Genomic DNA, 228898 nt, shown 5'->3' with positions numbered 1-228898 from the left:
CGAGAACGGCTCGGTGAAGTCGATCAGCCCCATGTCGAACAGGACCTTCGTGATGAAGCGCGCGTACAGCAGGTGCAGGATCGCGTGCTCGACACCACCGATGTACGAGTCCACCGGTGCCCAGCGCGCCGCCTGCGCCGGATCGAAAGCCACCGTGTCGCTGTTCGGCGAGAGGAAACGCAGGAAATACCACGAGCTGTCGACGAACGTGTCCATCGTGTCGGGGTCGCGCAGCACGGGGTCGCCCGTCTGCGGGTCGGTCGTGCGCACCCAGCTCTCGGCACCGCCCAGCGGCGAGGTGCCCTTGGGCTTGAGGTCGAGTCCTTCGACGCTCGGCAGCTTCACGGGGAGCTTGTCCTCGGGAACCGGGATGATGCTGCCGTCTTCGGCGTGCAGCATCGGGATCGGCGTGCCCCAGAAGCGCTGACGCGAGATCAGCCAGTCACGCAGACGGTAGTTCTTGGCGGCACGACCCGTGCCGGTCGCTTCCAACTGCTCGATCGCACGCGCGATGGCGTTGCGCTTGGAGAGCCCGTTGAGTGCACCGGAGTTGATCATGCGCCCTTCGCCGGTGAGTGCAACGCCCGTGGTGGCGGGGCTCTGCTCCTCGAGCGCGGCGCCCGTGTCGATCGGCACGCCCTCGTCGTCGACCTCGATCACCGGCATCGCGCCCGTGACGGGAGCCGTCGTGTCGACGACCACCTTGACGGGCAGGTCGAATGCACGGGCGAAGTCCAGGTCGCGCTGGTCGTGCGCAGGAACCGCCATGACCGCACCGTGACCGTAGTCGGCCAGCACATAGTCCGCCGCCCACACCGGCAGCTTCTCGCCGTTCACGGGGTTGATCGCATAGCGCTCGAGGAACACACCGGTCTTCGGGCGGTCCGTGGACTGCCGATCGATGTCGGTCTCCTTCTGCACCTGCTCCAGGTACGTCTGGAAGCGCTGACGCACGTCATCGGAAGCACCGGCAGCGAGCTCGGACGCCAGGTCGGAATCGGGTGCGACCACGAAGAACGTCGCGCCGTGCAGCGTGTCAGGGCGCGTCGAGAACACCGTGACCGGCTCCTCACGCCCCTCGATCATGAAGTCGACGTCGGCGCCCACGGAGCGTCCGATCCAGTTGCGCTGCATCTGCAGCACCTTGTGCGGCCAGAATCCCTCGAGCTGGTTCAGATCGTCGAGCAGACGGTCCGCGTAGTCGGTGATCCGGAAGTACCACTGCGTGAGCTTCTTCTTGATGACCTCGGCTCCACAGCGATCGCAGCGTCCGTCGACGACCTGCTCGTTCGCCAGCACCGTCTGGTCGTTCGGGCACCAGTTCACCGGGCTCTTCTTGCGATACGCCAGGCCCCGCTCGTACAGCTTCAGGAACAGCCACTGATTCCAGTGGTAGTACTCGGGGTCGGACGTGTGCAGGACACGGCTCCAGTCGAACGAGACGCCGTACTGTTCGAAGCCGACCTTCTGCTGCGCGATGTTCTGATACGTCCAGTCCCGAGGGTCGGCACCCTGCCGGATCGCGGCGTTCTCGGCGGGCAGCCCGAAGGAGTCCCAGCCGATCGGGTTCAGGACGTTGTGTCCGCGGTGGCGCCAGAAACGGGCCACGATGTCGGAGTAGAGGTAGTTCTCGGCGTGCCCCATGTGCAGGTCGCCGGACGGGTACGGGAACATCGCGAGCACATACCGACGCGGGCGGGTGTCGTCGTCGCCACCCGTGAGGAACGTGCCGTTCTCCGCCCAGTACTTCTGCCACTTGTTCTGGATGGCGTGCGCCGACGGGGTCTCGTCGTCGGCAGGAGCGGTGGACAGGTTCTCAGACAACGAACGCACGACCAATCTGATGGAAAAAGCGGGATCAGTTCAGGATATCGGAACGCCAGGGCCCGGGCATTCCGGCACCGAGCGCCATGAGCGGTGCCCTCGCCTTGGTCGCGACCTCGGCGACCTCTGAGGTCGCGATCGACCCCCAGGTGATCCCTCCGCCGGCGCCGACCACAGCCTGCTCCCCTTCGATCACGATGCTGCGGATCACCATCGCCAGATCCAGGGTTCCGTCGTCACCGATGTACCCGAAGCATCCGGCGTACACGCCGCGAGGCCCGCCCTCCAGCTCGTGCAGCCGGGTCATCGCCGACAGCTTCGGAGCCCCGGTCATGCTGCCGGCTGGAAAGGCCGCCTCGAGCAGGGCCTCGACCGTGGTCCCCTCGGCCGCCCGCCCACTCACGGTACTCACCAGCTGGTGCACGGCGGGATAGCTCTCGACCACCCAGAGACCCTCCACACGTATGCTCCCGGGCTCGCACACCCGCGAGAGGTCGTTGCGCATCAGGTCGACGATCATGACGTTCTCCGCGCGCTCCTTGCGGTCCGTCGCCAGTTCTGCGGCGAGCGCGGCATCTTCGACGGGATCGATGCTTCGGGGCCTGGTGCCTTTGATGGGACGGGTACGGATGACCCCGCCCGCGGCATGGAGGAACTGCTCGGGACTGGCACTCAACAGGGTGCGATCGCCGATGCGCAGGAATCCGCCGTGATGGGCGGGCGTGGCGGTGCGGAGCCGACGATAGACCTCGACAGGGTCGTGGGCGCCCGCCACGGTGAAGCGCGTGGTGAGGCACAGCTGGTAGGCGATGCCCGCACGGATGAGATCGCGGCAGCGTTCGATGAGTGCGGCGTACTCGCCGGGGTCGTGTCGGGCGACGGCGATACGCGGCGGGTGATCGGGGTCGCTCATCGAGGAGGGCGCGGATTCCGGGACCCCCACCAGTGCCCGGACGTCTGCCGCCCAGTCCTCGACGTCGCTCTCCATCCCGAGCACCCAGACGCGCTGCTTGTCGTGGTCGAAGGCGACGACACGGGTGGCACGCAGCCAGGAACCGCCCGAGCCGTCTTCCGGACCCGCGACCGGTGCACCGGCGGCGGCGGCACCGCTCTCATAGTCGAGCCACCCCACCCAGCCCCCTGTGAACGGCGGCAGCTCAGGGTCGGCAGCGACGACGTCGACGCGCACCTCGCGCGGAAGCGTCGACCGCTCCCCCGCCCCGACGAAGCTCCATCCGGTGAGCGCGTCAGCCCCGGCGTCGAGCCAGAACACATCGGCGGTCCCGGCTTCCAGCATCCCGAACACCGACGACGGCTCCACCCAGTCGGGAAGCGGACGAGCACTCAGCTGTTCGGGCACCTTTCCAGCCTAGGACCGGGTGGCTCCCGTATCCTCATGGGGTGGACGACCTCCTGATCTGGCTCCTCGACACCGTGCAGTCGATCGATCCGGTCGCCCGCACGCTCATCGCCGGGCTCGCCGTGATGCTGGAGACGAGCATCCTGATCGGCCTCATCGTTCCCGGCGACACGATCGTGATCATCGCGTCCATGGGTGTCGCCACTCCCCTGGAGGGCATCGCGATGGGTGTCGCGGTCGTGATCGGGGCGCTGATCGGGGAGAGCATCGGGTTCTGGCTGGGACGCTGGCTGGGCCCGCACATCCGCGTCTCCTGGTTGGGGCGGCGGATCGGCGAGCACAACTGGGTGCGTGCCGAGAACTATCTCGAGCGCCGCGGGGGGATCGCGATCTTCCTCTCCCGCTTCCTCCCCGTGCTGCATTCTCTGGTTCCCCTCACCGTCGGGATGAGCGAGTACCCGTACCGCAAGTTCCTGGCATGGACGGCTCCCGCCTGTGTCCTCTGGGCCACCGCCTATGTGAGCGTCACGTCGCTTGCCGCCGGCAGCTTCCGCGAGTTGGTCGATCGCGTGCACTTCGCCGGGTACATCTTCGTCGGCGTGATCGCCCTGTTCCTGCTTCTGGCTTTCCTGGGCAAGAAGCTGCTGCAGCGCATCGAAGCCCGTCACCTGGAGTCCCCGGAGGCAGAGGCCGACGCCGACGTGAAAGACTGAGGCAATGGCATCGGCTCCCCCAGCCCCCCGGATCCACTGGTTCGCCCGACTCGAACACCGCTTCCATGTCTGGCGTGAAGGTCGTGCGCGCCGTCGTGGCCGTGTCGCGACGATCCTTCCCTTCCCCGGTTACGGTGGTCCGGGCTGGGTCCGCGTCGTCGGCCGGGTGCTGATCGTCCCGCCGCAGCGTCGCACCCGAGACGGTGAACCCGCCAGCGTCCGCGGATGGCGCAGCTTCGTCGGCATCCCGGTGGGATTCGCCGCTGTCAGCGTGCACTTCGGCGAGACCACCCACCAGGTCGCGGCCGACCGCGGCGGCGTGGTCGATGCCATGATCCGTGTCGATCTGGAACCCGGCTGGCAGACGTTCACGTTCTCCGTCGAGGGTCAGGCGCCGGTGGAGGCTCGCGCATTCATCGTGGCCGAGGGCACCTCGTTCGGCGTGGTGTCGGATGTCGACGACACCGTGATGGTGACGGCGCTGCCTCGTCCCTTCATCGCCTTCTGGAACTCCTTCGTGCTCGACGAGCACGCACGCCTTCCCGTCCCGGGGATGGCCGTCCTCCTCGACCAGCTGCTCCGCCAGCACCCGGGTGCACCCATGGTGTACCTCTCCACCGGTGCGTGGAATGTCGCCCCCACCCTGTGGCGCTTCCTCGGTCGCCATCTCTTCCCCGCCGGCTCCATGCTCCTGACCGACTGGGGTCCCACTCACGAACGGTGGTTCCGCAGCGGGCGTGAACACAAGCTCACGAACCTGCGTCGCCTCGCGACCGAGTTCCCCGACGTGAAATGGCTGTTGATCGGAGACGACGGCCAGCACGACGAGTCGATCTACAGCCAGTTCATGGACGAGTACCCCGATTCCGTCGCCGGCGTCGCGATCCGTCGTCTGCTTCCCGCCGAGGCCGTGCTCGCCGGTGGACGCGCCGGTCACGAACCGCACTCTGAAGATGCCGCTCCGTGGGTGAGCGCCGAGGACGGCGCCGGTCTTCGCGATCTGCTCGGCGAAGCCGGCATCCTGCACTGACATGACCATCGCCCGCCGGGACTGGACCCTCCGCGAGGAGGCGCATCGTGAACGCGCCGACGCCCTCACCGCGGCGCACCGCGAACGGTCGACGCGGGCGGAGAAGCATCCGGTGTGGGACTTCCTCTTCACCTACTACTCGTACAAGCCCGCGCACCTGCGTCGATGGCATCCGGGGGCCGGTGTCGAACTCGCCGATGCGCCGGAACGCCGCGACTGGCGGTGGTACTCCCCCGGGCGATCGCCCGGCAGCGTCGTGCCGGATGCGGCGGCTTTCAGCGCAGAGAAGACGGAGCTGGCCGCGCTCATCGAGCGCATGCTCCGCCGCACCGCATCCCGCCCCGGACAGTTCGGCTGCTTCGGCCTGCACGAGTGGGCGATGGTGTACCGCGCGGACGAGCATCGCCACGCGGTGCCGTTGCGGCTCGGGCAGGCGGGCACGGATGCCGTCGTCGAGAATCATGAGCTGCGTTGCACCCATTTCGACGCATTCCGCTTCTTCACCCCCGAAGCGGTCCCCCGCAACCGCACGTCGTTGAGCCGCGACGACCAGCCCCTGTTCGAGCAGCCCGGTTGCCTGCACGCGGGGATGGACCTGTACAAGTGGGCGACGAAACTCGGGCCCCTCATCCCCGGCGAACTCCTCCTGGATTCGTTCGAGCTCGCCCGCGACATCCGACTGCTCGACATGCAGGCTGCGCCGTACGACCTCTCGGCATGGGACGTGGTCCCGGTCCGCATCGAGACGACCGAGGGTAAGGCCGAGTACGTCCGTCGGCAGCGAGGGTTCGCGGACCGGGGCGCCGCCCTGCGCGCAGCGCTGCTGAACGCCTGGCTCGGCGACGGAGCTCGCGAGGCGGCCTGACCGTCAGTCCACCGGTTCGCAGTCGTCGCAGATCGACCAGCGGGCGGTCGCCGCGGCGCTCTGCATCCGGAGCGCGACCACGCGTGTCGCCGCCTCCTCGAGCCGCTCGGGCGGAAGCGTCCCCGCTTCGGCCGCCGCTGCGATGCCGGCGACCATCGACCCGGCTGTCTGCGCGTCGGACCCCGCGATCATCAACACGAGGTCGTTCCCCGCAGCGATCGCCGCCACCGCGTTCGTGACCGGGTCGGCATAGGCCGGATCTCCCGAAGACAGCAGCATGCCGAGGTCGTCGGTCACCGCCACCCCGGTGAAGCCGAGCTCGTCTCTCGCGATCTCATGCCACCGCGGCGAGAGGGATGCCGGCAGCGGATCGACCGCCGAGTAGGCGAGATGCCCGTACATCAGCAGCGAGGCCCCGGCGTCGATACCGGCGACGAACGGCACGGCCGCGGTGGCGCGCCATTCCTCGATTCCCATCGTGGTGCTCGGGATCGCGTGATGAGAGTCACCCGGAGCCGCGCCGTGGCCGGGGAAGTGTTTGAGGGTCGAGGCGACGAACTGCTCCTGCGCGACGGTTGCCGCCGCCACGCGCTCCGCCGCCGCGGCAGGGTCTGTGCCGAGCGCGCGACCGTGGATGAACGAGCCGGGATCGTCCGTGTAGTCGGCGACCGTTCCGAAGTTCACGGTGATGCCCGCTCGCGCCACCAGAGAGCCCCGCGCGGTGAACGCCGCGGACGTCTCGGCGACCGGAAGCCCCTTCAGGGAGGGGGAGGCAGAGAAGCCGTCACCGTGCAGTCGGGAGACGAAGCCGCCCTCCTGGTCCACGGCGATGAGCGGTGGCAGACCGGGATCGACCGTCAGCGCGGCCGTGAGCGCCTGCAACTCCGCTTCGGTCGCGGGGATATTGGCCCCCATGAGGATGAATCCTCCCAGTCCGGACTCCATGTACGACCGAAGGGCGGACGGGTCCGTTCCTGCCACGTGCCCCATCACCACCGTCGCTGCCTGTTCCGCCACGGACATCTCCTGCACCCGCGCCTTCGCACGTGCGGTGAGCAGCTCAGATCCGCTGGTCGACACCGTGGACTCGGGGATGCCCGACGTCGAGGGTGCGCCCACCGCCGACGCTGAGGCGCCCGACGAGACGAAGAGCCCCATCACCGCGGCGAGCGCGAGTGCGCTCGCCGTCCGTCCCCGGCGCCGATTCTCCATGTCGCGCGAAGTGGCGTGTCTCAGCAGGACAGCGCCTCGGCGATCGGCACCGCCGAGTCGGCGTCGCCGTTCCCGAAGCGGATGGTCCGGCCGACCGTGCACGGTTCGTGCAGGGACGCAGCGATCACGGCAGCGACGTCGGCACGCGCGACAGCTCCACGACCGTCCGGATCGAGCTGGATCCGACCGGTGGGATCGTCGAAGGTGAGCGTGCCCGGCGCGAGGATCGTGCCCTCCAGACCGGTGCCACGCAGGTGCTCGTCGGCGGCCCACTTCGCGTCTGCATAGGGGAAGAAGGAGTCGCCTTCCGGCACACCGTGATCAGCGGTGGACCCGAGCCATGACACCATCACGTACCGGCGGACGCCCGCGCGTTCTGCCGCGTCCATGGAACGCTGCGCGGCGTCGCGGTCGACCGCGTAGGTGCGTTCTGCCGATCCGCCACCGGCGCCGGCCGACCAGACGACGGCGTCATGACCGCGGATGATCTCGGCGAGCGCCTCGACATCCATGTTCTCGATGTCGGCGACGAGCGCTTTCGCACCGCCGGCTTCGACATCGGAGGAATGGTCAGGGTTGCGGATCACCCCGGTCACCTCGTCTCCCCGTGCGACGAGGAGCGGCGCGAGCAGGAGGGCGATGCGGCCGTGGCCGCCGAAGACGATGATTCGCGACATGCCTTCACCCTACGCGCCCCCTCCGCACTCAGCGCGGGGTCTGGTCGCTGTCGATCACGAACGCCTGTGGATGGCTCGAAAGGTAGCGCACGACGATCAGCTGACCGCCGGGTATGTACGCGTCGCGGTCGGGATACACAGCGGGGGTGAAGAAGTTGCTCTCCAGCGTGTATTCGACGCCTTCGGCCGTCGTGAACGTCACCCAGTCACCATCCAGAGTCGCCGCCGTCGGTCGGCCGTTGTCGTAGATGTACGCACGGGTGAGGGGCACGCCGGTGAGGCTGAGGAGACCGATCACCAGGCAGGCGAGCATGAGGAAAGCGAGGATGCGCGCACCGATGCGCATGATTCCTCCCCCGACACGGCCGCGCGGACGCTGATCCGCACGCAGCAGCCCCTCCCGCTCGCGGATGGCCCGCAGCTCCCCGCCGGGCATCGCGCCCCGCGCCGACAGCGCGAACAGGCCGAGGATCGAGAACCCGGCGATGAACACCATCGCGTATCCGTGCGACGCCGGGAAGTTCACGAGCCAGATGAGCGTGTCCATCGGGTTCATCGCCCCTCCTCCTTCTCGATCGTCACTGCGACGGTCTGCGGATCCTCACGCCGATAGAACGCCCAGACCGGGGCTCCGACCTGCAGGTGCGGAATGGCCTGCGGGTACACGAAGACCGTGGTGTCCGCTTCCCAGGTCGCCGCACCCTCCGGCGCCATCAGCACGCGCAGGGCGAGCTCGCTCTGCCCCTCACGACGCCGCCCCGTCGGTCGCACCTCGAGCACGGATGCCGTCACCGGGGTGCCGCTCGTGCGCGCCCGCACCTGCCGCGGATCGATCAGCCCCCGTTCGATCCGCCATTGCAGCATCGCGTCCCGCACCGTGGGGTCGTTCAGGTCGGCGAGCTCCACCGTGTCCTGGTCCGTGAGGCTGTACCGCACGGGTACCGGGAGCCCGACCTGCAGGCCGGCGAGATCGGAGGCGTCGACCAGCGTGCGCAGCTGCGCGATGAACTCCTCTGCGGTGCTCGGTGTCACCCGGATGAACAGGTCGTACTGCGGCACGTCGTTGACGGTGAGACCGGTGCGCGCGACCTCGACGATCGTGCCCACTCCGATCTGCGTCTCTCCGCGCACCCGCTTACGGCGCCCGAGCCCCGACAGGATCCCGCCGAAGGTCAGCAGCAGACCCCACGCCACACCGATGATGATCGGAGCGCCCAGTGTGTCCTCTCCCGAGAACGGAAGGATCGACTGTCTCTGATCGATGCCGAACAGCCCCTCCCCGACCCAGACCACGAGCCAGGCGGACAGCAGCAGCCAGACGACGAAGAACAGGATGCGGAGCATGCCCTCAGCGTAGCCAGGAGCCGATCTGCTCCCGTGCATGGTTTCCGGTGTGCTCTTCGCACCTAGCGCTGATCACCATCACCTGGAATCAGTTCGGTCAGGGAGGGCACGAACACCAGATCCCCGGTTCCCACGCGGAGGTTTCGGCGACGGAGCAAGAAGACGAGTCCGAGCAGTACGAGAGCAAGCGCGGTGACGAAACCTCCCCCGATCTCGATACCGGTCGCAGGGAGGGGCGGTCCCGGGGGTGCTGGTGGGTTCGGAGGTGCCGGCGGTCCGGCGATGAAGTCGACGGTCGCCGTCGCGTCACCAGCGACCTCATCCACGGCAAAGCCGATCGTCGCGGTCTCGACGGTCGTCGAGGAGGTCAGCGTGGCCGTGTAGGTGCCGTCTCCGTTGTCGGTCACGGGACCGAGCGTGCCAGCGTCCGTAGACATCGTCACGACATCCCCCGCGTCGGTCACCGGGTTCCCGTTCTCGTCGAGCAAGCTCACCGTGATAGTCGAGGTCGACACCCCATCCGCGATGATCACGACAGGATCCGCGACAATCCTCGACGACCCCGCATCCGCGTTCGCGCGGACGCCGAAATCGACATCCGTGATGCTGGTGTTCGGGGCGACCCGCACCGGCAGCGGTGGGAGTATTGCGAGGCTCGTACCGGTGGGCGGCACGACGGTGACCGCGTAGCTTCCGGCCGACACGCTTGGAAACAGGTAGGTGCCGTCAGCGCTGGAGTCGGCGGTCAACACCGACGCGAGGGCGATGTCATCCCCGCCTCCGCCGTCGTCGATTCCGTTGGCGCCGTAGGAGTATCCGTCAATGATCTGGACGACAGGGCTCACGACGGGCGTGTCGCCTGCGGAGAGGTCTCCTGAGCGATCGATGTCGTGGAACACGAATCCGGATACCTCTGATGCTGCGGACTCCAGTTCGATTGCGGCGGCGGCGGTGATGGGGATCGGGATCTCGGTGACTTCGCCCCACACGTCGTTGACCATGACACCGCTGCGTGCGAGCGCCACAGCGGTGAGCGTTATGTCCATCGCCTGGACCGTACCGGGCGTCAGCTCCGGGGTTATGAAGCGGATGGCTGTGACGGTGGGAGGTTGAGCTGATACCCAGTTGATGCCGGTTGCCCCGGATGGATCGACGGCGATAGCGGCTTCGACATTCGCTGAGGGGTCTTCGGTGTATGTGACGGCCACGCCAGTGGTGCCGTCACGTGGTTCGACCGACTCGACAGAGAGGTCTCCCAGCCCTGCGGTGCCTCGGATATCGCCGGCAAAGGGGAGGACGTCCACGAAGGATGCAGTCCCTACAGAAGTCGCGAGCCTGTTCGCCCAGCCGATCGTGTAGGTGAACGGCACTCCTGGTGCGACGGCGGCGACGGATGCCGTCTTCGTTACGGTGAACTCTGCGACGGCGTTGACGATGAGCTCATCGTTGCTCGTGCGTACAGCTTCTCTGGCCGGGTCGGAGGGGCTTGCGATCACGGTGGTGGCATCACCGCTTGCCGGGAACGGGGTGGCCGGATCGAGGACTGCCGTGAAAGTGATGGGCGCCAGCGCTGTCCCTGTGGGGACAGGTCCGAGGTTCCAGGTGATGGTTTGGCCGACCCCGCCGCCGGCGCAGTTCACCGTCGCAGGTGTGATCGACGAGGGAGGGCGGGATGCGGATCCCGTCTGGAATGATGCGCACGGAGTACTGAGAGTGGTGGTGATCACGACGTCGACGGCGGTGCGCACCACGTAGTCATTGGTGACAGTGGGCGTGATGGTGATCTCGTGCGCTTCGCCCGGTTGGGCCGATTCGGTGTCCCAGGTCGTGTTTGCACGGACCTTGGCGTCAGCGGCAAGGCCGCGGGCTCCGTTCGCTCCCGTATTCGTCGCGGGGTTGTACGACGAGTTGGCGATAGGGGCATCATCTGCGGTGAAGTTGCTGAAGATCGGTATCGGCGTCCCGGGGGCAGTGTCGATCTCTGTCCGGGTGAAAGGCACGAACAGGTTCATTCCCGTGCTTCCCGGGGCAGGGTCCAGGAAACGCACTCGCACTGCCGTGACAGCGCCGGGTCCTCCCGCCTCGGCGATGTTCGCGAACCAGCCCGCCGCGGCATCACCGGCTGAGCCGCAGTTCGGTCCCCGACGCGCCGCATCATCCGGGTAGGCCGTGTTGCCGTACTCGAGAACCACGTTGGTCGTCGAGCCGCCGTTGCGCGTCGCGTTCGGAGCACGTTCCGCGTCGATTGTGTGAAGCGCGGGATCCCAGGTGATGCAGCTTCGCGCATTGAACGCGTCCGGGCTCGCCGCTGTGGTGTTCATCGCCGCGACCCCGTAGTAGTCCTGGCCGAAATAGATGGGACCATCATTCGAGGTAGCGCTGGAAGCGTCGGGGAGCGGAGCCGAGAAGGCGGTGGAACTCGTCGTCAAAGCAGTCCCGCCTGAGAGCTGCGGAGTTCCCGCCCGCAGGACATTCACGGAGACGCAGTTCCGAGCGGGCACCGTCTCACAAGCAGCCCCAGGTTCCTGTCCGGGCGCGAAGCCACCGTAGTTCGCAGCTCCTGTGGCGCCGAGCGGCGCAAAGCCCGTCAGTTGGAACGTCCCGGTCGTCACGACGCCCACGGGGAACGATGAGGCCGGGAACCACACCACGATCCGGGACGCGGCGAAGTACGCGCCGGGATTATGGGATCCGATGTTCGTGGGGTAGCTGGAGAGAGTCTGGTCCGGGCTCTCGAACGTGACGGTGATCGGCGAGCCGGCGCCCCCGGCCTGGGCGCATACGACTGCCCCGGAGTCCACGACAGCGGAACTACCACCTCCACCACCCAGCGGCGCTTCACCTGTGTTCGTGGTGCAATTCGTCCCCGCCGCAAGCAGCCCGCCGGCGAAGTTACCCGGAAGCACGATCTGGAACGTCAAGGGCGTCGCACCGGGTTCGAGACCGCGGGTTCCCGTCGCAGAGTCGATCGGCATGAACAAATCCGCCGTCATCGCGATGTTGTATCCCGCGATGTCGCTGGAATCCCCCGGACCGTTGGCCGCCGCCGTGGCACCGGAGGTCTGCAGATCGGGTGCCAGTCGCGGCGCCGCGGACGCTGTGACGATGGCGGGGGCCGACTGGAAGGCTCCAGAGGTGACAACGGATTCCAGGAGGGATGAATCCGGGACGGTCAGGACGGTCGCCGTCACGGGGTACGCGCCGGTACCGGACGCCAGCTCGGGGAGCGTGCATGTGAGCGTTGACCCGGACGTGTCGATCGCACCTGCCCCTTCGAGGCATGAGGCCGTGGAACTCGGCTCCCAACGCATGCCGGCAGGAAGCGCTTGAATGAATGTCACATCACCTGCCGTGGCGATCGCGTACTCCCACCGGTAGGTGACCGAGTCGTTCGTTCGCACCACACCGTTCGAGGCTGACGAATCCAGACCCGGACCGTCCGATGCCGAGAAAGGGGCTGTTCCATCGGATGTCACGGAGAGCGCGACGCTTGTCAGGACACCAGGTGCTGCCGAAGCCGGAGCAGCACCGAACAGGCTTGCTGCAGCGGCCAGTGATAACACGACGACGCTGACGATCCCGCGGCGGAATCGGGCCGGCTCTTGCTCTTGGATTGCGGAGACGTTCATCGTTCCTCCAGCACATGCAGTTCTCGATCGAACTCGGCACGACCGACTGCGTCGCGGTCCTCAGTGTGACAGCCCCTCTTCGATTGCGGAACCCATCAGTTGAACAGCAGACGCGAAGCGGACGCGATCTTCTCACCGTCAGGCGTTCGCGAGCACCCGCTGGTTGTCGCGGATGAAGATCGTGCCATCTCGTTCCCACACCTCGAATACGACGAGTGAGGTCGATGCTGGCCCCGCAACGACGGCCCCAGACGCCAAGTCGAACAGCGATCCCTCGGCAGGACACATGATGAAACGCCTGGTGAGCAGGCCGTCCGAGAGCGGCGCCCGGTCATGAGGACACTGTTCCGCGAATGCATAGAGCGCATCGGCCGTTCGAGCGATGCTCACGACGGCAGCGGCGCCAGAAACACGAAAAGGCACCACCTTGCCCAGGCTCACCGACGTGCTCTGCGTCACGGCGTGGACCTCCGGCGCCTGCTTCGCGGTGCGGCGGGTCGAGCGGCGCTTTGGCAACTGTGCTGGCCGTCCGAACAGGAAGTCGAGTTCCTTCTCATCGACCTCGCGAGGCGCCAGGGTGACCTCAGTCACGCAGTGTGCGTTCGAGGGCCGCGTGCGGCGGGAGAAGACGTCCATGATGGTGTGAATCCTTGTCCTTCTCGCCGGTCCGGACCGTTTGCTCGCGGGCTGCGGAAACGGGACGTCACGGCTCGGCGTGGGTAAGAGCACCTGTAGCGGTGTCGAGTCGTCGGAGTGCATGGACCGCTGCACCGATCGTTCGGTGCAGCGTTCGGGTGTCGCTGTACTGGCCCAAGCCGAGCGCCGCATACTGAGTCCCTGTGGCCCACACGGCTCCCAGCTCCCTGTCGAATCGGATGCGATCATCCGGGGTCCGGTGGCCGAGCTTGACGGTTCCGAGGGGATCCAAATGGATCACGAAGGAGCTCTCATTCGCGTCAGCGACGCCCACTCTGAAGACAGCAGCTTTCCGGAGATCGGATCGGGTACTGATCGATACGCCAGCCTTCGCTACGACCGAGCAGACAGCGTGCAAGCGCGACCGTGTCCGGTGTCCGGCGATACGGTTACCCAAGTCCCGCGGGAGCCAGCCGGCGCCGACGCGATCCACATAGCCGACTCTGTAGCGTGGGTGGCCGAGGCCCGCCACGCGGGCCGCTTGGGGCAGATCCGGAGGGAATGCGTAGACCCGCCCGCATCCGCTCACGACGATGTCCGAGATGCGGACGGTAGAGGGCACTTCGCATGGGGTGTTGACGGCGGGTCTGATGATGCGGTCCTGAACATTGAGCGGGGGCCGACGGTCGGCTTCGCCGTCCACGCTAAGGAAGTCACCCGACAGGGATGTGTCGTTTCGTCTCGACTTGGGGGGAGAGACGCGGTGGATTAGGTATGACCAGTCGCGAGACCGCGAGGCAAGTCGACGGCTGATGCGTATGAAGCGGACGCATCGATGCTCGGTGATGCTGGTGAGGTGGGTCCGAGCTGACGTCGACTCTCAGAACCCGCTTATTTCTGGCCTACCGACCCGGCACTCGATCGCGGACGGATCTAGCGTGAGGATGTACGTTCCGAATGAGAAGGAGTTCGTCGTGTCGCAACACGCACAACAGTCCGAAGGCTCTGTCGCACCATCAGGTCGCGCGATGAAGGGCGTGAAGCTCATCGGAACGCTAGGCATCATCGGGGGCATCGCGCTCATCATCGTCGGCGTAGTGGTGTGGGTCATGGTCTCCGTGCAACTGCGTGCCGAGAACATCACGATTCCAGACGACGCGATCGCGTTCCAGGGGCAGACTGTCGCTGGCCCTTTCACCGCATTCGTTCAAGCCGACATCATCCAGCACCACGCGCTTGCAGCGTCGGACGGTAGCACCTACTCAGAGCTGGCCACCGATGATCCGGTCCGAGCGACCGTGATGAACGCCTCGTTCTTGCGTGCGTCGCTGTTCACCTCCGTCGTCTCTTTCGGCGTCGCGGCCTTCGCCATAGGCATCGGCGCGCTGTCGGCACTGTTCGGGTGGGCACTGCGGGCCCTCTCCGTTGCGAGGAGCACTGCAACGACCTGACGCTTTGCTAGCGCCCGGATGGGAGTTTCCAGGCGAGCGGCCCGTCCTCCACGTCATCGCACCCGTGCGAGGTCGCATTGGCCGAGTAGCCAGCCACCACAGGCAGGTGGCTGGCTACGCTCGTGTTCCTGCTCACGGTTGCTCCGGCGAGCATTTTTGGTGCTCAGCCGCGTAGATTCAAGTACACGGGGAGCGGAATGTGCTTCTCGCTGCGGCCTACGGTGTCCAGTACACGCCCCATCAACTTCACGGTGCGGAGCACGAGAACTCGATCGTGAATCCGCGCCGGCGGCACGTTGTCCTCGATTGCTGCCTCGATGACGTCCACGTCTGCGAGCTCGCGCATCCAGGTCACCGCGGCGAGGTCGAACGGGCCGATGGTGTGCATCACCGCCCGGCACTCCGGCATAGCGGCCAGCGTGCGAACGTCTCTCTCCCTGTGGGCCGCTGACGACGAGACAAGGAACCACGCGCATACAGGCCAGCCGGCCAAAGCCCGCGACACCTCTGTGCGGAAGCGGATCTCCCCGGATGCGGTGAGCTGTGCGAGACCAGTCCGCGCGGTGCGGATGCCAATATCCAACGCCTTGGCGACATGATCCGCCGTGGCGCGACCATCCTGCGCAAGCACCGCCGCGATGGACTCGGCAAGATCGCGGTGCGGGAGTCGGGGACGGGTGCGGGCACCTGGCCTCGCACGCCTGTCGTGCTGGTCGCCGGCGGCGCCGGCGAAGACGCGCCATCTGCTCGCATCTCGGTATGTCCAGCTCGCAGGGTACGAGCGGATGCCATCGACGAAGGGATGCGCGTCGAGCGAATCGAGGAGGAAGTCGGATAACGCCTGAGGGCTTCCGGCTATCACGGTGAGCATCAGACTCCGCGCCCCAGCGGTGACCTCGATCGTCGCGATCTCGGGGTGCGCGGCAAGTGAGGCTGCGGTGCTCGTCAGGCATCCGCTCTTGACACGCACCTCGACGAGTGCCATCCCCATCGCCAGCGAGCCATGCCCGAGCGAGAGGTTCGGTGCGACGGTCATCCATGCGACGCCTTCGTCCTTCAGCGTCTCCCACCGGCGCGCGAGCGTTGCATCGCTTGATCCCAGTGCCTGCGCGAGTGACGACCACGACGCCCGGGGGCGTGCCTGGAGTGCGCTGATCAACCGTAAGTCCAGGGCGTCGAGGGCATCATTCTTCATCGTGACCCCAGTCTGACGTCGAACTCGACATCCGGGACGGCCGCAAGCCCGTGAATATCTACCGTGATGACTGTCCAGAATCCCACGATGAAAGGTCACGAACGATGACATCCGCGGACAGAGTTCTCGTCGAACTCGATGCGATACGAGACTGGCAGGAACTGATCTACCTCGATCTTCACCGCCACCCTGAACTGAGCTCCCACGAAGAGCGCACAGTCGGGGTGACCGCACACCAGCTCGACGGCTTCGGTTACGACGTGCATCACATCGGTGGTGGGGTCGTCGGAGTTCTTGCAAATGGGGACGGGCCGCGAGTGCTGCTGCGTGCCGATATGGACGCGCTCCCGGTGACGGAGCAGACCGGGTTGCCCTACGCGTCCACGGTGACGGCTCAGGATGGGGACGGGAATGCCGTCGGCGTCATGCACGCGTGCGGGCACGACATACATGTCGCTGCTCTGCTCGGTGCGGCGCGGCTGATGGCCGAACGGCAGAATGCGTGGAATGGCTCACTCATCGTCGTGTTCCAGCCGGCGGAGGAGACTGCCGCTGGAGCACAGGCGATGATCGACGCCGGGCTGCTCGACGCGATCCCTCGACCGGATGTCGCTCTCGCCCAGCATGTGCTCGGAATCGAGACGGGCACCATCGCAGTGGTCGCTGGGCCGAGCCTGGCCTGCGCGGACAGCATCCGCATCATGATCCACGGTCAGGGTTCCCACGGTGCGATGCCGAATCTCGGCGTCGACCCCGTGATCGTCGCCGCGGCCGTGATCCAACGGCTGCAGAGCATCGTGTCCCGTGAGTTGCCACCCGGCGAGCGAGCCGTCGTCACCGTCGGCGCTGTGCACGCAGGCTCGAAGAGCAACGTCATCTCCGATCACGCGGAGCTCCTGGTGAACACCCGCGCGTATTCGTCCGATATCCGCGATCAGATCGTCGCAGCGATCGAACGGATCGTACGTGCGGAATGCGCAGCGTCCGCCTGCCCTCGAGAGCCGGAGTTCGAGTACTACGATCAATTCCCGCTCACTGACAACGACCCTGCCACGACGCAACGAGTGGCCAATGCGATGCGCCTTCGCCTCGGCGACACGCGGGTGGGTGCCCTCACACCATTGGCCGCGAGCGAGGATTTCTCTCGGATTCCGGAGGCCTTCGGCATTCCCTACACGTACTGGGGACTCGGCGGGTTCCCATCGGGGGTCGTCGCACCGCCGAACCACTCCCCTCTCTTCGCTCCCCAGATGCAGCCGACGCTGAGAACGGGCACTGAGGCGTTGGTGACTGCGGCCCTGGCATACCTCGGTGAGAACACGGAGGCGACACGATGAGCGCCAGCACCAGCGCCACCGCGGCGCCCGAGTACCGCGGCACACCGAAACTGCTCATCGGTATCGTCCTCGGCGTCTTCACCTTCTGGCTGTTCGCCGGGTCCCTTGGAACGGTCGCGCAGGAGGTCTTGGCAGACATCAACGTCGATCAGACCTACATCACCGCCGATCAGATGAACCTTGCCGTATCGATCACTGCCCTGTTCTCGGGGCTGTTCATCGTCCTCATGGGCGGAGTGGCAGATCGGGTAGGGCGGGTGAGGATCGCGATCATCGGAAACATCATCGGGATTGTCGGTTCGGTCTTGGTCGTATCCGCAGCTGGTCCCGTCGCGCTTCCGCTGATGCTCGGCGGACGTGCACTGCAGGGCTTCTCAGCCGCCCTTGTCATGCCGGCCACGATGGCCCTCGTTCGAACGTACTGGGAAGGTCCAGGACGGCAGCGCGCCGTTTCGATGTGGTCGATCGGCTCGTGGGGCGGTTCAGGACTCTCCGCGATCGTCGGAGGGCTTCTGGCCGAGCAGAACTGGCGCTGGATCTTCATCGCATCGATCGTCGTCTCGCTGGCTTCGACCGTTCTCATCTGGGGAACGCCAGAGAGCAAGGCGCCGACCACAGGACACCGGAAGTTCGACGTCCCCGGACTCGTGGCCTTCATGGTGATGACGCTGGCCCTGATGATCATCATCACGTTCGGCCGTCAGATCGGCTGGACCGCGCCGGTAACGCTGGCGCTCATGGCGGTGGTGGCAGTTTCCGCTGTGGCATTCATCCTCATCGAGCGACGTAACACCGACAATCCGTTCATCGACTTGGCGCTGTTCAAGAACATTACGTTCACAGGTGCGACGCTGTCCAACTTCATCCTGAATATGACCATCGGCCTGCTCCTCGTCTCGCAGCAGCTGTTTCGTGCTGCCGAACCGAATGGGCTGGGCTCGCTCCAAGCCAGCTTGCTCACTCTCGGCTACGCGGTCTCGATCATCGCTCTGATCCGCGTGGGCGAAAAGATGCTGCGTCGCTTCGGCCCACGCAAGCCGATGGTCTGGGGCACCCTCGTCGTCGCTCTCACCGCAGTTCTCTTGATGCCGACCAACCTTATGCTCGGCCAATATGAGATTCTCGCCGTGATCGCGTACACATTGTTCGGCGTGGGCCTGGCCTTCTATGCCACGCCGTCGACCGATGCGGCGCTTTCGAATCTGCCTGCGAGCCAGGCCGGCTCTGGTGCGGGCATCTACAAGATGGCATCGTCGCTCGGCGCCGCCATCGGCGCCGCGATCTCACTGACGATCTTCACATCGATCACAGAGGCGGGTGGCGTCCCCTGGCTGCGGGATCTGATCAGCTTCCACGGCGAGCAGGGGAACGTCGCCGTGCGTGAGGCCGCAATGGTGGCCTGCGGGGTGAACCTGATCTTCCTGGTGATCGCGATCGTTTCGATCGTCACGACCGTCCCCAGGGGGCGCAAGTACAACGACGAGGACGATTTCTCCGGGGAAAGCACCGTATCCGCGCAGAAGCGCTGAAGCCGGCGCATCGTGAGGAGGTGAGGCGCCGCCCCGGCGCCTCACCTCCTCACGCCGTCTCAGCTTCGAGCCGGCGGTGCGCCGGACGGCCCGCTTCATCTCGCTGGGCCCCGTATGGGGAAGGCACTCGGGTCCGGCCACCTCGACGGCACGCTCACGCTGGTCGTGCTCTGGTTGTCGTCCGGCGTGATCGACTACCCAACCGGGTGTCTCAGCACGGACGAACGCCAAGACGAGCACCACGACATACCGATCCGCGGCGGTCTCCCCTGTTCGACACTCGGTGCTCTGCGCTCGGTCCTCCGCACCCGGTCCTCTACACTCAGGGCAACGACACCGACCCGAGACGGTGTTCCTCCGGACAGCAGGACGACGATGCCCACACCGCTGATCGAGCGCGAGATCACCGCGCACGTATCTCTCACCACGCCCACCGGGATGCTGAACCGGGAGGCTCTCGGCTGGTCGCGCACACCGGTTCACGACACCTCGGGTATCCCCGGCCGCGGCCACTGGGGGCGCAACAAGCGGTGGGAGTACTGGAACGTGATGACGCCGTCGCACATCGTCGCCGTCACGGTCTCGTGCGTCGACTACATGGCTCTGCACGAGTTGTGGGTGCTCGATCGCGCGACCGGTGACGACATCGACACGACGGTGATCTCGCCGGGAGGGCGCAGCGCGACGCTCCCGTCGTCTCTCGGCGCGGGGCCCACCCGAGCGCGCACGCGTCGGATCACCGTCGACATCGACGAGACCTTCGACGGAACACGCCTGCGCGCCTCCACCCCCCGCGTCTCGATCGACCTGCTGGCCGGTCGTCCGGAGGCACACGAGTCGCTCGGTGTCGTCGTGCCGTGGCGCCTCGGCGACGAGATCCCCCGTTTCCAGTACACGGTCAAAGATGTCGCACGCCCGGCCACCGGAACAGTGACGGTGGACGGAGCGGCGCACGAGGTGCCGACCGGAAGCTGGGCCGTACTGGACCACGGTCGCGGGCGCTGGCCGTATCGCGTGCGCTGGAACTGGGCTGCGGCCAGCGGTGTCGTCGACGGCCGCGTCATCGGGTTGCAGCTCGGTGCGAAGTGGACCGACGGCTCGGGTGCCACGGAGAACGCGCTGCTCGTCGACGGGCGGCTGTCGAAGATTAGTGAAGAGCTCGTGTGGGATTACGACTCCGAGCAGTTCATGCGTCCGTGGCACGTGCACGGGACGAGCGCCGACCTCGTGTTCACCCCGTTCTACGACAAGCACTCGCACACGAACGCGCTGGTCATCTCGAGCCGGACCGATCAGCTGTTCGGTGTCTGGACCGGCTGGGTGCGCGACGAGAACGGAACGCGGGTGCGCGTCGACGGCATCGAGGGATTCGCGGAGGAGGTGCTCAACCGCTGGTGATGCGCACGCCTGCAGACTGCAGCGCGCGCTGCACTCCCTTCGCCGCCGAGCGACCAGCACGATTGGCGCCGATCGTGCTCGCCGACGGCCCGTAGCCGACCAACTGCACGCGGGGGTCTGCGACCGCCGTCGTACCTCGACCGTTCCGGTCGAGCTGGATGCCCCCGGCTGCACTGCGCAGGTGCAGAGGGGCGAGGTGACTGATCGCAGGGCGGAAGCCGGTGGCCCACAGGATGACGTCGACCTGCTCGAAGCTGCCGTCTGCCCAGCGCACGCCGTCGGGTTCGATCCGTTCGAACAGGGGGCGCCGGTCGGCGTAGGCACCCAGACGCTCGGCCTCCCGCTCCTGCGGGCGGAGCATGAGTCCGGTGACGCTGACCACGCTCTCCGGAGGGAGACCGGCCGCGACGCGCTGCTCCACGAGGGCGACGGCTGCGGCTCCCGCTTCCGGCGTGAAGTCGTCATGGCGCCACACCGGTTCGCGCCGGGTCACCCACAGGGTGTCGGTGATCGGCGCCAGCGCCCCGAGGAACTGCACGGCCGACGCTCCCCCGCCCACGACGAGCACCCGCTTGCCGATGAAGTGCTCGGGCCCCGGGTAGTCGACGGTGTGCAGCTGTTCACCGACGAACGTCTCCATACCGGGGAAGTGCGGGAGGAACGGATGCGTCCACGTGCCGGTCGCATTCACGAGGGTGCGGGTCATCCACTCCCCCTCACCCGCCCGTGCGACGAGACGGCCGTCGACGTCCTCGACGCGCTCCACGCGCACGGGGCGGAGCACCGGGAGTTCGTGCGTCTTCTCGTATCGCGCGAAGTATGCGGGCACGGCCTCGTTGGCGCGTGCACCGTCGCGGGGCGGCGGTGTGTCGCCGGGCAGTTCGGCGACGCCGTGCACATCGCGCATCGTCAGCGCGTTCCACCGGTGCTGCCAGGCGCCGCCGGGCTGTCCGTCGGCGTCGAGAACCACATGCGAGATACCCAGCCTCGAGAGGTGGAAGGATGCCGAAAGGCCGGCCTGCCCTGCGCCGATCACCAGACTGTCGAGGATGCTCACGCAGGTTTCAACGCCCGGCGCCGCGCGCTTGTTCCTCCCCTCCGCATGCCACGGTGACGCGCCCGGGATGCCCTCCCCGATTGGTGTTCGCGTCGATTCGTGTAGTACTCTTTTCAAGTTGCTCCGGCTGGTCCGGAACAGCGTCTGGGCCTGTGGCGCAGCTGGTAGCGCACCTGCATGGCATGCAGGGGGTCAGGGGTTCGAGTCCCCTCAGGTCCACGAAAGAAACCCGCGAGAGATCGCGGGTTTTCTTGTATTCCCCGCGTTCCGGGTCATACGAATGCGGGCGGTCCGACTAGCTTCTGCCCTCATTCCTCCTGCGGATCGCAGCGCCGGAATTCTCGGGGTAATACGGGACATTGCGGGATACCGTCGGGGTGGTTAGCAGGCGTCACACCTAGAGGGTGCGACGCGCTAGCCGAGCACTATACGCTTCCGACTTCCTGGGACAATTGTTCACCGATCCGTTTCTAGGCGCACCTCTGCCTTTTCGGAGATCGTGCCTGGGTACTCCTGCCGCATGTACTAGAGAAACAGGGTCGTGCCGACCTCCTGGCTGAAACCGTTGCCGTCGACAGTTGGCAAGTCGAGCAGGCCTTCGATGTCTTCCTTGCTCAGCACATCAGCCACGACCTCAAGGCGCATCAACACGACGTTGCTGTGGTCGAAGCTCCGCGTGAAGTCGACTTCGCCGAGCCACTTGTCCTTCAACACTCGGCGAACCGACGCCGAAGATAGCTCGCACGGTAATGTGACACTGCTAAGCCACCGCCCATCCTCGAACACCCGATAGAACCGAGTCGCGGAGTATGAACGCCGCTCGGCCGCTATCAGGTCCTCGACTTGCGTGATCAGCTCCTCGCTGAATGAAGCGACACATGCGGATGAGTGCCGCTGTGGCGGCACTGGCATGCGTCTCGCTGCTCGCCACCGCCTGCGCAGGCGGAGCGGGGAGCTCCGCGCCCGCCGGTGAGGAATCGCCGTCCGCCGCCACAGAGACGGGACGCGTCGCGATCTCCTACCCCGGTGGAATCGTCATGCTCGACCCCGAGACGCTCGAGGTCGTCGACGAGCTCGAGGCCGAGGAGTTCACGCGTCTGAACGCGTTCGGCGACGGCCGCACGATCGCCGTCACCACCTCCCAGGTCTTCCAGATGCTCGACACCGCCGAGCCCGCCCTCACCAACGCGCTGTTCGAGGGGACCACGCCCGGTCACGTCCTGATCCACGGCGAGAACACCGTACAGTTCGACGACGGCACCGGCACCACCACGATCGTGCCGACCGATGGCTACGACCCGCTGCCCGAGACCACGACATACACGGCCGACTCCCCGCACCACGGGGTCTCGATCGTGCTCGAGGACGCCACGCTCCGTCGGCGACGAGACCTCTCGCACCGGCGCCAAGGCGCCGCACGCGCACGATGACCACTGGGCCGAGGCCGCGGCGAGCGCCGAGTGCCCCGGCATCCACGGCGAGGGAACCGCTGCAGACAAGGCCGTGATCTTCGGGTGCGAGAACGGCGCGCTCCTGTTCAAGGACGAGACGTTCACGAGGCTCGCTGCACCCGACGCGTACGGCCGCGTGGGCAACGCCTTCGTGTCGGAGACCAGCCCGATAGTCGTCGGCGCCCCCGGTCTTCGACCCGTGGGAGGGCCCGGCCGAGTGGCAGGACGCGCACCCGGCGATCAAAGTCGACGGCGACATCGCCTACGTGACCGAACCCGCCGCGAACAGCGTGCACGCCGTGGACCTCACCACCGGCGAGGTCATCGCCTCGGTCGAGATCGACCACCTCCCGAACGAGATCGCGTTGGCCATCGGCTGACCCCCGCGTTCGCGCGCACCGGCGGGCAGGGGGTCCTCATCGGACACCCTGCCCGCCTCGTCGAGCGCATCCATCGTGCTACGTTGACTGGCGTACCGCATCCGGTGGCGGCCTTTCCTGTTGATGTTCGGAGGCCGATCAAGAATGCCACTTTCCGCGCCCGACTTCCGGCGTGATGACCGCGATCAACTCACCGATCTGGTGAACGCCCACCCTTTCGGCGGTGATCCCGAGAGCTCGCGTCTCGGTGAACGCCGTCATGAGCAGTCTGGAACGCCAGCCCGGCGACGTCATGGACCCCTGGGTGGTGGAGAGGATGACGATCGTCGTGGACCAGGACGATCGTCTCGTCGCGGGTGCGCATCTGCACCGGTTCGCCGACCATCCTCGTGCTGGCGGCATATGCCGACGGACCACTCCCCTTCCCCGGGGTCTACGGGATTCCGACCGCGTGGCCGCACGTGCGTGAGGCGCTCGAGCGGGGCGGGTTGACTGAGCCGGCGGCTCCGGTCTACTGGGTGACAACGACATGTGCCGTGCGACGCGCAACGTAGCACCGGTAGGAACGCATCCGTTTCGCACATGAGTACGCGCCACTGCGAGCGTCTTCGTGTTCAGAATGAACCGCTCCTCGCGTCTCGCACGTGAGGAGCGGTTCGGGCCTGAGCTGGGACCTCAGGCCGATGTCCGACAACAGAGCCCGGGGAGTCAACCCTGCTGTCGGTGTCGCAACGCGAGCAGAGCGCTCGCGGACAGGAGGAAGAGGCCCAGCACAATTTGGGCATAGGGCACGATGCCTCCGGTACTGGCAAGACCGCTGGCCGCCGATGCCTGGGCAGTCACCTTAATCGCATTGTGAGCCTCGAGCTTGGATTCCCGGCCCGTCACGACAATAGAGTGCGTCCCCACCGCCGCGGTCTCGGGCACCGTGACCTTGGCTCGAAATGCGCCCTCGCCGTCGGTGACGACCTTCATGAGGCCGTTCGGGTCGGGACTGAGCACGATGGAGACTTCCTCTCCACCTGAGAATCCGCGCCCGGCAAGCTCGAAGGTGCCCCCTTGCAGCACTGCCTTTGCGTTGGGCGCGATCTCCGCATTACCCGCGGAAGCGCTCCGCGCGTTTATATTCAACCGGCCGATGGATTCGAGATATTCCTCCGGATCGGTCGGCGTGAAGCGCACCAAATAGTGATGCATCCCGCTTGTGGCGATCACCACGTCGACCGCCCCGATACCTGTTGCGACTTCCGCTGACCCGATCACGGTCTTCCCTTCGAGGAACTCAACCTTTCCAGCGGCATCTGACGGAAAGACCGTCGCCGTGAGCGTTACGGACTCGCCGACAACTGGCTCAGCCGCCGACGTTGAGAGCGAAACGCCGGTCTTCGCTGGCTGCTTGGACCCGGAGTGCACGTGCAAGTTGGCCCGAGCCTCAGCATTCGATTCGATGCCGAGGGCAGTCACCAGTTGCACGCCGTCCGGCGTGCCCTCGGGCACGATGAGGGAGGTGCTTACGACGCCGCCGTCGGTTGTGGTCGCTGCCACCGGTTCCGCGTCAGCAATGCGAAATGACACGACCTCACTCGGTGCAAAGCCGGTACCAGTGACTTGCACCTCTTCCCCCGGCTCGACGCGACCTGCGGTGACAGTAATCCTCGTGTCGTGGACAAGCTCAGGAGCCGGGACAGTCGAAGGGCCATCACGGAGGAGCTTCGGCTCCCAGCCCGCAAGCTGCATCAGACCACTGCTCGGGCCCCGGACACTCTCGATATCCAACCTGAGGTACTTGAAGGGGAGGATCGGCCGCGTGATGGTGAAGTCGAGAGTCTGAAGCCGGCCCTCGAACACCACATCCTTGCGCCGATCAATTGTCGCCCAATCGACTCCATCGGTGGATGCGAGCACTCGAAAAGCGAGGGGATCCCGCTCTGGCGCATCGTTGCCAGACGTCAGCGTGTAGCTGACTAGTCGCTCCAGACCGTTCGAGTCGTCTAGTCGGTACTGCGCCCAACCCGCGGTACTCCGGACAACCCATTTGCTGGAGGGATCTCCGTCGGCGAGGCTGGTCGCGTCAAACTCTCCGTCGGCCTTCTCCGACGCTGTCACCTCAACGACGTGATTCAGCGCGCTGTCAGGTTCGAAGCGACTGACCATTTCGTCAACGGCCTCGACCGACGATCGGAAAGCAGCCACCTCTGCGGCGGTCGCTGGTGCTGGCGTCAACGAGGCCAGCACGACAGACATCAGTATGAGCGTGGCCGCCCATCCCCATCTGCGTCGCGCGTTCTTGGCCGAAAGGGCAGACATCGGTACTCCTTGAGCGCTGGGTTTTGGGTCGCGGATGACGTGTCCGCTACAGCAGAAAACGCTAGGCGCTGCCCGTTCACCGAGCAGAATGAAATGTGAATGCGCAGCACGGGTTCGCATCGCGGAGCGGAGCCCGTGGAAGCGGGGGTTGCGCGCGTACACTCAAAGCATGTCTTGTCCCGACGAACGGGTTGCTGGAACTGCCTTCAGTCCCGTAGAACGGGGCCAGCATGGCCGACGACCCCCCGCTGCGTCGTTCGCGGAGGAGTTTGAGCGAGCCTTCGATCTGAAAGGGCGCTCGCTCTCGTGGTTGAGGGCGAAGCTTGAGCGACAAGGCCGGTCGATCTCCGCCGCGACTCTTTCGTACTGGCGGTCTGGTCAACGACACCCGGAGGGAGAATACTCGTTGGCGGTTGTGGCCTTGATCGAGGTTGCATTGGAGTTGCCCCAGGGGACCTTGACGCAGCATCTGGTGGGGCAGTCCAGGCGACTCGGATCTGTGTCCTCCCGATCCGGGATCGAGGATCGAACTGAATCGGAGCAAGAACTCCTTGAGGAACTCGGGCTCCCGTGGCCAGACGGCATTCGGATCTTGTCGGTGCAAGAAGTCGTCGACGTCGATCTCCACGGGAGCGTCTCCGCAGTGTCCACGATTCTGTTGCTACAGTGCGTCACCGCTTCCGTGGATGCCTTCGCGCTTCTGTTCGACCCGAAGGTCGGTTGGAATACCGATGCATCGCTGAGTGTGCTGGCGGGCGGGCGCGAAGACAGGGCTCACATGCACCCAAATGGCTTATGGGGCTACAGAGTGGAACTCGACGAGACTCTGCGTAAAGGTCAGACAGGAATGGTCGAATACCGCGTCACCCATCTCCGTGAGCCACCGTTCCGAACCGAGTACGCGACCGTAGTACGCCATCCGGTGCGAGAGATCACGCAGTCATTCCGCTTCGATGAGCGGTGGATTCCTGACTGGGCGATGGAAATCGAGAGCGGCGAGAAGACTCGAGTGGAATCCTTGGTGACCGGCACCTCTTCATTGCATCGGTATCGCTCAAGCTTCGGGCCTGGCGTGCTACGCGTGCGCTGGGGACGAGGGGATGAGGTGAGTTCTTGAGTGGGAACTGACAGAATCCGATCACACTTCGAGCAGCGACGTGAAAACGTGTCGTACATTATCCAGTCGTCGTACCGAGCAAGCAGGTCGCGTAGGCCAGGATGACACGACCGTTTGCCGAGCTGCTACGAGATGGAATCGATCGTTCGGGACTCTCGCTAGCCGAACTGCGAGTGCGACTCTCGGTGAGAGGCGCGCACGTATCCGTGACGACACTCAGTTACTGGCGCTCCGGCGAGCGCCGACCAGACCTGCGGCGGCAATGGGAAACGCTGATCGCCCTCGAAGAGATACTCGATTTGCCGACGGGCGTACTCGTCAACGCCGCAGATGCCGTCACCCACGCAAGGCATGCTCCCCCCACCGACGTGCGACTCGACCAGCGTTTGGCGGCTGCTCTCTCAACTGATCCTGAAGACATCGTGGATGACTTGCGTCCGATGCTCGGGGCCCCTCCGGACGACCAAGTGCTCCTGACCTCGACGACGCGCGTCACAGATGTCGGGGCGTTCGGGTCGCCCGTTCGGACCACAACCTACGACGTCATCCAGTGCGCTCACGGGACACTGGACAGAGTGAGTCAGATCCACTACGAGCACAAGGCCTTCGTGCGGCTCCCCCAGCTCAGAATGCTGGGGGGTGGCTCGATCATCACCCTGGTTCTGCATCCGTCCAGGCATGCGGTCGGATACACGATTGAGTTCGATCGTGCGATCACGCCGGGCGAGTCCGTGCTACTCGCGCTGCAGCAAGACATCGTTACCTCGGAGCCCGCGGCACTTCGCTCCACGGCAGTCGGTGTCGCAAGAACCGCGCGAAAAGTTGCCAATTGGGTGCGCTTCGACAAGCGCGCGGTCCCCGATTGGATCGAGGAGATTGAAACCACCTCTCAGAACGAGACCCGCATGCGACGCCGCCTCACCACTCCGACGAGTCTTCACCAGGTCCGCTGGGACTTCGGTCCCGGCGTGCTCGCGGCTGAATGGGGCTACGGAACGGCCGCGACCGACAGTCGTGCCGATTCATTGCCGTGGTGACTGGTCACCACGACTCAAATCCGAAGTATCGAACCGAAGTCAGGGGTTCGAGTCCCCTCAGGTCCACAGAAAAAGCCCCCGGTTCTCCGGGGGCTTTCTTCGTCTCACGCGGTAGTGACCAGGAGGCGCCATGACGCACACGCCCCTGGGCTACGCGGATCGTGTGCGTGCGTCGCAGGGATATCGGACGGTGAGCCAGCTCATCGCGGACGACCTCAACGTCTTCCTCGACCCTTTCTCCGCCCTCCTCTCCGCGCACGCCGAGATCGGGACCGGCAATGTGTTCTGTCCGAACGTCCGCATCGACGCCGACCCCGGCACTCTCCTCATCGGTGACGACAACCGCTTCTTCGAGGGCACCCGAATCGAGGCGACCGGCGGCGGACGCGTGAGCATCGGCACCGACAACGAGTTCGGCCCGCATGCGGTGGCTCTGCTCGCGAACCGTTCCGATTCCGTGATCACGATCGGCAGCCGGGTGCGTCTGATCGGGAGGATCGACCTCGCCGGCGCTTCCACTCTGGGCGATGGATCGCAGATCCTCGGCGATGTCACGGCGGTGAACGTCGCGCTCACGAGCGGCGGGAGCTACCGCGACCCCGATCCTGACCTGCGCGGCGCCGTGCTCAAAGGACGAGGTCGGGCCACCGGACTCGCGCTGGCTCGCGGCCACGCCATCAATGCAGATGGTGATTTCGGCACCGCAGCCGTAGAGGCCCAATCGGTCTATCACCCTCGATCCGCCGGATGACCGCGTCGCGTCGGCCGCGCTAGCGCGCGTCTGCACGAGCGTCAACCCGATTCCGACCGCACGCCCCGCGTTCTACCGTGAACCCATCTCGACGAAAGGATGCGATCATGTCGAACCCGATCATTCCCCCGGTTCCCCCGCTCCCCCATGACGACGACCCGACCGACCCGACGGGTGTGCCGACGAGGGAGGTCGACGGCGAGCGTGTTCTCGATCCGGATGTCGATGACGCGCTCGTCGACAGCGCCGAGGCCGACCGCGTCGCTGCCGGCGCGGACGAGCACGACGACGGCCCCGACGTCTGACCGCACACCCTCGCCGGCCCGCAGCGCACCGGTCGCCGTCACCCGCGCCCCGTAGACTTGCTCTCATGGCACCGGTGGCGGCGACGTGGTCCGGAAGAGGCTCATCGAGCGTCTTCCGGGGTGTGCTGTCGGGCGTGCTCCTCGTCGCCGCAGTCATCCTGGGGCTGCTGGGGATGCACACCCTGAATCTGCACGGCACTGCGGCGGCCGACACTCCGGCGGCGGCGATTTCGGCGGCGATGACCGTGTCCGAGCCGGTATCCGCGCATCACGGCACCGCAGAGGTGCAGGCGCACCCGTCCGAAGACCCGTCCGGCACGACCGCGATGTCCTGCGCAGGCTGCGGCACCGATGATCACGCCGGCATGGCGATGATGTGCGTCCTCGCGCTCCTCCTCGCCCTCGTACTCCTCATCGCGCCTGGAGTGCTTCGCGGCTGGACGGCGATGCTCCTCCGCTCGCCCCTTCTCGAGGTCCTGGCCGCGCGGGTCCTCCCCCGCGCCCCTTCTCTGCACGTTCTCTGCATCAGTCGCACCTGAGCAGCCGTCGAGCCCGCGCTCTCGCGCCACGGCTCCAGGCCTCTCACCCTCGCGCGCCGTCGTCCGGCGTGTGCGCAACGACTATGCGTATTTGGAGAACACACCCATGAAGATTCGTGCTGCGGCAACCGCCGCACTCACCCTGTCCGCCGTTCTGCTGCTGTCCGGCTGCGCGACCGGCACCGACGACGCTTCCATGCCCGGCATGGACCACAGCTCGTCGTCACCATCGGCCGGCATGAGCGATGCCGACGTCAACGATGCCGACGTCATGTTCGCCTCGATGATGATCGTGCACCACGAGCAGGCGATCGAGATGAGCGACATCGTGCTCGGAGTGGAGGGGATCGACCCCGAGGTGGCCGAACTCGCCCAGCGGATCAAGGCCGCGCAGGGCCCGGAGATCGAACAGCTCGAGGGCTGGTTGGACGATTGGGGCATCGGCTCCGACGACCGCGACGCGAACGGGATGGACCACGGCGACGGGATGATGAGCGACGACGACCTCGCCGCGCTCCGCTCCGCCGACGGTCCCGAAGCGTCGCGCCTGTTCCTCGACCAGATGATCGTGCACCACGAGGGAGCCGTCGAGATGGCGCGGGCGGAGGTCGACGGCGGGAGCCATCCGGAAGCGATCGAACTCGCCCAGACGATCATCGACGCGCAGACCGAGGAGATCCAGGAGATGAAGGACCTCCTCTCCACCCTCTGAACCCATTTCGGGGTCGGTGTCGGCGTATCCCCGCCCACACCGGCCCCACCTCGCACGAAGGACCGTCCCCATGAACCATCCCCTCCCCTCCACCACGTCTCCCGCCTCTCCGTCGGTCTCCGCATCACGTCGACGACGGAGGCTGTCCGCGGGGCTCGCCGCGTTGGCCGTCGCCGGAATCGCCCTGTCCGGGTGCGCGCCCGCCGTCTCCCCCGCCGACGTCGACTCGGTGGCGTCGGCGCGGGACCTGCTCGCCGCGCACGACCTCGCCGGGCTCGACGTCGGCGAGGTGATCGAACGACTCGACGCGATGCCCGTGGCGGACCGCCCGGACGATCTCCTCGCATCCGTCGAACCCGACGCGCTCCTGCTGCGTGACACCAGCGGCCGGGAGAGTAGGCTGCCGATGCCCGACGACGCGGTGTACATCTCGGTCGCACCATTCCGCGAACAGACCCATGAGTGCCACTTCCACAGCCTCACGACGTGCGTCGGCGAGCTCTCCGACACCGAGATGCGCATCGTCCTCACCGCCGACGACGGGACGGTGCTCATCGACGAGATGCGCCGCACCCACGACAACGGGTTCACCGGCGTCTGGGTGCCTCGGGGAATCGAGGCGACGCTGACCGTCGAGAGCGCCGGCCTGACGGGCACCGTGCCGCTGTCGACCACGTCGCCGGACGATCGCACGTGCGTGACCGATCTGCAGCTGCTGTGATCCCGCACGTGGCCGACTGAGCTCCGCAGCGCGGCATGGACGAAGCGCACCCCCTCGGAGATCGAAGGGGTGCGCTTCTTCGTTCGCTGTCCGTGCCGCGGGACGACTAGGTCGCCAGCAGCGGCGGCCGATGGGGAATGGAGATCGGACGTGTGGCCCTGCTCGAACCACGCATTCTCTCGACATCCTCGAGCACCTCGAATGCGGTTCCATAACGCGTGGCGAGCGGCAGGTCACGCAGCCAGGTCACCTCGACCTCGGTCTCGGCGAGTTCGTACACGCACGCGACGACATGGCGCGGGTCGTTGGGCGAGTATCGAAGGTCGTTGATCACCCATTCCGACGCCGTGATGCGATTCAGCATGAAACGCGGATCCGGAAGTTCAGACATGTGGGGCCCTCCAGGACTCTCTCTCCCTAGAGAGTGCGCCACAGGTCGTGCCCGGGGAAGCCCCTTGACACCACGCGCGGAGGGTGCCGTCACGGAAACCCGGGGCTACGACCCGGTGTCCACAGCCCCTGCCGAGGCCACCTGGGCCCGCCACCACGGCGTCTCGATGAAGCCGCGCTTCATGAAGACGAGCTCCATCGCCGCATTCCATCCGCGAACTCCCTTGAGGTGCGCGATGGTCCCGGTGAGGAAGTCGTGCAGGGTCTCGGTGCTCGGAAGGATGATCTCGCAATAGAGCGAGTTCTCCTCCAACGCCGCGGCGAGGAATCGCACCGACACGTGATGGGCGAGCGTCTGGGCGACGGAGGCGATCCGCGACGGTTCTACCCGCAGGATCAACAGTGTCTCGGCACTCATCCCCAGTGCCGATGCCGGCACCATCGTCACGGTGGTCAGGCATCCGGCGTTGCGCATCCGCTCGTAGCGACGGCGCACGCTGCTCTCGTTCATGTCGAGCGTGTCGCCGATCGACTGGAACGACGCACGGCCGTTGTGACGCAGCTCTTCGACGATGGCCCGGTCGGCGTCATCGAAGTGCGTGGGATCGCAAGTGTTCGGCGCGGGCATGTACGACTGCGGGTCGCTTGCAGCCTCGGCATGGGCGTCGTAGAGCTGCCGCCCCCAGTCGAAGCTCACCTTGTACGTGTGCACGACCAGGTCGCTGCGCCACCGTTCGACGCCCGGGATCGCCTGCAGATCGGTGAGGACATGCGCATACGTCGCGGAGTCGCCCGGGATGACGACCTCGGCGAACACGTCGAACTTGCCGGTCACCAAGGTCACGAAGCGCACGTAGGGCGAGCCGATCAGCGCCTGCGCGACACTCAACTGCGACCCCGGTGTGCAGTTGATGCGCACGAAGAAGGTCTCCACGTGCCCTTCGCTGCCCAAGGTCGGCACGATCCCTACACGCACCAGCCCTTCCGCCAGCAGCTGCTGGCCGCGTCGCGTGACGGTCGAGACCGATGCTCCGGCGAACTCCGCGATCGATGTCCAGCTTGCGCGCCCGTCCTGCTGCAGCGCTACGACGATCCGTCGGTCGAGGTCGTTCACTTCTCTCGTCAGGTGAACACTGCTCATCGGGTCGGCGGGTACACCCGGTGCAGGAACGTGCGCACGGTCTTCGTCCACGCCTCTGCCTCCTCGATCTGCGGGGAGTGCCCCGATTTCTCGAACACCACCATCTCGGAGTCCGGGATGAGATCGGCGATCGTCTGGCTACACGATACTGGCGTGATCCAGTCCGTCCGGCCCACGGTGATGAGTGTCGGCACACCGATCTCGTGCAGCCGTGGCTTGAGGTCATAATTCGGAAGGTTCACCGAGAAGGCGTAGTTGTGCGCGCGGTAGCGGTACGGCGTGGCCTGCACCTTGCGCTCGGTCGCCTCCGGATCGTAGACGAAGTCGTACAGAGGCAGGATCTCGCGCCAGCAGTCCTTGAGGTCTTCGTCGTCGTGGACCTGTCCCACGTCGATGCGATCGAACTTCTCCATGTCGATCGTCACGCGGTCGGAGGCGAGCGCGTTCTCGCGAGCCAGATGGGCGTTGGAGTTGTCCGGCGAAGTGTCGCGCAGCACGATGGCCGCCACCCGCTCCGGGTATCGCAGCGCGTACTCCATGGCCATGAAGCCGCCGTACGAGCCCCCCGCCATCACGATCTTCTCGGCGCCGATCCATTCCCGCAGACCATCGATGTCCGCCGCCCACTGCTCGTGGCTGTAGACGCCTTCCCCGTCGCTCTGGCCGCTCCCGCGCGCATCGAACACCACGACGCGGTACTCGTCGGCCAGGCGCCCGAAGCTGGCACGCGGTTCCGCACGGGAACCGAGACCAGGAGCACCGTGGTGGGTGATGATGACGGGCGCCCCCTCAGGACCGAGCACCTCGACGGCCAGGTGGTTGCCGTTGATCTCGACCCACTCGTGGGTGCTGGTGGCTGCGGCGAACTCCGGCGATACCGGCGGTGTCGATGTCATGTTCTCTTCTCTCTCTCGGATTCCGGGGCGTCAGAGCGCGATGATGCAGTCGTCGAGACTGCGGGGGTAGGTGGTCAGAGGTTCGGCGCCGGTGTCCGTCACGAGCATGCTGTCGCTGATGCGGTACCCCGCGTGCCGTGGGACGTAGATGCCCGGCTCGTTCGAGACGACCATGCCCGCCTCCAGCAGCGTCGCATCGCCGTCTTCCAGCCAGGGCGCCTCGTGCATGCCGAGACCGATTCCGTGTCCTTGACGATGCCGGATGAACGCGCCGAGTCCGGCACCGCGGATCACGTCGAGACAGAGGCGGTTGGCTTCGCGACACTCGAGCCCGGCGCGGATGGTCTCACGCCCGAGCTGCTGCGCCGCGTTGATCGTGTCGTGGTAGCGCCGCTGCTCCGCCGTGGGCTCGCCCAGCACGAAGGTGCGCTCGCCCTCGATGAAGCGACCGCCCACCGCGCAGCCCAACGACAGCATGAAGGTGTCGCCGGCTTTGAGGCGGTTCACCGAAGGGAGCCCGTGCGGGAAGGCGGAGTTCGCGCCGGAGTAGACCAGCCCGCCGGCGAGCAGGGAGGCCACCACCACGTTGCGGTGCTCTGCGTACATGATGCCGGTACCCGTCGCCGTGACGTGACGCTCGAGCTCGGCCTCGGTGGGGAGCTCTCCCCCGGCTGCGACGGCCTCGACCACCAGCGAAACCCCGGCCTCGAGCATCCGATCCGTCACGCGGGCGGCCTCGCGGTGCAGGGTCACCTCCTCGGGGAACTTCACGAAACGGGCGCGGGTCAACAGATCCGAGGCGACGAGATCGGCTCCGGGCATCGCCTCCCTCACCGCCGAGAGACGGGAGAACGGCATGGACGACGCGAACCCGACCCGCCCCCGCGGCGAGACCGCGCGAGCCAGAGCCTCGAACGGTGCAACGACTCCGGGGAACTCGAAGAACGCCACCAGTTCTGCCCTCGCGGACTGCGACTCTGCGTACTCGCGTTCCAGTTCGGGCAACAGCATCACCACCCTGCCGTTCGCCTCGATCCAGATCGCCACCGGACGCTCGGAAGGGTGGTGGAAGAAGCCGGTGAGGTACGCGATGTCCTCCGGATGGTCGGTGAGGAAGGCGTCGAAGCCCTGCGCCCCCATCCGGTCGCGGACACCGGTCTGCACGCGATCGAAGAACTCGGGCGCGAGCCGCTGATCGAACTCGGTCATCTCCGGCTCCTATCGGGCGAGGTGGCGCGGGTTGCGCGCATCGTTGTAGGCGATCGACAACAGGGTCGCGGACAGCACCAGGATGAGGATCGCGATCGAGGGGAACAGTGTCAGCCACCAGGCACTGACCATCGCGCCGGCCTGCTGCGCCTCGTAGAGGATGCGACCCCAGGACCAGGTCGTCGGGTCGCCGAGGCCGAGGAAGGCGAGTCCGGCGGCCGAGAGCACGGCCCGCGAGGCCGTCACGACCACGGACACCACGACCACCGGCGTGACGGCGGGGAGGACGTGTTTCGTGATGATCCAGACCGGAGAGGTGGTCATCAGGCGCGAGGCATCGACATAGGGCAGCCCGACCACGGTCAGCGCCTGCGAGCGCACGAGACGGGTGACCTCCGGCCAGGAGAACGCGGCGACCACGAAGATGATCGTCGACGTGCTCGGCCCCACGAGCGCGGCGATCAGGATCATGAGCGGGAGCACCGGCAGCGAGAGCGTCATGTCGACGATCACGCTGATGAAGCTGTCGAGCTTGCGGAAGTAGGCGCCGAGAACAGCGATGATCGTGCCGAAGACGATCGCGATCAGCGAGGCGGCCACCGCGACGAGCACACTCTGCTGCGTTCCCCAGATCACCTCGGAGAAGACATCGCGGCCCAGTGCGTCGGTACCGAACCAGTGGTCGCCGCTCGGCGGACGCAGGACGTCCGGTCCGTAGCTGGCGGGATAGGGCGCGATCAGCGGCGCCGCGAGAGCCACGATCACCAGCAGGATCAGCAGCCCGAGCGAGATCATGCCGAGCGGGTCCCGGCGGAAAGCGCGCCAGGTGTGCGCGCTCGCCCGCTCGCTGCCGGCGGCGGTCGGCTCGCTCGGAGCGAGGGTCTCTGAGGCGGGCATCGGAGCGGTCATGAGGTCTTCACTCTCGGGTCCAGGTAGCCGTAGATGATGTCGGTGATCGTGTTGGCGACCACGACGGTGATGGCGAGCATGAGGAAGGCGCCCTGCAGCACGGGGAAGTCGAGCTGTGTGACGGCCTCGTAGATCCCGCGCCCGATGCCCGGATAGGCAAACACGGTCTCGGTGAGTACTGCACCGCCGACCAGGAATCCGAGTTGCAGGCCGATCAGGGTCGTGGTGGGGAGCAGGGCGTTGCGCAGGGCGTGCTTCCAGAGGATGCGGCTGCCACGGATGCCGTTCGCCTTCGCCAGGAGGATGTAGTCCTCGCCGAGCGTCTCGATCAGCGTCGAACGCATCGTGAGCACGTAGGAGCCGACCTGGATGAGCATGAGCGACACCGCCGGGAGGACGAGGTGCTGCGCGACGCTGAGGTACCACTCGAAGCCGTAGGTGTTGTTGGTGTAGGCACCTCCGATCGGGAACCATCCGAGGTTCAACCCGAACACGAAGAGCAGGAGGATGGCGACGCTCGGGACGAACAGGGACTGCCCCGTCACGCCGACCACCTGCACCGCCCTGTCGATGAAGCGCCCCTTGTGGGACGCAGCCGCGACGCCGAGTGGAACGCCGATGAGGATCGTGAGCACCAGTGCCGTGATCGTCAGGAGAAGGGTCCACGGCAGCCGCTGCATGAGGACATCGGTGACCGGGATCGACTGCGTGAACGAGATGCCGAGGTTGCCCTGCAGCAGCTGCCACATGTAGAGCCCGTATTGCACGATCAGGGGCTGGTCCAGCCCGTACTGCTCGAGGATGGTCGCCCGGATGTCGTCCGTCATGTTCGGACTCGCCAGCGCCAGGGCCGGGTCGCCGGGAAGCAGACGCAGGAGCAGGAACGTCACGGTCACGGCGAACCAGATCGTGAGCAGACCTCGACCCACGCGACGGAGAATGAACGATGCTCGGGACACCCGGGCGACCTTCCTCGAGATTTCAGTGGTTGTTACTCGACCGGGTGCGCGCTCGCGAGCGAGAGCGGGTTCACGATCGAGAGCAGCTCGCTCGGCTTCGAGATGAAGCCGGCCCATTCGTCGCTGGCCGCGAAGAACAGGTTCTGCGTGTACATGATGTTGTCGTAGACCTGCTCGTGCACGATCTTGTTCGCCTCGCGCATGATCGAGATCTTCTCGTCCTCGTCGAACGTGACCATGCCCTCCTCGATCAGCGCGTTCAGGTCGGCGTCGTCGACATGGGTGTAGTTGATCGCACCGCCGGGAAGGTACGACAGCGAGAAGTTCGTCACCGGATCGTCCATGATCGCGAAGTTGCCCGCGTAGATGTCGTAGTCGCCCTCGCTGGTCATCGAGAGGTATGTGTTGCGCTCGGTGCCCTGCAGCTCGATCGTGATGCCGGCCTCCGCCGCGCTGTCCTTCACCATCTGCGCCCATTGGCTGGTCACGCTGTCCTGCAGCGAGTAGATCAGCCGGAACGAGACGGGGAAATTCCCGTTCGCGTCTGCCGTGTAACCGGCCTTCTCCATGAGGGAGCGCGACTTCTCGGGATCGAACTCGTACTCCTTCACCGACTTGTCGTAGTACTTCGCGAGCACCGGCATCAGAGCGCTGGAACCTGTCGAGACGGCCTGCCCCTGCAGCACGACGGTGCGGATCGCGTCATAGTCGACCGCATGGGCCAGAGCCTGTCGCACCTCGGTCTTCGCGAGGTCGGGCTTGTCCATGTTGTAGACCAGGTGCGCGTAGCCGAGCCCGGGCGCCTCGACGACCTGGAGGCCGTCGGTGCTGCTGAGCTGCTCGACCTGTGCGGGTGGCAGCGCGTTCGCGATCACGTCGATCTCGCCGCTCTGCAGCGCCAGGATCTCGGTGTTCACGTCCGGGTACACGCGGTACACGACCTCGGCGGGCCCGGGGACGCCGCCCTTGACGAGCGGGTAGTCCTCGACGCGCTTCAGCGTGTAGTGCTGACCGACCTGGAAGTCGCTCATGATGAACGGCCCCATGCCCACCCAGCCTCCGGCGCTGCCGTCGTTCGCGAACTCGGCGATCGACCCCTGCGGCTCGAACACGTGCTTCGGAACGACGACGCCCCAGAAGCCGATCTCTTCGACGATCGAGGAGTCGGGCTGAGTGAGAGCGAGCTCGACGCGGGTTTCCGACACCGCGGTCGCGGTGTCGAGGTTGCCCAGCTGCCCGTAGAACGTGCCGGGAGCCTGATCGCGCTTGACGGCGTTCAGCGTCCAGGCGACGTCCTCGGCGGTGAGGGGCTCACCATCGCTCCAGGTGAGATCGTCGCGGATCTCGTAGAAGCCGGTGGTGTCGTCCACGTAGCCCCAGTCGGTGGCCACGTGGGCTTCCTTGGTGCCGTCGTCGCTGATGCTCAGCAGATGCGGATACATCAGGTTCGTGATCCACGAGTCCGTGCGGCTGTTCCCGAGGACCGGATTGAAGTTCACGACATCTGTCGTCGTGCCGATGCTGATCGTCTCGTCGCTCGGGCCGGTGGAGCCGGATGACTCCCCCGGTTCCGGCGCGGACGGGGCGCACGCGGCGAGGCCGACGGCGAGAGCCGCGGCCGCGCCGAGGGCGAGGAACTTGCTGTACTTCATCAGACCCAAACCTCCTCGAGTACGCGCATGGTGTTCCCTCCGACGACGGCGCGAATCTCGTCGTCGGAGTAGTCGTGCTTCACGAGCCAGCCGATGATGTTGTAGAAGGCCTCGGCCGGGTTCTCGATGCCGTCGACGTACGGCTGCTTCTCGTAGTCGACGTTCGCATGTGCCTGCCCGAGCGACAGGTTCGACGAGAACGCGTCGTGCAGGCCGACGTGATCGCCGAACAGCGTGTCAGGACCGAAGCTGACGTGCTCGAGTCCCACCAGGTCCACGCAGTACTGGAAGTGGTCCATGACCGATTCCAGGGAGTGCTTCGGGTGCTGGGGGGAGATCGTCGTGTGAGGGGCGGCCTCGATTCCGATCACGCCGCCGCGCTTGGCGCATTCGATGATCGTCTCATCCGTCTTCATGCGGTTCGTCGGCCACAGGCCGCGCGCACCGGCGTGCGTGATGAATACCGGCTTGGTCGAGTGGGCGATCACATCGAGACAGGTCTGGTCACCGGAGTGGGAGATGTCGATCGCGATGCCGAGCTTGTTCATACGCTCGACCGCGCGCTCGCCGAAGTAGGTCAACCCGCCGTCTCCGCGCTCTTTGAGACCGCCGCCGAGCATGTTCGCCTCGGAGTATGCGATGCCCATCTGCCGCACGCCGAAGCCGTACAGGACGTCGAGGCGGTCGACCTCGTTCTCGATCATGGTCGAGGCTTCGAGCGCGAAGATGTGCGCGACCCGTCCGGTCTCGGCGGCGTGACGGATGTCCTTGATCGACTCGGCCTTGATCACGTAGTCCTGGTGTGCGAGGTCGGCCATGCGCACGCCGAGGTCGAACAGCACGTCCTGGTACTTCCAGCCGGCATCGCTCGAGATGCAGCAGGTGCCATCCATGCCGTTGTCGAACACGGCGGTCAACCCGGAGCGGGCGAGGCCCTGGTAGCCGGTGGGTTCGCGGCCCTGGCGGATGTGGTCGCGCAGCTCGCCCATGTCCTCGGGAAAGACCTGCACGTGCTCGTGCAGGGAGATCACGGTCTCTTCGCGAAGCAGACGTTCGGTGCGTTCCTGCTGCGCGGCACTGAGCCCGAGGTCGTAGGCCGGCACACGGCCGATCTGCTTGGCGTAGCGAAACTCGCGGTAGTCCTTGCCGGCTTCCAGGTAGTCGTACGCGGTGTAGCCGGTGTACCGGCCAGCTTGTTCGAGCACGGATGCGCTCCTTCGGTTCGATGATGCGGGTGCCCCTCCCGGTCGACGAGCGGGAGATTCCTCGAATCTGGAGGATTTCGGCGCAGATGTCAACCATTGTGATTATCTTCGGCTGAAATGTTTCCTGTTCGAAACAATTCAGAACAAAGAAGCTGGCATGATGGCATCCATGGAGAACACATCCGCCCCCCGGAACGCCGTCGTCCTGGACGTCAAGGGACTCACCGTCACCCTCACCGGCGATGGACGCCGCAGCCGCGTGGTCGACGGCATCGATCTCGCCGTTCGCCGCGGCGAAGTCTTCGCGCTGCTCGGCGAATCAGGCTCGGGCAAGTCGATGACCGCCCGCGCGATCATGGGTCTGATCGACGAAGGAGACGTCGAGGCGGAGACGATGTCACTGAGCGGAACCGACCTCCTCGCCCTCTCCCCCGAGCAGCATCGACGCCTGCGAGGCGTGCGCGTCAGCCTGGTCATGCAAGATGCCCTTTCCGCGTTGAACCCGGTCCTCAGCATCGGCGACCAGATCATCGACCTCATCCGCGCTCATGGCAGCATCGGCCGCCGAGCCGCCGAAGCGCGCGCGGTCGAGTTGCTGACCCTCGTCGGTATCCCCACCCCCGACAAGCGCGTGCACGACTATCCGCACCAGTTCTCCGGCGGTCAGCGCCAGCGCATCCTGATCGCCATGGCGATCGCGCTGGATCCTGATCTCATCATCGCGGATGAGCCGACCACCGCGCTCGATGTGACGGTGCAGGCGCAGATCCTCGACCTGCTGCTGGCCCTGCGCGACCGGCTGGGCATGGGAATCCTGCTCATCACGCATGATCTGGGCGTGGTGATGGAGGTCGCCGATCAGGTCGCCGTCATGCGCTCTGGCCGCATCGTGGAGTCAGGGCCCGCCGACGAGGTGCTCACGAAGCCGCAGCACGCTTACACCATGCGTCTGCTGAACTCCATGCCGCGAGATGTGAGCGCCGCCGCGGAGAACGACGGGACGGTGCCCATCCTCGAAGGCCGCGGCCTGAAGCGCACGTTCCGTTCCGGGAGCGGGCGACGAGCGCACCGAGTCGCCGCCGTCGCGGGTGTCGATCTCGAGCTCCGCCAGGGCGAGATCCTGGCGATCGTCGGCGAATCGGGCAGCGGCAAATCGACGCTGGCGCGGATGCTGGTCGGACTCGACTCACCCGATGCCGGCACCCTGCGCTACCGCGATCAGGACGTGACGCGCGGTCGGCTCCGCGATCGGAAGATCCTGCGTCGTGGCGTGCAGATGGTCTTCCAAGACCCGTATATGTCGTTGAACCCGCGGATGACCGTGCAGCAGATCATCTCCGAACCGCTCGCCGCGACCCACTCCGGAACGCCGGCGACGCGACGGGAGCGCGTCGCCGATCTGCTCGATCTCGTCGGCCTCACCCCCGAGATGGGCTCGCGCTTCCCGCACCAGTTCTCGGGCGGCCAGCGCCAGCGCATCGGCATCGCCAGGGCGCTCGCGCTCGATCCGGACGTTCTGGTGTGCGACGAGCCTGTCTCGGCGCTCGACGTGTCGATCCGCGCACAGATCATCGACCTGCTGTGCGACCTGCGCGAACGGCTGGGCATGTCGATCGTCTTCATCGCGCACGACCTGTCCCTCGTGCGTCACATCGCCGATCGCGTGGCGGTCATGTACCTGGGGAACATGGTCGAGATCGGGGAGACGGAAGACGTTTACCGCCACCCCGAACATCCCTATACGCGGTCGCTGCTGTCCGCGATTCCGCCGCAGACGCGCGCGGAGCGCGGCATGCTCGCACGCCGAACGCGTGTGACCGCCTGACCGTCCGGTACGACGAGGCCGGATCAGCGACCCGGCCGCACCGTGAGGTCGGTGATCTCCGCGTCGCGCGGAAGATCGAGGGCGGTGAGGATGGTCGTGACGACGGCATCGGGCGTGATGAAGCGACCGGCGTCGTAGTCCTGCCCCTCCTGCTGGTGCACACGCTCCTGCATCGGGGTGGCGGTGCGACCCGGATAGATCGACGTCACGCGCACGCCGTGCGGCGCCTCCTCGGCCCGCAACGCATCGGCGAGGGCCCGGAGACCGTGCTTCGACGCCGCATATGCCGCCCACCCGGCGTTGGCACGCAGTCCCGCCCCCGAGTTCACGAATACGACCTGCCCTTGCGACACGCGCAGAACGGGCAGCAGAAGGCGCGTGAGCTCGGCAGGAGCCACGAGGTTCACGGCCAGCTGCTGTTCCCACAACGCGGGAGCGAGGTCGGCCACGTCACCGAGGTCGACGACCCCGGCGACGTGCACGAGCGAGTCGATCCGGTCGGGCAGGTGCTGCTTCGACAGCGCCCACGACAGACGACCCGGCTGAGCCAGATCAGCGACCAGGACGGATGCTCCCGGAAGGCTCTCTGCGATCTGCCTGGCGCGTCCGGCGTCGCGGGCAAGCACCACCACGTCATCGCCACGGTCCAGCAGACGGCGCGCGAGGACTGCACCGATGCCGGAACCCGCACCGGTGATCAGGTGCGTGGGCATGTCAGCTCGGGTCTGTGGTGGCGGGCTCTGCCACGTCGATCGGGACGACGGGGCAGTCCTTCCACAGTCGCTCGAGGCCGTAGTAGACGCGCTCCTCCTGATGGAAGACGTGCACGATCAGGTCGCCGAAGTCGAGGAGCACCCATCGGGCCTCCGCGCGCCCCTCGCGCCGTACGCGCTTGTGGCCCGACTCGATCAGCCGGTCCTCGATCTCATCGGCGATGGCGGCTACGTTGCGCTCGCTGTTTCCGGTGACGAGCAGGAAGATGTCGACGAGCGGAAGAGGCTCGGACACGTTCAGTGCGACGAGATCTTCACCGCCCTTGTCGATGGCGGCTTGTGCTGCGAGACGCAGCATCTCTTCGGCAGTTTCAGGTGATTGCATCAGAACACATTCGTGGTGATGGCGATGATGACGACGACACCGACAGCGAGGGCGAGGCCTCCGGCGACGATCGCCAGGGTGATCATCAGCCGGTTGCCCTTCTCGGGCGCCGGCGGACGGATCACCTCGCCGGCGGGCTTGATGGTGCTGACCGCCGAGCTGGCGGCGATCGGCGTAGGCGACGACGCGGGGGGAAGCTCGCCGTCGATGAGAACGGCGTCGACGTCCTTGCCGTCGGTGGTTCCCAGGGCGTGGCCCTGCGAGCCCATGCCCTGAGGCAGTTCATAAGACCCGGTGACGAGGATCTCACCGGTGGAGGCGACAGGGCCGGAGAGCGAGCCCTCTCCCGGGGACGGCGTGAAGATCAGGGCGTTCGGTGCGGAGTGCTGCGACCCGGTCGAGTCACCGACGGAGAGCAGCTCGTCGAACGACGGGCGGAAGGGGGTGTGCGGGTCGGGAGCATCGGCGAGGATCCCCTCACCGAACGCGGGGTTGACGGTGGGGCGGGCTGCGGCGTCGTCATCGTCATCATCGGCGTCACCGACATCTGCCAGCACGTCGTCACCGTCGGCCTCGGAGTCACCGGTGCTCTCGGCCGGAAGGCCCAGAGCCGAAGCCACGTCAACATCGTCCTCGTCGGACTCGTCACCGGCACCATCGACGGACTCCAGCGGAACATCTCCTACGGAATCCGCGACGACGGATGCACGCACGGGAGCGACGGCGACCTCGTCGTCGACGTCATCATCGTCGACGTCATCATCGTCGGCGTCGCCCGGCTCTTCGTTCCGTGTGAAGTTCGGGACCCCCGACACGATCTCCGCGGGGTCGTGCGTCGCGGCGGACTCCTCGTCGGTCGGTTCCGCCGGCGCGTCGGGGGCTGGCTGCTCGACCTCCGCCTCTTCGGACTGCTCTCCGGCGATCACGGGCACCGAGGCCGTGCGCACCTTCTCGAGCTCGCGCGCCTGGCGGCGCGTCAACGGCGCATCGCCGCTGACGTCGTCAGGCACGGAAGTCGGCGCGGGCGGGATCTCCACGGGCTCGGCGGCACGGGGCAGCGGCGGTGCGGGCGGTGCCGCCTCAGCCGCCGCGGCAGCCTCCTCGCTGGAGATGACCGGGGTCGAACCCGTCAATCGAATCTCCCGCAGCTGCTTTCGCGTCAGCGGACCCTGCTCCTGCTGATCCGATGTACTCATGCCTTGCTCCGATACAGATGATGCTTCGCGATGTACTGAACGACCCCATCAGGGACCAGATACCAGACCGGCTGATCGTCGCGAACGCGTTCACGGCAGTCCGTCGACGAGATCGACAGCGCCGGCACTTCCAGTTGGCTGACGTTGTCGCTCGGGAGGCCGTCTGTGCTCAGGACATGTCCAGGGCGTGAGACCGCGACGAAGTGGGCCAACTCCCACAACTCATCATGGTCCCTCCAACTGAGAATTTGCGCTACGGCGTCGGCTCCGGTGATGAAGAAGAGGTCGGCATCCGGTCGATCACGCTTCAGGTCGCGCAGTGTGTCGATCGTGTAGGTGGGGCCCTCGCGGTCGATGTCGACCCGGCTCACCGTGAACTGCGGGTTCGAGGCGGTGGCGATGACCGTCATGAGGTAGCGGTGCTCGCTCGGCGAGACTCCCGACTTCTGCCACGGGTGGCCGGTCGGCACGAAGACGACCTCGTCGAGCCCGAAGGAGTTCGCGACCTCGCTGGCTGCGACGAGGTGGCCGTGATGGATGGGGTCGAACGTACCGCCCATCACGCCGATGCGCGGGGGGCGCGTGGTCGCAGCGTCGTTCATGGGGGCCTAGTGGCCGTGTCCCGCCTCGTGGCCGTCCTTGCCGTGCTGCGCTGCCCATGCCTCGGCCTTCGCCGAGTGACGGTTGGCGACGTTCTTGTACGAGAAGGTCACCAGCCCGAGGAAGGCGAACACGACCGCAGCGATGGCTCCGAAGATCACCGTTTCGAGCGCGACGTTGCCGTGGTGCTCGGTTTCGGCAGCGGCCATCGCGATCTGTGCGACGAGGTTCATCCTGACTCCGTTTCGTGGCGTGCTGTTCGGGATCCTGTGAGGTACAGCGTCCCCCAGTCTAGCCCTCAGCCGCGGGTCTGCCCCGACCCACGCGCGAGCCATTTCGTGCTGGTCAACTCGGACAGCCCCATGGGCCCGCGAGCGTGCAGCTTCTGGGTCGAGATGCCGACCTCCGCGCCGAATCCGAATTCGCCGCCGTCGGTGAAGCGCGTCGACGTGTTCACCATCACGACGGCGGAATCCACCTCGGCGAGGAAGCGTTCCGCGTTGCGCGAGTCGGTCGTGATGATCGACTCCGTGTGTCCCGTGCTGTAGCGACGAATATGGTCGAGGGCCTCGTCGAGGGAGTCGACGACCTTGATCGCGATGTCGAGACTCAGATACTCGGTCTCCCAGTCCTCCTCGACCGCCGGGATCACGTTCGACACCATGCCGGCGACCATGTCGTCACCGTGGATCGCGACGCCCTCACTCTGCAGAGCGCTGGCCACGAGCGGGATCAGACGCGGAGCCGCCTGACGATGCACCAGCACCGTCTCCACCGCGTTGCACACGCTGGGGCGCTGCACCTTGGCGTTCACGACGATGTCGCTCGCCCAATCGTCCGGGGCCGTCTCGTCGAGGAAGATGTGGACGTTGCCCGCTCCGGTCTCGATGACGGGCACGGTCGACTCCGTGACGACGGCTTCGATGAGACCGGCACTCCCCCGTGGCACCAGCACATCGATGAAGCCGCGACCGTGCATGAGCGCCTTCGCGCCCTCGCGACCGAAGTCATCGACGGTCTGGATCGCCTCGCTCGTGAGTCCAACGCTCTCCACCGCCCGCCGCATGACGTCGACGAGCACGGTGTTCGACTCGCGCGCGGCACTCCCCCCGCGCAGCACGACGGCATTGCCCGCGCGCAGCGCGAGCGCGGCGATGTCGACCGTCACGTTCGGCCGGGCTTCGTAGATGGCGCCGACCACTCCGAACGGCACGCGCACCTGCTCGAGGGCGACACCGTTGGGCATCCTGTGCCCGCCGACGACGCGGCCCACCGGGTCGGCGAGGGCCGCGACTTCGCGCACAGCGGCGGCGAGGGCCGCCACGCGCTTCTCGTCGAGACGCAGCCGGTCGATGAGCGACTCCCCGATGCCCTCGTCACGCCCACGGACGATGTCGCGGGCGTTCGCCTCGATGATGCGCGGCGCGGCGTCGAGAAGGGCGACGGCGATCGCTTCGAGCACCCGCGCCTTGTCGTCGCTCGTGAGCGCGGCAGCGGCGCGGGAGGCCTCTTTGGCGCGCTCCAGGCGCACCTGTGGGGTCTGGTCGGTCATCCGCCCAGTTTATGAGGTGGCCGGCTCGAACCAGGTTCCTATTTCCGCACCGGCGAGGGCCTGTTCGACGAGGTCGGCGCTGGTGACCAGGACGCCGATGCCGGATGCCGCCGCGAGACGCGCGGCCGAGACCTTCGTGGCCGCTCCTCCCGTGCCGACGCTGTTGACGACGGTCGCCCCGAACTCGAGGCCGGTCAGGTCGGCATCGGGAGCCACGACATCGATCGGTTCGGCGCCGGGGTCCGTCGGAGGTCGCGTGTACAGCGATTCGATATCGCTGAGAAGGATGAGCGCGTCGGCTTCGATCAGCTGGGCGACGAGCGCGCCGAGCCGGTCGTTGTCGCCGAAGCGGATCTCCTGCGTCGCGACGGTGTCGTTCTCGTTCACGATCGGCAGGGTGCGAAGCCCGAGCAGCCGCTCCATCGCGCGACGGGCGTTGGAGCGCGATGTCGGGTTCTCGAGGTCGCCGGTGGTGAGGAGCACCTGCCCCGCGACGATATCGAAGGGACGAAGCGACTCCTGGTAGCGATACATCAGGATGTTCTGACCAACGGCCGCCGCGGCCTGCTGGGTCGCGAGGTCGGTCGGGCGGGCGTCGAGCCGCAGGAACGGGATTCCGGACGCGATCGCACCAGACGACACCAGGACCACCTCGGCTCCGCGTGCATGCGCCGCGGCCAGAGCTTCGACGATGACGGGGATCCGCCACGACGAGTCTCCGCTGATCGAGGAGGATCCGACTTTGACGACGATGCGGGACGCGGTGGCCAGATCCGCGCGGGTGCGTGCTGTCACTCGCCGTCCTCGCGGTACGCGGCGAGACGCTGCGTCTCCACCTCGGCGCGAGCCTCGGCCTTGGCATCCATTCGCTCGTAATACTGCTCGCGTCGCTCCGACGTCGTGCGGCGCGAATTCGGCGCCAGACGGGGGTCCGTACCCCGAGGCGCGCTCATCAACTCTGCCGCCGAGGTCATGGTGGGCTCCCAGTCGAAGACGATGCTGTCGCCCTCGCCGATCACGACGGTCGACCCCTGCACCGCACCGAGGCGGAAGAGCTCGTCCTCGACGCCGAGCTTTTCGAGACGATCGGCGAGATACCCGACGGCTTCTTCGTTCTGGAAGTCGGTCTGCTGCACCCAGCGCACCGGCTTCTCGCCCATGATGCGATAGACGTTGCCGTACGTGCCACCCTCGACCCGGATGGTGAAGTCCTTCTTGGAGCCTCGCGGGCGGATGACGACGCGCTCCGGCGGCGTCTCGAGCGCGGCTTCGGCGCGAGCCTTCTCGACGAGCTCGCCCAGCGCGAAGGTGAGGGGACGCAGACCCTCGTGCGAGACCGTGGAGATCTCGAACACCCGGAAGCCGCGAGCCTCGAGATCGGGACGCACGAGCTCAGCGAGGTCGCGTGCCTCGGGGACGTCGATCTTGTTCAGAGCGATGAACTGCGGGCGCTCGAGGAGCGGCGTCTGTCCCTCGGGCACCTCGTAGGCGCCGAGTTCCGCGAGGATGACGTCGAGGTCGGAGATCGGGTCGCGTCCGGGCTCCAACGTCGCGCAGTCGAGCACATGCAGCAGCGCGGAACAGCGCTCGACGTGGCGGAGGAACTCGAGGCCGAGCCCTCGCCCCTCGCTCGCGCCCTCGATGAGACCGGGCACGTCGGCGACCGTGTAGCGGAAGTCACCGACCTGCACCACGCCCAGGTTCGGGTGCAGCGTCGTGAACGGATAGTCGGCGATCTTGGGGCGGGCGGCGGAGATCGCGCCGATCAGGCTCGACTTGCCGGCCGACGGGTACCCCACGAGGGCGATGTCGGCGACGGTCTTCAGCTCGAGGACGATGTCGCCCTCGTGGCCGGGCGTGCCGAGCAGAGCGAAACCGGGCGCCTTGCGCTTGGGGGTGGCGAGAGCGGCGTTGCCGAGCCCGCCCATACCGCCCTTGGCGACGACGAACCGCTCGCCGGGGATGATCATGTCGATGAGGACGTCGCCCGCGGTGTTCTTCACCACCGTGCCGACCGGAACGGGCAGCTCGAGCGTCTCGCCGAGGAATCCGGAGCGGTGATCGCCCATGCCCGGCCCGCCGTTGCCGGAGGAACGATGCGGCGAGTGGTGGTACGAGAGCAGCGTGCCGGTCTGCGGGTCGGCGACGAGCACGACATCGCCGCCGTCGCCACCGTTGCCGCCGTCGGGACCACCGAGCGGCTTGAACTTCTCGCGGTGCACGGAGACGCAGCCGTTGCCGCCCTTACCCGCACGCAGGTGCAGTGTGACGGTGTCGACGAACGTGACCATTTGCTAGTCCTCAGGGTTGCTGTGCGTTTTCGGAGGGTAGATACACGGACGGGGCGAGCCGAAGCCCGCCCCGAACCGGATATCTAGTGTCGCGCTGTGATCACTCAGCTGCGGCGACGATGTTGACGACCTTGCGGCCGCCCTTCGCGCCGAACTGGACCGCACCGGCGGCCAGAGCGAACAGCGTGTCGTCGCCACCACGACCGACGTTGACGCCGGGGTGGAAGTGCGTGCCGCGCTGGCGAACGATGATCTCGCCGGCGAGGACCTGCTGACCGCCGAAGCGCTTCACGCCGAGGCGCTGAGCGTTGGAGTCACGACCGTTACGGGTTGAGCTTGCGCCCTTTTTGTGTGCCATGTCCTAGTCCCCTCGGGCTTACTTGATGCCGGTGATCTTGACGCGCGTGAGCTCCTGGCGGTGGCCCTGACGCTTCTTGTAGCCGGTCTTGTTCTTGTACTTCTGGATGATGATCTTCGGGCCGCGGAGGTTGCCGATGACCTCTGCCGTGACCTTGACCTTCGCCAGCGAGTCAGCGTCGGTGGTCACCGTGGCGCCGTCGACGAGCAGCACGGCGGCCAGCTCGATCTTCTCGCCCTGGGCAGCCTTGACACGGTCGAGCTGAACGATCGTGCCGACCTCGACCTTCTCCTGCCGCCCACCGGCGCGCACTACTGCGTAAACCACTTCATACCTGTTTCGTTGGGGAGCTCGCGGCTCCGAGATCTCACGGGAAGACTGTTGCTTGCATGCGCCGCAGAACGGCGGGCGCGAACGCAAGACTCTCCGCTTCGACCGACGAGGACGACGCGGCATACGCACCAAGGGACTACTTTACCGGATGCGGGTCGGTGTCGCAAAGCGGCGCGGCTCCGAGGCGTCTCACATCCCGCTCCCGCCCTGCCCTGTCGAGGCGGTCGTAGGCTGACCGGGTGACCGTACTCGTCGACGAACCCCTCTGGCCCGCCCACGGACGCCTGTGGGCGCACCTGGTCAGCGATGAGAGCCTCGACGAGCTGCACGTGTTCGCGCGCGCGAACGACGTCCCCGCACGCGCGTTCGACCTCGACCACTACGACGTGCCGGAGGAGATCATCCCCCGGCTCGTCGCCGCCGGCGCCCACCACGTGCAGGGCAAGGAACTGGTGCGCCGGCTGATCGCCTCAGGACTCCGAATCCGCAGCCGCGACCGGCGCTGACGGCTCGTTGTTCACCGAGACGGGAGTGCCGGTGAGCGCAGCAGTGCTCACCCGACGGCGTCCTCGCCCCTGACCGGGAGCTTTCGGCTCCGGAAGAGCGTCGAGGACCGAGTCGAGGAGCTGCTCGGCGGGAGACTTCGGCCCCTTGCGGTCGCCGCGCTTCTTGCGGGCCTTCTTCGGACGTTCGGCGGCCGCGGGCGCCTCAGCCGCGACATCGGCCGACTCGACTGCGGGCGCGCCATCCGCCGCCGGGGCGATGGTGGAGGCGGCGATCTGCGCGAGGGCCGATTTCGCGCCCTCGGTGATGCTGTGGGTGACCGGAGGAGCGGAGGGAGCACTCTGGCTCTGTCCGTTCCCGTTGCCGCCGTTGCCGCGCTGGCGACGACCGCTCTGCCCGTTGCCGCCGTTGCTGCCGCCGCCGTTGCTGCTGGAACGGTGCTTCACCACGGGGTCGTGGTGCACGATGACACCGCGACCGGCGCAGACCTCGCATGCCTCGCTGAAGGTCTCGAGCAGGCCGAGACCGAGCTTCTTGCGCGTCATCTGCACCAGACCGAGCGAGGTGACCTCTGCCACCTGGTGCTTGGTGCGGTCGCGGCTCAGGCACTCGATCAGTCGACGCAGCACGAGGTCGCGGTTCGACTCGAGCACCATGTCGATGAAGTCGACGACGATGATGCCGCCGATGTCGCGCAGACGCAGCTGGCGGACGATCTCCTCCGCCGCCTCGAGGTTGTTCTTGGTGACGGTCTCCTCGAGGTTTCCGCCGGAGCCGACGAACTTGCCGGTGTTGACGTCGACGACCGTCATGGCCTCGGTGCGGTCGATCACGAGCGAGCCGCCGGAGGGCAGCCATACCTTGCGGTCGAGAGCCTTCTCGATCTGCTCCGTGATACGGAATGCATCGAACGGATCGGTCTCGTCCTCGTAGGCCTCGACGCGCTCGAGGAGGTCGGGGGCGACGCTCTCGAGGTAGGCCCGGATGGTCTGCTGCGCGTCCTCGCCCTGGATGAGCATCTTCGTGAAGTCCTCGTTGAAGACATCGCGGACGATCTTGACGAGAAGGTCGGGTTCGGCGTGCAGGAGCGCGGGCGCCTGCTGGTTCTCGACCTGCTTCTGGATGTGCTCCCACTGCGAGGTGAGCCGCTGCACGTCGCGCGTGAGCTGGTCCTCGGTCGCACCCTCTGCCGCGGTGCGGACGATCACGCCGGAGGACTCCGGCAGCACCTCTTTGAGGATGCGCTTGAGGCGCGCCCGCTCGTTGTCGGGGAGCTTGCGGCTGATGCCGTTCATCGACCCGCCCGGCACGTAGACCAGGTAGCGGCCGGGAAGCGAGATCTGGCTCGTGAGACGGGCACCCTTGTGGCCGACGGGGTCCTTCGTGACCTGCACGAGAACACGGTCGCCGGGCTTGAGCGCCAGCTCGATGCGACGCGGCTGGTTGCCGGTCTCGACGCCGTCCCAGTCGACCTCACCGGAGTAGAGCACGGCGTTGCGCCCGCGCCCGATGTCGACGAACGCGGCCTCCATGCTGGGGAGGACGTTCTGCACGCGCCCCAGGTAGACGTTTCCGATGAGCGACGCGTCCTGGTTGCGGGCGACGTAGTGCTCGACGAGCACGCCGTCCTCGAGGACGCCGATCTGAGTGCGGCCGTTCTTGGAACGGACGACCATCTTGCGGTCGACGGACTCACGGCGTGCGAGGAACTCGGCCTCGGTGACGACAGGGCGACGGCGGCCGGCGTCACGACCGTCGCGGCGACGCTGCTTCTTCGCCTCGAGACGGGTCGAACCCTTGATCGCCTTCGGCTCGGTGATGTACTCGACGACGCGCTGACGCTGACGCGGCTCTTCGCGCTGGTCGTCACCCTCGGAACCGCCCCGGCGACGACGACCGCGGCCTCGGCCGGCTGCATCGTCCTGCGGCTGGTCGCGCTCGGCGATGCGGTCGAAGATGCGCTCGCGACCCGGACGTGCGGGCAGCGGCACGATCTCCGGCGCATAGAAGTGCAGTTGCGTGGAGACCTGGGAGACGAACACCTCAGGGAGCAGACCGAGCGACACGGCGGTCACCGGTGCCGGAGCCTCGGGAGCAGAAGGAGCCTCTTCGACCGCGGGGGCATCGTCCGCAGCGGGAGCTTCGTCCGCGACGGGAGCTTCGTCCGCGACGGGGGCTTCGTCCGTAGCCGGCTCTTCGTCAGCGGCCTCGTTCTCCGCCTCCGATTTCGCCTCGGCGACGGCCTCTGCGATCGACTCGGCCGCAGCAGCGGCGTCGTCGGCAGCCGCAGCAGCGTCATCCGCCGCCGCGTACCCGGCCGCGACGTCATCGGCGGCCGCGTCCTCGGCCACCTCTGCAGCCTCAGCCACTTCAGCAGCCTCGGCGGCTTCTGCAGCAGTGGACGGCTCTTCGCCCTCGCCCGAAGACCCCGCGCGGTCGTCCGCGCCGGGAGCCGTGGGCTCCGTCAGCTCTCCCGCGGCGTCAGCCGGGAAGTCGAGGGTAGGGGCGTTGTTGTCATTGTTCTCATCGGCCATCTCTGGCTTACTCCCTGCACGGGACACTCGGTGTTCCGTGAAATCTCATGCGGTACCCGCAGGTGCCGCGAACTCACTCGGTCTGCGACCGGCTCATAGCTCTGATCGCGTGGGGCATTGGACCCCGAAGTCTGCTCGACGCGTGTCGCGGCAACGCCGTTCATCGCATCACAGGCCATTATCGCACCAAGTGGCTCCGTTCGCGGCATCCCGTCATCCGGGCCGGACATTTCTCCGGCCTGTTCTCGCCGCATCCATAGCAGTCGCTGGGATAATCCCCAGTATGAGCGAGCAGCGCACCCGCCCCGTCATCTACGCCGTCTGGCTGATCATCGCGAGTGTGGTGGGCTGGTTCGCCGCCTTCCAGCTCACTGTCGAGAAGTTCGTCCTGGCGGCCAACCCTGACGCCGTCCTCAGCTGCAACGTGAGCGTGATGATCCAGTGCGGGAAGAACCTCGAATCCTGGCAGGGCGAGGTCTTCGGCTTCCCCAACCCGATTCTCGGTATCGCCGGCTGGATGGCGCCGCTGTTCGTCGGCGTCGCCCTGCTCGCGGGATCCCGCTTCCCGCGGTGGTTCTGGCTGACCTTCGGTGCCGGGGTCACCTTCGCCTTCGGCCTCGTGTGCTGGCTGATCTGGCAGAGCATCTACGCCCCCAACCTCGGCGTTCTCTGCCCCTGGTGCATGCTCACCTGGTCGGTCACCATCCCCACATTCTTCGCGACGATGCTGCACCTCACCCGCAACGGCACCTTCACCAGCAACGAGAAGACGAAGGCCCGCGCCGAGAGGCTGATGGCCTGGGTCCCGCTCGCGACGATCCTCGCGTACGCCGTCGTCATCCTGCTCGCTCAGCTGCGTGGCCTCGATCTCCTCGGCGAGGTCATCGGCATGATCTTCTGATCCTCCGCTCCGCCGACGGCGGAGACGAGGAAAGCCCGCCCGCCGAGACTCGGCGTGCGGGCTTTTCGCGTGCGGACGGGTTCTCAGTCGAACCAGATGCCGAGCTCGCGCGCGGCCGACTCGGGGCTGTCCGAGCCGTGCACGAGGTTCTGCTGCACCTTGAGGCCCCAGTCGCGACCGAAGTCGCCACGGATCGTGCCGGGCGCAGCGGTCGTCGGGTCGGTGGTGCCGGCGAGCGAGCGGAAGCCCTCGATCACGCGGTTGCCCGCGAGACGGATGGCGACCGAGGGGCCGGAGAGCATGAACTCGAGCAGCGGCTCGTAGAACGGCTTGCCCTCGTGCTCGGCGTAGTGCTCGGCCAGCAGGTCGCGGTCGGGCTCCACCAGACGGATATCGACGAGGGCGTAGCCCTTCGCCTCGATGCGGGCGAGGATCGCGCCGGTGAGGCCGCGAGCGACGCCATCGGGCTTGACGAGGACGAGGGTTTCTTCGGTGGCCATGTCATTCACTCTCTGTGTCTGAGATCTGCGTGGTCTGAGTCTCGGTCGTGGGTCCGGCCGGGCGTCGTGCGTCCAATCGGGCCCCTCCGATGGTCGCATACGCCCACATGCCGCCGAAAATCAGGACGACGAGCAGGATGGAGGGAACGAAGAACGCCGATAGGGCGACGAGTGCCTGCACGACCCACCCGGCGGTGATCGCCCAGGGCTTCGTGATCATCCCGGCGATCGCGATGCAGGCGAGCGCGACCACCGCCCCGGCGACGATCGCCCACCACTGCTCGATACCGTCGGGAAGCTGCCGCAGCCCGAAGATCGTCAGGCCCACGAGGAAGACCACGATGGCCTCGAAACCCAGCACGACAGGTGCGAGCTTCTGCACGAGCGTGCGCGGCGGGCGCGGCCGGCGGGTACGGCGAGCCGGTGTCGCGTCGGCGCTCATGCGCGCCACCCCGCCTTCCAGTCCTCGTCCTGCGCCAGGGCGATCGCCTCTCCGGCGAGCACCACGGAGCCCGCGATGATGACCGCGCGTCGATCGGAGGATGCGGCCCACTCGCGCGCGGCGTCGGCGGCGTCGGCCAGCGAGTGGTGCACGGTCGCCCGCTGTCCGGCCTGCTCGACGAGGTCGGCGATCGCATCCGCATCGCTCGCGCGATCCGAATCCGGAGCGGTGGCGAACACGTGCGCCGCTCCCGGTGCCAGTTCGGCGACGATGCCGGCGGCGTCCTTGTCGGCGAGCACACCGAGCACCAGGCCCCATTCGTCGAAGTCGAAGCTGTCGTCCAGAGCCTGCGCGAGTGCCTTGGCGCCGTGCGGGTTGTGAGCCGCGTCGACGATCACGGTCGGGGCGATGCCGAGCAACTGCAGCCGGCCCGGTGACGTGCTCTCCTGCAGACCCGCCGTCACGATGTCCGCGGCGATGCGCTGGGTGGCACCGCCGATCAGCGACTCGACGGCGGCCACTGCGAGAGCGGCGTTGTGCCCCTGGTGAGCGCCGTACAGCGGCAGGTACTCCTCGGTGTACTCCCCCGCCAGGCCACGGATCGTGAGCAACTGGCCGCCGACGGCGAGCTTCTGCTCGGTGAGACCGAACTCCTCGCCCTCGAACGCGATGGTCGCGTTGCGCTCCGCCGCCACGCGACGCAGCACCTCGGCCGCCTCCGCGGGCTGCTGGGCGGACACCACGGCCGCGCCCTCCTTGATGATGCCGGCCTTGACCTCGGCGATCTCGGCGATCGTGCTGCCGAGACGGTCGGCGTGGTCGATGTCGATCGGCGCGAACACCGCGACGTCGCCGTCGGCGGTGTTCGTGGAGTCCCACTCCCCGCCCATGCCCACCTCGAGCACGAGCACGTCGATCGGCGCATCGGCCACGGCGACGAACGCCAGCACGGTCAGCAGTTCGAAGAACGTCAACGGAGCATCACCCGCGGCGTCGAGCTCGGCATCGACGATGTCGACGAACGGCTCGATCTCGTCCCACGCATCCGCGACGGCCTCATCGGCGATGGGCTCGCCGTCGATCATGATCCGCTCGGTGAAGCGCTCCAGATGTGGGCTCGTGAACAGTCCCGTGCGCAGATCGTGCGCCCGCAGGAGGCTCTCGATCATCCGCGCGGTCGACGTCTTGCCGTTCGTACCCGTGATGTGCACGACGCGGTACGTGCGCTGCGGGTCATCGAGGAACGCGAGGATGCGGGCGGTGCGCTCCTTGCGCGGCTGCACCCAGCGCTCTCCGGCGCGGCTCAGCAGGGCCTCGTAGACGGCATCCGCCCTGTCCTTGTCACTCATGCTCCCGCTCCCATCCTGGTGACGGCGATCGTGAAGTCGCCGGCATTGGCATATGTCCCGGCGGGGATGACCGCGGAGAACTCGGGCGTCACTCCCGCAGCCGCGGCCAGGACCGCTCCGTGTCCGAAGATCGAGTCTCCCTGCGCGTCGATCACGTAGTACTCCTCGGCGAGAGTCTCTGCCGCGATGCCGGCCAGGTCGAACGCCGACACGACAGCCTGGGTGTCCACGTCGTCCTGGAACCGGAGGACCAGCTGGATGCGGTCGCTGACGTCGAAGTCGGCGTTCTTGCGCGTCTCCTGCACGGCGCGGATGACATCGCGCGCGAGTCCCTCGGCCTCGAGCTCCGGGGTCGTCCTGGTGTCGAGCAGCACGAAGCCACCCGTCGGGACGATGGCCAGGGCCTCCCCCTCCGGGCGGCCGGTCGTCTCGAGCACGAGCTCGTACTCCGACGGCTCGAGGACGATGCCACCTGCCGTCACGACACCGGAGACCTCACTCCAGTCACCGGAGCGCGCCGCCTGGATCGCCTTCTGCACCTCCTTGCCGAGGCGCGGACCCGCCGCACGGGCGTTGACGCTCAAGCGGTGCGCGATGCCGTACTCCGCCGCCGTGTCATCGGCGAGTGTGACGAGCTCCACCGACTTCACGTTGAGCTCCTCACGGAGGATGTCCTCGAACTGTCCGAGCGACGCCGCGAGCGGTGAGACCACCGTGAAGCGGGCGAGGGGCAGGCGCACGCGCAGCTTCTCCTTCTTGCGCAGCGCGTTGCCGACGCTCGACAGCTCGCGCACCGCGTCCATCGCGTCACGGATCTCGTCCGCTGCCGGGAACTGCGTGTCGTCCGGCCAGTCGGTCAGGTGCACGCTGCGACCGCCGGTCAGGCCCTGCCACACGCGCTCGCTGACGAGCGGCACGAGAGGCGCCGCCACACGGGTGAGCGTCTCGAGCACGGTGTAGAGGGTGTCGAAGGCCTCGCGGCTCTTCGGGTCTTCCGTCACGCCCGTCCAGAAGCGGTCGCGCGAGCGACGGATGTACCAGTTCGTCAGCACCTCGGCGAAGTCGCGCAGCCGCGCGGACGCGGTGGTGGAGTCGAGCCCCTCGAGATCGGCGCGCACCTCCCGGACCAGGTCACCCAGACGCGCCAGGATGTAGCGGTCGAGCACGTCGGTGGAATCCGTGCGCCATTCGGCCTGGTAGCCCTCGGCACCCGAGGCGTTGGCGTACGTGGCGAAGAAGTACCACGAGTTCCACAGCGGCAGCAGGAACTCGCGGACCCCCGAGCGGATGCCCTCTTCCGTGACCGCGAGGTTCCCACCGCGCAGCACCGAGCTCGACATCAGGAACCAGCGCATCGCGTCGGAGCCGTCGCGGTCGAGCACCTCGGACACGTCCGGGTAGTTGCGCAGCGACTTCGACATCTTGTAGCCGTCGCTGCCCAGCACGATGCCGTGGCAGCTGACGCCGGTGAAGGCCGGACGATCGAACAACGCGGTCGACAGCACGTGCATGACGTAGAACCAGCCGCGGGTCTGGCCGATGTACTCGACGATGAAGTCCGCCGGCGCGTGCGAGTCGAACCACTCCTGGTTCTCGAACGGGTAGTGCACCTGCGCGTAGGGCATCGAGCCCGAGTCGAACCACACGTCGAAGACGTCCTCGATGCGGCGCATCGTGCTCTTCCCCGTGGGGTCGTCCGGATTCGGACGCGTGAGGTCGTCGATGTACGGCCGGTGCAGGTCGACCTCGCCCTCGGGGTTGCGCGGCAGCGTGCCGAAGTCGCGCTCCAGATCCTCCAGCGACCCGTACGCGTCCACGCGCGGGTACGCGGGGTCGTCGCTCTTCCAGATCGGGATGGGCGAGCCCCAGTAGCGGTTGCGGCTGATCGACCAGTCGCGCGCGCCCTCGAGCCACTTGCCGAACTGTCCGTGCTTGACGTTCTCCGGCACCCACGTGATCTGCTCGTTGTTCGCGAGCATGTCGTCCTTGATGTCCGTGACGCGGATGAACCAGCTCGACACGGCCTTGTAGATCAGGGGGTTGCGGCAGCGCCAGCAGTGCGGGTACGAGTGCTCGTAGCTCTGCAGGCGGATCAGCCGACCGTTCTCGCGGACCAGGCGCACGAGCGGCGTGTTCGCGTCCATCCAGAGCTGACCCGCGACGTCGGTGACGTTCGGGAGGAACTTGCCGCCGTCGTCGAGCGACAGGATCGTCGGGATTCCGGCAGCACCGGCAACCCGCTGGTCGTCCTCACCGTAGGCCGGAGCCTGGTGGACGATGCCGGTGCCGTCGCTGACCGTGACGTAGTCGTCGACCAGGATGCGCCAGGCGTTCTCGGTGCCGTACGTCTCGGTGTCGGCGTAGTAGTCGAACAGCCGGTCGTAGGTGACGTCCTGCAGCTCGGCACCGCGCACGGTCGCATCGACGGCGGCCAGCGCGTCATCGGCACTCTCGTAGCCGAGGTCCTTGGCATAGCCTCCGATGAGCTGCTTTGCGAGCAGGTATCGGTGGGCCGACGCCTCGACGGCGGCGTCCGTCGTCCCCGCGGCCTGATGCACGTCCGCCGCACCGTGGGGTCCGGCCGGCAGCACCACGTACTCGATGTCGGGACCGACGGCGAGCGCGAGGTTGGTCGGCAGGGTCCAGGGCGTGGTGGTCCATGCGAGGGCGCGCACACCGGTGAGGCCGAGCGCCTCGGCCTTGGCGCCTGTGAGCGGGAAGGTCACTGTCACGGAGGGGTCCTGGCGCATCTGGTAGACGTCGTCGTCCATGCGCAGCTCGTGCGCCGAGAGCGGGGTCTCGTCGCGCCAGCAGTACGGGAGGACGCGGTATCCCTCGTAAGCGAGGCCCTTGTCGTACAGGGTCTTGAACGCCCACAGCACGCTCTCCATGTAGCCCAGGTCGAGCGTCTTGTAACCGCGGTCGAAGTCGACCCAGCGCGCCTGACGGGTGACGTAGTCCTGCCACTCGTGCGTGTAGGCGAGCACCGAGCTCTTCGCCTTCGCGTTGAAGACGTCGATGCCCATCTCCTCGATCTCGGCCTTCTCGGTGATGCCGAGCTGCTTCATCGCCTCGAGCTCTGCGGGCAGGCCGTGCGTGTCCCAGCCGAAGACACGGTCGACCTTATGACCCGTCATGGTCTGGAAGCGCGGGAACACGTCTTTCGCGTATCCGGTGAGCAGGTGGCCGTAGTGCGGCAGGCCGTTCGCGAAGGGAGGGCCGTCGTAGAACACCCACTCGGGCGCGCCCTCACGCTGCGCGATCGAGGCGCGGAAGGTGTCGTCCGTCTTCCAGAACGCGAGCACCTCCTCCTCGATCTGCGGGAAGCGGGGGCTGGGCGCGACGGAGTCGGCGGCGGGGCCGAAGGAGGAACGGGGGTAGGTCATCGTGTCTCGCAGTGGTCGTCGTGGCGGATGCTCCTGCGAGGACGACCCTCACGGACCGCGGTACCACCTCGCGTGCCGCGCCTTGCGACGCGACCACTCTCACTGCGGCTGTGACGGGCCTGCCCCGCTCGGTTCTACTGAGCACCGCCCGAGGGCCGCGCCGTTCTTCCGAGAGCTCCCCGGTGATGGCCGGATCGATGCTCTTCCCCCCAGTGTACGCGTGCGCATCCCCTCAGGACGCCGCTCTCCTCTCCGGCGCCCGGCGCCCCGCTCTCGGTGCGCGATGTCGTCGGCGCGCCCTACGCTCGGACCATGGCCCGCACCCCCGAGTCCCCCGCTCCTCCCCGCATCACCGACCCCGACCTCCCGCCCGTGCTCGAGCCCGCTGTTCCCCGACGCAGCGCCGACCTGATCGCCGCCCGGCTCGACCTGAGCGGCACCGTCGATCTCGCCTACTCGACGCTCGAGCAGTGCGTGGTGAGCGCTGACGCCGACACGGTCGATCTCACCGGAGCGACGGTCGTCGACGTCGACATGCCGGGTGTGCGCATCGCCTCGCTCCGCATGCGCGATGCCGGCGTGCGGCGGGTGCGGATCAGCGGTGGCCGTATCGGCACGCTCGACCTGAGCGAGTCGCGCATCTCGGAGCTCGAGCTGCGCGACGTGCGCATCGACTACCTGAACCTCGGTGCGGCGAAGGTCACCGATCTCGGGATCTCCGGCTGCGCCATCCGCACGATCGACATGCCGCAGGCCGAGCTGACGCGCGCGAGATTCACCGCCACGTCGACCGACGAGGTCGATTCGCGGGGTATGCGGGCGAAGGACCTCGACCTGCGTGGCCTCGACACTGTCGCCTTCCTCGATGCCAACAGCCTCCGCGGAGCGACTCTCACGTCATTCCAGGTGCAGCAGCTCGCGCCGGTCATCGCGGCGGGCATCGGCATCCAGATCAAGGACTGACGTCTGATCAGAGCTCGGCAGGGCCGCTCGCGGCGAGCAGCTCACGGGTGAACGCATGCTGCGGCGCCCCGAACACCTCTGCAGTGGTGCCCTGCTCGACGATCCGTCCGTCCTGCATCACGAGCACCTCGTCGGCGACCGCTCCGACCACATCGAGGTCGTGGGAGACGAGGATCATCGTCAACTGCCGCTCCTGCTGCACCCGCGCGAGCAGCCGCAGCACCCGCTCCCGCACCGAGGGGTCGAGGGCCGAGACAGGTTCGTCGAGGACCAACACCTCCGGGTCGGCGGCGAGCGCGCGGGCGATGGCCGCCCGCTGCCGCTGTCCGCCGGAGAGCGCGCTCGGACGCCGGTCGGCGAGCTCCGGGGCGAGGTCGACCTCGGCGAGGAGTCGGGCGACGCCCGCAGCCCGCTGAGCGCGAGGCACCCCGCCCGCTTCCAGCCCCTCTCGCAACGAACGGCCGATCGTCCATCGCGGGTCGAACGCTCCGAGCGGATTCTGGTGCACGAGCTGCACCCGGCGCTGCGATGTCCACCGCAGCGTACCGGCGTCCGGAGCGTCGACTCCGACGATCATGCGCGCCAGCGTCGTCTTACCGGACCCCGACTCCCCGACGATGCCGAGCGTCCGTCCGTCTTTCAGGGCGAAGGAGGCATCGACGACCGCAGGCACGGCATCGAAGCTCCGTGAGACCTCGTCGGCGATCAGCAGCGTCGAGGAATCCGCGGGGGCCGTAGCGCGTGGTTCATGGATCGTCGCCGCGATGAGCTGCTTCGTGTACTCATGCCGGGGGTTCTCGAGAACCTCGGTCACCGGACCGGACTCCACGACGACCCCACCCCTCATCACCAGGACGCGATCGGCGATCCGTCGGACGGCCGCGAAGTCGTGGCTGATGAACACGAGTGCCGTTCCCGCCTCGACGATCTCGCGCAGCAGACCGAGGACCCGTGCCTGCACGGTCGCGTCGAGAGCAGTCGTCGGCTCGTCCGCCACCAGCACGGCGGGATCCGCGGCGAGCGCGGAGGCGATGAGTGCTCGCTGTCGGAGTCCACCGGAGAGCTCGTGCGGGTGCTGTCGGGAGCGGCGTTCGGGGTCGGGCATCCATACCCGTGCCAGGAGCTCCCGCACCCGCTCCGCCCTCGCCGCCCGTCCCCGGACGATCTGGTGCAAGAGCAGCGGCTCGGCGATCTCTGCCCCGATCCGTCGCAGGGGATCGAGCGAGACCAGGGCGTCCTGGGAGACGAGCGCGATCCCGGCCCCGCGCAGCTCGCGCCACGCGCGCTCGGACAGCCCGGCCGCATCCGTCCCGTCCACGACCAGCCGGTCCAGCGAGACGTCGGCGTCCGTGGGAGTCAGTCCCAGCAGCGCACGAGCCGTGAGCGACTTGCCGGCGCCGGACTCCCCCACGATCGCGATGCACTCGCCGCGGTCGACGGCGAAGGACACGTCATCGACGACCGGGTTCCCGTCGAATGCGATCCGCAGCCCGCGCACTTCCAGGGCGACGCTCATGCGATCCTCCCGTCTCCGCGAGCGCGCAGGATGCGCCCCACGACGGTCGCCGCCACCACGGTGAGCGTGATCGCGATGCCGGGGAACAGCGAGATCCACCAGGCCTGCCCGAGGACGTTGCGCCCACCGGCGAGCATCAGTCCCCACTCGGGAGTCGGCTCCGACGGGCCGAGCCCCAGGAAGCTGAGCCCGGCCGCTGCCAGGATGCTGGAGCCGATACCGATGGTGGCGAGCACGCTCAGCGCGCCGAGGACTCCCGGAACCACGTGCCGGGTGAATGCGCGCATCCGTGGCACCCCGAGGATGCGCGCCGCCTCGACGTGCTCGGCGACGCGGAGAGTCTGCGTCTGCACTCGGGCCAGCCGGACGTAGACGGGCACGGCGGCCAGCGTCACCGCGATCGCGATGTTCACCGGTCCCGGGCCCAGCACGGCGACGACGACGAGCGCGACGAGAAACTCGGGGAACGCCATCAACACGTCGTTCACCCGCATCACCGTGGTGTCGACGCCCCTCGGCGCGACCCCGGCGAGCGCGCCGATGACGAGTCCGCCGACGAGCGCCACCCCGGTGGCGAGGAGCCCGATGCCCAGCGAGCGCGCCGCACCGTAGACGACCCGCGAGTACACGTCGCGTCCGCTCTGGTCGGTGCCGAACAGATGCTCGGTACTCGGCGGAAGCAGGGCGGCGCGTACATCCGTCTGCAGCGGATCGTGTGTGGCGAGGACACCGGGCCAGAGCGCCGCGAACGCGATCACCGCGAGGACCAGGATCGCGACCCACAGCAGCATCCGCTGCGCGCGCCTCATCGGACACCTCCCGATCGCGAAGCCCTGATGCGCGGGTCGATCAGCGGATGGACGAGTTCGACGACGAGGTTCACCGCCACGAAGACCAGGGCGCTCAAGAGGATGATCCCCGTGATCACCGGAAGGTCGCGGTCGCTGATCGCGGCGAGTGTGACCCGGCCGAGGCCAGGACGGGCGAACACCGTCTCCACGAGCACCGCCCCACCGAGGACGGATCCGGTCAGGTAGGCGGCGAGCGTGACAGCAGAGGCGGCGCCGTGGCGCAGCCCATGCCGCAGCGTGAACCACGAAGGACTGGCCCCACGAGCCCGCACCGTCTCGGCGAAGGGCATCCGCTCCGCCTGGATCAGCCCGTCGCGCAGCACTTGGCTGAGCAGCGCCGCCACCGGAAGCGCGAGCGTGATCGCCGGCAGCACGATCGTGGCGGGGTTGCGAGCACCCGACACCGGGAACCAGCCCAGACCGAACGCGAAGACGCTCAGCAGGACGAGCCCGATCCAGAAGACCGGGGAGGAGAGCACCACCAGTTCGACCGCCGCCGCGACCGTCCGACCCGCCTTGCCGCGAACGAGCACCGCCACGGACAGCGCGAGCACCAGGGCGATCACGAGCGCGAGCACCGAAAGCTGGACCGTCGCACCGAGTTGACGCCCGATCACCTCGGTCACGGGCATCCGCAGCTGGTACGACTCTCCCAGGTCTCCCCGAGCGAGCTGACCGATGAAACCGAGGTACTGCTCGAACGGCGGGCGATCGAGCCCGAGATCGGCTCTGATTCCTTCTTTGACCGCCTCGCTCACCTGCGCCTGGGGCCCCAGCATCACCGATACCGGATCCCCCGGGATCACCCGGAAGGCGAGGAAGGCGACGGTCGCCGCGCCCCAGAGGACGATCACGACGGACGCGGCGAGGCCGGCGATACGGACGAGAGCAGCCCTCACCACCCCTGCCCTCCGCTCAGCCGGCGGCTCAGCCGACGGTCACATCGTAGAACAGCGGTCGACCGTACAGGTCGTACTGCAGCCCCTCGACGCGATCGCCGACGGCGGTGATCGCCGACGGGCTGTAGAGCGGCACGATCGCCGTATACGTCGCGTTCCACTGCTGCAGCTGGGTGTAGAGCTCGTTGCGCTCGTCCTGGTCGCTGGTCGCGACGGCCTTCTCCAGCAATGCGTCGATCTCGGGATCGCTCACCTGCGACGCGTTCTGGAACCCGTCGGTGTGCAGGTGGCTGCGCAGCAGATCGGGGTCGACGCCGGAGAAGCCCCAGTCCGTCAGATCGAACGTCTTGGGCTCGTACTGCTCGTTGTAGGCCCCGGGTTCGAGCACCTCGCGCTGGACCTCGAACCCGATCTCCTTGAGGTCGGACTGGATCGCGTTCGCGAGAGCGGCGCGGTCATCCGGAACGGGAGTCCAGGCGATCCATCGCGCCGAGAGCCGCTTGCCGTCCTTCATACGGATGCCGTCGGTGTCGCGTGCGGTCCATCCCGCCTCGTCGAGGAGCGCGTTCGCGGCGTCCTGGTCGAACGGCCAGCTGCCCTCGAGCGACGCGTCGTAGCCCGGGGTCGTCGAGCCGAGGATGCTCCATGCGCGCGGGAACTGGCCGAAGTAGATCTCCTCCACCGCCGCGTCGATGTCGACGCCGCGCGCGAAGGCCTGACGCACCTTCTCGTCCGCGAACACCCCGTACTTCTCGTTCAGGTACAGCGAGTACGGCAGACCCGGGTACTCGATCGAATCGACCGTGATGCCGTCGCCGAGATCCTTCGCGAGGTTCGGCGGGATGTTGCTGGCCAGGTCGGCCTCCCCGCTCGTCACCACGCCCGTGCGGACCGAGGCTTCCGGCTGGATCTCCACGCGCAGCGTCTCGAACTTCGGGGCCTTCGCATCATGCGGACCCCACGCATAGTCGTCGTTGCGGGTGTACACGATCTCCTGGTCCGGCGTGTACTCGGTGAGCTCGAACGGACCGGTACCGACGGTGACGTCGGGTCCCCCCGCCTTGAGCTTGTCCGCGGACTTCGCGAGGACGGTCGGCGAGTAGAAGCCGAGCTGCGGCGTGCTCGCCGCCTGCAGGAACGGTGCGTACGGCTGCGTGAAGGTCACCGTGACCGTGTAGTCGTCGACGACTTCGGTGCCCTCATAGAAGTCGGCGCCGAGCATGCTGGCCGCCTGCGCGGATGCCGTCTCCGGATCGACGATGCGGTCGAAGTTCGCCTTGACCGCGGCGGCGTCGAACTTCTCGCCGTCGGTGAAGGTCACGTCGTCACGGAGCACGAACGTGTACTCCGTGCTGTCCGGCGAGACCTCCCAGCTCTTCGCGAGCCACGGGCTGAACGTTCCATCCGCCTCCTGGAACACCAGCGAGTCGAGCACCGCCCGCTGCACCATGCCGGAGACGTCGAGCTGGCTCACCTGCGGGTCCATGTGCCCGGCCGAGAGGTTCGCGCCCTCGATGGACCACACGAGCTCTCCGCCCTCGCCGTCCGAGCCGGGAGCCGCGCATGCGCTGAGCACCAGCGCTGTGGCAGCGGCGAGCGCCGCGAAGGGCAGGAGACGACGCACAGGTCTTGCGGGCATGACGGTTCCTCTGGACGAACGGGTCGGGACATCCCATCCTACGGCCGATTGTTGGACGGGGTCGATCTGCGACGGGCTGCCGATGCCCCGATGCTCGGTAGACTGTTCGACACAACCCACACTCAGGCACGCTCACACAGTGCCGCATACATCGCTCGAGGAGACCTTCATGCCTGCTTCCGAATCGTCGCAGAACCAGATTCCCGACAAGCCCGCACTCGAAGGCCTCGAAGCGAAGTGGGACGCCGCCTGGGCCGAGCAGGGCACGTACCTGTTCGACCGCCTTCGCGCGGCGCAGTCCGGCCGCGAGGGCGTGTACTCGATCGACACCCCGCCTCCGACGGCATCGGGCAGCCTGCACATCGGACACGTGTTCTCCTACACGCACACCGATGTGAAGGCTCGGTTCGAGCGCATGCGCGGAAAGACCGTCTTCTACCCGATGGGTTGGGACGACAACGGCCTGCCGACCGAGCGACGGGTGCAGAACTACTACGGCGTGCGGTGCGACCCCTCGCTCCCGTACACCCCCGATTTCACTCCTCCCTTCGAGGGCGGCGACAACAAGTCGAGCCGCGCGGCCGACCAGCAGCCCATCAGCCGCCGCAACTTCATCGAGCTCTGCGAGCGCCTCACCATCGAGGACGAGAAGCAGTTCGAGGCGCTGTTCCGCCAGCTCGGACTGAGCGTGGACTGGACGCAGACCTACCGCACCATCTCCGACGACACCATCCGACAGAGCCAGCTCGCTTTCCTGCGCAACATCGAGCGCGGCGAGGCCTACCAGGCGCTGGCTCCGACCCTGTGGGACATCGACTTCCGCTCCGCCATCGCGCAGGCCGAGCTCGAGGACCGCGACCAGCAGGCGTCCTATCACACGATCGAGTTCCCGTTCGCGGACGGCTCGGGATCGATCGCGATCGACACCACCCGCCCGGAGCTGCTCCCCGCGTGCATCGCGATCGTGACGCATCCGGAGGGGCCGCACAAGCACCTCATCGGCACCAGGGTGAAGACCCCCTTCTTCGGCGCCGAGATCGAGATCCACGGCCACCACCTCGCGCAGCCCGACAAGGGCACCGGAGCGGCGATGGTCTGCACCTTCGGTGATGTGACCGACATCATCTGGTGGCGCGAGCTGCGCACCACCGAGAACGAGTCCCTGCCGAACATGACGACGATCGGTCTGGACGGGCGATTCCTGCCCGAGGCTCCGGCGTCCGTCGAGAATCCCGAGGCCGCGACCTGGTACGCCGAGGAGATCGCGGGCAAGACCGTCTTCAGTGCGCGCAAGGCCATCGTCGAGAAGCTGCAGGCGACCGGCGACATGACCGCGGTCGGCAAGCCCTTCAACCACGCCGTGAAGTTCTTCGAGAAGGGAGACCGTCCGCTCGAGATCGTCTCCACGCGCCAGTGGTACATCCGCAACGGTGCCCGCGACGGCGAACTGCGCGACAAGCTCATCGCCCACGGCGAGGAACTCTCCTGGCACCCCGAATTCATGCGCGTGCGCTACGAGAACTGGGTGGGCGGTCTCACGGGCGACTGGCTCGTGTCGCGTCAGCGCTTCTTCGGTGTGCCGATCCCGCTCTGGTACGCCCTCGACGAGAACGGCGAGCGCGATTATGACCGCGTGCTCACCCCGGATGCGGCGTCGCTCCCGATCGATCCGACCACCGACGTGCCCGCCGGGTACACCGTGGACCAGCGCGGCGTGCCGGGTGGCTTCGACGCGGAGGCCGACATCCTCGACACCTGGGCGACCTCGTCCCTCACACCGCAGCTCGCGGGCGGCTGGCAACGTGATGAGGAGCTGTGGCAGCTCACCGCTCCGTTCGACCTGCGCCCGCAGGGCCAGGACATCATCCGCACCTGGCTGTTCTCCACCATGCTGCGTTCGACGCTCGAAGACGACAGGACGCCGTGGCGCAACGCCGCGATCTCGGGCTTCATCGTCGACCCCGACCGCAAGAAGATGTCGAAGTCGAAGGGCAACGTGGTCACCCCGGCCGACGTGCTCGACGCCCACGGCTCGGACGCGGTGCGTTACTGGGCCGCATCGAGCCGCCTCGGCATGGACGCGGCATTCGACCCGCAGAACCCCACGCAGGTGAAGATCGGTCGTCGTCTGGCCATCAAGGTGCTCAACGCCGCCAAGTTCGTGCTGTCGTTCCCCGTGCCCGACGGCGCACAGGTCACGCACGCCCTCGATGCGTCGATGCTGACAGCCCTCGACGGCGTCGTGGTCGAGGCGACCAAGGCATTCGAGCGGTATGACGCCGCTCGTGCTCTGGAGCTCACCGAGGCCTTCTTCTGGACGTTCTGCGACGACTACCTCGAGCTCGTGAAGGAACGCGCCTACAACCAGGCCGATGTGGGGCAGGCATCCGCGGCGCTCTCGCTGCGTCTGGCCCTGTCGACGCTGCTGCGCCTGCTGGCTCCCGTGCTGTCCTTCGCGGCAGAGGAGTCGTGGTCCTGGTTCGAGGAGGGGTCCGTGCACACCGCCGCGTGGCCGACGCCTCTCGGTATCGACGGTGACCCGGCCGTGCTCGCCGCGGCCAGCGAGGCGCTGATCGGCATCCGTCGCGCGAAGACCGAGGCGAAGGCCTCGCAGAAGACTCCGGTCTCACGTGCGGCGATCGCCGCCCCCGCAGCGAAGCTCGATGCCCTCCGTGCCGCAGCCGATGACCTCCGCGCCGTCGGCCGCATCGCCGAGCTCGAGTTCACCGAGGCCGAGGCGTTCGCGGTCACCGCGATCGAGCTCGCCCCGGTCGAGGCCTCCTGATGCAGCTGGGCACGCGCTGGGCGGCCGGGTCCGAGGCTCCGGCCTCCGTCCCGGCATCCCTCCGGCCGGCGATCGCCGAGGTCGAGTCCCGGGGCCTCACGGGCCACTGGACGCTCACGTGGCTGGAGGGTCGTGCGATCGCGGAGCTCGACGCGGGCTGGGAGGTCTTCCAGACCGCGACCGGCGAGATCGTCGCCCGTCCCTTCCAGGACTGAGTCCCGGCCGGGACCGCGCTGCGCCTCAGCGCCGCGTCAGGCCGAGCTGTGCGAGTGCGTGATCGACTGCGCGCGGATCCTGCCTGCGGGTGTGCTGCTCGCGCAGCAGGTCGAGGGCGATCTCACGTCGCTCGGCACGTCGGGAGATGCGGTGCTCGACGTACGCGGTGAGATGGTCGGCGAGTCGCAGCAGCCCGCGTTCGGTCTGCGTCGGAGCCACCAGGTGAAGCGTCGCGCTGGTCATGATTCCTCCAGGATGTCGTCGCCGGATCCGTGCGTCGCGTGCTGCGGCGTCGGCAGGTCGAAGAGTTCGGTGCGGAGCGAGACGCGTCGCACATCGGGTCCGGTCTGGCCCCGGTAGCGCTCGATGGCCCTCTCGACGATGGTCTCGAGCTCCTCGCGGAGCGACATGGCCTGCTCCGGCGTCATATCGAGGTGCGTGGTGATGGTGATCCCCACATCGCGCCACGCCTCCGGGACCTCGGACTGGGGTCGGTTGAGGTACGACATCAGGGTCTCGTGCCGCAGACGGAAGAACTCCGACGTCACGATCTGGGCAGCCGCCCGATTCGACGGCGAAGACATCTCGTCAGGACCGGGCACGTCGATGCGCCCCTTGGGCCGTTCCCACCACCGCTCGCGCGCCGTGCCCCGCCCCTCGACTTCGCGGATGAGATCGTGAGCAGCCAACGCGCGGAGGTGATAGCTGGTCGACCCCGACGTCTCCCCTACGAGTGCAGCGAGCGAACTGGCGGTCTGCGGACCGCGCGCGGCGAGGATGTCGAAGATCTTCACCCGGAGCGGGTGCGCCAGCGCCTTCAGGGCGCTGGCATCGAGAGTCCTGACCTGCGTCTCGTTCGTCATGCATGCAAAGATACCCTTGCAAAGATTTCTTTGCAAGGGTTTCTTTGCAACTAGCCCCGGTTCTGTCGCAGGGTCAGGTGCAGGGCCCGTCGCAGGGTCAGTTGCAGGGTCAGTTGCAGGGTCAGTCGACGACAGCGCGTGCGGCGACGAAGGCCTCCACGCAGCGCTCGACCTGCTCGGGTGTGTGAGCCGCCGACAGCTGCACGCGGATCCGCGCCAGCCCGCGCGGCACGACGGGGAAGCTGAATGCGGTCACGTACACGCCGCGCTCCTGCATCTCCCTGGCGATCCTCGCCGTCTTCGCCGCATCGCCGAACATGACGGGCACGATGGGGTGCTCCCCGGGGAGCAGGTCGAATCCCTCGGCGGTCATGCGCTCGCGGAACAGGGAGGCATTGCGGCGCAGGCGCGCACGAAGGTCGGCGGACCCCTCGACAAGGTCGAGGGCGGTCAGGGTTCCGGCCACGATCGCGGGAGCGAGTGTGTTCGAGAACAGATAGGGACGAGAGCGCTGACGCAGCAGGGCCACGATCTCGGCGTGCGAGGCGACGTACCCGCCCGATGCACCGCCCAGCGCCTTGCCGAACGTCCCGGTGTAGATGTCGACGCGATCGGCGACCCCGCACAGCTCCGGCGTCCCCCGACCGTTCTCCCCCACGAAGCCGACGGCATGCGAGTCGTCGACGAAGACCAGTGCGTCGTAGCGCTCGGCCAAGTCGCAGATCTCGGCGAGCGGCGCGATGTACCCGTCCATCGAGAACACGCCGTCCGTCACGATCACCCGGAATCGGGCCTTCTCCGCCGCCTTCAGCTGCTCTTCGAGATCGCTCATGTCGCGGTTTCGATAGCGAAGCCTCTGCGCCTTCGAGAGCCGGATCCCGTCGATGATCGACGCATGGTTCAGCTCGTCCGAGATGATGGCGTCCTCGGCGGAGAAGAGCGTCTCGAACACGCCGCCATTCGCGTCGAAGCATGACGAGTACAGGATGGCTTCGTCCGTGCCGAGGAAGTCGGCGAGCCGACGCTCCAGCTCGAGGTGCTGCTCCTGGGTGCCGCAGATGAAGCGCACGCTCGCAAGTCCATAGCCCCATTCCTGCAGTGCCGTCGTCGCCGCGTCGAGGATGCGCGGGTCATCGGCGAGCCCGAGGTAGTTGTTGGCGCAGAAGTTCAGCACCTCTGCGCCATCGGCGGTGATCTCCGCGTTCTGGGGGCCGCGGATGCCGCGCTCATGCTTGGTGAGCCCGGCCTCCTCGATGCCCGCCAGCTCATCCGACACATGCTTCTGAAAAGTCCCGTACATCACAGCTCCGTCCAATCGAGGATGATCTTGCCTGTTCCCGCAGACTCGGCCGCGGCGAATCCGCGTTCCCAGTCGCGAACGGGGACGAGCTCCGCGATCACGCGGCCGATGGCGTCCCGCAGGGTCGCGCTGGTCTGCAGCATCGCCCCCATCGCGTTCCACGTCTCGAACATCTCGCGCCCGTAGATGCCCTTGATCGTGAGCATGTGGGTGACGAGCTTGCCCCAGTCGATGCCGAATCCCGCGCTCGGCAGACCCAGCATCGCGATGCGACCGCCGTGGTTCATGTTGTCGATCATGGCGGGGAGGGCCGACGGCGCACCGCTCATCTCGAATCCGATGTCGAAGCCCTCCCGCATGCCGAGCGCCTGTTGCGCTTCGCGGATGTCGCGGACCGAGACGTCGACGACCTCGTCGGCGCCCATCCGGCGGGCCATCTCCAGACGCGGCGCGCTGACGTCCGTCGCCGTGATGAACCGTGCTCCCGCATGCCGGGCGACGGCGATCGCCATCAGCCCGATGGGTCCGCAGCCGGTGACGAGCACGTCCTCTCCGACGAGTGGGTAGGTGAGCGCTGTGTGCACGGCATTGCCCAGGGGATCGAAGATGGCCCCCAGCTCGGGGGTCACTTCCGAGTGATGGACCCAGACGTTCGCCGCGGGCAGCACGAGGTACTCCGCGAAGGCGCCGTCGCGCTGCAGACCGAGACCGATCGTGCGGATGCACATCTGGCGGCGACCCGCTCGACAGTTGCGACAGGTGCCGCAGACGATGTGTCCTTCGCCGGAGACCCGATCGCCGACGGCGATGTCGCGCACGCCAGGGCCGACCTCCACGACCTCCCCGTAGAACTCGTGACCGGGGATCAGCGGTGCGGCGATCGCGGACGCCGCCCATTCGTCCCAGCGGAGGATGTGCAGATCGGTGCCGCAGATCCCCGTGCGCAGCACGCGGATGACGACGTCGTCAGTTCCGGCGGTCGGGTCGGGGCGCTCGACGAGCTCGAGTCCCGCACCGGCTGCGGCTTTGAACAGTGCCTTCATGATCTCGATCACACCGCACCTGACGTTGTAGAACAATCGGCATCGTCTGCACCGTCGATGTAGCGAGAGCTACACTGTGGTCGTGGAACTCCATCAACTGCAGATCCTGAGGGAGCTCGGCGCCCTCGGCAGCGTGACCGCCGTGGCCGACGCGCTCAGAGTCACTCCGTCTGCGGTGTCCCAGCAACTCGCAGCCCTGCAGAGGGGTGTTCCGACACCGCTGACACGCCGGATCGGCCGGACCCTCGCCCTCACGCCCGCCGGTGAAGTGCTGGCGACGGCCGGCGCCGAGGCGATCGACGCGATGGCCGCAGCACGGCATGCCCTCGACGAGTTCGAGGGAGCCGCGACGGGAGTCGTGAGCATCAGCGGATTCCACAGCGTCGGGCAGGCCCTGTTCGGCGCGCTGGTGCGGGTACTGGCGTCCGCAGAGGATGCGCCGACGGTCCAGCTCACCGACGAGGATGTCGCGCAGAGCGAGTTCCCCGCGCTCACCGCCCGCTACGATCTCGTGCTCGCGCACCGCATGGAGCACTCCGACCCCTGGCCCACGCAAGGCGTGCGCAGTCTCACCCTCATACGTGAGCCCCTCGATGTCGCCGTCTCGATCTCCCACCCTCTCGCCGGCCGCGCCAGCCTCACTCCGGCCGACGTCGCAGGACAGAGATGGGTCACCAGTCGCATCGGCTACTCCCCCGACGATGTCCTTCGTGCGGTGTCGGCCGTAGCCCACCACCCTGTCGACATCCAGCACCGCATCAACGACTACGGCGCGGTGTCGGCGGTCGTGGCGGCAGGTGGGGTGATCGGGATGCTGCCGCGCTTCACCTCACGGAGCGTCGATGATCGCGAGATCGTGCGGATCCCGCTCGAGGGGGTGAGCACGCACCGGATGATCGATCTGCTCGCCCGCCCGGAGACCCTGCGTCGTCGATCGGTCCGCGTGGTGGTGGAAGCGCTGCGCGGAGTGATGACGCGCCTGAGCGAGGACGGTTCCTGAGCCTGGACAGCCGGGGTGGATAGGCTCGGAAGATGACCGACGCCACGAATCCGCTGCTGCAGCCGTCGACGCTCCCCTACGGCCTCCCGGACTACGGCGCGATCCGGCCCGAGCACTACCTCCCCGCGTTCCAGGCGGGTTTCGAGGAGCAGCGTCGCGAGATCGCGCGCATCACCATGGTGCGCTCGATGCCGACGTTCGAGAACACGCTCGAGGCGCTGGAACGATCCGGCGAGCTCCTCGACCGCGTGGCGCACACCTTCTATACCGTGAGTTCGGCCGATGCGACGCCCGAGATCCAGGCGATCGATGAGCAGCTGGCACCGCTCATGGCCGCGCATCAGGACGCGATCACGCTCGACGGCCAGCTCTACTGGCGGGTGCAGCACGTGTACGACCAGCGTGACTCCCTGGATCTCGACCCTGAGCAGCGCTACCTGGTGGAGCGCCACCACCGCGAGATGACCCACGCGGGTGCGGGTCTCGACGACGAGGCCAAGGTGCAGCTGACCGCACTGAACCAGAAGCTCTCGACGCTGACGAACACGTTCGAACGCAACCTCCTGAACGACACCAACGACCTCGCCGTGGTCTTCGACACCGCCGACGAGCTCGACGGGCTGAGCGCGGGAGAGCTGTCCGCCGCCGCGCGCGCGGCAGCGGACAGGGGCCTCGACGGCAGGTACCTGATCACCCTGCCGCTCTTCACCGGGCATCCTGCACTGGCACAGCTGCGCGTACGGGAGTCGAGGCGGCGCATCATGGCCGCCTCGCTCGCGCGCGGATCCCGGGACAATGCCAACGACAACCGAGGGGTGCTCCTCGAGATCGTGCGGTTGCGGGCGGAACGCGCCACACTGCTCGGCTACGACTCGCACGCCGCCTACATCACCGCCGACGAGACCGCTGGAACTCCGGATGCCGTCGAAGAGATGCTCCGTCGCCTCGCAGCCCCGTCCGCGCGCAACGCCCGTGCCGAGCACGCGGCCCTCCAGGCGATCGTCGACGAGACCGAGGCAGCACCCTTCCCGGTCGAGGCGCATGACTGGGCTTTCTACACCGAACGAGTGCGTACAGCCAGGTACGACATCGACTCCAGTGCGCTGCGCCCCTGGTTCGAGGCAGAGCGCGTCCTGCAGGAAGGTGTCTTCTTCGCGGCGACCCGACTCTACGGCGTCACCTTCTCCGAGCGAGACGACCTCGCCGCGTACCATCCCGGCGCACGCGTGTTCGAGGTGCGCGATGAGGACGGCACCGCGGTCGGCCTGTACGTGCTCGATCTGTACACCCGGGACTCGAAGCGTGGCGGCGCGTGGATGAACGCGATCGTGAGCCAATCGCGCCTGCGCGGCACGGCTCCCGTCGTCGTCAACAACCTGAACGTGCCGCTTCCGGGAGATGGCGAGCCGACGTTGCTGACTCTCGATGAGGTGACCACGCTGTTCCACGAGTTCGGGCATGCGCTGCACGGACTCTTCGCGACCGTGACCTACCCACACTTCGCCGGGACGAATGTGTTCCGCGACTTCGTGGAGTTCCCGAGCCAGGTCAACGAGATGTGGATCCTGTGGCCTGAGGTGCTCGACAACTACGCACGCCACCACGAGACCGGTGCGCCGCTCGACCCCGCGATCGTGGAGCGCCTGCGAGCGACCGAGACGTTCGACCAGGGGCATGCCACCAGCGAGTATCTGGCGGCGGCCTGGTTGGATCAGGCCTGGCATCGCCTCGGCACCGACGTGCAGGTCACCGACGTCGCCGCGTTCGAGGCTGCCGCATTGGCGGACATCGGCCTGGACGACCCTGCCGTCCCGACACGGTACTCGTCGACGTACTTCGCCCACGTCTTCTCCGGCGGGTACAGCGCGGGCTACTACTCGTACATCTGGAGCGAGGTGCTCGACGCCGACACGGTCGAGTGGTTCCGCACGAACGGCGGCCTCACCCGGGGCAACGGCGACCGGTTCCGTCGGCGTCTGCTCGGGGTGGGCGGCTCGAAGGATCCGCTCGACGCCTACCGCGACTTCCGTGGCCGCGATGCCGAGATCGAACCGCTCCTGAAGCGCCGTGGACTGGGCGACGGAGTCGTGAGACTCTGAGCGCATGAACGCATTCCCTGAGTCCCCATTCGGTCCCGCGGACCGCCTCGACCTCGACGCCGTCCCCCTCGCGGTGATCCGCCACAACGGCATCCGTCTGGCCGACACCCAGGAGGCATTCGACGCCGGCTACTCGGCGATCGCGCTCACCTTCGCCGGAGACGTGCTGGTCCCGACCGGCCCCGCGCTCGCGATCTATCACGGAGATCCGATGGACGTCTTCGACCTCGAACTCGGCTTCCCCGTGCAGACTCCCCCGGAGAACCCGATCCCCACGGCCAGCGGGCGCGTCATCGTCGCCTCAAGGCTGCCCGCGGGCCCTGCGGTCGCGACGACCCTGTTCGGCTCCTACGAGGAACTCGGCGGCGCCTGGGGTGGTCTCGTCGAGCGTGCAGGCGCCCAGGGGCTCCGTCCCGGCGGCGTCTGGATCGAGATCTACGTGTCCGACCCGAGCACCACCCCGTCAGAGCTGCGCACCGATCTCGTCATGCCGACCGCCTGAGGTCATCAGACGTCTACGGGATCGGCGGGACGCATCGTCCGAGCTGCTCCATCGCTTTGTACCAGGTGAGCTGGTGGTAGCTCTGCGAGAGGCGGTCGCCGAGTCCGTCCAGTGACAGCACGTGCACGGCGATCGACTCGCTGTCGTCGAGCGACTGCTCCGCGATGCGCGTGCATCCGCGAGCGAGGAAGTGATGCACGCGGTTGGTGTGGTTGCCGAAGTTCGCCCACGTCGCACCGAGGTCGATGAGCTCATCTGCCACGAAGCCCGTCTCCTCCAGGAGTTCGCGGGCGGCCGCATCCTCCGGAGCCTCGCCAGGCTCTACTCCCCCGCCGATCGTGCCGAGCGCCACGACGCGGGCACCGTGCCGATATTCCTCCACCAGGATGGCATCGTCGTTCCGGTCGAGGGCGAGGACCGAGATCCAGTCGCCGTACTCCAGCACGTAGTACGGGGCTATCGAGCGCCCGCTCACGTCTTCGCAGCTGTCCTCATGCAGTCGGATCCATCGGTCGGCGACGAGAGTCTTCCTCGCCACCGTCTTCCAGGGAACCGGCTCCGCGCTCACGCGCTCTTGCGCTTGCGCTCCATCACGATCGTGGGCGGTGCGCCTTCGTCGACGGCTGCACGGGTGACGATGACCTTGGCGACGTCTTCCGCCGAGGGGATCTCGAACATGATGGGTCCGAGCACGTCCTCCAGGATCGCCCGGAGTCCACGGGCACCGGTCTTGCGTTCGACGGCCAGGTCGGCGATGGATCGCAGCGCATCTTCTTCGAACTCGAGCTGCACGCCGTCGATCTCGAACATGCGCTGGTACTGCTTCACCAGTGCATTGCGCGGCCCGGTGAGGATGTCGATCAGTGCATCCTGGTCGAGCGGCGACACGTTGGTGACGACCGGCAGACGGCCGATGAACTCGGGGATCAGCCCGAACTTGTGCAGGTCTTCCGGGAGCACCTCGCTGAACAGGTCGAGGTCCTTGCCCTTGTCGTGCAGCGGGGCACCGAAGCCGATGCCGTGCTTGCCGACGCGCGCCGAGACGATGTCTTCGAGACCGGCGAAGGCCCCGGCGACGATGAACAGCACGTTCGACGTATCGATCTGCAGGAACTCCTGATGCGGGTGCTTGCGGCCGCCCTGCGGAGGGACCGAGGCGACCGTGCCCTCGATGATCTTCAGGAGGGCCTGCTGCACACCCTCGCCCGAGACGTCGCGGGTGATCGACGGGTTCTCGGCCTTACGGGCGATCTTGTCGACCTCGTCGATGTAGATGATGCCCTGCTCGGCGCGCTTGACGTCGTAGTCCGCGGCCTGGATGAGCTTGAGGAGGATGTTCTCGACGTCTTCTCCGACGTAGCCGGCCTCGGTCAGCGCCGTGGCGTCGGCGACGGCGAAGGGGACGTTGAGGCGCTTCGCGAGCGTCTGCGCGAGGTAGGTCTTGCCGCAGCCGGTCGGCCCGATGAGCAGGATGTTGCTCTTGGCGATCTCGACCTCTTCGGCCTTCTGCTCGGCCGTCTGCAGGGTGCCGTGTGCCCGCACCCGCTTGTAGTGGTTGTAGACGGCGACGGCGAGAGCGCGCTTGGCGGGCGCCTGCCCGACCACGTACTCCTCGAGGAAGGCGAAGATCTCACGCGGCTTCGGGAGCTCGAACTCGGCGACCCCGTCTGCGGACGACTCGGCCATCCGCTCTTCTATGATCTCGTTGCACAGCTCGACGCACTCGTCGCAGATGTACACGCCGGGGCCGGCGATTAGCTGCTGGACCTGCTTCTGACTCTTTCCGCAGAAAGAGCATTTGAACAGGTCAGCGCTTTCACCGATGCGGGCCATGCGCGTCCTCCTAGGGGGGATCAGAGATCGTTCTTCGAGCCTAACCTCTGCATACGACACCGGGCCGCATTGAGGGCATTCGACATCGGATCGCGAAACGATGAAGGGGCCGGGAGCCTTCAGCTGCCCGGTCGTGGGCGAAGGCTCCCGACCCCCTCATGAGGTCGTCAGGACGGTCAGACCATGCTCTTGGTGTGCCAGACGGTCTTCACCTCGGTGAAGGCACCGATCCGCTCCGGCGAGGCGACGACGTCTCCCGGGGCGAGCACCCGCTTGAGCGTCTCCGCCGCGGCGATCTGCATGTCGACCCAGTCGAGAGCGCCGGCTCCGGCCAGGTCGAGAGCGTTCACGTCCTGGTGCGAAGCCAGCCACGGAGCGATCTCCGCGGGCGAACCCGTCAGCACGTTCACGACTCCGCCCGGGACGTCGCTGGTGGCGAGGACCTCGGCGAGGCTGATGGCCGAGAGCGGGTGCTGCTCGCTCGCGACGACCACAACCGTGTTCCCGGCGACGAGGGCCGGAGCCACGACCGACACCAGACCGAGCAGCGCCGAGTCCTGCGGGGCGACGATCGCCACGACACCGGTCGGCTCTGGCACGGAGATGTTGAAGTACGGCCCCGACACGGGGTTCGCGTTGCCCGCCACCTGTGCGTACTTGTCGCACCATCCGGCGTACCAGACCCAGAGGTCGATAGCTTCGTCGACCTGCGAGGCCGCGGCCGCGGACGACACGCCCTCCTGAGCCGCGATCTCGTCGATGAACTGCGCACGACGCCCCTCCAGCACCTCCGCGACGCGGTACAGGACCTGGCCGCGGTTGTAGGCGGTCGCACCGGACCAGCCCTTGACGGCGGATCGGGCGGCGACCACGGCGTCGCGGGCGTCCTTGCGGGAGCCCTTCGCGGCGTTCGCGAGGAAGGCCCCCTTCGGCGTGAGCACCTCGTACGTGCGGCCGGACTCGCTCCGCGGGAAGGCCCCGCCGATCGCCAGCTTGTACGTCTTCGGAACAGTCAGTCGCTTGCTCATGCTGCGGCTCCCTTGAGGTAGGCGGTGAGACCCTGGCGACCGCCCTCGCGGCCGAATCCGGACTCCTTGTACCCGCCGAACGGGCTCGACGGGTCGAAGCGGTTGAAGGTGTTGGCCCAGATCACGCCGGCACGCAGGCGGTCGGCCACAGCGAGGATGCGCGATCCCTTGTCGGACCAGATCCCGGCGGAGAGACCGTAGGGCGTGTTGTTCGCCTTCGCGATCGCCTCGGCGGGCGTGCGGAAGGTGAGCACCGAGAGCACCGGGCCGAAGACCTCGTCGCGGGCGATGCGATGCGATGCCTCGACACCGGTGAAGATGGTGGGTGCGAACCAGAAGCCCTGCTCCGGAATGGCGCAGTCGGCGGTCCAGCGCTCGGCGCCCTCGGCCTCGCCGATGTCGCTGAGCTCGCGGATACGGGCCAGCTGCGCAGCGGAGTTGATCGCACCGATGTCGGTGTTCTTGTCGAGGGGGTCGCCCAGACGCAGGGTCGACAGACGCGTCTTGAGCCTGTCGACGACCTCGTCGTGGATCGACTCCTGCACGAGCAGACGACTGCCGGCGCAGCACACGTGGCCCTGGTTGAAGAAGATCCCGTTCACGATGCCTTCGACCGCCTGGTCGATGGGGGCGTCGTCGAACACGATGTTCGCCGCTTTCCCGCCGAGCTCCAGCGTCAGCTTCTTGTGGGTGCCTGCCACGGCCCGTGCGATGTCACGGCCGACACCGGTCGAACCGGTGAAGGCGACCTTGTCGACGTCCGGGTGGCGCACGAGGGTGGAACCGGTGGCTCCGGCACCCGTCACGATGTTCACGACACCCGCCGGCAGGTCGGCCTGCTGCAGGATCTCCGCGAAGATCAGCGCCGTGAGGGGCGTGGTCTCTGCGGGCTTGAGCACGACCGTGTTGCCCGCGGCGAGGGCGGGAGCGATCTTCCACGCCAGCATCAGCAGAGGGAAGTTCCAGGGGATGATCTGACCGGCGACGCCGAGCGCGCGGGGGTCGGCACCGAGACCCGCATGGTCGAGCTTGTCCGCCCAGCCCGCGTAGTAGAAGAACCAGGAGGCGACGAGCGGCACGTCGACGTCACGGCTCTCCTTGATCGGCTTGCCGTTGTCGAGGCTCTCGGCGACGGCGAGCTCGCGAGCGCGCTCCTGCACGAGGCGGGCGATGCGGAAGAGGTACTTCCCGCGGTCGCGACCGCTCATCTTCGACCAGGTCTTCTCGTAGGCACGACGGGCGGCGGCGACCGCGCGGTCGACATCCTCGTCGCTGGCCGAGGCGATCTCGGCGATGTGCTTCTCCGTCGCCGGCGAGATCGTGTGGAACGGGGTGCCGGATCCGTCGACGAACTCGCCGTCGATGAACAGGCCGTAGCTGTCCTTGAGGTTCAGGATCGCGGTGGACTCCGGTGCGGGAGCGTATTCCAGAAATGACATGTTCGTCTTCCCGTCAGTCGATCGTGACGTAGTCGGGGCCCGAGTAGTGGCCGGAGCTGAGCTTCTGACGCTGCAGGAGCACATCGTTGAGGAGGCTGGATGCGCCGAACCGGAAGAGGTGCGGCTGCAGCCACTCCTCGCCCACCGTCTCGGCGACGGTCACCAGGTACTTCACCGCGTCCTTCGAGGAGCGGATGCCACCGGCCGGCTTCACGCCGATCTTCTCGCCGGTGCCGCGGTGCCAGTCACGCACGGTCTCCAGCATGAGAAGAGTCGTCGGAAGCGTCGCGGCGGGCTGCACCTTTCCGGTCGAGGTCTTGATGAAGTCCCCTCCCGCCAGGATGCCCAGCCACGAGGCGCGCTTGATGTTGTCGTACGTGTTCAGCTCGCCGGTCTCCAGGATCACCTTGAGCGAGGCGTACGAACCGTCCTCGCGGCGGCATGCTTCCTTGACCTGGGCGATCTGGTCGAACACGAGGCCGTAGCGGCCGGAGAGGAACGCCCCACGGTCGATGACCATATCGATCTCGTCGGCTCCGGCGGCGACCGCCTCAGCGGTGTCGGCGAGCTTGATCGCGAGAGACGAGCGCCCGCTCGGGAACGCCGTGGCCACCGCAGCGACGGAGATCATTCCGTCGTCGGGGTCGCCGTGCAGGCCGCCGAGCGCGGCGACGGCGTCGCCGACCATGTCGCCATAGACGCAGACCGCGGCGACCCGTGGAGTCGAGGGGTCTGCGGCGTCGGGGGTCTTCGCCTTGGCGACGAGCGAGCGCACCTTGCCGGGGGTGTCCGCACCCTCGAGCGTCGTGAGGTCGATCAGCTTGATGATCGTGTCGAGGGCCCACGCCTTCGAGGTGGTCTTGATGGAGCGGGTACCGAGCCCGGCAGCGCGCTGCTCGAGACCGACGGCATCCACACCGGGGAGTCCGTGCAGGAAACGTCGGAGGGTGGCGTCGTCGGGCTCTCCGCCCAGAACGTCCACCGCCGTCCTGCGGCTGAGTTCTTTGGTCGTCACTGTTCCTCCAACAATGCTCGTGCTGTGGTCTCATCGGTCACCAGAACGCCGCACAGGCCGCTGGTGACCACGGTTCGTGCGATGTCGTGCTTGGCGGGGCCCGCCGTGACGAAGATCGCGCGGGCGGCTCCGCGCAGACGATCGAGCGAGACGCCGACCGTTCGCGCATCGAGCTGCGAGTCGACGATGTTCCCCTCGGCGTCGACGTAGCGGCCGAGAACGTCTCCGACGGCGCCCCGACGCGCGAGCTCTTCCACGTCTTCAGCGCTGAGGTAGCCGTTCTCGACGTGCGCGGATGAAGCGTCGCACGGCCCTGCGGTGAACAGGAATGCCTGCGCCTCCGCTGCTTCTTCGAGCACGGCAGCGACGGTGCGGTCGGACTCGATCGCCTGCTTCGTCTCCACACGCTCGAGGATGGCCGGGCTCGGCAGCAGCGAGACCTGGCCAGACGCGCGCTGAGCGATCGTGACAGCGAGGCCTGCCGCCCCGCCGGAGCGCCGATTCAGGCTCACTCCCCCATTGAGCTGCACGACCGTCACGCCGTTCGCCCATCCATCCGGGAGCGCCTCGGCGACGGCGCGGAGCGTACGCCCCCAGCTCACCCCGAGCGTGCGGGGCACCGGCCGCAGTGCGGTCAGGAAGTCGGCGGCGGCCTGCGCCACCCGCTCGAGCGTGCCGTCATCGCCTTCCGGGGCCGGCACGACGACGGCGTCCGTCAGTCCGAATCGGTCGACCAGAAGCCGCTCGAGGCCGAGCCTGCGGGCGCGGGGATGCACGATCTCGATGCGCACGATGCCGCGTTCGCGAGCCTGCGTCAGCAGGCGGCCGACCTTCCAGCGGGAGATCTTGAGGAGTCCGCCGATCTCGTCCTGGGTCTTGTCCTCGTCGTAGTACAGCTCGGCGACGCGAACCATGAGCAGATCTTCTTCCACGGCATCCTCCTTCCTCTCCCAGAGTAGGCCCTCATCAGCGTTCGCGCATCATGATGCTCATATGCGCAATCGAGCGTGGGGGCTCTGCACATCCGCCGGGTACGACGAAGGGCGCCCGTCGTGATGACGGACGCCCTTCGGGATCGATCGGATCAGACGCGCTTGCGCGTCGTGAGGACCTGGTCGACGATGCCGTACTCCAGCGCCTGTGCGGCGGAGAGGATGTTGTCGCGATCGATGTCGCGGTTCACCTGCTCCGGCGTGCGCTTCGTGTGGCCGGCGAGGGTCTCCTCGAGCCAGGTCCGCATGCGGAGGATCTCCGCGGCCTGGATCTCGATGTCGGAGGCCTGGCCGTGGCCCGCCTCACCCATCGCGGGCTGGTGGATCAGCACGCGGGCGTTCGGGAGCGCGAGGCGCTTGCCCGGCGCGCCGGCCGCGAGCAGCACGGCCGCAGCGGAGGCCGCCTGGCCGAGCACGACGGTCTGGATCTGCGGCGCGACGTACTGCATCGTGTCGTAGATCGCCGTCATAGCGGTGAACGAGCCACCGGGCGAGTTGATGTACATGGTGATGTCGCGCTCGGCATCCTGGCTCTCCAGGACGAGGAGCTGCGCCATGACATCGTCGGCCGACGCGTCGTCGACCTGCACGCCCAGGAAGATCACGCGGTCTTCGAACAGCTTGTTGTACGGGTCCTGGCGCTTGAATCCGTAGGCGGTGCGCTCCTCGAACTGCGGGAGCACGTAGCGGCTGGAAGGCAGGTCACCGGCTGAGCGGAAGGTGGGTGTGTACATGAGCGTCCTTTCGCTTTCCGTTACTCGGTGTCCTGGTCGGTTCCGCCGCCGCCGATGACGTCGGAGGCCGATTCGCGGATGTGGTCGACGAAGCCGTACTCGAGGGCTTCCTCGGCGGTGAACCAGCGGTCGCGGTCACCATCGGCGTTGATCTGCTCGACCGACTTGCCGGTCTGCGCCGCCGTGATCTCCGCGAGGCGGTTCTTCATCGACATGATGAGCTGCGCCTGGGTCTGGATGTCGCTCGACGTGCCGCCGAAGCCGCCGTGCGGCTGGTGCAGCAGCACCCGGGCGTTGGGCGTGATGTAGCGCTTGCCCTTGGTGCCGGCGGTCAGCAGCAGCTGACCCATCGATGCGGCCATTCCGATGCCGACCGTGACGATGTCGTTCGGCACGAACTGCATCGTGTCGTAGATCGCCATGCCCGCGGTGATCGAACCGCCGGGCGAGTTCACGTAGAGGTAGATGTCTCGCTCGGAGTCTTCTGCGGCGAGAAGAAGGATCTTCGCGCAGATCTCGTTCGCGTTCTCGTCGCGCACCTCCGACCCCAGCCAGATGATGCGGTCCTTCAGCAACCTGTCGAAGACGCTCGTTGCGAGGAGGGGTTCTGCAGCCATGTCAGCTCCTGATTCCGTGTTTCAGTGATTCGAATCTACCGGCGACAACGCGGCACCCAGGCCGTGTTCGCCGTCGGCATATCAGGTGTCGGCGTCCGCGATCTCGCGGGCATACGCCGTCATCGACCGGTGGTAGCGCGGCAGATGCGGGACCAGGGCGAGCAGCGCCACCGAGAGACCCTGCGCTGGTCGCCCCGCGCTTGCGAGGATGAGGGCGTGCACGCACGCGATGGCGTCACGGTAGGGACCGTCGGCCGACAGCTGCTCCTCGGCGCGGATCACGGCGAGGGCCTCGTCGTATTCGCCCAGATTCCGCAGCGAGCTCGCCATCTGGATCACGCATTGCGGGCGATGCTCAGCATCCAACCCCAATGCCAGCGCGCGCCGATACAGAACGATGGCTTCCGCGGGCCTTCCCGCGGAATCCCGCGCGCCCGCGCGTTCGAACTCGGCGCGGGCGTCACCTGCTCCGCGCTCGGCGGCGAGGGCGTCGATGCGGGCGATGGTGTCGTCACCGACCTCCTCACCCGTCGCATCGTCCCACACCTCGTCGATGCGCTCATCCCACGTCTTCATGATTGCCCTCCCTGGATGGAAAAGAGGGCGGATGCCGCAGCACCCGCCCTCTTCACTGGATCGTGTCCGATCACTCGGCCTTGTCGGCCGCCTTCTTGGCCGGAGCCTTCTTGGCCGGAGCCTTCTCAGCCGGAGCCTTCTTGGCGGCGGGCTTCTTGGCAGCCGGCTTCTCGGCCTCGTCAGCGTCATCGGCCTTCTTGGCCGGAGCCTTCTTGGCGGCGGGCTTCTTGGCCGGAGCCTTCTTGGCCGGCTTCTCCTCGGCGTCGGTGGACTCGGCGTCGGTGGACTCCGCCTCGTCGTCGGTGACGATGAAGTCGGACAGATCGACGGCCTTGCCATTGCTGTCGACGACCTTCACCTTGCCGAGCGCGATCGCGAGGGCCTTGTTGCGCGCGACCTCTCCGACGAGCGCCGGGAGCTGGTTCGAGGACTGCAGCGCCTCGACGAACTCCTGCGGAGCCATGCCGTACTGCGCAGCCGACTGGATGAGGTACTGGCTGAGCTCTTCCTGCGAGACCTGCACATCGGCCTGCTCGGCGATCGTGTCGAGGAGCACCTGCGTGCGGAACTGCTTCTCGCTCGCCTCGGTGACCTCGGCGCGGTGCACCTCGTCCTCGAGACGGCCTTCGCCCTCGAGGTGGTTGTGCACCTCGTCCTCGATGAGCTGCGGCGGAACGGGGATCTCGATCTGCTCGAGCAGCACCTCGACGAGCTTGTCGCGCGCGGCGGAACCCTGCGTGAAGACGCCCTGCTGAGCGACGCGCTCGGCCAGGCTCTCGCGGAGCTCGGCGATCGTGTCGAACTCGCTCGCGATCTGCGCGAAGTCGTCGTCGGCCTCGGGGAGCTCGCGCTCCTTGACGGCCTTGACGGTCACGGAGACCTCGGCCTCGGAGCCGGCGTGGTCGCCACCGACGAGAGCGGAGCGGAAGGTGGTGTCCTCACCGGCGGTGAGCGACTCGATCGCGTCGTCGATGCCCTCGAGCAGCTCGCCGGAGCCGATCTCGTAGGAGACGCCCTCGGCGCGGTCGATCTCGGCACCGTCGATCGTCGCGACGAGGTCGAGCTCGACGAAGTCGCCCTTGGCGGCCGGACGGTCGACCGGGACCAGCGTGCCGAAGCGCGCGCGCATGTTGTCGAGCTCGGCGTCGAGCGCGGCGTCATCGGCCTCGACGGCGTCGACCGTCACGGTGATGCCGTCGTAGGAGGGCAGCTCGATCTCGGGGCGGACATCCACCTCGATGTCGACGAGCAGGTCACCCGAGAAGTCCTTCTCGTTCGGCCACTGCGTGATGTCGGCAGCCGGACGGCCGACGACGCGCAGCTTGTGCTCGACCGTCGCCTCGCGGAAGAACTTGTCCAGGCCCTCGTTGACGGCGTGCTCGATGACGGCGCCACGACCGATGCGCTGGTCGATGATCGGAGCCGGGACCTTGCCCTTGCGGAAGCCGGGGATCTGCACGTCCTGAGCGATGTGCTCGTACGCGTGAGCGATGCTGGGCTTGAGGTCGTCCGGGGTGACCGTGATGGTGAGCTTGACCCGGGTCGGGGTCAGCTTCTCGACGGTGCTGTTCGCCATGCTGGTGTGTTCTCCTTGTGATTTCCGCTTCGATTCGCGGCTGTAAGGTCCGTGGGGGCTGTGTCGGGGCGACAGGAGTTGAACCTGCGACCTCCCGCTCCCAAAGCGGGCGCTCTACCAAACTGAGCTACGCCCCGGGGAATCCGCACGCGGATTCAGCCCCACCGAGTCTAACGGACCGGAGCATGCGCCAGAGTCCGGTATAGTCGATGAGTCGGTACCGAACCTTTCCGAAGGTCCGGATCCGGGGCTGTAGCTTAGTGGTAAAGCCTTAGTCTTCCAAACTAATGATGCGGGTTCGATTCCCGTCAGCCCCTCCGCTCGAGAAGGCTCCCACCATCGGTGGGGGCCTTCTCGCATTCCCCGTGACCTTCTCCGGCTCGCGTCCGCCCGTCGAATACGCTGTCAGCATCGCTGCACGCAGTCTCCGACCGGAAGGCATCATCGAATGGACACGACGTGACCGACCAGTCCCGGCCGGACGCCGACACGCGCACGGCGCCGCTCCCCGGTGGGCACGTATTGCCCGTCGTGTTCTCCGCTGATCCCGCCGTTGCTGCAGCGGCGACGCCACGTCGGATGAGACGCACGGGCATCGCCGTCGGTCTGATCGGCGGAGCGGCCGTGATCGCAGGGCTGGCACTCACTCAGGTGACGGCGAACCTCGGGTACGACAACGCGCTGTCGCGATACGAGAGCACCGCCGAGGCGACGTCGACCACGAAGACGCAGGTCCGTGAGGCGATCGCGGACCTCCGCGCGGTCACCGGCGCGGCGGAACAGATCCTCGCCGGAGGAAACCAGCCGATCGCGGTGCCCGAGGAGGTCCAGGCAGGGCTCGCCTCAGCGCTCGCCGACGGCACCACCGCCGCCTCGGAGGCCGACGCCGTGGTCGCGACGGAGATCGCCGGGGTGGGCACGAAGCCGGGCTGGTTCTGGGAACTGTTCGGCGCCACGTCGGAGCTGGAACAGCGACGGCACGATCTCGACGTGCTGTCCGATGAGCTCGCCGTCGCCTCCACCGAGACGGCAGACGCGCATGAGGCTGTGGCGGAGAGTGGGGTGGCCGTGATCAACGCCGCCGGCGCGGCCGCTCCGGCGTTCGAGGCCGCGCACCTCTCCGCCCGCAACGAGGCCGTGATCGCCCTGCGCGCAGCAGCCGCCGATGCGACCGCCGCGACGACCATGGATGACAGCGAGGCAACCTCCTACCTCTCGCTGCAGGACGCGGCCGCGCACGTCGTCGCCACCGAGAGCGAAGAGCTGGCGGAGAAAGCGGGGCCGCTGCTGAACGCCCGGCTCGAGATCGAGGCGTTCGCCCGATCCCTCGCGCCCGGCGTGCTCCTCGACTTCGACTGGTCGCCGGTCGTGAGCGGCGCCGGCTACAACGGCAGCATGGGCGGGTACACGACCTGGTGGTGGGGCGAGTCCGGGCGCGCAACGATCGAGCTCTCGAACTCGGTCGCCGAGCAGTGGCCGGGCATCCGAAGCAAGGCGCTCGTCGCCCATGAGGTGGGGCACGCGATCAGCGTGAAGTGCCAGAGCATGTACGACTCGTCCACTCAGGACAGCATCGAGAAGTGGGCGACCGCGTGGGCCATCAGCATGGGCTACGCCGACGATGCCAACGGGGTGTGGGCGTACGGCTATCCCCCGCAGAACTACATCGACGCCGCAGCGGCCTGCCGCTGACGACGGTGTCCTGATACGGAAGAAGCCGCCGCGATGACTCGCGGCGGCTTCTTCGATGTCAGACCGAGGTCACTGGCCCCTGCGCTCGCGCAGCTGCGTGAGTGCGTCGTCCAGAAGCTGGACGGCTTCCTCGTCGGTACGACGCTCCTTCACGTAGGCGAGGTGCGTCTTGTACGGCTCCGCCTTCGCGAGCGCAGGAGGATTCTCCTTGTCGCGGCCGGCAGGAAGACCCGACTGCGGGTGATCGATCGTTTCCGGGATCTCCTCTTCGGGGAGACCGGCGGCGAAGTAGCGCACGGTCTCGTTGCCGAGACCGTCCCAGTACGAGACTGCGATGCGGTCGGCGTGATAACCGTGGTCCTGCTCGCCCATGGGGCCCGAGCCGACACGGGTGCCGCGGATCGCGTTTCCACCGGTAGCCATCAGATGACCTCGAATTTCGTGATGAGGCCCAGCGCGACGATGGAGACGAACCACGTCAGAGCCAGGACGACGGTGAAGCGGTTCAGGTTCCGCTCCGCGAGCCCGGAAGAGCCGACCGCTGAGGTCATGCCTCCACCGAACATGTCGGACAGGCCACCGCCGCGGCCTTTGTGCAAGAGGATGAGGAGGGTCAGCAGAACGCTGGTGATGCCCAGCACGACCTGCAGGACGAACTCGAGAATTGCCACGAGAAAGAGCCTTTCGCTGGGGCCGGAGCGCCCCCGTAACGGTCAAGTATACGGTGCAGCGGGGCCGAAGCCCCGCTGCACTCACACGCCGACGTGCTTCTCGAAGCGGATGATCGCGGCGAACTCGTCCACGACGAGGCTCGCCCCGCCGACCAGAGCGCCGTCCACATCGGGTTCACGCATGAAGCTGGCGATGTTGCCCGACTTCACCGAGCCGCCGTAGAGGATGCGCGTGCGCGCAGCCGCTTCGTCGCCCAGGACCTTCGCGATGACGGCTCGCAGTGCGGCGCAGACATCCTGCGCCTGCTGCGGGGTCGCTGCCTGGCCGGAGCCGATCGCCCACACGGGCTCGTACGCCACGACGATGTCCGCCTTCGGCGAGACGCCCTCGAGCGCGGCCTCGAGCTGGGACACCGGGACCGCACTGGCGCCGAACTTCTCGAGGTCTCCCGCTGTCTCGCCGACGCAGATCACCGGGACCAGTCCGTGCTTGAGCGAGGCCTTCACCTTGGCAGCCACGATGTCGTCGCCCTCGGAGTGGTACTCACGGCGTTCGGAGTGACCGATGATGACGTACTTCGCGTCGAGCTTCGCCAGGAATGCCCCCGACACCTCACCGGTGTACGCACCGGAGTCGTGTGCCGAGACGTCCTGCGCTCCGAGCGCGAACGGGATCTTGTCCGCGTCGATGAGCGTCTGCACACTGCGGATGTCCGTGAACGGCGGGAAGACCGCCACCTCGACCGATCCGTCTTCGTGCTTCGCGTCCTTCAACGTCCAGTGCAGCTTCTGCACGAACGCGACCGCCTGCAGGTGGTCGAGATTCATCTTCCAGTTTCCCGCGATCAGCGGGGTACGGGAGTTCACGCCCATCCGAGGACCTCCAGCCCAGGTAGTTTCTTGCCCTCGAGGAATTCGAGGCTCGCGCCGCCGCCGGTCGAGATGTGACCGAACTGGTCGTCGGAGAAGCCCAGCTGCCGCACGGCTGCCGCGGAGTCGCCACCGCCGACGACGCTGAGGCCGTCGACCTCGGTGAGCGCCTGCGCCACGGTCTTGGTACCCGCCGCGAACGCCGGGAACTCGAACACGCCCATCGGGCCGTTCCAGAACACGGTCTTCGACTCGCGGATGACCTCGGCGAAACGTGCCGCCGTCTCCGGGCCGATGTCGAGGCCGATGCCGGAGGCACCGAACGGCGTGGACTCGATCGCATCGGCTGCAGCGACTTCGTGCGCGGCATCGGCGCCGAAGGATGCGGCGACGACGACGTCGGTGGGGAGCACGAGCTCCACGCCACGCTCCGCCGCCTCCGCGATGTAGCCGCGAACGGTCTCGAGCTGGTCCTCTTCCAGGAGACTCGACGCCACGGCGTGACCCTGTGCCTTGAGGAAGGTGAACAGCATGCCGCCGCCGACGAGGATCTTGTCGACGCGCGGCAGCAGGTGCGAGATGACGCCGAGCTTGTCGCTGACCTTGGAGCCGCCGAGCACGACCGCGTACGGACGCTCGGGATTCTCGGTCAGACGGTCGAGCACGTCGAGTTCGGTCGCGATCAGCAGACCGGCCGCGGACGGGAGCAGCTCGGCAAGCTCGTAGACGCTCGCCTGCTTGCGATGCACGACCCCGAACCCATCGGAGACCAGCACATCGCCGAGCTCCGCGAGTTCGGCCGCGAAAGCCGCACGGGTGGCGTCGTCCTTCGAGGTCTCCCCCGGGTTGAACCGCAGGTTCTCGATGACGACGACTCCGCCGTCCTCGAGGGACTCCACGGCGTCCTTCGCCGACTCGCCGACCGTGTCGCGTGCGAACGCGACCGGGGCACCGAGCAGCTCGGACAGGCGCTGGGCCACCGGCTCCAGGCTGTACTTCGGGTCGGGCGCGCCGTCCGGCCGCCCGAGGTGAGAGCACACGACGACGCGGGCGCCCGCATTGATGAGTGCGTTGAGGGTCGGCAACGAGGCGCGGACACGGCCATCGTCCGTGATGATCCCATCCCGCAAGGGGACGTTGAGATCACAACGGACGATGACGCGCTTGCCCTCGAGCGACCCCAGAGTGTCCAGGGTGCGCAGAGTCATGTGTCTGAGCTTAGAGGCGCTCGGCCACGTACTCGGTCAGGTCGACGAGACGGTTGGAGTAGCCCCACTCGTTGTCGTACCAGCTGGAGACCTTGATCAGGTTGCCGCTCACGTTGGTGAGCGTCGAGTCGAAGATCGACGAGTGCGGGTTGTGCACGATGTCGCTCGAGACGATCGGGTCCTCGTTGTACTGGAGGTAGCCGGCGAGGCGACCCTCGGCAGCGGCCTTCTTGTACGCCTCGTTGACCTCGTCGACCGTCAGGTTCTCACGGTCGGTGATGAGGGTGAGGTCGACGATCGAGCCGGTCGGAACCGGAACGCGGTACGACGAGCCGCTGAGCTTGCCCTGGAGCTCCGGGAGCACCTCGCCGATGGCCTTGGCAGCACCGGTCGACGCCGGCGTGATGTTGATCGCGGCAGCACGTGCACGACGCAGGTCGCTGTGCGGGCCGTCCTGCAGGTTCTGGTCGGCGGTGTACGCGTGAGCCGTCATCATGAAGCCGCGGTCGATGCCGAACGCGTCGTTGAAGACCTGGGCGAGCGGCGCGAGGCAGTTCGTCGTGCAGGAGGCGTTGGAGATGATGTGATCGGTCTCCGGGTTGTACGTGTCCTCGTTCACGCCCATGACGAACGTGCCGTCGACACCCGTGCCCGGGGCCGAGATGAGGACCTTCTTCGCGCCGGCCTCGATGTGCTTCTTGGCGAGTTCAGCCTTGGTGAAGAAGCCGGTGGACTCGATGACGATGTCGACGCCCAGCTCACCCCAGGGGAGGTTGGCGGGGTCGCGCTCGGCGAACGCCTTGATCGTCTTGCCGTTGACGGTGATGCTCTCATCGTCGTAGCTGATCTCGGCGTCGAGGACGCCGCCCACCGAGTCGTACTTCAGCAGGTGCGCCAGGGTCTTGTTGTCGGTGAGGTCGTTGACGGCGACGATCTCAAGGTCCGCTCCCTGCGCGAGAGCCGCGCGGAAGTAGTTGCGTCCGATGCGGCCGAAGCCGTTGATACCGATCTTGACAGACACTCAGGTCTCCCTGTTTCTCGTGCACTGCACGCTGCTTTCCAGCACGCGTGAAGCGCGGGGTTTTTTGGCTGAGAGGGCGTCCCGACGAGCCGTGGCCCGTCGGGACGCGACCCGATTACGACAGTACCAGCAGGCCGTTCGTCTGCTTGCGGGCGACTTCGAGGCGCTGGGCGACGTTCTCCCAGTTCGCGATGTTCCACGCGGCCTTGACGTAGTCAGCCTTCACGTTGAGGTAGTCGAGGTAGAAGGCGTGCTCCCACATGTCGAGCTGGAACAGCGGGATCGTGCCCTGCGCGGTGTTCGACTGCTGGTCGAACAGCTGCTGGATGATCAGACGCGAGCCGATCGAATCCCAGCTGAGGACCGCCCACCCGGATCCCTGGATGCCGGTCGCCGCTGCCGTGAAGTGCGCCTGGAACTTCTCGAACGAGCCGAAGTACTCGTCGATCGCCGCCTTCAGCTCGCCCTCGGGCTGACCGCCGCCGTTCGGCGACAGGTTCGTCCAGAAGATCGAGTGGTTGACGTGACCGCCGAGGTTGAACGCGAGGTCCTTCTCGAGCTTGTTGACGTTCGCGAGGTTTCCGCTCTCGCGCGCCTCGGCGAGCTGGTCGAGCGCGGTGTTCGCACCCGTCACGTATGCCTGGTGGTGCTTGTCGTGGTGCAGCTCCATGATCTTGCCGCTGATGTGCGGCTCCAGGGCTGCGAAGTCGTAGGGAAGGTCGGGGAGCGTGTAGGTCGCCATATCGCTTTCATCCAATCCGCGCCGCGCCGCGGCGCTTGCCGATCCTCCGCGCCGCCGATGTGCGGCGTAGAGCGGACGTGATTCATCCTACTGACGACAACGCGGCGGCGCCCCCGATCCTTCCGTCGTATGACGAAAGACCCGCCGTCCGGGTGCCGGTCGGCGGGTCTTGGTCGAGAGGTGGATCAGACGTCGAGTCCGACGGGGACCGCGGCTTCCGTTCCGGGGATGCCCTCCTGCTGCGCGCGCTTGTCGGCCATCGCGAGCAGACGGCGGATGCGGCCGGCGACGGCGTCCTTCGTCAGGGGCGGGTCGGCGTGGTGGCCGAGCTCATCGAGGCTGGCGTCGCGGTGCGCCAGACGGAGTTCGCCGGCCACCTTGAGATGATCGGGGACTTCGTCGGCCAGGATCTCCAGTGCGCGCTCGACACGTGCGCACGCCGCGACGGCGGCCTGTGCGGAACGGCGAAGGTTCGCGTCGTCGAAGTTCACGAGACGGTTGACGCCGGCCCGCACCTCGCGGCGCTGGCGGAGCTCCTCCCACGCGATGGCGGTCTTCTGTGCACCCATCTCGTTGAGGATGGTGCGGATCGCCTCGCCCTCGCGCACGACCACGCGGGGCATCCCGCGCACCTCGCGCGCCTTGGCGGCGACTCCGAGGCGGTGCGCCGCACCGACGAGGGCCATCGCGGCCTCCGACGACGGGCAGACGACCTCGAGCATGGCCGAGCGTCCGGGCTCGCTCAGGGATCCTGCGGCGAGGAAGGCACCGCGCCACAGTCCGGCGACCTCGGCCCGCGAGCCGGTGGTGAGCCGGTTGGGCAATCCGCGCACGGGGCGCCGACGCTGGTCGAGCAGCCCGGTCTGACGGGCGAGGGTCTCCCCCTGCGCGATCACGCGCACCGCCCAGCGTGCGCCGTCGTTCGCGGTGCTCGACTGGACCTGGGCGATCTCGGGTCGCACACCGTAGATCTCGGCGAGGTCACGAGCGACGCGGCGCGCAAGGGTCTCCGCGTCGACCTCGGCCTCCACGGCCACGCGACCGGCGATCGAATGCAGACCACCGGCGAACCGGAGGATGGCGGTCACTTCCGCGACTCGCACCGTCGGGGGTGCATTGCGGATGCTGACCAGCTCGGCCTTGACGTCGGTGGTTAGTGCCACGACACTCCTTCACGTTCACGCGCCGGATCGCGACGCAAACGTCCAGCTTACTCGGCCGGACGGCCCGCTACTCTCGGCCCAGGTCCCGGTGACGGACGTTCACGGCGACGCCCGGGATCGCGGCGAGGCGGCGCGACAGCTCCTCCGACATGGCGACGGAGCGGTGCTTTCCCCCCGTGCAGCCGATCGCGATCGTCGAGTGACTCTTGTTCTCGCGCTGATATCCCTCGAGCACCGGCACCAGCGCCGCGGAGTAGGCGTCCAGGAATTCCATCGCGCCATCCCGGGAGAGCACGTACTCGCGAACAGTCTCGTCCTTCCCCGTCAGACCCCGCAGCTCCTCGTTCCAGAACGGGTTCGGCAGGAATCGCATGTCCGCGACGATGTCGACATCCGTCGGCAGGCCGTACTTGAACCCGAAGCTGAGCAGCGTGACCCGGTGTCGCGCCTCCCCCTCCTCGGAGAAGATGTCGGAGACCTGGGTGGCGAGCTGGTGGATGTTGAGCGTCGACGTGTCGATCACCAGGTCGGCCGCTTCGCGGATCGGCGCGAGCCGGGCGCGCTCGATGCGGATGCCGTCGAGCAGTGTGCCTTCGCCCTGCAGAGGGTGCGGTCTCCGCACGGACTCGAACCGACGCACCAGGACGTCGTCGGACGCGTCGAGGAAGAGCACGCGAACGGAACCGCGGGAGCGCAGTGCGCGCGCCACCCCGGGGAAGTCGTCGAAGAGGTTGCGTCCGCGCACATCGACGACCGCCGCGACCTTCGGCAGAGCAGTGCCGCCCATATCGGTCAGATCGAGCAGCGGACGCAGGATCTGCGGGGGCAGGTTGTCGACGACGTACCAGCCGAGATCCTCGAGTGCGTTCGCCACCGTCGTCCGACCTGCGCCGGACATTCCCGTGACGATGAGGAACTCGCCCTTCTCCCCGTCATTCATTGCTCAGTGCTCCCTCTCCCCCTCGGCCTCCAGCCTAGCGAGTGGACAGGTGCGTGTGGATGTTCTGAGCGAGCACGGGACCGATTCCCTGGACTTCCTCGATCTGTTCCGGCTCGGCGGCGCGGAGAGCGGTCACCGAACCGAAGTGCTTGAGCAGCACCTTGATGCGGGAGGCCCCGAGTCCCGGTACCTCGGCGAGCACCGAGCCGATGTCGTTGCGCCGCCTCTTGCGCTGATGCGTGATCGCGAACCGGTGCGCCTCGTCGCGCAGGCGCTGCAGAAGGTACAGGGCTTCGCTCGTACGGGGCAGGATCACGGGGAAGTCCTCTCCGGGGAGCCAGACCTCCTCGAGACGCTTGGCGATGCCGCAGACCGCGATCTCGGTGTGCCCGGCGTCGCGGAGCGCTCGGGCCGCGGCCTCCACCTGCGGCTGTCCCCCATCGACGAGGAGCAGCTGCGGCGGATAGGCGAATCGGGGCTTGCGTCGCACCGTCGCCTCCCCGACGTCTTCCGCCACGACCTCGTCGGTCGTGGGGTCGATGGCCTCGGGCTCTTCGGGACGATCGAGGTAGGCCAGACGGCGACGGAGCACCTGGTACATGGAATCGGTGTCATCGGTCGTCTCGGCGATGTTGAACGACCGGTACTGGTCTTTACGGGGAAGCCCGTCTTCGAACACCACCATCGACGCGACGACATTCGTGCCACCGAGGTGGGAGATGTCGAAGCACTCGATGCGCAGCGGCGCTTCGTCCATGCCGAGCGCCTCCTGCAGGTCGGTCAGCGCCTGGGTTCGAGCGACATAGTCGGTCGTGCGTCGCGTCTTGTGCCGGATCAGTGCCTGCTGCGCGTTGAGCGTGGCGGTCCGCATGAGGTCGGCACGCTGGCCGCGCTGCGCGACCGCGATCTCGACCTTCTTGCCGCGGCGCTCACGCAGCCACACCTCGAGTTCCGCGGCGTCATCGGGCAGTGTCGGAACCAGGATCCGACGCGGAACGTCCTGCGCCTCTCCGTAGGCCTGCTGCAGCACCTGCTCGACGAGCTCGCCGCTGGAGATGTCGATCTCCTTCTCGATGGTCAGGGCGCGCACACCACGCACCCTGCCACCACGGATCACGAAGTGCTGGACTGCGGCGGCGAGTTCGTCTTCCGCGATCCCGAACAGATCGGCGTCCTCGTCGCTGGGGAGGACCAGTGCGCTCTTGCCCAGCACGGCTTCGATCGCCGAGAGCTTGTCACGGTACTTGGCCGCTGCTTCATAGTCCATCGCCGCGGATGCCGCCAGCATCCGTTTCGTGAGCTCGCGGGTGAAACGCTCATCGCCACCTGCCATGAAGGCGACGAAGTCGTCGACCATGGCACGGTGCTCCTCGATGCTCACTGTCATCGAGCAGGGGCCCCCGCACTTGCCGATCTGCCCGGGAAAGCACGGACGGCCTGTCTGCATGGCACGCCGGTAGCTGGAGTCGCTGCACGTGCGGATCGGGAAGGCCTTGATCATCAGGTCGATGGTCTCGTGCACCGCCCAGACCTTCGGGAACGGACCGAAGTACCGTGCGCCGGGGATCTTGCGGTTGCGGGTGACGATCACTCGGGGTGCTTCGTCCGCGAGAGTCACGGCCATGAACGGGTAGGACTTGTCGTCCTTGTAACGCACGTTGAAGGGCGGATCGAACTCCTTGATCCACATGTATTCGAGCTGCAGCGAATCGACATCGGTGGGGACCACCGTCCACTCGACGGACGAGGCGGTGGTGACCATACGACGGGTGCGCTCATGCAGCGTGCGCAAAGGTGCGAAGTAGTTCGACAGACGCTGACGCAGGTTCTTCGCCTTGCCCACATAGAGCACACGGCCGGCAGAGTCGCGGAAGCGGTACACGCCGGGGTCGGTGGGAATCTCCCCCGGCCTCGGCTTGTACGACAGCACATCGGCCATCAGCTGGCCTTCCGCGCGGAGCGCCCCTCACCCAGGATCTCGCCGAGGAACAGCCCGGTGTGGCTCGCCTCGACGCGGGCGATCTGCTCCGGGGTACCCGTGGCGACGATCTGGCCACCGCCGGAACCGCCTTCAGGTCCGAGGTCGATCACCCAGTCCGCCGACTTGATCACGTCGAGGTTGTGCTCGATGACGATCACCGTGTTGCCCTTGTCGACCAGGCCGTTGAGCACCTCGAGGAGCTTGCGGACGTCTTCGAAGTGCAGACCCGTGGTCGGCTCATCGAGCACGTAGATGCTGCGCCCGTTGCTGCGACGCTGGAGCTCGGTCGCCAGCTTGACGCGCTGCGCCTCGCCGCCGGAGAGCGTCGTCGCCGACTGGCCCAGCCGCACGTACCCGAGCCCGACGTCGACGAGCGTCTTCATGTAGCGGTGGATCGCCTGGATGGGCTCGAAGAAATCGGCTGCCTCCTCGATCGGCATCTCGAGCACTTCGGCGATGTTCTTGCCCTTGTAGTGCACGGCGAGCGTGTCGCGGTTGTAACGCTTGCCGTGGCAGACCTCGCAGTCGACGTACACGTCGGGCAGGAAGTTCATCTCGATCTTGATCGTGCCGTCACCGGAACATGCCTCGCATCGGCCGCCCTTGACGTTGAAACTGAATCGGCCGGGCTGGTATCCACGGACCTTCGCTTCCGGTGTCTCACTGAAAAGCGTGCGGATGCGGTCGAACACCCCCGTGTAGGTGGCCGGGTTCGATCGCGGGGTGCGGCCGATCGGTGCCTGATCGACGTGCACGACCTTGTCGAGGTTGTCGAGCCCGGTCACCCGCGTGTGCTTGCCTGGAACGGTGCGTGCACCGTTCAAGCGCGACGCCAGCACCTGGTAGAGGATGTCGTTGACGAGCGACGACTTGCCGGAGCCGCTGACCCCCGTGACCGCGGTCAGGACGCCGAGCGGGAAGTCGGCGGTGACGTTGCGGAGGTTGTTCGCACGGGCCCCGACCACACTGAGCATCCGCTTCTTGTCGATCTTCCGCCGCTTCGTCGGCATCGGGATCTCGCGGCGACCGGAGAGGTACTCCCCCGTCATCGATGCGCTGTCATTGAGCAGCGCCGAATACGGGCCCGAATGCACGACCTCGCCACCGTTGACTCCGGCACCGGGACCGATGTCGACGACCCAGTCCGCCGCCTCGATGGTCTCTTCATCGTGCTCCACCACGATCAGGGTGTTGCCGAGGTCGCGCAGGGTGAGCAGCGTCTCGATCAGGCGGCGGTTGTCGCGCTGGTGCAGTCCGATCGACGGCTCATCGAGCACGTAGAGCACGCCGGTCAGCCCCGAGCCGATCTGCGTCGCCAGCCGGATGCGCTGCGCCTCTCCACCGGAGAGGGAGCCCGCCGAACGGCTGAGGTTCAGGTACGAGAGACCGACCTGCAGAAGGAAGTCGAGGCGGAGGCGGATCTCGCGGAGCACCTGGGCCGCGATCTTCGCTTCACGATCGGTGAGGGTGAGGGTCTCCATGAAAGCGCGCGCGTCGGCGAGGCTCAGATGCGAGACCTCGGCGATGGAATGACCGTGCACCTGCACGGCCAGGACCTCGGGCTTGAGCCGGTTGCCATCGCACACCGGGCAGGGCACCTCGCGGAGGTACTCACCCCAGCGGTTGCGCTGGTTGTCGGACTCGGCCTGCAGGTACTGCCGCTCGATGTACGGAACCACACCCTCGAAACCGGAGGTGTACCGCATCTCGCGGCCGTAGCGGTTCTTCCACTTGACGGAGACCTTGTAGTTCTCGCCGCGCAGCACGGCGTTTTGCACGTCGGAGTGGAGTTCACGCCAGGGGGTGTCCAAGGAGAAGTCGAGATCATTGGAAAGACCTTCGAGCAGACGCTCGTAGTACTGGAACAGGCCCTTTCCCTGAGTCGTCCACGGGATGATGACGCCCTCGCGGATCGAGAGGTCTTCGTCGCCGAGCATCAGATCGACGTCGACGGACATGCGCGTGCCGAGCCCCGAGCATGCAGGGCAGGCGCCGAACGGCGCATTGAACGAGAACGTGCGCGGTTCGATCTCGGTGAGAGTGAGGGCGTGCCCGTTCGGGCAGGCCAGCTTCTCGGAGAAGGTCTGCCACGCGTCGTCGCCCTCGCCGTCGACGTAGTTGATCTGCACCACGCCGCCCGCGAGCCCGAGCGCGGTCTCGACCGAATCTGTGACGCGCCCGAGGATGTCGTCGGACGCGACCAGACGGTCGACCACCACCGCGATGTCGTGCTTGTAGCTCTTCTTCAGCGTGGGCGGCTCGGCGAGCTGGATGAGGTCGCCGTCGACGATGGCCCTCGAGTATCCCTTGGCACCGAGCTCGCGGAACAGGTCGACGAACTCGCCCTTCTTCTGCGAGACGATCGGCGCGACGACCTGATAGCGCGTGCGCTCGGGGAGCTCCATCAACTGATCGGCGATCTGCTGCACCGTCTGACGCTGGATGCGTTCGCCGCATTCAGGACAATGCGGAATACCGATACGCGCCCAGAGCAGGCGCATGTAGTCGTAGATCTCGGTGATCGTGCCGACGGTCGATCGCGGGTTGCGGTTGGTCGACTTCTGGTCGATCGAGACGGCAGGGCTGAGGCCCTCGATGAAATCGACGTCCGGTCGGTCGACCTGGCCGAGGAACTGGCGCGCGTACGCGCTCAGCGATTCGACGTAGCGACGCTGCCCCTCGGCGAAGATCGTGTCGAACGCGAGGCTGGACTTCCCCGATCCGGACAGGCCGGTGAACACGACGAGGGAGTCGCGGGGAATGTCGATGTCGACGTTCTTGAGGTTGTGGACGCGGGCACCGCGGACACTGAGTTTTCCGGAGGAGGCAACGGGGACGATGGGCACCGAACAAGTCTACGAGGGGCCACGGACATTGGCTCCGCGAGGACGCTCGGCGACCGATTCCTCTCCCGCCGATCGTGCCGGCCGCGGCACATCCGAGCTCCGGACGGCTCTCAGTGCCAGCCCGACACCGAGCACGAGCATCACTGCGGCGAGCGGGGCGAGCGCCGTGATCCCCTGCTCGACGTTCGACGGCGCCAGCAACCATGCCGCGAGGACGACGGGCTGCGCCAGCAGCTGGATGATGCAGAAGCGCGACAGGCTCGGCCCCAGGACGGCGAGGGCGACACGCGAGGAGATCGGGATCACGAGGCTCAACGATGCGAGCACGTGGATCGCGTGGACGAGCAGGACGGCGAGGGCTGTGCGTCCCGGATCGGGTGGGGTCAGGAGGACTCCGAACACCAGGCACGCCGCCGCGAACCACGCCGCCAGGGACCGCGGGAGCACGACAGCGAGGACCGCGGCGATCACCGCCACGCCCTGCCACAACGGGAATGGAACGAGCACGACCGCCCCTGCCCACACCATCGCGACGAGCAGGAGCCGCACCGTGACGCCGGGCACAGCCGCCCGCACCCGGAACGAACGGAGACCGCGTCTCACCGCCGCACCGTCCGCATCCGCTGCTGACGGAGCGCCGCGAGCCGCATCGCGACGTCGACGTCCTGATCCGTCCACGCGACGACCTCTACGCCGGCATGCCGGAGCTCGACGAGGATGTCCGCGCGTTCCGCGAGCAGGGTCCGGAGCGCGATGCGCTGCTCACGGCTGAGCCGGCTCTCGTCCGGAGCCGGGAGCACGTCGACGGCGACCACGGCGTGCCCCGCCGCCCGCCAACGGATGGCGAGCTGGGCGGCGACACCGTCGAAGAACGTGGAGAGCACGAAGACGATGGATCCCGCAGACACGACCGGCGACCGGCGGTACCGGGAGTCCTCGTCACTCTGACTCGTCGCCGCGATCACGTCCCGCACCCGCGCGAGATGACGAGCACCTCCACCGGAGGGAAGGCTGAGACCTCCGGGCGACAGCGCGTGGTACGCCACCCGATCACCGACGCCGACCGCCGAAGTGGCGATGGACAGCGCGGCCTCCCGCGCGAGGTCCAGCGAGGTGACGCCTGCCCGGTCGGCATCGTCCGCTCCCCAGGCGGCGACGACGGTCCCGAGATCCTCCGCGGTGTCGACCGCGATCACCACCGAGGAATCGCTGAGGGTGGCAGTGCGTCGCACGAGCAGTTCACCCGGTCGGCGAGCGGCGCGCGCGGTCGCCCGCCAGTCGACGCGGCGCAGTTCGTCGCCGGGGGCGAACGGATGGATGTCACGGAAGTCTCCGCCCTGGCCGGGCCGCGATCCCTCATGGGCACCGTGCAGACCCCTCAATCGCGGCGCGACCGGGAGACGCCCGATCCGGACATGCCGCGGCGGTGTGTTCCACCCCAGTGCGACGCGAGGAGCAGCCTCGGTGACCCACGCGCCGTCGAGAGCGACCCCGCGCACGGTCACTCCGAGCAGCTCCAGAGGACCGGAGTGCTGCAGGCGGTTGCGCGACGTGAGGACGGAGCTCCCGACCTTCACGTCGGCGACCCCCGACCGCTGCTCCTCCTGATCGACCGCGATCTGGAGCCAGCCGCCGTCGAGGACCGCATCTGCCGCGGCGATGACCTCCGATGAGCCGTCCGAGCGCTCCGGACGTGCACGCAGCTCGATCGACAGCACATCGTCACCGGGCCGACGCAGCAGCATCCATGCCGTCGCGAGCGCGAGCGGAAGCCCGATGCCGATCACGTCGGGTCGCGAGAAGACGAGCCCTACGGCAGCGAGGATCGTCGAGCCGGCGAGTCCGATCGCGATCACGGGCGTCCGACTCCAGTGCACGGGGGCACGTGCCGTGACACGGACCTGCTCGGTCATCGCACCGCGGCCACGGTCGGCGGCACCGGCGTGGCCTCGACCACCGTCGCCACGACGGACCGGGGATCCACTCCTTGCGCCCAGGCCTGCGGCGTCAGGGTCAGCCGGTGCGCGAGCACGGGTTCCGCGATGCGCTTGATGTCGTCCGGCCGCACGTAATCGCGACCGTCCAGAACCGCGAGTGCGCGGCCGAGCAGGACGAGAGCCTGCGATCCGCGCGGCGAGGCGCCGACCGCGACATGCGTCGCATCCCGCGTCGACCTCGTGAGCTCCACGCAGTACCGGGCGACATCGGCATCGACGTGGATCCTCTCGACGGCTGCCTGGATCGCGAGGAGCCCCCGTTCGTCGATGACCGGATCGACGAACGCATCGGGGCTCTGTCGGCGTACGCGGTCGAGGATGATGCGCGTCTCATCGTCCGGCCCGGGGTATCCGACGGCGAGCCGCACCATGAACCGGTCGAGCTGCGCCTCGGGAAGCGCGTACGTGCCCTCGTACTCGATCGGATTCGAGGTCGCGATCACGTGGAACGGACGCGGTAGGGCGAAGCTGTTGCCCTCGACGGTGACCTGATGCTCGGCCATCGCCTCCAACATCGCCGACTGGGTCTTGGGAGTGGTGCGGTTCACCTCATCGGCCAGGAGCAGGCCGGTGAAGATGGGGCCGGGTCGGAACACGAACTCACCGGAGGCCGGTGCATACACATAGGAGCCGGTGACGTCGCCCGGGAGCATGTCCGGCGTGCACTGCAGGCGACGGAAACCGAGGCCGAGCGCGGACGCCAGGCTCCTCGCCGCGAGAGTCTTCCCCAACCCCGGAACGTCTTCGAAGAGCACGTGGCCACCCGCGAGGATCGCAGCGAGGGCGATCGTGAGGGGCTCGTCCATCCCGACGACGGCGCCGCGTACGCTGTCGAGCACTCGACGCCCCGTGGCGGCGATCTGCGTGGTCTCCTGGCTGCTCATCCGGTCTCCTCCGTGTCATTCGGGATTCGTTCGATCGCGTCGAGCACGATCTCGATGTCGGTGCTCCGCACTTCACGACCGTGCAGGGCGTCGCGCACTCCCCCGCCGAGCAGCGCGTCGATGCGCGCGTGATGCGTGGGATCGTCGAGGTCGAGTCCACGCAGGGCGAGTCGTCTTCTCAACACGCTCTGCACCCGGCGCACGACGACGTGCCCGGCGACTCCCGTGCGCGTGTTGATCGCCCAGGCCATGCGGGATACCTCCGAGCCGCGCGTCTTGCGGCTCGGCTTCTCGGGGGGCCAGACAGGCCCGACCTCGATGAACTCCTGTCGGCAGGCGCACACCACCGCGATGGCGAGGATCATCCAGGCGAAGACGAACGGAACCGGAAAGCCCACCTGACCGAGCAGGAGCAGGACGATCACAGCGACGGCGGCACCGACGCCCAGGACCAGGATCCGTCTCCTCATCGCCAGCCCTTCTGGATGCCGCGGAGGCACTCGGCGGCTCGGGCCCGATCGCGCTCGTCGGCGTCGTGCCCGCCGAAGCGCACCTGTTCGTAGAGGCCCAGCAGGGCGACGACATCGTCGGCGATCCCCGCACGTCGGCCGATGATGCGAACGGTGAACTCCGACGGCGTCTCGTTGACGCCGCGGCCGGCGCCGGCATCCGCCGCCGATTCCTCCAGGCCCACCCACGCCGCCACGATGCTGTCGCCGGGGAGAGGCCGACCGTCGATCGTCCTCAGCGCCTCCGCGATTCCACGCTGGATCGTCGCCTCGTCCGGTTCGACGTGGGCCGCGGGTGCGATGACGACCCGGGCATCGACCCGCGCCGCCTCGCGACGCGCGAGCGGACGGTCACGCCAGAGACCCACGAGGTAGCGGATCAGGAGTCGAAGACCGAGGTACACCATCGCGAGCACGACGGCGACGACGACCGCCGCGAGGACGTAGCCGATGATCGCGAGCAACGGCGAATCCTCAGGGGGATCGAACGGCGGTGGCGCGGTCTCCGTCGGCGCCGTCGGCAGGACGTCGTCACCTGCCCGTTCCTCGGTAGCGGTGAACCATCCTCCGAACTGCGGAAGGCCCTGTGCCGAGGCAGCGAACATGATCGTCGCGAAGAAGCCGGCTATCGCGATCAGCGGGAGCAGAAGCCCCCGCGGCCGGTCTGTCCCGGCACGCTCCCTCCCCGGGATCGAGGACTCGGGGCGCGACATGCCTCCACCCTAGGGGGCTGCTCCCCCACCTCGTGGTCGTCGATTCCCGCGAGCCGTGGGCGCACGACGCGTCAGCCGAGGTCAGGACGACGCCCCGCGAAAGGTCCGAGACCGTCCCGAAGCGCCGCGATCTCGTCGACGCCCATGCCGACCGCCGCCATGACCTGGTGCGGAACGTCGACCGCCCGGTCACGCAACGCCGTTCCCGCCGGCGTGAGCGTGATCTCCAGGCGCCGCTCGTCCTCGCTGCTGCGCTGACGCACGACCAACCCCTCCGTCTCCAGCCTCTTCACGAGCGGCGAAGCCGTCGCCGGCTCCATGGCGAGATCGATCGCCAGGTCGTTGAGAGTCCGCGGCGACCGCTCCCACAGTGCCAGCATCACGAGGTATTGGGGATGAGTCAGGCCCAGCGGCTCGAGGATGGGACGGTACAGGGCGACGACGTTGCGCGCCGCGGTCACCAGGGCGAAGCAGAGCTGGTTCTCGAGCCGGAGCAGGTCATCGGATGCTGTCACAAGGGAGACTATACATCTGCACTAATAGTTAGTACACTAATGAACATGGCACAGGATTCCGATCGCCCGCCCCTCCGTACTCGCATCCGCGACGCCGGAGGGCTGTATTCCTGGGTGAACACGAACCTCATCCGGTTCGCGGGACCCGCATCCGTCGGCCCCTACGAGAAGACTCCGCCCCCGAGCGCCGCAGAGCGCGCCGAGCGCGCCTGCCCTCTCTGCGGCGCACCGATGACGGAGCACGAGATCGACCGCACCGGGCCGAAGACCCTGGTGCACTGCCCGTAGCGGCCTCGACCTTGGCGACGGTCCCGCCCGTCGCGTCAGTTCTCTTCGGGAGCCTCGTTCGCCGAACCCGTCGACTCCCGAGCGACGTCGAGCCAGAACATGAGCGCGGTGTCGTCCTCGATGGCCCCGGCCGCCACGTCGAGCCAGCCGGAGCTCATCGTGCGCGCACCCATGACGGCCCGCGCTGCTCCGGGCTCCGTGAGCAGCGCGGCACCGTTCTCGTCATCGACGCGCACCAGAAGGACGCCACCCGGACGCGCGCCGACGAGGATGCGGCCGTCGTCGAGGAACGCCCTGGTACCGAACATCCGACGCTCTTCGATCTCGGTGTCCACGCCCAGCAACGCACGCACCCGATCGGCGAGTTCGTTCCCCGCAGCGTCCATCAGCCAGCCTCCTACGCGTGCCCGGCGCGCTCCATGGCACGGAGCTCTTTCTTGAGGTCCTGCACTTCGTCACGCAGGCGCCCGGCGAGCTCGAACTTCAACTCGGCCGCTGCCGCGAGCATCTGATCGGACAGATCCTGGATCGTGGCTTCGAGCTGCTGCGCCCCCTCGGCCGCGATGCCCGTGCGGCGCAGGTTCGGCGTGGGCGACTTGCCCTTGCCGGTGGCGCGACCGCGACCGGACAACATCTCTGCCGTGTCGGCACCCTCACGCGCCAGCACCTCGGTGATGTCGGCGATGCGCTTGCGGAGCGGCTGCGGGTCGATGCCGTGCTCTTTGTTGTACGCGACCTGCTTCTCGCGACGCCGGTCGGTCTCCTCGATCGCCTTCGTCATCGAGTCGGTCATCTTGTCGGCGTACATGTGCACCTCGCCGGACACGTTTCGGGCCGCACGACCGATGGTCTGGATCAGCGAGGTCCCCGAACGCAGGAACCCCTCCTTGTCGGCGTCGAGGATCGCGACGAGGGAGACCTCGGGAAGGTCGAGTCCCTCACGCAGGAGGTTGATGCCCACGAGGACGTCGTACACGCCGGCGCGCAGCTCGCTGAGCAGCTCGACGCGACGCAGGGTGTCGACGTCGGAGTGCAGATAGCGCACCCGCACCCCGTGCTCACCGAGGAAGTCGGTGAGCTCCTCAGCCATCTTCTTGGTGAGAGTCGTGACGAGGACGCGCTCGTCGCGCTCGACCCGTACCCTGATCTCCTCGAGCAGGTCGTCGATCTGCCCCTTCGACGGCTTCACCACGATCTCCGGGTCGACGAGACCGGTCGGGCGGATGATCTGCTCGACGATGCCATCGGCGATGCCCATCTCGTACTTGCCGGGAGTGGCGGACAGGTAGACGGTCTGACCGATGCGGTTCTTGAATTCGTCCCAGCGCAGCGGGCGGTTGTCCATGGCGCTCGGCAGCCGGAACCCGTGGTCGACGAGTGTGCGCTTGCGCGATGCATCGCCCTCGTACATCGCACCGATCTGCGGGACGGTCACGTGCGACTCGTCGATCACCAGCAGGAAGTCGTCGGGGAAGAAGTCGAGCAGGGTGTGCGGCGGCTCGCCGGGCGCGCGTCCATCCATATGGCGCGAGTAGTTCTCGATGCCGGAGCAGAAGCCCAACTGCTGCAGCATCTCGAGGTCGAAAGTGGTGCGCATGCGCAGACGCTGAGCCTCGAGGAGCTTGCCCTGCCGCTCGAACTCGGCCAGGCGCTCTTCCAGCTCGGTCTCGATGGTGCCGATCGAACGCTGGATGACATCGGTGCCGGCCACGTAGTGCGAGGCGGGGAAGATCGGCACGGCGTCGAGCTTCTCGATGACCTCTCCTGTGAGCGGGTGGAGCGAATACAGAGCCTCGATCTCGTCGCCGAACAGCTCGATGCGGATCGCATGCTCTTCGTAGACGGGGATGATCTCGATGGTGTCGCCGCGCACCCGGAAGTTGCCTCGCGAGAAGTCGACGTCATTGCGGTTGTACTGCATCGCGATGAACTGGCGGATGAGGGCGTCACGGTCGTAGCGCTCCCCCACCTGAAGGGCGACCATGGCGCGCAGGTACTCTTCGGGAGCCCCGAGTCCGTAGATGCAGGACACGGTCGAGACGACGATGACGTCGCGGCGGCTCAGCAGCGAGTTCGTCGTGGAGTGGCGCAGACGCTCGACCTCGGAGTTGATCGAGGAGTCCTTCTCGATGAAGGTGTCGGTCTGGGGCACGTAGGCCTCGGGCTGGTAGTAGTCGTAGTACGACACGAAGTACTCGACGGCGTTGTTCGGCATGAGCTCGCGGAACTCGTTCGCGAGCTGTGCGGCGAGCGTCTTGTTGTGTGCGAGAACGAGCGTCGGGCGCTGCACCTGCTCGACCAACCACGCCGTCGTCGCGGACTTTCCGGTACCGGTCGCGCCGAGCAGCACGACGTCGGTCTCTCCCGCGTTGATGCGCGCCGCCAGGTCGGCGATGGCCTTCGGCTGATCGCCCGCGGGCTCATACTCGCTGATGACCTCGAAAGGACGGACGCTGCGCGTGGGTTGCATACCTCCAGCGTATGCCGCCCCTCCGACATCGAGGCCGTCGAGAGGGATCCACCCCGGTCGCATCCATGCGCACGGCGTCGCCCGCCGCGACAGCATGAGGAGTTTCTTTCAGGAAGACGACTGCCCGGTGGGTGCGCCGCGCAGAGCCGAGACGGCCGCGAGAGCAGCCACGCCGCACATCGCGACGATGACGGCGACGAACCAGCCCCAGCTCGCGGCGCCGAACACGAGGCCGAGCATCCACCCGAACAGGCTCGACCCGGCGTAGTAGGCGAAGTAGTACAGCGACGACGCCTGGGCCCGGCTGGCGGGGCCTGCCGCGACCGGCGTCCATCCGGAGGCGACGGCATGTGCTCCGAAGAACCCGGCCGTGAAGAGCACGAGACCGCCCAGCACGATCGTCGCCACCGGCACGAGCAGCAGGCCGGCGCCCGCGGCCATCACGGCGATCGAGGCGAGCAGCACGGGGAAGCGTCCGACCCGCGAGGCGAGCGCCCCGGCCCAGGGAGACGAGACCGTGCCGGCCAGGTAGGCGAGGAAGAGCAGCGTGACCACCCAGGCGGGCAGCACGAACGGTTCGGCCGACAGATGGAAGCCGAGGTAGTTGTAGACCGCCACGAAAGCGCCCATCAGCAGGAATCCCTGCGCGTACAGCGCCCACTGCAACGGCGAGCGCAACGGCGCACGCAGCTTCTCCAGGATGCCGGGCCCGCGATCAGCGCGCAGACGACCGGGGACGAACCCCCTGGCGCGCGGAGTGAGCCACAGGAACAGCGCGGCGGCGACCGCGCACATCACGGCGACCGACAGGATGCCGGCGCGCCATCCGCCGGCCTCCCCGACGATCCCCGACGCGATGCGGCCGAGCAGACCACCGACCGTGGTCCCGGCGATGTAGCTTCCCGCCGCAGCGGCGGCGTGGCGGGCCTCCACCTCCTCGCTGAGATAGGCGAGCGCCACAGCCGGCACAGCTCCCAGCGCCACCCCTTCCGCGAAACGCAGGACGAGAAGCATCCCGATCTCGCCGCTCAACGGGGCGGTGAGACCGAACACCGTGGCTGTGAGCACGCCGGTGGCCATGGCGGGCACACGACCGATGCGATCAGCGACCACCGACCAGGGGATGACCGCGAGCGCGAGGCCGAGCGTCGCGGCAGACACGCTCAGGGCTGCCGTCGCCGGGGCGACCGCGAGATCGGAGGAGATCTGCGGCAGCACGGCCTGGGCCGAGTAGAGCTGTGCGAACGTCGCGATCCCCGCGAAGAACAGACCGACGATGAGACGCCGATACTCGCGGGAGCCCGGGGCGTGACCGGAGAAGGTCACCGTGCGCTGATCCGCTCCCAGAGGGAATCCGTCTGCGCGTGTGTGTGCTCGAGAGAGTCGGACGTGTCGATCACCACATCGGCGATCGCGAGACGTCGTTCGTCGGTGACCTGGGCGTCGATCCGATCCTGCGCCGCGCGCTCGTCCATCCCGCGCAGCTCGACGAGTCGCTGCCGACGCACAGCGGCCGGGGCATGCGCGACCACGATGAGGTCCCAGGGGTCGTCCACCCGTGCTTCGACCAGGAGGGGCACGTCGTAGACGACGACCGCGTCGGCATCGTCGGCGAAGGCCGCGTCGAAGCGGCGCTGCGACTCTTCGCGCACCGCCGGATGCACGATCGCGTTCAGCTGCGCGAGGAGGTCGGCGTCGCCGAAGACCTTCGCACCCAGCGCCGCCCTGTCGAGAGAGCCGTCGGGCGCGATGACATCGGCACCGAAGGTCTCGGCGATCCGCACGAGCACAGGCGACCCGGGCGACTGCACGTCACGCACGATCTGATCGGCATCGACGACGATGGCGCCGTGCTCCGCCAGACGCCGGGCGATGGTCGACTTCCCGGAGGCGATGCCGCCGGTGAGCGCGATGAGGGGCATGCCGCCAGTCTAAGGTTCGCTGCGGCCGCTCCTCACCTCGCGAGCAGCTGACGGCGCGAGCTGATCACGCCCGTGTCGAAGCCCGCCAGATGCAGGCCGCCGTGGAACCGCGCGTGCTCGATCTTGATGCACCGGTCCATGACCACCGAGAGACCTGCACGTTCCGCGATGGCCGCCGCGTCCTCGTTCCAGGACCCCAGCTGCAGCCACAGCGTCTGCGCACCCACCTCGATCGCCTCCTGAGCGATGCCGGGAAGGTCATCATGCCGACGGAACACGTCCACGATGTCGGGCACCACGGGGAGGTCGCTCAGCGTCGCGTACACGGGCTGTCCCAGGATCCGGGTCTCTCGAGGGTTCACGAGGTAGACGTCATAAGCCGTGCTGGAGAGCAGGTATGTCGCCACGAAGTACGACGCACGCGCAGGATTGTTCGAGGCGCCGACGATCGCGATGGATGTCGCGCGTCGCAGCAGACCGAAGCGCTCTTGCTGGCTCGGCCCGATCCAGGTGCGCCCGGGGATGGTCGCCGTCGCGCCGGGCAGCGCGCAGGCCGCAGAATCCGTCACGGTGGGCAGCGCGCACGCATCGCCCGATGTCGTCGCGTTCATCGGTTCGTTCCTGTCGCCGTGGTGAGTGCCTGGTCGAGGTCCCAGATGATGTCGTCGGCGTCTTCCAGCCCGACCGATATGCGGATCAGATCTGCGCGCACGCCTGCGGCGACGAGCTGCTCCTCGGTGAGTTGGCGATGTGTCGTCGACGCCGGGTGGATGACCAGGGTGCGGGCATCTCCGATGTTCGCGAGGTGGGAGGCCAGCTGCAGGTTCTCGATCAGCGTCTCCCCCGCCGCCCTCTCGTCTTCGGCCGCGACCCCGAAGGCGAACACCGAACCGGGCCCGAGGGGCAGGTACTTGGCCGCACGCTCATGATGCGGGTGTCCTTCGAGCCCTGCCCAGGTCACGTAGGCGACCCGCGGGTCGGAGGCGAGCCAGTCCGCGACGACCCGGGCGTTCGCGAGATGCGCGTCGATGCGCTGCGGAAGGGTCTCGATGCCCTGGAGCAGATTGAACGCCGACTGCGGACTGAGCGCGGGGCCGATGTCGCGCAGTTGTTCGGATCGGAGCTTGGTGAGGAAGCCGTACTCCCCGAAGTTGTCCCACCACTTGATGCCGCCGTACGAGTCGACGGGTTCGGTCATCTGCGGGAACTTGCCGTTGCCCCAGTCGAACGTGCCCTTCTCGATGACGACGCCGCCGAGCGTGGTGCCGTGTCCGCCGAGGAACTTCGTCACGGAGTGGATGACGATGTCGGCGCCGTGCTCGAGGGGACGCGCGAGGTACGGGGTCGCCAGCGTCGCATCGACCACGAGCGGCACACCGGCCGCATGGGCGACGGCCGCCAGTCCTTCGACGTCGGCGATCTCTCCCGAGGGATTGCCGATCATCTCGACGTAGACGACCTTCGTCTCCGGACGGATAGCGGCGGCGAAGTCGGCAGGATCGGTCGAGGCGACGAATGTGGTCTCCACACCGAAGCGGCGCAGCGTCACGTCCAGCTGAGTCACGGTGCCGCCGTACAACTGCGCAGCGGCGACGACGTGGTCACCCACGCCGACGAGGGCTGCGAACGTGATGAACTCCGCGCTCATCCCGGATGCGGTGGCGACGGCGCCGATCCCGCCTTCGAGTGACGCCAGACGCTCCTCGAGGGCCGCGACCGTGGGGTTGCCTATCCGGGAGTAGATGTTGCCGTACTTCTGCAGCGCGAAGAGGTTGCCGGCATCCGCCGCGTCGTCGAACACGAACGATGTCGTCTGATAGATCGGCACCGCCCGCGCGCCGGTCGAGGCGTCAGGGGTTCCGCCGGCGTGCAGTGCTCTGGTGCGAAAACCGAAGCGGTGTTCTTCCGTCATGTTGTCCTCAGTTCAGCGGGGCGGCAGTTCAGGGGTGTCGAGAGTTCAGCGCTACCGAGCACGTCGGCGATGTCGTCGACGGCCCAGGGGTTCTGCAGCGAGGTGGTGTCTCCGAGCGGCTGGGCATCGCGACCTGCTCGGCGGTCCTGCTCGGCCTCCCACAGCTGCGCCAGGAGTCGCCGCATGATCTTGCCCGAGCGTGTCTTGGGGAGGTCCGGTACCACCACGATGTGCTTCGGCTTGGCGACAGGGCCGATCGACTGCGCGACCTGCGCACGCAGGTCGGCCGGCGTCACTTCTGCGCGGCCCGACGGCGTCACGAACGCCACGACGGCCTGCCCGGTGATCGGGTCGGAGACACCGGCGGAGCCGGCTTCACCGACGGTGGCATGCGCGACGAGAGCCGATTCGATCTCGATGGTGGAGAGCCGGTGTCCGGAGACGTTGACGACGTCGTCGAGTCGGCCGAGGATCCAGATGTACCCGTCGACGTCTCGGGTCGCACCGTCTCCGGCGACGTAGAAGCCACCGAACTCGCCGTGACCGGCATACGCCGACCAGTAGGCGTCGCGGTAGCGCTTCGGGTCACCCCACACCGTGCGAGCCATCCCGGGCCACGGGCGGCGGACCACGAGCGTTCCGGAGCGGCCGGGTTCGACCTCGCGTCCGTCCTCGTCGACCACCGCGACGTCGATCCCCGGCAGGGGCACCGACGCCGAGCCCGGCTTGAGTCGTGTGACCCCGGGCAGCGGCGCGATCATCGCGGCGCCGGTCTCCGATTGCCACCAGGTGTCGATCACCGGCAGCTCGTCACGGCCGAAGTTCCGCCGGAACCACACCCAGGCCTCGGGGTTGATCGCCTCGCCGACCGTGCCGAGCAGGCGAAGGGTCGAGAGGTCGTGGCCGACGGGGAGGTCGGGGCCGAACCAGGTCATGAAGGTGCGGATCAGTGTGGGTGCCGTGTAGTACACGGTCACCCCGTATCGCTCGATGATCTCGAGATGGCGCTCCCGGTGCGGAGAATCCGGGGTCCCCTCGTAGATGACCTGGGTGAGACCGTTCGAGAGCGGTCCGTAGATCTCGTAGGTGTGCGCGGTGACCCAGGCGAGGTCTGCGGTGCACCAGTGCACGTCGTCGGGCTTCGCATCGAAGTGCGCCCAGTGCGCCCAGCTCGCCTGCGTGAGATAGCCGCCCGACGTGTGAACGAGGCCCTTCGGCTTCCCGGTGGTGCCGGAGGTGTAGATGATGAAGAGCGGATGCTCGGCATCGAACGGCTGCGCGTCGTGCACGGGCGACGCAGTATCGACGACGTCGTGCCACCAGACATCGCGCCCGTCCGTCCACGGCACGTCCTGGCCCGTGCGCCGGAGCACCAGCACGTGCTCGAGGGCGGGAAGACCGGAGGCGGCGACATCGGCCGTGGACTTGATCTCGGTGGCAGCGCCGCGTCGGTACTGCCCGTCGCTCGTGACCAGCAGCTTCGCACCGGTGTCTTCGAGGCGGAAGCGCACGGCTTCGGCGGAGAAGCCCCCGAAGACCAGCGAGTGCACGGCGCCGATCCGCGCGCAGGCCAGCGTGATCACGATCGTCTCGACGAGCACGGGAAGGTAGATCACGACACGGTCGCCCGCCTCGACGCCGAGCGCCACGAGGGCGTTGGCGGCGCGGCACACGCGCTGCCGCAGGTCGGAGTACGTCACCGCGACACGGTCGCCCGGCTCCCCCTCGAAGTGCAGGGCGATCTTGTCGCCTCGGCCGGCCTCCACGTGTCGATCGACGCAATTGACGGCCACGTTGAGAGTGCCGCCGAGGAACCAGCGCGCCGCAGGGACCGCGTCTCCGCTTGGAGGCTCCCACTCGTGTGCGGTGTGCCAGCGCTCCGACCATTCGAGGCGTCGGGCTGCCTCTTCCCAGAACGCGACGGGATCCGTTGCGGCACGGGCGTACGCCTCCGCTGTCACGTTCGCGTGCGGGAAGGCGGTCGACGGCTCGTAGACGCGCGTCTCCTGCAATCGGACCTCGGCCATGTTCACACCCACCGACGGAGCAGGTACTTCTCCACCAGCACGAGAACGCCGTTGGTGATTGTGCCGAGCAGAGCCAACAGCACGATCGAGAGGAGGATGCGGTCCACTCGACCGCTGTTCTGAGAATCCGTGAGCAGGAAACCGAGCCCCATGGACGAAGCGATGAGCTCAGCGGCCACCAGGAACAACCACGCCTGGGCCAGTGCGAGACGGAGGCCGGAGACGACGGACGGCACGACCGCGGGCAGCTGCACGATGCGGAACAACGACCACCCGCGCAGGCTGAACGAGCGTCCGGCCTCGACGAGCTGCGGGTCGACGTGCCGGAGTGCGGAGGCGACCGTGGTGTAGACGGGGAAGAACGCCCCGATCGCGATGAGCGTGACCTTGGACTCCTCCCCGATCTGCATCCAGAGAATCAGCAGCGGCACCCAGGCCAGCGACGGCACGGCGCGGATGGCGGCGAGCGTCGGGCTCAGCAGCACGTCGCCGAGCCGGGACAGCCCCACCACCCCCGCCGCGGCGAGACCGATCAGGGAGCCGATCGCGAATCCGAGCAGCACGCGCTGCACGGAGATGGCGATGTGCGTCCAGAGCTGGCCGCTCTCTGCGAGCTCGACACCGGCCTGGAAGACCGAGGCGGGCGTGGGCAGGCGGTAGGGCGGGATGAGCCCGTTCGTCGTGACGACCTGCCAGACGATCAGGATGATCACCGGAAGGAGGAGGCCGGCGACGATGCGAACGACCGGACGGTCCCAGGGGCGCCGGGCAGCGGCATCGGGCCGCCTGAGATCGCCCTTCGCGAAGTCGAGCGCGTCCCGCGAGTCGGCGGGCGCGATCACGCGCTGGTCGAGTTCACTCACTCGCCGTCGACCGCCTTCTCGGCGAAGGTCGCGTTCACGATCGAGGAGAGCGCCTTGTCGACGGAGTCCTTGCCGCCCTGCACGTCGCCGGACTCCACGAGCACGGGGGCGATCTTCTCGAGCACGGCGATCTGGTCGTCGCCGGGGACGCCGCTCACGTCGAGGTTCGAGCGCTCCTCGATCACGGTGGTGGCGACGCCGAGGTCGATGCCGGCGACCTCGGCCAGGAGCGCCGCAGTCTTGTCGGGGTTCTCCAGCGCCCACTCGCGTGCCTGCTCGTAGGCGTCGACGACCGCCTGCGCGAGGTCGGGGTGGTTCGTGATGAAGTCCTCGGTGGCGTTGAGGAAGCCGTACGTGTTGAAGTCGACGTTGCGGTAGACGAGCTTGTCACCCGACTCTGCCTCGGCCGCGGCCATGATCGGATCGAGGCCCGACCACGCGTCGACCGAACCGCCGTCGAGAGCCGCCCGGCCGTCGGCGTGCTGCAGGTTCTGCACCTCGACGTCCGAGAGCGACAGGCCGCCCTCTTCGAGCGCCTGCAGCAGGAAGAAGTAGGGATCGGTGCCCTTGGTGGCAGCTACGGAGGCGCCCTTCAGATCTTCGATCGACGTGATGTCGCTGTCCGGTCCGACGACGATGGCCGCCCACTCCGGCTGCGAGAAGATGTCGATGACCTGGATGGGCGAGCCGTTGGCACGGGCAAGGAGCGCCGCGGATCCCGCGGTCGATCCGACGTCGACCGAGCCGGAGCGCAGCAGTTCGTTGGCCTTGTTGGAGCCGGCGGACTGCACCCACTCAACGGCGACCTCATCGCCGAGGATGTCTTCGAGGATGCCCTGGTCACGGATCACGAGGCTCAGCGGGTTGTACGTCGCGAAGTCGATCGACAGCGTGTCGGACGACCACTCGTTGGTCCCGGAGGTGGGCTTCGTGTCGGTGGCCGCGGCGTTCTCTCCCGCGACGCAACCCGTCGCGACGAGCATCATCGTCCCGGCGATCGCGATCGCGGGGACGATTCGGCGGGTGGTGATGCTCATCGGGTCTCCTCGGCGGTGCGGTGGTGGGTGTCGACGCCGAGGCCCTCGAGAAGGTCGGCGCGCAGGTCGGCGAGACCGCGGTCGGCGCGGTCTCTGGGGCGGACGCCCGGAACGGTGATCGTGCGGGCGATGGAGGACTCGTCGCCGTCGGCCGCGCCCAGCGTGCGCAGCAGGAGGACACGGTCGGCGAGATAGAGGGCTTCTTCCACATCGTGCGTGACGAGGAGGATCGTGGTGGGCTCCGCGGAGTGGATCTTCAGCAGCAGATCGTGCATGCGCAGGCGCGTGAGCGCGTCGAGCGCTCCGAAAGGCTCGTCGAGGAGGAGCACGCCGGGGTTCCGGGCGAGAGCCCTGGCGAGGGATGCGCGCTGGGCCATGCCGCCGGACACCTCGCGAGGACGCTGATCCGCCGCATGATCGAGGCCGACCAGCTGCAGCAGCTCACGGACGCGTTCGCGGCCGAGGCGGCGTGCGGTGCCCCGCGCGAGGCCGAGTTCGACGTTCTGTGCGATCGTGCGCCACGGGAGCAGCCTCGGCTCCTGGAACGCCACGGCCGTGCGCTCGTCCACGTCGGCGACGGGCGTGTCGTCGAGTCGGATGCCGCCTCGTGTCGGCGCGTCCAGACCTCCGACGAGGCGCAGCAGGGTCGACTTGCCGCAGCCGGAGGGCCCGACGACGGCCACGATCTCACCGGCGGCTATGTCGACGTCGACGCCCCGCAGCACGTCGCGGTGGCCGTGCGGCAGAGGAAACGATCGTTCGATGCCTTCGAGCCGAACGGCCTGTGCCGTACCCACCGTCGTCGGAGCGACGGTGGTGCGCGGTGCGGGCAGCAGGGTGGTCATACGCCCATGCTGGCCGAGCGGATCGGTTGTCACGAATGCCGTCGTAATGTTGCGTCACGAGCGGGATTCCGTGGTGTGGATATGCGAAACGGGCCGCCACACCCGCCCGAAGGCGAGGTGACGACCCGTTCCCGAATGCTGCTTAAGCGTTGCCGCCCGAGAGCTTCTCGCGCAGAGCGGCGAGAGCCTCGTCGTCCGCGAGGGTGCCGGCGCCGGCAGCCTCGCTGGTGAAGGTCTGACCGCCGAAGTCGTCTCCGGCCGCAGCCTCGGCCTCGGCCGCCTTGACGACCTGAGCCTTGTGCGCCTCCCAGCGAGCCTGGGCTGCAGCGTACTCCTGCTCCCATGCCTCGCGCTGGGCGTCGAAGCCTTCCTTCCACGCACCGGTCTCGGCGTCGAAGCCCTCCGGGTACTTGTACTCGCCGTTCTCGTCGTACTCGGCGAGCATGCCGTACAGGGCCGGGTCGAACTCGGTGCCGTTGGGGTCGACCGACTCGTTGGCCTGCTTCAGCGACAGCGAGATGCGACGACGCTCGAGGTCGATGTCGATGACCTTGACGAAGACCTCTTCGCCGACCGACACGACCTGCTCAGCCAGCTCCACGTGCTTGCTGGAGAGCTCGGAGATGTGGACGAGGCCCTCGATGCCGTCTGCGACGCGAACGAACGCACCGAACGGGACGAGCTTGGTGACCTTACCCGGCGTGACCTGTCCGATCGCGTGGGTACGGGCGAAGACCTGCCACGGGTCCTCCTGCGTCGCCTTCAGCGACAGGGAGACGCGCTCGCGGTCGAGGTCGACCTCGAGGATCTCGACGGTGACCTCCTGGCCCACCTCGACGACCTCGGAGGCGTGCTCGATGTGCTTCCAGGACAGCTCGGAGACGTGCACGAGGCCGTCCACGCCGCCCAGGTCGACGAACGCACCGAAGTTGACGATCGACGAGACGACACCCTTGCGGACCTGACCCTTGTGCAGGTTGTTCAGGAACGTGGTGCGCGACTCCGACTGCGTCTGCTCGAGCAGCGCACGGCGGCTCAGGACGACGTTGTTGCGGTTCTTGTCGAGCTCGAGGATCTTGGCCTCGATCTCCTGGCCGAGGTACGGCGTGAGGTCGCGGACGCGGCGCAGCTCGATGAGCGAAGCCGGCAGGAAGCCACGGAGGCCGATGTCGACGATGAGTCCACCCTTGACGACCTCGATGACCGTACCGGTGACGACGCCGTCGTTCTCCTTGATCTTCTCGACGTCTCCCCAGGCACGCTCGTACTGTGCGCGCTTCTTGGAGAGGATCAGACGGCCTTCCTTGTCCTCCTTCTGGAGAACGAGGGCCTCGACCAGATCGCCGACAGCGACGACCTCGTTGGGGTCGACGTCGTGCTTGATCGAGAGCTCGCGCGAGGGGATGACACCCTCGGTCTTGTAGCCGACATCGAGGAGGACCTCATCGCGGTCGATCTTGACGATCGTGCCTTCGATGATGTCGCCGTCGTTGAAGAACTTCAGGGTCTTCTCGACCGCGGCCAGGAAGTCCTCAGCAGATCCGATGTCGTTGATGGCGACCTGCTTGGTGGCCGGGGCGGTCGTTGCGGTAGTCATGTAGTGGGTTGTCCTTGTTGAATGGAGACTCGGGCTGGGAGGCAACGACCGCGCACGGCCGACTGCATGCTTCACAGCAGTTGGATTTTGGTTTTCTCGTCACGAGGGCACGCGCATGCACGCCACGAGTGACGGTTAAGGCTATCAGAAGTTCGGATACTGCAGGAGTCGAATTCCGACGGGCGCCGACCTGTGGATAACTCCCCCGGGCCCGACGCGCTCCGGGCTACCGTGACGGGGTGATCTCGCCGACTCCTCCTCTCGCCACTTCCCGTCGCCTCGGCGCTCTCACGATGGTCGCCGTTGCCGTGACACTCGCGGGCTGCGCGCCGACTCCGGCTCCGACGCCCACGCCGACCGCAGCCTTCGCCTCGGAAGAAGAAGCCTTCGCCGCCGCGGAGGCGACCTTTGAAGAGTATGTCCGTGCACTCAATGCAATCGACACGGCCGATCCGGCTACCTTCGAGAGGTTGTTCGATCTGTCGAGCGGTAGCGTCGAGAAGGCAGATCGGGAGAACTTCTCCAGGATGCGCTCTGAAGGAAAGGTGATCGGTGGCGCCACCCGAGCGCTCTCGTTCAAGGGTGTGCATAGCGCCCCACCGTTCGACTCCGTGACTGCAACGCTTTGCTTGGACGTGAGCCAGGTTACGATCCTCAATCCGGATGGCTCCTCGGCAGTCAGCCCGGATCGCCCCGATGTATACGGGCTCGAGGTCACATTTCGGGCACCAGATCGACATGGGTTGTTGGTCGATTCCGCCGCCTCAAGCGAAGAGGTTCAATGTCCCGCCTCTTAGCCGCGATTACCGTCTTCGCTGCGCTCGTTCACCTAAGCGACAGTGGAAAGCCACCCGGATTCTCCGATTTCATAGCAGGTACCGACGGCAGCCAGGTTACGACGAGTGCGAGTCAGCAAGAGGATGGGGTCCGCACCGACAACAACGTCCCGGACGGAGGGCCCCCGTCCACCCCGACCTCTCCAGCTTTCCCGGTGCACGAGTTCGACTTCGATTCGTGTCTCGACGACTGGAACAGCTCCCGCAGCTGCTTTCGCGCCGCGGTCGACGAGGAACCGACGTCACCCCCGCCACCGGCGACGGATGAGCCCGCCGCCCCGGCGATCACGATCGACGATCTCGCACAGTTCGCTCCCGATCCGGTCGCGAACGTCGGCGAGCCCGACAACGTCGGTGTGGCCGGGATGCCGACGAACTTCGTCGCGGCGGCGTCCGCGCGCACGCGCTCGGGTACCCTTCTCGGCACCCCTCTCTCGGTGCGGTTCACACCTGTCGACTATGAGTTCGTGCACGGCGACGGCACCTCTGCGACATCGAGCACCGGCGGACAGACCTGGTCGGCGCTCGGTCAGGCCCCGTTCACCCCGACCGCGACGAGCCACGTCTATCGCGAGCGCGGCACCTACCAGGCGCATGTCACCGTCCGCTACGCCGCGGAGGTCGACCTCGGCGGCGGCTGGTTCCCGGTCGCCGGTCGACTCACGATCCCGGGCCCCGCACGGGAAATACGCATCTTCGAGGCCCACACCGCACTCGTGGCCTTCACCTGCGAACAGCGCCCATCGGCCCCAGGCTGCTGAGCGACATCGAAGAAGAGCTAGCGCGCGATGGTCACGACGACCGGGGCGCCGTCCGCATCGACGTACCCGTCGAGCGTCAGTCTCGCGTCCTGGTCGATGCCCTCCGCCGTCACGAACGTGATCTGCGGAACCAGATCCATCGTGCAGACCTCGTTCGCGCTCTTGTCCAGCCGAACGATCGCCTCGTTCTCGCTGACGGCCTCGACGGCCCCGGAGGCAGGCATGCAGGTCGACGATCCCCAGGTGAGGACCGCGAGTTCATGCGCGTCGATCCATGCCGCCGCGGGTGTCTGCTCGGGCATCCGATCGGCCGGGATGATCTCTCCTGACACGAGTCCGGGAAGCGTCAGTTCCGTGGTCTCTCCCCCGGGATCCGTCACTGTCAGCTCGACAGGTCGCGAGGAATCGAACGCCGCCGGCAGCCCGACGTACATCCCGTGAGCGGTCTGCACTTTCGCGCACACCTCATCCGTGCCGTCGACGAGAACGAGCTCGAGCGATTGGTCCCCCGCGACGATGTCCCCGATCTGCGGAGCGCACGCATCGCCCCACGTCTTCAGCACGAACGACGTCGCATCCAGCCACGCCGCCCGCGGTGCGTGTGACGTGTCGGAGGTGTCCGGAGCGGACGTCGATTCCGGGACAGGAGAGGTCCCCGCCGACATGGCGCATCCGCTCAGTACCGCAGCGAGCACCACCCCGCCCAGGGCGAGGGACGAGAACGTGCGAAGAGAAGCTGTCATACCCGTGAGTGTCGCAACCGCGCGGATCGTCTCACGCTCCGGCCCGCGACCACCGGCCCGTGTCGCACGCCCGTGCCAGACTGTGCTGGTGACCGATCGCCTCATGCTGCTCGACACCGCCAGCCTCTACTTCCGCGCCTTCTACGGCGTCCCCGACAAGGTGACGGCGCCCGACGGCGCTCCGATCAACGCGGCGCGCGGTCTGCTCGACATCATCGCGAAGCTCGTCACGCTCTACGAGCCCACCCATGTCATCGCCTGCTGGGATGACGACTGGCGCCCGCAATGGCGCGTCGATCTGATCCCCAGCTACAAGACGCACCGTGTCGTCGAGGTCGTCGAGGTCGGACCTGACATCGAAGAGGTCCCCGACCCCCTCGAAGCGCAGATCCCCCTCATCCGGGAGACGCTCGCCGCGATCGGGATCCCGATCATCGGGGTGGCGGAGCACGAGGCCGACGACGTCATCGGCACGCTCGCGACCGGAGCGACGATGCCGGTCGACATCGTCACCGGAGACCGCGATCTGTTCCAGCTCGTCGACGACTCCCGCGATGTGCGGGTCATCTACACCGCGCGCGGCATGAGCAATCTCGAGGTCGTGACCGATGCGACCGTGGTCGCGAAGTACGGGGTGCTCCCCTCGCAGTATGCCGACTTCGCCACCATGCGCGGCGACGCCTCAGACGGTCTTCCCGGTGTGGCCGGGGTCGGTGAGAAGACCGCCGCGACGCTGCTGCAGACCCACGCCGATCTCGAGGGCATCCGCGCGGCCGCCGAGGCCGGAGAGGGCATGAGCGCCGGGGTGCGGGCGAAGGTGCTCGCCGCATCCGCCTACCTCGATGTGGCCCCCACCGTGGTCGCGGTCGCCACGTCGCTTCCCATCACGACGCCCGATATCCCGTTGCGGGTGCTCGATCCCGCGGAGGTCGATGCGGCGACGGCTCTCGCCGAGAAGTGGAACCTCAGCGGCTCGATGACGCGCGCGGTGGCAGCGGTGTCGAAGGCCGCCCTCGCGTCCGGCTGACCCCCGGTCAACCGCAGCTGCACCTATTCCGCCCAGGCGAGAAGCCGGGAGAGTCCCCAGGTCGTCACGATCCGGGAGGCGGGAATCCCCGCGCGCTCGGCTCGCTCCGCGCCGTGATCCAGCAACGAGAGCTGACCGGGAGCATGCGCATCCGAGTCGATGGAGAACAGGCATCCGGCTTCGAGCGCGATAGCGATCAGTTCATCCGGCGGATCCTGACGCTCGGGGCGCGAGTTGATCTCGACCGCCACTCCGTTGTCCGCGCAGGCGGCGAAAACCGCCGCCGCGTCGAACGCCGACTCCGGGCGGGTCCCTCGTTCCCCCTGCACCAGGCGCCCGGTGCAGTGCCCGAGCACGTTCACCCTGGGGTGCGACACCGCGGCGATCATGCGTGCGGTCATCGGACGCGAGTCCATCCGCAACTTCGAATGCACCGATGCCACGACGATGTCCAGTTCGCGGAGCAGGGAGTCCTCCTGGTCGAGAGCGCCGTCCTCGAGGATGTCGACCTCGATGCCGGCGAGCAGGGTGAAGCCGTCACCGGACTCCGCACGCACCAGGGGCATCTGCTCCCGAAGCCGCTCGGCCGAGAGCCCTCTGGCCACCCGAAGACGCGGCGAGTGATCCGTTATCGCCTGATACTCATGGCCCAACGCGCGAGCTGCCGCTGCCATGACAGAGATGGGAGTAGTGCCGTCGGACCAGTCGGTGTGAGCGTGCAGGTCGCCGCGCAGCTTCGTGCGCAGCAGCGAGACACGCTCAGGTTCGACGTCGCCACGCAGCTCGACGAGGTAGTCCGGCACCTGCCCGGCCTGCGCCTGACGGATCACCGCGAAGGTGGATTCTCCGATGCCCTTCGCCGCTCTCAGGCGGGTGGGATCGGCCCGGACGTCGTCCGGGAGATCCTGCAGGGTCGCCGCAGCCTGACGAAAAGCCTTCGCTCGGTACCGTGAGGCCCGCTCGCGCTCCAGAAGAGAGGCGATCTCCAGCAGGGCGTCGACGGGATCCACGGTCACTCCTTCGGGGCCGCCAGCTCGCGACTGACGGAGATCCACTGGTCGAGCTTGGCCAGGGCACGGCCGTCGTCGACCGCCGCCGATGCCTTGTCGTACCCCTCGCGCAGTCGTTCGAGGATCGGGCGCTGCACCTGCATGGCGTCCTGGGAGAGTTCGAACGCGACGATGCCCGCCGCCGCATTGAGCAGCACGATGTCGCGCACCGCCCCGGTCTCCCCCGCCAGCGTCCGTCGAAGCACCTCCGCGTTGTGCTGCGGAGATCCGCCGATCAGGTCGGCCAGGTCGGCGATCGGGATGTCGAGGTCACGGGGGTCGAGGTCGTGCTCGTGGATGTCCCCGCGGGTGACCTCCCAGATGCGGCTGTGGCCGGTCGTGGTGAGCTCGTCGAGTCCGTCGTCGCCTCGGAACACCAGCGCGGTCGCGCCGCGGGTCCGGAAGACGCCGGTGATCAGCGGTACGCGCTCGATCTGCGCGACACCCACGGCGTTGGCTTCGGCGCGCGCAGGGTTGCACAGCGGCCCGAGCATGTTGAAGACGGTGGGTACCCCGAGCTCCGCGCGGACGGATCCTGCGTGCTTGAAGCCGGGGTGGAACGCGCCCGCCCACGCGAAGGTGATCCCGGTGCGGTCGAGGATGGAAGCGACGGCGGCGGGGTCGAGTGACAGCTCGAGGCCGAGAGCACCGAGCACGTCTGAGGAGCCGGAAGCCGAACTCGCCGCACGGTTGCCGTGCTTGACGACGGGCACGCCGGTGGCGCCGATGATGATCGCCGCCGTGGTCGAGACGTTCACCGTGCCGACGCGGTCGCCGCCCGTCCCGACGATGTCGAGGACATCAGGAGAGACGGGAAGAGGGACCGCAGCCTCGAGGATCGCGTCGCGGAAGCCGACGATCTCGTCGATCGTCTCCCCCTTGGCACGAAGAGCGACGAGGAATCCTGCCAGCTGGGCCTCCGTGACGTTGCCCTGCATGATCTGCCGCATGGCCCACGTCGACTCCCACACGCTGAGATCGCGACGCTCCAGAAGAGAGGTGAGCACGTCGGACCAGGTCAGGGAATCAGCCATGTGTGCGATCCTATCGGCGCAGAGAAAACATGCAGATGCTTCCGAACACACGTGCACCCCACCCCCACCCCTTGTTTCCCGCGGATTCACCGGGTATTCGCAGTGTTTTCTTAGGGTCTCCTAAGTCGTCGACCGGCAACTCGAAGGTCGCCGGTGCAAGAATCACGCCCGCGGATCGGCCATAATGGAGGGGTGACGACCTCAGCGACGTATGCCCCGGCGGCGAGAACGATTAAGCGGCCCAACCCGGTAGCTGTCGGCACCATTGTGTGGCTCGGCAGTGAGGTGATGTTCTTCGCGGGACTCTTCGCGATCTACTTCACCCTCCGCAGCACCTCCCCGGAGCTGTGGGCGGCCCGGACCGAGCTGCTGAACGTCCCGTTCGCCGCAGTGAACACTGCGATCCTCGTACTCTCCTCGTTCACGTGCCAGATGGGCGTGTTCGCGGCAGAGGACCTGCAGCCCTACAAGATCGGCAAGGGACAGAAGAACGGCGCCGGACGCCGTCGCCTGTTCGGATGGGGAATGGTCGAGTGGTTCTTCCTCACCTTCGCCCTCGGCGCGATCTTCGTCTCCGGCCAGGTCTGGGAGTATGCCCAGCTCGTTGCTGAGGGCATGCCCATCAGCGCTGACTCGTACGCTTCCGCGTTCTACCTGACGACGGGCTTCCACGCCCTGCACGTCACCGGCGGACTGGTCGCGTTCCTGCTCGTCATCGGACGCGCATACGCCGTCAAGAACTTCCGGCACAAGGAGGCGACCTCCTCGATCGTGGTGTCCTACTACTGGCACTTCGTCGACGTCGTCTGGATCGTGCTGTTCCTCGTTATCTACTTCCTGAAATAAGAGCGGAGCTGATCCCCGAGATGGCACGAGAGAAGAAGCGCCGTTCCAGCGGTCGTCGCAGCCCTTTGGCGGCGGCCGCGCTCATCGGCGCAGGCCTCATGATCACCGGCGCCGTGTACGCCGGCGCGACCGCTGCGTTCGCCGCGACCGACACCCAGTCGGCGGCGACCTCGCAGTTGACCGTCGAGGACGGCAAGAAGCTGTTCACGGCCAACTGCGCCACCTGCCACGGTCTCGACCTGCAGGGAACCGCCAATGGCCCCAGCCTCTACGGCGTGGGTGAGCTGGCGACCGAGTTCCAACTGTCGACCGGCCGCATGCCTCTGCAGATGCAGGGCCCCCAGGCGCCGCAGAAGGCCCCGCAGTTCACCGAGGACCAGATCCTCGCGATCTCGTCCTTCGTCCAGTCCGAGGCTCCCGGCCCGACGTTCCCGTCGGACCACATCCTCGACGGCAAGGGCGATGTCTCCAACGGCGCCGAGCTGTTCCGCGTCAACTGCGCGATGTGCCACAACGTGGCCGCCGCGGGTGGAGCGCTCACCGAGGGCAAGTACGCCCCCGGACTCAGCGAGACCAGCGCGCTGCACATGTATGCCGCCATGGTCACCGGCCCCCAGAACATGCCGGTCTTCGGCGACATGAACCTGTCCGACGAGGACAAGCGAGACATCATCTCGGCGCTGCTCTTCCAGCAGCAGTCCGTGCAGATCGGTGGCTTCTCGCTGGGCTCGCTCGGTCCGGTCTCCGAAGGCCTGTTCGTGTGGATCTTCGGTATCGGCGCGCTCGTCGCCGTCACCGTGTGGATCACGGCGAAGTCCAACTGACGCTTAATCATCGAAGAGGAACGTACGAGGAGCACCATGGCACACGACGACGACTCGCAGGCTCTTGACAGGGCCTACCAGCCCTCTCCGGGGCTGGGTGTCGCAGTCAGCGATCCCGTGCAGAACCCCGGGCTTCCGCCGCACCGCGAGCGGATGACCGATAAGGACCCGCGCGCCGAGAAGGCCGCTGTCCGCACTGTCTACACGCTGTTCTATCTCTCGCTCGCCGGCAGCATCTGGGCGGTCGCCGCCTACATGCTGTTCCCGATCGAGAGCGGCGCGCTCATCGACATCCGGCAGAACAACCTCTTCATCGGTCTCGGCATCGCGCTCGCGCTGCTGGCCCTCGGCATCGGTGCCATCCACTGGTCCAAGGCCCTCATGTCCGACAAGGAGTTCATCGAGCACCGCCACCCCACCCGTGGCAAGGACTCCACGCGCGAAGCGGCCATCAAGGCCTTCTCCGACGCGAATGAGGAGTCGGGCTTCGGCCGTCGCTCGATGATCCGCAACTCGCTTTTCGCCGCGATCGTCGCCTCGATCATCCCCGGCGTGACGCTGTTCCGTGGCCTGGCGCCGCACTCCACTCCGGAAGACCCCACCGCGGGCGACCCGGTCGTGCTGCTCAAGCACACCATGTGGGAAGAGGGCGCGCGCCTGGTGCGCGATCCCGACGGCACCCCGATCCGCGCGGCTGACGTCACCCTGGGTTCGGCGTTCCACGTGATCCCGGAGGAACTCGCCACCCTCAGCCACAGCGACGGCTACCTCGAAGAGAAGGCCAAGGCCATCGTGCTGATGATGCGCCTGCGCCCCGAGCAGCTGATCGAGGCCGAGGACCGCAAGGACTGGTCCTACGACGGCATCGTCGCGTACTCCAAGGTCTGCACGCACGTCGGATGCCCTGTGGCTCTGTACGAGCAGCAGACCCACCACCTGCTGTGCCCGTGCCACCAGTCGCAGTTCGACGTCACGGACCATGCAAAGGTCATCTTCGGCCCGGCGGCTCGTCCGCTGCCGCAGCTGCCCATCACCGTCGATGACGAGGGCTACCTGGTCGCACGCAGCGACTTCAAGGAACCCGTCGGCCCGAGCTTCTGGGAGCGCCATTGAGCACCGCAACGCTGTCCAAAGAGGACAAGGACACCAAAGCGCCCCTCGGCGGTCGCTTCGTCGGTGCCGCGTCGAACTACATCGATGAGCGCACCAGCCTCTCCGGCTTCGTCAAGGAGCTCGGACGCAAGATCTTCCCCGACCACTGGTCGTTCATGCTCGGCGAGATCGCGCTCTGGAGCTTCGTCGTGGTGTTCCTCTCCGGAACCTTCCTGACGTTCTTCTTCCAGGCGTCCATGGTCGAGACCCACTACACCGGCGCCTACGCTCCGATGCGGGGTATCGAGATGTCCGCGGCGCTCGAGTCGTCGCTGCACATCTCCTTCGATCTGCGCGGAGGACTCCTGGTCCGGCAGATCCACCACTGGGCCGCCCTCGTGTTCATCGCCGGCATCGGCGTGCACATGCTCCGCGTGTTCTTCACCGGTGCCTTCCGCAAGCCGCGTGAGCTCAACTGGGTGATCGGCTTCATCCTCTTCATCCTCGCGATGGCCGAGGGCTTCACCGGATACTCGCTTCCCGACGACCTGCTCTCGGGCAACGGCCTCCGCATCATCGACGGCATGATCAAGGGTCTCCCCCTGATCGGCACCTGGACCTCGTTCCTCCTCTTCGGTGGCGAGTTCCCGGGTACCGACATCGTCGGACGCCTGTACACGCTGCACATCCTGCTGCTGCCGATGCTCGTCATCGCGCTGATCGTGGTGCACCTGATGCTCATGATCATCAACAAGCACACGCAGTTCGCCGGCCCGGGCCGCACGAACGACAACGTCGTGGGCTACCCGATGATGCCGGTGTACATGTCCAAGATGGGCGGATACCTGTTCATCGTCTTCGGCACCATCGTGTTGATCGCGACGTTCTTCCAGATCAACCCGATCTGGAACTACGGTCCGTACGACCCGTCCCCTGTCTCTGCCGGCACCCAGCCCGACTGGTACATCGGCTTCGCCGACGGCGCCCTGCGTCTGGCACCGTCGAACTGGGACATCGTCTTCCTCGACCACACCTGGTCGTTCGGCATCATCGCCCCGGTTCTGGTCCTCGGCCTGTTCATCGTGGCGGTGGCGATCTACCCCTTCATCGAGGCGTGGGTCACCGGAGACAAGCGCGAGCACCACATCGCACAGCGCCCGCGCAACGCCGCGACGCGCACGGCGATCGGTGTGGCCGGCGTCATCTTCTACGCCGTCCTCTGGGCTGCAGCATCGTCCGACCTCATCGCGACGCACTTCATGCTCACGATGGAGGGCGTGATCCACACGCTGCAGGCCCTGCTCTTCCTCGGGCCGATCCTCGGTTACTTCGTCACGAAGCGCATCTGCATCGCGCTGCAGAAGAAGGACCGCGAGATCGTTCTGCACGGTTTCGAGTCCGGCCGCATCGTCCGCCTCCCCGGAGGCGAGTTCATCGAGGTGCACCAGCCGGTCGACAAGTACGACCGCTGGAAGCTGATCGATGTCGACACTTACGAGCCCCTCGTGGTGCGCCCCAATGACAAGGGCCGCATCCCGTGGACCGAGAACCTCCGTTCCTCGATCTCCCGTTGGTTCTTCGAGGACCGTCTCGCCCCGCTCACGCAGGCCGAGGTCGAGGCGGCGGATGCTCACCAGCACCACGTCACGGCCCACAACGACGAGACCGAGGCTGCAGAGATCCAGGGCGCCCACGAGCGCGCAGGATTCCCTGACGCCCCGCTCACGGTCGATGAGACCCACGTCGACGAGACGCCGAACACGCCGAGCACGGTCATCGCGACCGAGCCGGTGAAGAAGCCTCGCAAGAAGTCGGAGGAGGGCGAGTAGTCGCCACTCCCCCACTGATGAAGGCCTCGTCCCTGCGGACGGGGCCTTCATCGTTAATCCCCTAATGAGAGGATCGATCCATGTCGTCCGTCGTCCAGCTGATCCGCGGCACCGCCCTCGCCGAAGTCCCCTACGCCTACGCCGCGACCGCACCGGCCGGCTCACGCCTGATCTTCCTCGCCGGCGCGTGCCCGCTGAACGACGATGGCACGACTGCTGCACCCGGTGACTACGCCGCTCAGGCGGCCAAGTGCGTAGAGACCCTCCAGGGGGCGCTCGAGATCGCCGGCGCGACCATCACCGACGTCATCAGCACGCGGGTACTCGTGGCCTCCTCATCGCAGGCCGACCTCGTCGCGGCCTGGGATGTCATCCATGCGGCTTTCGGCGCGCACGACGTGCCCAGCACGCTCCTGGGCGTGACGGTGCTCGGCTACGACGACCAGCTGGTCGAGATCGAAGCGATCGCGGCTGTCTCCGAATGAGCATCAACGTCGTCGTCCGCCCGGCCGCGCCCGACGATGACGCGGCAACGGAACAGATCGAAGTGGCCGCCGATGCCCTCCTCATCGAACGGTTCAGAGCCGTCGACTGGCCTCCCCCGACGCCCCCGCAGGAACGCGCGTCGATGCCGGGCTTCGTCCTCGTCGCCGAACGCCACGACGGGACCACCACGACGCCGGTCGTTGTCGGATTCGTGCACGTGCTGGAGCTCGACGGCCACGCGCATCTCGAGCAGCTCTCGGTGCTTCCCTCTTACGGACGCCAGGGTATCGGTCGTGAGCTCGTCACAGCCGCGCTCACGGAATCGCGCCACCGGGGTCATACCGAGATCACCCTTCGGACCTACGTCGACGTGCCCTGGAACGCCCCCTTCTACACGTCCTGCGGCTTCGTCGTGAGCGAGCCGGACACCTCACTGCTCCGAGATCTGGTCCAGGTCGAATCCGCGCTGGGCCTCTTCGAGCACGGACCGCGCACGCAGATGACGGCTGTGCTCTGATTCACGGCTGTGCTCTGATTCACGGCTGTGCTCTGATCCACGGATGTGCTCTGATCGGTAGCAGTACGTCGATCGTCGAACGCGCCACGACCGACGACGGCACCTCTGCCGCTGACCTCGCCGAGCCGCCCTGGCTGGCGTATACCCCCGGCTCCGGCATTGACCGCAATCCGTCGCTGAGCGACTGGATTCCGCCGGATGGTTCCCGCGTGTCTCCGTAGGCTGGAATCATGATCGATCGTGCCGAGTTCTACGCAGCCAAGTTGACCTATGAGACAGACCCCAGCGATGTGCACGCGGCGCTCAAGGCCGGCGAGAACATCGTCGTCGTCGACGTCCGCTCCGACGAGGCGTGGGCCCAGGGGCGGATCGCCGGTGCCGTGCACATGCACTACAGCGAGATCGCCTCGCGTGCTGCCACCGAGATCCCCGAGGGTACGGACGTGGTCGTCTACTGCTGGAGCCCCGGCTGCAACGCCGGCGCCAAGGGCGCGCTCGAGTTCGCCCGCCTCGGATACGCCGTACGCGAGATGATCGGCGGTTTCGAGTACTGGGTCCGGGAGGGTTACGCGGTCGAAGACAGCGATGGCGTCCACCACCGCCCCGTGGATCCGTTGACCGGCATCGCACGCATCCGCGCCCACGCCTGATCACGGCCCCGGCGCACGAAGAAGGCCCCCGGATTCCTCCGGGGGCCTTCTTCAGTGCAGCTGGGTCAGCGGGCGAAGTTGCCGCGGTAGTACTCGTACACCCAGCCGACGATCGCGACGACGAAGATCGCGAGGCCGATCGGCAGGAGGAAGTGCCCGACCGCGAGCCCCACCACGAAGACTCCCGCCGAGGCAGCGAGGACGATGGGCCACCAGGACCACGGGCTGAACTCGCCGAGCTCCGGGTCACCGTCGTCGATGTCGGAGGTCAGGATGTCTTCGGGCAGCTCACCACGCTGCGCCTTGTGAGTGCGATCGAGATAGAACGCGATCATCGCTGCCATGAAGGCGGCGAAGAACAGGGCGACCGTACCGACCCACTCGATTCGCATCGCGAAGTTGTCGTTCGGTGTGGCCAGAATGTGCCAACCGGTGTAGACGACTCCGACGAGAGCGAAGAACGCCGTCAGGATCCACCAGAGAATGACGTTGTCGCGCATGACTTAGTGGGCCTCTCGCTCGCCGGGAGCCGTCGTGGCGAACTCCGCTGCCTCCGGGTGATTCAGGTCGAACGCAGGCCGCTCGCTGCGGATGCGCGGGATCGACGTGAAGTTGTGACGCGGGGGCGGGCAGGACGTCGCCCACTCGAGCGATCCGCCGTAGCCCCACGGGTCGTTGACCGTGACCTTCGGAGCCTTGCGGGCGGTGATCCAGACGTTCAGGAAGAACGGCAGCATCGAAGCGCCCAGGATGATGGCACCGATCGTCGAGACCTGGTTCTGCCAGGTCCAGCCGTCGGCCTCCGAGTAGTCGGCGTAACGACGCACCATGCCGTCGACGCCCAGCCAGTGCTGGATGAGGAAGGTCATGTGGAAACCGATGAACAGAAGCCAGAAGTGCACGTAGCCGAGGCGCTCGTTCAGCATGCGTCCGGTCCACTTCGGCCACCAGAAGTAGAAGCCGGCGAACATGGCGAACACCACGGTTCCGAACACCACGTAGTGGAAGTGGGCGACCACGAAGTACGAGTCGGAGAGGGCGAAGTCCAGCGGCGGAGCCGCGAGGATGACACCGGTCAGACCACCGAAGACGAACGACACGAGGAACCCGAGGGCGAAGACCATCGGAGTCTCGAAGGTGACCGACCCTCGCCAGAGGGTACCGATCCAGTTGAAGATCTTCACACCCGTCGGCACGGCGATCAGCATCGTCATGAGCGCGAAGAACGGCAGCAGGACCGAGCCCGTCACATACATGTGGTGAGCCCACACCGCGACCGAGAGAGCAGCGATGGCGATCGTCGCGTAGACAAGGGTCTTGTATCCGAAGATCGGCTTGCGGCTGAAGACCGGGAAGATCTCGGAGACGATACCGAAGAACGGCAGCGCGATGATGTACACCTCGGGGTGACCGAAGAACCAGAACAGGTGCTGCCAGAGCAGAACGCCGCCGTTGGCCGGGTCGTAGATGTGAGCACCGAGGATGCGGTCGGCTGCCGCGGCGAAGATGGCTGCGGCAAGCACCGGGAACGCCATCAGGATCAGGAGGCTCGTGATGAGCGTGTTCCACGAGAAGATCGGCATGCGCCACATCGTCATACCGGGGGCACGCATCGTGATGATCGTGGTGATGAAGTTGACGGCACCGAGGATCGTTCCGAATCCGGAGATGCCGAGACCCACCATCCAGAGGTTTCCACCCGCACCCGGCGAGAACGATGCCCCTGCCAACGGCTGATAGGCGAACCACCCGAAGGATGCCGCGCCCTGCGGGGTGAGGAAGCCGGCCACCGCGATCGTGGAACCGAACAGGAAGAGCCAGAAGGCGAAGGCGTTCAGACGCGGGAAGGCGACGTCAGGGGCACCGATCTGCAGGGGCAGGATCGCGTTGGCGAAGCCGGCGAACAGCGGCGTCGCGAACATCAGCAGCATGATCGTGCCGTGCATCGTGAACAGCTGGTTGTACTGCTCCTTGGTCGGGATGATCTGCATACCCGGCGCGAACAGCTCGGCACGGATGACCAGTGCCATCACACCGCCGAGGAGGAAGAACATCACCGACGCGATCAGGTACATGTACCCGATGGTCTTGTGGTCGGTGGAGGTGATCCACTTGACGACGATGTTGCCCTTCTGCTCGACGCGCGAGGAGCTCATGAGAGCGGCCTGGCGTGCGGGCAGAGTCTGGGGACGCGAGCGGGGAGACTCGTCGGTACGGGGAGCTTCTGTGGTCGACATGGCTTACTCCCCTCCTTCCTCGGTGTCGGTCTTCGGGGTGGTCCCCGGAAGGTTCGAGAGACGGTCGTAGGCGCCGGTGATGTCACCGGTGTTGCCCTGCTCCTCGAGCGACGCGAGGTAGGAGTCGTACTCGCTCTGCGAGACGACCTTCACGTTGAAGAGCATCATCGAGTGGTACTCACCGCAGAGCTCGGCGCACTTGCCGGCGTACTCGCCCTCACGGGTGGGGATGAACGACCAGGAGTTGTCCTTCCCGATGAACATGTCCTTCTTGTACAGGAAGTCGATGATCCAGAAGGAGTGGATGACGTCGCGCGACTGAAGGTTGATCGTGACCTTCTTGTCGACCGGCAGCACCAGTGTCGGCAGCTGCGCCTGATCGATGTTGCCGTCCTTGTCGGGCTGGGCCTGGATGCCCATGGTCCACACGGCGTCGGAGTTGTCCTTCTCGTCACCGTCGTACTGGAAGTCCCACGCCCACTGCTTCGCGATGGCGGTGATCTCGACGTCGGGCTCGTCCCACTTGGCCTCGATCTCCGTCTGATCGCGGGCGGTGAAGAAGAACATGCCCAGAACCAGGATGAGCGGCACGATCGTGTAGAAGATCTCGATCGGCATGTTGTAGCGCATCTGCACCGGGAGACCGGTCTGGCCCTTGCGACGGCGGTAGGCGATCGCCGCCCAGGCCATCAGGCCCCAGGTGATGATGCCGACGGCGAGAAGCACGATCCACGAGTTGACCCAGAGCGACGAGACACGCTCGGTCTGGTTGGTGGCCGCGGGTCCACCCTCCACGAAGCCCGGAAGAAAGCCGTTCAGCTCGGTGGGAGAGCATCCCGCCAGGGCCAAGGCTGCCGCAACTCCCACAGGGAGGGCGGCCCAACGAAGGCTGCGTTTCGAGGGCACGATGCACCTTTCAGATCGCGAACAGAGCACACCCAAGTCTAGGGCAACCTCACACCTGATTCATGCCATCCACGCAGGTTGTGGAACCAGAACGGCCGCCGTCACCGATGGTGACGGCGGCCGAGTCGGCAGAGCGAGGATCAGTGGAAGCTGTCGCCGCAGGCGCAGCTGCCCGCTGCATTGGGGTTGTCGATCGTGAACCCCTGCTCGGAGATCGTGTCCTTGAAGTCGATCGCCGCACCGTCGAGGTACGGGACGCTCATGTTGTCGATGATCACCTCGACGCCGTCGAAGTCGACCGTCTCGTCGCCCTCGAGATAGCGCTCGTCGAAGTACAGCTGGTAGATCAGGCCCGAGCATCCGCCCGGCTGCACGGCGACACGCAGACGCAGGTCGTCGCGGCCTTCCTGCTCGAGGAGGTTCTTCACCTTCGTGGCAGCAGCGTCGGTCAGGGTGACGCCGTGTGCGCGGGTGGTCTCTGGGGAGAGTGTGGTGTCGCTCATGTCGCTCCTTGTGACGGGCCGCAGGTGCACGGCTTCTCGGATGATTCTACCGCCGCAGATGCTGTGAGGCTCAGAGTTCCGCCTCATTCATGCGGGCCAGCAGCAGCGCCTCGGTCGCGACCGCATGACGGAACGTGTCGAGGTGCAGCGACTCGTTCGGGCTGTGTGCCCGCGAATGGGGATCTTCGACACCGGTGACCAGGATCTGTGCAGCCGGGAACTCTCGCACCAGATCGGCGATGAAGGGGATCGATCCCCCCACGCCCAGATCGACCGGAGCGACTCCGTAGCCGTCACGCATGGCGTCGCGGGTGAGGGCGACCGCCCAGCCGCTCGTGTCCACCAGGAAGCCGTCGCCGAGATCGACATCCGAGAACGTGAGCTCTGCTCCGAACGGCGAATGCGCACGAAGGTGACTCTCGAGTGCGTCGTAGGCTTCCTGACCGGTCTGCCCGGGGGCGACGCGAGCGCTGATCACGACGGTCACCTCGGGGAGCAACGTGTTGGACGCCGCCGCGACGCTCGTGGCATCGATACCGATCACCGTGACCGACGGCTTGTTCCAGATGCGGCTGAGGATCGTCCCGTCACCGATCGGAGTGGTGCCGGGCAGAAGTCCGGCCTCATCGCGCAGAGTCGCCTCGGTGTAGTCCGGCGTCGGCGCATCGCGCTCCGTCATCCCCTCGACCGCCACCGAGCCGTCGGCGTTCCACAGCGTGGACAGCAACGTCACGGTCGCCATCATCGCGTCGGGCACCGCGCCACCGAACATCCCGGAGTGCGAGGCGTGGTCCAGGGTGCGCACGCGCATCGTGAAGCGCGCGTTGCCGCGGAGGGAGACCGTGAGCCCCGGTGTGACGGAGTCCCAGTTGCCGGAATCCGCGACGACGATGGCGTCGGCGCGGAGCGCGTCCTTATTGTCGGAGAGGAACTGGGCGAACGAGCGGGATCCATACTCCTCTTCCCCCTCGATGAACATCGCGATCCCGAGCTCGAGGTCATCGCCGAGCACCTCGCTCACCGCGCGGATCGAGGCGATGTGCGACATGATCCCGGCCTTGTCGTCTGCCGCTCCACGCCCGTAGAGACGCCCGTCGCGCACGGTCGGCTCGAACGGCGGCGTCTCCCACAGAGCGTCATCCCCGGGAGGCTGCACGTCGTGGTGCGCGTAGAGCAGGATGGTGGGCTTGCCGTTGCGCGCCGCGCGGGTCGCGAGGACGGCCGGCTGTCCCTGCTCGTCAGTGCCCGGGATCGCGGCGCGGAGCACGCGAACCTCGTCGAACACCCCGGTGTCCGATGCCAGGGCCGCCACGGCCTCCGCACTGCGTTCCAGCTGGGTCTGATCGAATGCGGGCCAGGCCATCCCCGGAATGCGTACGAGGTGACCGAGATCCGATAGCGCTGCGGGGATTCCGGTCGCCACCGCCTCGAGGACGGCGGCATCGGACTCACGGGGAGGAACAGGAGAGGTCATGCGAGTAATCTTAAGGTGATCCCCCGCCGGCGAACCGAGGAACTCCGTGTCCACTACCCCTGCCTCCCCTTCCACGAACGACGACGCCCCCGAGACGACTGCCGTCGGCAAGGGGCGCGCGACGCCGACCCGTGCGGAGCAGGAGGCAGCACGTCGCCGCCCCCTGGTCGCCAACACCAAGGAAGCGAAGGCGGCCGCGAAGGCGGACCTCAACGAACGTCGTGCCCGCGCCCAGGCCGGCATGGCCGCCGGCGAGGAGAAGTACCTCCCTGTCCGAGACAAGGGCCCGCAGCGCCGTTGGGTGCGCGACTACGTGGACGCCGGCTGGCACCCGGCCGAGTTCGTGATGGGAGTGATGGTGCTGGTCATCCTCGCCTCGCTCGTTCCGGCCAACACGGTCATCTCGTTCTACGCCTACATCGTCATGATGGGCTACCTCGTCATCGCCATCGGCGGCATGGTCCTGCTCGGCATGCGGGTCAAGCGCAAGGCCGCGGCGAAGTTCGGCAAGGATCGCCTCGAGCGCGGCCTCGGATGGTACGCCGCGATGCGCGCGCTCCAGATGCGCTTCATGCGTCTGCCGAAGCCGCAGGTCAAGCGCGGCCAGTACCCCGACTGAGCAGTCCCCTGTTGATCTCGCGGCCCCAGAACGGACCGCGGTACAGGAAAGCGGTGTAGCCCTGCACGAGGGTCGCCCCCGCATCGAGGCGCTCCTGCACGTCGGACGGCGTCTCCACTCCCCCGACGGCGATCACGCAGAAGTCGGAAGGAACCGCTTCGCGCACCACGCGGAGCACTTCGAGCGAGCGCTTCTTCAACGGCGCTCCGGACAGACCTCCCGCTCCGGCAGCCTCGACTGTGGCGGCATCCGTGAGCAGCCCGTCTCGGCTGATCGTGGTGTTGTGAGCGATGATTCCTGCGAGCCCCTCGGCTACCGCCATCTGAGCGATCGCCGTGATCTCCTCGTCAGAGAGGTCCGGTGCGATCTTGACGAGCAGCGGAGTGGCCCCGGCTGCCTCGCGCACGGCACGCAACAGCGGCGCGAGCGTTTCGACGGCCTGCAGTCCCCGAAGGCCCGGGGTGTTCGGAGACGACACGTTCACGGCCAGATAGTCGGCGAGCGGAGCCAGCCGCGCCGCCGAGGCCACGTAGTCGGCCGTCGCATCCTCGACCTCGACGACTCGGCTCTTGCCGATGTTGACGCCGATGATCGTGTCGGGGGCCCCGCGACGCAGGCGTGCGAGACGACGTGCCGCTGCATCCGCACCCGCGTTGTTGAAGCCCATCCGATTGATCACGGCACGGTCCGCGATGAGACGGAAGAGCCGCGGCTTCGGGTTGCCATCCTGCGGTATCGCGGTCACGGTGCCGACTTCCACGTGCCCGAAGCCGAGAGCCGCGAGTCCCCGCACACCCACCGCGTTCTTGTCGAAACCTGCGGCGACGCCGAACGGTGACGGGAACGTGAGACCGAGCGCTTCGACGCGCAGCGACGGGTCGGGACGAGTGATCGCACGCGTGGCCCACGAGAACGGGGGCACGCCGAGAACGCGGATCACCGCCATGCCGGCGTGGTGGGCGAACTCGGGATCGAAGCGCGAGAGGACAGCGCGGAAGAGCAGCGGATACATCCCTGCCAGATTACCGCTCCTCGGACTCCCTCTTCGTGTGGTCGGCACGCAGATCGGTGATCGCGGCCTCGAAGTCCTCGAGGGAGTCGAACGCCTGGTAGACGCTGGCGAAGCGCAGGAACGCGACCTCATCGAGTTCACGCAGCGGGCCGAGGATCGCGAGACCGATCTCGTTGGTGTCGAGCTGCGAGACACCGGTCTGGCGCACGGCCTCTTCCACGCGCTGTGCGAGCACGGCGAGGTCGCCCTCCGTGACCGGACGGCCCTGGCATGCCTTCCGCACGCCCGTGATGACCTTCTCGCGACTGAACGGCTCCATCACGCCGGAACGCTTGATCACGTTGAGGCTCGCGGTCTCGGTCGTCGTGAAACGGCCACCGCACTCCGGGCACTGTCGACGGCGCCTGATCGAGAGCCCGTCGTCGCTGGTGCGTGAATCGATGACGCGGGAGTCGGGGTGTCGACAGAAGGGGCAGTGCATCTGACCGATCCTACGCGGTGAAACGGGCCTCGATCGCTTCACCGTGTGCGGGGAGCACCTCGGTGTCGGCGAGGGCGACGACTCCGGCACGCACGGCAGCCAGCGCAGCCCTGTCGTAAGAGATGACCTGCTGCGGACGGAGGAACGTGTACGACCCGAGACCCGGGGCGTAACGCGCCTGTCCCCCGGTCGGCAGCACGTGGTTGCTGCCGGCCATGTAGTCTCCGAGGCTGACCGGCGTCTGGTCGCCGACGAACACGGCACCGGCACTGGTGAAGTCGGCGGCGGCATCCTCGGCGTCGACGAGGTGCAGCTCGAGGTGCTCCGGCGCGTAGGCGTTGCTGAACGCCGTGGCCATGGCCCTGTCATCCACGAGGACGATCGCGGACTGCGGTCCCGAGAGAGCGGCGGCGACACGCTCACTGTGGCGGGTTCTCGCTGCCATGCGCTCCACCTCGACGGCGACCTGTTCGGCGAGCTCGGCCGCATCGGTGACCAGCACCGCGGACGCCTGCTCGTCGTGCTCAGCCTGGCTCACGAGATCGGCGGCGATGAGTCGCGGATCCGCGTGGGAATCCGCGACGACGAGGATCTCGGTCGCCCCGGCCTCCGAGTCCGTGCCGACCACACCGGCGACCGCGCGCTTCGCGGACGCGACGTAGTTGTTGCCGGGACCGGAGACGACATCGACGGGATCGAGATCCAGTGATGGCACACCGTAGGCCAGGGCGCCGATCGCTCCGGCACCGCCCATCGCGTATACCTCCGTCACTCCCAGCAGAGCCGCCGCCGCGAGGATGGTCGGGTGAATCCGCCCGCCCTGATCCGACTGCGGCGGCGATGCCAACGCGATCTGCTCGACCCCGGCGATCTGCGCGGGCACGACGTTCATGATCACGCTGGACGGGTAGACGGCCTTGCCGCCGGGGATGTAGACCCCCACGCGGTGCACCGGCTGCCACCGCTGCGTGATGACGGCCCCGTCCCCGATCCGGGTGACCTGTGTTGCCGGAACCTGCGCGGCGGAGGCCAGACGCACTCGGCGGATCGCCTCTTCGAGCGCGCCCCTGACCTCGGGAGCGAGTTCAGCCAGCGCTGCGGTGATGTGTCCGGCGGGCACTCGTACGGCGTGATCCGTGACGGCGTCGAATCGTTCGGCCTGCTCGCGAAGAGCGTCCTCGCCACGGTCGCGCACGTCCTCGACGATCCGCGCAGCGGTTTCGAGCGCTTCGGCACGCGCCTGGGTGGCCCGGGGTACCGCGGCGAGCATGCCTGCGGGCGAGAGCTCGCGCCCTCGCAGGTCTATGGTGCGCATTTCAGCCCTTCGTGATGTCGGAGATGTCGTGGAGGTAGCCGATCCGTCCGTCGTCATGTCGCACGACGAACGCACCCCCACGATCTTCGATCACCAGTGCCCACGCGCTCGGGCCGATGCGGAACAGCGGTTCACCACGCTCGTCGTGGACATCGCGCTCCGAGGGAGCGAGGATCCAGAACGGTTGAGCGGCGGGGGCCGCCTCGCGAGGGTTGGTCGCTTCGAGGTCGGCGTCGGAGACGCCCTCCAACACCAGCGGCGCCGGCTCTTCCGCAACGACGTCGGTCTCATACGTCGCCGCCGTCTCCAGAAGCGACTCGATGCTCCCGGTGTCCGAGACGATCTCGGGTTCCTGACCGCGCGAACGACGCGAGTAGGCGGGCACATACTCCTCATCCGAGGACTCCTGCTCGGTACCGATGCCGCCGCCCGAGGCGTGGGCAGTGAGGGGCACCTGCTCGGCGAGGTCGAATCGGGCGATCTCGTCGGTCGCCTGCCTCCCGGAGGGCTCGACATCGAGCGGGACCACGAGCGCTGGCGTCGCACCATCGACGATGACATCTGTCCGGCCGTCGGCCTGCGCCTCTGCCCCCTCGAGGGATGCGGACGAGTCGGACCCCGCAGGCGATGCCTCGGCCGACTCGCCGGACGGTTCTTCCGCTGCCGGCGCAGGCTCAGGACGCGGCCGCGCGATGACCGGACGCACCGGATTCGCGTTGCGGTGCGCGAGAGTCACCAGGCGACCGTGGAAGTCTTCCTTCAGCCCCGGGATGATCGGAGCGAACACGGTGAGGACGACGAGGGCCAGAGAGGTGATCACCATGGCAACCCCGTTCCACGGAAGGCTCCAGGCGCCTCCGGAGACGAGTGCGGAGATCGCGAGCCACAGGCTACCGGCCCAGACCACCGCTGACACGGAGAACGCGACCGAGGCGAACTGATCGATCCCCAGCGAACCGACCCGGCGGATGCCGTCGGGCGAGAAGCGGCGCAGCACGAGAAGGAAGACGGCGACGGTCGGGAGCGCGATCGGGAGTATCCATTGGATGCCGACGCCCCACAGCGAGAGGTCGCCGATCAGCGGGAAGAAGGAGAAGACGAAGGACAGCAACCAGACGCCCACGATCAGCAGCTCACGCAGTGTGAAGCCGAGGATGCCGAACTCCGGCGTGACCTCTTCGTCGTAGAGGACGCCGTCATCGTCGCCGAAGACGATGTCCTCGGTGTCCGATCCGGGGAGATCCGTGCTCATGCGTGGTCCTTTCGTCACAGGGCTCGACGGGTGGATTCGTCGTGCTGCCGACGGCTCACGATCCTACCCGCTCACCCCAGACAGGTGGGTCCGAGCAGTGACTTGAGGTCACCGAACAGGTCTGCGGACACCTTGACCGGCATGGGCACCTCGAACACCTTCGCGGTGCCCCCGCGATGCACCCGAAGCAGCACTTCGGTGTCGCCGTTGTGCCGTCGCAGCACCTCTGCGAGCTCCATCATCACCCGCTCTGTCGCGCGCTGCTCGGCGAGGACGAGGGCCAAGGGACCCGCCGCGTCGAAGGACCCCACATCCGGGGCGAAAGCCGACTGCGCGTGCAGGTTGAGTCCGTCATCGCGCCGGGACACGCGCCCGCGGACTGCGAGAATCGCATCCTGCTGCAGCGTGTGCTGGAACTCGGTGTAGGTCTTTCCCATGAACATCACGGTGACCTCACCGTTGAAGTCCTCGACGGTGATCATGCCGTAGGGATTTCCGCTCGCCTTGGCGACGCGGTGCTGCACGCTGGTGACGAGCCCGGCCACCGTCACCTGGTCGCCGTCCTGCAGGTCTTCGGAGTTGTTGAGGTCGTGGATTGAGATCGATGCATGCTTCGCGAGAGGCACCTCGAGCCCGGCCAAGGGGTGGTCGGACACGTAGAGACCGAGCATCTCGCGTTCGAAAGCGAGCTTGTCCTTCTTGATCCACTCGGGGCGGGCGGGGACCTTGGCGGGAGCGACCTCGTCCATGCCGTCGTAGAGGCTGTCGAAGTCGAACCCGATGGCGCCCTGTGCCTCGTTGCGCTTGCGATCGACGGCGGCCTCCACCGCGTCTTCATGCACCTCCATGAGCGCTCGACGGGAGTCGCCCATCGAGTCGAAGGCGCCGGCCTTGATCAGCGACTCGACCGTGCGCTTGTTCGAGACGTGCAGCGGAACCTTCTCGAGGAAATGGTGGAACGAGGTGAAGCGCTCGTCCTTGCGGGCCTGCACGATCCCCTCGACGACGTTGCTGCCGACGTTGCGGACGGCGCCGAGGCCGAAGCGGATGTCGTCGCCGACGGCCGCGAAGAAGTTGATCGAGTCGGAGACATCGGGCGGAAGGACCTTGATGCCCATGCGGCGGCACTCATTCAGGTAGAGCGCCATCTTGTCCTTGGAGTCGCCGACGCTGGTGAGCAGCGCCGCCATGTACTCGGCGGGGTAGTGCGCCTTGAGGTATGCGGTCCAATACGAGACGAGACCGTATGCGGCGGAGTGGGCTTTGTTGAAGGCGTAGTCCGAGAAGGGCAGCAGGATGTCCCACAGCGCCTTGATGGCCGCCTCGCCGAATCCGCGCTCGGTCATACCGCCCGCGAAGCCTTCGTACTGCTTGTCGAGCTCGGACTTCTTCTTCTTGCCCATCGCTCGACGCAGGATGTCTGCCTGTCCGAGGCTGAACCCCGCGACCGCCTGGGCGATGGCCATGACCTGCTCCTGGTAGATGATGAGCCCGTAGGACTCCTCCAGGATCTCGGCGAGCGGCGCCTCCAGCTCGGGGTGGATCGGCGTGATCTCCTGCACCCCGTTCTTGCGCAGCGCATAGTTCGTGTGCGAGTTGGCTCCCATGGGACCCGGCCGATACAGGGCGATGAGGGCCGAGATGTCACCGAAGTTGTCGGGCTTCATCAGACGCATGAGCGAACGCAGCGGCGGGCTGTCGAGCTGGAAGACGCCCAGGGTGTCGCCGCGCGCGAGCAGCTGGTACACGCCAGGGTCGTCGAGACCGAGATGTTCGAGGTCGAGCTCTTCGCCACGGTTCGTGCGGATGTTGTCGAGCGCATCCGAGATGATCGTGAGGTTCCGGAGCCCCAGGAAGTCCATCTTGATCAGACCGAGGGACTCGCACGACGGGTAGTCGAACTGCGTGACGATCTGCCCGTCCTGCTCGCGGCGCATGATCGGAATGATGTCGAGGAGCGGATCGGACGACATGATCACGCCGGCGGCGTGCACGCCCCACTGGCGCTTCAGCCCTTCGAGACCCAGCGCGCGGTCGAAGACCGTCTTCGCCTCGGGATCCGTCTCGATCAGGGTCCTGAACTCGCTCGCCTCCTTGTACCTCGGGTGAGCAGAGTCGAACATGCCGTCGAGGGGCATGTCCTTGCCCATCACGGGCGGCGGCATCGCCTTGGTGAGGCGCTCCCCCATGCTGAACGGGAAGCCGAGCACTCGACCGGCGTCCTTCAGCGCCTGCTTGGACTTGATCGTTCCGTACGTGACGATCTGCGCGACGCGCTCGGATCCGTACTTCTCCGTGACGTAGTCGATGACCTCGCCGCGGCGCCGGTCATCGAAGTCGACGTCGAAGTCGGGCATGGAGACACGGTCGGGGTTGAGGAAGCGCTCGAAGATGAGTCCGTGCTCGAGCGGGTCGAGGTCGGTGATCTTCATCGCGTAGGCGACCATCGAGCCGGCACCCGAGCCACGGCCGGGGCCCACGCGGATGCCGTTGTCCTTGGCCCAGTTGATGAAGTCGGCGACGACGAGGAAGTATCCCGGGAAGCCCATCTGCAGGATGATGCCGGTCTCGTACTCGGCCTGCTTGCGCACCTTGTCGGGGATGCCGCCGGGATATCGGTAGTGCAGGCCGGCCTCCACCTCCTTGATGAGCCAGCTGTCCTCGGTCTCGCCGTCGGGCACAGGGAAGCGCGGCATGTAGTTGGCCGAGGTGTTGAACTCGACCTCGCAGCGCTCGGCGATCAGCAGGGTGTTGTCACAGGCTTCGGGGTGGTCGCGGAACAGTTGGCGCATCTCGGCCGCGGTCTTGATGTAGTACCCGTCGCCGTCGAACTTGAACCGGTTCGGGTCGTCCATCGTCGATCCCGACTGCACGCACAGGAGGGCCTCGTGCGCGTCGGCCTCGTGCTGGTGCGTGTAGTGAGAGTCGTTGGTGGCGACCAGCGGGATGTTCAGGTCCTTCGAGAGACGGAGGAGATCGGTCATCACGCGCCGCTCGATCGACAGACCGTGGTCCATGATCTCGGCGAAGTAGTTCTCCTTGCCGAACAGGTCCTGGAACTCGGCTGCGGCCGCGCGCGCAGCGTCGTACTGTCCGAGACGCAGGCGCGTCTGGATCTCGCCTGACGGGCATCCGGTGGTCGCGATCAGTCCTTTGGAATAGGTCTGCAGCAGCTCGCGGTCCATGCGCGGCTTGAAGTAGTAGCCCTCCATGCTCGACCGGGAGCTGAGCCGGAACAGGTTGTGCATGCCCTCGGTGCTCTGACTCCACATGGTCATGTGGGTGTACGCACCGGAACCCGAGACGTCGTCGCTCTTCTGATCGGGAGAGCCCCACTGCACGCGGGTCTTGTCGCTGCGGTGAGTTCCCGGGGTGACGTAGGCCTCGAGTCCGATGATCGGCTTGACACCCGCGGCATTGGCCGCCTTGTAGAACTCGAAAGCTGCGAAAGTGTTGCCGTGATCGGTCACGGCGATGGCCGGCATCTTGTAGTCGGCGGCCGCCTGGGTCATCGCGTTGATCTTCGCCGCACCGTCGAGCATCGAATACTCGCTGTGCACGTGCAGGTGGACGAAGGAGTCGGATGCCATGCCTCCGATTCTACGGCGGAGCCCCGACACCGGAGGCCGGCGTCGGGGCCCTGGCGCCTCGCTACGGCGCGTCGTCGACGATCGAAATCGACGTCACGACCGAGGCGTTCGGCACGGAAGCCGGTACCCCAGAATGCGAGAACGGTTCGAAACTGGTCACGGCAGAGTGTCGACCACGCTCATCTCGAATGCCATCCGAGAGTCGGGGACGTCACTTGGGATAGGTCCCTCGCCGACGGAGGTGGTGTCCGTGGTCTCAGTCACGATTCCCGTCGCCATGTCGATCGTCAATGTGAACCGCCGAAGAGATGTCTCCGCAGTCTCAGATGCGCCTAGATGGGAGCCGAAGGTGACGGTGCGTTCACCGTCTTGTTCGGCTCCCACCGTTGAGCCCGGGAGCAGGCTGAGCGCCTGATACATCGCAGCACGCATCCCCGGGTCACCGACATTGTGCGACAGCAGTCCGATGAGCAGCCACCCGACCTTTCCATCGGCCCATCCCTGCACATCTGAACCCTGATAGTCGTGAATCCACGCGATCATGGTGGCCGGGTCACGTGGCATCGATTCAAAGAACCACAGGACGTCTTCGGCACCGCTCTCGGGAAGCCGCGGTGAATCCGACGGGAAAGGCGCGACCGCTGGCCCATACGCCTGCATCGTCTCCACCTGTAACGCATGCCCCTGCGCTTGGTCGCCATACACCCCGCCTGCAACCGGAGCCCCCCACTCCTGATACCACTGAGAGTGAAGATCAGCCGGAGCGTAGTCGGCGCCGCTCCGGCTGATCACCCATCCGCTCGATGCCGCCGCGCGCGAGGCGCTGTAGCCGCGACCTCGTCGTAGCTCATCCCCTGCCAGGCATAGAGCAGGAGTGCCTCGCGATCTCTCGGCGCGAGCGCCGCGATGCGCGTCTTCAGCGTCTCGACCTCGCGCTCGGCATCGAGGCGGGACATCGCATCGTCCAGATCTCCGAGCGTCGAGTGCTCTTGCCGGGAGATGGATGCCGCGAACGACTTCCACTGCTTCGCCTCCAGCGCGCGATGGCGACGGATCAGGCGCGAGGCGATGCCGAGAAGCCAGGGCATCGCCGATTCGATGTCCGTGTCGAAATCGGCGCGTCGGCGGAAGGCGACGAGGAATGTCTCGCTCAGGACGTCCTCGGCAGCATGCCGGCCGAGGCGATACGTCGCGAACGCGTTGACCGCGCGCGCATGTCTGTCGAAGAGCTCGGCGAACGCCGCCGGCTGCTGGAGAGATCGCTGGATGATCTCGCTGTCTGTGGTCACGCTATGTATTGGCCGTGCGCCGTCGAGCGGTTCACGCTTTCTTTGACGACTTCTGCGATGCACCCAGATCGAGCCGCATCAGCACCCGAGGAAATCCGTCCAGGACAGAACCGGTGTCTGCCGCCTTCACGAACCCCGCGCTCTCGAACAACGACCGCGTGCCGACGTACGCCATGGTGAGATTGACCTTCTCGCCGCCGTTGTCGACCGGATACCCCTCGATGGCGGGCGCGCCGCGCTCCATCGCGTAGGCCACTGCTCCCTCGATCAGCGCATGCGAGATGCCCTGCTTCCGATAGCCCGGTCGCACGCGAAAGCACCACAGTGACCATACGTCGAGATCGTCGACGTGCGGGATCAGCCGATTCCGCGCGAAACTGGTGCCGCGACGCGGATGCAGCGCCGCCCATCCCACCGGTTCGTCATCGAGGTACGCGATCACGCCAGGAGGTGGATCCTGGTGGCACAGTTCCCGGACCCGATCGGAACGCTCCTGCCCTTTCAGTGCCACGTTCTCTTTGCTGCCGATGCGGTAGCTCAGGCAGAAGCACACGTTCGACGTCGGCTTCTTCGGCCCGACGAGAGTCGCGACATCGTCGAAATCCGTCGCGGGCAGAACCTCGATGGTCATGGGTTCAGTGTGGCGCACAGGGCCGACATCGCGCGATCGAAGCGGGCTACTCTCCGCGCAGCACGTCCAGTGCGTGCCGGAAGTCCTCGGGATACGGGGACTCGAACGTCACCCAGTCCCCCGTCGTCGGGTGCGCGAAGGCGAGCTGATGCGCGTGCAGCCACTGGCGGGTGAGCCCCAGCCGCGCGGACATCGTCGGGTCTGCTCCGTAGAGCGGGTCGCCGACACAGGGGTGGCGGTGCGCAGCCATGTGCACGCGGATCTGATGCGTGCGGCCCGTCTCGAGGTGGATCTCGAGCAGCGACGCGCCAGGAAACGCCTCGAGCGTCTCATAGTGCGTGACAGACGGCTTCCCGTCGGGCACGACGGCGAACTTCCAGGAGTGGTTGGGGTGACGCCCGATCGGCGCATCGATGGTCCCGGCAAGCGGATCGGGGTGACCTTGGACGACGGCGTGATAGATCTTCTCGACGGTACGGTCCTTGAAGGCCTGCTTCAGGACCGTGTAGGCGTGCTCGGACTTCGCCACGACCATCAGGCCGCTGGTGCCGACGTCGAGTCGGTGCACGACGCCCTGACGTTCCGGAGCGCCGCTGGTCGCCACGCGGAAGCCCGCAGCGGCGAGGGCGCCGACGACCGTCGGGCCCTCCCAGCCGACCGATGGATGGGCGGCGACCCCCGTCGGCTTGTCCACCACGATGATGTCATCGTCGTCGTACACGATGCCGAGCTCCGGCACGGCGAGGGGAACGATCTTCGGCGCCTCCTTCGGCTGCCATTCGACATCGAGCCAGCCGCCCGCGCGCAGACGGTCGGACTTGTCGAGTGTCACGCCGTCGAGTCGTACTCCCCCTGCGGCGGCGACGTCAGCAGCGAAGGTGCGGGAGAACCCCATCAGCTTCGCCAAGGCTGCATCGACGCGGGTACCGTCCAAACCGTCCGGAACCGGCAGGGACCGCGATTCCACGGTCAACGTCCTTCCGATGCGGGAGCCGCATCCTCCGAGGGAGAATCGTCATCGGTCGAACGCACCGGCACGGGAGCATCGGCGTCGAGCATGTCGTCATCGGTGTCTGTCGCCAGGACAGCCGCCGTCGCGGCGGCTTCGGCTTCTTCCTCGGTCTCGACGATCTCGTGATCGCGTTCGCGCGTACCGTCGAAGCGCAGGCCGAAGACCACGAGCAACGCGACCGAGATCATCCCGGTCACGATGAAGATGTCGGCGACGTTGAAGATCGCCGGCATCATCCACGGCATCGAGATCATGTCGACGACGTGCCCCACCGGAAAACCGGGCTCACGAAACAGACGATCACTGAGGTTGCCGAGGACTCCGCCGAGGAGACAGCCGAGCACGACCGCCCACAGGCGGGACTTGAGCCCGAACGCCTTCCAGACGATCACGCACGCTACGACCGCGAGGGCGATCGTGAAGATCCAGGTGACCTCGGATCCCAGGGAGAACGCCGCCCCGGGGTTGCGAACGTAGTACAGCTGAAGGAACTCCCCCAGGACCGGAACCGGCTCCTGGTAGGGGAGGTTCTCGATCGTGAGGTACTTCACAAACTGATCGGCGGCCAGTACGAGCGCTGCGAGAATCGCAACGACCGCACCGGCCGCCGACCGACGAAGGGGACGGCGTCCTGACAAGAGGGCGCCTTACAGACCGATCGCGGAAACGGGTGTCGAGTCCGTGGAGGTCGACTTCTCGTCGAGCTCGCGGAGCTGACCCTCGATGTAGCCGCGCAGCTGCGAGCGGTAGTCGCGCTCGAAGTTGCGGAGTTCGGTGATACGAGCCTCGAGAGTGTTGCGCTCGCGCTCGAGTCGTGCGGACTCCTCGCGCTGCTTGGCCTCGGCCTCGGTGCGGATGCGGGCGACCTCGGTCTCGGCCTCCGCGATGAGCGCGTTCCGCTTCGCCTCGCCCTCGGCGACATGCTCGTCGTGCAGACGCTGTGCGAGTTCGATGATGCCAGCGGTCGCGGTCGCGGAACCGGTCGGAGCGGGCTCCGCCGGGACCTCGGCCACGGGTGCGGGAGCCTCGACAGCGGCGGGCGCGGCGGCTTCAGGAGCAGCACCGGACTCGTACGCGGCCAGCTTGGCCTTCAGCTCCACGTTCTCCTCGAGAGCCTTGCGCCACTCGATGACGATCTCGTCGAGGAAGTCGTCCACCTCGTCCGGGTCGAAGCCGTCCTTGAAGCGGACGTGCTGGAACTGCTTGGTGACGACGTCATCCGGGGTAAGTGCCATGGGTGGCTCCTCTTTCGATGAGTTCGATTGCCAGTATCGATGTATGGCGTGGTCGTGATGTGGCGCGAACCCGGGGCGCGCACCTGGGTGCCAGCATAGCCCCCGAGCATTGGCGCCGCGATGTCACGACACCCAGAGTGGGAGAAGTCGCAGCCACCGAATCAGGGGACACGCCGGGATTTCAGCGGATGAACAGCCCGACGACGTTCATCAGAATCAGGACGATCAGCAGAGTCAGCGCGAAGCCGAAGTCGAGCGAGAGCGAGCCGATCCGCAGTGGCGGGATGATCCGCCGGAAGAACCGGATGGGCGGATCGGTGAGGGTGTAGACGGCCTCGGCGAGCACGAGCCCGAATCCCTTCGGACGCCATTCGCGATTGAACATCGGAATGTAGTCCAGGATCAGGCGCGCGAACAGCACGAAGACGTACAGCAGGAGCACCAGATGGACGATGCTCGCGAGGACGGAGACCAGCTGCACGGGCTACGACTGGTCGAAGCCCGCAGACTCGGCGTCTGCGTGTGCGATGCCCCCGTGACCCGATACGGCGATGTTCTCCGGCGACAGCAGGAACACCTTCGAGGTCACGCGCTCGATCCGGCCGTAGAGGCCGAGGGAGAGCCCGCTCGCGAAGTCGATGAGGCGGCGCGCGTCGGCATCGCTCATCTGGGAGAGGTTGATGATGACCGGGACACCCTCGCGGAAGCTCTCCGCGATCAGCTGGGCGTCGCGGTACTGCTTCGGGTGGACGGTGAGAATCTCGTTCACGGCTCCTGCAGACGGCTGGCGGACGGCGACGGGGCGGCGCAACGGCGTGACGGGGGCCGGTGCTGGCTCCTCGCGGTCACGGTCACGGTCACGCTCGCGGTGAGCGCGGGCGGGCGCCTGCGTCTCTTCCTCGTAGACCTCTTCTTCATCGGCGAGGCCGAGATACACCATGGTCTTCTTCAGTGGGTTACCCATCGTGTCCTCCGGTTCGAACGTGTCGGGCTGGTCTTTTCACAGGTTAACCCCGGTCGGGCCGGGGGCCGGTGATTGCGGAACCGATCCGCAGGTGTGTCGCGCCGGCGGCGATCGCCTCGGCGAAGTCTCCGGTCATCCCGGCTGAGATCCACGACGCGGTTGAGTCGATCGCACGCACGCTGTCGGCGATGTCGTGCAGACGAGCGAAAGCGGAAGCGGGTTCCTCATCGAGGGGCGCCACGGCCATGACGCCGCGCAGCCGCAACGACGGCAGGGCCAGGACATGCTCCGCGAGGGCGACCGCCTGAGCCGGCACGACTCCCCCACGACCGGGGTCGTCGGTGAGATTGACCTGGACGAGAACATCGAGCCGACCGTCATCGTCCGCTGCGCGGTGCAGAGCATCCGCGAACCGGTCTCGATCGACCGAGTGCACGACGTCCGCACTCCGGCGGATCGCCGCCGCCTTGTTCGTCTGCCCCTGGCCGATGAAGTGCCAGCGCAGATCGGATGCTGCGACTTCTGCTTCCTTCGCCGACAACTCCTGCTGTCGGTTCTCGCCGACGTCCTTCACGCCCAGCCCGTGCAGGGCACGGACCAATGACGCCGGGTGGAACTTCGTCACCACGATCCGGGTGATCTCCTCGGAGCTCCGTCCGGCCGCCTGCGCGGCGGCGGCGATCTTCTCGTCGATCGCCGACAGCCGCGCAGCCAGGCCGGAAGGCTCGGCCGCGTCGACCGAGGACGTCACTTCAGGAATTCGGGGATGTCGATGTCGTCATCGGCGAATGCCGGCTCGATGCTGGTGGCCGGAACGCGCTGCTGAACGGGCTCAGGCTGAGCCGTCTCGCTCTTGCTCTCGGGTTCGTCTGTGAGCGCGACCTCGGGAAGCGACGTCGTGGACGGCCGCGAAACGACCATCGGGTCCAGCCGGAGGGAGGGTTCGCCGCCGTCGAAGCCGGCCGCGATCACCGTCACCCGCACTTCATCGCCGAGCGTGTCGTCGATGACCGTACCGAAGATGATGTTGGCTTCGGGGTGGGCGGCTTCCTTGACGAGGTCGGCCGCATCGTGGATCTCGAAGATCCCGAGGTTCGAGCCGCCCTGGATCGAGAGCAGCACGCCGTGCGCACCTTCGATGCTCGCTTCCAGGAGCGGAGACTCCACGGCCAGCTCTGCGGCTTTGATGGCACGGTCGGCCCCACGAGCGGAGCCGATGCCCATGAGCGCGGATCCCGCACCCTGCATGACCGACTTCACGTCGGCGAAGTCGAGGTTGATGAGACCCGGAGTCGTGATCAGGTCGGTGATGCCCTGCACACCGGCGAGGAGCACCTGGTCGGCCGTGGCGAAGGCCTCGATCATCGAGATGCCGCGGTCGCTGATCTCGAGGAGGCGGTCATTCGGCACCACGATGAGGGTGTCGACCTCTTCCTTGAGCTTGGAGACACCGGCTTCGGCCTGGCTCTGGCGGCGGCGACCCTCGAAGGAGAACGGCTTCGTCACGACACCGATGGTGAGGGCGCCGATGGACTTCGCGATGCGTGCCACGACGGGCGCGCCACCGGTTCCGGTGCCACCGCCCTCGCCGGCCGTCACGAAGACCATGTCCGCACCGGTCAGAGCCTGCTCGATCTCCTCGGCATGGTCCTCTGCGGCACGTCGGCCCACCTCGGGGTCGGCGCCGGCACCGAGGCCGCGGGTGAGTTCGCGACCCACGTCGAGCTTGACGTCGGCGTCGCTCATGAGCAGCGCCTGCGCGTCGGTGTTCACGGCGATGAACTCGACTCCGCGAAGGCCGAGATCGATCATGCGGTTCACGGCGTTGACGCCGCCACCGCCGACGCCGACGACCTTGATCACGGCGAGGTAGTTCTGGTTCTGGCTCATGGCCGGCCTCCGATTATTCGAGCCTGGAAGTGGGTGAACCTTAAACCTCAAGTAGAGGTGTAAAGTATTTCCCGGTATTGCGTTCTCTTTGATCGAAGGTAAGCGCCGCCCGCCCGCGTTCGCGCGAAGACACGGGCGTGTCGCCCCATTCCCCGCGAAAGGGATCAGCCGACGACGGCGACTTCGGGGGAAGTGACGTCGATCGACGCGGCTTCGGGGTTCGAGGCCATCGCCTTCGAGAGGACGACGGCCTTCAGCGCGGACTCCTCCGCGCTCCCCCAGACCACACTCAACCCGCTGTTGAGCGTGAGAGTCACGTCATCGGCGGTGCGCGCGCTGATCCCCGTCAGCGCCGCACGGATGTCGGCCGGGAGCGAGCGCACCACGAGACCTGCGCTGCGGAACGCCGCCGAGTCGACGCCGCCCGGGACGTCGATCACCGGCTGCCCCGCAGGCTGATCCGAGGTGGTGGAGAGGGCGACACCGGCGGCATCGACCAGCGTGTACCCGGCGTCCGAACGGATGATGCCGACCGGAGTGCGTTCCACGATGCGCACGGTCAGGTCATGTGGTGGACGTGCTTCGAGGGAATAGGTCTCGATGAGGGGGAAGGCCAGCAACGCGGCCTTCACCTTGCTGGAGTCGACGAGCGCGAGCGGGGTTCCGAGCTGGTCGCCGAGCGCGGCCTCGATGGCTGCGGGGTCGAGAGTCGTGGCCCCGGCGACGCTGATCTTCTGAACGGCGAAGAGCGGACTGTAGGCCGCGGCGACACTGCCCCCGACGAGCAGGAGTGCGGCGCCGATGCTGCTCAGCCACACGATCCTGCGCCGTCTGGAGCGCTGCGTGAAACGACGGATCTCGGCGCGAAGCGCCTTGCGTCGTGCGCGGGCTGCGCGCCAGACGTCCCTCGTCGACGTCGGCTGCGGATCGTCCGTCGACGCTTCACCCCTGTGCTCTTCGCTCGTCACGTCATCGGGCGTCACGTCATCGGAGGCCGAGAACTCCACCTCCGCTTCAGCATCGCGTCGCCGCCTGCGGGGCTTCGCCCCCGGCGCGGCGTCCTTCTCCCCCGGACTCTCCGGGGTCGTCGGAAGCGGTGCAGGCCGACGCATCGGCTATGCCCCGTCGGTCCGACGCAGCGAATCCAGGACCTGCGGGATGATCTGGTAGACGTTTCCGCAGCCGAGCGTGACGATGAAGTCACCTTCCCGTGCGACGGCTGCGGTGTAGTCGGCGGCCTGCTGCCAATCCGCGACGAAGTGCACGTGCGACGGGTCCTCGAACGCGCCGCTCACCAACTCGCCGGTGACACCGGGCACGGGGTCCTCCCGGGCGCCGTACACGTCGAGCATCACGGTGTGATCGGCGAACTCCTCGAGGACGTCGGCGAACTCCTGGTACATGTGCTGCGTGCGCGAGTAGGTGTGGGGCTGCTGAATCGCGATGATCCGTCCCGCTCCTGCGATGCTGCGCATCGCCTCGAGTGCAGCCCGCACCTCCGTGGGGTGGTGCGAATAGTCGTCGTACACGGTCACGCCGCGCTCGACACCGTGCTGCTCCAGTCGACGCACGGTTCCCGCGAAGCCTTCGACGGCGCGAACGGCCTCCGCGAGCGAGTAGCCGAGCGCACGCAACACCGTCACGGCCCCCGCCGCATTGATCGCGTTGTGCACACCGGGAACGGCGAGCTGCATACGCGCCTGTTCCTCACCGTGCGTCAGCGTGGCGGCGACCGGACCCGCGGCGACGATGTCGGTGACGCGTACATCCGCTCCTTCGGCCTGACCGAACGTCAGCACGTTCGGGTGAGAGAGACCGGCACCGACCCGCAGCGCACCCGCGTCGTCGCTGGAGATCACGACCGCCTCCGTCGCGGCGTCCGCGAACTGCACGAATGCCTGGTGGAAGGCCTCATCCGAGCCGTAGTGATCGAGGTGGTCGGGATCGACGTTGGTGATCAATGCGACAGCGGTGTCGTACAGCAGGAACGTGCCATCGGACTCGTCGGCTTCGATGACGAACAGCTCTCCCGATCCAGTCGCGCTGGATGTGCCGAGCTGCTCGATCACGCCGCCGTTGACGAAGTGCGGATCCGCGCCGAGCTCACGCAGGGCGGTCACGATCATGCCCGTCGACGTCGTCTTTCCATGGGCGCCGGCGACGGAGACGAGACGGCGTGTGCCGATCAGCCAGTGCAGGGCCTGCGACCGGTGGATCACGTGGAGTCCACGGGCCTTCGCGGTCACGAACTCGGGATTCTCCGGCCAGATCGCTCCGGTGTGCACGACGGTGTCGGCGTCACCGAGGTGAGCGGCGTCGTGACCCACGTGCACCGTCGCGCCGGCGGCCGCCAGCGCGCGCAGATTGTCGCTGTCCGCGCGGTCGCTACCGGAGACGCGGATGCCGGCGTCGAGGAACATCTTCGCGAGACCGCTCATACCGGAACCGCCGATGCCGATGAAGTGCGCGGAGGTGATCGTCTCGGGAATGGGGAGGGAGAGGTCGGGTCTGATCATTTCCGCTTCAGTCTACTTTTCTTCGGTCTCGTCGACCGCGTCAGACGGCGACGAGTGCGCGGTCGATGAGGGTGATGACGTTCTCGGTTCCGGCGCGGGTTCCGGCGGTCTCTGCAGCGGCGGCCATCCGTGCGATGCGCTCTCCGTCTCCGAGCAGAGGGACGACGATGCGCCGCACCGCGTCACCGTCGAAGGACGCATCGTCGAGCAGCTCTGCGGCCCCTGCAGCGACGGCCGAGGCGGCGTTCAGACGCTGCTCGCCGTTGCCCACGGAATACGGGACATACAGCGCGGGGATCCCCAGAGCACTGATCTCGCTCACGGTCGCCGCCCCGGAACGGGAGACGATCAGATCGGCCAGAGCGAACGCGAGATCCATGCGGTCGACGTAGCGGTGCAGCGCGTAGCCGTCGACGCCCGGATCGGCGAGGTCGCTGCGCTCACCCGTCACGTGCAGCAGCTGCCAACCGGTGCCCAGGATGTCGCGCCACGAGTCCGCGAGCGCCTGGTTGAGCCGCTGCGCTCCCAGCGAGCCGCCGAACACGAGAAGGACGGGGCGGTCGGCGTCGAGGCCGAAGTACTCCGCCGCCTCCGCGCGCGAAGCCGCGCGGTCGAGGGCGATCACCTCCCGCCGCAGGGGCATTCCGACGACCTCGCCACCACGGAGCGGAGTGCCCTCGAAGGCAACCCCCACCGCGGCCGCACGGCGTGCCCCGAGCACGTTCGCCAGCCCTGGCTTCGCGTTGGCCTCGTGCACCACGAACGGCACGCCCTCACGGCGCGCGGCGACGTATGCCGGCGCAGACGCGTATCCGCCGAAGCCCACCACCACGTCGATGCCGCGCCGACGGATGTGGTCGCGCACCTGGGCGATGGCCCGACGGAACCGCCCCGGGAACGACAGGGCCTGTCTGTTCGGCCGCCGCGGGAAGGGCACCTTGTCGACGATCAGCAGTTCGTAGCCGCGCGCGGGGACGAGACGGGACTCCAGTCCCTCGGCCGTGCCGAGCACGAGCACGGAGGCTTCGGCATCACGTGCGCGGAGACCGTCCGCGACGGCGAGCAGGGGGTTGACATGACCGGCGGTGCCACCGCCGGCGAGGAGATACGAAGTCACCTGGTGACCCTACCCCGCTCGGCTGACTGCTTCTCGGTCACAGGGATCGTCCGTGCGAACGCCAGCAGCACGCCACAGGCGATGAGCACCGCGAGCAGGGCCGTGCCGCCCTGGGACATGAACGGAAGAGGGACGCCCATCACCGGGAAGACGCCGATCACGACGCCGACGTTCATGACGGCCTGGCCGACGATCCACACGGTGATGCCGCCGGCTGCCACGCGGATGAACGGATCCGGTGTCTTGCGGATGATGTGGAAGGCGCCGATCGTGAAGAACGTGAACAGGGCGAGCACGACGATGCAGCCGATCAGGCCGAGCTCCTCGCCGACGATCGCGAAGATGAAGTCATTGCCCGCGGCGGGAAGCCACCCGTACTTCTCCTGGGAGTTGCCGAGGCCGAGGCCGAAGATGCCTCCGGTGGCCATACCCCAGATCCCGTGGATCGACTGGTAGCAGTCCGTGTAGTAGAGCGCCATGTTGTCGCAGGTCGCGGTGATGCGCCGCATGCGGTCCTCGCTCGACAGCGCGTAGGCGAGCACCGCGATGACGCCGAGGATCAGCGGGATGATGAACAGCCGGAGCTTGACGCCCGAGAAGAAGAGGCACCCGAGGAGGATGAGCACCAGCACCATCGCGGTACCGAGGTCCTTGCCCGCGAGCACGGTGCCGATCGCGAGTGCACCGACCGGGATCACGGGGATGAACACATGATGCCAGGTGCCGAGCATCGTGCGCTTGCGCAGCAGCACCGCAGCGATCCAGAGCGCGAGGGCCAGTTTGAGGAACTCGGAAGGCTGCAGGGTGAAGCCCGCGATCTTGACCCAGTTCCGGTTACCGCCGTCCTCGATACCCAGCGGAGTGAACACGAGCATCTGCAGCGCCACGGCCCCGAACAGTGCGGGCCACGCCATCCTCTTCAGGAAGTCCACCGGCAGACGGCTGATCAGGAACATCAGCGGGATGCCGAGCAGCGCGAACACGCCCTGGCGCAGCACGCCATCCATCGGGTTGACCCCCTTGGAGACGGCTGTCGCGCTGGTCGCAGACAGCACCATGACGAGACCGAAGAGGGTGAGGAGCAGCGCGGTCGAGGCGATGAGCAGGAATTCGGTCGACACCGGGGTGAACCGGCGACCGAGCGAGACCCTGGCCGCGAGACCGCCGGACTCAGAGCGCGGAGGGCGGGATACCTGTGTCATCGGCGCTCCCCCGGTCGATCCAGTCCCGCACCGCCTCGGCGAAGCGATGGCCTCGTTCCGCGTAACCGGAGAACTGATCGAAGGATGCCGCCGCCGGGGCCAGCAGGACTGTGCCCTCGTCGTCGACGATTCCCGCGGCGATCTCCACGACACGGTTCATGACCTGTCCAGTCTCGCCAGCATCCACCTCGAACACCGGCACCCCGGGCGCGTGTCGTCGGAATGCCGCGACCACCACGGAGCGTTCGACCCCGATCACGACGGCTGCACGCGCCGTCGTGCCGACCTCGGCGACCAGGTCGGAGATGTCGACCCCCTTCAGATCCCCGCCGAGCACCCACACGGCACCGGGGTACGCGCGCAGCGACGACGCCGCGGCGTGCGGGTTCGTCGCCTTGGAGTCGTCGACCCAGGTGATGCCGCGATGCCGGGCGATCACCTGGATGCGGTGCGGATCGAGGCGGAAGGACTGCAGGGCCGTGTGGATGGCCTCCGGCTCGACGCCGAGCGAGCGTGCCAGGGCACTCGCGGCGAGGATGTTCTGCACGATGTGAGGAGCGGCGAGACCCGCCGCATCGAGATCGGCGACCGTCGTCAGCTCGAGGGCGCTGCGCGAGCGATCGTCGAGGAAGGCCCTGTCGACGAGCAGTCCCTCGACCACGCCGAGATCGCTCGGGCCGGGGATGCCGAGATCGAAGCCGATCGCACGGGCTCCCTCGACCACCTCCGCCTCTTCCACCATGCGACGCGTGGCCTCGTCCGCCTTGTTGTAGACGCACGCGATCCAGGTGTTCCGGTATACGACGGCCTTCGCGTCCCGGTAGGCGTCCGCGCTCCCATGCCAGACGAGGTGATCGTCGGCGAGGTTCAGGCACACGGAGGCGTAGGGGAACAGCTCCCCTTCGGGCCTCGACTGTCCCAGATACCAGAGCTGATGGCTGGAGAGCTCGACCACGAGGACATCGAACCCCGCGGGGTCGCGTACGGCGTCGAGCACCGGCACGCCGATGTTCCCGCAGGGGGCCGCCCGCAGTCCGCCTTCCACGAGCAGCGTGGCGGTCAACTGGGTGGTCGTCGTCTTGCCGTTCGTCCCGGTGATGAGCACCCAGTCCGCCGGCGTGCCGTCGGCACGGACGACCTTGTCGCGCACGCGCCAGGCGAGCTCGACGTCACCCCAGATCGTGACAGCGGATTCCTGCGCCCACCGGATGAGTGGATGCGACGGCGAGAATCCCGGCGAGGCGATGACCACCTCGGGGTCGAACTCGACGAGCACGGGCGGAACCTCGGCGAGCGGGCCCAATTCGAGTCGGGCGCCGATCACCGGGAGCAGTCGCTCGTACTCATCCTCAGCCGACTCGCTCAGCACGAGAACGTCGGCGCCCAGTTCGGCGAGCGTGTCCGCCACCGAGAATCCTGTCATCGAGAGGCCGAGCACGGCGACCCGTAGACCGCTCCAGTCGGCGTTCCAGCTCGTCAGTCCGGCGAGACGATCAGTCGACACGAGTGAGCCATTCGACGTAGAAGAGTCCGACCGCCGAGACGGCGAGCAGCCCGGCGATGATCCACATGCGCACCACGATCGTGACCTCGGACCACCCGCGCATCTCGAGATGGTGGTGGAACGGGCTCATGAGGAACAGCCGCTTGCCACGAGTGATCTTGAAGTACGCGCGCTGCAGGATGACCGAACCCGACGAAAGCACGAAGACGCCGGCGATCACGAGCAGGAGGAGCTCGGTGCGGGTCAGGATCGCCATCGCGGTGATGACGCCGCCGATCGCCATCGACCCGACGTCCCCCATGAAGACCTTCGCCTTGGGCGCGTTCCACCAGAGGAATCCGATGAGGCTCGCCGCGAACGACGCCGCGATGATGGCGAGGTTGAACGGGTCGCGCACTTCGTAGCAGCCGCCGAGGGCATCGGGATCGCCGCCGATGCACGGCTGCTTGAACTGCCAGAACGCGATCACGCTGTAGGCGCCGACGACGATGACGCCGGCTCCGGCAGCGAGCCCGTCGAGTCCGTCCGTGAGGTTCACACTGTTCGAGGTCGCGACCCCGATGATCGAGATCCAGACGAGATAGAGGATCCATCCGAGCACCACGCCGAAGGCGAACAGGTTGAGCCAGGTGATGTCGCGGAACAGCGAGATCGCGGAGCTCGCCGGTGTCTGGCCCCACTTGTTCGGGAAGTTCAGCGCGACGATGCCGAAGGGGATGATGACCAGCAGCTGGCCGATCACCTTCCGCCAGCCCGAGAGCCCGAGGCTGCGCTGGCTGCGCACCTTCATGTAGTCGTCGATGAATCCGACGGCGCCGAATCCGACCATCAGCCAGATCACCAGCAGCGCGGAGAGTGCGGGGACTTCACCGCTCACCAGCACACCGGTGAAGTAACCGACCATCGAGCCGACGATGAAGATGACGCCGCCCATCGTGGGGGTGCCGCGCTTGGCCTCGTGACTCGGGTTGTGGACGGACTCCGGGGTACGGATGACCTGCCCCCAGCCCCACTTCCGGAAGAGCCGCAGGAAGACGGGGGTCAGGAACAGGGTGAAGGCGAGCGAGATCGCCGCCGACATGATGAGAGACCTCACGAGAACAATTCTCCCAGACGATCGCCGAGATGCCGGAGGCCCACGGAATTGGATGACTTCACGAGCACGCGGTCGCCGTCGCGGAGCTCGGTGCGGAGATACTCGAACGCGGCGTCCTGGTCGGGCAGATGGACTGCCTCGCTGTCCCAGGAGCCCTCCCCGACCGCGGCGAGGTAGAGGCGCCTCGCCTCGGGGCCGACGACGACGATCCGCTGGATGTTCAGACGCACGGCGAGCAGCCCGATCCTGTCGTGCTCCTCCCCCGCGCTCTCACCGAGTTCGCTCATGGCTCCGAGGACCGCGACGGTGCGCTCGTCGGGACCGGTGATCTGTGCGAGCGTGCGCAGGGCCGCAGCCATGGAATCCGGGCTGGCGTTGTAGGCGTCGTTGATGATCCGCACCCGATCGCTGCCCAGGGGCTGCATGCGCCAGCGTTCGGCGATCTCGACCGTCTCCAACCGGGCCACGGCGTCGGCCGCCGAGACCCCGAGCACGCGTGCTGCGGCGATGGCCGCCAGAGCGTTGGAGATGTGGTGCGCCCCGAGCACGCGCAGCCGCAGGGGAATCCGTTCGGCGTCGACCTCGATGACGCAGGACGTGCCGGAAGCGGATACCTCGATCTCATGCGCGCGCACGTCCGCTGCGGGCCCCTGACCGAAGCCGACGGTGCGGAGTCCGCGAGCGTCCGCGAGTTCGCGCATGGCCGCGACACGCGGGTCGTCGACGTTGAGCACGGCGGTCCCGGGCACGCGGGCGGCGGCGACGAGCTCGGCCTTCGCCTTCGCCGTCTCCTCGATGCCGCCGAATCCGCCGGCGTGCGCCATGCCGACCATCAGCACGACGGCGACGTCCGGCTCGACGAGTCCTGCGAGGTGCGCGATGCTCCCCGGAGCCGCGGCACCGAACTCGCTCACGAGGAAGCGGGTGCTCTCCGTCACCCGGAGCATGGTGACGGGGGCGCCGACCTCGTTGTTGAACGACTTCACGGGAGCGACGGTCTCGCCTTCCCCCTCGAGGATGCGCGCGAGGAAGTTCTTGGTGGTGGTCTTGCCGTTCGACCCGGTGATGCCGACGATCCGGAGCGCGCCGTCGGCACGGACACGCGCGACGACCTCCCTCGCGAGTGCACCGAGGGCGGCGACAGCGTCCGGAACCACGATCTGGCTCACGGCGACGTCCACCGGGTGCTCGACGATCGCCAGGGCCGCTCCCGCGGCGACAGCCGACCCGACGAAGCGGTGTCCATCGGTCTCGGCTCCGGGCTTGGCCACGAAGATCGATCCAGGCCCCATCGTGCGCGAATCGGTGTCGACGATTCCGTCGACCACGGTCTCGGCCGTGTCTTCACCGGCCACGCGCAGATCACCGCCGACTGCGGCGGCGATCTCAGCGAGCGTCAGGGCGATCATGTCATCTCCATGCGCGGCTCTCGCCGACTATCCGAACTTGGGGAGGAGCTCGTCCATCGGGACAGAGGACGGCATCACGCGATACGTTTTCATCACCTGCGTCATCGCCTTCTGGAAGGCGGATGCGGTGGCCGCGGACGATACAACCTTAGTCGGCTCGTCGAGGGTGACCACGACGACGTACTGCGGATCGTCGACCGGCGCGAAGCCCACCATGCTGGTGTAGTAGACCCCGGCCTTGTAGCCGCCGTTGCCGTCCGACACCTGCGCCGTACCCGTCTTGCTGGTCACGCGGTAGCCGGGGACCTGGATGCGCTCGGCGTTGCCGCCCTGTACTGCGACGTTCTCCAGCATGCGTGTCAGCTCCGCTGCGGTCTGCTCCTTGATGATCTGCTCGCGCTTCGGGTCGGCTGGCGCGGTCACGGTGCCGTCCGCGGCGGTGCACGACTCGACGAGCGAGAGGTCGATCTTCTCGCCGCCGTTCGCGATCGCCTGGTAGGCACCGGCGAGCTGGGCGGCCGTCACGGTGAAGTACTGCCCGAACGTCGTCGTGTAGAGCGACTGGTTGTCCCAGTCGCTGACCGGGTGCAGGATCCCTCCGACCTCCGAGGGGAAGTCGAGCGTCTTGTCCCCCACCCCGAAGCGCTGCAGGTAGTCGTAGCGCACATCGGGGCTCACCATGGTGCCGAACTTCGACAGGGCGACGTTCGACGAGTCGATGAGGCCCCCGGCGAGCGTGTAGTTGTACGCCGGGTGGGTGAACGCGTCGTTCACGACGGCGCCGTTCGGGAACTTCTCCCGAGAGGCCGCGCTCACCGTGCTGAGCGGGGTCAGGCCCGCTCCTTCGATGGCGGCAGCCGCGGTGACGGCCTTGAACGTCGATCCGGGCTCGAAGTCGTGGTGGAAGATCTGACTGGCCCTGGTCGCCGGTGTCGACGCATCGAGATCGTTCGGGTCCAGCGCGGGCCACTCGGCCGCGGCGCGGATCTTGCCCGTCTTGACCTCGACGACCGTGACTGTCCCGCCCTTGGCGCCCTGCGCCTGTGCCTCTTCGGCGATCATCTGCTGCAGGTACCAGTTGAGGTCGCTGTTGATGGTCAGCTGCACGGATCCGCCGTTCACGGCATCGACCGTACGCTCGCTGCCGGGGATCACGACGCCGTCCTTGCCCTTGCGGTAGGTCTCCTCGCCGTCGATGGGCGCCAGGCAGGAGTCGTCGAGCTTCTCCACACCGGCCTGCGCCTCACCAGAGTTGTCGAGGAAGCCGAGGATGTTTCCGGCGACCGCGCCGTTCGGGTATACGCGTGTCTCTCGCGCCTTCAGCGACAGGTACGAACCGACTCCGAGATCCCGCAGAGCCATGTACTGCTCCGTGTTCAAGCCCTTCTTGAGAGGCGCGTACTGGCTGTCGGGGTTCTCGGCGAGGGCGTTCGAGACCAGAGCCCGCACCTCGTCGCCGGTCTGGCCGGTGATGGCGGCGATCTTGTCGGAGGCCTCGGCCCACGGCAGCTTCGGCTTCTTCTCCTCGACGAGCATGATGACCTGCGGGCTGAGCTGCGCGTCGTAGACCATCACACTGGAAGCGAGCACCGTGCCGCCGGAGTCGACGATCGACCCGCGCTGGCCCGGGATCGCCGAACTCGCACCGAGGTGCTCGAGGGACTCGGAGACGTGCTCATCAGCGCTGACCACCTGGATGTCGACCAGGCGTACCACGAACGCGACCAGCACCGAGAGGATGACGGCGAGAGCGACGACGGTGCGTCGCCGCGGACCGCGGGTGGCTCGTGTCGTCATGGGATCTCTCCGTCGCTCGTGGGTGTCAGTGCGTCGTGGGGCTGGGGAGGCCGTCGGTGATCGACGGCGGAAGGTCCTGGGTGGGCTGGTCCGTCGCCGTCCCCTCCTCGGTCTCCGCCGGAGGAGGCGGCGGTTCCACGATGAGGGAGTTGCTCACGGCCCCGACACCGGCGGGATTGACGGTCGATGTCCAGTCGGCCCCCGCACCGGTGCCGAAGACGGCACCGTCGCTGAGACGCAGATACGACGGCGATCCGGCGACGACCATCCCGAGTCCGGCTGCGCTGCTGGCGAGCACCTGGGGCGAGCTGACGCCGGTGAGTTCTTCCTGGAGGGCGTGCGTCTTCAGGTTGAGCTCGCGCTGCTGTGACGAGAGACTCGCGAGAGTGAACGAGTCCTGGGTGATGGCGAGCGACAGCCCGATCTGCGCGGCTCCGATCGCGAGTGCTCCGCCGAGCGCGATGAGGGCGTAGGCGAGCTTCGGCTTGCGGCGGACTGCAGGGCGGGTGACGGGCTGCAGCTTCCGCTGGGGCGTCCTCTCCGGGGCGACCGGCTGCACCGGCTTCCGGACGACGGCATTCAGGCTCATGCGCTCTCCCGCAGCTTCTCGGCGGCGCGCAGGCGCACCGGGATCGCCCGCGGGTTGCGCGCGCGTTCTTCGTCGTCGGCCAGCTCGGCGCCTTTGGTCAGGATGCGGAAACGCGGAGCATGTTCGGGGAGCTCGACCGGGAGCCCGGCAGGAGCGGTCGAGGCAGAGGCCGCAGCGAACGCCTGCTTCACGAGACGATCTTCCAGCGACTGGTAAGACATCACGACGATGCGCCCGCCGACTGCGAGCGCGTCCATCGCCGACGGGATCGCGTCGGCGAGCACGTTGAGCTCGGTGTTCACCTCGATGCGCAGCGCCTGGAACACGCGCTTGGCCGGGTGGCCCGCGCGCTGGGCAGCCGCGGGTGTGGCGGCGATCAGGATCTCGACGAGTTCACCCGACCGCGTGATCGGCTGCTTCTGCCGCGCGTCGATGATGAACCGTGCATACCGACCGGCGAGTTTCTCCTCGCCGTAGCGCTCGAAGATGCGGCGGAGATTGCCTTCGCTGTAGGTCGCGATGACCTCTGCGGCCGTGACGCCCTTGGTCTGATCCATCCGCATGTCCAGCGGGGCATCCTTCGAATAGGCGAAGCCGCGGTCGGCTTCGTCCAACTGCAGAGACGAGACGCCGAGATCGAAGAGGATGCCGGCCGCGCCCTGGGCGTGCAGTCCGATCTCGTCGTACACCGTGTGCACGAGCGTGACGCGGTCCGTGAAGCGGGCGAGCCGCTCCCCCGCGATGCGCAGCGCATCGGTGTCGCGGTCGAGTCCGACCAGACGGATGTTCGGGAAGCGTTCGAGCAGCGCCTCGGAGTGACCACCCATGCCGAGGGTGGCATCGACGAGCACCGCTCCGTCGGCCTGGAGGGCGGGAGCGAGCAGCTCGACGCAGCGGTCGAGCAGTACGGGGGTGTGGATGTCTCGGAGGTTCATGATCTTTCTCGGGGTGACCTTCGGCTCTGATCCCCCTCCGCTTCTCGACCCGGCACCGGGGAAGTGTGTCGGGGCGGGAGCGGCGGGGCATCACAGCCGTGGTCAGAAGAGTCCCGGAATCACCTCCTGCTCGAGGTCGGAGTAGGTCTCCTCGCCGGCGGCGAGGTAGGCGTTCCAGCTCTCGGCATCCCAGATCTCGGCGTGGGCGCCGACTCCGGTGACGATGAGTTCCTTCTGCAGACCTGCGTACTGACGCAGGTGCGCCGGGATGGTGATGCGGTTCTGGCTGTCTGGCATCTCCGCGCTGGCTCCGGAGAGGAACAGTCGCATGAAGTCACGCGCCTGTTTGTTCGCGAGCGGCGCCTGACGGATCCGCTCGTGCATCGCCTCGAACTCGGCCGTGCTGAACACGTAGAGGCACCGTTCCTGGCCTCGGGTGACGACGATGCCGCCGCCGAGGTCTTCGCGGAACTTCGCAGGAAGGATGACCCGTCCTTTGTCGTCCAGCTTCGGTGAGTGCGTACCCAGCAACATCGGCCACCACCCCCTCTGCGTCCGGCCAACTCGAGGTGCGCCCCACTTTACTCCACTTTCCTCCACATACCTACGACCAATCCTTCGGAAATCAGGGTCTATGCCGACAAGTACGCCGAACAACCCCGGAATTCCGGGGTGGAGGAAGGTGGAGGGTGAGTGGAGGGCGAGTGGGGGACGGACGCGGCGAGCCGGCCGGCGGCGAACGCGGTCAAACGACAGAAGCCCGGATGCTCAGCATCCGGGCTTCTGTCGTGAAGTGTGTGGGGAGGTCAGTGACCGTCCTGGCGGCGATCCCATCGATCGTTCATCCGATCCATGAAGGAGGCCGATTCCTGCCGCTTCGGGGCGGAACGCTCACGGGGCGTGGTCGCGGTGGTGCGTCGCACTGGCGTGACGGCGACCATGACACCGGCGAGCATCGCGGCGAATCCGACGACACCGACGACGATGCCCCAGACGCCACCGAGAATGACTCCGGCGACCAGACCGCCGACACCGGCGAGCAGGAGGAGTGCTCCGTAGACGAGATTTCGGTAGCTCAATGCTCGATCGCCGGACGGCGCGGTCACGACGTCGGCATCGTTGTGGAGGAGATGGCGTTCCATCTCGTCGAGCAGACGCTGCTCCTGTTCGGAGAGTGGCATTTCGTCCCCCTCGGGTATCGTGCCTCCCATTCTACGCGCGCCGAGGCGTCCGGGGCTAGCAGTTCGACGTCCCCTTGCTTTACGTATGCTGGGAGTCGTGCCGTCATCCTCCCCCGTCCCCGACGCCGTCGCCACGCACCTCGCACGCTTCCTCGCGCGGATGCGTGAGGAAGCCTCGGACTACGGCCCTGACGCGGCAGCATTCCTGGACGCCGCCGCCGGCACGCTCGACGGCGGCAAGCGCCTTCGAGCCCGCTTCTGCCATGCGGGGTGGCGTGCCGTCGCGAAGTTCGATGACCGCGATGCGGCGGAGACCGATGCGCTGTGGGACATGTGCACCGCGCTGGAGATCTTCCAGTCGGCCGCGCTCGTCCACGACGATCTGATCGACAACTCCGATACCCGCCGTGGTCGCCCCGCCGCACATCGTGCGCTCGAGACGTCTCATCGCGCGGCCGGGTGGTCCGGAGATGCAGAGCAGTTCGGCAGGGCATCCGCGATCCTCCTCGGCGACCTGCTCGTCGCATGGAGCGATGACCTTTTGGAATCCGCACTCGAGGGCCAGCCGCATGCGCGAGCCGTGCGCGCCGAGTATGCGCGGATGCGAAGGGATGTGACCACCGGCCAGTTCCTGGACATCGCAGAGGAATCGGCCTGGAGCGTGAACGACGGAAGTCTCCACGCCGAGAGGGCGCTGCGCGTGGCATCCCTCAAGTCCGCCAGATACAGCATCGAGCAGCCGCTCGTCCTGGGTGGCGCTTTCGGCGGAGCCCACGAGGACCAGGTCGCCGCACTGCGGCGCTTCGGCCATCCGATCGGCCTGGCATTCCAGCTCCGCGACGACGTGCTCGGCGTGTTCGGCGACGCATCCGTCACCGGCAAGCCGGCGGGCGACGACCTTCGGGAGGGCAAGCGCACGGTGTTGATCGCCCTCACCCGACAGGCTCTCGACGCCTCCGCACGGAATCTCCTGGACGAGATGCTCGGCGACCCCGCTCTGACATCGCCGCAGGTGTCGTCCCTGCAAGCCACGATCACTGCTTCGGGCGCGCTGGACCAGGTCGAGGCGATGATCGCCGACTATGCCCTCGAGGCCGACCGTGCGCTCTCAGGCGCCCGGCTCGACAACGCCGCCGTCGGCGAGTTGCGTGATCTCGCACGCGCGGCCACCGTGCGCGCGTCCTGACGGGCTTCGTCAGGCGAGAGTGCGCGCGAGACGCCGGACCGAGCTCTTGTGCCCGGCCAGCAGGGCGGCGATCGGCGAGCGCCCCAGGCTCTCCTCTTCCGCGAGCAGCCAGTCGATCAGCTCGTCGTCGGTGAAACCGGCGTCCTGCAGGACGATAACTGTTCCGCGCAGAGAACTCAGCGGGTGGCCGTCGACGATGAACACCGAGGGCACGGCGAACGTCCCGTTGCGACGCGACCCCACGAGGTAGTGCTCATCGATCAGACGACGCACTCGGCCGAGGGGCTCGTCGAGCACCTCGACGAGGTCGGGCATCGTCAACCACTCGACATCGGCAGCGGCAGGGGTTCCAGCAACGTTCTCAGACACGTTGCCCACTATCTCACCTCCGCCTGGCCGACGCATATCGACCCATCAGTCACATCCGTCACTTGCGTCACTTCTGTTGACTTCTGTTTACATCCGTGTCAGCGTGAAAAACTCGAAAAGGGGGCAAGCCTTGACAGTCAAGACCGCCACGCGTCGAACGCGATACCTGCCTATCGGAGTGCCTGCGGCGGTGCTCGGAGCCCTGGCGACCACGCTCACGGCGGCACCGGCCCACGCGGCTTCTCCGTCGGATGCTGCCGCCGTCGAGCGTCCACGTCTTCTCCCCGCGCGCGCGGTGCCCACCGAGGCCGCTCCACCCAGCTACGTCGTCCGCCCCGGCGACACCGTCTCCGCCATCGCCACGCGCTTCGGTCTTCGAGCGGTCGATGTCCTGACCTGGAACGGCCTCTCCTGGCGTTCCGTGATCTACCCTGGTCAGACCCTGACGCTGCTGCCTGCGGCCCCGGCAGCGACACCCGCAGCCACGCCCACCGCCGCGCCGGCGCCCCCGGCCTCGGCCACGCATCAGGTCGTCGCCGGCGACACCGTCTACGCCATCGCGCAGCGATACGGCACCACCGTCGACGCCGTCCTGTCGGCGAACGGCCTCACGCGCGCTTCGATCATCCTTCCGGGCCAGAGTCTCGTCGTCGCCGGCACCGCAGCACCGGCAGCCGCGCCGACACCGGCAGCTGTCCCCGCAGTCGCTCCCGCATCCGCCGCGACGCACACCGTCGTGGCCGGAGACACGCTGTTCGGCATCGCGCAGAAGTACGGCACCACGACGCAGACGCTGTACGCCGCGAACGGCCTCGGCCCCTCGTCGATCATCTATCCCGGCCAGACACTCTCTCTGCAGGCGACGCCGGTAGCGGCTCCCGCCCCCACCACCGCTTCCGCCTCGGCCGGCGGCCAGCAGACGGCGACGCTCACCGCGGAACAGGCTGCGAACGCTGCGCTCATCATCCGCGTCGGTCGCGAGCTCGGCGTCTCGGACCGGGCGATCGCCATCGCCCTCGCGACGGGGATGGTCGAGTCCGGGCTGCGCAACCTCGACTGGGGCGACCGTGACTCGCTCGGCATCTTCCAGCAGCGCCCCAGCACCGGCTGGGGAACGCCCGCGCAGATCATGGACGCCGAGCGGAGCACACGCGTGTTCTACGGAGGGCAGGCCGACCCCAACGGGCAGGTGACGCGCGGGCTCCTGGACATCCCGGGCTGGGAGGGCATGCCCTTCACCGAGGCGGCCCAGGCGGTGCAGATCTCCGCCTATCCGGACAAGTACGGCCAGTGGGAAACGCAAGCCTATGCCTGGCTCGCTCTGCACGGCTGACGACATCCGGGAAAACCCGAAGGCCCGAGGGGTGAGCCGCTCCCCTGTCTTTCAGGCAGTTCTCCATAGAATTCTGACGTGACGACCAATCAGCAGGCCGACCCCCTCATCGGGCGGCTTGTCGACGGCCGCTACCGGGTGCGTGCCCGCATCGCCCGCGGCGGGATGGCGACCGTGTACGTCGCAACCGACCTCCGCCTGGAGCGGCGCATCGCCCTCAAGGTGATGCACGCGCACCTCAGCGACGACTCCGCCTTCCAGAGCCGGTTCATCCAGGAGGCCAGAGCCGCTGCCCGGCTGGCGGACCCCCACGTCGTGAACGTGTTCGACCAGGGCCAGGACGGCGAGCTCGCCTACCTCGTGATGGAGTATCTGCCCGGCATCACGCTGCGCGAGCTCCTCCGCGAGCAGAAGCGCCTCACGATCCCGCAGACCATCACCATCATGGATGCGATCCTGGCCGGTCTCTCGGCCGCGCATCGTGCCGGGATCGTGCACCGCGACGTGAAGCCCGAGAACGTCCTCCTCGCCGAAGACGGTCGCATCAAGATCGGCGACTTCGGGCTCGCGCGAGCGACCACCGCGAACACCGCGACCGGACAGCAGCTGCTCGGGACGATCGCCTACCTCGCCCCCGAACTCGTCACGCGCGGAACCGCCGACGCCCGCAGCGACATCTACGCCCTCGGCATCATGCTGTACGAGATGCTCGTGGGTGAGCAGCCCTACAAGGGCGAGCAGCCCATGCAGATCGCTTTCCAGCACGCCACGGAATCGGTGCCCCGACCGAGCGTGCGCAACCCCGCCGTGCCGGAGCAGCTCGACGAGCTCGTGCTCTGGGCAACGGAGAAGTCGCCGGACGACCGACCCGACGACGCGCAGCAGATGCTCGAGCGCCTGCGGGAGATCGAACGAGACCTCGGCATCGCCCCGACTGCGGCCAGAGCCACCGCGCCGCAGCACAGCCAAGGCGACTCGGGTGACCTCACCAAGGTGATGCCGGGAACGATGGTCATCGCCGACCCCACGGCTCCGGCACCCGCCGCCCTCGACAACGCGACCCTCCTGCGACGACGAGCGTCCAAACGCCGCGCGCGCGGGGCGTTCCTCCTCACTCTCGTGCTGCTGCTGGCGGTGCTCGCCGGCGGGGTCGGCTGGTGGTTCGGTTCCGGACCCGGCTCTCTCATCGCCGTGCCCGCGGTCGCCGGAGGCACATACGACGCCGCCGCGGCGACGCTCACGGATGCCGGATTCGTGCCGTCGCAGAAGGACGAATTCTCGATCGACATCCCCGCGGGGACCGTCATCGAGACCGATCCGGAAGAGGGGGCGCGACTCGACAAGGGCGCCTCGGTCACGGTGATCGTCTCCGCGGGGCCGGCGACGCACACGCTCGACCCGTTGAACGGCCGCGCCGAGCAGGATGCGCGCGACTACCTCACCGGTCTCAAGGTCAACGTCACGGACAAATCTCTCCTGCTCTTCTCCGATGCCGACGCCGGCATCGTCATCAACGCGTACGTCACACCGCGGGCCGGCGGGGACGCCTACATCTGCGGGGACGGCTGCGAGGTCTTCGAGGACGACACGGTGGAGCTCTACGTCTCCGCCGGCGACTTCCCCGACGTCGCGGGTATGTCGGTCGGCGAGGCCACCTCCACGCTCACGGACAAGGGCCTCACCGTGACCGCGGACCCGCAGTACACCTTCAGCGACAGCGTCGCCAAGGATGTGGTCATCGGAGTGGCCGATCGTGCGGAAGAAGGCAATTGGCGGCCGGGCGACAGCGTGCAGCTCATCGTCTCCAAAGGCCCGGAGCTGTTCCCCGTGCCGGATGTCTCGGGCAAGACCTTGAACGAAGCCAAGAAGATCCTCTCCGACAAGGGGTTCAAGTCGACCTATGCCGCCTGGGGCGATCTGCCGGGCTTCGCGGAGATGGCCAAGGTCACGGGGCAGGATCCCGGCCCGGACAAGTCGCTCCCCCGTGGAGGCACCGTGAACCTCTCGATTCAGCTCAGCGGTTGAGCGCTCCGTCGGGGAACGACCGCGAGACGTCATGAGCAAAGAGAAGGCCGCCTCCCCGTGTTCCGGGGGGCGGCCTTCTTCGACGGTGTCTCAGCGCTTCTGTCTCAGCGCTTCTCGAGCTCCTCGGCCACCAGGAAGGCGAGCTCCAGCGACTGCATGTGGTTCAGTCGCGGGTCGCACAGGCTCTCGTAGCGCGTGGCCAGCGCGGCCTCGTCGATCTGCTCCGACCCACCGAGGCACTCGGTGACGTCGTCACCGGTGAGCTCGACGTGGATTCCGCCGGGGAAGGTGCCGACCGCGCGGTGCGCTTCGAAGAAGCCCCGCACCTCATCGACGACGTCGTCGAAGCGACGGGTCTTGTAGCCGGTCGGCGTGGTGATGCCGTTGCCGTGCATCGGGTCGGTGACCCACAGCGGCTGCGCGCCGGAATCGCGGACCGCCTCGAGCAACGGCGGCAGTGCGTCACGGATCTTGCCCGCACCCATGCGGGTGATGAACGTCAGGCGTCCGGGCTCGCGTTCGGGATCGAGCTTGTCGATCAGCGCGAGCGCGGTGTCGGGCGACGTGGTCGGTCCGAGCTTCACGCCGATGGGGTTGCGGATCTTGGAGAAGTAGTCGACGTGTGCGCCATCGAGCTCGCGCGTGCGCTCTCCGATCCACAGGAAGTGCGCAGAGGTGTTGTACGGCGTGTCCGTGCGCGAGTCGATGCGCGTCATCGGGCGCTCGTAGTCCATCAGCAGACCCTCGTGCCCCGTGAAGAACTCGACGCGCTTGAGCTCATCGAAGTCCGCTCCTGCAGCCTCCATGAACTTGATCGCGCGGTCGATCTCCGCGGCCATGCGCTCGTAGCGCTGGTTGGCAGGGTTCTGCGCGAAGCCCTTGTTCCACGAGTGCACCTCGCGGAGATCGGCGAAACCACCCTGGGTGAACGCGCGGATCAGGTTGAGGGTCGACGCCGCCGTGTGGTAGCCCTGGAGCAAGCGACCGGGGTCGGCGGTGCGGGACCCCTCGGTGAAGTCGTACCCGTTCACGATGTCACCGCGGTAGGCGGGCAGAGTGACGTCACCGCGGGTCTCGGAGTCGCTAGAGCGCGGTTTCGCGAACTGACCCGCCATGCGGCCCATCTTGACGATGGGCATCGAGGCGCCGTACGTGAGCACGACAGCCATCTGCAGCACCGTCTTGATGCGGTTGCGGATCTGTTCGGCGGTCGCCCCGGCGAAGGTCTCGGCGCAGTCACCACCCTGGAGGAGGAACGCCTGGCCGGACGCCGCACGGGCGAGCCTGTCACGCAGGTTGTCGACCTCGCCGGCGAAGACCAGGGGCGGAAGGGTCGCGATCTGCTGGGAGACGTCGGCGACGCGGTCCGCGTCGGGCCACTGCGGCTGCTGCTTGATGGGAAGCGAGCGCCATGCATCAAGGGCTTCGATGTGGTGCGGGAGCATGCGTTCCAGCCTAGTGGTCGCGGGTACCACCCAGATCCGCGTGAGGCCTATGTGACGCGCGTGGGGAGCCGGTCCTTGACCGTCGACGCGTAGACGTCTTCGTACTTCTGCTCGCCGAGCCGCTGCAGGGCCACCATGATCTCGTCGGTGACCGAACGCAGGATGTAGCGATCGTTCTCCATGCCCGCGTAGCGCGAGAAGTCGAGGGGCTCCCCGATCACGATTCCGACGCGCACGATGCGGGGCAGCCTCCTGCCGATCGGCATCGCCGTATCGGTGTCGACCATGATCACCGGCACCACCGGGACCTTCGCCTCGAGCGCCATCCTGGCGATGCCGGTCCGACCCCGATACAGCTTTCCGTCGGGGCTTCTGGTGCCCTCGGGGTAGATGCCGAGCAGGTCGCCTCCGCCGAGCACCTGGAGTCCGGTGTTCAGCGAGGCCTCGGAAGCCTTGCCACCCGATCGATCGATGGGGATCTGTCCCGTCGCCTTCATGAAGAACTTCGTGGCCCAGCCTTTGAGGCCGCGGCCCGTGAAGTAGTCGCTCTTCGCGAGGAAGGACATCGACCGGTCGATCACCAGGGGAAGGAAGATGGAGTCGGCGAAGGAGAGGTGATTGCTCGCGAGGATCGCCGCACCGTTCGCGGGCACGTTGTTGCGCCCGACGATCCAGGGGCGGAACACCGCCTTGACCACGGGGCCGATCACCACGTACTTCATCAGCCAGTAGAACATCGTGGTGAAGTCTAGCGCCGCGCCCGGCGTCCGTGGAGTCGACTCGTTGCTCCGACCATCCACGCGACCCAGTTCCACCTGAGGCGCGACTGGGTTCCATGCCCTAGACTCGGAGGCAAGTCCGTGCCCGACCGGTACCGAAGGAGCTGCCGTGGTCCAGTTTGAAGTCCCCGCGATCGTCCCCGCCGATCCCGACGCGAACGTCGCCGACCTGCTGGTGAAGCGCGTCGAAGCCACTCCGGATCGTGCGCTGTTCTCGGTTCCGGAGGGAGAGGGGTGGCGAGACATCTCGGCCGCCGACTTCCAGACGGCCGTGACCGCCCTCGCGAAGGGCTTCGTCGCCGCCGGCATCCAGCCCGGCGAGAAGGTCGGATTCCTGGCGCGCACGACGTACGAATGGACGCTCGTCGACTTCGCGCTGTTCTACGCCGGCGCCGTGATGGTGCCGATCTACGAGACCAGCTCGCCCTCTCAGATCCAGTGGATCCTCGAGGACTCCGGTGCCATCGCGCTCATCGTGGAGTCGCCTGAGCACTTCGCCCGCGTCGACGAGGTCCGTGGCGACCTCCCGCTGATCCGCGAGGTGTGGCAGCTGCACCTGGGTGCCATCGACACCCTGACCGCCCAGGGCGCCTCCGTGGCCGATGCCGAGATCGAACGCCGGCGCTCCCTTGCGGTCGGATCCGACATCGCCACGCTCATCTACACCTCCGGCTCCACGGGGCGCCCGAAGGGGTGCGTGCTCACGCACAGCAATTTCGTCGAGCTCTCCCGGAACTCCGCCAAGGCTCTGGACGAGGTCGTCCAGACACCGGGAGCCTCCACCCTCCTCTTCATCACGACTGCCCATGTGTTCGCACGGTTCATCTCGATCCTCGACGTCCATGCGGGAGTGCGCACGGGTCACCAGCCCGATACGCGCCAGCTTCTTCCGGCGCTCGGCTCGTTCAAACCGACGTTCCTCCTCGCTGTCCCCCGCGTGTTCGAGAAGGTGTACAACTCGGCGGAGCAGAAGGCCGAAGCCGGCGGCAAGGGCAAGATCTTCCGTGCCGCCGCCGACGTCGCCATCGAGCACTCCAAGCTGCTCGAAGCGGGCAAGCCGATCCCGTTCGGGATGAAGCTCAAGTTCGCCCTGTTCAACAAGCTCGTCTACAGCAAGCTCCGCGAGGCCATGGGCGGCAATGTCGTCTACGCCGTCTCGGGCTCCGCGCCCCTCGGCTCGCGGCTCGGCCATTTCTTCCACAGCCTCGGTGTGGTGATCCTCGAGGGCTACGGCCTGACGGAGACGACCGCGCCCGCCACGGTGAATCTGGCGGACAAGTCGAAGATCGGGACGGTCGGCCCCGCCCTCCCCGGCGTCGGCGTCCGCCTCGCCGACGACGGCGAGATCGAGGTGCGCGGCATCAACGTGTTCAAGGAGTACTGGAACAACCCCGAGGCGACGGCCGAGGCCTTCAGCGAGGGCGGCTGGTTCCACACCGGCGACATCGGCAGCTTCGACTCCGAGGGCTTCCTGACGATCACCGGGCGCAAGAAGGAGATCATCGTCACGGCCGGCGGCAAGAACGTCGCTCCGGCCGCACTCGAGGACCCGATCCGCGCGAATCCGATCATCGGTCAGGTCGTGGTCGTCGGTGACCAGCGTCCGTTCATCTCGGCGCTCGTCACGCTCGATCCCGAGATGCTTCCGACCTGGCTCGCCAACAACGGCCTCGAGGCCACCATGTCGCTCGTGGACGCGTCCAAGAACGCGGCCGTCCGGGCCGAAGTGCAGCGCGCGGTCGATGCCGCCAATGCACGCGTCTCGCGAGCCGAGTCGATCCGGAAGTTCACGATCCTCGACTCCGAGTGGACGGAGGCCTCGGGGCACCTGACCCCGAAGCTCTCGATCAAGCGGAACATCATCATGAACGACTTCGCCGACGAGATCGCCGCGATCTACGACGAGCCCGTCGCGACCACGAATGTCCCGATCGGCGGCTGACCCGATCCCCCTGATGAAGAAGGGCCCCGCACGCGCGGGGCCCTTCTTCATCAGTCCGGCGTCAGAACCAGGAGCTCTCTCGCACTTCGCGCATGGCGACCTTGCGGGTCTCCGGGTCGAGCCGGGTCAGGAAGAGCTTGCCGTCGAGGTGATCGGTCTCGTGCTGCAGCGCCTGAGCGAGCAGGCCGTCCCCCTCGAGCACTACGGGGTCGCCGTCGAGATCGATCCCCTCGACGCGCGCCCAGGGATGGCGCTGCGCGTCGTGCCAGAGTCCCGGGACTGAGAGACAGCCCTCCCCCGTCGGCTCCGGCTCACCGCGCACCTCGGTGAGCACCGGGTTGAGCACATAGCCGATGTCGCCGTCGATGTTGTAGCTGAAGGCGCGCAGAGCGACGCCGATCTGCGGCGCCGCGACTCCCGCGCGCCCCGGCAGCTCGACGGTGTCGACGAGGTCGGCCACGAGTGCCCGGACCCCGTCGTCGATCACCTCGATCGGGGCGCAGACCGTACGCAGGACGGGGTCGCCGAAGATGCGGATCTCACGGACGGCCATCAGGCGGCCCTGGCCCGCAGGCCCTCGACCAGCAATGCCGCGAGTTCTCGGGCGGCGATGCGGGTCTCGGGCAGAAGGTTGGCGAACACGATCGTGCCACCCCCGGCGATCTGCGGGTCGTAGGGGACCCGCACGACACTCCGTGCACGTGTGGCGAAGTGCGCCTGCAACTCGTTCAGCCGCACGAGGGGCGTCCCGGGCGTGGACTGGTTGAGGACCACGATCGCCTCGCGCGCCTGCTCGGCATACCCGTTGGTCTCGAGCCACGTGAGGGTCTCGGATGCGAGGCGCGCCTCGTCGACACTCAGCCCCGAGACGATGACGACCTGGTCGGCGAGATCGAGAGTTGCCGACATCACCGAGTGGACGATCCCTGTTCCCGTATCGGTGAGGACGAGCGAGTAGTAGTGCGCCGCCACGCCGGCCACGTCACGGTAGTCGCTGTCGCTGAAGGCCTCGGCGATGCGCGGGTCGGCATCGGAGGCGAGGACGTCGAGGCGTGTCGCGTCGCGCGCCACGATGGCGGAGATGTCGTGGTATCCCTTGACGTCATCGTGGATGCGGACGAGGTCGCGCACGGACTTACGGTGATGCGGACGCACGATGCGCTCGGCGAGTGTTCCGCGATCCGGGTTGGCGTCGACGGCGATCACGCGATCTTCCCGAGCGTCGGCCAACGCCATGCCCAGCAGCGCCGTGATCGTGGTCTTGCCCACCCCGCCCTTGCGGGAGAGTACGGGCACGAAGCGCGCTCCCCCCGCGAGCGGTGCGGCGATCCGCGCGGAGAGGGCCTTGCGCTCCCGCGCACGACGGCCGTCGCCGATGTTGATGCGACGACCGGAGACGGCGTAGAGGAAGTGGCTCCATGCCCCCTCGGGCTCCGGCTTCGCGATCCGGTGCGGGTCGAGCAACCGGTCGGCGGTGAGCAGATCGGCGGACTCGCGCGAGGACTCGCCCAGATCGTCCAGGCGCTTCGAGGTGAGCGTCACGTCCGTGCGGGCCGCCGGGCGAGCCGGTTTCGCCACGACGGGCCTCTCTTCTGGGGTGGACACGGTGGTGGTCTCCTTCTCGGCGGACGCCCGCACGGCGGATGCCGGTGCAGGAGGAGTCGTCTCGATCTCGGATCGAGCCTGGGAGAGGAACCGGGCGGCCGCGGCTTCCTCTGCAGCCCGCCCCTCGGCGGAATCCAGATCGTCGGTGACCGGCTCAGAGTCCGGCTCATCGATGACGACCGCATCGACGACGACCGCATCGACGACGACATCGTCGACGGGGATCACCGGATCGAGTGCGGTCACCTCGATCACGATCCGTTCCGTGCCGGGTGCCTCATCGATGACGGGTGCCTCATCGATGACGGACGCCTCGTCGATGACGGGCGTCTCGTCGATCACGCCCGTGACGACGGGAGGTTCCACGGTCGACCCGACTGTGGGCTCGACGTTCGAGGAGGCCGCCGGCTCCTCCGCCGGTTCGACGACGGGGGCCGATCCGGAGACCGGCGCGGATGCGGCGACGTTTGCTGATGCGGAGACAGGACGGGTCTGCGATTTCGGCAGCGTCTTTGTCTTCCCCTTCGTCCCGGACTTCGGGACCTGCTCCACGGCAGGCACCTGATCGATCACGAGGTCGCCGATGACCTCGCCGTCGACGACGCCGTCGTCGGCGAGGTCATCCTCCTCGTTTCGGGGAAGGGTCACGCTGACCTGAGCGGTCCCGCCGAGGATGCCGATGCCGGCCGTGTGGAGAGACGCGGCTTCGTCGAGCACCCCCAGCGAGTTCTCCTCGGGGTCGGTGGTGTTCTTCGGTGTCACGATGTCGCTCCAAGCCTGCGCGAGCCTCGGGTGCGCACGCATGCGCGGCCCTCGCCCGCACAAGATTAGTGCGCCGGACGGATCACGACCAAAAGATCTCCGGCGTCCACCTGCTGCGTCTCAGCGATCGCGTGGCGCTCGACCACGCCGTCGACGGGGGCGGTGATGGCCGCCTCCATCTTCATCGCCTCGATGGAGGCGACGGGTTCGCCGGCCCGGACGACGGCTCCGACCTCTGCCTTCAGAGTGACGACGCCGGAGAACGGAGCCGCCACCTGACCGGGGACGGAGGTATCGGCCTTCTCGACCTCGATCGCATCGACCTTGATGGAGCGGTCCCGGACGAACACCGGGCGGAGCTGTCCGTTCAGCGTCGTCATCACGGTGCGCATGCCCTTGTCGTCCGCGTCGCCGATGGCTTCGAGCCCGACGTACAGCCGCACCCCGCGATCGATCTCGATCTGGTGCTCCTGGCCGGCGACGAGGCCGTACAGGTAATCGCTCGTGTCGAGCACCGACAGGTCGCCGAACAGCTCGCGACGCTCCGCGAACTCCGCACTGGGCGCAGGGAACAGCAGCGTGTTGAGTCGCGTCCGCCGTTCGGCGCTGGTCCCGCCGAGAGCCGCCTCGTCGTCTGCAGTGATCGCGGTGAGACCCGTACGCACGGAGCGCCCGGCGAGGACCTTGGTGCGGAACGGCTCCGGCCATCCTCCGGGAAGATCGCCGAGCTCGCCGGCCATGAAGCCCACGACCGAATCGGGGACGTCGTACTTCTCGGGATGGGCTTCGAAGTCGGCAGGGTCCGCCTTCACCGCCGCGAGGTGGAGGGCGAGATCGCCGACGACCTTCGACGACGGCGTCACCTTGGGCACACGGCCGAGGATACGGTCGGCCGCGGCGTACATGTCCTCGATGAGCTCGAAGTCGTCGGCGAGGCCGAGCGCCTTGGCCTGCTGCCGGAGGTTCGACAGCTGTCCGCCCGGGATCTCGTGGTGGTACACACGGCCTGTGGGACCGGGAAGCCCGGACTCGAAGGGCGCATACTGGCGACGCACCGCCTCCCAGTACGGCTCGAGGTCGGAGACGGCGTCGAGCGAGATGCCGCTGTCGCGTTCGGTATGGGCGAGGGCCGCGACCAGCGACGACAAGGACGGCTGACTCGTGGTTCCGGACAGCGGCGCCGACGCGGCGTCCACCGCATCCACGCCGGCGGCGCTGGCGGCGAGGAGCGTCGCGAGCTGACCGCCGGGGGTGTCATGCGTGTGCAGATGGACCGGCAGATCGAAGCGCTCGCGCAGCGCCGTGACGAGTGCGGCAGCGGCGGCGGGACGCAGCAGACCCGCCATGTCCTTGATCGCGATGATGTGCGCGCCGGCCTCGACGATCTGGTCCGCAAGGCCCAGGTAGTAGTCGAGGGTGTAGAGGTCCTCCGCGGGGTCGAGCAGGTCGCCGGTGTAGCAGAGCGCGACCTCGGCGATCGCGGTCCCGGTGTTGCGGACGGCCTCGATCGCCGGACGCATCTGCTCCACGTCGTTGAGTGCGTCGAAGATGCGGAAGATGTCGACGCCGCTGGCGGCGGCCTCCGCGACGAATGCCTCGGTCACCGCCGTCGGGTACGGCGTGTAGCCGACGGTGTTCCTCCCACGAAGGAGCATCTGGATCGCCACGTTGGGCAGAGCGGCACGGAGCTTGTCGAGGCGCTCCCACGGGTCTTCGCCCAGGAAGCGCAGCGCGACGTCGTAGGTCGCACCGCCCCATGCCTCGACCGAGAGGAGTCCAGGAGTGAGCCGCGCGAGATACGGTGCGGCAGCGACGAGATCTTTCGTGCGCACACGCGTCGCCAGAAGCGACTGGTGCGCGTCGCGGAACGTCGTATCGGTGATCGCCAGCGCCGTCTGCGCACGAAGGCTGCGGGCGAAGCCCTCCGGCCCCAGCTCGAGGAGCTTCTGACGCGAACCCGGCACCGGCTCCGAGGTCAGATCGATCGACGGAAGCTTGGTGACGGCGTCGACAACACCGGGGTGCACGCCGTGGGGCTTGTTCACCGTGACGTCGACCAGCCAGTTGAGGAGCTTCGTGCCGCGGTCCTTGGAGACGCGACCGCGAAGCAGCTCGGGCCGCTCGTCGATGAACGACGTGCTGACGTCGCCGGCGATGAACGCGTCGTCCTCCAGGAGCGCCTGGAGGAAGGGGATGTTGGTCGAGACACCGCGGATGCGGAACTCGGCGAGGGCACGACGGGCGCGGGCGACGGCTGCCGGGAAATCACGCCCGCGGCACGTGAGCTTCGCCAGCATGGAGTCGAAGTGGGGGCTGATCTGTGCGCCCTGATGGACCGTGCCGCCGTCGAGACGGATCCCGGCGCCCCCGGGAGAGCGGTAGGTCGTGATCTTGCCGGTATCGGGGCGGAAGCCCTGCGTCGGATCCTCCGTCGTGATCCGGCACTGCAGTGCGGCACCGCGCAGATGCAGGTTCTCCTGCTGCAGTCCCAGTTCGGCGAGGGTCTGGCCCGAGGCGATGCGCATCTGGCTCTGCACCAGGTCGACGTCGGTCACCTCTTCGGTGACCGTGTGCTCGACCTGGATGCGCGGATTCATCTCGATGAAGACGACCTCGCCGGTGCGCTCCCCCGCGGTCTCGAGCAGGAACTCGACCGTCCCGGCGTTCTCGTACCCGATGGAGCGGGCGAAGGCGACGGCGTACCCGTGCAGAGCGGTGCGCACGCTGTCGTCGAGGTTCGGCGCCGGTGCGATCTCGACGACCTTCTGATGGCGCCGCTGCACCGAGCAGTCACGTTCGAACAGGTGCACGGTCTCGCCGGTCTTGTCGGCGAGGATCTGCACCTCGATGTGGCGCGGGCGTACGACCGCCTGCTCGAGGAACATCCTGGCGTCGCCGAAGGCGCTCTCGGCCTCTCGCATCGCTTCGGCCAGAGCGGGAGCGAGGTCCCCGGCCGTCTCGACACGACGCATCCCGCGGCCTCCGCCACCGGCCACGGCCTTGGCGAACAACGGGAATCCGATCTCCTCCGCCTGGGCGACCAGCGCCTCGACGTCATCGGATGCCTCGGTGGAGCGGAGGACCGGGACACCGGCTTCGATCGCATGGCGTTTCGCCTCGACCTTGTTTCCGGCCATCTCGAGCACGTTCGATGGCGGGCCGATGAACACGATGCCGTTCGCCGCCGCCTTCTCGGCGAGCTCCGGGTTCTCGGAGAGGAAGCCGTATCCGGGGTAGATCGCGTCCGCCCCCGACTCGAGTGCGACGCGGATGATCTCGTCGACATTCAGGTACGCGCGCACCGGATGCCCGCGCTCACCGATCTCGTAGGCTTCATCGGCCTTGAGCCGATGGACGGAGCCGCGGTCCTCATGCGGGAACACCGCGACGGTGCGCGCTCCCACTTCGACAGCCGCACGGAAGGCACGGATCGCGATCTCGCCGCGGTTCGCCACAAGGATCTTCTGGAACATGCACACCTCTGGGAGCTCGATGCGCAGCGTTTTCGATGCGCATGGGGCGGGGCTGAGTGTTCCCCCAGCCTAGGGGAAGGTAACGTGGTCTCCGTGCACGTACTCAGCGTCAGCTCTCTCAAGGGAGGCGTCGGCAAGACGACCGTGACACTCGGGCTGGCCTCAGCGGCTTTCGCCCGAGGCGTCCGGACTCTCGTCGTCGACCTCGACCCGCAGTCCGACGTCTCCACCGGGATGGACATCCAGGTGGCCGGACGACTCAACATCGCCGACGTCCTGGCGAACCCGAAGGAGAAGGTCGTCCGTCAGGCGATCACCTCCAGCGGCTGGGCGAAGGTGCACCCGGGCACGATCGACGTGCTCATCGGCAGCCCCTCCGCGATCAACTTCGACGGCCCGCACCCGAGTGTGCGCGACGTGTGGAAGCTCGAAGAGGCCCTCGCCTCCGTCGAAGCCGACTACGACCTCGTGCTCGTCGACTGCGCGCCGTCCCTGAACGCGCTGACCCGCACGGCGTGGGCTGCGAGCGACCGTGTCATGGTCGTCACCGAACCCGGCCTCTTCTCCGTCGCCGCAGCCGACCGCGCCCTCCGCGCGATCGAGGAGATCCGGCGCGGACTCTCGCCCCGACTCCAGCCGCTCGGCATCGTGGTGAACCGCGTGCGCCCCCAGTCCATCGAGCACCAGTTCCGCATCAAGGAGCTACGCGACATGTTCGGGCCGCTCGTGCTCTCCCCTCAGCTGCCCGAGCGCACGTCTCTGCAGCAGGCTCAGGGTGCCGCCAAGCCGCTGCACATCTGGCCCGGAGACTCCGCCCAGGAGCTCGCCGCCGACTTCGACCAGTTGCTCGACCGCATCATCCGCACCGGTCGCATCCCCGTCCCCGAGAGCGGTCAGCAGAGCTGACCCTCCCGACGCGCACAGCGAAACGGCCGCCCTCTTCGAGGACGGCCGTTTTCTGTATGACGTGAGACGTCAGGCGGAACGCTTGGTGCGACGAGCGGACAGCTCGTCGACAGGGTCCGGAGCGGTGGCATCGAAGGCGACGAGCGTCGACTCCACCTCGCGGAGCACCTTGCCGACGGCGATTCCGAAGACACCCTGACCGCGGCTGACGAGGTCGATGACCTCGTCGTTCGATGTGCAGAGGTAGACCGAGGCGCCGTCGCTCATGAGCGTGGTGCCTGCGAGATCGCGGATGCCGGCGCGACGGAGTTCCTCGACGGCGGTGCGGATCTGCTGCAGCGAGATGCCGGTGTCGAGAAGACTCTTCACGAGCTTGAGGACGAGGATGTCGCGGAAGCCGTAGAGACGCTGCGAACCCGAGCCGCTCGCGCCTCGGACGGTGGGCTCCACCAGCTCGGTGCGAGCCCAGTAGTCCAACTGACGATAGGTGATGCCGGCGGCACGAGCAGCGACCGCACCGCGGTAGCCGACCTCGTCATCCATGGCCGGAAGGCCGTCGGTGAAGAGGAGTTCGGGTACGAACCGCGGGTCGCCTGTGAGCTCATCCGCATTCATCTGAAATCCTCCCTGGAACGGTTATCTTCCACGGTAGAGCAGTGCCTGGGCACCGGCAATCACATCCGTGCCGCGGCGAAGGTGTGTCGCAATCAGTTCGTTACGAAAGCACGCGCGAGAGCGCATCCTTGACGAAGAGCGAGCGCACTTCGTCGATGCGCGTGGCGAGCTCGGGAGCGAGCTCGCTAGCTTTCGCTCGGGAGGCCGCATCGGTCCGGCGGAGCAGCGCGGACATGGCGGATTCGATGAGGGCGACCTCGCGCTCGGCGCCCTGACGCAGTGAACGAAGGTGCCGCGGCTCGATGCCGTGGCGGTCCAGGCCGACGAGACCGCGAAGCAGCGTCACCGTCGCCTCGGGGTAGCTCTCCTGAGCGGTGATGACGCCGGTGCTGATGGCGTCGTTGAGGAGCTGCGGGCCTGCTCCGGCCGCGGCGAGGAGCTCGTCGCGGCGGTACCGGCGGGGCGCCGGGGTGATCGACGGCGGGGGCACGAGAGCAGTCGCGTCTCCCCCGGCGTCGACGTCGTCGAGCTGTTCGCGGATGACGCTCAGAGGAAGGTAGTGATCACGCTGCAGCGTGAGTCCGAGCCGGAGGCGCTCGATGTCGGACGCCGAGAACTTGCGATAGCCGGAGTCGGTGCGAGAGGGGGTGACGATGCCCTGCACCTCGAGGAAGCGCAGCTTGCTGGAGGTCAGGTCGGGGAACTCCGGGGTGAGCCTTGCGAGCACCTGACCGATACTCAACAGACCCGCGGACGCAGAGCGTTCGCGGGCAGGAGAGGCCGCCATCAGGCGTTCGCCGCCGGGCGGTCGTGCGGAGAGGCGAAGAAGTTCAGACGGAACTTGCCGACGCGGAGTTCGGAACCGTCCACCAGGGTGCTGCGATCGACACGCTCGCCATTGACGTAGGTCCCGTTGAGCGAACGCTGGTCGATGATCTCGAACGTGGACCCCGTGCGCGTGATCTCCGCATGCCGGCGCGAGACCGTCACGTCGTCGAAGAAGATGTCGGCCTCGGGGTGACGGCCGACGGTCGTCACGTCGGTGTCGAGGAGGTACCGGGCTCCGGCGAGAGCGCCGGAGCGGACCAGCAGAAGCGCCGATCCCGCAGGCAGCGCGGCGATCGCCGACTGCTCGACGTCGGTGAGTTCCACTCCGAACGGCACGAACGACAGATCGGAATCGTGCCCGAACGTCTGCGTAACGTCGTGTCTCTGCTCACCGGAACGGTGGATCGCGGCTTCTCCGGCCGGTCGGCTGTCGCTGTCAGTCACTGTGCCCTCCTGGTTGTCCAGACTAACGGATGCCGGGCCGGTCGCGGGAGGCCCCTTCCACACTCAGCCGCCCCATACCGAGGATTCATAGGCTGTCCTCGTGAAGACCAAAGCTCTGAGCCGCTCGGCCGCCCCGATCGCCCTCGCCGCGACCCTGCTCGCCGCCTTTCTCGTGCTCCTCTCCCCTCTCTCCGCTTCTGCGCACGACGCACTCGTGTCGTCGTCGCCGGCGGCAGACGAGTCGGTCGAGGTCGTTCCCGCCGCGTTGACGCTCACCTTCAACGCGAAGCTGATCGGCGGCGAAGGCGCCACCGAGGTCGTCGTAACCGATCCGTCCGGCGCCTCCATCACCGATGGTCCGGCGACCGTCGACGGCGCGATCGTCACGCAGCCCTTGACGGGCTCGGGGCCGGCCGGCGCCTACCACGTGATCTGGAAGGTCGTCTCCAGCGACGGGCACCCCACGTCGGGCGAGTACTCCTTCACCGTCACCGTCGGCGACGAAAGCGCCGCGACGACCGAACCCAGCGCCGCGCCGACCACGACGCCGCCGACGGCCGAGCAGACGGCAGCCCCCGCCCCCACGGCCACGACCGTGACGGAATCCGGCGATTCTGCCGACGGGTCCGCCTGGATCTGGGTGGTCGTGATCGTCGCCGTGCTCGTCGTCGCCGGCGTGGTCGTCTGGATCGTCATGAGCCGCCGCGGCGGAGGCCCCCGGACCGATTCCGACCCCTCCTCCGAGCGATAGGCTTAAGGCATGCCACACTACGACGTCGTCATCCTTGGTGCAGGTCCTGGCGGATACGTCGCTGCGGTTCGCAGCGCGCAGCTCGGTCTGTCCACCGCGATCATCGAGGAGAAGTACTGGGGCGGTGTCTGCCTCAACGTCGGCTGCATCCCCTCCAAGGCGCTCCTGAAGAACGCGGAACTCGCCCACACCCTGAATCACAAGGCTGATTTCTTCGGAATCTCCGGTGAGTTCACGATCGACTTCGGCAAGGCCTTCGATCGCAGCCGCGAGGTGGCCGAAGGCCGCGTCAAGGGCATCCACTTCCTCATGAAGAAGAACAAGGTGACCGAGTACAACGGTCGCGGCACCTTCACCGGCCCCAAGGCGATCTCGGTCGCCAAGGCGGACGGCACGACCGAAGAGGTCACCTTCGACAACGTCATCATCGCCACCGGCTCCAAGGTCCGCCTGCTCCCGGGCGTCACGCTCAGCGAGAACGTGGTGACCTACGAAGAGCAGATCATGACCCGTGAGCTGCCCGAGTCGATCGTCATCGTCGGCGCCGGCGCCATCGGCATGGAGTTCGCGTACGTCCTGACGAACTACGGCGTCAAGGTCACGATCATCGAGTTCCTCGACCGTGCGCTCCCCAACGAGGACGCCGACGTGTCGAAGGAGATCACGAAGCAGTACAAGAACTACGGCGTCGACATCCTCACCTCGACCAAGGTCGAGTCGGTCGTCGACAACGGCTCCTCGGTCACCGTCACCTACACCGGCAAGGACGGCCAGCAGAGCTCGATCGAAGCCGGCAAGGTCCTCATGTCGGTCGGCTTCGCCCCGAACGTCGAGGGCTTCGGGCTCGAGAACACCGGCGTGAAGCTGACCGAGCGCGGCGCGATCGACATCGATGACCACATGCGCACCAACGTCGACGGCATCTATGCGATCGGCGATGTGACGGCCAAGCTGCAGCTCGCCCACGTGGCGGAGGCGCAGGGCGTCGTCGCCGCCGAGACCATCGGCGGAGCCGAGACCCAGACGCTCGGCGACTACCGCATGATGCCGCGCGCGACGTTCTGCTCCCCGCAGGTCGCGTCGTTCGGTCTCACGGAGCAGCAGGCCAAGGATGAGGGGCGCGAGATCAAGGTCGCGACCTTCCCGTTCATGGCGAACGGCAAGGCACACGGCCTGGGCGAGCCGGTCGGCTTCGTCAAGCTGATCGCCGATGCCGAGCACCTCGAGCTCATCGGCGCCCACATGATCGGCCCCGACGTCTCCGAGCTCCTCCCCGAGCTGACGCTGGCCCAGAAGTGGGACCTGACGGCTCTCGAGCTGGCCCGCAACGTGCACACCCACCCGACGCTGTCGGAGGCGCTGCAGGAGGGCTTCCACGGCCTCGCCGGTCACATGATCAACTTCTGATCGAGACTCCTCACGAAGGCCCGGTCCGCCGACAGCGGATCGGGCCTTCGTGCGTCTCCGGAGCCGTCAGAGGCCGCGCATCGTGAGGAGGCCGGTCGTCCATCCGCGCAGCGGTGCCGATCCGAGCCCCTGCATCAGCACCTCCCGTCCACGCACGACCGTCCGGGGAGCGGGAGCGCCCATCGACATGTAGAACGCCGATCGGCGCTGCGCCCGCGAGGCCGATCTGCGCGCGTGCCACTCGTACCCCGACAGGTCGGGCGTCCGACTCGGCAGCGTCCTGACGAGGGCGGTGGCGAGACGAACGGCATCCATCCACCCGAGGTTCATCCCCTGCCCGCCGATCGGACTGATCTCGTGCGCGGCATCGCCGACGAGCACCAGCCGCCCGCGCTGCAGTCGCTTCGCCGCGTGCTGCGCGGCGACGAATGACGTCGGCATCGCGTCCGCCGCGGGGGCGACGGCGATTCCCGTGCGCGTCTCGATGGTCGCGCAGAATTCCTCGATGCTGCGCAGACCTCCGCCCTCCGCTTCCCGCACCACCCACCGGCGCTGTCCACCGGGAAGTGGGAACGACTCGACGAGTCCCTCCGGTTCGCAGTGCAGCACGGCGCGCGCGTCGGGTGTCGCATCGGCGAGGTCGACCATCGCATAGGAGGCCCGTCCGAGGCGGCGGCGCCACCCGGCGTCGATCCGGTCACGGAGTCGGCTGCGCACGCCGTCCGCGACGACCACCACGGAAGCCGACAGCTCGTGCGGTCCGTCGGGGGAAACGCATGCGATCTGCACGGCATCCGCGTTCTGCCGTACGCCCCGCACGTCGTGTCCGAGAAGCAGCGACTCGGGGGAGAGCGACTGCAGGCGTGCGCGCAACAGTGCGCCGGTCCGCGGCTGCGGGAGGATGAGGATCGGGTGATCCTGCCCGAACGTCAGAGTCGCCAGAGTCCGGCGGCGACTGCGCACCTCGCCGCCGTCGAGGCGCAGCGCCTCCGCCCGCACCGCGTCACCGATGCCCGCGGTATCCAGAGCCTCCAGCCCCGGACGGTGGATCCCGATCGCCCTGGTCCGCTCATCCGCATCCGTACGGCGCTCGCACACAGCGACATGCCTCCCCTCCTGCACCAGCAGACACGCCAGCAGCAGCCCGACGGGCCCCGCTCCCACGATCAGGACGTCATGGTCGGGCACGGTCTCCCTCCCACCGGAGTTCCAGACGAGCGGGCACACCCCCGCTGACGATCCAGCCACTCGGGGCGATCGCTGCGAGCTCGGAGACCGTGTACGAACGGCGGATGCTGATGAGGCCGTCCTCGCGGATGAACGAGTCCGCGAGCAGGGTTCCGGAGACCGGCCACGTCGCCGCGGCGAACAGCGCATGAGCCGTGCGGCTGCGGGCGATGTCGTGATGGGATACCAAGCCGTCTGGAGCCGCGAGCTGCACGGAGTCGCTGAGCACGGTCCGGAGTTCGGCGTCGTCGAGATGGTGCAGCACGTGGTTCGACAGCACCACGTCGTAGGTCTCGCCCGCCGCCACCAGCTCGGTCGTGAGGGCGCGGCGATACCGGATGCCGGCGCCGCGATCGTGCGCCGATGCCCAGCGGATCGCCCGCTCGTCGACGTCGAGAGCGGTGATCTCGGCGTCGAGCCCCTCATGACGCAATCGCCGGGCGAGCAGACGGCAGAGGTCGCCCCCGCCCGCCCCCACGTCGAGGATCCGCAACGACCGGGAGCGCAGCGCCCGAGGCCGGATGTCACGACGGTAGAAGGTTCCCGGGCGGGAGACCAGAGCGTTCACGAACCCGAACCGCCCGTAGGTCCGGGCCAGCTTGCGCGCATCGGCATGCGGATCGTCCATCAGCTCGCGGGCGCCGACGTCCCGCGTGGCGAGGGACCGCCTCATGACTCGGTCGAGGCGACGACGGTCATCAGCGCGCTCTCGGCGGTGAGCCCCGGGCCGAACGCCATCGCAGAGACCCGGTCCCCTGCCCTCGCCCCCTCCTCCTCCTCCAGGATGTGTTTGAGGACGAACAGCACGGTCGCGCTGGACATGTTTCCGTTCTGCCGCAGCACCTCCCTGGCCGGGTGCAGCTGCGCGTCGCTGAGGTGCAACCGCTCCTGCACCTTGTCGAGGATGCTGCGCCCACCGGGGTGGATCGCCCAGTGCTCGACCACCTCCCCCACGCTGCCGGCCTCGAAGGCCTCGCCGAGACTCTCTTCCGCGGCATAGAGCGGACGGAGGGCGCCGATGATCGTCTCGCCGATGATCTGCGGAACCGCGGTGGAGAGGATCATCTCGAATCCGGTGTCGCCGATCGTCCAGGCCATGTCCTTCTCGCCCTCCGGCGCTATCGCGGTGTGGAAGCGGTCAAGGCGCAGCCCGGTCGAAGGAGAGGGAAGGTCGCGGGCCGTGACGATTCCGGCAGCCGCACCATCGGCGAACAGGGACGAGGCGACGATCGTGTCGGGGTCCTCCGAGGAGCGCAGATGCAGCGTGCACAGCTCCACGCTCACGACCAGGACGACCGCGTTCTCGTCCGCCGCGCAGAACTGACTCGCTGCGCGGAGCGCCGGCATGGACGCATAGCAGCCCATGAAGCCGAGGTGGAAACGCTGCACCGCATCGGACAGCCCGAGGGCGCGGACGATCTCGTACTCCGGGCCGGGGGCATGGAATCCGGTGCAGGAGACCGTGATGACATGCGTCACATCGGCGGGCCCGAGATCGGGGTCGGCCCCGATCGCTCGCCTCGCAGCCTCGACGAACAGCCGCGTGGCCTCACGCGTGTAGAGGTCGTTGCGTACTTTGGTGCCGGGGGCAAGCAGCCTCCCGGTTCGCCGGTCGAAGAAGACGGGATCGGTCGTGTCGGATGCGAGCGACAGCTCATCGATCACCGTGTGCCTGGCGTCGATCCCTGAGACGTTGAAGGACGTCGTGACGATGCGCTGCGCCAGCCTCCCGAGGTCGGGCTGCTGCGCGAAGACATCACGCACCTGCTCCTGGACGAGAACGGTGTCGGGGACGATCGTCTGCAGCGATCGAAGCACAGGCGGTCGGCTCATGGTGTCACTCAAGCACTGCGCACCGTCTCGGGGGAAGGGGTTGCGCGCGACCGCGGCCTGCCCTAGAAGCCGAGCGCCCGCGCAAGCTTGGAACCGGATGCCGATTCGCGGCCTCCGGCTGCGCGGACGGCCTGCTCAACGGCGTCGAAGAACAGGGCACGCCCCGCGTCATCGGACGGCGCCGCGGGCCCGAGCTCCATCTCCCATTCCCGCCATTCGCGCAGCACGTTCTGACGCAGGTCGGTGGCGCGCACCCGGTCGTCGACGAACTCGGCGACGACCCCGCCGGGGCCCGTGAGCAGATAGGCAGTGCGGTCGTTCTCGATGCGTGCGAGCGGGGTGAGGGGTGCGCTCGTCCACTCCGAGACGGTCTCTGCGACGGCGGGAGGAAGCTCATCGCCCTCGCCCAGCGGCCAGCCGATCTCGAGTCGCCCGTCACCCTGCCGCGGACCCTTCACATGCCAGCCCTCATCGGGCCCGCCGGTACGACGACGCAGCGCCACGCCGCTCTGCGAGAGAGCACCGTCGGCGGTGTCGAAGTACCGGGCATCCAGGATGCGCTCCTCGCCGGAGGTGACGGTGTCGACTCCGGGGATCGCGTCCCAGTGCGGCAGCGGCGTCTCGAGATCGACGTCGTACTTGCGCTCGACCTCGACCGTACGGGACGGTTCAGTCATCGTCGAGCGTGAGGTCCTCGAGAGACTCTTCGAACCAGTAGTCGATCTCGGTGGGCCCATCGTTGGGGCCGGTGTTCTGCGGTCCGCCTCGGCGGTTGTACACCACCTGCGTCTCGCTGTAGGGGACGATCAGCTTGTCGTCCGCGTCGCCGAGAGGGATGATCTGCCCGTCGAGCGGGCCTCCGTGAAGCCGTGCGAGTGCCATGTGCTCAGGGTAGCGCCGTCGGTGCGGTATCCGGGCGAGGCATGCGGATTCCTCCGAGGGCGGCGTCATCCGAGGACGACGCCGAGAAGGGCGCCGGCGATCATCCACGGCCCGAAGGCGATGCGCGTGGAACCGTCCGCTCTTCGCAGCAGGATGAGCATGAGCGCGTAGAGCGCCCCCAGCACGAAGGCCGCTGCCGCGCCGACCGCCAGCGCCTGCCAGCCGTGCCATCCCAACACCAGGCCGATGACGGCGGCGAGCTTCACGTCTCCCCCACCCATCCCCGCACGGCTGATGACCCGCAGCACCGCGTAGAAGCCGCCGAGCAGCAGCATGCCGAGGAGGGCACGGAGGAACGGCCCGCTCTCCCCCGTGCACAGGGCATCGATCGCGCCGAGTCCGATCAGGGAGGCGAGCGTCGGCAGCACGATGCGGTTCGGGAGCCGGTGTGTGCGGACGTCGATCGCGATGAGCCAGGTCCCGACGCCCAGCAGGAGACCGTGCACGAGGACGACGAGGGCGAGTCGGATATCCATCCCCGCAGAGTAGGAGATAGCCGACCGCTGCCCCGACCCCCTGTGGACAACCCCTGGCCAATGTCCGATGTACGAACTATCGTCAGTCGGACCCCTTGGTATATTAGAATATATCTTCGAGAAAGGATGCAGGTGATCGGGCTCGATGCCATCGCCCCGCTCTCCCCGGCGGGCGATTCCCGCGCGGGAGAAGTGCTGCGACTGCGCCGCGAGATCAGCCGGATGCAGCGGCGACGCAGCGAGCACGCGCTGCTCCCCCTCGACCCCGCCCTCGCCGCCCTCCTTCCGGAGGAAGGGTTGCAGACCGGCACCTCCTACACCGTCTCCCCGTCACCGAGCCTCGTGCTCGCGCTCCTCAGCGCGGCGTCGCAGAAGGGACTCTGGTGCGCCGTGGTCGGCATGCCGACCCTCGGCGTCGAAGCGGCCGCCGCATTCGGCATCGACCTCACCCGACTGATCCTGGTGCCCGCACCCGGCGATCGTTGGCTGGCGGCGACCTCCGCCCTGGCCGAAGTCGTTCCCCTGATCGTCGTGACTCCCGGCTCACGGGCTCGCGACGCCGACGTCTCCCGGCTGAGCGCGCGCCTGCGCGATCGCGGATGCACACTCCTGGTCACCGAATCTCCCGGCGTCGAGCGCTGGCCGCAGACCGAGGGGACGATTCGCCTGCACGACCCGCACTGGCACGGCCTCGGTGCCGGCTGGGGACTGCTCTCCGACTGCACGGTCACGGTGACGGCTCGGACACGGCACAGCCCTCGCCCGTCGAGCGTGCGCGTGCAGCTGCCGGGCGGACACGGCGCCGTCGAGCCCACCGCCGTCGAGCCCATCGCCATCGCGCCCGCTGCCGTCGACCTCACCCCGCTCTCCGCCCCTTCCCACGAGTCTCCCGTGCCCGTCGAGCCCGTATCGCTGGAGCTCCTGCACTGGGCGGAGGCCGGATGAACAGCCCGCTTCGCGTCCTCGTGCTGTGGTTCCCCGATTGGCCGATGCGGGCCGTCCTCAGCAGCGCACCCCCGCATCCCCCCGCAGCCCTGGTGCAGGCGAACACGATCGTCGCGTGCACCGCCTCCGCCCGGGAACACGGCGTGCGCACCGGCCAGCGTCGCCGGGTCGCGCAGGGGCATCTCTCGTCACTGCGGGTGCTCCCCCATGACCCCGAGAGGGACGAGCGCGCCTTCCTGCCTGTGCTGCATCTGATCGAGAGACACGCCCCTGGGGTCACGCTGCTGCGACCGGGGCTCGCGATCCTCCGCGCCCGGGGCATCTCCCGCTACCACGGAGGAGAGGCGGAGGCCGCAGAGGCACTCACCGCCGTCCTGACGGAGGCCGGTTTCCCCGAGGTACGTGCGGGGGTCGCCGATGGTCCCTTCACGGCGGAGATCGCCGCGCGCGGTTCCGCCGCGTGCACGGTGGTGCCACCGGGGGGCTCCCGGGAGTTCTTGGCGCCCTACCCCGTGCAGGTGCTGCGCGACGAACAGATCACCGGTCTGCTCGTCCGCCTCGGAGTGCGCACCCTCGGCGAGTTCACCGCCCTCGCCCCTCTCGACGTGCGCGATCGCTTCGGCGAGCACGGCGCGCGCCTGCACGCGCTCGCGGCCGGCGCCGACTCCCGGCCGCTGACGCCGCGCCCACCCGACCCGGAGCTGGCGCGGCGGATCGAGTTCGACTCCCCGCTGGGCGGAACGGATCAGGTGGCCTTCGCGGTGCGCCGGACGGCTGATGCGGTGATGCTCGCTCTCGGCGACGTCTCACTCGTCTGCACCGAGGTGCGAATCGAGCTGACCGACGACAACGGGGCCGTCTACTCCCGCTCCTGGCTGCATCCGACCTGCTTCGACGCCTCCGACCTGGTCGACCGGGTGCGGTGGCAGCTGGAGGCTCTGGCCGCGCAGTCCGCCAAGGAACCGGTCGACGAGGCGCGGGCTTTCGGCGGCATCATGGCGGTGCGCATCATCCCCGCCGCCGTCGATGACGCCGCGCATCACCAGCCCGGTCTCTTCGGCTCCGGCACCGATGAGCGCCTGCACCACGCGGTCTCGCGCGTGCAGACCATGCTGGGCCATCAGGGCGTGGTCACCGCCGCCGTCGCGGGTGGGCGCTGGCTCGCCGACCGGCAGGTGCTCACGCCCTGGGGAGAGCGCACGGTCCCTCCGCGCGACCCCGGCTCCCCCTGGCCGGGAAGCCTTCCCGATCCGCTGCCCGCCGAGGTCTTCCTCCCCCCGCGCCCCATCGCGGTGCTCGCCGCGGATGAGAGCACCATCGGCGTCGACGAACGCGGGGCGCTCTCGAACGACCCCGCCCGCATCGAGGGAGCGACCGTGCAGGCATGGGCCGGCCCCTGGCCGGTGCACGAACGACGCTGGACCTCGGGCGGAGGGAAGCGAGGGCACCGGCTCCAGATCGTCGACGACCACGACCGCGCGTGGCTGGTCTTCCACGCCGGCGAGCGCTGGTGGGCCGAGGGGAGGTATCGCTGATGGGGTGGCACAATCCCCCCTTGTCCTGGAACGAGCTGGAGCGCACCCTCAGCGGCGAGGAGTCACCCTCGCCTCCTCCCGGCTCCGAGCCTCGAGGGCAGCGGACGGACCCCGGACCGGTGAGCCGTCGCCGCACGCGCACGCCCCCCGTCGCCGCGCCCCGACCCGAAGACCCGATCCCCTATGCCGAGCTGCACGCCCATTCGTCGTACTCGTTCCTCGACGGCGCCTCCTCCCCGGAAGAACTCCTCGCCGAGGCCGACCGCCTCGGGCTGACCGCTCTGGCCCTCACCGACCACGACGGCTTCTACGGCGCCGCGCGCTTCGCCGAGGTGGCCGGCCTCATGGAGAGCCCGCTGCAGACGGTGTTCGGAGCGGAGCTCTCCTTGGACCTGCCCGCACCACAACGGGGTCACGCCGATCCCGCCGGCGAGCATCTGCTGGTCCTCGCCCGGGGCACGGAGGGCTATCACCGGCTCTCGGGGGCGATCACCGCGGCGCAGCTGCGCGGCGGTGAGAAGGGGCGCCCGGTCTACGACCTCGACGATCTCGCCGCACGTGCGGGCGGGCACTGGACGATCTTGACCGGATGCCGCAAAGGCGCCGTGCGCCGCGGTCTCGAGGCCGGAGACGCCGCCCATCCGCTGCGGTCGCTCGTCGACCTGTTCGGGAGCGAGCACGTCGCCGTCGAGCTCTTCGACCACGGAGACCCCCTCGACACCCGTCGCAACGACACCCTCGCCGAACTGGCCCGTCGGATGCGGCTGCCGGTGGTCGCGACCAACAACGTGCACTACGCCACGCCGGCGCAGGCGCCCCTCGCCGAGGCCGTGGCCGCGGTGCGCGCGGTGCGCAGCATGGACGAGCTCGACGGGTGGCTGCCCTCTCACGACGGTGCACACCTGCGCAGCGGGGCCGAGATGTCGGCGCGCTTCCGGCGCCACCCCGGAGCGATCTCGTACGGGCTCGAGCTGGCCGCGGCATCCGCCTTCCCCCTGCGCCTCGCACGACCGGCGCTGCCGCAGCAGAAGGTGCCGGAGGGGCACACGCCCATGAGCTGGCTGCGCCATCTGGTCTGGGAGGCGGTGCCTACGAAGTACCCGCGACTGGACGACGACGGCCGGCACCGGATCGCGCGCGAGCTCGACGTGATCGAGGAGAAGGACTTCCCCGGGTACTTCCTGATCGTGCACGGGATCGTCACGGAGGCACGACGGCTCGGCATCCTCTGCCAGGGTCGGGGGTCGGCCGCGGCGAGCGCGGTCTGCTACCTGCTGGGGATCACCGCCGTCGATCCGATCCTCTACCGTCTCCCCTTCGAGAGGTTCCTCGCGACGACCCGCACGGAAGAGCCCGACATCGATGTGGACTTCGACTCCGACCGCCGCGAGGAGATCATCCAGTGGGTGTATCGGGAGTACGGCAGGGAGCGGGCGGCCCAGGTGGCGAACGTCATCCAGTACCGCCCGAAGAACGCGGTGCGGGATATGGCCAGAGCGCTCGGCCATTCCCCCGGCCAACAGGACGCATGGTCCCGCCAGGTCGACGGCTGGGGCGTGGGTCTGGAGCCCGTCGAAGGACACGACATCCCCGAGAACGTGCTCGCCTACGCGGGAGAGCTGCTGAAGGCTCCTCGGCATCTCGGCATCCATTCCGGTGGCATGGTGCTCACTGCACGCCCGGTCGGCGAGGTCGTTCCCGTGGAGCACGCCCGCATGGAGAACCGCACGGTCATCCAGTGGGACAAGGACGACTCCGCCTTCATGGGACTGGTGAAGTTCGATCTGCTGGGTCTCGGGATGCTCGCCGCCCTCCAGCACTGCTTCGACCTGATCCGGGAGACCACAGGCGAAGAGTGGACGCTCGAGAGCATCCCCAAGGAGGAGGCGGGGGTCTACGACATGCTCTGCCGTGCGGATTCGATCGGAGTCTTCCAGGTGGAATCCCGCGCGCAGATCGGGCTGCTCCCCCGTCTGCAGCCGCGGAGCTTCTACGATCTCGCCATCCAGATCGCGCTCATCCGCCCCGGACCCATCCAGGGTGGCGCTGTGCATCCTTTCGTGCGGCGCAAGATGGCGAAGGACCGCATCGATGAGGAGAACCGGGAGCGCGCCCTGCGCGGCGAAGAGCCGGTGGAGTTCCTGATCCCGTATCCGCACAGCGATCTGGAGGACATCCTGAAACGCACGCTGGGCATCCCGATCTTCCAGGAACAGCTCATCCAGATGGCGACGGCGATCGGCGACTGCACGGCCGATGAGGCGGACCTGCTGCGCCGGGCCATGGGCTCCAAGCGCGGCCTGGAGAAGATCGAGAAGGTCAGGGACAAGCTGTACGCGGGGATGGCGCGGCGCGGACTCGTCGATGAGGCGGCCGATCGCATCTACGCGCAGATCCAGGCGTTCTCCAACTTCGGCTTCGCCGAGTCGCACTCCCTGTCATTCGCCCTTCTCGTCTACGCCAGCTCCTGGCTGAAGCTGCACTACCCCGCCGCGTTCCTCGCCGGCCTCCTGCGCTCGCAGCCCATGGGCTTCTACTCCGCAGCGACCCTCACTGCCGATGCGCGACGGCACGGGGTCGAGGTCCACCGCCCCGATCTGCATGTCTCCGGTGCGACAGAGACCCTGGAACCACTCGCCGGCGCCTCGGGGAACGGGCCCACCGGCCGGGACGAGTGCCTCACCGACCCTCAACCACCTGTCCTCCGCTTCGACCGTGCGGCACCGGATGAGTCGGCCGCGCACCGCAGGGACGGGGAGTTCGCGGTGCGACTGGGGCTCGGCGGCATCCGTGGGATCGGTGTGCCGATGGCGGAGAGGATCGTCGCCGAACGCGACGCGAACGGCCGGTACCGTGACTTGAACGACCTGGTGCGACGAACGGATGCCACCGCCGCGCAGCTGGAGGCCCTCGCCACCGCCGGCGCCTTCGACTGTCTGGGCCTGGAGCGTCGAGAGGCCATCTGGATGGCCGGCGCCGCGGCGGACGACCGTTCCCGGTTCCTCCCGGGGACGACGGTCGCGGTGCAACCGCCCCTGTTCGCCGATCAGACCAGCTACGAGCGTCTCTCCGCCGACCTGTGGGCGACCGGCGTGTCGACCGACGATCATCCGATGGCGCACTTCCGCGACGAGTTGCGCGCGCGCGGGGTTCTGACGGCGATCGACCTGCAGGGACACGAGGTCGGTCGACGCATCGAGGTCGCCGGTCTGGTCACCCACCGTCAGCGACCCGCGACGGCCGCCGGGATCACCTTCGTGAATCTCGAGGACGAAAGCGGCCTGGTGAACGTGGTCTGCTCAGCCGGGGTCTGGAACCGCTACCGCCGGGTCGCCCGCGATTCACCGGCACTCATCATCCGCGGCATCCTGGAGCGATCTGCGGAGGGCGTGGTCAACGTGCTCGCCGATGGGTTCGAGGATCTTCGCACCGGTCTCACGCATCGGTCCAGGGACTTCCGCTGAGGACGGCCGCCCCGACTCACCAGAATCGCTCGGGCTCCTCCACGGGAGGACGGTCGGCTCCACCCCAGCGGTCCGCCTCGGCCTTCGCGGCGTCGGCGGCTGCGTCGGCTTCACGGAGAGCGACCTTGGCGCCGGTCGGACCGGGCCCGATGGGGTCGACGAGCAGCGAGGTGTGCGCGCCGGCGCCACCCATCGTCACGGTGCAGCGCAGGACGCGCCCGATCCAGCGGGAGAAGTCGCCACTCGGGTCTTCTGCGCGTCGATAGCGGATGCCCGTGTCGAGGTCGACGATGGCGAGGACGACCGGTTCGTCGGTGAGCGGATCGGTCTGCTCCGTCACCTCGATGCGATGGCCGTGGGCGATGGCGACCTGAGCGGTGAGCACGAGCAGTCTGTCCATGAGTCCACCCTAGAGAAGGCCGTCAGGAAGACAACAGGGAGTCCCTCACGAGCAACATTCGTAAATTTCTTTGTCCCCCAAATGGCGGACAAGCGGATTAAGCGATATTCTGCTCTTCGTAGCGGGGGCTACGAGGCTGAGGACTGGGGAATCAGCCGTGAGCGCAGCGATATCTTCGCCGCCTCCCCTACCGTCCGGGAAGGGCGGTGAGCCCTCTCGACGACACCGTCTGGGGCGGGTCATCGAGAGGGCCAATCTCCCCGGTCGACGCGACGCATCGCGACACGGTCAGTCGAGCGGGATGACCTCGAGCGTGTTCGAACGCACCGGCTCCTGACCCATCTCGGGAGCGTATGGGCTCGGCATGTACTTGCGGAGGTACTCGGCATCGATCGCGGCGTTGATCGCCTCATCGCCGACCCTCTCGAAGCGGACATCCTTCGTGACGCCACCCGCGGAGACACGTCCGCGCAGGCTGGCCAGGGCCGGGGCGTACCACTTGCCCGCAAGTCCCGTGTAGGAGCGGACGAACAGACGACCGTCGACCGCGACCGCCCAGATCCCCACGGTCTTCGGCATGGTGCCGTCGTCGAGCTGCGCGGAGAGATCGAACATCTCCGGCTCGGCGATGCGGCTGAGCTCGTCAGGGTTCCAGGTCGTCATGGGTCCTCCTCGGTATCGACGGATGCGGCAGAGTGCATGCTACGTCAGAACCGGGAAGACGCCTGACCGGTCACGGGCGGAGTGCCGACGAGGCGCGCGCGCAGCGAGTCGAGGAGCAGGCCGACCCCGAGCTCGAATGTACGATCCGACCGCGCACTCCCGCGCTCCGCACCGTCGATGAGACGCCCCAGAGTGCGCGTGCCGCCTTCGGGCTGCCAGACCTCGTCGGGAGAGGCGAGATCGAGACCGAAGCCGATCGCGAAAGCGTCGATGACGGCGATCACCGAGAGCACCTCATCGTCGGGGAAGCCTCCGTCGACGAGCACGGATGCGAGATCGTCGTATGCGGCGATGACCGCCGGGTGCGTGATCGTCTTCCCCACGAGCATCGGAACGAGCTGCGGGTGGTCTGCGTACATCCGGCGTTGCGTGCGCAGCACCGCGAGCACGAACTCGTCCCAGGGCTCGCCGTGCCACTCGACGCGGTACCCCTCCACGAGTTCTCCGCGCATGAGCTCGAGGATGCCGTCCATGCCGTCGACGTGGTTGTAGAGCGATGACGGGCGCACGCCGAGCTCGCGGGCGATGGCGTTCACTCCGAACGGCTCGCCGGCTCTCGCGAGCGCGAGACCCGCCGAGCCGATGATCTCCGGGGACAGGAGCGGGGAGGAAGGCCTCGGCATCGGGGACTCGCTTTCTCCGGCGGACCGGGTATGAGATCTGGGGGTTCCGCGAGAACCCTCATCTGTGCATAATAATGAACACCATTCGTTTACGAACACCATTCGTTTACGCCTCGTGCCCCACCCGCCGCACGTCCGCTGTCTTCCCTCTCTCCGCACAATGCCGTGCCGACTCCCTGGAGCCCCATGACCACTCTCGATCTCCGCACCCGAATCCCCCTCCGCTTCCCGACGGCGACGGCGACGTTCGCCATCGGGATCGCGGGGTACCTGGGCGTCAATCTGTCGCCCTACATGATCACCGCCGCGCAGACAGGCCTCGGCCTCGACGTCCTCACCGCCAGCTGGCTCGTCACCGCGACCCTCCTGCTCACCGCGGTGACCGGCTTGGCCATCGCCCCGCTGTGCGCCGGGGTGCATCGCCGCACGGTCGCGCGCGCCGGGCTCGGCCTCGCCGTCGTGGGCTTCGCGACCGCGGCCCTCGCGCCGGCGGCCATGCTTCCCGGGCTGCTCCTCGGCGGCGCCGGAGCAGGTGGCGCGGTCGCCGCATCGGGCGCGGCGCTCGCCGCTTTCCGCAACCCCGACAGGGTCGCCGGCTTCAACGGGCTCGCGAACCGCGGAGTCATCACGGTGGTCCTCGCCGTGATCCCGCTGATCGGCCTCGCCCCTCTCGACGTCTTCGGTGCGCTGGCGCTGTTCAGCCTGATCGGGCTGATCGCCTCGGCATGGCTTCCCGCCGCTCCGGTCCTCGCCCCGCAGGCGGGGGCGGCCGTCGCCGAGGCGATGCCGATCGAGATCCCTCCGACAGGCACCGTGCGCACCTCCCCCGCCCGCTCGCGGACGGTGACGATCGCCGGTCTCGGACTCCTCATCGTGTTCGCCCTGTGGGCGGCGAGCGAAGACTCCCTCTGGGCGATGGCGGGCATCATGGGCGCGGAACAGGCCGGCCTCACTCCGGAAGGGCTCGGCATCGCCCTCAGTGGCGCAACGGCCGGGGGACTCCTCGGCTCGCTGCTGCTCATGATCGTCGGAGCCCGATTCGGGCGCGCGGTTCCCCTGGTCGTCCTGCTGGTCGCCGGGGGCGCACTCAAGATCGTGGAGGGGTTCGTCACCGATCCCACCGCCTTCATCGTGGTGTTCATCGCCTGGAACTCCATCTACGCCATCGCGTTCATGTACTTCGTGTCGACGTCCGCGGCACTGGATGCCGACGGGCGCTGGTCGGGACCGCTGCTCGCCGTCTACCTGGTCGGGTCGGCGCTCACCCCGGTCATCGGCGCGGCCCTCGTCGGCGCCCTGGGATATCAGGGATTCGCGGTGGCGCTCGGCATCGCGAGCTTCATCCTGGCCGTCCCCACCGGGGCGATCGCCCTCATCTCGACCCGTCTGGAACGCATGACCGCACAGGAGATCGACGCATGACCCGCACCCTCTACCGCAACGGCCGCATCTTCACCGGGGACGAATCCCGGTGGAGCTCAGCGCTCGTGGTCGACGACGACGCGTTCGTGCATGTCGGCACCGAGGAATCGGCACCGCACGCCGATGCGGTCGTCGATCTCCACGGCCGCGTCGTGCTCCCCGGATTCACCGACGCGCACACCCACCTGCTCATGATGGGCGAAGCGCTCGGACAGGTAGGACTCACGGACGCCTCCTCTCTCGAGGAGATCCAGCGCCGGCTCCGCACCGCGCGCGAGGCCGCGCCCGGTGTGCTCCGCGGACGCGGATGGCTGTTCGATGCGATCCCCGGCGGTGAGCCGACAGCGGCCATGATCGATGCGGTCGTCTCCGACATCCCGGTCTACCTCGACGCGAACGACTATCACTCGTGCTGGGTGAACACGGCCGCGCTCGCCGAGCTCGGGATCACCCGCGACACCCCCGACCCCATCGGCGGCCGCATCGCCCGCGATGCGGCCGGCGATGCGACCGGGATGCTCTACGAGACCGCCGCGCAGCTGCACGCCTGGGCTCATCGCGACGCCACGACCACCGATGCGCAGCGCGATGCGGCGGTCGAGCGGGTCGTCTCCGCGTACCTCGCCGCCGGCGTGACCGGAGCCGTCGACATGGCTTTCGACGAGCTCGGGCTCGCCGCCCTCGGTCGTGCGGCCGCTCACGGCAGCCTGCCACTGCGCATCGCCGCGCACTGGTTCATCGTCAACACCGGCGACGATGCCGCGAACCTCGCGCAGGTCGCGCAGGCCGCCGCCCATGCGTCCTCGACGACGGCGGGGGTGCGGGTGCTCGGGATCAAGCTCGTGCTCGACGGGACGATCGACGCGTGCACGGCCGCCATGCGGGCACCCTACGCCGACGGGACGAACGCCGCGCCGATCTGGCCCGCCGAACGCCTGCTGCCGGTCGTCGCCGCGGCGGACGCCGCAGGACTGCAGATCGCGATGCACGCGATCGGCGATGCGGCGAGCACCCTCGCCCTCGATGCGATCGAGCATGCGGTCGCTGTGAACGGCGACCGCCAACGACGGCACCGCATCGAGCACCTCGAGTACGCGGCGCCGGGGACCGCGGAGCGGATGGCACGGCTCGGAGTGACGGCGTCCATGCAGCCCGTGCACGCCGATCCCGCGATCTTCTCCAACTGGGCGGCACAGGTCGGAGACGAACGGGCCGACCGCGCGTTCGCCTGGTCGGAGTACGACGAGGCTGGCGCGCTCCTCGCCTTCTCTACCGATGCTCCGACGGCGCCGCATGAGGCCATGGCGAACATGTACGTCGCGGCTACCCGTGCTTCAGCTCTGGCTCCGGGCGTGCCGGCGATCCATCCCGAGCAGGCGCTCCCCCTGGAGCGTGCGATCGCGCATGCCACTCGGGATGCCGCGGCCTCGATCGGCGACGGGGACTGGCGCGGCCGTATCGCTGTCGGATATGCGGCCGACTTCGTCGTTCTCGATGTCGACCCGTTCGAGGGGGATCCCGCTGCCCTGCTGACGACCCGCGTGGTGCGGACCGTGATCGCCGGCCGCACGGTGCACGAGGCGTAGCTCTCCGTCTGCATTTCCAGGATATCGCCGAGGTGGGGGCTTGCCGCAAGGCCCCCACCTCGGGGCAGAATCGACCCTCGCTCGTGCGAACTGCGCGCGGGCGTGAAGGAGATCCATGCCTTTCGACCCCTTCCATCTCCCCGACGATCTGCGCGCGAAGTCGACGGCAGAGCTCATCGACGCCGACCGCGATCACCTCCGCAGGATCGACGACGCCCTCGAGGCGCATCGGGCCGACGTGACGTCACGTCTGGCCGAGGTGCGTCAGCGTTCCGCCCGGTTCGGAGACGCGGCCGTGGAACGCGACCTCGAGATACGTCGCCTGAGCGGACGACTGCGCGTGCTCGAGCGCTACGGCACCGACATCTGCCTCGGTCGGATGACCCCGGAACACGGCGACCCCGTGTACATCGGCCGCACAGGCCTGGCCGCCGCCGACGGCACTCGGCTGCTGATCGATTGGCGGACCCCGGCGGCAGAACCGTACTTCGCGGCGACCATGGAGGATCCGCGCGGGCTCCTGTCCCGACGTCGATACCGGTGGGTCGACGGACGGATCAGCGACTACTGGGATGAGGCATTGACCGACGCCGCATTCGACGGTTCGGCCTCGCTCGACGACCAATCCGCCTTCATCGCCAGCCTCGGCGCCCAACGCACGTCGCGCATGCGGGACGTGCTGGCGACGATCCAAGCCGACCAGGACGCGATCATCCGCGCGTCTTCGCCCGGCGCACTGGTCGTCGAAGGTGGACCCGGCACGGGAAAGACCGTCGTGGCGCTGCACCGCGCCGCGCACCTGCTGTACGCCGAGCCGCGACTCACGCAGAGCGCGGGCGGCATGTTGCTCGTGGGGCCTCACCCGCACTATCTCGCGTACGTCGAAGATGTGCTGCCCAGTCTCGGCGAGGACGCCGTACGGCTCTCGACCCTGCGCGATCTGGTCCCGGAAGGAGCAGCGGCCGTGGACGAGCAGGATGCGCGGGTGGCACTGCTCAAGGCCGCCCTCGATCCCGTCGCGATACTCGATGCGGCGGCGACGTGGTTCGAGCGCCCTCCCTCGCACGCGATGCGCATCGAGTCGCCGTGGGCCGACCTCTGGATCAGCCGCGAGGAATGGACGGCACTGTTCTCCGGCGCCGACCCGGCGGTCTCGCACAACGTGGCGCGTGACGAGGTGTGGGAGGAGATCCTCGAGTTGCTGACAGACCAGGTGCACGACGATGACGTGCCTCCCCACATCGTGCGACGGTGGCTGCGACAGGACGAGGAGCTCACCGGGACGTTCGTGCGCGCCTGGCCGATGCTGTCCCCGACCTCGATGGTCGCTCGGCTGTGGAGCTCCCCCGACTTCTTGCAGCGCTGCGCTGCGAGCCTCTCGCCCGGAGAGGTCGCGGCTCTGCAGCGCGAGGACCCCGAGAAGTGGACCGTCGCCGATCTCCCGTTCCTGGACGCCGCGCGCCGGCGGATCGGCGATCCCGACGCCGTCCGCGACGAGCACCGCCGCCAAGCCGTCGTCGCCTCGGCGCAGGAGCAGATCTCCCACGTTGTCGACCACCTGATCGAAGACGATGACAGCGAGATGAAAGTGATGTCCATCCTTCGCGGACAGGATGCGAGGAACGTGCTGCTCGGCGTCGACGCTCCGCCCGCGCTCCCGCCGGACGAGCTGGCGGGGCCGTTCGGGCACATCGTCGTCGATGAAGCGCAGGAGCTCAGCGATGCGGAATGGCGGATGCTCCTCGCCCGCTGCCCCTCACGCAGCTTCACGATCGTCGGAGACCGCGCACAGGCGCGGCACGGCTTCACCGAGAGCTGGGAAGCGCGGCTCACCCGCATCGGCCTCCGCGATGTCCGGATCGCCCACCTGGGCGTGAACTACCGGACTCCGGCCGAGGTGATGGCGGCGGCAGGACCGGCGATCCTCGCGGCGATCCCGGACGCCAATGTGCCGACGTCGGTGCGCGAGAGCGGAACGCCCGTGCGATACGACGTCGTCGCCTCGCTCCCCCGCCTGCTGGATGCCTGGCTCGATGAGCACCCGGACGGGATCGCGTGCGTCATCGGCGCCCCGGACCTCGCCCCGACAGCGCGCGTGCGATCGCTGACTCCCGAGGGGGCGAAGGGCCTGGAGTTCGATCTGGTCGTCCTGGTGCGCCCGGAGCAGTTCGGTGACGATGTCACCGGCGCCGTGGACCGGTACGTGGCGATGACCCGGTCGACACGGGAGCTGATCGTGCTCCGGTGAGCATGCCCGGGCCTCTCACGTTCAGCCCACGAGCACCCGACCGGCACGGGCCTGCCATCGCTCATCGCGATGCTCGATCCGGATGGGGTACTCGAACGCCGCGGTCACGAGGGCGGTCGTGAGAACATCGCTCGCCGCCCCCTGCGACACGACCTCCCCCTTCGAGACCAGGGCTGCGTGAGTGGTCGACCCCGGCAGTTCCTCGAGGTGGTGCGTCACGAGCACCGTCGCGAGATCGGGTTGCGCGTCGTGCAGCAGGTCGAGGGTCTCGAGGAACTGCTCCCTGGCGGCGACATCGAGACCGGTGGAGGGCTCGTCGAGCAGCAGCAACGCGGGGTCGGGCAGAAGGGCTCGCGCGATCAGTGCCCGGCCGCGCTCCCCCTGCGACATGGTCGGCCAGGTGGCGTCCCGCCGCCCGCCGAGGCCCAGCAACCCGATGAGGTGGTCCGCCCTCGCGATGAGCGACGGCGACGGCTCCCAGCGGTTCATCATCTCCGTCGTCCCCGTCGCACCGGTCAGGACGACCTGCCGCACCGTCAGCGGCGAGCGCAGCGGATGACGAGGGTTCACATGTCCGATCGATTCGCGCAGCCGGCGGATCTCGACCCGCCCGAGCTGCTGACCGAGCACATGCACGGACCCTCGGGTCGGGTGCGCCTCCGCGCCGCACATGCTCAGGATCGTGCTCTTGCCCGCGCCGTTGGGTCCGATGAGGGCCCAATGCTCCCCTGCACGGACGGTGAGGTCGACGCCGGTCAGGATCTGGCGCGAGCCGCGGATGACGTCGACACCCCTCAGCACCAGCACGTCGGACGGGCGGTTCACGCGAGGCTTCTCCTCGGTCATGCCAGCGCGTCCCGCAGTGTGAGGAGGTGTGCACGGCTCCGCGCGGCAGCAGCGCCCTCGTCGCGGTCGACGATCGCGTCGACCTGGGCGGCGTGGGCGTCGTGGTCGGCATCGTCGCCGAACTCCCGTCGGATGCGGAGCATCTCGACCATGGCTTCACGCAGCCGGGGGGTGAAGCTGTCGAACAGGTCGAGGAGGACGGCGTTGTGCGACGCGGCGACGACCGCGCGGTGGAACGCGGTGTCGGCATCGACGTGACTGTCGATGTCGGACCTATGCGCATCGCGATCGGCCAGGGCGCGGCGGATGCTGCGCAGGTCTGAGGGCGTGCGTCGCGCGGCGGCGAGCGCGGCGGCTTCGGTCTCGATCGCGATGCGCGCTTCGATCACTGCGACGATGCCGGCCTTTCGCAGCACCGCGTCCCAGTCCTCGGGCGCATCGAGCGCGATGACGAAGACGCCTGCGCCCTGTCGTGAGGCCAGCACCCCGCGCCCGGCGAGCTGGCGGATCGCCTCGCGCACGGTGGAGCGTCCCACTCCGAGCTGCGGCGCGAGCGTCGTCTCCCCGGGGAGCTTCTCCCCCAGTGCCCATTCTCCGGCGCGGATCCGTTCCAGCAGGAGTGCCGCAGCCTGATCCGCCAGGGGTTCTCGCCTCACCTGTGCCATGCGCAATGCCAGCCTCTCGTCTACTTGTCTGAGGAGTTGTGTTACAGTCTAGCCATGTTCTCGTCAGAGCACCTTCTTCTTCGTCGCCACGGCGGGACGTAGCCGGACCGGCTCCCCGTCGTGGAGTCGAACGTGTGCCGGTCGCAGACCCTCGAAGAAGGACACCGCACCCGCCATGACCACGACATCGTTCCCCCACCCCTCCCCGGCCGCCGACCTCGGTACCGACACCGGCTCCGACCGGACGCCGACCTGGAACAGGCAGCGACGTTCCCCGATGCCGTCGCACCGCTACCGCGACGTCTACTCCCGCGTCGACGTGCCCCTCACCGAGCGGGACTGGCCGACACGGCGTCTCACCGCGGCCCCGCTCTGGGTGCCCGTCGATCTGCGGGACGGCAACCAGGCGCTCGCCGAGCCGATGGACCCCGCGCGCAAGCGCCGCTTCTTCGAGCTGATGGTGAGGATGGGCTACAAGGAGATCGAGGTCGGATACCCGTCGGCGTCGCAGACCGACTACGACTTCGTGCGGCTCATCGCCGAGAGCGACATCGCCCCGGATGACGTGACGATCGTGGTGTTCACGCCCGCGCGTCGCGACCTCATCGAACGCACGGTCGCCTCCATCCGGGGCATCGCCAATCCGGTCGTGATCCACATGTACACCGCGACCGCCCCGACCTGGCGCAGCCTGGTGCTCGGGCACGAACGCGAAGCGCTGACGCAGCTCATCCTCTCCGGCGGCCGTGACGTGTGGGAGTTCGCCGGAGACCTGCCGAACGTGCGGTTCGAGTTCTCTCCCGAGGTGTTCAATCTGACCGAACCCGACTACGTGATCGACATCTGCGATGCGATGACCGACCTGTGGCAGGCGACCCCCGAGCGCCCGGTGATCCTCAACCTCCCGGCCACGGTCGAGGTCGCCACCCCGAACGTGTACGCCGACCAGATCGAATACATGCACAAGAACCTCGCCCGTCGCGATGCCGTGATCCTGTCGGTGCACCCCCACAACGACCGCGGGACCGGCATCGCCTGCGCCGAGCTCGCGGTGCTCGCCGGCGCGCAGCGGGTCGAAGGCTGCATCTTCGGCAACGGCGAGCGCACGGGCAACGTCGACATCGCGACGCTCGCCCTGAATCTGCACGCGCAGGGCGTGGACCCGATGATCGACTTCTCCGACATCGACGAGATCCGCCGCACGGTCGAGTACTGCAACCGGATCGAGGTGCACGCCCGCCACCCCTATGTCGGCGACCTGGTGCACACGGCATTCAGCGGGACCCACCAGGACGCGATCAAGAAGGGCTTCTCCGAGCATCGCGCTCGGGCTGCGGCCGAGGGCCGCGACGAACGGGAGATCGAATGGCGGGTCCCCTACCTGCCGATCGACCCCGCCGACATCGGCCGCGACTACGACGCGGTGATCCGCGTGAACTCGCAGTCGGGGAAAGGCGGGATCGCCTACCTGCTCGAAACGGCGTACGGGATCGAACTGCCCCGCCGCCTGCAGATCGACTTCGCGCGACACGTGCAGCGGCACACGGACACGATCGGCACCGAGGTCACGGCATCGGAGCTGTGGAGGGTCTTCGGGGAGGTGTACCTCGGCACCGGTGCCCGCACCGATATCGCGCTCGTCTCGTACGACACCGCCGAGTCCGACGGCGAGTCCCGCACACGGATCACGCTGCACATCGAGGGGCGCGAGCACACGAGCACCCATGCGGCAGGTGGTCCGGTCGAGGCCCTCACTGCGGCACTCGATACCCGGGGAATCCGTGTCGACGTCGTGAGCCTGCACCAGACCAGCGTCGGATCCGGCGCCAACGGTGAGGCGCTCATCCTTCTCGAGCACCGCACTGAAGAAGGGGTCGCCTGGTCGGCAGGCCGCGGGCGCTCCGTCCTCTCCGCGAGCCTGTCCGCTGTGATCACGGCGTCGAGCCGCGCCGCATTCCCCGACGCGACGCCCGACTAGTCCGGGTCGCCGACGTGGCCGGGAGCCGTGAGAGAGAGCACACGCTCGACGAAGGCGGCGTACTCCTCCATGTAGTGCTCCAGGAACTTCTTCGTGCCGTCGTCCTCGGCCTCGCCGTCCGGGCCGAACATCTCCGGTCGATACGTCAGGTACGCCTCGGGCGCGTTGAGCTGTGGGGCGTTGAGGAAGCTCAGCACGCTGCGCATCGACGACTGCATGACGGCGGTGCCGATGGCCCCGGTGGAGGCGCCGATGATGCCGGTGGGCTTGCGCGCGAACGAGTTGTGACCCCAGGGGCGTGAGCCCCAGTCGATCGCGTTCTTCAACGCACCCGGTATCGAACGGTTGTACTCGGGTGAGACGATCAGCAGTCCCTCCGCCTGTTCCACCGCCCGCTTGAACGTGGTCACGGCGGCGACCGGATCGAGCTCGTCGTCGCGGTTGTACAGCGGCAGATCGCGGATCGGGATCTCGACCATCTCGAGGCTGGGAGGTGCCAGCTTCACGAGGGCGGTCGCGACGACGCGGTTGATCGAGTCATGGGCGAGGCTCCCGATGAGGTAGCCGATCCGGTGAGTCATGCGCATTCTCCCTCGTTCGTTCCGCCGTGGTCGTTGGCGTTCAGGCTAGCCCCGTATGCCGAAACCGCAAGCCCGACGCGGCTCACCGGTCTCAGTGCACGAGAGCCTTGAGAACCACGAAGACGAGACCGAACGACGCCGTCCCCAGGGCGCCGAGCACGCGCGTGAGCAGGGGGCTCCCCCGACGGAGGAAGGCCACATAGCCGAGGAACGCGAGGATCACGACACCAGACCAGAGCGCGAGGTCGTTCGCGAGCCCGTCGGGCATGACGCGGGTCGTGCCGGCCAACAGGAAGACCGCCGGCACGGTCGCCGAGCTGAGCATGCCGAAGGAGTGCTTCACCGACGCGGCGAACGCCGCCCGGACCCCGACGGATTCACCGTGCTCGCGTTCATCGTGATCGCTGACCCTGGCCACAGTGCCGGCATACACATGAGCACCCCAGAACACCAGCACCGTGACGGCGACCGTCACCAGCACGGCCAGTGATGTCTCCCCGTGCGCCGAGGACACGGCCACCAGGCCGCTGACGAGAATCGTGCCGTACACCGCGGCCTCGGTGCCGAATCCCGATCGCAGGGCCCTGTGCACGCGAAGGATCCCGTCATCCGCAGTCGTTCTCCGCCTGTCCATCCCCGGTGCTGCTCCTGATCCGTCGTGCCATCGCTACCTTGGAGCTCCCATCATCCCTCGACGCGCAACGGGACCTTCACATCGCCGCCCGCCTCCTCGGTGATCCGCTCCCCCATCTGCACGAAGGTCGGCGCCGAGATGAAGCCGCCGGCGAACAGCGCCTGCCCCTGCACGAAGTCGGCGGAACGGCGGATGGCGTCCTCGGAGGCGAATCCGAAGACGTCGGCGAGCTCGGCGAGGTCGCGGGGCGCGTTGACCCGCATCAGCGCGAGGTTGTCGCACTGCGAGAGCACGTTGGGGTGGATCTTCGTCGGACGCTGTGTGGAGAGCAGCAACCAGAGCCCGAACTTGCGCCCCTCGGCCGCGATCTGCACGAGCTGCTCGGTGAGGGCTCGTTCGACGGCGGTCTCGGGATTCGGCGAGCAGAGGTTGTGCGCTTCGTCGATGACGATCAGGACGGGCCGTCGTTCCTCACGGTGTGCCCAGAGATGTTCGAGCACGGCGAGGGCCGCGACCTTCGGCTCGGCAGGGTGCTCGAAGCCGCCCAGGTCGAGGACCGTGGCTCGTGGGCGTTCTTCGATCACGTCGATGACCGATCCCGCGCCGCGTGACCAGAGCGCCCACTCCAGCACCTGCAGGTTCTCCATGCGGTTCGCGAGCCGCACCCGGGCGGGGTCGCCCGAGGCTCGCAGACCGGGGAGCATATCGCGACCGTCGAAGACGTGCGCATCTCGTTCCTCATGGAGCAGAGCGTTGTACTCTTCCGCATCCGCGATCGGGTCCATCTGCAGAACGGCTGCCTTCGATGCCGGCACCAGATCGACGTAACGCACGTGCAGGCGCTCGCCCTCACCCGCGCCGGAGCGGAACACGCGGATGTCGAGTTCTGCCATGCGGTCGGTCTCGGATGCTCCTGCGGAGGCCCGTGTCTCCCGCAAGCGCGTGAAGTCGCTGTTCGGATCGAGGACGATCATCGGCAGCTCGGTGTGCAGGAGCAGCTGTTCCAGCACGACACCGAGCGCATAGGTCTTCCCGCTGCCGCTCTGCCCGACCCAGAAGGTATGCCTGTTGAAGCGCCGGGCGTCGAGGTCGACCGGAGCCCCCGGGTCCTCGAGCGTCGTTCCGATGGTGAGGTTCGTCATCACTCCGGTACACCTTTCCTTCATCCCGTCATTCCTCGCGGCGGGGCGAGCCCATCCTCCGAGACCGATGCACGACATCATCCTCGCCCGGCTCGCCTTCGCACCAGTGCCGACATCCGTGGCCGCGGATTCCCGTGCGCAGTCCCGACACCCGAGAAGGCCGATTCCCCTCCTGCCCCGACGTTCCGACACCGCTGCGCTCCACTAATGTGACAACGTGGGCGCGGAGTGGAGACGACGGGTGCTCGTCGTCGAGGATCAGGGTGCCCTCCGCATGCTGGTGTGCGATCTGCTCGAGCGCCACGGCTTCCAGACCGCAGCAGCCGCCGATGCCGCCGAGGCGACACTCCTCTTCACCGAATTCGACCCGGACGCGCTGCTGACCGACATCGATCTGGGCTCCCGCCCCTCCGGGGCGGAGCTCGCCGCGATGCTGGTCGAACTCGCACCGCACATCGCGGTCGTGTTCCTCAGCAGCTACCCCCGTGCCGCCGCCGGTGCCACGGCGATGGGGATCGAGCAGGCCGTGTTCGTCGCGAAACAGGACCTCGATTCCCCTGCGGCTCTGCTCTCCGCGCTGGAACGTGCTCTGTCGACACATCCGACACCTCTGCCGCCCTCGGCCGGAACAGGCGACCCCCTCGGCTCACTCACCAGGCATCAACTGGAGATCCTCGCGATGATCGCACGCGGATGGTCGAACGAGCGCATCGCCGTCGAGACCGGTGGCACGGTGCGCGCAGTCGAACGATCCATCAGCCGGTTGTTCGGAAGACTCGAGGTGACACGCGACCCGACCGTCAACGCTCGTGTCGCTGCGGCGGGACTCTACCTCGCCGCGTTCGGTCCCGCCCGATGAGGAACCTCCGCCGTGCGGCTGTCCGCGCCTTCGGCGGCGGCCGATTCCTCACCGTCTGGTCGATCGCCGCATCCCTCCCCCTGTCCCTCACCGTCATGGCGCCCGCAGGTGTCGGCATCGACACTCTGACCGCGCTTCCCGCCATGGTCGCGACCTGGCTCTGCTTCGCCGCGGCGCTCACGGGCATCGCCGCATGGGAACGTCGCGGCCGATCCCGGCGAGAGCGAGCAGCCGTCGTGACCGCCGGGATCGTCGTCTGCGCGGCGATGCGTCCGGTGATGCAAGACGGCTGGCTCCACCTCGCCGGCCTTCCCGCACCACCTTCGGGTCAGCTTCCGTACCGGATCGCGACGAACATCGTCGTCTGGATGATCGTGCTGAGCATCATCGCCGTGCTGGATTCCTCGCTCCGGTCACTGCGACGGACGAACGCCCTGCTGCGGTCCGTGGCCCAGGAGCTCGCCCGGGCACAGGACGATGCGCACGCGCTGGCGACCGATGCGCGGAACCTTCTCGACCGAGCGCAGTCGACCCTCGATGCGGCGATCATCGAGATGGAACCGACACCCACCGGCGTCCGAAGGCTCGGACACGAATGGATCCGCGAGTGGAGTCACCGTCTCGCCGAGCTCGCCGAGAAGAAGGAGGCCGGGAATCCGCGTCGAGCCCGCGACGGCTTCGGTGATCGCGCGGACCCGAGGTCTTCCCCCTCGCCTCGGCACGTCCTGTTCCGCCTCCCGCCGCCGGGTCTGGTCACCCTCATCTACGCGGTGTGCCTCCTCCCCTATGCGACCCGCACGCAGACGCCACTCGAACTGCTCATCGGGATCGCCGCCCTCGCCGCGGGAGGTGCGGTCGTCGACTTCCTGCCGCGACGCCGCGCGATCGCTCGGGTGCCCCACCACGCGTCCTTGCTCTTCATGATCCTCTCCTGCGTCGTCGGCATCGCGCTCGCAGCACTCGCGGCCGCGCAGGGGGTGGCTCCGTTGCTCGCCGCCGTCTCCGCCATCGCGTACATCGGGTTCGCGTTCGCCGCCGGAACGTGCGCCGGCGCGCTGCACCGTCTCCGCAGCGAACAGCACCGACTTTCGAGCGCCGTCGCCGACGCCCAGCAGCTCGCACGTGCCGGCACCCGCCCCACTCGCGACGGCCTCAGAGCCGCCGCCGACCTCCTGCACGCGGATGCGCAGGGAGCCTGCATTCTGTTCGCGCTCGCACACCCCACACCCGATCCGGACGATATCCGGCGGCTGCGGGCAGAACTCGCGACTGTCGTGAGCCGACTTCCCGAGGCTTTCGCCACGGCCGACGATCCCCGTGCCCACACTTCCCTCACCGCACTCTTCGAGACGTGGGCGCACGTCATCGAGCTCCGTGTCGACGTCGACGACGAGGCACGCGATGTTCTGTCCTCGATCCCCTGGGTGGTGCGAGACTGCTACGACATCGTCGCCGAGGGGCTCCTGAACGCCGCGAAACATGCGAGTGAGCGACGAGCGGAGGTGTCGATCCGTCGAGTGACGACCGGCGCCGGACCTCGGCTTCACGTCCGTGTCTCGTCGCCCGGGATCGCCGCACGCGGCACACGTCTGCGCGCATCCTCACGGATGCAGGAGCTCGGCGCCCATCTTGTCCGCATCCCCGGCGGTGTCGCCCTGGAAGCCGCGTTCGCGCTTCCGCTGCGCGCGGCTGTCGTGTCAACCGAACATCGCGACGGAGAGCACCCGACCCCGCCGTAGCGTCGTCTGCGCCCCACCGAAGGGCACACGAAGACGATCGGACGAGACGTGAGCCAACTGCATGACCTCCTCCCGCTGGCTGTGGGCATGCTCATCTCGCCGCTGCCCCTCGTGGCGATCATCGCGATCATCCTCGCTCCCCGCGGCCGGACGGCGGCGCCCGTCTACGCCGCAGTGTTCATCGCGATCTCCCTCGCGTTCGTCATGGTCGGCGCGCTCACCTCTGCCGGTTCCGCCTCGGGGTCTCCCTCCGCCACCGCGAAGACAGTCTCGTTCTTCCTCGCCATCGTGCTCGCACTCGGCTTCGCCGCGCTCGCCGTCGCGAGTTGGTCGTCTCGCCCCCGCCATGGCCAGCCACCCCAGACGCCGGCCTGGCTCGCGGCCCTCGATGCCGTCACCCCGGCGAAGGCGGCCGCGCTCGGCTCGATCATGGCGGTCACCAACACGAAGAACATCCCGCTCGCGCTGAAGGGCGGTGCACTGATCGGCGAGGCGCATCTCCCTCTGCTCGCAGCGGGAGGGCTCTGCATCGGGCTGGTCGTCGCCGGCACTCTGCCGCTGCTCGTCACGGCCGCCGTCGCCACGAGCAGATCGACGGTCGTCACGAAAGCACTCGAACGGGTCAAGTCCGAGATGATCGCGCACAACGCGATGATCATGACGGTGCTGTTCGCGGTTCTCGCCGCGAACGAGGCCGCCCAGATCATCCGTCACCTGTCCTGAAACACGACCATGTCAGGAGCCGCACGCATGTCAGACAACTCTCTCCCCGACGACGAGACGCGCGTCGTCACCGTCACGGCACCGGCCGGGACGTTCCGCGGCACGGACGCCGACGGTGCGCACTCATGGCGCGGAATCCGCTATGCCCAGGCGCCGGTCGGTCTGCTGCGTTGGCGTGATCCCGTCGCGGCGCCGAGCGTCGAGGAGGAGATCGACGCCACCGTCTACGGCAACGTGTGCCCGCAGCAGATCAACCCCGCCGTACCGCTGGGCGACGACGCGGTGATGGACGAGGACTGCCTCGTGCTGAACGTGTGGGCACCGTCGGAGCGACCCGGGAGCGCCTTCCCCGTCATGGTATGGCTGCACGGTGGCGCCTACACGTTCGGCTCATCGAGCCAACCGCTGTTCGATGCGACATCGCTCGTCACGCGCGGCGAGGTCGTGGTCGTGACGGTCAACTACCGACTCGGCGCATTCGGTTTTCTGGATCTCGCCGGACTCCTGCCCGATGAGGGTTTCGATCGCAACCTGGCCCTGAAGGACGCGCTGCTCGCGTTGCGCTGGGTGCAGGAGAACATCTCGGCGTTCGGGGGCGACGCGGGCAGGGTCACGGTGTTCGGGGAGTCCGCGGGAGGAGGGCTGGTGACGACTCTGCTGGCGACGCCTTCGGCCGAAGGTCTGTTCGCCCGCGCGATCGCGCAGTCCTCCCCCGCCTCGAGCATGTACGGGACCGAACGGGCGCGTGACGTCGCCGCGCGGTTCGTGCATGAGCTGGGCATCGATTCGACGGATGCTGCGGCGGTCGCGGGGGCTCTGCGCGCGGCATCCGTCGATGACATCGTGGCGGCGAGCATGGAGGTGTACGCGGCCGTGCCGGACGACGCACCGGGGACCCTCGCGTTCGCGCCCGTCATCGACGGCGATGTTCTTCCGGAGGCGCCGGTGACCGCGCTGCGCGAAGGACGCGGGCTCCGGGTTCCACTCCTGATCGGGACGAACAAGGACGAGGCGTCGCTCTTCAAGTTCATGAAGTCGCCTCTCATCCCGATCACCGACGACCGCATCCGACAGATGTTCACCGACATGGCCGAAGACAATCCGACGATCTCCCTTCCCTCCGCCGCTCAGGTCCGGACCGCCTACGAGAACGTGCGGCATGGCGCCGTGGGGCTCGGGATCGCCCGCGACATCGGATTCCGTCTGCCGACGCTGTGGATAGCGGAGGGTCACAGCACCGTGGCGGATGTGTGGCTGTATCGCTTCGACCATGCGGCGCCCTTTCTCCGTCTGATCGGTCTCGGTGCGACGCACGCGACCGAGCTGCCGTACCTGTGGGGCAACCTGTCGAGCGGCCCCAAGGACCCGACGTTCCGGCTCGGCGGCCGCCGAGCCGCGCAGGAGATCTCGGTGCGGATGCAGGAACGCTGGGCGGCGTTCGCGCACGGACGCACACCGGATGCGGCGACCGCGAAGGATGCGCCGACCTGGGCGCCGTATTCTGCATCGGATGCGGCCGGCCGCCGTCAGACCCTCGTGATCGAGCGCCAGGACACTCTCGTCGCCGACCTCGATGCTCCTCTACGCGCGGCATGGGGCGACGACGTGCTCGATTTCCGGTGAGCGCTCGTGCATCCGAAGGGCCGACCGTGCGGCGACGTACCATTGGCCGATGACGCGACCTCTCACCAACTGGCACACTGCTCAGGCCGAACATCTCACGGCAGGTCAGCGCGCGGCTGATCGGCTTCGGAACGGGATGGGATCATGGCCGTTCATCGGGGTGTTCGTGCTCTTCATGATCGCCTGGGCGATCGTCAACAGCACGGCCCTCATGTGGGATCCCTACCCGTTCATCCTGCTCAACCTCTTTCTGAGCATGCTCGCCGGGCTCCAGGGAGCGATCCTTCTGATCGCCGCGAAGAGGCAGGATGCCATCGCCGCTGCCCTCGCACAGCACGACTACGACACGAACCTCGCCGCGAAGAAGGAGATCGAGGACCTCATGTCGATCAACCGGATGCAGCTCGAACTCCTGACGGAGCTGCGCGCCGCGGTCACGAACGACGGAGACGGGGCAGCGACGTCCGCGCGCTGACCTGCTCGACGAGCAATGTCGGGAACGGTGAGGGAACCCTCGTCGACGGGGCATCTGCTCGTCCAGAGAGGGTGAGACCACGTTCTTCTGCACGCTCTTCTGCACGCTCTTCTGCACAGTCTTCTGCGCACCGGCCCGTGACCTCTCGTGCTCGGCAAGAGCATCAGCTCGTCGCACAGCGAAGCGGACCGGTGGACCGGGGACAGTCGGCGTGCGCGGCGGCGCCAGACATGCAGAAGGCCCGGAGACTCTTGCGAGTTTCCGGGCCTTTCTCGGTCGGGCTGACAGGATTTGAACCTGCGACCCCTTGACCCCCAGTCAAGTGCGCTACCAAGCTGCGCCACAGCCCGTTGTTCTGCGCTCTCGCGCAGGCAACTCCCCTATCTTAGCCGTATCTCCACCCCCTCCGCGAACCGAGGCGTTGCGAGTGTCGGATGCCCGGCGTAGCGTCACGGCATGGTGACGATCACGACCGAGGCGGCAACGACCGCTCGTTGGGATGACGTGCAGCACGCGCTCACCGGAGGCGGGGATGGAGCAAGCTGTCAGTGCATCTGGCCGGTGCTCAGCAACAAGGACTGGAACACGACAACGACTCCGCAACGCATCGAGATGTTCCGCGCCGAGATCGACGACGGCCCGCCGCCGGGAATCATCGCCTACGTCGACGGCGAGGCCGCAGGTTGGATCCGTATCGGTCCCCGCACCCGCCAGGCGCGTGTTCCCCGCACCCGCATCATCGCGGCGGCCAGCACCGAGCCGTTCGACGACGAATCAGTGTGGGCCGTGACGTGCTTCGTGGTGCGCCGAGAACACCGCGGTGCCGGGCTCAACCTCGAACTCCTGCTCGCGGCGGTGGATTACGCCCGCGGCTCCGGGGCCCGCCTGATCGAGGGGTATCCCGTGGACACCGGGGCCGAGAGGAAGCGCACCAACGACCTGTTCCACGGCACCCTGGGCACGTTCCTCTCCGCCGGCTTCACGGAGAAGACCGAGCTCAAACCTGGTCGCGCGCTGGTCACCCTCGATCTGACCCCATGATGACGATCGCCCAGAAGCCACTAGCGTGAAAGGCATGACCGACGAGAACGCGACCATCGACGATCCCGAGCTCGGAAGGTTCGCCCGTGCCCGTTCGGTACTCACCGACGGCACGGTACTGACGCACGATTGGTTCGTCGGCACCACCTCCGTCGAGGGCACCGAGGTCGAGCTCATGCTGGAGGGCACGAGCTCCGACGAGGTCGCACCGCTCCTTCCCCGCATGCGTGACGCGGTGAAGCGACTGGACATCGTGCACCGGATCGCCACCGACGCGGTCGTCGCGAATTTCAGCACGGGTGCCCCTGAACCTCAGGAACTCGACGAAGCCGCCTCCGACCTCACGATCGAGGCGATCGAGGCGGCTTCCGACGGCACCGTCATCCTGCACCTCACCGACAACTGCGGAGAGCACTTCCCCGAAGGCTACTGGCCGGCCGTGCACCTCAGTGTCGACGACAGCGTCACGCAGGTCGCCGTCGAATCGTGAACAGCGGGATGACGCCGGGGCCGACGCCGGGGACGGCGATGCCCGTCGCCCCCAGTCAGGGCGAACCCTACGATGGCGGGATGCAACGTCGCTCCCCGCGCCACGCTCTCATGTGGGCCTTTCTCCCGTTCGCGGTGATGTCCCTCCTGCACGTCATCCTCCTGACCATCGACAACCCGCTCGCTGCGCCCACGAAGCTGCTGCTGATGCCGTTGCTGGCCGTTCCGGTGCTGGTCTCCGCGCGACGCCTCTCCCCGCGGATCACGCTCGTCCTCCTCGTCGCGGCATTGTCGTTCTCCTGGCTCGGCGACGGTGCCGGCACCTTCTTCCCTCAGGGCCCGGAGCTGCCTCTGATGCTGACCTTCTTCGGCATCGCCCACGTGGCATACATCGTGCTGTTCGCGCGCCACCTGTCCGTCCGGCGCATGCCCTGGTGGGCGCTGGTGTACGCCGCCTGGTGGGCGGGCATGATCACGACCCTGGGTTCGCACACGGGCGATCTATTCATCGCCGTCGCCGCCTACGGGCTCGTGCTCGGCGGAACCGCGGCATTCTCAGCGCGCTGTCACCCCCTCATCGCGGTCGGCGGGGCCTTGTTCCTCGCCAGCGACACCATCCTCGCCTTCCGCCTGTTCCTCCCCGATTCGCTGCCGTCCTGGAGCAGCCCTGCAGTCATGCTCACCTATACGATCGGCCAAGGCCTGATCGTTGCCGGCGCCCTCGTGACGCTGCGGAAGAGGAGCACTTGATGGATGCCGCCCGTGTCGACAGCTGGCTCTGGGCCATCCGCGTCTACAAGACGCGGTCGGCCGCGACGACCGCATGCCGAGCGGGGCATGTACGGGTGAACGGAGACAAGGTGAAGGCCGCGCAGCAGGTTCGCATCGGCGATGAGCTGCGCATACGCATCGCGGGATTCGATCGGATCCTCATCGTCCGTCAGCTCCTGGTCAAGCGCGTGGGGGCTCCGGTGGCCGCGCTCGCCTACGAGGATCGCACTCCCGAGCGCGAGCCCCAGGCAGCGCTGGGACTCCGCGACCGCGGGGCCGGACGCCCCACCAAGCGAGAACGCCGCGACATCGACAAACTGCGCGGGCGGAACGACGAGAGCTTTCACTGATATCCCGGCATGCACCGCCATCACACCTTACGATATTCGAAGCTTTGTTCTAATCTGGAGGTATGCCACTCTCGACTGATCTCGACCTCGATCTCGAGGAACGACGGCGCGTCTTGGACGCGTGGGTCGACACGAGACGTCGGATCGCCGCACTCGAAGCCGAGGCCGCAGACCTGCTGACGGAGCAGATCGCCATCCTCGACGCCGATGTCTCCGCGAGCCCTTTTCATCGCGAGGCGATCCATCGCTCGATGATCGCGGAGTTCTCCGCTGCCGGACACGTGTCGAAAGGCTCGATGGAGTTCGCCTTCGCCGATGCCCACGCCCTTCACACCCATCTCCCGGCCGTCCGTGCCGCATTCGCCGACGGCATGATCAGCGTCGGACATGTGCGAGAGATCTCCAGGGCCTGCGCGGTCGTCGCCGAAGCGATCCGCAACAGGAAGGCCGATCCCGCGGTCATGGAACTCTTCGAAACCGCGGCGCTCGTCGTCGCCGAACGCGACACGGCCGCACGCACACGCGCCCATGCGCGCCAGGTCGCGGCTGCCCTCGTCGGCGAGACGCTCGTGGAGAGGCACCGCCGCGCTGCAGAAGAACGATGTGTGACGGTGAGGGCACTCGACGACGGCCTGGCACTTCTCACCGCGGTGCTCCCCGAGTGGATCGCCGCCGCGATCTCCGACCGGCTCAACCGGATGACGCACGAAGTCGTACGGGCTCGAGACACCCGCGAGATCCTGCCCCCACCCCGGTGGTTCCACGATGCGGCTGAGCACATCGATGAGCCTCCCCTCGATGAGCCTCCCCCCGCCGCCCCATCGGTCGACTTCGTCGATGGTGGCGTGATCCGCGGTGCTGATGGTGACACGTTCGCGACAGATCCCGAAGTGACGCACTTTCCGGCCGACACCCGAACATGGAAGCAGACCGAGGCGGACCTGTTCTCGGACCTGCTCCTGACCGCAGATCCGAGCACCGCACACGGCGACGCCCTCGACGGCATCCAGGCCCGCATTCAGGTGACCGTCGCGGCGACCACGCTCGCCGGCGTCGACGACCGCCCTGCCGAGCTCGACGGACTCGGCCCCCTGAGGCCCGACATCGTCCGGGAGCTGGCGGGGCGCAACACCGGCTGGACCCGTCTGTTCCTCGACCCGACAGGCATGGTGGTCGAGACAGACACCTATACGCCGACCGAGGGGATGCGACGGTTCCTGCGCGCGCGTGACCGACACTGCCGCTTCCCGGGGTGCCGCATGCCGGCGCACCGCAGCGAGATCGACCACAACCACGATCATGCGAAGGGAGGGAAGACCAGGCTCGACAACCTCGGCCACTTCTGCCGGGGCCACCACACGCTCAAGCATCCGGACATTCCCGATTCGCATCGCTGGACCGCTCAGCAGGAGAAGGACGGCAGCATCACGTGGCACAGTCCGCTGGGCCGCGACTATGCCGACCCGCCGCCCCGACGCGTGATGTTCGTCTGAATCACGACGTCAGGACCACAGCGCGCAGGACCCGCGCTAGGACCACGGCGCGCTAGGAACAGCGCGCAGGACCCCAGCGCGCGGGGCTTGGGGCGAAAGTCAGCCGTTGGCCGCGAAGAGATCGAGCAACCACCCGGCCGAACGGATGTGCGCGGCTCCGGCGCTCTCGGCGCGATCGCGGAGGCCCCTGTCGCTCGTGACGGTCACGACCAGCTGCTGCATCGCGACACGGCGCTCGACCTCGGCGACGATCGCGTCATCACCCGCGGCTTCCGCGCGGATCACCGAGACCGTGCCGGCTTGGTCTTCGATACCTCGCGCCTGCCCCTCGACCACCATCGACACGTCGGGGAACCACTCATCGCCTGCGAGTTCCAGCGCGTGCGCGGGGACCGCCAGTCCCTCCAGACGCGCACGAAGACGAGCTGCGGCGCCCGCACGGTCTTTCCACCACCCATCAGGGACCGAGCCGACGACATTCGCGGCATCCACCACGATCGCCGGCCGTACGTCGAGCAGTTCGAGCAGCGCCGGCCACGACGAACCGAAACCGGGGTGCAACGGTCGTGACGACACCTGATCGACCGGCACCCACTCGAGCGCGACGCTCTCGGGGTCGCTGATCACCGGCTCGAAAGGCTCCCCGACATCGGCGACGACGGTCGTGTACGACCAGATGCCCAGATCGAGAACGCTCGTGAACCGGGCGCGCACGGCACCGTCCGGCACGCCCGCCTCTTCCTGGGCCTCACGGATCGCTCCCGCGATCGCGCTCTCCCCCTCGTGGAGTGCGCCGCCCGGCAAGCCCCAGGTTCCACCGAAGTGACTCCACGCGACACGATGCTGCAGCAGGATGCCACGTGCGGGGTCATAGGCGAGAAGCCCGGCAGCACCGAAGCGCCCCCAGTACTTCTCCCCCGACTCCGCGATCACCCAGGCATCGCCGGGGTTCCGCGGCCCCTCGGGGCGACGCGGTTCACCGAAAGCAGGAGGTACGACAGTCACCCCTTCAGCCTTTCACAGCATCGGGGTCACAGCACCACGGCGCGACATGCGCCGGAACAGATCAGCGCTGACGCTTCTCGCGCACGCGCATGTTGATCACGATCGGCGTGCCCTCGAACGAGTAGAGCTCGCGCAGACGCCGCTGGATGAACCGGCGGTACCCGGGGTCGAGGAAACCGGTCGTGAACAGCACGAACGTCGGCGGGCGCGTCGACGCCTGGGTGCCGAACAGGATGCGCGGCTGCTTGCCACCGCGCAGCGGGTGCGGGTGCTCCGCCACGAGTTCTGCGAGGAACGCGTTGAACTTGCCCGTCGGAATACGACGGTCCCAGTTCTCCAGGGCCGTCTCCAGCGCGGGCACGAGCTTGTCGAGGTGACGCCCGGTCTTCGCCGAGATGTTCACCCGCGGGGCCCAGGCGACGTGCGCCAGATCCTGCTCGATCTCACGCTCGAGGTAGCGACGGCGGTCGGCGTTCTCGAGATCGTCGTCGTTCAGACGGTCCCACTTGTTGAAGGCGAGCACGAGCGCGCGGCCCGACTCCAGCACGAGATCGATGATGCGTACGTCCTGCTCACTGATCGACTCCGAGACGTCGAGCACGACGACGGCGACCTCGGCCTTCTCCAGCGCGGCCGAAGTGCGCAGCGAGGCGTAGAAGTCGGCCCCCTGCGCCATGTGCACGCGACGACGAATACCGGCGGTGTCGACCAGACGCCACATCTTCCCGCCGAGTTCCACGACCTCGTCCACCGGGTCACGGGTGGTGCCGGCCAGATCGTTGACGACCACGCGCTCCTCGCCTGCCGCCTTGTTCAGCAGTGACGACTTGCCCACGTTCGGACGACCGAGGATGGCCACGCGGCGCGGTCCGCCGATCTCCTGCTTCGCGACGGCCGAGACCTCGGGAAGCTTCTTGAGCACGGCATCCAGCAGGTCGGCGACGCCGCGTCCGTGGATCGCCGACACGGGCCATGGCTCGCCGAGGCCCAGGCTCCACAGCGCTGCGGTCTCCGGCTCCTGGCGGGCGTCATCGATCTTGTTGGCGACGAGGAACACCGGCTTGCCGCTCTTGCGCAGCAGCTTCACGACGTGCTCGTCGGTCGACGTCGCCCCCACCATCGCGTCGACGACGAACAGCACCATGTCGGCGAGGTCGATCGCGACCTCGGCCTGCATCGCGACCGAACGGTCGATGCCGCGCGCGTCGGGCTCCCACCCGCCGGTGTCGACGAGCGAGAAGCGACGGTCGGCCCACTCGGCCTTGTACGTCACGCGGTCACGGGTGACACCGGGGGTGTCCTCGACCACGGCTTCGCGGCGGCCGAGGATGCGGTTGACCAACGCGGACTTGCCCACGTTCGGTCGTCCGACGATCGCCACCACGGGAAGAGCCGGGCTGTAGTGGATGCCGTCTTCGCCGAGTGTGATGCCCGCGAGGAGTTCCGCGTCCTCATCGTCCAGCTCGTAGTCGGAGAGGCCGGCGCGCAGCGTCTCCGCGCGCTGCTCGGCGAGATGCTCGTCGAGCTGGTCCATCTTCTCGGCGAGCTGGTCGGGGCCGCCTTCGTATTCGTCGTCAGCCACGGTGTGCTCCTTGGATTCGTTCGATCACCGTGAGGACGGCGTCGATGGTCTGGGGGAAATCGAGTTCCGTCGAATCGACGACCTCGACGCCTTCTGCGGCGTTCAGGAAGTCGACGACGGCGCTGTCTGAGGCGTCACGCTTGTGCAGCGCCGCGGCGACAGCAGCCGCGTTCTCGCCGGCGAGTTCACCGGCACGTCGTGCAGCCCGTACCTCGGGAGCTGCGGTGAGAAGGATCCGCACCGGAGCGTCGGGGGCGACCACGGTCGTGATGTCACGGCCCTCCACCACGACGGCGGGGTACGACGACTCCGACACCAGACGGCGGAACAGCTCGTTGACCTGCGCGCGAACCTCGGGCACGCGCGCCACGCCGCTCACCGCGCCGGAGACCCTCGGGTCTCGGATGGCCTCGGTGACCTCGACGTCGCCGACGAGCACCGTCCGCTCGTCGGGGTCGAGCCCCAGCGTCAGAGGGAAGTCTGCCGCCGCAGCGCGCACGGCCTCAGGGTCTTCGGTGTCGGCGCCCCGATCGAGCACATGCCAGGCGAGTGCGCGGTAGGCGGAGCCGGTGTCGAGGTAGCCGAAACCGAGTGCGCGGGCGACGGCCTTCGAAACGCTGGACTTGCCCGATCCGGCCGGCCCGTCGATCGCGATGAACTTGTGCGCGTCGGTCACCGAAGCGTCCGCAGCAGAGGTCGAGATATCAGTCATTCGTGCTCCCAGCGATGCGCCATCCACGTTCCTGCAGCCCGGTGATCGCGCCATGCAGCGCCGCGGGATCGACGCTGATCTCGGCGAGGCCGAACTGCGCGCCGGGCGAATGCTCGAGGCGGAGGTCCTCGACGTTCACACCGAGCTCGCCGAGCTCTCCGAACAGCCGGCCGAGCTGACCCGCGGTGTCGTCGACCATCACGACGAGGGTTTCGAAACGCTGATTCTGTCCGTGCTTGCCGGGGAGCCGTTCGACGCCGTCGTTTCCCTGCCGGATGGTCTCGGCGACGATGCGGCGGGCCCCCGGAGCGCTCGGCGCACGCAGGGCATCGGAGATCTCGCCGAGGTCGGAGGCCAGCGCATCGAGGATCTCGACCACGGGTGCCGCGTTCGCCCCGAGGATCTGCACCCAGAGCTCGGGGGCGGATGCCGCGATGCGTGTGGTGTCGCGGACGCCCTGGCCTGCAAGGCGGAGCGCCCCCTCTTCCGCTTCGGCGAGGCGACCGGCGAGCAGGCTCGCGACCACCTGGGGCACGTGCGAGGTCAGCGCGACCGAACGATCGTGCTCCTCCGGAGTCATCTCGAGGGGCGTCGCTCCGACGTCGAGCGCGAGGGCCTCGACGAGGGCGAGGTCGGAGGCTCTCGTCTCCTCATCACGGCACACCACCCAGGGGCGCCCGATGAAGAGGTCGGCACGCGCTGAGATCGCGCCCCCGCGCTCACGACCGGCGAGCGGGTGAGAGCCGATGTAGCGGGTGAGGTCGACACCGCGCGCCTGGAGTGCACGGAAAGGCTCGAGCTTCACGCTCGCGACGTCGGTGACGACGGCCTCTGGGAACCGTTCGAGTTCGGCCTGGATCACGTCGGCAGTGACATCCGGCGGCACCGCGACAACGACCAGGGACGGCTGATCGTCCTCGTTCGAGATCCTTCCGGCGCCGTAGTCGACGGCGAGACGCAGTTGGGCGGGCGAGGCATCGGTCAGGACGACATCTACCCCCTTCGCGCGGAGGGCGTGGCCGATGCTCGCGCCGAGGAGTCCGGCGCCGACGATGCGGACGGTACCGGAGAGGCGCGGCGCGACGACGCCCGCTCTCCGCCCCGTGGGCGCACTCGTCGTATCGGTCATTCGTTCTCCTGCTCGCCTGGCGCCTCGGCGACACCGGAATCACGGCGCGACAGGGTCAAAAGCGCGCCGAGTTCGATTTTACTCAGTTCCCGCGTCTTCCCGGCCGGGAGGGTTCCCAGGTGGAGCGGACCGAACTGCCGGCGGACCAGTTCGGTGACGGGGTGGCCCACCGCCGCGAGCATGCGTCGCACGATGCGGTTGCGACCGGAGTGCAGCGTCAGCTCCACCAGGCTCTCCTCGCGGGAGGTGTCCAACAGCCGTGCCTTGTCGGCGGCGATCGGTCCGTCCTCCAGCTCGATGCCCTTCGTCAGCTTCGAGATCGTCTGCGGCAGCACTGTGCCCTCGACCTTCGCGATGTACACCTTCGTCACGCCGAAAGACGGGTGGGCCAGCACGTGGGCGAGCGCGCCGTCGTTCGTGAGGATCAGCAGACCGCTCGTCTCGGCATCGAGGCGGCCGACGTTGTAGAGGCGCTCCTCGTACTTCTCGGTGAAGCGACGCAGGTCGGGGCGGCCGCTCTCGTCCTTCATGCTGCTCACCACGCCGGTCGGCTTGTTGAGCATGACGTAGCGCTTGGAGACGTCGAGCTGGATCGCGGTACCGTCCACGTCGACGAGGTCGCGCTCGGGGTCGATCCGTCGCCCCTGCTCGGACACGACGATGCCGTTGACGCGGATGCGGCCCTCGGCGATGTACTGCTCCACCACGCGGCGGGAGGCCACGCCTGCCGCGGCGAGCACCTTCTGCAAGCGCACGCCCTCGGGCGCGGCCTCGGAGTCTGTCGAGGCGTCGAAGCCTGTCATCGGATGGTCCCTTCGTCGAAGCCGTCTGCACCGTCATCGAGCAGCGGGGAGATCGGGGGCAGCTCGTCGAGCGAGTTGATGCCCAGGTGCTGCAGAAGCGCGTCGGACGTGCCGTAGTTGATCGCGCCGGTCTCGGAATCCGCGAACAGCTCCGTGATCAGCCCGCGGGCGAGCAGCGTGCGCACGACAGAATCGACGTTCACCGCGCGGATGGACGCGACCTGGCTGCGCGTCACCGGCTGCTTGTAGGCGATGACCGCCAATGTCTCGAGCGCGGCCTGCGACAGTCGCGCCGGGGCCTGCCCTCCGACGAACTCGGCCACCATGGCATCGAGATCTTCGCGGACGTACAGTCGCCACCCGCCGCCCACCTCGCGCAGCTCGAAGCCGCGCCGTGGTCCCGCGCCCCGCCCGTCGTAGTCCTCGACGAGCATCTCGAGCGTCTGACGTACCGCTGGCACCGGCGACCCGACGGCGGCAGCCAACGCGACGAGGCCGATCGGCTCATCCACGATGAAGAGGATCGCTTCGACCCGCTCGGCGAGGGGAATCTCGGGTGCCGTCCCGGCAGGGTCCGAAGTCTGATCCTCCGACACCGTGAGGTCGGTCCCCGCCACAGCGTCGGTCTCCGTCACAGCGTCGGTCCCCGCCACAGCGTCGGTCCCCGTCACAGCGTCGGTCCCCGTCACAGCGTCGGTCTCCGTCACGTCATCGGTCATAATCGGCTCCCAGGGTCGCCAGCGTCTCGTCCGACCAGGAGTCGGCGGCCCAGCGGAGCGTCAGCTCGCCGAGCGGTTCCAGTTGTTCGAAGGACAGCGCCGCGTGCCGATAGAGCTCCAGCACCGAGATGAAGCGCGCGACGACGATGCCCGGCTCCGTGACGCCCGCGACGAGCTCACGGAAGCTCACCGACTCGGTCCCACGCAACAGTGTCACGACGATCGCCGCCTGCTCACGGATGCTGACCAGCGGTGCGTGCAGATGGTCGAGCCCGACGTGCGGGATCTCCTTGGGTGCGAACGCCAGCAGCGCGAGCGCGGCGAAGTCGTCGGCGCTCAGCGACCAGACGAGCTCCGGAGTCTGCCGCCGGTGCTTCTCCTCGAGGGGAACGGCACGGACGTGTCGGCGATCCTCGCGCTGCAGGCAGCGAGCGAACCACGTCGAGACCTCCTTGAAGGCCCGGTACTGCAGCAGGCGGGCGAACAGGAGGTCACGCGCCTCGAGAAGGGCCACCGCCTCGGCATCCACCAGCTCGCCCTGCGGCAGGAGTCCCGCCACCTTCATGTCGAGCAGGGTCGCGGCCACGACCAGGAACTCAGAGGCCTGGTCGAGGTCCTCATCGTCGTCGAGTTCCCCCAGATACGCGATGAATTCGTTCGTGACCGCGCTCAACGACACCTCGGTGATGTCCATCTCATGTTTCGAGATGAGATTCAGCAGCAGGTCGAAGGGGCCGTCGAAGTTCGACAGCGACACCCGGAAGCCTGCCGTGTCTGTGGCCGCGGCATCGCCCGCGCTCTCCTCGAGCGTTGCGTCGACAGGCCCCTCGCTAGGCGACGGCGCCACGGGCGACCAGCTCCCGCGCCAGCCGCAAGTACGCCTGAGCGGCGGCGTGCTCGGGGGCGAACTCGGTGATGGGCACGCCCGAGACCGACGCGTCGGGGAACTTCACGGTGCGGCCGATCACGGTCTCCAGCACATCGTCGCCGAATGCCTCGACGACCCGCTCCAGAACTTCGCGGGAGTGCAGCGTGCGCGGGTCGTACATCGTCGCCAACAGGCCGTCCATCGTGATCGACGGGTTCAGCCGGTCACGGACCTTGTCGATCGTCTCGATCAGCAGCGCCACACCGCGCAGGGCGAAGAACTCGCACTCGAGGGGGATGATCACGCCGTGCGCCGCGGTCAGCGCGTTCACGGTGAGGATGCCGAGGGACGGCTGGCAGTCGATGAGAATGACGTCGTACTCCCCCGCCACCTGGCGCAGGACACGTGCGAGGATCGTCTCGCGCGCGACCTCGTTGACGAGGTGGACCTCTGCGGCAGAGAGGTCGATGTTGGCCGGCATGACGTCGAGACCCTCGACGCTCGAGTGCACGATCGCATCGTGCGCGTCGCGCTTGGTGTCCAGCAGCAGGTCGTAGATCGTCGGCACATCGTGCGTCGGGATGCCGAGGCCGGCCGACAGGGCACCCTGCGGGTCGAAGTCGACGGCGAGGACCTTCCGGCCGTACTCCGCGAGGGAAGCGGCGAGGTTGATCGAGGTCGTCGTCTTGCCGACGCCGCCCTTCTGGTTGCACAGCGCGATGATGCGCGCCGGGCCGTGCGACTTCAGCGGCTCCGGGATCGGGAACCCGTGATAGGGGCGGCCGGTGGGTCCCATGGGGGTCTCGTCGGCCTTCTGCGCCTTCGCCCTGGACTTCGCCACTTTCTCAGCCACCAGTTCTCCTGCTCCGTCGTGCTTGGTCGATTGTACCGGCCGGGCCCCCGCTCAGCTGCCTCGGCACGCGGCAGACGCCAGGCCGGCGCCGCGAGGTCACCGGGCGCGCGGGTGCGACGTCGCGTAGATGTCGCGAAGGGCGTCGACCGAGACGTGCGTGTAGATCTGCGTCGTCGCGACCGAGGAGTGTCCGAGCAGTTCCTGCACGACACGCACGTCGGCACCCCCTTGCAGGAGATGCGTCGCGAACGAGTGCCGCAGCGTGTGCGGCGATACGTCCACGGTGATCTGGGCGCTCTCGGCTGCCGCGCGGATGACGAGCCACGCGCTCTGGCGGGAGAGCGGGGCGCCTCGCGCCCCGAGGAAGAGCCGAGCCGAGGCGCGACCCTTGGCGGCGAGGGCGGGGCGCACACGGGTCAGATACGTGTCCACGGCGGCGCGCGCGTAGGAACCCAGCGGCACGATGCGTTCCTTGGATCCCTTCCCCCGCAGCCGCAGCACATCGCCGTGCGCCAGGTCGTCCACATCGAGGTCGACCGCCTCGGACACGCGCGCACCGGTCGCATAGAGAAGCTCGAGCAGAGCGCGATCACGGATGCCGAGCGGCGCCTCGGGAGACGGCGCGGCGAGCAGACGCTCGACCTGTTCGATCGTGAGGGCTTTGGGCAGCCGTCGCGGCGCCTTCGGCGGGCGGAGCCGACCACTCGGGTCGTCGGCCTCTATGCCCTCTCGTGCGAGGAAGCGGTGCCATCCCCGCACCGACGACTGCAAGCGTGCGAGGCTCGTCGACGCGGGTGGCGGCTCCGCGGAGGCCCGTTCCGCGATGAACCGGTCGATCGTCGCCGGCGTCACCTCGCCGGTGTCGTCGATCCCCTCGGCGACCAACCACTCCCGGTATCCCTCGAGGTCGCGCCGGTAGGCCGCGATCGTGTGCGCGCTCAGACCACGCTCGATCGTGACATGACGCAGGTAGGCGTCGAGGGCGCGCTCGAGCTGCATCCTCAGCCCCGGTCGCGCAACCTCTGCGAGGCCGCCAGCACGCCGATCGCGAGGATCCCATTGCGCATCCGACCCTCCATGACCGCAGAGACCGCATCGGCCAGCGACACCCACTCCACCCGGATATCCGCTTCCTCGTCCTCGCGATCGTGCGGCGCACCGGACGGTCGGACGCCGGTCGCGAGGAACACGTGGATGATCTCGTCGTTCCCACCGGGCGTCGTCCACGAGGAGACCAGTGGCTCCCAGTGGACGGCGACCAGGTCGGCCTCCTCGGCGAGCTCACGCCGGGCGGCCTCGAGAGGCTCTTCGCCCTCCACATCGAGCAGTCCGGCCGGGAGCTCCCAATCACGATGGCGGATCGGGTGGCGGTACTGCTGGATCAGCAGCACCCGCCCCTGTTCGTCGAGGGCGACGATCGCCACCGCGCCGGTGTGGGCGACGTACTGCCGCACGATCTCGCCGTCGCCATAGCGCACGCGGTCAGAGCGCACGTCCCAGACCCTGCCGCGATAGACGAGGTCGCTCTCGAGAACCTCCGGCTCGAAGGTCTCGTCCCGGAGGCTCTCCGTCGACTCCGTCATCATCGCTCGATTGCTCGATTCAGTCGTCCGCGCTGACGTCGAACAGCTCGCTCGCGCGGTGCCGATCGATCGCCGCGCCCACCAGCCCGCGGAACAGCGGGTGCGGGGCGGTCGGACGCGAACGCAGTTCCGGGTGCGCCTGGGTGGCGATGTAGTACGGGTGCACATCGCGGGGCAGCTCGACGTACTCGACGAGGTCGAGCTCCGGGTTGAGTCCGGAGAACACCAGCCCCGCCTCGGAAAGACGGTCACGGTAGGCGTTGTTCACCTCGTAGCGGTGGCGGTGACGCTCGGAGGCCTCAGGGGCGCCGTAGAGCTCGCGGGCGAGCGAGCCTTCCGCCAGGGCTGCCTGGTACAGACCGAGGCGCATGGTGCCGCCGAGGTCGCCACCGTCGAGGATGTCGACCTGCTCGGCCATCGTCGCGATGACCGGTTCTGCGGTCTCCGGGTCGAACTCGCTGGACGAGGCCCCGACGATGCCGGCGACGTCACGTGCGTACTCGATGACCATGCACTGCAGACCGAGGCACAGGCCGAGCGTCGGGATGCCCTGCTCGCGCGCGAACTTCAGCGCGCCGAGCTTGCCCTCGATGCCACGGATGCCGAAGCCGCCGGGCACGCAGATGCCGTCGAGCTGTGCCAGCTGCTCCTGCGCGCCTTCCGGCGTCTCGCAGAGATCGGAGGGGATCCAGCGGATGTTGACCTTGGTCTCCTGCGCGAAACCGCCGGCTTTGAGCGCCTCGGTCACCGAGAGGTACGCGTCGGGCAGGTCGATGTACTTGCCGACCAGACCGATCGTCACCTCGTGCTTGGGGTTGTGCACCGCGTGCAGCACCTTGTTCCAGCGGGTCCAGTCGACGTCGGCCGCCTTCTGGTCCAGGCCCAGCCGTCGCACGATGTACGAGTCGAGCCCCTGCTCGTTCAGAGTCGAGGGGATGTCGTAGATGCTCGGCAGGTCGACGGTGTTGATGACGCCTTCGACGTCGACGTCGCACATGAGAGCGATCTTGTTGCGGTTGCTCACGCTGACCGGACGGTCGCTGCGGAGCACCAGGGCATCGGGCTGGATGCCGACCTGGCGGAGCGCCGCGACGGAGTGCTGCGTCGGCTTGGTCTTCTGCTCCCCCGACGCGCCCATGAACGGGACGAGCGATACGTGCACGAAGAACACGCTGTCGCGTCCGAGCTCGTGACGAAGCTGGCGCGCGGACTCGAGGAACGGCTGCGACTCGATGTCGCCGACTGTGCCGCCCACCTCGGTGATGATCACGTCGGGGCGCGGGTCTTCCGAGGCCTGCAGGCGCATGCGGCGCTTGATCTCGTCGGTGATGTGCGGGATCACCTGGACCGTGTCTCCGAGGTACTCGCCACGGCGCTCGCGCGCGATCACCTGCGAGTAGATCTGACCCGTGGTGACGTTGGCCGCCTCGGACAGGTTGATGTCGAGGAAGCGCTCGTAGTGTCCGATGTCGAGATCGGTCTCGGCGCCGTCGTCCGTCACGAACACCTCACCGTGCTGGAACGGGTTCATCGTTCCCGGATCGACGTTCAGGTACGGGTCGAGCTTCTGCATCACGACGCGCAGACCGCGGGCCGTGAGGAGGTTTCCGAGGCTGGCTGCCGTCAGCCCCTTGCCCAAAGACGAAACGACACCACCAGTCACGAAGATGTGCTTGGTCGTGTCGTTCTTGGGTCCCGCAGAAGAAGAGTTCATCACGGGCTTCGATCCTATCAGGAGGTGGGGACGCGGAGGCTGAGAAGTTCGCGGGCGTGGGTCAGGGCGGCGTCGGAATCGGCGAGTCCTGACAGCAGACGAGCCATCTCGGCTTCCCGTTCCTCCCCTTCCAGACGGCGCACGCTGGAGGCCGTGACCGCACCATCATTGGCCTTCACGACCGACAGATGGTTGTTCGCGAAGGCCGCGACCTGCGCGAGGTGCGTCACCGCGATCACCTGCGACTTCTCGGCGAGTCGGGCGAGTCGCCGACCGACCTCGATCGCCGCGGCACCGCCGATGCCGGCGTCGACCTCGTCGAAGACGAACGTCGGAACCGGATCGGTCGCGGCGATCACCACTTCGATCGCCAGCATCACTCGCGACAGCTCTCCGCCGGAGGCTCCCTTCGAGACCGAGCGCGGCTCGGCTCCCGGATGGGGGGCGAGGAGGATCGCGACGTCGTCCCGGCCGTGGGCGCTCTCGGCGCCCTCGGAGACCGAGACCTCGAGGCGCGCGTCCGGCATCGCGAGCGCACGCAGTTCTTCCGTCACGGCAGCACCGAGACGAGAAGCCGCCTCTGCGCGCGCCGCCGTCAGCGCCTCGGCGTGGGCGTCGAGTTCGACCCGTGCCGCATCACGCTCGGCGATCAGTCGTTCGATCCGATCGCCGTCGTCATCGAGTTCGGCCAACCGAGCGGATCCGGTCTGCCAGACGGTCAGCGCCTCGTCGAGCGAGCCGTGTGCACGGATCAGGGTGCCCAGCGCAGCGCGGCGTTCCTCGACAGCGGCGAGCTCGTGCGGACCCGTCTCGTCGAGATCGGCGAGATAGGCGGAGAGAAGGCCTGCGGTGTCGGCGATCCGATAGCCGATGTCGGCGAGGTTCTCGCTGATCTCGGTCAGCTTCACGTCTGCAGCGCGTTCGAGTACTCGACGCGCCTCCGCGACGAGAGCCGAGGCATCAGGTTCGCCCTCTTCGCTCGAGAGCGCGCCGTGCGCGAGCGAGGCCGCTAGACGCAGCTCCTCGGCGTTCGCGAGACGTTCGGCACGCGCGGTGAGCTCCTGGTCCTCCCCCGGCTCCGGAGCCGTCGCCTCGATCAGCGCGAGGGCTTCTCGCAGCCGCGACGCCTCTTCAGCGCGACGTTCACGGTTCTCGGTGATCTCGGATATCTCGGCGTCGAGTGTCCGCCAGCGTGCGAAGGCCCGGGCGTATTCGTCCACGGCCTCAGCGATCGGGGCCCCACCGAAACGATCGAGCGCATCACGCTGCGCGACGGCCGAACGCAGTCGCAGCTGCTCGGCCTGGCCGTGCACGACCACGAGCTCGTCCGCGAGCGAGGAGAGCACACCCGCGGGGGCCGCGCGCCCACCGACACTGGCACGGCTGCGCCCTTCCGAACTGAGCGTGCGAGACACGTAGAGTTCCGCGCTGCCAGCACCGACAGGCTCCAGCTCGCCACCGGCCTCGGCGACGATCTCGGCGACGGTTCCGCTCTCGGGGACGATCCAGACGCCCGCGACCGATGCCTGCGCCGCGCCCGCACGCACGGCTCCGGAGTCGGCGCGCTGGCCCAGCAGCAGTCCGAGCCCGGTGACGACCATGGTCTTTCCGGCGCCGGTCTCGCCGGTGATGGCGGTGAATCCGGGACCCAGCGGCAGCACGGCATCGGCGATGACGCCGAGCCCCTGCATCCGCATCTCCTCGATCACGACGTCGCCCCCGGCGCCTGTCCGCGCCACCCTTCGACGGGAAGCTGGAACTTGCGCACGAGTCGGTCGGTGAATGCCGTGGGGTGCAGACGAGCCAGCCGCACGGGACGCGAAGAGCGGCGCACCACCACGCGTGCGCCCGGCGGCAGGTCGTGCGAGCGGCGGCCATCGCACCAGAGGATGCCCGAGCCGTCCGTGCGTTCGAGCATCTCGATCGCCACCGAGGCATCGGGGCTCACCACGAGCGGCTTGGCGAACAGGGCGTGCGCCGACAGCGGCACCACCGCGATCGCCTCGACACTCGGCCAGATCACCGGTCCCCCGGCGGAGAAGTTGTAGGCCGTCGAGCCGGTCGGGGTGGAGATCACCATGCCGTCGCATCCGAAACTCGACAACGGCCGGCCGTCGATCTCGAGAACGATCTCGATCATCCGCTCACGACTGGCCTTCTCGACCGTGGCCTCGTTGAGGGCCCACGTCTCGTAGACGACCGTGCCGTCGACATCCTTCACACGCACGGACAGGGCGAGCCGTTCCTCGACCTCGTAGTCGCGGTCGATCACACGACGTACGGCTTTGTCCATGTCGTCGCGGTCGATCTCCGCGAGGAAGCCGACGTGCCCCATGTTGATGCCGAGCACCGGAGCCCCGCTGTCGCGTACGAGTTCCGCTGCGCGCAGAATCGTCCCATCCCCACCCAGCACGATCGCCAGTTCGAGGTCGGCCGGGTCGACGGAGACGCCGAGTACGTCGGTGTCGGCGAAGAACGGATCCACGGACACGAGTGCCTCGTGATCGTCAGCGGCCAGGACCGGTCGCGCTCCGGCCTCCCGAAGGGCGTCGATCACCCGCCGGGCGGCGTCGACGGTGTCCACACGGCCCGCGTGAGCGACGACCAGGATGCTGCGCTCGTTCATCGTCCTCCTGCCAGTCGGTTGATGCTGTCCAGCCATTCTGTCGGATTGCTGCCTCGACCCGGTGCGAGGTGCACGAGATACTCGGCGTTGCCGTGGGTTCCGAGGATCGGGGAGGGAAGGATGCCGAGCATCCCCAACCCCACGTCCCAGGCGCTCCACACGATGCGAGCCACGGCATCGGCGCGTGTTGCGGGGTCGGTGACCAGTCCCCCACGGACGGCGGTGCGTCCGACCTCGAACTGCGGCTTCACGAGAAGCAGGACGTCGGACTCCGATGGGACCACCGCGGCGACGGCCGGCAACACGAGTTCGAGAGAGATGAACGAGAGGTCACCCACGACCAGATCGGGGGCTGCGACCTCGCCCGTCGCCTCGGCGAGGTTCTCCCGTGTCATGTATCGGACGTTGTAGCCCTCGACGGACACGACGCCGGGATCAGCGGCGATCGACGCGGCGAGTTGTCCATGCCCGACGTCGACCGCGAGCACCTCACGTGCTCCCCGCTCACGGAGCACCTGGGTGAAGCCGCCGGTGGATGCGCCCATGTCGAGTGCCAGCCGCCCCTCGACCGGTATCGCGAAGCCGTCGAGGCCCGCGATGAGCTTGTGCGCGGCACGTCCGACGTAGTGGTCTGCACCGGCGATGGTGATCTCCGCCGCATCGTCGACCGCCGTCGAGGCCTTCACGACAGGTCGTCCGTCGACGCTGACGAGGCCCTCCGAGATGAGAGTGGCCGCGTGGGTGCGCGAACGGGCGAGTCCTCGGGCGGCGAGGGCAGCGTCGAGTCGCGTCATCGGGATCCCGAGGTCTCCCGCTGCTCGAGCTTCGCGCCGCTCTCGAGGCGACGGGAGAGCTCGTCGTGGAGGGCCGAATACGCATCGGCCCTCGCCGGGAGCGGCTGCCCCTCGATCAGGCGCAGTCGACTCCACAGGGCATCGGTCGGCGCGCTCGTCGTCTCATCGCTCACGGTTCTACTGTACGCGGCCCGTCCGACGCGGAAGGGCGCCACGCGAGCACCGTCAGGGACGGTGGAACGGGTCGTCGTAGAGGCGCTCCGGAACCCTCAGCACGAACACGGGGGTGCCGGATGCCCAGATGGCGGCGGCTCCCGCGCGCAGCAGGTCGATCTGCTCACCGGAATCCGCCACGATCTCGACGTCGGCGCCCGAAACCCGCACCGCCGCACCGTTCACGCGGAAGACGCCGTCCTGCTCGGTCACCTCGGGATACGGGGCATGCAGTTCGCGCAGGTCGCCGAGGATGTAGGTGGGACGCGAGCCCTCCGGGGCGGCCAGCACATGCTTCGGGCGGTCGATGCCGGTGAGCACCAGGACCGATTCGATGCCGACCCTGCTCGCCCCCATGATGTCGGTGTCGAGACGGTCCCCGATGAAGAGGGCCTTCTTCGCGCCGAAGCGTGCAAGGGCCTCCTGGAAGATCGGCTCCTCCGGCTTCCCCGCGACGGTGGCGAGCCTGCCGATCGCCGTGTGCACGGCGGACACGAGCGTCCCGTTGCCGGGCGCCACTCCCCGCTCACGGGGGATCGTCCAGTCGGTGTTGGTGGCGATCCACGGGATGCCGCCTTCGTCCTCGGGAAGCTTGAGAGCGAAGGCCGCCTCAGCGAGATCCGTCCACGCGACCTCCGGAGCGAACCCCTGCACGACGGCGCTCGGCGCATCCTCCGCGCTCCGTGTGACTGTGTACCCGGCTTTCTGCACCTCGTCGACGAGACCGTCACCGCCGATGACCAGGATCGTTGCCGGGGCGGGCACGATCTGAGCCATCAGCCTCATCGCCGCTTGCGGGCTCGTGACCACGTCGGATGCCTGGACGCGCAGCCCGAGACTGCTCAGGTGCGCTGCGACCGAGGCATCCGTGCGTGCCGCGTTGTTCGTGATGTAGCCGAGTCGAGCCGACTTCGCCGCCTCGTTGAGGCTGTCCACCGCGTAGGGCAGGGCCCCGGGGCCGGCGTACACCACACCGTCGAGGTCGGCGAGTACGGTATCGACTCCGTCAAGCGGAGTGCGAGGCGATCGCTTCCGAGAGAACAGCGCCACTACGCCTCCGGTTCCGACTCGTCGTCCTCGCCGAGGAGCTCGCGCACCTCGTCTTCGACGGTCGGTTCCTCAGCGACGATTGCGGCTTCGTCGACGTCGGCAGACGCATCGGACGCTGGCTCTTCCCGATCCGCGTCATCTGCCTCCAGGCGCGTATCCGCCGCGGAATCATCGTCATCCTCGTCGGGGAACTCTCCCTCGATGAGGCTGTCTTCGATGAAGATCTCCTCGTCGCCGGCCTCATCGACCCCTAGCACCTCAGCGGCGACTTCGGCGCGGTGCGCCCAGAACTCCGCCTCCTCGGTGCGCCCGAGGTCTTCGAGCACGGCAGCGCGGGCGGCGAACAGCGCCGGGCTCCATTCGAAGGCCCGATCGGGATCGAGCTCCGGGATCTCCAGCTCGCCGAGTGCGAGTTCGAGATCGCCCTGGTCGAGACGGGCACCGGACATCGCGATCGCAAGCGCGACCCGGACCGGAGTCTCGAGCGCAGAACGATCGACGGCGCGTCCGGTCTCGAGCGCACGATCGGAGCGACCGATTCCGCGCTCGCTGTCAACCATGAGAGCGATCTGATCGTCCTTGCCGGAGATACGACGGTAGGTCCGCAGTTCGCGGAGCGCCAGGGCGAAGTCTTCCGTCGCGTAGGCGGTGATGCCGAGGGTCTCACGGACGATCGCGATGCGGCCAGCGCGGCGCGATGCGGCCAGCGCGTGCTCGTGGGCGAGCGCCGGGTCCTCGTCGATGAGACGAGAGGCCATCGCCAGGTGCCGGGCGACGTGTTCGGCGTTCTCCTTGCTCAGCGTCTTGAGCTCATTACGCGCTGCGCCGTTGAGGTCGCGAGCCGTGACGTCGTCGGGGATCTGCGGCTCATCGAACCGCGGACGCTCGTTCGTCGCCTGAGCAGGACGCTCTCGCCCCGCTCCCCCGCGCTGCGGGAATGAACGTGAACGATCGCGGTCGCCGCCTTCGCGACGCGGGGAGCCACCGTCACGGTTGTACCCGCCCTCGCGACGGGGAGCTGCACCGTCGCGACGCGGGGCGCCACCGTCACGGTTGTAGCCGCCCTCGCGACGGGGAGCAGCACCGTC

Annotated in this window: 217 protein-coding genes, 4 tRNA genes and 1 pseudogene (1 of these 222 cut by a window edge); 65 read left to right on the top strand and 157 right to left on the bottom strand. The window is 67.7% G+C overall.

Annotated features, from left to right (window positions below; genetic code table 11):
- Window positions 1-1824, bottom strand: partial view of a leucine--tRNA ligase gene (gene leuS / locus GZ64_RS0102445; protein WP_036330993.1) — the 5' portion only. Its footprint begins 753 nt before the window's first position; the window shows 1824 of its 2577 coding nt (coding positions 1-1824); it begins with the start codon at window positions 1822-1824; the stop codon falls past the left edge of the window.
- A gap of 34 nt (window positions 1825-1858) precedes the next feature.
- Window positions 1859-3184 (bottom strand): anthranilate synthase component I family protein, encoded by a 1326-nt coding sequence (locus tag GZ64_RS0102440; protein WP_029264993.1) that lies wholly within the window; start codon window positions 3182-3184, stop codon window positions 1859-1861.
- Window positions 3185-3225: 41 nt separating this feature from the next.
- Between GZ64_RS0102440 and GZ64_RS0102435 the strand changes: the two genes are divergently transcribed.
- Genes GZ64_RS0102435 through GZ64_RS0102425 form a run of 3 tightly spaced genes read left to right on the top strand, consistent with a single transcriptional unit; the run spans window position 3226 to window position 5792 of the window.
- Window positions 3226-3897, top strand: coding sequence for a DedA family protein (locus GZ64_RS0102435; RefSeq protein WP_029260200.1), 672 nt, complete (start codon window positions 3226-3228; stop codon window positions 3895-3897).
- Window positions 3898-3901: 4 nt separating this feature from the next.
- Entirely contained in the window at window positions 3902-4927 is a 1026-nt protein-coding gene (locus tag GZ64_RS0102430; RefSeq protein ID WP_029260199.1) for an App1 family protein, read from the top strand.
- Window position 4928: 1 nt separating this feature from the next.
- On the top strand, window positions 4929-5792 hold the full coding sequence (locus GZ64_RS0102425; protein WP_036330946.1) for a hypothetical protein: 864 nt from the start codon (window positions 4929-4931) through the stop codon (window positions 5790-5792).
- A gap of 3 nt (window positions 5793-5795) precedes the next feature.
- Here the strand turns inward: GZ64_RS0102425 and GZ64_RS0102420 are convergent, their stop codons facing one another.
- From GZ64_RS0102420 to GZ64_RS19970, 5 genes are all read right to left on the bottom strand, one after another.
- Window positions 5796-7004 (bottom strand): glycoside hydrolase family 3 N-terminal domain-containing protein, encoded by a 1209-nt coding sequence (locus GZ64_RS0102420; protein ID WP_029264990.1) that lies wholly within the window; start codon window positions 7002-7004, stop codon window positions 5796-5798.
- Window positions 7005-7024: 20 nt separating this feature from the next.
- Window positions 7025-7681 carry an NAD(P)H-binding protein gene (locus GZ64_RS0102415; protein WP_021198545.1) on the bottom strand — a complete coding sequence of 219 codons (657 nt, stop codon included), beginning with the start codon at window positions 7679-7681 and terminating at the stop codon, window positions 7025-7027.
- 28 nt (window positions 7682-7709) lie between these two features.
- Window positions 7710-8237: a hypothetical protein gene (locus tag GZ64_RS0102410; protein ID WP_029264989.1), complete on the bottom strand. Its 528-nt coding sequence runs from the start codon at window positions 8235-8237 to the stop codon at window positions 7710-7712.
- Complete coding sequence (locus tag GZ64_RS0102405) at window positions 8234-9025, bottom strand: hypothetical protein (protein ID WP_029260196.1); 792 nt, start codon at window positions 9023-9025, stop codon at window positions 8234-8236. Before GZ64_RS0102405 ends, GZ64_RS0102410 begins: the two co-directional genes overlap by 4 nt.
- Before the next feature lie 62 nt (window positions 9026-9087).
- Complete coding sequence (locus GZ64_RS19970; RefSeq protein ID WP_197020496.1) at window positions 9088-10521, bottom strand: Ig-like domain-containing protein; 1434 nt, start codon at window positions 10519-10521, stop codon at window positions 9088-9090.
- A 109-nt stretch (window positions 10522-10630) separates the two neighbouring features.
- On the opposite strand from GZ64_RS19970, the gene GZ64_RS19965 reads away from it, so the two are divergent.
- Window positions 10631-10780, top strand: coding sequence for a hypothetical protein (locus GZ64_RS19965; RefSeq protein ID WP_168436349.1), 150 nt, complete (start codon window positions 10631-10633; stop codon window positions 10778-10780).
- Between the two features lie 1218 nt (window positions 10781-11998).
- Window positions 11999-12355 (top strand): hypothetical protein, encoded by a 357-nt coding sequence (locus tag GZ64_RS19960; protein ID WP_168436350.1) that lies wholly within the window; start codon window positions 11999-12001, stop codon window positions 12353-12355.
- 437 nt (window positions 12356-12792) lie between these two features.
- On the opposite strand, the gene GZ64_RS19355 is transcribed toward GZ64_RS19960, so the two are convergent.
- Window positions 12793-13290: a Rieske (2Fe-2S) protein gene (locus GZ64_RS19355; protein WP_051667811.1), complete on the bottom strand. Its 498-nt coding sequence runs from the start codon at window positions 13288-13290 to the stop codon at window positions 12793-12795.
- Between the two features lie 944 nt (window positions 13291-14234).
- Between GZ64_RS19355 and GZ64_RS0102385 the strand changes: the two genes are divergently transcribed.
- Window positions 14235-14741, top strand: coding sequence for an aromatic ring-opening dioxygenase LigA (locus GZ64_RS0102385; protein ID WP_231479818.1), 507 nt, complete (start codon window positions 14235-14237; stop codon window positions 14739-14741).
- 163 nt (window positions 14742-14904) lie between these two features.
- On the opposite strand, the gene GZ64_RS0102380 is transcribed toward GZ64_RS0102385, so the two are convergent.
- A complete protein-coding gene (locus tag GZ64_RS0102380; protein ID WP_029260191.1) occupies window positions 14905-15936 on the bottom strand; it encodes an Lrp/AsnC family transcriptional regulator in 1032 nt (343 codons plus the stop codon).
- A gap of 104 nt (window positions 15937-16040) precedes the next feature.
- Here GZ64_RS0102380 and GZ64_RS0102375 point away from each other — a divergent pair, with 104 nt between their 5' ends.
- The 3 genes from GZ64_RS0102375 to GZ64_RS0102365 all read left to right on the top strand — a co-directional run bounded on the left by GZ64_RS0102375 (window position 16041) and on the right by GZ64_RS0102365 (window position 20200).
- The gene (locus GZ64_RS0102375) at window positions 16041-17273 is read left to right on the top strand and encodes an amidohydrolase (RefSeq protein WP_029264986.1); all 1233 of its coding nucleotides are present in this window, start codon (window positions 16041-16043) and stop codon (window positions 17271-17273) included.
- Window positions 17270-18802 carry an MFS transporter gene (locus GZ64_RS0102370; RefSeq protein WP_051667810.1) on the top strand — a complete coding sequence of 511 codons (1533 nt, stop codon included), beginning with the start codon at window positions 17270-17272 and terminating at the stop codon, window positions 18800-18802. The genes GZ64_RS0102375 and GZ64_RS0102370 overlap by 4 nt, the downstream gene beginning before the upstream one ends.
- Window positions 18803-19177: 375 nt before the next feature.
- A complete protein-coding gene (locus tag GZ64_RS0102365) occupies window positions 19178-20200 on the top strand; it encodes a DUF2804 domain-containing protein (protein WP_029260188.1) in 1023 nt (340 codons plus the stop codon).
- Here GZ64_RS0102365 and GZ64_RS0102360 read toward each other — a convergent pair.
- The gene (locus tag GZ64_RS0102360; protein ID WP_029264984.1) at window positions 20187-21257 is read right to left on the bottom strand and encodes an NAD(P)-binding domain-containing protein; all 1071 of its coding nucleotides are present in this window, start codon (window positions 21255-21257) and stop codon (window positions 20187-20189) included. The two genes, GZ64_RS0102365 and GZ64_RS0102360, sit on opposite strands and share 14 nt — an antisense overlap.
- Window positions 21258-21403: 146 nt before the next feature.
- On the opposite strand from GZ64_RS0102360, the gene GZ64_RS0102355 reads away from it, so the two are divergent.
- Window positions 21404-21476 (top strand) — tRNA-Ala (locus GZ64_RS0102355).
- Window positions 21477-21782: 306 nt separating this feature from the next.
- Here the strand turns inward: GZ64_RS0102355 and GZ64_RS0102350 are convergent.
- A complete protein-coding gene (locus GZ64_RS0102350) occupies window positions 21783-21971 on the bottom strand; it encodes a hypothetical protein (RefSeq protein ID WP_136025449.1) in 189 nt (62 codons plus the stop codon).
- Window positions 21972-22123: 152 nt separating this feature from the next.
- Here GZ64_RS0102350 and GZ64_RS20135 point away from each other — a divergent pair, with 152 nt between their 5' ends.
- Window positions 22124-22687 carry a hypothetical protein gene (locus GZ64_RS20135; protein WP_231479812.1) on the top strand — a complete coding sequence of 188 codons (564 nt, stop codon included), beginning with the start codon at window positions 22124-22126 and terminating at the stop codon, window positions 22685-22687.
- A 1109-nt stretch (window positions 22688-23796) separates the two neighbouring features.
- Here the strand turns inward: GZ64_RS20135 and GZ64_RS0102335 are convergent.
- Window positions 23797-25332, bottom strand: a complete 1536-nt coding sequence (locus tag GZ64_RS0102335; RefSeq protein WP_136025451.1) for a hypothetical protein — start codon at window positions 25330-25332, stop codon at window positions 23797-23799.
- A gap of 661 nt (window positions 25333-25993) precedes the next feature.
- On the opposite strand from GZ64_RS0102335, the gene GZ64_RS0102330 reads away from it, so the two are divergent.
- The 7 genes from GZ64_RS0102330 to GZ64_RS0102300 all read left to right on the top strand — a co-directional run bounded on the left by GZ64_RS0102330 (window position 25994) and on the right by GZ64_RS0102300 (window position 30577).
- Window positions 25994-26512, top strand: coding sequence for a hypothetical protein (locus GZ64_RS0102330; RefSeq protein ID WP_136025452.1), 519 nt, complete (start codon window positions 25994-25996; stop codon window positions 26510-26512).
- A gap of 206 nt (window positions 26513-26718) precedes the next feature.
- Complete coding sequence (locus GZ64_RS0102325) at window positions 26719-27549, top strand: hypothetical protein (RefSeq protein WP_136025453.1); 831 nt, start codon at window positions 26719-26721, stop codon at window positions 27547-27549.
- Window positions 27550-27679: 130 nt separating this feature from the next.
- On the top strand, window positions 27680-28300 hold the full coding sequence (locus GZ64_RS0102320; protein WP_029264979.1) for a hypothetical protein: 621 nt from the start codon (window positions 27680-27682) through the stop codon (window positions 28298-28300).
- 107 nt (window positions 28301-28407) lie between these two features.
- Complete coding sequence (locus tag GZ64_RS0102315; RefSeq protein WP_029264977.1) at window positions 28408-28605, top strand: hypothetical protein; 198 nt, start codon at window positions 28408-28410, stop codon at window positions 28603-28605.
- A gap of 65 nt (window positions 28606-28670) precedes the next feature.
- Window positions 28671-29144, top strand: coding sequence for a DUF6153 family protein (locus GZ64_RS0102310; protein ID WP_051667809.1), 474 nt, complete (start codon window positions 28671-28673; stop codon window positions 29142-29144).
- 106 nt (window positions 29145-29250) lie between these two features.
- Window positions 29251-29856, top strand: coding sequence for a DUF305 domain-containing protein (locus GZ64_RS0102305; protein ID WP_029264975.1), 606 nt, complete (start codon window positions 29251-29253; stop codon window positions 29854-29856).
- 70 nt (window positions 29857-29926) lie between these two features.
- Window positions 29927-30577, top strand: coding sequence for a CueP family metal-binding protein (locus tag GZ64_RS0102300; protein ID WP_051667808.1), 651 nt, complete (start codon window positions 29927-29929; stop codon window positions 30575-30577).
- A 106-nt stretch (window positions 30578-30683) separates the two neighbouring features.
- Here GZ64_RS0102300 and GZ64_RS0102295 read toward each other — a convergent pair whose 3' ends face one another.
- From GZ64_RS0102295 to GZ64_RS0102260, 8 genes are all read right to left on the bottom strand, one after another.
- On the bottom strand, window positions 30684-30968 hold the full coding sequence (locus tag GZ64_RS0102295; protein WP_021198535.1) for a hypothetical protein: 285 nt from the start codon (window positions 30966-30968) through the stop codon (window positions 30684-30686).
- A gap of 105 nt (window positions 30969-31073) precedes the next feature.
- Complete coding sequence (locus tag GZ64_RS0102290; protein WP_231479810.1) at window positions 31074-32081, bottom strand: Lrp/AsnC family transcriptional regulator; 1008 nt, start codon at window positions 32079-32081, stop codon at window positions 31074-31076.
- Between the two features lie 23 nt (window positions 32082-32104).
- Window positions 32105-33004 (bottom strand): alpha/beta fold hydrolase, encoded by a 900-nt coding sequence (locus tag GZ64_RS0102285; protein WP_021198533.1) that lies wholly within the window; start codon window positions 33002-33004, stop codon window positions 32105-32107.
- Between the two features lie 30 nt (window positions 33005-33034).
- Entirely contained in the window at window positions 33035-34213 is a 1179-nt protein-coding gene (locus GZ64_RS0102280) for a M24 family metallopeptidase (protein ID WP_029260179.1), read from the bottom strand.
- A gap of 9 nt (window positions 34214-34222) precedes the next feature.
- Window positions 34223-35122 carry an ABC transporter permease gene (locus tag GZ64_RS0102275; RefSeq protein WP_021198531.1) on the bottom strand — a complete coding sequence of 300 codons (900 nt, stop codon included), beginning with the start codon at window positions 35120-35122 and terminating at the stop codon, window positions 34223-34225.
- Window positions 35119-36081, bottom strand: coding sequence for an ABC transporter permease (locus GZ64_RS0102270; RefSeq protein WP_021198530.1), 963 nt, complete (start codon window positions 36079-36081; stop codon window positions 35119-35121). Before GZ64_RS0102270 ends, GZ64_RS0102275 begins: the two co-directional genes overlap by 4 nt.
- A 32-nt stretch (window positions 36082-36113) precedes the next feature.
- Window positions 36114-37733, bottom strand: coding sequence for an ABC transporter substrate-binding protein (locus tag GZ64_RS0102265; protein ID WP_021198529.1), 1620 nt, complete (start codon window positions 37731-37733; stop codon window positions 36114-36116).
- Window positions 37733-38938, bottom strand: coding sequence for a dipeptidase (locus tag GZ64_RS0102260; protein WP_021198528.1), 1206 nt, complete (start codon window positions 38936-38938; stop codon window positions 37733-37735). Before GZ64_RS0102260 ends, GZ64_RS0102265 begins: the two co-directional genes overlap by 1 nt.
- Window positions 38939-39107: 169 nt before the next feature.
- Here GZ64_RS0102260 and GZ64_RS0102250 point away from each other — a divergent pair, with 169 nt between their 5' ends.
- Window positions 39108-40763, top strand: coding sequence for a dipeptide ABC transporter ATP-binding protein (locus GZ64_RS0102250; RefSeq protein WP_051667824.1), 1656 nt, complete (start codon window positions 39108-39110; stop codon window positions 40761-40763).
- A gap of 23 nt (window positions 40764-40786) precedes the next feature.
- Here the strand turns inward: GZ64_RS0102250 and GZ64_RS0102245 are convergent, their stop codons facing one another.
- The 10 genes from GZ64_RS0102245 to rplU form a co-directional block, all read right to left on the bottom strand.
- Window positions 40787-41476: an SDR family oxidoreductase gene (locus GZ64_RS0102245; RefSeq protein WP_029260175.1), complete on the bottom strand. Its 690-nt coding sequence runs from the start codon at window positions 41474-41476 to the stop codon at window positions 40787-40789.
- Between the two features lies 1 nt (window position 41477).
- A complete protein-coding gene (gene rsfS, locus GZ64_RS0102240; protein ID WP_029260174.1) occupies window positions 41478-41861 on the bottom strand; it encodes a ribosome silencing factor in 384 nt (127 codons plus the stop codon).
- Window positions 41861-43057, bottom strand: coding sequence for a hypothetical protein (locus GZ64_RS0102235; protein ID WP_029264968.1), 1197 nt, complete (start codon window positions 43055-43057; stop codon window positions 41861-41863). The genes rsfS and GZ64_RS0102235 overlap by 1 nt, the downstream gene beginning before the upstream one ends.
- A complete protein-coding gene (gene nadD, locus GZ64_RS0102230; protein ID WP_021198523.1) occupies window positions 43054-43659 on the bottom strand; it encodes a nicotinate-nucleotide adenylyltransferase in 606 nt (201 codons plus the stop codon). Before nadD ends, GZ64_RS0102235 begins: the two co-directional genes overlap by 4 nt.
- 6 nt (window positions 43660-43665) lie before the next feature.
- Window positions 43666-43890, bottom strand: a complete 225-nt coding sequence (locus GZ64_RS0102225) for a hypothetical protein (protein ID WP_021198522.1) — start codon at window positions 43888-43890, stop codon at window positions 43666-43668.
- A gap of 65 nt (window positions 43891-43955) precedes the next feature.
- Complete coding sequence (locus tag GZ64_RS0102220) at window positions 43956-45209, bottom strand: glutamate-5-semialdehyde dehydrogenase (RefSeq protein ID WP_029264967.1); 1254 nt, start codon at window positions 45207-45209, stop codon at window positions 43956-43958.
- A 9-nt stretch (window positions 45210-45218) separates the two neighbouring features.
- Window positions 45219-46004 carry a glutamate 5-kinase gene (proB, locus tag GZ64_RS0102215; protein ID WP_021198520.1) on the bottom strand — a complete coding sequence of 262 codons (786 nt, stop codon included), beginning with the start codon at window positions 46002-46004 and terminating at the stop codon, window positions 45219-45221.
- Window positions 46001-47500, bottom strand: coding sequence for a GTPase ObgE (gene obgE, locus GZ64_RS0102210; protein ID WP_029260171.1), 1500 nt, complete (start codon window positions 47498-47500; stop codon window positions 46001-46003). The genes proB and obgE overlap by 4 nt, the downstream gene beginning before the upstream one ends.
- A 100-nt stretch (window positions 47501-47600) precedes the next feature.
- Window positions 47601-47858, bottom strand: a complete 258-nt coding sequence (rpmA, locus tag GZ64_RS0102205) for a 50S ribosomal protein L27 (RefSeq protein WP_028501603.1) — start codon at window positions 47856-47858, stop codon at window positions 47601-47603.
- Between the two features lie 18 nt (window positions 47859-47876).
- Window positions 47877-48185, bottom strand: coding sequence for a 50S ribosomal protein L21 (rplU, locus tag GZ64_RS0102200; protein WP_028501602.1), 309 nt, complete (start codon window positions 48183-48185; stop codon window positions 47877-47879).
- A 245-nt stretch (window positions 48186-48430) separates the two neighbouring features.
- Here rplU and GZ64_RS0102195 point away from each other — a divergent pair, with 245 nt between their 5' ends.
- Window positions 48431-48697: a DUF4031 domain-containing protein gene (locus GZ64_RS0102195; RefSeq protein WP_021198518.1), complete on the top strand. Its 267-nt coding sequence runs from the start codon at window positions 48431-48433 to the stop codon at window positions 48695-48697.
- Here the strand turns inward: GZ64_RS0102195 and GZ64_RS0102190 are convergent.
- On the bottom strand, window positions 48662-51229 hold the full coding sequence (locus GZ64_RS0102190) for an Rne/Rng family ribonuclease (protein ID WP_029264965.1): 2568 nt from the start codon (window positions 51227-51229) through the stop codon (window positions 48662-48664). The two genes, GZ64_RS0102195 and GZ64_RS0102190, sit on opposite strands and share 36 nt — an antisense overlap.
- 283 nt (window positions 51230-51512) lie before the next feature.
- Between GZ64_RS0102190 and GZ64_RS0102185 the strand changes: the two genes are divergently transcribed.
- The gene (locus tag GZ64_RS0102185; protein ID WP_029260169.1) at window positions 51513-52130 is read left to right on the top strand and encodes a vitamin K epoxide reductase family protein; all 618 of its coding nucleotides are present in this window, start codon (window positions 51513-51515) and stop codon (window positions 52128-52130) included.
- A gap of 83 nt (window positions 52131-52213) precedes the next feature.
- Here GZ64_RS0102185 and ndk read toward each other — a convergent pair whose 3' ends face one another.
- From ndk to ileS, 4 genes are read right to left on the bottom strand one after another with little or no spacing between them, the layout of a single operon-like run.
- Entirely contained in the window at window positions 52214-52630 is a 417-nt protein-coding gene (ndk, locus tag GZ64_RS0102180; protein WP_017830321.1) for a nucleoside-diphosphate kinase, read from the bottom strand.
- A gap of 1 nt (window position 52631) precedes the next feature.
- On the bottom strand, window positions 52632-53072 hold the full coding sequence (locus tag GZ64_RS0102175; RefSeq protein ID WP_208323550.1) for a DUF4233 domain-containing protein: 441 nt from the start codon (window positions 53070-53072) through the stop codon (window positions 52632-52634).
- The gene (locus GZ64_RS0102170) at window positions 53069-54421 is read right to left on the bottom strand and encodes a bifunctional folylpolyglutamate synthase/dihydrofolate synthase (protein WP_029260167.1); all 1353 of its coding nucleotides are present in this window, start codon (window positions 54419-54421) and stop codon (window positions 53069-53071) included. Before GZ64_RS0102170 ends, GZ64_RS0102175 begins: the two co-directional genes overlap by 4 nt.
- On the bottom strand, window positions 54418-57807 hold the full coding sequence (ileS, locus tag GZ64_RS0102165) for an isoleucine--tRNA ligase (RefSeq protein WP_029260166.1): 3390 nt from the start codon (window positions 57805-57807) through the stop codon (window positions 54418-54420). The genes GZ64_RS0102170 and ileS overlap by 4 nt, the downstream gene beginning before the upstream one ends.
- A 312-nt stretch (window positions 57808-58119) precedes the next feature.
- Between ileS and GZ64_RS0102160 the strand changes: the two genes are divergently transcribed.
- Window positions 58120-58770 carry a pentapeptide repeat-containing protein gene (locus GZ64_RS0102160; RefSeq protein WP_029260165.1) on the top strand — a complete coding sequence of 217 codons (651 nt, stop codon included), beginning with the start codon at window positions 58120-58122 and terminating at the stop codon, window positions 58768-58770.
- A gap of 7 nt (window positions 58771-58777) precedes the next feature.
- Here the strand turns inward: GZ64_RS0102160 and GZ64_RS0102155 are convergent, their stop codons facing one another.
- The 4 genes from GZ64_RS0102155 to GZ64_RS0102140 are packed head-to-tail and all read right to left on the bottom strand — an operon-like array spanning window position 58778 to window position 63675.
- Complete coding sequence (locus tag GZ64_RS0102155; RefSeq protein WP_029264961.1) at window positions 58778-60286, bottom strand: ATP-binding cassette domain-containing protein; 1509 nt, start codon at window positions 60284-60286, stop codon at window positions 58778-58780.
- On the bottom strand, window positions 60283-61095 hold the full coding sequence (locus tag GZ64_RS0102150) for an ABC transporter permease (protein ID WP_029264960.1): 813 nt from the start codon (window positions 61093-61095) through the stop codon (window positions 60283-60285). Before GZ64_RS0102150 ends, GZ64_RS0102155 begins: the two co-directional genes overlap by 4 nt.
- Window positions 61092-62036 (bottom strand): ABC transporter permease, encoded by a 945-nt coding sequence (locus GZ64_RS0102145; RefSeq protein WP_231479808.1) that lies wholly within the window; start codon window positions 62034-62036, stop codon window positions 61092-61094. The genes GZ64_RS0102150 and GZ64_RS0102145 overlap by 4 nt, the downstream gene beginning before the upstream one ends.
- Window positions 62037-62064: 28 nt before the next feature.
- The gene (locus GZ64_RS0102140; RefSeq protein ID WP_029264959.1) at window positions 62065-63675 is read right to left on the bottom strand and encodes an ABC transporter substrate-binding protein; all 1611 of its coding nucleotides are present in this window, start codon (window positions 63673-63675) and stop codon (window positions 62065-62067) included.
- Window positions 63676-63844: 169 nt separating this feature from the next.
- Between GZ64_RS0102140 and valS the strand changes: the two genes are divergently transcribed.
- Both valS and GZ64_RS0102130 read left to right on the top strand, forming a co-directional pair.
- A complete protein-coding gene (gene valS / locus GZ64_RS0102135; protein ID WP_029264957.1) occupies window positions 63845-66460 on the top strand; it encodes a valine--tRNA ligase in 2616 nt (871 codons plus the stop codon).
- Window positions 66460-66675: a hypothetical protein gene (locus GZ64_RS0102130; protein ID WP_029258189.1), complete on the top strand. Its 216-nt coding sequence runs from the start codon at window positions 66460-66462 to the stop codon at window positions 66673-66675. The genes valS and GZ64_RS0102130 overlap by 1 nt, the downstream gene beginning before the upstream one ends.
- Before the next feature lie 25 nt (window positions 66676-66700).
- Here the strand turns inward: GZ64_RS0102130 and GZ64_RS0102125 are convergent, their stop codons facing one another.
- The 4 genes from GZ64_RS0102125 to tdh all read right to left on the bottom strand — a co-directional run bounded on the left by GZ64_RS0102125 (window position 66701) and on the right by tdh (window position 69882).
- Window positions 66701-66919: a hypothetical protein gene (locus GZ64_RS0102125; protein WP_029258190.1), complete on the bottom strand. Its 219-nt coding sequence runs from the start codon at window positions 66917-66919 to the stop codon at window positions 66701-66703.
- Complete coding sequence (locus GZ64_RS0102120) at window positions 66916-67539, bottom strand: ArsR/SmtB family transcription factor (protein WP_029264956.1); 624 nt, start codon at window positions 67537-67539, stop codon at window positions 66916-66918. Before GZ64_RS0102120 ends, GZ64_RS0102125 begins: the two co-directional genes overlap by 4 nt.
- A 121-nt stretch (window positions 67540-67660) precedes the next feature.
- On the bottom strand, window positions 67661-68839 hold the full coding sequence (locus GZ64_RS0102115) for a glycine C-acetyltransferase (protein ID WP_021201500.1): 1179 nt from the start codon (window positions 68837-68839) through the stop codon (window positions 67661-67663).
- Complete coding sequence (tdh, locus tag GZ64_RS0102110) at window positions 68839-69882, bottom strand: L-threonine 3-dehydrogenase (protein WP_029258193.1); 1044 nt, start codon at window positions 69880-69882, stop codon at window positions 68839-68841. The genes GZ64_RS0102115 and tdh overlap by 1 nt, the downstream gene beginning before the upstream one ends.
- An 82-nt stretch (window positions 69883-69964) precedes the next feature.
- Between tdh and GZ64_RS0102105 the strand changes: the two genes are divergently transcribed.
- Genes GZ64_RS0102105 through GZ64_RS0102095 form a run of 3 tightly spaced genes read left to right on the top strand, consistent with a single transcriptional unit; the run spans window position 69965 to window position 73483 of the window.
- Window positions 69965-70882, top strand: coding sequence for a LysR family transcriptional regulator (locus tag GZ64_RS0102105; RefSeq protein ID WP_029258194.1), 918 nt, complete (start codon window positions 69965-69967; stop codon window positions 70880-70882).
- A gap of 32 nt (window positions 70883-70914) precedes the next feature.
- Window positions 70915-72981: a M3 family metallopeptidase gene (locus GZ64_RS0102100; RefSeq protein ID WP_036330943.1), complete on the top strand. Its 2067-nt coding sequence runs from the start codon at window positions 70915-70917 to the stop codon at window positions 72979-72981.
- A gap of 4 nt (window positions 72982-72985) precedes the next feature.
- Window positions 72986-73483, top strand: a complete 498-nt coding sequence (locus GZ64_RS0102095) for a GyrI-like domain-containing protein (RefSeq protein WP_051667807.1) — start codon at window positions 72986-72988, stop codon at window positions 73481-73483.
- A gap of 13 nt (window positions 73484-73496) precedes the next feature.
- Here the strand turns inward: GZ64_RS0102095 and GZ64_RS18880 are convergent, their stop codons facing one another.
- The 11 genes from GZ64_RS18880 to GZ64_RS0102040 form a co-directional block, all read right to left on the bottom strand.
- Window positions 73497-74021, bottom strand: coding sequence for an NUDIX hydrolase (locus GZ64_RS18880; RefSeq protein WP_197020495.1), 525 nt, complete (start codon window positions 74019-74021; stop codon window positions 73497-73499).
- Window positions 74022-74047: 26 nt separating this feature from the next.
- Window positions 74048-75316 (bottom strand): ATP-dependent Clp protease ATP-binding subunit ClpX, encoded by a 1269-nt coding sequence (gene clpX, locus GZ64_RS0102085; RefSeq protein WP_029264952.1) that lies wholly within the window; start codon window positions 75314-75316, stop codon window positions 74048-74050.
- A gap of 176 nt (window positions 75317-75492) precedes the next feature.
- On the bottom strand, window positions 75493-76344 hold the full coding sequence (locus GZ64_RS0102080; protein WP_021201507.1) for an aldehyde dehydrogenase family protein: 852 nt from the start codon (window positions 76342-76344) through the stop codon (window positions 75493-75495).
- Complete coding sequence (locus tag GZ64_RS0102075; RefSeq protein ID WP_021201508.1) at window positions 76341-77783, bottom strand: aldehyde dehydrogenase family protein; 1443 nt, start codon at window positions 77781-77783, stop codon at window positions 76341-76343. The genes GZ64_RS0102080 and GZ64_RS0102075 overlap by 4 nt, the downstream gene beginning before the upstream one ends.
- Before the next feature lie 13 nt (window positions 77784-77796).
- Complete coding sequence (gene deoC / locus GZ64_RS0102070; protein WP_029258199.1) at window positions 77797-78798, bottom strand: deoxyribose-phosphate aldolase; 1002 nt, start codon at window positions 78796-78798, stop codon at window positions 77797-77799.
- Window positions 78795-79730 (bottom strand): sugar-binding transcriptional regulator, encoded by a 936-nt coding sequence (locus GZ64_RS0102065; RefSeq protein ID WP_021201510.1) that lies wholly within the window; start codon window positions 79728-79730, stop codon window positions 78795-78797. Before GZ64_RS0102065 ends, deoC begins: the two co-directional genes overlap by 4 nt.
- Window positions 79731-79882: 152 nt before the next feature.
- The gene (locus GZ64_RS0102060) at window positions 79883-80524 is read right to left on the bottom strand and encodes an ATP-dependent Clp protease proteolytic subunit (RefSeq protein ID WP_021201511.1); all 642 of its coding nucleotides are present in this window, start codon (window positions 80522-80524) and stop codon (window positions 79883-79885) included.
- Between the two features lie 20 nt (window positions 80525-80544).
- Window positions 80545-81141: an ATP-dependent Clp protease proteolytic subunit gene (locus GZ64_RS0102055; protein WP_017830295.1), complete on the bottom strand. Its 597-nt coding sequence runs from the start codon at window positions 81139-81141 to the stop codon at window positions 80545-80547.
- Between the two features lie 81 nt (window positions 81142-81222).
- Window positions 81223-81717, bottom strand: coding sequence for a tetratricopeptide repeat protein (locus tag GZ64_RS0102050; RefSeq protein ID WP_021201512.1), 495 nt, complete (start codon window positions 81715-81717; stop codon window positions 81223-81225).
- A gap of 70 nt (window positions 81718-81787) precedes the next feature.
- Window positions 81788-83293 (bottom strand): trigger factor, encoded by a 1506-nt coding sequence (gene tig / locus GZ64_RS0102045; RefSeq protein ID WP_029264951.1) that lies wholly within the window; start codon window positions 83291-83293, stop codon window positions 81788-81790.
- Window positions 83294-83356: 63 nt separating this feature from the next.
- Window positions 83357-83430: transfer RNA gene (locus tag GZ64_RS0102040), tRNA-Pro, on the bottom strand.
- 109 nt (window positions 83431-83539) lie between these two features.
- Between GZ64_RS0102040 and GZ64_RS0102035 the strand changes: the two genes are divergently transcribed.
- Window positions 83540-83610, top strand: a tRNA-Gly gene (locus tag GZ64_RS0102035).
- A 142-nt stretch (window positions 83611-83752) separates the two neighbouring features.
- Window positions 83753-84985: a hypothetical protein gene (locus GZ64_RS0102030; RefSeq protein ID WP_136025454.1), complete on the top strand. Its 1233-nt coding sequence runs from the start codon at window positions 83753-83755 to the stop codon at window positions 84983-84985.
- A gap of 69 nt (window positions 84986-85054) precedes the next feature.
- Here GZ64_RS0102030 and GZ64_RS0102025 read toward each other — a convergent pair whose 3' ends face one another.
- The 16 genes from GZ64_RS0102025 to GZ64_RS0101950 form a co-directional block, all read right to left on the bottom strand.
- Window positions 85055-85408, bottom strand: a complete 354-nt coding sequence (locus GZ64_RS0102025) for an RNA polymerase-binding protein RbpA (RefSeq protein WP_017830291.1) — start codon at window positions 85406-85408, stop codon at window positions 85055-85057.
- Window positions 85408-85656, bottom strand: coding sequence for a preprotein translocase subunit SecG (secG, locus tag GZ64_RS0102020; protein ID WP_017202783.1), 249 nt, complete (start codon window positions 85654-85656; stop codon window positions 85408-85410). Before secG ends, GZ64_RS0102025 begins: the two co-directional genes overlap by 1 nt.
- 81 nt (window positions 85657-85737) lie before the next feature.
- Entirely contained in the window at window positions 85738-86529 is a 792-nt protein-coding gene (tpiA, locus tag GZ64_RS0102015) for a triose-phosphate isomerase (protein ID WP_021201515.1), read from the bottom strand.
- Complete coding sequence (locus tag GZ64_RS0102010; protein WP_021201516.1) at window positions 86520-87734, bottom strand: phosphoglycerate kinase; 1215 nt, start codon at window positions 87732-87734, stop codon at window positions 86520-86522. The genes tpiA and GZ64_RS0102010 overlap by 10 nt, the downstream gene beginning before the upstream one ends.
- A 10-nt stretch (window positions 87735-87744) precedes the next feature.
- Window positions 87745-88755, bottom strand: coding sequence for a type I glyceraldehyde-3-phosphate dehydrogenase (gene gap, locus GZ64_RS0102005; protein ID WP_021201517.1), 1011 nt, complete (start codon window positions 88753-88755; stop codon window positions 87745-87747).
- Between the two features lie 115 nt (window positions 88756-88870).
- On the bottom strand, window positions 88871-89497 hold the full coding sequence (locus GZ64_RS0102000; RefSeq protein WP_021201518.1) for a superoxide dismutase: 627 nt from the start codon (window positions 89495-89497) through the stop codon (window positions 88871-88873).
- A gap of 185 nt (window positions 89498-89682) precedes the next feature.
- Entirely contained in the window at window positions 89683-90660 is a 978-nt protein-coding gene (gene whiA, locus GZ64_RS0101995; protein ID WP_017830285.1) for a DNA-binding protein WhiA, read from the bottom strand.
- A 67-nt stretch (window positions 90661-90727) separates the two neighbouring features.
- Window positions 90728-91600 (bottom strand): RNase adapter RapZ, encoded by an 873-nt coding sequence (gene rapZ, locus GZ64_RS0101990; protein WP_029258308.1) that lies wholly within the window; start codon window positions 91598-91600, stop codon window positions 90728-90730.
- Window positions 91601-91634: 34 nt separating this feature from the next.
- Window positions 91635-93539 (bottom strand): excinuclease ABC subunit UvrC, encoded by a 1905-nt coding sequence (gene uvrC, locus GZ64_RS0101985; RefSeq protein WP_029258309.1) that lies wholly within the window; start codon window positions 93537-93539, stop codon window positions 91635-91637.
- Entirely contained in the window at window positions 93539-96427 is a 2889-nt protein-coding gene (gene uvrA, locus GZ64_RS0101980) for an excinuclease ABC subunit UvrA (RefSeq protein WP_021201521.1), read from the bottom strand. Before uvrA ends, uvrC begins: the two co-directional genes overlap by 1 nt.
- A 9-nt stretch (window positions 96428-96436) precedes the next feature.
- Complete coding sequence (locus tag GZ64_RS0101975; protein ID WP_029264949.1) at window positions 96437-97030, bottom strand: hypothetical protein; 594 nt, start codon at window positions 97028-97030, stop codon at window positions 96437-96439.
- The gene (locus GZ64_RS0101970) at window positions 97027-98340 is read right to left on the bottom strand and encodes a DUF58 domain-containing protein (protein WP_029264948.1); all 1314 of its coding nucleotides are present in this window, start codon (window positions 98338-98340) and stop codon (window positions 97027-97029) included. The genes GZ64_RS0101975 and GZ64_RS0101970 overlap by 4 nt, the downstream gene beginning before the upstream one ends.
- Complete coding sequence (locus GZ64_RS0101965) at window positions 98337-99308, bottom strand: AAA family ATPase (RefSeq protein WP_029264947.1); 972 nt, start codon at window positions 99306-99308, stop codon at window positions 98337-98339. The genes GZ64_RS0101970 and GZ64_RS0101965 overlap by 4 nt, the downstream gene beginning before the upstream one ends.
- Window positions 99305-99778: a hypothetical protein gene (locus tag GZ64_RS0101960; protein WP_231479807.1), complete on the bottom strand. Its 474-nt coding sequence runs from the start codon at window positions 99776-99778 to the stop codon at window positions 99305-99307. Before GZ64_RS0101960 ends, GZ64_RS0101965 begins: the two co-directional genes overlap by 4 nt.
- The gene (locus tag GZ64_RS0101955; protein WP_029264944.1) at window positions 99775-100530 is read right to left on the bottom strand and encodes a DUF4129 domain-containing protein; all 756 of its coding nucleotides are present in this window, start codon (window positions 100528-100530) and stop codon (window positions 99775-99777) included. The genes GZ64_RS0101960 and GZ64_RS0101955 overlap by 4 nt, the downstream gene beginning before the upstream one ends.
- A gap of 71 nt (window positions 100531-100601) precedes the next feature.
- On the bottom strand, window positions 100602-101045 hold the full coding sequence (locus tag GZ64_RS0101950; RefSeq protein ID WP_021201527.1) for a MarR family winged helix-turn-helix transcriptional regulator: 444 nt from the start codon (window positions 101043-101045) through the stop codon (window positions 100602-100604).
- 45 nt (window positions 101046-101090) lie between these two features.
- Between GZ64_RS0101950 and GZ64_RS0101945 the strand changes: the two genes are divergently transcribed.
- Entirely contained in the window at window positions 101091-101333 is a 243-nt protein-coding gene (locus tag GZ64_RS0101945) for a hypothetical protein (RefSeq protein WP_172889137.1), read from the top strand.
- A gap of 35 nt (window positions 101334-101368) precedes the next feature.
- On the opposite strand, the gene GZ64_RS0101940 is transcribed toward GZ64_RS0101945, so the two are convergent.
- From GZ64_RS0101940 to rpsA, 11 genes are all read right to left on the bottom strand, one after another.
- Window positions 101369-101719, bottom strand: coding sequence for a TfoX/Sxy family protein (locus GZ64_RS0101940; protein ID WP_021201529.1), 351 nt, complete (start codon window positions 101717-101719; stop codon window positions 101369-101371).
- A gap of 11 nt (window positions 101720-101730) precedes the next feature.
- Window positions 101731-103803: an excinuclease ABC subunit UvrB gene (uvrB, locus tag GZ64_RS0101935; protein ID WP_021201530.1), complete on the bottom strand. Its 2073-nt coding sequence runs from the start codon at window positions 103801-103803 to the stop codon at window positions 101731-101733.
- Window positions 103804-103911: 108 nt separating this feature from the next.
- Complete coding sequence (locus GZ64_RS0101930; protein ID WP_081859637.1) at window positions 103912-105129, bottom strand: MFS transporter; 1218 nt, start codon at window positions 105127-105129, stop codon at window positions 103912-103914.
- Complete coding sequence (gene coaE / locus GZ64_RS0101925) at window positions 105126-105725, bottom strand: dephospho-CoA kinase (RefSeq protein WP_029264941.1); 600 nt, start codon at window positions 105723-105725, stop codon at window positions 105126-105128. Before coaE ends, GZ64_RS0101930 begins: the two co-directional genes overlap by 4 nt.
- Before the next feature lie 32 nt (window positions 105726-105757).
- Window positions 105758-106336: a CoA-binding protein gene (locus tag GZ64_RS0101920; protein WP_081859636.1), complete on the bottom strand. Its 579-nt coding sequence runs from the start codon at window positions 106334-106336 to the stop codon at window positions 105758-105760.
- Entirely contained in the window at window positions 106333-107637 is a 1305-nt protein-coding gene (locus GZ64_RS0101915; RefSeq protein WP_029264939.1) for an O-acetylhomoserine aminocarboxypropyltransferase/cysteine synthase family protein, read from the bottom strand. Before GZ64_RS0101915 ends, GZ64_RS0101920 begins: the two co-directional genes overlap by 4 nt.
- The gene (gene acs / locus GZ64_RS0101910; RefSeq protein WP_051667806.1) at window positions 107634-109664 is read right to left on the bottom strand and encodes an acetate--CoA ligase; all 2031 of its coding nucleotides are present in this window, start codon (window positions 109662-109664) and stop codon (window positions 107634-107636) included. The genes GZ64_RS0101915 and acs overlap by 4 nt, the downstream gene beginning before the upstream one ends.
- Before the next feature lie 2 nt (window positions 109665-109666).
- The gene (locus GZ64_RS0101905; protein WP_029264937.1) at window positions 109667-110527 is read right to left on the bottom strand and encodes an ABC transporter permease; all 861 of its coding nucleotides are present in this window, start codon (window positions 110525-110527) and stop codon (window positions 109667-109669) included.
- Entirely contained in the window at window positions 110524-111564 is a 1041-nt protein-coding gene (locus tag GZ64_RS0101900) for an aliphatic sulfonate ABC transporter substrate-binding protein (protein WP_029264936.1), read from the bottom strand. Before GZ64_RS0101900 ends, GZ64_RS0101905 begins: the two co-directional genes overlap by 4 nt.
- Window positions 111561-112409, bottom strand: coding sequence for an ABC transporter ATP-binding protein (locus tag GZ64_RS0101895; RefSeq protein WP_029264935.1), 849 nt, complete (start codon window positions 112407-112409; stop codon window positions 111561-111563). The genes GZ64_RS0101900 and GZ64_RS0101895 overlap by 4 nt, the downstream gene beginning before the upstream one ends.
- A 142-nt stretch (window positions 112410-112551) precedes the next feature.
- A complete protein-coding gene (gene rpsA, locus GZ64_RS0101890) occupies window positions 112552-114006 on the bottom strand; it encodes a 30S ribosomal protein S1 (RefSeq protein ID WP_021201539.1) in 1455 nt (484 codons plus the stop codon).
- 239 nt (window positions 114007-114245) lie between these two features.
- Here rpsA and GZ64_RS19800 point away from each other — a divergent pair, with 239 nt between their 5' ends.
- Together GZ64_RS19800 and GZ64_RS0101885 are read left to right on the top strand one after the other, a co-directional pair.
- Window positions 114246-114803 (top strand): hypothetical protein, encoded by a 558-nt coding sequence (locus GZ64_RS19800; RefSeq protein WP_136025455.1) that lies wholly within the window; start codon window positions 114246-114248, stop codon window positions 114801-114803.
- Window positions 114804-114997: 194 nt separating this feature from the next.
- Entirely contained in the window at window positions 114998-115603 is a 606-nt protein-coding gene (locus GZ64_RS0101885) for a PKD domain-containing protein (RefSeq protein ID WP_231479806.1), read from the top strand.
- Between the two features lie 17 nt (window positions 115604-115620).
- Here the strand turns inward: GZ64_RS0101885 and GZ64_RS0101880 are convergent, their stop codons facing one another.
- Window positions 115621-116346, bottom strand: coding sequence for a hypothetical protein (locus GZ64_RS0101880; protein ID WP_029264933.1), 726 nt, complete (start codon window positions 116344-116346; stop codon window positions 115621-115623).
- An 88-nt stretch (window positions 116347-116434) separates the two neighbouring features.
- Here GZ64_RS0101880 and GZ64_RS0101875 point away from each other — a divergent pair, with 88 nt between their 5' ends.
- Window positions 116435-117373, top strand: coding sequence for a 5'-3' exonuclease (locus tag GZ64_RS0101875; protein ID WP_029264932.1), 939 nt, complete (start codon window positions 116435-116437; stop codon window positions 117371-117373).
- Window positions 117374-117396: 23 nt separating this feature from the next.
- Here GZ64_RS0101875 and GZ64_RS0101870 read toward each other — a convergent pair whose 3' ends face one another.
- Complete coding sequence (locus GZ64_RS0101870) at window positions 117397-118383, bottom strand: PHP domain-containing protein (protein WP_029258328.1); 987 nt, start codon at window positions 118381-118383, stop codon at window positions 117397-117399.
- Between the two features lie 2 nt (window positions 118384-118385).
- Window positions 118386-119456 carry an anthranilate phosphoribosyltransferase gene (gene trpD, locus GZ64_RS0101865; protein ID WP_029264931.1) on the bottom strand — a complete coding sequence of 357 codons (1071 nt, stop codon included), beginning with the start codon at window positions 119454-119456 and terminating at the stop codon, window positions 118386-118388.
- 192 nt (window positions 119457-119648) lie between these two features.
- Here trpD and ctaE point away from each other — a divergent pair, with 192 nt between their 5' ends.
- From ctaE to GZ64_RS0101830, 7 genes are all read left to right on the top strand, one after another.
- Window positions 119649-120302, top strand: a complete 654-nt coding sequence (gene ctaE / locus GZ64_RS0101860; RefSeq protein WP_029258330.1) for an aa3-type cytochrome oxidase subunit III — start codon at window positions 119649-119651, stop codon at window positions 120300-120302.
- 20 nt (window positions 120303-120322) lie between these two features.
- A complete protein-coding gene (gene qcrC / locus GZ64_RS0101855; RefSeq protein ID WP_029258331.1) occupies window positions 120323-121126 on the top strand; it encodes a cytochrome bc1 complex diheme cytochrome c subunit in 804 nt (267 codons plus the stop codon).
- Window positions 121127-121162: 36 nt separating this feature from the next.
- On the top strand, window positions 121163-122239 hold the full coding sequence (gene qcrA / locus GZ64_RS0101850) for a cytochrome bc1 complex Rieske iron-sulfur subunit (RefSeq protein WP_021201548.1): 1077 nt from the start codon (window positions 121163-121165) through the stop codon (window positions 122237-122239).
- Window positions 122236-124047, top strand: a complete 1812-nt coding sequence (gene qcrB, locus GZ64_RS0101845; protein ID WP_029264929.1) for a cytochrome bc1 complex cytochrome b subunit — start codon at window positions 122236-122238, stop codon at window positions 124045-124047. The genes qcrA and qcrB overlap by 4 nt, the downstream gene beginning before the upstream one ends.
- An 80-nt stretch (window positions 124048-124127) precedes the next feature.
- Entirely contained in the window at window positions 124128-124532 is a 405-nt protein-coding gene (locus tag GZ64_RS0101840; RefSeq protein ID WP_021201550.1) for a RidA family protein, read from the top strand.
- Window positions 124529-125050, top strand: a complete 522-nt coding sequence (locus GZ64_RS0101835) for a GNAT family N-acetyltransferase (protein WP_029264928.1) — start codon at window positions 124529-124531, stop codon at window positions 125048-125050. The genes GZ64_RS0101840 and GZ64_RS0101835 overlap by 4 nt, the downstream gene beginning before the upstream one ends.
- A 230-nt stretch (window positions 125051-125280) precedes the next feature.
- Window positions 125281-125700, top strand: a complete 420-nt coding sequence (locus tag GZ64_RS0101830) for a rhodanese-like domain-containing protein (RefSeq protein WP_029264927.1) — start codon at window positions 125281-125283, stop codon at window positions 125698-125700.
- 65 nt (window positions 125701-125765) lie between these two features.
- On the opposite strand, the gene ctaF is transcribed toward GZ64_RS0101830, so the two are convergent.
- From ctaF to GZ64_RS0101805, 5 genes are all read right to left on the bottom strand, one after another.
- Window positions 125766-126200, bottom strand: coding sequence for an aa3-type cytochrome oxidase subunit IV (gene ctaF, locus GZ64_RS0101825; protein ID WP_021201553.1), 435 nt, complete (start codon window positions 126198-126200; stop codon window positions 125766-125768).
- A gap of 3 nt (window positions 126201-126203) precedes the next feature.
- Window positions 126204-127937 (bottom strand): aa3-type cytochrome oxidase subunit I, encoded by a 1734-nt coding sequence (gene ctaD / locus GZ64_RS0101820; RefSeq protein ID WP_021201554.1) that lies wholly within the window; start codon window positions 127935-127937, stop codon window positions 126204-126206.
- 3 nt (window positions 127938-127940) lie between these two features.
- Complete coding sequence (gene ctaC, locus GZ64_RS0101815) at window positions 127941-128843, bottom strand: aa3-type cytochrome oxidase subunit II (protein WP_029258335.1); 903 nt, start codon at window positions 128841-128843, stop codon at window positions 127941-127943.
- A 140-nt stretch (window positions 128844-128983) separates the two neighbouring features.
- Window positions 128984-129346 (bottom strand): iron-sulfur cluster insertion protein ErpA, encoded by a 363-nt coding sequence (erpA, locus tag GZ64_RS0101810; RefSeq protein WP_017830247.1) that lies wholly within the window; start codon window positions 129344-129346, stop codon window positions 128984-128986.
- Between the two features lie 70 nt (window positions 129347-129416).
- The gene (locus tag GZ64_RS0101805; protein ID WP_029264926.1) at window positions 129417-130820 is read right to left on the bottom strand and encodes a dipeptidase; all 1404 of its coding nucleotides are present in this window, start codon (window positions 130818-130820) and stop codon (window positions 129417-129419) included.
- Between the two features lie 46 nt (window positions 130821-130866).
- Here GZ64_RS0101805 and GZ64_RS0101800 point away from each other — a divergent pair, with 46 nt between their 5' ends.
- Window positions 130867-131439, top strand: coding sequence for a DUF3043 domain-containing protein (locus tag GZ64_RS0101800; RefSeq protein ID WP_029264925.1), 573 nt, complete (start codon window positions 130867-130869; stop codon window positions 131437-131439).
- Here GZ64_RS0101800 and GZ64_RS0101795 read toward each other — a convergent pair.
- The 27 genes from GZ64_RS0101795 to GZ64_RS0101665 all read right to left on the bottom strand — a co-directional run bounded on the left by GZ64_RS0101795 (window position 131414) and on the right by GZ64_RS0101665 (window position 159456).
- Window positions 131414-132451: a quinone-dependent dihydroorotate dehydrogenase gene (locus GZ64_RS0101795; RefSeq protein ID WP_021201558.1), complete on the bottom strand. Its 1038-nt coding sequence runs from the start codon at window positions 132449-132451 to the stop codon at window positions 131414-131416. The genes GZ64_RS0101800 and GZ64_RS0101795 overlap by 26 nt on opposite strands.
- A gap of 10 nt (window positions 132452-132461) precedes the next feature.
- On the bottom strand, window positions 132462-132932 hold the full coding sequence (gene nrdR / locus GZ64_RS0101790; protein WP_021201559.1) for a transcriptional regulator NrdR: 471 nt from the start codon (window positions 132930-132932) through the stop codon (window positions 132462-132464).
- A gap of 10 nt (window positions 132933-132942) precedes the next feature.
- The gene (hisD, locus tag GZ64_RS0101785) at window positions 132943-134247 is read right to left on the bottom strand and encodes a histidinol dehydrogenase (RefSeq protein ID WP_029264924.1); all 1305 of its coding nucleotides are present in this window, start codon (window positions 134245-134247) and stop codon (window positions 132943-132945) included.
- A 1-nt stretch (window position 134248) separates the two neighbouring features.
- Window positions 134249-135499, bottom strand: coding sequence for a hypothetical protein (locus GZ64_RS0101780; protein ID WP_029264923.1), 1251 nt, complete (start codon window positions 135497-135499; stop codon window positions 134249-134251).
- Window positions 135500-135570: 71 nt separating this feature from the next.
- The gene (gene dnaE / locus GZ64_RS0101775) at window positions 135571-139089 is read right to left on the bottom strand and encodes a DNA polymerase III subunit alpha (protein ID WP_021201562.1); all 3519 of its coding nucleotides are present in this window, start codon (window positions 139087-139089) and stop codon (window positions 135571-135573) included.
- A 156-nt stretch (window positions 139090-139245) separates the two neighbouring features.
- Entirely contained in the window at window positions 139246-139881 is a 636-nt protein-coding gene (locus GZ64_RS0101770; RefSeq protein ID WP_029264922.1) for a hypothetical protein, read from the bottom strand.
- Entirely contained in the window at window positions 139878-140378 is a 501-nt protein-coding gene (locus GZ64_RS0101765) for an RNA polymerase sigma factor (RefSeq protein ID WP_081859635.1), read from the bottom strand. Before GZ64_RS0101765 ends, GZ64_RS0101770 begins: the two co-directional genes overlap by 4 nt.
- A gap of 31 nt (window positions 140379-140409) precedes the next feature.
- Complete coding sequence (locus GZ64_RS0101760; RefSeq protein ID WP_029264920.1) at window positions 140410-141009, bottom strand: GNAT family N-acetyltransferase; 600 nt, start codon at window positions 141007-141009, stop codon at window positions 140410-140412.
- A gap of 46 nt (window positions 141010-141055) precedes the next feature.
- Complete coding sequence (locus GZ64_RS0101755; RefSeq protein WP_029264919.1) at window positions 141056-141976, bottom strand: RluA family pseudouridine synthase; 921 nt, start codon at window positions 141974-141976, stop codon at window positions 141056-141058.
- A 2-nt stretch (window positions 141977-141978) separates the two neighbouring features.
- On the bottom strand, window positions 141979-142659 hold the full coding sequence (lspA, locus tag GZ64_RS0101750; protein ID WP_046399048.1) for a signal peptidase II: 681 nt from the start codon (window positions 142657-142659) through the stop codon (window positions 141979-141981).
- A 9-nt stretch (window positions 142660-142668) separates the two neighbouring features.
- A complete protein-coding gene (locus GZ64_RS0101745; protein WP_021201570.1) occupies window positions 142669-143256 on the bottom strand; it encodes a DivIVA domain-containing protein in 588 nt (195 codons plus the stop codon).
- A 181-nt stretch (window positions 143257-143437) separates the two neighbouring features.
- A complete protein-coding gene (locus GZ64_RS0101740; protein WP_029258344.1) occupies window positions 143438-143737 on the bottom strand; it encodes a YggT family protein in 300 nt (99 codons plus the stop codon).
- Window positions 143738-143740: 3 nt separating this feature from the next.
- Window positions 143741-144220, bottom strand: coding sequence for a cell division protein SepF (locus GZ64_RS0101735; protein ID WP_021199342.1), 480 nt, complete (start codon window positions 144218-144220; stop codon window positions 143741-143743).
- Window positions 144221-144263: 43 nt separating this feature from the next.
- Window positions 144264-144971, bottom strand: coding sequence for a YggS family pyridoxal phosphate-dependent enzyme (locus GZ64_RS0101730; RefSeq protein WP_029264917.1), 708 nt, complete (start codon window positions 144969-144971; stop codon window positions 144264-144266).
- Complete coding sequence (ftsZ, locus tag GZ64_RS0101725; protein WP_029258346.1) at window positions 144968-146110, bottom strand: cell division protein FtsZ; 1143 nt, start codon at window positions 146108-146110, stop codon at window positions 144968-144970. Before ftsZ ends, GZ64_RS0101730 begins: the two co-directional genes overlap by 4 nt.
- Before the next feature lie 164 nt (window positions 146111-146274).
- Window positions 146275-147222 (bottom strand): FtsQ-type POTRA domain-containing protein, encoded by a 948-nt coding sequence (locus GZ64_RS0101720; RefSeq protein WP_029264915.1) that lies wholly within the window; start codon window positions 147220-147222, stop codon window positions 146275-146277.
- A gap of 3 nt (window positions 147223-147225) precedes the next feature.
- Complete coding sequence (gene murC / locus GZ64_RS0101715) at window positions 147226-148626, bottom strand: UDP-N-acetylmuramate--L-alanine ligase (protein ID WP_029264914.1); 1401 nt, start codon at window positions 148624-148626, stop codon at window positions 147226-147228.
- Between the two features lie 40 nt (window positions 148627-148666).
- The gene (locus tag GZ64_RS0101710) at window positions 148667-149743 is read right to left on the bottom strand and encodes a UDP-N-acetylglucosamine--N-acetylmuramyl-(pentapeptide) pyrophosphoryl-undecaprenol N-acetylglucosamine transferase (RefSeq protein ID WP_029264913.1); all 1077 of its coding nucleotides are present in this window, start codon (window positions 149741-149743) and stop codon (window positions 148667-148669) included.
- A complete protein-coding gene (gene ftsW / locus GZ64_RS0101705; RefSeq protein ID WP_029258350.1) occupies window positions 149740-150945 on the bottom strand; it encodes a putative lipid II flippase FtsW in 1206 nt (401 codons plus the stop codon). Before ftsW ends, GZ64_RS0101710 begins: the two co-directional genes overlap by 4 nt.
- Window positions 150914-152449 (bottom strand): UDP-N-acetylmuramoyl-L-alanine--D-glutamate ligase, encoded by a 1536-nt coding sequence (gene murD, locus GZ64_RS0101700; RefSeq protein ID WP_029264912.1) that lies wholly within the window; start codon window positions 152447-152449, stop codon window positions 150914-150916. Before murD ends, ftsW begins: the two co-directional genes overlap by 32 nt.
- Window positions 152439-153545, bottom strand: a complete 1107-nt coding sequence (gene mraY, locus GZ64_RS0101695; protein WP_029258352.1) for a phospho-N-acetylmuramoyl-pentapeptide-transferase — start codon at window positions 153543-153545, stop codon at window positions 152439-152441. The genes murD and mraY overlap by 11 nt, the downstream gene beginning before the upstream one ends.
- Window positions 153542-154954: a UDP-N-acetylmuramoyl-tripeptide--D-alanyl-D-alanine ligase gene (locus tag GZ64_RS0101690; protein ID WP_029264911.1), complete on the bottom strand. Its 1413-nt coding sequence runs from the start codon at window positions 154952-154954 to the stop codon at window positions 153542-153544. The genes mraY and GZ64_RS0101690 overlap by 4 nt, the downstream gene beginning before the upstream one ends.
- Before the next feature lie 27 nt (window positions 154955-154981).
- Window positions 154982-156751, bottom strand: a complete 1770-nt coding sequence (locus GZ64_RS0101685; RefSeq protein ID WP_029258354.1) for a peptidoglycan D,D-transpeptidase FtsI family protein — start codon at window positions 156749-156751, stop codon at window positions 154982-154984.
- Window positions 156752-156776: 25 nt separating this feature from the next.
- Complete coding sequence (locus GZ64_RS0101680; protein ID WP_029258355.1) at window positions 156777-157340, bottom strand: hypothetical protein; 564 nt, start codon at window positions 157338-157340, stop codon at window positions 156777-156779.
- On the bottom strand, window positions 157337-158275 hold the full coding sequence (rsmH, locus tag GZ64_RS0101675; protein WP_029258356.1) for a 16S rRNA (cytosine(1402)-N(4))-methyltransferase RsmH: 939 nt from the start codon (window positions 158273-158275) through the stop codon (window positions 157337-157339). Before rsmH ends, GZ64_RS0101680 begins: the two co-directional genes overlap by 4 nt.
- A gap of 102 nt (window positions 158276-158377) precedes the next feature.
- On the bottom strand, window positions 158378-158809 hold the full coding sequence (gene mraZ, locus GZ64_RS0101670; protein WP_017830220.1) for a division/cell wall cluster transcriptional repressor MraZ: 432 nt from the start codon (window positions 158807-158809) through the stop codon (window positions 158378-158380).
- A 272-nt stretch (window positions 158810-159081) separates the two neighbouring features.
- The gene (locus GZ64_RS0101665; RefSeq protein WP_029258357.1) at window positions 159082-159456 is read right to left on the bottom strand and encodes a DUF3040 domain-containing protein; all 375 of its coding nucleotides are present in this window, start codon (window positions 159454-159456) and stop codon (window positions 159082-159084) included.
- 97 nt (window positions 159457-159553) lie between these two features.
- Here GZ64_RS0101665 and GZ64_RS0101660 point away from each other — a divergent pair, with 97 nt between their 5' ends.
- Window positions 159554-160642: a polyprenyl synthetase family protein gene (locus tag GZ64_RS0101660; RefSeq protein ID WP_029264910.1), complete on the top strand. Its 1089-nt coding sequence runs from the start codon at window positions 159554-159556 to the stop codon at window positions 160640-160642.
- A gap of 9 nt (window positions 160643-160651) precedes the next feature.
- Here GZ64_RS0101660 and GZ64_RS0101655 read toward each other — a convergent pair whose 3' ends face one another.
- Window positions 160652-161020, bottom strand: a complete 369-nt coding sequence (locus GZ64_RS0101655; protein WP_021199327.1) for an Rv2175c family DNA-binding protein — start codon at window positions 161018-161020, stop codon at window positions 160652-160654.
- Window positions 161021-161141: 121 nt separating this feature from the next.
- Between GZ64_RS0101655 and GZ64_RS0101650 the strand changes: the two genes are divergently transcribed.
- Entirely contained in the window at window positions 161142-162344 is a 1203-nt protein-coding gene (locus GZ64_RS0101650; protein ID WP_197020494.1) for a LysM peptidoglycan-binding domain-containing protein, read from the top strand.
- A gap of 78 nt (window positions 162345-162422) precedes the next feature.
- Window positions 162423-164369, top strand: coding sequence for a Stk1 family PASTA domain-containing Ser/Thr kinase (pknB, locus tag GZ64_RS0101645; protein WP_029264908.1), 1947 nt, complete (start codon window positions 162423-162425; stop codon window positions 164367-164369).
- Between the two features lie 104 nt (window positions 164370-164473).
- Here pknB and GZ64_RS0101640 read toward each other — a convergent pair whose 3' ends face one another.
- Both GZ64_RS0101640 and GZ64_RS0101635 read right to left on the bottom strand, forming a co-directional pair.
- A complete protein-coding gene (locus tag GZ64_RS0101640; protein ID WP_017830214.1) occupies window positions 164474-165814 on the bottom strand; it encodes a class II 3-deoxy-7-phosphoheptulonate synthase in 1341 nt (446 codons plus the stop codon).
- A 47-nt stretch (window positions 165815-165861) separates the two neighbouring features.
- Window positions 165862-166551, bottom strand: a complete 690-nt coding sequence (locus GZ64_RS0101635) for a lysophospholipid acyltransferase family protein (protein WP_021199324.1) — start codon at window positions 166549-166551, stop codon at window positions 165862-165864.
- 151 nt (window positions 166552-166702) lie between these two features.
- Here GZ64_RS0101635 and GZ64_RS0101630 point away from each other — a divergent pair, with 151 nt between their 5' ends.
- Window positions 166703-168535 (top strand): AMP-dependent synthetase/ligase, encoded by a 1833-nt coding sequence (locus GZ64_RS0101630; RefSeq protein ID WP_021199323.1) that lies wholly within the window; start codon window positions 166703-166705, stop codon window positions 168533-168535.
- Between the two features lie 61 nt (window positions 168536-168596).
- Here GZ64_RS0101630 and def read toward each other — a convergent pair whose 3' ends face one another.
- The 3 genes from def to GZ64_RS0101615 all read right to left on the bottom strand — a co-directional run bounded on the left by def (window position 168597) and on the right by GZ64_RS0101615 (window position 174375).
- A complete protein-coding gene (gene def, locus GZ64_RS0101625) occupies window positions 168597-169088 on the bottom strand; it encodes a peptide deformylase (RefSeq protein ID WP_029258363.1) in 492 nt (163 codons plus the stop codon).
- Window positions 169088-170902 carry a MinD/ParA family ATP-binding protein gene (locus tag GZ64_RS0101620; RefSeq protein ID WP_029264907.1) on the bottom strand — a complete coding sequence of 605 codons (1815 nt, stop codon included), beginning with the start codon at window positions 170900-170902 and terminating at the stop codon, window positions 169088-169090. Before GZ64_RS0101620 ends, def begins: the two co-directional genes overlap by 1 nt.
- A 65-nt stretch (window positions 170903-170967) precedes the next feature.
- A complete protein-coding gene (locus GZ64_RS0101615; RefSeq protein ID WP_029258365.1) occupies window positions 170968-174375 on the bottom strand; it encodes a pyruvate carboxylase in 3408 nt (1135 codons plus the stop codon).
- A gap of 93 nt (window positions 174376-174468) precedes the next feature.
- Between GZ64_RS0101615 and GZ64_RS0101610 the strand changes: the two genes are divergently transcribed.
- Window positions 174469-175281: a ParA family protein gene (locus GZ64_RS0101610; protein WP_029258366.1), complete on the top strand. Its 813-nt coding sequence runs from the start codon at window positions 174469-174471 to the stop codon at window positions 175279-175281.
- Between the two features lie 69 nt (window positions 175282-175350).
- On the opposite strand, the gene GZ64_RS0101605 is transcribed toward GZ64_RS0101610, so the two are convergent.
- The 3 genes from GZ64_RS0101605 to GZ64_RS0101595 all read right to left on the bottom strand — a co-directional run bounded on the left by GZ64_RS0101605 (window position 175351) and on the right by GZ64_RS0101595 (window position 177168).
- The gene (locus GZ64_RS0101605) at window positions 175351-175896 is read right to left on the bottom strand and encodes a MerR family transcriptional regulator (RefSeq protein WP_021199318.1); all 546 of its coding nucleotides are present in this window, start codon (window positions 175894-175896) and stop codon (window positions 175351-175353) included.
- Between the two features lie 100 nt (window positions 175897-175996).
- Window positions 175997-176683, bottom strand: a complete 687-nt coding sequence (gene ftsR / locus GZ64_RS0101600; RefSeq protein ID WP_021199317.1) for a transcriptional regulator FtsR — start codon at window positions 176681-176683, stop codon at window positions 175997-175999.
- Window positions 176683-177168 (bottom strand): FHA domain-containing protein, encoded by a 486-nt coding sequence (locus tag GZ64_RS0101595; RefSeq protein WP_029258367.1) that lies wholly within the window; start codon window positions 177166-177168, stop codon window positions 176683-176685. Before GZ64_RS0101595 ends, ftsR begins: the two co-directional genes overlap by 1 nt.
- A gap of 100 nt (window positions 177169-177268) precedes the next feature.
- On the opposite strand from GZ64_RS0101595, the gene GZ64_RS0101590 reads away from it, so the two are divergent.
- Both GZ64_RS0101590 and lpdA read left to right on the top strand, forming a co-directional pair.
- Entirely contained in the window at window positions 177269-177919 is a 651-nt protein-coding gene (locus tag GZ64_RS0101590) for a copper resistance CopC family protein (protein ID WP_029258368.1), read from the top strand.
- Between the two features lie 9 nt (window positions 177920-177928).
- A complete protein-coding gene (gene lpdA, locus GZ64_RS0101585) occupies window positions 177929-179326 on the top strand; it encodes a dihydrolipoyl dehydrogenase (protein ID WP_029258369.1) in 1398 nt (465 codons plus the stop codon).
- 66 nt (window positions 179327-179392) lie between these two features.
- On the opposite strand, the gene GZ64_RS0101580 is transcribed toward lpdA, so the two are convergent.
- From GZ64_RS0101580 to GZ64_RS0101555, 6 genes are all read right to left on the bottom strand, one after another.
- On the bottom strand, window positions 179393-180514 hold the full coding sequence (locus GZ64_RS0101580; RefSeq protein ID WP_051667804.1) for an FAD-dependent oxidoreductase: 1122 nt from the start codon (window positions 180512-180514) through the stop codon (window positions 179393-179395).
- Window positions 180501-181226 carry a methyltransferase domain-containing protein gene (locus tag GZ64_RS0101575; RefSeq protein WP_029264904.1) on the bottom strand — a complete coding sequence of 242 codons (726 nt, stop codon included), beginning with the start codon at window positions 181224-181226 and terminating at the stop codon, window positions 180501-180503. Before GZ64_RS0101575 ends, GZ64_RS0101580 begins: the two co-directional genes overlap by 14 nt.
- Entirely contained in the window at window positions 181223-182386 is a 1164-nt protein-coding gene (locus GZ64_RS0101570; RefSeq protein WP_029264902.1) for a type III polyketide synthase, read from the bottom strand. The genes GZ64_RS0101575 and GZ64_RS0101570 overlap by 4 nt, the downstream gene beginning before the upstream one ends.
- A 62-nt stretch (window positions 182387-182448) precedes the next feature.
- Entirely contained in the window at window positions 182449-183063 is a 615-nt protein-coding gene (locus tag GZ64_RS0101565) for a CYTH domain-containing protein (protein ID WP_029258373.1), read from the bottom strand.
- Window positions 183056-183268 carry a hypothetical protein gene (locus tag GZ64_RS0101560; protein ID WP_029258374.1) on the bottom strand — a complete coding sequence of 71 codons (213 nt, stop codon included), beginning with the start codon at window positions 183266-183268 and terminating at the stop codon, window positions 183056-183058. Before GZ64_RS0101560 ends, GZ64_RS0101565 begins: the two co-directional genes overlap by 8 nt.
- 65 nt (window positions 183269-183333) lie before the next feature.
- Window positions 183334-183804 (bottom strand): prepilin peptidase, encoded by a 471-nt coding sequence (locus GZ64_RS0101555; RefSeq protein WP_029264901.1) that lies wholly within the window; start codon window positions 183802-183804, stop codon window positions 183334-183336.
- A gap of 126 nt (window positions 183805-183930) precedes the next feature.
- On the opposite strand from GZ64_RS0101555, the gene GZ64_RS0101550 reads away from it, so the two are divergent.
- From GZ64_RS0101550 to GZ64_RS0101540, 3 genes are read left to right on the top strand one after another with little or no spacing between them, the layout of a single operon-like run.
- Window positions 183931-184749 carry a hypothetical protein gene (locus GZ64_RS0101550; protein WP_029264899.1) on the top strand — a complete coding sequence of 273 codons (819 nt, stop codon included), beginning with the start codon at window positions 183931-183933 and terminating at the stop codon, window positions 184747-184749.
- The gene (locus tag GZ64_RS0101545; RefSeq protein ID WP_029264897.1) at window positions 184746-186284 is read left to right on the top strand and encodes a DNA polymerase Y family protein; all 1539 of its coding nucleotides are present in this window, start codon (window positions 184746-184748) and stop codon (window positions 186282-186284) included. The genes GZ64_RS0101550 and GZ64_RS0101545 overlap by 4 nt, the downstream gene beginning before the upstream one ends.
- The gene (locus GZ64_RS0101540; protein ID WP_029264896.1) at window positions 186284-189748 is read left to right on the top strand and encodes an error-prone DNA polymerase; all 3465 of its coding nucleotides are present in this window, start codon (window positions 186284-186286) and stop codon (window positions 189746-189748) included. The genes GZ64_RS0101545 and GZ64_RS0101540 overlap by 1 nt, the downstream gene beginning before the upstream one ends.
- Window positions 189749-189764: 16 nt before the next feature.
- Here GZ64_RS0101540 and GZ64_RS0101535 read toward each other — a convergent pair whose 3' ends face one another.
- From GZ64_RS0101535 to GZ64_RS19955, 3 genes are all read right to left on the bottom strand, one after another.
- Window positions 189765-190148, bottom strand: coding sequence for a hypothetical protein (locus GZ64_RS0101535; RefSeq protein WP_029258379.1), 384 nt, complete (start codon window positions 190146-190148; stop codon window positions 189765-189767).
- 288 nt (window positions 190149-190436) lie between these two features.
- Window positions 190437-190811: a DUF2255 family protein gene (locus GZ64_RS0101530; protein WP_029264895.1), complete on the bottom strand. Its 375-nt coding sequence runs from the start codon at window positions 190809-190811 to the stop codon at window positions 190437-190439.
- Between the two features lie 44 nt (window positions 190812-190855).
- Window positions 190856-191494: a TetR/AcrR family transcriptional regulator C-terminal domain-containing protein gene (locus GZ64_RS19955; protein ID WP_051667802.1), complete on the bottom strand. Its 639-nt coding sequence runs from the start codon at window positions 191492-191494 to the stop codon at window positions 190856-190858.
- Between the two features lie 186 nt (window positions 191495-191680).
- Between GZ64_RS19955 and GZ64_RS0101520 the strand changes: the two genes are divergently transcribed.
- The 3 genes from GZ64_RS0101520 to helR all read left to right on the top strand — a co-directional run bounded on the left by GZ64_RS0101520 (window position 191681) and on the right by helR (window position 196750).
- Complete coding sequence (locus GZ64_RS0101520) at window positions 191681-192916, top strand: hypothetical protein (RefSeq protein ID WP_029264892.1); 1236 nt, start codon at window positions 191681-191683, stop codon at window positions 192914-192916.
- Window positions 192913-194502, top strand: coding sequence for an amidohydrolase (locus tag GZ64_RS0101515; RefSeq protein ID WP_029264890.1), 1590 nt, complete (start codon window positions 192913-192915; stop codon window positions 194500-194502). The genes GZ64_RS0101520 and GZ64_RS0101515 overlap by 4 nt, the downstream gene beginning before the upstream one ends.
- Window positions 194503-194617: 115 nt before the next feature.
- Window positions 194618-196750, top strand: coding sequence for an RNA polymerase recycling motor ATPase HelR (gene helR, locus GZ64_RS0101510; protein ID WP_029264889.1), 2133 nt, complete (start codon window positions 194618-194620; stop codon window positions 196748-196750).
- Between the two features lie 21 nt (window positions 196751-196771).
- On the opposite strand, the gene GZ64_RS0101505 is transcribed toward helR, so the two are convergent.
- Both GZ64_RS0101505 and GZ64_RS0101500 read right to left on the bottom strand, forming a co-directional pair.
- Window positions 196772-197575: an ABC transporter ATP-binding protein gene (locus GZ64_RS0101505; protein WP_156040307.1), complete on the bottom strand. Its 804-nt coding sequence runs from the start codon at window positions 197573-197575 to the stop codon at window positions 196772-196774.
- A 17-nt stretch (window positions 197576-197592) separates the two neighbouring features.
- Complete coding sequence (locus GZ64_RS0101500; protein ID WP_029264886.1) at window positions 197593-198261, bottom strand: FadR/GntR family transcriptional regulator; 669 nt, start codon at window positions 198259-198261, stop codon at window positions 197593-197595.
- Window positions 198262-198538: 277 nt separating this feature from the next.
- Between GZ64_RS0101500 and GZ64_RS0101490 the strand changes: the two genes are divergently transcribed.
- The gene (locus tag GZ64_RS0101490; protein ID WP_197020499.1) at window positions 198539-200239 is read left to right on the top strand and encodes a 2-isopropylmalate synthase; all 1701 of its coding nucleotides are present in this window, start codon (window positions 198539-198541) and stop codon (window positions 200237-200239) included.
- Here the strand turns inward: GZ64_RS0101490 and GZ64_RS0101485 are convergent.
- The 3 genes from GZ64_RS0101485 to GZ64_RS0101475 form a co-directional block, all read right to left on the bottom strand.
- Entirely contained in the window at window positions 200236-200820 is a 585-nt protein-coding gene (locus tag GZ64_RS0101485) for an NADPH-dependent FMN reductase (RefSeq protein WP_029264884.1), read from the bottom strand. The two genes, GZ64_RS0101490 and GZ64_RS0101485, sit on opposite strands and share 4 nt — an antisense overlap.
- A gap of 91 nt (window positions 200821-200911) precedes the next feature.
- A complete protein-coding gene (locus GZ64_RS0101480) occupies window positions 200912-201454 on the bottom strand; it encodes a hypothetical protein (RefSeq protein WP_051667801.1) in 543 nt (180 codons plus the stop codon).
- 50 nt (window positions 201455-201504) lie between these two features.
- Entirely contained in the window at window positions 201505-202596 is a 1092-nt protein-coding gene (locus GZ64_RS0101475) for an ATP-binding protein (RefSeq protein ID WP_021199292.1), read from the bottom strand.
- 217 nt (window positions 202597-202813) lie between these two features.
- Between GZ64_RS0101475 and GZ64_RS0101470 the strand changes: the two genes are divergently transcribed.
- The 5 genes from GZ64_RS0101470 to GZ64_RS0101450 are packed head-to-tail and all read left to right on the top strand — an operon-like array spanning window position 202814 to window position 208015.
- Complete coding sequence (locus tag GZ64_RS0101470; protein ID WP_029264882.1) at window positions 202814-203455, top strand: response regulator; 642 nt, start codon at window positions 202814-202816, stop codon at window positions 203453-203455.
- The gene (locus GZ64_RS0101465) at window positions 203452-205194 is read left to right on the top strand and encodes a hypothetical protein (RefSeq protein ID WP_029264880.1); all 1743 of its coding nucleotides are present in this window, start codon (window positions 203452-203454) and stop codon (window positions 205192-205194) included. The genes GZ64_RS0101470 and GZ64_RS0101465 overlap by 4 nt, the downstream gene beginning before the upstream one ends.
- Window positions 205195-205242: 48 nt before the next feature.
- Entirely contained in the window at window positions 205243-205917 is a 675-nt protein-coding gene (locus GZ64_RS0101460; RefSeq protein ID WP_029264879.1) for a GAP family protein, read from the top strand.
- Window positions 205918-205944: 27 nt separating this feature from the next.
- Window positions 205945-207540, top strand: a complete 1596-nt coding sequence (locus GZ64_RS0101455; RefSeq protein WP_029258949.1) for a carboxylesterase/lipase family protein — start codon at window positions 205945-205947, stop codon at window positions 207538-207540.
- A 49-nt stretch (window positions 207541-207589) separates the two neighbouring features.
- Window positions 207590-208015 (top strand): DUF1003 domain-containing protein, encoded by a 426-nt coding sequence (locus GZ64_RS0101450; RefSeq protein WP_029258950.1) that lies wholly within the window; start codon window positions 207590-207592, stop codon window positions 208013-208015.
- Between the two features lie 276 nt (window positions 208016-208291).
- On the opposite strand, the gene GZ64_RS0101445 is transcribed toward GZ64_RS0101450, so the two are convergent.
- Window positions 208292-208365: transfer RNA gene (locus GZ64_RS0101445), tRNA-Pro, on the bottom strand.
- A gap of 106 nt (window positions 208366-208471) precedes the next feature.
- Here GZ64_RS0101445 and GZ64_RS0101440 point away from each other — a divergent pair.
- From GZ64_RS0101440 to GZ64_RS0101420, 5 genes are all read left to right on the top strand, one after another.
- Window positions 208472-209056, top strand: a complete 585-nt coding sequence (locus GZ64_RS0101440; RefSeq protein ID WP_029264877.1) for a GNAT family N-acetyltransferase — start codon at window positions 208472-208474, stop codon at window positions 209054-209056.
- A gap of 34 nt (window positions 209057-209090) precedes the next feature.
- On the top strand, window positions 209091-209546 hold the full coding sequence (locus tag GZ64_RS0101435) for a hypothetical protein (protein ID WP_029264876.1): 456 nt from the start codon (window positions 209091-209093) through the stop codon (window positions 209544-209546).
- 80 nt (window positions 209547-209626) lie between these two features.
- A complete protein-coding gene (locus GZ64_RS0101430; protein WP_029264875.1) occupies window positions 209627-210295 on the top strand; it encodes a lysoplasmalogenase in 669 nt (222 codons plus the stop codon).
- A complete protein-coding gene (locus GZ64_RS0101425; protein ID WP_021199283.1) occupies window positions 210295-210666 on the top strand; it encodes an RNA-binding S4 domain-containing protein in 372 nt (123 codons plus the stop codon). The genes GZ64_RS0101430 and GZ64_RS0101425 overlap by 1 nt, the downstream gene beginning before the upstream one ends.
- A 62-nt stretch (window positions 210667-210728) precedes the next feature.
- Window positions 210729-212159, top strand: a complete 1431-nt coding sequence (locus tag GZ64_RS0101420; RefSeq protein WP_029264874.1) for an HNH endonuclease signature motif containing protein — start codon at window positions 210729-210731, stop codon at window positions 212157-212159.
- A gap of 99 nt (window positions 212160-212258) precedes the next feature.
- On the opposite strand, the gene GZ64_RS0101415 is transcribed toward GZ64_RS0101420, so the two are convergent.
- The 17 genes and pseudogenes from GZ64_RS0101415 to GZ64_RS19945 form a co-directional block, all read right to left on the bottom strand.
- Window positions 212259-213164 (bottom strand): NUDIX hydrolase, encoded by a 906-nt coding sequence (locus GZ64_RS0101415; RefSeq protein ID WP_029258968.1) that lies wholly within the window; start codon window positions 213162-213164, stop codon window positions 212259-212261.
- A 61-nt stretch (window positions 213165-213225) separates the two neighbouring features.
- The gene (gene der / locus GZ64_RS0101410) at window positions 213226-214698 is read right to left on the bottom strand and encodes a ribosome biogenesis GTPase Der (protein ID WP_208323601.1); all 1473 of its coding nucleotides are present in this window, start codon (window positions 214696-214698) and stop codon (window positions 213226-213228) included.
- A gap of 40 nt (window positions 214699-214738) precedes the next feature.
- On the bottom strand, window positions 214739-215458 hold the full coding sequence (gene cmk, locus GZ64_RS0101405) for a (d)CMP kinase (protein ID WP_021199279.1): 720 nt from the start codon (window positions 215456-215458) through the stop codon (window positions 214739-214741).
- Window positions 215451-216587, bottom strand: coding sequence for a prephenate dehydrogenase (locus GZ64_RS0101400; protein ID WP_029264873.1), 1137 nt, complete (start codon window positions 216585-216587; stop codon window positions 215451-215453). The genes cmk and GZ64_RS0101400 overlap by 8 nt, the downstream gene beginning before the upstream one ends.
- Window positions 216584-217390, bottom strand: coding sequence for a pseudouridine synthase (locus GZ64_RS0101395; RefSeq protein ID WP_021199277.1), 807 nt, complete (start codon window positions 217388-217390; stop codon window positions 216584-216586). The genes GZ64_RS0101400 and GZ64_RS0101395 overlap by 4 nt, the downstream gene beginning before the upstream one ends.
- Entirely contained in the window at window positions 217387-218109 is a 723-nt protein-coding gene (gene scpB, locus GZ64_RS0101390; protein WP_029264872.1) for an SMC-Scp complex subunit ScpB, read from the bottom strand. The genes GZ64_RS0101395 and scpB overlap by 4 nt, the downstream gene beginning before the upstream one ends.
- Window positions 218099-218956 (bottom strand): segregation and condensation protein A, encoded by an 858-nt coding sequence (locus GZ64_RS0101385; RefSeq protein ID WP_021199275.1) that lies wholly within the window; start codon window positions 218954-218956, stop codon window positions 218099-218101. Before GZ64_RS0101385 ends, scpB begins: the two co-directional genes overlap by 11 nt.
- Window positions 218940-219773, bottom strand: coding sequence for a ParA family protein (locus GZ64_RS0101380; protein WP_168441067.1), 834 nt, complete (start codon window positions 219771-219773; stop codon window positions 218940-218942). The genes GZ64_RS0101385 and GZ64_RS0101380 overlap by 17 nt, the downstream gene beginning before the upstream one ends.
- Before the next feature lie 153 nt (window positions 219774-219926).
- Window positions 219927-220829 (bottom strand): site-specific tyrosine recombinase XerD, encoded by a 903-nt coding sequence (gene xerD, locus GZ64_RS0101375; RefSeq protein WP_029264871.1) that lies wholly within the window; start codon window positions 220827-220829, stop codon window positions 219927-219929.
- A gap of 2 nt (window positions 220830-220831) precedes the next feature.
- Window positions 220832-221413 carry an NUDIX domain-containing protein gene (locus GZ64_RS0101370; RefSeq protein ID WP_029264870.1) on the bottom strand — a complete coding sequence of 194 codons (582 nt, stop codon included), beginning with the start codon at window positions 221411-221413 and terminating at the stop codon, window positions 220832-220834.
- Window positions 221414-221432: 19 nt separating this feature from the next.
- Window positions 221433-223127: a CTP synthase gene (locus GZ64_RS0101365; protein WP_029258974.1), complete on the bottom strand. Its 1695-nt coding sequence runs from the start codon at window positions 223125-223127 to the stop codon at window positions 221433-221435.
- A gap of 17 nt (window positions 223128-223144) precedes the next feature.
- The gene (gene recN, locus GZ64_RS0101360) at window positions 223145-224836 is read right to left on the bottom strand and encodes a DNA repair protein RecN (RefSeq protein WP_029264869.1); all 1692 of its coding nucleotides are present in this window, start codon (window positions 224834-224836) and stop codon (window positions 223145-223147) included.
- Window positions 224833-225753, bottom strand: coding sequence for an NAD kinase (locus tag GZ64_RS0101355; protein WP_029264868.1), 921 nt, complete (start codon window positions 225751-225753; stop codon window positions 224833-224835). The genes recN and GZ64_RS0101355 overlap by 4 nt, the downstream gene beginning before the upstream one ends.
- The gene (locus GZ64_RS0101350; RefSeq protein WP_029264867.1) at window positions 225750-226547 is read right to left on the bottom strand and encodes a TlyA family RNA methyltransferase; all 798 of its coding nucleotides are present in this window, start codon (window positions 226545-226547) and stop codon (window positions 225750-225752) included. Before GZ64_RS0101350 ends, GZ64_RS0101355 begins: the two co-directional genes overlap by 4 nt.
- Window positions 226544-226720 carry a hypothetical protein gene (locus GZ64_RS19950; protein WP_168441065.1) on the bottom strand — a complete coding sequence of 59 codons (177 nt, stop codon included), beginning with the start codon at window positions 226718-226720 and terminating at the stop codon, window positions 226544-226546. The genes GZ64_RS0101350 and GZ64_RS19950 overlap by 4 nt, the downstream gene beginning before the upstream one ends.
- 52 nt (window positions 226721-226772) lie before the next feature.
- Complete coding sequence (locus GZ64_RS0101340; RefSeq protein WP_029264865.1) at window positions 226773-227810, bottom strand: HAD-IIA family hydrolase; 1038 nt, start codon at window positions 227808-227810, stop codon at window positions 226773-226775.
- Window positions 227810-228898, bottom strand: a pseudogene (locus tag GZ64_RS19945) (primosomal protein); the annotation flags it as partial. The gene GZ64_RS0101340 and the pseudogene GZ64_RS19945, both read right to left, overlap by 1 nt.

It is taken from the genome of Microbacterium sp. Cr-K32 (assembly GCF_000708345.1).
In the GTDB taxonomy this organism is placed as follows: domain Bacteria; phylum Actinomycetota; class Actinomycetes; order Actinomycetales; family Microbacteriaceae; genus Microbacterium; species Microbacterium maritypicum_A.
This window is presented reverse-complemented; position numbering and strand designations above follow the sequence as displayed.

Coding starts and splice junctions, on each gene's coding strand:
- GZ64_RS0102150 (WP_029264960.1), bottom strand. CDS start 61,095: ATGAGGCGCGCGCAGCGGATGCTGCTGTGGGTCGCGATCCTGGTCCTC.
- GZ64_RS0101430 (WP_029264875.1), top strand. CDS start 209,627: ATGCAACGTCGCTCCCCGCGCCACGCTCTCATGTGGGCCTTTCTCCCG.
- GZ64_RS19960 (WP_168436350.1), top strand. CDS start 11,999: ATGAACAAATCCGCCGTCATCGCGATGTTGTATCCCGCGATGTCGCTG.
- scpB (WP_029264872.1), bottom strand. CDS start 218,109: ATGACCGATGACGTGACGGAGACCGACGCTGTGACGGGGACCGACGCT.
- GZ64_RS0102050 (WP_021201512.1), bottom strand. CDS start 81,717: ATGAAGACGTGGGATGAGCGCATCGACGAGGTGTGGGACGATGCGACG.
- GZ64_RS0101500 (WP_029264886.1), bottom strand. CDS start 198,261: ATGGCACAGGTGAGGCGAGAACCCCTGGCGGATCAGGCTGCGGCACTC.
- GZ64_RS0102190 (WP_029264965.1), bottom strand. CDS start 51,229: ATGGCCGATGAGAACAATGACAACAACGCCCCTACCCTCGACTTCCCG.
- rsfS (WP_029260174.1), bottom strand. CDS start 41,861: ATGCAATCACCTGAAACTGCCGAAGAGATGCTGCGTCTCGCAGCACAA.
- GZ64_RS0102185 (WP_029260169.1), top strand. CDS start 51,513: ATGAGCGAGCAGCGCACCCGCCCCGTCATCTACGCCGTCTGGCTGATC.
- GZ64_RS0102010 (WP_021201516.1), bottom strand. CDS start 87,734: ATGACTCTGCGCACCCTGGACACTCTGGGGTCGCTCGAGGGCAAGCGC.
- GZ64_RS0101485 (WP_029264884.1), bottom strand. CDS start 200,820: ATGACTCACCGGATCGGCTACCTCATCGGGAGCCTCGCCCATGACTCG.
- GZ64_RS0101605 (WP_021199318.1), bottom strand. CDS start 175,896: ATGAATGCGGATGAGCTCACAGGCGACCCGCGGTTCGTACCCGAACTC.
- GZ64_RS0101680 (WP_029258355.1), bottom strand. CDS start 157,340: ATGAGCCTGAATGCCGTCGTCCGGAAGCCGGTGCAGCCGGTCGCCCCG.
- GZ64_RS0102285 (WP_021198533.1), bottom strand. CDS start 33,004: ATGACATCGACACCGCCGGTATCGCCGGAGTTCGCCGCAGCCACCAGC.
- qcrC (WP_029258331.1), top strand. CDS start 120,323: ATGGCACGAGAGAAGAAGCGCCGTTCCAGCGGTCGTCGCAGCCCTTTG.
- GZ64_RS0102385 (WP_231479818.1), top strand. CDS start 14,235: ATGTACGTTCCGAATGAGAAGGAGTTCGTCGTGTCGCAACACGCACAA.
- GZ64_RS0102080 (WP_021201507.1), bottom strand. CDS start 76,344: ATGAGCAAGCGACTGACTGTTCCGAAGACGTACAAGCTGGCGATCGGC.
- GZ64_RS0102245 (WP_029260175.1), bottom strand. CDS start 41,476: ATGCCCACGCACCTGATCACCGGTGCGGGTTCCGGCATCGGTGCAGTC.
- GZ64_RS0102115 (WP_021201500.1), bottom strand. CDS start 68,839: ATGTACGGGACTTTTCAGAAGCATGTGTCGGATGAGCTGGCGGGCATC.
- GZ64_RS0102075 (WP_021201508.1), bottom strand. CDS start 77,783: ATGTCATTTCTGGAATACGCTCCCGCACCGGAGTCCACCGCGATCCTG.
- clpX (WP_029264952.1), bottom strand. CDS start 75,316: ATGGCCCGCATCGGTGAAAGCGCTGACCTGTTCAAATGCTCTTTCTGC.
- GZ64_RS0102415 (WP_021198545.1), bottom strand. CDS start 7,681: ATGTCGCGAATCATCGTCTTCGGCGGCCACGGCCGCATCGCCCTCCTG.
- GZ64_RS0101635 (WP_021199324.1), bottom strand. CDS start 166,551: ATGTTCTACTGGCTGATGAAGTACGTGGTGATCGGCCCCGTGGTCAAG.
- GZ64_RS0101920 (WP_081859636.1), bottom strand. CDS start 106,336: ATGAACGCGACGACATCGGGCGATGCGTGCGCGCTGCCCACCGTGACG.
- GZ64_RS0101780 (WP_029264923.1), bottom strand. CDS start 135,499: ATGAGCACGGATCTCCCCGGATCGGACACCGAGGACATCGTCTTCGGC.
- GZ64_RS0101465 (WP_029264880.1), top strand. CDS start 203,452: ATGAGGAACCTCCGCCGTGCGGCTGTCCGCGCCTTCGGCGGCGGCCGA.
- GZ64_RS0102405 (WP_029260196.1), bottom strand. CDS start 9,025: ATGCTCCGCATCCTGTTCTTCGTCGTCTGGCTGCTGCTGTCCGCCTGG.
- GZ64_RS0102000 (WP_021201518.1), bottom strand. CDS start 89,497: ATGGCGACCTACACGCTCCCCGACCTTCCCTACGACTTCGCAGCCCTG.
- ftsR (WP_021199317.1), bottom strand. CDS start 176,683: ATGGCGGCCTCTCCTGCCCGCGAACGCTCTGCGTCCGCGGGTCTGTTG.
- GZ64_RS0102140 (WP_029264959.1), bottom strand. CDS start 63,675: ATGCCCGCAAGACCTGTGCGTCGTCTCCTGCCCTTCGCGGCGCTCGCC.
- GZ64_RS0101380 (WP_168441067.1), bottom strand. CDS start 219,773: ATGGGACCCACCGGCCGCCCCTATCACGGGTTCCCGATCCCGGAGCCG.
- GZ64_RS0101895 (WP_029264935.1), bottom strand. CDS start 112,409: ATGACCACCCTGCTGCCCGCACCGCGCACCACCGTCGCTCCGACGACG.
- GZ64_RS0102025 (WP_017830291.1), bottom strand. CDS start 85,408: ATGGCTACCGGTGGAAACGCGATCCGCGGCACCCGTGTCGGCTCGGGC.
- GZ64_RS0101685 (WP_029258354.1), bottom strand. CDS start 156,751: ATGACGACACGAGCCACCCGCGGTCCGCGGCGACGCACCGTCGTCGCT.
- GZ64_RS0102275 (WP_021198531.1), bottom strand. CDS start 35,122: ATGACCGCTCCGATGCCCGCCTCAGAGACCCTCGCTCCGAGCGAGCCG.
- GZ64_RS0102155 (WP_029264961.1), bottom strand. CDS start 60,286: ATGAGCGTCGCCCTGGAAGTGCGCGGGCTGCGGATCGCATTCGACGGG.
- GZ64_RS0102300 (WP_051667808.1), top strand. CDS start 29,927: ATGAACCATCCCCTCCCCTCCACCACGTCTCCCGCCTCTCCGTCGGTC.
- hisD (WP_029264924.1), bottom strand. CDS start 134,247: ATGCGCACCATAGACCTGCGAGGGCGCGAGCTCTCGCCCGCAGGCATG.
- GZ64_RS0101945 (WP_172889137.1), top strand. CDS start 101,091: ATGGCACAGGATTCCGATCGCCCGCCCCTCCGTACTCGCATCCGCGAC.
- GZ64_RS0101955 (WP_029264944.1), bottom strand. CDS start 100,530: ATGTCGCGCCCCGAGTCCTCGATCCCGGGGAGGGAGCGTGCCGGGACA.
- xerD (WP_029264871.1), bottom strand. CDS start 220,829: ATGCAGCTCGAGCGCGCCCTCGACGCCTACCTGCGTCATGTCACGATC.
- GZ64_RS0101830 (WP_029264927.1), top strand. CDS start 125,281: ATGATCGATCGTGCCGAGTTCTACGCAGCCAAGTTGACCTATGAGACA.
- GZ64_RS19965 (WP_168436349.1), top strand. CDS start 10,631: ATGGTTTGGCCGACCCCGCCGCCGGCGCAGTTCACCGTCGCAGGTGTG.
- ftsW (WP_029258350.1), bottom strand. CDS start 150,945: ATGACACAGGTATCCCGCCCTCCGCGCTCTGAGTCCGGCGGTCTCGCG.
- uvrC (WP_029258309.1), bottom strand. CDS start 93,539: ATGGCCGATGTGCTGTCGTACAAGCCGAGGCCGGGGGAGATTCCCACC.
- GZ64_RS0102335 (WP_136025451.1), bottom strand. CDS start 25,332: ATGTCTGTCGTGCTGGCCTCGTTGACGCCAGCACCAGCGACCGCCGCA.
- GZ64_RS0102380 (WP_029260191.1), bottom strand. CDS start 15,936: ATGAAGAATGATGCCCTCGACGCCCTGGACTTACGGTTGATCAGCGCA.
- GZ64_RS0101840 (WP_021201550.1), top strand. CDS start 124,128: ATGTCGTCCGTCGTCCAGCTGATCCGCGGCACCGCCCTCGCCGAAGTC.
- GZ64_RS0101835 (WP_029264928.1), top strand. CDS start 124,529: ATGAGCATCAACGTCGTCGTCCGCCCGGCCGCGCCCGACGATGACGCG.
- GZ64_RS0101745 (WP_021201570.1), bottom strand. CDS start 143,256: ATGGCACTTACCCCGGATGACGTCGTCACCAAGCAGTTCCAGCACGTC.
- GZ64_RS0102220 (WP_029264967.1), bottom strand. CDS start 45,209: ATGACCGACCAGACCCCACAGGTGCGCCTGGAGCGCGCCAAAGAGGCC.
- GZ64_RS0101960 (WP_231479807.1), bottom strand. CDS start 99,778: ATGAGGAGACGGATCCTGGTCCTGGGCGTCGGTGCCGCCGTCGCTGTG.
- GZ64_RS0102160 (WP_029260165.1), top strand. CDS start 58,120: ATGGCCCGCACCCCCGAGTCCCCCGCTCCTCCCCGCATCACCGACCCC.
- GZ64_RS0102170 (WP_029260167.1), bottom strand. CDS start 54,421: ATGAGTGACAAGGACAGGGCGGATGCCGTCTACGAGGCCCTGCTGAGC.
- GZ64_RS0101560 (WP_029258374.1), bottom strand. CDS start 183,268: ATGGCACTCGCACGGCTTCACGGAGGCCCGCTCGACGGGCAGATCATC.
- GZ64_RS0102375 (WP_029264986.1), top strand. CDS start 16,041: ATGACATCCGCGGACAGAGTTCTCGTCGAACTCGATGCGATACGAGAC.
- mraZ (WP_017830220.1), bottom strand. CDS start 158,809: ATGTTGCTGGGTACGCACTCACCGAAGCTGGACGACAAAGGACGGGTC.
- GZ64_RS0102315 (WP_029264977.1), top strand. CDS start 28,408: ATGTCGAACCCGATCATTCCCCCGGTTCCCCCGCTCCCCCATGACGAC.
- GZ64_RS0102120 (WP_029264956.1), bottom strand. CDS start 67,539: ATGACGAACGAGACGCAGGTCAGGACTCTCGATGCCAGCGCCCTGAAG.
- GZ64_RS0101555 (WP_029264901.1), bottom strand. CDS start 183,804: ATGGATATCCGACTCGCCCTCGTCGTCCTCGTGCACGGTCTCCTGCTG.
- GZ64_RS0102430 (WP_029260199.1), top strand. CDS start 3,902: ATGGCATCGGCTCCCCCAGCCCCCCGGATCCACTGGTTCGCCCGACTC.
- uvrB (WP_021201530.1), bottom strand. CDS start 103,803: ATGCAACCCACGCGCAGCGTCCGTCCTTTCGAGGTCATCAGCGAGTAT.
- GZ64_RS0101900 (WP_029264936.1), bottom strand. CDS start 111,564: ATGAGCATCACCACCCGCCGAATCGTCCCCGCGATCGCGATCGCCGGG.
- GZ64_RS20135 (WP_231479812.1), top strand. CDS start 22,124: ATGAAGCGACACATGCGGATGAGTGCCGCTGTGGCGGCACTGGCATGC.
- GZ64_RS0101735 (WP_021199342.1), bottom strand. CDS start 144,220: ATGGGTAACCCACTGAAGAAGACCATGGTGTATCTCGGCCTCGCCGAT.
- GZ64_RS0101760 (WP_029264920.1), bottom strand. CDS start 141,009: ATGACCATCGAGGTTCTGCCCGCGACGGATTTCGACGATGTCGCGACT.
- GZ64_RS0101530 (WP_029264895.1), bottom strand. CDS start 190,811: ATGACGACCTGGAACCCTGACGAGCTCAGCCGCATCGCCGAGCCGGAG.
- qcrA (WP_021201548.1), top strand. CDS start 121,163: ATGGCACACGACGACGACTCGCAGGCTCTTGACAGGGCCTACCAGCCC.
- GZ64_RS0101400 (WP_029264873.1), bottom strand. CDS start 216,587: ATGACCGATACGACGAGTGCGCCCACGGGGCGGAGAGCGGGCGTCGTC.
- ctaF (WP_021201553.1), bottom strand. CDS start 126,200: ATGCGCGACAACGTCATTCTCTGGTGGATCCTGACGGCGTTCTTCGCT.
- GZ64_RS0101640 (WP_017830214.1), bottom strand. CDS start 165,814: ATGCTCCCGCACCACATCGAAGCCCTTGATGCATGGCGCTCGCTTCCC.
- GZ64_RS0101515 (WP_029264890.1), top strand. CDS start 192,913: ATGACCCGCACCCTCTACCGCAACGGCCGCATCTTCACCGGGGACGAA.
- GZ64_RS0102175 (WP_208323550.1), bottom strand. CDS start 53,072: ATGAGCGCCGACGCGACACCGGCTCGCCGTACCCGCCGGCCGCGCCCG.
- obgE (WP_029260171.1), bottom strand. CDS start 47,500: ATGGTCACGTTCGTCGACACCGTCACACTGCACCTGCGTGCGGGTAAG.
- GZ64_RS0102060 (WP_021201511.1), bottom strand. CDS start 80,524: ATGTACACACCCACCTTCCGCTCAGCCGGTGACCTGCCTTCCAGCCGC.
- nadD (WP_021198523.1), bottom strand. CDS start 43,659: ATGAACGACGCTGCGACCACGCGCCCCCCGCGCATCGGCGTGATGGGC.
- GZ64_RS19955 (WP_051667802.1), bottom strand. CDS start 191,494: ATGCCGAGGCCTTCCTCCCCGCTCCTGTCCCCGGAGATCATCGGCTCG.
- cmk (WP_021199279.1), bottom strand. CDS start 215,458: ATGACTGATATCTCGACCTCTGCTGCGGACGCTTCGGTGACCGACGCG.
- GZ64_RS0102370 (WP_051667810.1), top strand. CDS start 17,270: ATGAGCGCCAGCACCAGCGCCACCGCGGCGCCCGAGTACCGCGGCACA.
- GZ64_RS0101365 (WP_029258974.1), bottom strand. CDS start 223,127: ATGAACTCTTCTTCTGCGGGACCCAAGAACGACACGACCAAGCACATC.
- GZ64_RS0102320 (WP_029264979.1), top strand. CDS start 27,680: ATGACGCACACGCCCCTGGGCTACGCGGATCGTGTGCGTGCGTCGCAG.
- der (WP_208323601.1), bottom strand. CDS start 214,698: ATGGACCAGCTCGACGAGCATCTCGCCGAGCAGCGCGCGGAGACGCTG.
- tpiA (WP_021201515.1), bottom strand. CDS start 86,529: ATGGGCGTGAACTCCCGTACCCCGCTGATCGCGGGAAACTGGAAGATG.
- GZ64_RS0101475 (WP_021199292.1), bottom strand. CDS start 202,596: ATGACGAACCTCACCATCGGAACGACGCTCGAGGACCCGGGGGCTCCG.
- GZ64_RS0102305 (WP_029264975.1), top strand. CDS start 29,251: ATGAAGATTCGTGCTGCGGCAACCGCCGCACTCACCCTGTCCGCCGTT.
- ctaD (WP_021201554.1), bottom strand. CDS start 127,937: ATGTCGACCACAGAAGCTCCCCGTACCGACGAGTCTCCCCGCTCGCGT.
- GZ64_RS0102425 (WP_036330946.1), top strand. CDS start 4,929: ATGACCATCGCCCGCCGGGACTGGACCCTCCGCGAGGAGGCGCATCGT.
- GZ64_RS0101915 (WP_029264939.1), bottom strand. CDS start 107,637: ATGACGGAAGAACACCGCTTCGGTTTTCGCACCAGAGCACTGCACGCC.
- GZ64_RS0101480 (WP_051667801.1), bottom strand. CDS start 201,454: ATGGACAGGCGGAGAACGACTGCGGATGACGGGATCCTTCGCGTGCAC.
- def (WP_029258363.1), bottom strand. CDS start 169,088: ATGGCCGTCCGTGAGATCCGCATCTTCGGCGACCCCGTCCTGCGTACG.
- erpA (WP_017830247.1), bottom strand. CDS start 129,346: ATGAGCGACACCACACTCTCCCCAGAGACCACCCGCGCACACGGCGTC.
- valS (WP_029264957.1), top strand. CDS start 63,845: ATGCCTGCTTCCGAATCGTCGCAGAACCAGATTCCCGACAAGCCCGCA.
- GZ64_RS0101665 (WP_029258357.1), bottom strand. CDS start 159,456: ATGCCACTCTCCGAACAGGAGCAGCGTCTGCTCGACGAGATGGAACGC.
- GZ64_RS0102410 (WP_029264989.1), bottom strand. CDS start 8,237: ATGAACCCGATGGACACGCTCATCTGGCTCGTGAACTTCCCGGCGTCG.
- ftsZ (WP_029258346.1), bottom strand. CDS start 146,110: ATGAGCCAGAACCAGAACTACCTCGCCGTGATCAAGGTCGTCGGCGTC.
- GZ64_RS0101965 (WP_029264947.1), bottom strand. CDS start 99,308: ATGAGCAGCCAGGAGACCACGCAGATCGCCGCCACGGGGCGTCGAGTG.
- acs (WP_051667806.1), bottom strand. CDS start 109,664: ATGGCCGAGGTCCGATTGCAGGAGACGCGCGTCTACGAGCCGTCGACC.
- GZ64_RS0101440 (WP_029264877.1), top strand. CDS start 208,472: ATGGTGACGATCACGACCGAGGCGGCAACGACCGCTCGTTGGGATGAC.
- GZ64_RS0101455 (WP_029258949.1), top strand. CDS start 205,945: ATGTCAGACAACTCTCTCCCCGACGACGAGACGCGCGTCGTCACCGTC.
- GZ64_RS0102225 (WP_021198522.1), bottom strand. CDS start 43,890: ATGAACCTCGTCGCACAGATCGCGATGGCCGCTGCCGAAACCGAGCAC.
- GZ64_RS0101805 (WP_029264926.1), bottom strand. CDS start 130,820: ATGACCTCTCCTGTTCCTCCCCGTGAGTCCGATGCCGCCGTCCTCGAG.
- GZ64_RS0101940 (WP_021201529.1), bottom strand. CDS start 101,719: ATGGACGCTGCGGGGAACGAACTCGCCGATCGGGTGCGTGCGTTGCTG.
- GZ64_RS0101435 (WP_029264876.1), top strand. CDS start 209,091: ATGACCGACGAGAACGCGACCATCGACGATCCCGAGCTCGGAAGGTTC.
- GZ64_RS0101535 (WP_029258379.1), bottom strand. CDS start 190,148: ATGGACAGACTGCTCGTGCTCACCGCTCAGGTCGCCATCGCCCACGGC.
- GZ64_RS0101370 (WP_029264870.1), bottom strand. CDS start 221,413: ATGACGGAGTCGACGGAGAGCCTCCGGGACGAGACCTTCGAGCCGGAG.
- GZ64_RS19355 (WP_051667811.1), bottom strand. CDS start 13,290: ATGGACGTCTTCTCCCGCCGCACGCGGCCCTCGAACGCACACTGCGTG.
- GZ64_RS0102265 (WP_021198529.1), bottom strand. CDS start 37,733: ATGAAGTACAGCAAGTTCCTCGCCCTCGGCGCGGCCGCGGCTCTCGCC.
- rpsA (WP_021201539.1), bottom strand. CDS start 114,006: ATGACTACCGCAACGACCGCCCCGGCCACCAAGCAGGTCGCCATCAAC.
- tig (WP_029264951.1), bottom strand. CDS start 83,293: ATGGCGAACAGCACCGTCGAGAAGCTGACCCCGACCCGGGTCAAGCTC.
- GZ64_RS0102125 (WP_029258190.1), bottom strand. CDS start 66,919: ATGACCAGCGCGACGCTTCACCTGGTGGCTCCGACGCAGACCGAACGC.
- GZ64_RS0101540 (WP_029264896.1), top strand. CDS start 186,284: ATGGGGTGGCACAATCCCCCCTTGTCCTGGAACGAGCTGGAGCGCACC.
- GZ64_RS0102365 (WP_029260188.1), top strand. CDS start 19,178: ATGCCCACACCGCTGATCGAGCGCGAGATCACCGCGCACGTATCTCTC.
- GZ64_RS0101575 (WP_029264904.1), bottom strand. CDS start 181,226: ATGAGGCGGTCCCTCGCCACGCGGGACGTCGGCGCCCGCGAGCTGATG.
- ndk (WP_017830321.1), bottom strand. CDS start 52,630: ATGGCCACCGAAGAAACCCTCGTCCTCGTCAAGCCCGATGGCGTCGCT.
- GZ64_RS0102235 (WP_029264968.1), bottom strand. CDS start 43,057: ATGAGTACATCGGATCAGCAGGAGCAGGGTCCGCTGACGCGAAAGCAG.
- GZ64_RS0102250 (WP_051667824.1), top strand. CDS start 39,108: ATGGAGAACACATCCGCCCCCCGGAACGCCGTCGTCCTGGACGTCAAG.
- GZ64_RS0102310 (WP_051667809.1), top strand. CDS start 28,671: ATGGCACCGGTGGCGGCGACGTGGTCCGGAAGAGGCTCATCGAGCGTC.
- GZ64_RS0101880 (WP_029264933.1), bottom strand. CDS start 116,346: ATGACAGCTTCTCTTCGCACGTTCTCGTCCCTCGCCCTGGGCGGGGTG.
- GZ64_RS0101450 (WP_029258950.1), top strand. CDS start 207,590: ATGACGCGACCTCTCACCAACTGGCACACTGCTCAGGCCGAACATCTC.
- dnaE (WP_021201562.1), bottom strand. CDS start 139,089: ATGGCATCCGACTCCTTCGTCCACCTGCACGTGCACAGCGAGTATTCG.
- rapZ (WP_029258308.1), bottom strand. CDS start 91,600: ATGAATGACGGGGAGAAGGGCGAGTTCCTCATCGTCACGGGAATGTCC.
- murC (WP_029264914.1), bottom strand. CDS start 148,626: ATGATCAGACCCGACCTCTCCCTCCCCATTCCCGAGACGATCACCTCC.
- GZ64_RS0101350 (WP_029264867.1), bottom strand. CDS start 226,547: ATGACGCGACTCGACGCTGCCCTCGCCGCCCGAGGACTCGCCCGTTCG.
- GZ64_RS0102420 (WP_029264990.1), bottom strand. CDS start 7,004: ATGGAGAATCGGCGCCGGGGACGGACGGCGAGCGCACTCGCGCTCGCC.
- GZ64_RS0101355 (WP_029264868.1), bottom strand. CDS start 225,753: ATGAACGAGCGCAGCATCCTGGTCGTCGCTCACGCGGGCCGTGTGGAC.
- GZ64_RS0102095 (WP_051667807.1), top strand. CDS start 72,986: ATGAACGCATTCCCTGAGTCCCCATTCGGTCCCGCGGACCGCCTCGAC.
- GZ64_RS0102100 (WP_036330943.1), top strand. CDS start 70,915: ATGACCGACGCCACGAATCCGCTGCTGCAGCCGTCGACGCTCCCCTAC.
- GZ64_RS0101550 (WP_029264899.1), top strand. CDS start 183,931: ATGCAGGTGATCGGGCTCGATGCCATCGCCCCGCTCTCCCCGGCGGGC.
- coaE (WP_029264941.1), bottom strand. CDS start 105,725: ATGCCCCTCATCGCGCTCACCGGCGGCATCGCCTCCGGGAAGTCGACC.
- GZ64_RS0102055 (WP_017830295.1), bottom strand. CDS start 81,141: ATGGCTGCAGAACCCCTCCTCGCAACGAGCGTCTTCGACAGGTTGCTG.
- GZ64_RS0101970 (WP_029264948.1), bottom strand. CDS start 98,340: ATGACCGAGCAGGTCCGTGTCACGGCACGTGCCCCCGTGCACTGGAGT.
- GZ64_RS0101720 (WP_029264915.1), bottom strand. CDS start 147,222: ATGCGTCGGCCTGCACCGCTTCCGACGACCCCGGAGAGTCCGGGGGAG.
- GZ64_RS0101565 (WP_029258373.1), bottom strand. CDS start 183,063: ATGACTGAACCGTCCCGTACGGTCGAGGTCGAGCGCAAGTACGACGTC.
- GZ64_RS0101425 (WP_021199283.1), top strand. CDS start 210,295: ATGGATGCCGCCCGTGTCGACAGCTGGCTCTGGGCCATCCGCGTCTAC.
- rpmA (WP_028501603.1), bottom strand. CDS start 47,858: ATGGCACACAAAAAGGGCGCAAGCTCAACCCGTAACGGTCGTGACTCC.
- ileS (WP_029260166.1), bottom strand. CDS start 57,807: ATGACCTACCCCCGTTCCTCCTTCGGCCCCGCCGCCGACTCCGTCGCG.
- GZ64_RS0101490 (WP_197020499.1), top strand. CDS start 198,539: ATGCCGTCGCACCGCTACCGCGACGTCTACTCCCGCGTCGACGTGCCC.
- rsmH (WP_029258356.1), bottom strand. CDS start 158,275: ATGAACCTCCGAGACATCCACACCCCCGTACTGCTCGACCGCTGCGTC.
- GZ64_RS0101615 (WP_029258365.1), bottom strand. CDS start 174,375: ATGTTCCAGAAGATCCTTGTGGCGAACCGCGGCGAGATCGCGATCCGT.
- GZ64_RS0101420 (WP_029264874.1), top strand. CDS start 210,729: ATGCCACTCTCGACTGATCTCGACCTCGATCTCGAGGAACGACGGCGC.
- GZ64_RS0101395 (WP_021199277.1), bottom strand. CDS start 217,390: ATGACAGGCTTCGACGCCTCGACAGACTCCGAGGCCGCGCCCGAGGGC.
- GZ64_RS0101795 (WP_021201558.1), bottom strand. CDS start 132,451: ATGTATCCGCTGCTCTTCCGCGCTGTCCTCTCGCGCTTCGATCCCGAG.
- lpdA (WP_029258369.1), top strand. CDS start 177,929: ATGCCACACTACGACGTCGTCATCCTTGGTGCAGGTCCTGGCGGATAC.
- tdh (WP_029258193.1), bottom strand. CDS start 69,882: ATGAAGGCACTGTTCAAAGCCGCAGCCGGTGCGGGACTCGAGCTCGTC.
- GZ64_RS0101690 (WP_029264911.1), bottom strand. CDS start 154,954: ATGATCGCCCTGACGCTCGCTGAGATCGCCGCCGCAGTCGGCGGTGAT.
- GZ64_RS0102295 (WP_021198535.1), bottom strand. CDS start 30,968: ATGTCTGAACTTCCGGATCCGCGTTTCATGCTGAATCGCATCACGGCG.
- nrdR (WP_021201559.1), bottom strand. CDS start 132,932: ATGCACTGCCCCTTCTGTCGACACCCCGACTCCCGCGTCATCGATTCA.
- trpD (WP_029264931.1), bottom strand. CDS start 119,456: ATGGCTGATTCCCTGACCTGGTCCGACGTGCTCACCTCTCTTCTGGAG.
- GZ64_RS0101545 (WP_029264897.1), top strand. CDS start 184,746: ATGAACAGCCCGCTTCGCGTCCTCGTGCTGTGGTTCCCCGATTGGCCG.
- GZ64_RS0101570 (WP_029264902.1), bottom strand. CDS start 182,386: ATGAGCCGACCGCCTGTGCTTCGATCGCTGCAGACGATCGTCCCCGAC.
- GZ64_RS0102280 (WP_029260179.1), bottom strand. CDS start 34,213: ATGACCGAGTTCGATCAGCGGCTCGCGCCCGAGTTCTTCGATCGCGTG.
- GZ64_RS0102130 (WP_029258189.1), top strand. CDS start 66,460: ATGCAGCTGGGCACGCGCTGGGCGGCCGGGTCCGAGGCTCCGGCCTCC.
- helR (WP_029264889.1), top strand. CDS start 194,618: ATGCCTTTCGACCCCTTCCATCTCCCCGACGATCTGCGCGCGAAGTCG.
- GZ64_RS0101520 (WP_029264892.1), top strand. CDS start 191,681: ATGACCACTCTCGATCTCCGCACCCGAATCCCCCTCCGCTTCCCGACG.